This window comes from Flavobacterium sp. ALJ2, assembly GCF_015594725.1.
Classification (GTDB): domain Bacteria; phylum Bacteroidota; class Bacteroidia; order Flavobacteriales; family Flavobacteriaceae; genus Flavobacterium.
On sequence record NZ_JADNRC010000005.1, the window covers coordinates 1 to 230,686 of the forward strand.

At 31.6% G+C, this 230,686-nt stretch carries 202 protein-coding genes, 3 tRNA genes and 1 CRISPR repeat array; of the genes, 115 read left to right on the forward strand and 90 right to left on the reverse strand.

The genetic code is table 11. The features are described from left to right. Nucleotides 1-469 precede the first annotated feature (469 nt). Nucleotides 470-874, reverse strand: coding sequence for a helix-turn-helix transcriptional regulator (locus IUY40_RS06890; RefSeq protein WP_195736128.1), 405 nt, complete (start codon nt 872-874; stop codon nt 470-472). Between the two features lie 472 nt (nt 875-1,346). On the opposite strand from IUY40_RS06890, the gene IUY40_RS06895 reads away from it, so the two are divergent. From IUY40_RS06895 to IUY40_RS06920, 6 genes are all read left to right on the forward strand, one after another. Then, entirely contained in the window at nt 1,347-2,225 is an 879-nt protein-coding gene (locus IUY40_RS06895; RefSeq protein WP_195736129.1) for a restriction endonuclease, read from the forward strand. 171 nt (nt 2,226-2,396) lie between these two features. Further along, nucleotides 2,397-3,275, forward strand: a complete 879-nt coding sequence (locus tag IUY40_RS06900; protein WP_195736130.1) for a hypothetical protein — start codon at nt 2,397-2,399, stop codon at nt 3,273-3,275. Between the two features lie 627 nt (nt 3,276-3,902). After that, complete coding sequence (locus tag IUY40_RS06905) at nt 3,903-4,145, forward strand: hypothetical protein (RefSeq protein WP_195736131.1); 243 nt, start codon at nt 3,903-3,905, stop codon at nt 4,143-4,145. 315 nt (nt 4,146-4,460) lie between these two features. Next, complete coding sequence (locus tag IUY40_RS06910; protein ID WP_195736132.1) at nt 4,461-4,934, forward strand: hypothetical protein; 474 nt, start codon at nt 4,461-4,463, stop codon at nt 4,932-4,934. Nucleotides 4,935-5,032: 98 nt separating this feature from the next. Beyond that, entirely contained in the window at nt 5,033-5,887 is an 855-nt protein-coding gene (locus tag IUY40_RS06915) for a hypothetical protein (protein WP_195736133.1), read from the forward strand. Between the two features lie 247 nt (nt 5,888-6,134). Beyond that, on the forward strand, nt 6,135-6,815 hold the full coding sequence (locus tag IUY40_RS06920; RefSeq protein WP_195736134.1) for a hypothetical protein: 681 nt from the start codon (nt 6,135-6,137) through the stop codon (nt 6,813-6,815). A gap of 292 nt (nt 6,816-7,107) precedes the next feature. On the opposite strand, the gene IUY40_RS06925 is transcribed toward IUY40_RS06920, so the two are convergent. The 6 genes from IUY40_RS06925 to IUY40_RS06950 form a co-directional block, all read right to left on the reverse strand. Then, nucleotides 7,108-8,205 (reverse strand): LacI family DNA-binding transcriptional regulator, encoded by a 1,098-nt coding sequence (locus tag IUY40_RS06925; protein WP_195736135.1) that lies wholly within the window; start codon nt 8,203-8,205, stop codon nt 7,108-7,110. A gap of 511 nt (nt 8,206-8,716) precedes the next feature. Next, nucleotides 8,717-8,789 (reverse strand) — tRNA-Met (locus IUY40_RS06930). Nucleotides 8,790-9,065: 276 nt separating this feature from the next. Beyond that, nucleotides 9,066-10,400, reverse strand: a complete 1,335-nt coding sequence (locus IUY40_RS06935; RefSeq protein ID WP_195736136.1) for an anaerobic C4-dicarboxylate transporter family protein — start codon at nt 10,398-10,400, stop codon at nt 9,066-9,068. Beyond that, nucleotides 10,397-11,806 carry an aspartate ammonia-lyase gene (gene aspA, locus IUY40_RS06940; protein ID WP_195736137.1) on the reverse strand — a complete coding sequence of 470 codons (1,410 nt, stop codon included), beginning with the start codon at nt 11,804-11,806 and terminating at the stop codon, nt 10,397-10,399. Before aspA ends, IUY40_RS06935 begins: the two co-directional genes overlap by 4 nt. A gap of 30 nt (nt 11,807-11,836) precedes the next feature. Then, nucleotides 11,837-12,886 carry an asparaginase gene (locus tag IUY40_RS06945; RefSeq protein WP_195736138.1) on the reverse strand — a complete coding sequence of 350 codons (1,050 nt, stop codon included), beginning with the start codon at nt 12,884-12,886 and terminating at the stop codon, nt 11,837-11,839. Nucleotides 12,887-13,037: 151 nt separating this feature from the next. Beyond that, nucleotides 13,038-13,304 carry a hypothetical protein gene (locus IUY40_RS06950; RefSeq protein ID WP_195736139.1) on the reverse strand — a complete coding sequence of 89 codons (267 nt, stop codon included), beginning with the start codon at nt 13,302-13,304 and terminating at the stop codon, nt 13,038-13,040. 695 nt (nt 13,305-13,999) lie between these two features. Here IUY40_RS06950 and IUY40_RS06955 point away from each other — a divergent pair. The 6 genes from IUY40_RS06955 to IUY40_RS06980 all read left to right on the forward strand — a co-directional run bounded on the left by IUY40_RS06955 (nt 14,000) and on the right by IUY40_RS06980 (nt 23,273). Then, the gene (locus IUY40_RS06955; RefSeq protein ID WP_195736140.1) at nt 14,000-14,656 is read left to right on the forward strand and encodes a succinate dehydrogenase cytochrome b subunit; all 657 of its coding nucleotides are present in this window, start codon (nt 14,000-14,002) and stop codon (nt 14,654-14,656) included. 7 nt (nt 14,657-14,663) lie between these two features. Continuing rightward, nucleotides 14,664-16,574 carry a fumarate reductase/succinate dehydrogenase flavoprotein subunit gene (locus tag IUY40_RS06960; RefSeq protein WP_195736141.1) on the forward strand — a complete coding sequence of 637 codons (1,911 nt, stop codon included), beginning with the start codon at nt 14,664-14,666 and terminating at the stop codon, nt 16,572-16,574. A gap of 15 nt (nt 16,575-16,589) precedes the next feature. Then, nucleotides 16,590-17,336: a succinate dehydrogenase/fumarate reductase iron-sulfur subunit gene (locus IUY40_RS06965; protein WP_195736142.1), complete on the forward strand. Its 747-nt coding sequence runs from the start codon at nt 16,590-16,592 to the stop codon at nt 17,334-17,336. Between the two features lie 306 nt (nt 17,337-17,642). Next, nucleotides 17,643-20,003 (forward strand): mechanosensitive ion channel domain-containing protein, encoded by a 2,361-nt coding sequence (locus IUY40_RS06970; protein WP_229335433.1) that lies wholly within the window; start codon nt 17,643-17,645, stop codon nt 20,001-20,003. Nucleotides 20,004-20,558: 555 nt separating this feature from the next. After that, nucleotides 20,559-21,296 carry a hypothetical protein gene (locus IUY40_RS06975; protein WP_195736143.1) on the forward strand — a complete coding sequence of 246 codons (738 nt, stop codon included), beginning with the start codon at nt 20,559-20,561 and terminating at the stop codon, nt 21,294-21,296. A 432-nt stretch (nt 21,297-21,728) separates the two neighbouring features. Continuing rightward, on the forward strand, nt 21,729-23,273 hold the full coding sequence (locus tag IUY40_RS06980; RefSeq protein WP_195736144.1) for a hypothetical protein: 1,545 nt from the start codon (nt 21,729-21,731) through the stop codon (nt 23,271-23,273). Nucleotides 23,274-23,862: 589 nt separating this feature from the next. Here IUY40_RS06980 and IUY40_RS06985 read toward each other — a convergent pair. The 6 genes from IUY40_RS06985 to IUY40_RS07010 all read right to left on the reverse strand — a co-directional run bounded on the left by IUY40_RS06985 (nt 23,863) and on the right by IUY40_RS07010 (nt 33,684). After that, a complete protein-coding gene (locus IUY40_RS06985) occupies nt 23,863-24,795 on the reverse strand; it encodes a type IX secretion system membrane protein PorP/SprF (protein WP_195736145.1) in 933 nt (310 codons plus the stop codon). Between the two features lie 156 nt (nt 24,796-24,951). Beyond that, nucleotides 24,952-25,950, reverse strand: coding sequence for an AraC family transcriptional regulator (locus IUY40_RS06990; RefSeq protein WP_195736146.1), 999 nt, complete (start codon nt 25,948-25,950; stop codon nt 24,952-24,954). Next, complete coding sequence (locus IUY40_RS06995) at nt 25,950-26,933, reverse strand: AraC family transcriptional regulator (RefSeq protein WP_195736147.1); 984 nt, start codon at nt 26,931-26,933, stop codon at nt 25,950-25,952. Before IUY40_RS06995 ends, IUY40_RS06990 begins: the two co-directional genes overlap by 1 nt. 775 nt (nt 26,934-27,708) lie before the next feature. Continuing rightward, nucleotides 27,709-28,839, reverse strand: a complete 1,131-nt coding sequence (locus tag IUY40_RS07000) for an efflux RND transporter periplasmic adaptor subunit (RefSeq protein ID WP_195736148.1) — start codon at nt 28,837-28,839, stop codon at nt 27,709-27,711. 4 nt (nt 28,840-28,843) lie between these two features. After that, nucleotides 28,844-33,223, reverse strand: coding sequence for a CusA/CzcA family heavy metal efflux RND transporter (locus tag IUY40_RS07005; protein WP_195736149.1), 4,380 nt, complete (start codon nt 33,221-33,223; stop codon nt 28,844-28,846). A gap of 83 nt (nt 33,224-33,306) precedes the next feature. Then, on the reverse strand, nt 33,307-33,684 hold the full coding sequence (locus IUY40_RS07010) for a hypothetical protein (RefSeq protein WP_195736150.1): 378 nt from the start codon (nt 33,682-33,684) through the stop codon (nt 33,307-33,309). 458 nt (nt 33,685-34,142) lie between these two features. On the opposite strand from IUY40_RS07010, the gene IUY40_RS07015 reads away from it, so the two are divergent. Continuing rightward, on the forward strand, nt 34,143-34,781 hold the full coding sequence (locus IUY40_RS07015; protein ID WP_195736151.1) for a peroxiredoxin-like family protein: 639 nt from the start codon (nt 34,143-34,145) through the stop codon (nt 34,779-34,781). A gap of 258 nt (nt 34,782-35,039) precedes the next feature. Here the strand turns inward: IUY40_RS07015 and IUY40_RS07020 are convergent, their stop codons facing one another. The 3 genes from IUY40_RS07020 to IUY40_RS07030 form a co-directional block, all read right to left on the reverse strand. Continuing rightward, entirely contained in the window at nt 35,040-35,186 is a 147-nt protein-coding gene (locus tag IUY40_RS07020; RefSeq protein ID WP_195736152.1) for a hypothetical protein, read from the reverse strand. A 598-nt stretch (nt 35,187-35,784) separates the two neighbouring features. Beyond that, nucleotides 35,785-36,285 (reverse strand): SRPBCC domain-containing protein, encoded by a 501-nt coding sequence (locus IUY40_RS07025; RefSeq protein WP_195736153.1) that lies wholly within the window; start codon nt 36,283-36,285, stop codon nt 35,785-35,787. 61 nt (nt 36,286-36,346) lie between these two features. After that, a complete protein-coding gene (locus IUY40_RS07030) occupies nt 36,347-36,595 on the reverse strand; it encodes a hypothetical protein (RefSeq protein WP_195736154.1) in 249 nt (82 codons plus the stop codon). Nucleotides 36,596-37,144: 549 nt separating this feature from the next. On the opposite strand from IUY40_RS07030, the gene IUY40_RS07035 reads away from it, so the two are divergent. The 6 genes from IUY40_RS07035 to cas2 all read left to right on the forward strand — a co-directional run bounded on the left by IUY40_RS07035 (nt 37,145) and on the right by cas2 (nt 45,676). Then, complete coding sequence (locus IUY40_RS07035; protein WP_195736155.1) at nt 37,145-37,975, forward strand: Sir2 family NAD-dependent protein deacetylase; 831 nt, start codon at nt 37,145-37,147, stop codon at nt 37,973-37,975. A gap of 69 nt (nt 37,976-38,044) precedes the next feature. Continuing rightward, entirely contained in the window at nt 38,045-38,473 is a 429-nt protein-coding gene (locus tag IUY40_RS07040; protein ID WP_195736156.1) for a hypothetical protein, read from the forward strand. 185 nt (nt 38,474-38,658) lie between these two features. After that, nucleotides 38,659-39,357 (forward strand): DUF1826 domain-containing protein, encoded by a 699-nt coding sequence (locus IUY40_RS07045; RefSeq protein WP_195736157.1) that lies wholly within the window; start codon nt 38,659-38,661, stop codon nt 39,355-39,357. Nucleotides 39,358-39,763: 406 nt separating this feature from the next. Further along, nucleotides 39,764-44,443: a type II CRISPR RNA-guided endonuclease Cas9 gene (gene cas9 / locus IUY40_RS07050; protein WP_195736158.1), complete on the forward strand. Its 4,680-nt coding sequence runs from the start codon at nt 39,764-39,766 to the stop codon at nt 44,441-44,443. Then, nucleotides 44,440-45,336: a type II CRISPR-associated endonuclease Cas1 gene (cas1, locus tag IUY40_RS07055; RefSeq protein ID WP_195736159.1), complete on the forward strand. Its 897-nt coding sequence runs from the start codon at nt 44,440-44,442 to the stop codon at nt 45,334-45,336. Before cas9 ends, cas1 begins: the two co-directional genes overlap by 4 nt. Further along, nucleotides 45,329-45,676: a CRISPR-associated endonuclease Cas2 gene (gene cas2 / locus IUY40_RS07060; protein WP_195736160.1), complete on the forward strand. Its 348-nt coding sequence runs from the start codon at nt 45,329-45,331 to the stop codon at nt 45,674-45,676. The genes cas1 and cas2 overlap by 8 nt, the downstream gene beginning before the upstream one ends. Before the next feature lie 115 nt (nt 45,677-45,791). Next, a CRISPR array of direct repeats spans nt 45,792-46,596; the repeat unit is 46 nt; unit sequence GTTGGGAATTATAAGTAAAAATACAATTTTGAAAGCAATTCACAAC. 177 nt (nt 46,597-46,773) lie between these two features. On the opposite strand, the gene IUY40_RS07065 is transcribed toward cas2, so the two are convergent. Next, a complete protein-coding gene (locus IUY40_RS07065; protein WP_195736161.1) occupies nt 46,774-47,178 on the reverse strand; it encodes a helix-turn-helix transcriptional regulator in 405 nt (134 codons plus the stop codon). A 179-nt stretch (nt 47,179-47,357) separates the two neighbouring features. On the opposite strand from IUY40_RS07065, the gene IUY40_RS07070 reads away from it, so the two are divergent. Beyond that, the gene (locus tag IUY40_RS07070) at nt 47,358-47,918 is read left to right on the forward strand and encodes a hypothetical protein (protein WP_195736162.1); all 561 of its coding nucleotides are present in this window, start codon (nt 47,358-47,360) and stop codon (nt 47,916-47,918) included. A gap of 284 nt (nt 47,919-48,202) precedes the next feature. Here IUY40_RS07070 and IUY40_RS07075 read toward each other — a convergent pair. Next, nucleotides 48,203-48,276: transfer RNA gene (locus IUY40_RS07075), tRNA-Arg, on the reverse strand. A 116-nt stretch (nt 48,277-48,392) separates the two neighbouring features. Here IUY40_RS07075 and IUY40_RS07080 point away from each other — a divergent pair. Next, nucleotides 48,393-48,905, forward strand: coding sequence for an adenine phosphoribosyltransferase (locus IUY40_RS07080; RefSeq protein WP_195736163.1), 513 nt, complete (start codon nt 48,393-48,395; stop codon nt 48,903-48,905). Nucleotides 48,906-49,088: 183 nt separating this feature from the next. Here IUY40_RS07080 and IUY40_RS07085 read toward each other — a convergent pair whose 3' ends face one another. The 3 genes from IUY40_RS07085 to IUY40_RS07095 form a co-directional block, all read right to left on the reverse strand. After that, nucleotides 49,089-49,472 (reverse strand): GreA/GreB family elongation factor, encoded by a 384-nt coding sequence (locus tag IUY40_RS07085; protein ID WP_195736164.1) that lies wholly within the window; start codon nt 49,470-49,472, stop codon nt 49,089-49,091. Nucleotides 49,473-49,939: 467 nt separating this feature from the next. Next, nucleotides 49,940-50,683, reverse strand: a complete 744-nt coding sequence (locus IUY40_RS07090; protein ID WP_195736165.1) for a DUF2490 domain-containing protein — start codon at nt 50,681-50,683, stop codon at nt 49,940-49,942. A 179-nt stretch (nt 50,684-50,862) separates the two neighbouring features. Further along, complete coding sequence (locus IUY40_RS07095) at nt 50,863-52,230, reverse strand: HAMP domain-containing sensor histidine kinase (protein ID WP_195736166.1); 1,368 nt, start codon at nt 52,228-52,230, stop codon at nt 50,863-50,865. A 207-nt stretch (nt 52,231-52,437) separates the two neighbouring features. Between IUY40_RS07095 and IUY40_RS07100 the strand changes: the two genes are divergently transcribed. Continuing rightward, nucleotides 52,438-53,001, forward strand: coding sequence for a hypothetical protein (locus IUY40_RS07100; protein ID WP_195736167.1), 564 nt, complete (start codon nt 52,438-52,440; stop codon nt 52,999-53,001). 119 nt (nt 53,002-53,120) lie between these two features. Here the strand turns inward: IUY40_RS07100 and IUY40_RS07105 are convergent, their stop codons facing one another. After that, nucleotides 53,121-54,326 carry an MFS transporter gene (locus IUY40_RS07105; protein WP_195736168.1) on the reverse strand — a complete coding sequence of 402 codons (1,206 nt, stop codon included), beginning with the start codon at nt 54,324-54,326 and terminating at the stop codon, nt 53,121-53,123. 77 nt (nt 54,327-54,403) lie between these two features. Here IUY40_RS07105 and IUY40_RS07110 point away from each other — a divergent pair, with 77 nt between their 5' ends. Together IUY40_RS07110 and IUY40_RS07115 are read left to right on the forward strand one after the other, a co-directional pair. Further along, on the forward strand, nt 54,404-55,195 hold the full coding sequence (locus IUY40_RS07110) for an AraC family transcriptional regulator (RefSeq protein WP_195736169.1): 792 nt from the start codon (nt 54,404-54,406) through the stop codon (nt 55,193-55,195). A 327-nt stretch (nt 55,196-55,522) separates the two neighbouring features. Then, nucleotides 55,523-56,959 carry an NAD(P)/FAD-dependent oxidoreductase gene (locus IUY40_RS07115; RefSeq protein ID WP_195736170.1) on the forward strand — a complete coding sequence of 479 codons (1,437 nt, stop codon included), beginning with the start codon at nt 55,523-55,525 and terminating at the stop codon, nt 56,957-56,959. Between the two features lie 53 nt (nt 56,960-57,012). On the opposite strand, the gene IUY40_RS07120 is transcribed toward IUY40_RS07115, so the two are convergent. The 3 genes from IUY40_RS07120 to IUY40_RS07130 form a co-directional block, all read right to left on the reverse strand. Then, entirely contained in the window at nt 57,013-57,432 is a 420-nt protein-coding gene (locus IUY40_RS07120) for a hypothetical protein (protein WP_195736171.1), read from the reverse strand. Between the two features lie 48 nt (nt 57,433-57,480). Next, nucleotides 57,481-58,086, reverse strand: a complete 606-nt coding sequence (locus IUY40_RS07125; RefSeq protein WP_195736172.1) for an SMI1/KNR4 family protein — start codon at nt 58,084-58,086, stop codon at nt 57,481-57,483. A gap of 313 nt (nt 58,087-58,399) precedes the next feature. Further along, nucleotides 58,400-58,477 (reverse strand) — tRNA-Val (locus tag IUY40_RS07130). A 201-nt stretch (nt 58,478-58,678) separates the two neighbouring features. On the opposite strand from IUY40_RS07130, the gene IUY40_RS07135 reads away from it, so the two are divergent. After that, nucleotides 58,679-60,466: an ABC transporter transmembrane domain-containing protein gene (locus IUY40_RS07135; RefSeq protein ID WP_195736173.1), complete on the forward strand. Its 1,788-nt coding sequence runs from the start codon at nt 58,679-58,681 to the stop codon at nt 60,464-60,466. An 89-nt stretch (nt 60,467-60,555) separates the two neighbouring features. Here IUY40_RS07135 and IUY40_RS07140 read toward each other — a convergent pair whose 3' ends face one another. Further along, a complete protein-coding gene (locus IUY40_RS07140) occupies nt 60,556-61,725 on the reverse strand; it encodes a proline dehydrogenase family protein (RefSeq protein ID WP_195736174.1) in 1,170 nt (389 codons plus the stop codon). 94 nt (nt 61,726-61,819) lie between these two features. On the opposite strand from IUY40_RS07140, the gene aroB reads away from it, so the two are divergent. From aroB to recQ, 5 genes are all read left to right on the forward strand, one after another. Continuing rightward, entirely contained in the window at nt 61,820-62,887 is a 1,068-nt protein-coding gene (gene aroB / locus IUY40_RS07145) for a 3-dehydroquinate synthase (RefSeq protein WP_195736175.1), read from the forward strand. Nucleotides 62,888-63,178: 291 nt separating this feature from the next. After that, nucleotides 63,179-64,582: an arginine decarboxylase gene (locus tag IUY40_RS07150; protein WP_195736176.1), complete on the forward strand. Its 1,404-nt coding sequence runs from the start codon at nt 63,179-63,181 to the stop codon at nt 64,580-64,582. Nucleotides 64,583-64,680: 98 nt separating this feature from the next. Beyond that, a complete protein-coding gene (locus IUY40_RS07155) occupies nt 64,681-65,649 on the forward strand; it encodes a deoxyhypusine synthase family protein (protein WP_195736177.1) in 969 nt (322 codons plus the stop codon). A 9-nt stretch (nt 65,650-65,658) separates the two neighbouring features. Next, nucleotides 65,659-66,051 carry a DNA primase gene (locus IUY40_RS07160; RefSeq protein WP_195736178.1) on the forward strand — a complete coding sequence of 131 codons (393 nt, stop codon included), beginning with the start codon at nt 65,659-65,661 and terminating at the stop codon, nt 66,049-66,051. An 87-nt stretch (nt 66,052-66,138) separates the two neighbouring features. After that, complete coding sequence (recQ, locus tag IUY40_RS07165) at nt 66,139-68,250, forward strand: DNA helicase RecQ (RefSeq protein WP_195736179.1); 2,112 nt, start codon at nt 66,139-66,141, stop codon at nt 68,248-68,250. A gap of 305 nt (nt 68,251-68,555) precedes the next feature. Here the strand turns inward: recQ and IUY40_RS07170 are convergent, their stop codons facing one another. The 4 genes from IUY40_RS07170 to IUY40_RS07185 all read right to left on the reverse strand — a co-directional run bounded on the left by IUY40_RS07170 (nt 68,556) and on the right by IUY40_RS07185 (nt 73,473). Further along, a complete protein-coding gene (locus IUY40_RS07170; protein ID WP_195736180.1) occupies nt 68,556-69,071 on the reverse strand; it encodes a DinB family protein in 516 nt (171 codons plus the stop codon). Between the two features lie 11 nt (nt 69,072-69,082). Next, nucleotides 69,083-71,668: a phosphoenolpyruvate carboxylase gene (locus tag IUY40_RS07175; RefSeq protein WP_195736181.1), complete on the reverse strand. Its 2,586-nt coding sequence runs from the start codon at nt 71,666-71,668 to the stop codon at nt 69,083-69,085. Nucleotides 71,669-71,761: 93 nt separating this feature from the next. Beyond that, the gene (locus IUY40_RS07180; RefSeq protein ID WP_007805990.1) at nt 71,762-72,241 is read right to left on the reverse strand and encodes a winged helix-turn-helix transcriptional regulator; all 480 of its coding nucleotides are present in this window, start codon (nt 72,239-72,241) and stop codon (nt 71,762-71,764) included. A gap of 77 nt (nt 72,242-72,318) precedes the next feature. Continuing rightward, nucleotides 72,319-73,473 carry a M14 metallopeptidase family protein gene (locus tag IUY40_RS07185; RefSeq protein WP_195736182.1) on the reverse strand — a complete coding sequence of 385 codons (1,155 nt, stop codon included), beginning with the start codon at nt 73,471-73,473 and terminating at the stop codon, nt 72,319-72,321. Between the two features lie 312 nt (nt 73,474-73,785). Here IUY40_RS07185 and IUY40_RS07190 point away from each other — a divergent pair, with 312 nt between their 5' ends. Beyond that, entirely contained in the window at nt 73,786-74,259 is a 474-nt protein-coding gene (locus tag IUY40_RS07190) for a helix-turn-helix transcriptional regulator (RefSeq protein ID WP_195736183.1), read from the forward strand. Nucleotides 74,260-74,310: 51 nt separating this feature from the next. Here the strand turns inward: IUY40_RS07190 and IUY40_RS07195 are convergent, their stop codons facing one another. Further along, the gene (locus tag IUY40_RS07195) at nt 74,311-74,862 is read right to left on the reverse strand and encodes a 1-acyl-sn-glycerol-3-phosphate acyltransferase (RefSeq protein ID WP_195736184.1); all 552 of its coding nucleotides are present in this window, start codon (nt 74,860-74,862) and stop codon (nt 74,311-74,313) included. 63 nt (nt 74,863-74,925) lie between these two features. Here IUY40_RS07195 and IUY40_RS07200 point away from each other — a divergent pair, with 63 nt between their 5' ends. The 6 genes from IUY40_RS07200 (at nt 74,926) to IUY40_RS07225 (ending at nt 78,337) form a co-directional block, all read left to right on the forward strand. Then, on the forward strand, nt 74,926-75,588 hold the full coding sequence (locus tag IUY40_RS07200; protein WP_195736185.1) for a fused MFS/spermidine synthase: 663 nt from the start codon (nt 74,926-74,928) through the stop codon (nt 75,586-75,588). Between the two features lie 76 nt (nt 75,589-75,664). Next, the gene (locus IUY40_RS07205) at nt 75,665-76,342 is read left to right on the forward strand and encodes a peptidoglycan DD-metalloendopeptidase family protein (protein ID WP_195736186.1); all 678 of its coding nucleotides are present in this window, start codon (nt 75,665-75,667) and stop codon (nt 76,340-76,342) included. 6 nt (nt 76,343-76,348) lie between these two features. Further along, nucleotides 76,349-76,825, forward strand: coding sequence for a hypothetical protein (locus IUY40_RS07210; RefSeq protein ID WP_195736187.1), 477 nt, complete (start codon nt 76,349-76,351; stop codon nt 76,823-76,825). A gap of 6 nt (nt 76,826-76,831) precedes the next feature. Further along, the gene (locus tag IUY40_RS07215; RefSeq protein ID WP_195736188.1) at nt 76,832-77,356 is read left to right on the forward strand and encodes a hypothetical protein; all 525 of its coding nucleotides are present in this window, start codon (nt 76,832-76,834) and stop codon (nt 77,354-77,356) included. Between the two features lie 61 nt (nt 77,357-77,417). Next, the gene (locus tag IUY40_RS07220; protein WP_195736189.1) at nt 77,418-77,888 is read left to right on the forward strand and encodes a nuclear transport factor 2 family protein; all 471 of its coding nucleotides are present in this window, start codon (nt 77,418-77,420) and stop codon (nt 77,886-77,888) included. Continuing rightward, on the forward strand, nt 77,888-78,337 hold the full coding sequence (locus IUY40_RS07225) for a DUF1572 family protein (RefSeq protein ID WP_195736190.1): 450 nt from the start codon (nt 77,888-77,890) through the stop codon (nt 78,335-78,337). The genes IUY40_RS07220 and IUY40_RS07225 overlap by 1 nt, the downstream gene beginning before the upstream one ends. Before the next feature lie 266 nt (nt 78,338-78,603). Here IUY40_RS07225 and IUY40_RS07230 read toward each other — a convergent pair whose 3' ends face one another. Next, nucleotides 78,604-80,091, reverse strand: coding sequence for an aminotransferase class V-fold PLP-dependent enzyme (locus IUY40_RS07230; protein WP_195736191.1), 1,488 nt, complete (start codon nt 80,089-80,091; stop codon nt 78,604-78,606). A 223-nt stretch (nt 80,092-80,314) separates the two neighbouring features. Between IUY40_RS07230 and msrA the strand changes: the two genes are divergently transcribed. Together msrA and IUY40_RS07240 are read left to right on the forward strand one after the other, a co-directional pair. Then, entirely contained in the window at nt 80,315-80,845 is a 531-nt protein-coding gene (gene msrA / locus IUY40_RS07235; protein ID WP_195736192.1) for a peptide-methionine (S)-S-oxide reductase MsrA, read from the forward strand. Nucleotides 80,846-80,872: 27 nt separating this feature from the next. Continuing rightward, nucleotides 80,873-82,444, forward strand: a complete 1,572-nt coding sequence (locus tag IUY40_RS07240; RefSeq protein ID WP_195736193.1) for a protein adenylyltransferase SelO — start codon at nt 80,873-80,875, stop codon at nt 82,442-82,444. Between the two features lie 195 nt (nt 82,445-82,639). Here IUY40_RS07240 and IUY40_RS07245 read toward each other — a convergent pair whose 3' ends face one another. After that, complete coding sequence (locus IUY40_RS07245) at nt 82,640-83,611, reverse strand: YpdA family putative bacillithiol disulfide reductase (RefSeq protein ID WP_195736194.1); 972 nt, start codon at nt 83,609-83,611, stop codon at nt 82,640-82,642. Between the two features lie 5 nt (nt 83,612-83,616). Beyond that, nucleotides 83,617-84,093: a CYTH domain-containing protein gene (locus tag IUY40_RS07250; RefSeq protein WP_195736364.1), complete on the reverse strand. Its 477-nt coding sequence runs from the start codon at nt 84,091-84,093 to the stop codon at nt 83,617-83,619. Nucleotides 84,094-84,316: 223 nt separating this feature from the next. Between IUY40_RS07250 and IUY40_RS07255 the strand changes: the two genes are divergently transcribed. Further along, nucleotides 84,317-85,237, forward strand: coding sequence for an OmpA family protein (locus tag IUY40_RS07255; RefSeq protein ID WP_195736195.1), 921 nt, complete (start codon nt 84,317-84,319; stop codon nt 85,235-85,237). 21 nt (nt 85,238-85,258) lie between these two features. Further along, complete coding sequence (locus tag IUY40_RS07260) at nt 85,259-85,810, forward strand: hypothetical protein (protein WP_195736196.1); 552 nt, start codon at nt 85,259-85,261, stop codon at nt 85,808-85,810. Between the two features lie 183 nt (nt 85,811-85,993). Here IUY40_RS07260 and IUY40_RS07265 read toward each other — a convergent pair whose 3' ends face one another. The 5 genes from IUY40_RS07265 to IUY40_RS07285 all read right to left on the reverse strand — a co-directional run bounded on the left by IUY40_RS07265 (nt 85,994) and on the right by IUY40_RS07285 (nt 91,096). Next, nucleotides 85,994-87,037: an o-succinylbenzoate synthase gene (locus IUY40_RS07265; RefSeq protein WP_195736197.1), complete on the reverse strand. Its 1,044-nt coding sequence runs from the start codon at nt 87,035-87,037 to the stop codon at nt 85,994-85,996. 73 nt (nt 87,038-87,110) lie between these two features. Then, a complete protein-coding gene (locus tag IUY40_RS07270) occupies nt 87,111-88,313 on the reverse strand; it encodes a tetratricopeptide repeat protein (RefSeq protein ID WP_195736198.1) in 1,203 nt (400 codons plus the stop codon). 148 nt (nt 88,314-88,461) lie between these two features. Continuing rightward, the gene (locus IUY40_RS07275) at nt 88,462-89,139 is read right to left on the reverse strand and encodes a metal-dependent hydrolase (protein WP_195736199.1); all 678 of its coding nucleotides are present in this window, start codon (nt 89,137-89,139) and stop codon (nt 88,462-88,464) included. A gap of 27 nt (nt 89,140-89,166) precedes the next feature. Continuing rightward, on the reverse strand, nt 89,167-90,129 hold the full coding sequence (gene menA, locus IUY40_RS07280) for a 1,4-dihydroxy-2-naphthoate octaprenyltransferase (RefSeq protein WP_195736200.1): 963 nt from the start codon (nt 90,127-90,129) through the stop codon (nt 89,167-89,169). Nucleotides 90,130-90,262: 133 nt separating this feature from the next. Beyond that, nucleotides 90,263-91,096: a 1,4-dihydroxy-2-naphthoyl-CoA synthase gene (locus IUY40_RS07285; protein WP_195736201.1), complete on the reverse strand. Its 834-nt coding sequence runs from the start codon at nt 91,094-91,096 to the stop codon at nt 90,263-90,265. Nucleotides 91,097-91,359: 263 nt separating this feature from the next. Between IUY40_RS07285 and IUY40_RS19600 the strand changes: the two genes are divergently transcribed. Continuing rightward, nucleotides 91,360-91,485, forward strand: a complete 126-nt coding sequence (locus tag IUY40_RS19600; protein ID WP_255520464.1) for a hypothetical protein — start codon at nt 91,360-91,362, stop codon at nt 91,483-91,485. Between the two features lie 332 nt (nt 91,486-91,817). On the opposite strand, the gene IUY40_RS07290 is transcribed toward IUY40_RS19600, so the two are convergent. Next, on the reverse strand, nt 91,818-92,672 hold the full coding sequence (locus IUY40_RS07290) for a S1-like domain-containing RNA-binding protein (RefSeq protein WP_195736202.1): 855 nt from the start codon (nt 92,670-92,672) through the stop codon (nt 91,818-91,820). A gap of 164 nt (nt 92,673-92,836) precedes the next feature. Here IUY40_RS07290 and IUY40_RS07295 point away from each other — a divergent pair, with 164 nt between their 5' ends. Beyond that, nucleotides 92,837-94,186 carry a M20/M25/M40 family metallo-hydrolase gene (locus tag IUY40_RS07295; protein WP_195736203.1) on the forward strand — a complete coding sequence of 450 codons (1,350 nt, stop codon included), beginning with the start codon at nt 92,837-92,839 and terminating at the stop codon, nt 94,184-94,186. Between the two features lie 64 nt (nt 94,187-94,250). On the opposite strand, the gene IUY40_RS07300 is transcribed toward IUY40_RS07295, so the two are convergent. After that, nucleotides 94,251-94,592 (reverse strand): DUF2853 family protein, encoded by a 342-nt coding sequence (locus IUY40_RS07300; RefSeq protein WP_195736204.1) that lies wholly within the window; start codon nt 94,590-94,592, stop codon nt 94,251-94,253. Nucleotides 94,593-94,685: 93 nt separating this feature from the next. Continuing rightward, nucleotides 94,686-96,347, reverse strand: coding sequence for a 2-succinyl-5-enolpyruvyl-6-hydroxy-3-cyclohexene-1-carboxylic-acid synthase (gene menD / locus IUY40_RS07305; RefSeq protein WP_195736205.1), 1,662 nt, complete (start codon nt 96,345-96,347; stop codon nt 94,686-94,688). Between the two features lie 134 nt (nt 96,348-96,481). Between menD and IUY40_RS07310 the strand changes: the two genes are divergently transcribed. Together IUY40_RS07310 and IUY40_RS07315 are read left to right on the forward strand one after the other, a co-directional pair. Next, a complete protein-coding gene (locus tag IUY40_RS07310; RefSeq protein WP_195736206.1) occupies nt 96,482-97,651 on the forward strand; it encodes a thioredoxin family protein in 1,170 nt (389 codons plus the stop codon). Nucleotides 97,652-97,674: 23 nt separating this feature from the next. After that, nucleotides 97,675-98,172, forward strand: coding sequence for a GNAT family N-acetyltransferase (locus IUY40_RS07315; protein WP_195736207.1), 498 nt, complete (start codon nt 97,675-97,677; stop codon nt 98,170-98,172). Nucleotides 98,173-98,506: 334 nt separating this feature from the next. Here IUY40_RS07315 and IUY40_RS07320 read toward each other — a convergent pair whose 3' ends face one another. Further along, the gene (locus IUY40_RS07320; protein ID WP_195736208.1) at nt 98,507-99,088 is read right to left on the reverse strand and encodes a glutathione peroxidase; all 582 of its coding nucleotides are present in this window, start codon (nt 99,086-99,088) and stop codon (nt 98,507-98,509) included. A gap of 581 nt (nt 99,089-99,669) precedes the next feature. Here IUY40_RS07320 and IUY40_RS07325 point away from each other — a divergent pair. The 7 genes from IUY40_RS07325 (at nt 99,670) to arsB (ending at nt 104,367) form a co-directional block, all read left to right on the forward strand. Then, nucleotides 99,670-100,200, forward strand: coding sequence for an RNA polymerase sigma factor (locus IUY40_RS07325; protein ID WP_195736209.1), 531 nt, complete (start codon nt 99,670-99,672; stop codon nt 100,198-100,200). Further along, nucleotides 100,200-100,988: an anti-sigma factor gene (locus tag IUY40_RS07330; protein WP_195736210.1), complete on the forward strand. Its 789-nt coding sequence runs from the start codon at nt 100,200-100,202 to the stop codon at nt 100,986-100,988. Before IUY40_RS07325 ends, IUY40_RS07330 begins: the two co-directional genes overlap by 1 nt. Nucleotides 100,989-101,084: 96 nt before the next feature. Then, nucleotides 101,085-101,471: a DoxX family protein gene (locus tag IUY40_RS07335; RefSeq protein WP_195736211.1), complete on the forward strand. Its 387-nt coding sequence runs from the start codon at nt 101,085-101,087 to the stop codon at nt 101,469-101,471. Nucleotides 101,472-101,826: 355 nt separating this feature from the next. Then, nucleotides 101,827-102,159 (forward strand): metalloregulator ArsR/SmtB family transcription factor, encoded by a 333-nt coding sequence (locus IUY40_RS07340; RefSeq protein ID WP_195736212.1) that lies wholly within the window; start codon nt 101,827-101,829, stop codon nt 102,157-102,159. Between the two features lie 19 nt (nt 102,160-102,178). Then, nucleotides 102,179-102,664, forward strand: coding sequence for a DUF6428 family protein (locus IUY40_RS07345; RefSeq protein WP_195736213.1), 486 nt, complete (start codon nt 102,179-102,181; stop codon nt 102,662-102,664). A 19-nt stretch (nt 102,665-102,683) separates the two neighbouring features. Then, entirely contained in the window at nt 102,684-103,304 is a 621-nt protein-coding gene (locus IUY40_RS07350; protein ID WP_195736214.1) for a protein-tyrosine-phosphatase, read from the forward strand. Between the two features lies 1 nt (nt 103,305). Continuing rightward, the gene (gene arsB, locus IUY40_RS07355; protein WP_195736215.1) at nt 103,306-104,367 is read left to right on the forward strand and encodes an ACR3 family arsenite efflux transporter; all 1,062 of its coding nucleotides are present in this window, start codon (nt 103,306-103,308) and stop codon (nt 104,365-104,367) included. 348 nt (nt 104,368-104,715) lie between these two features. Here the strand turns inward: arsB and ccsA are convergent, their stop codons facing one another. Further along, the gene (ccsA, locus tag IUY40_RS07360; protein ID WP_195736216.1) at nt 104,716-107,973 is read right to left on the reverse strand and encodes a cytochrome c biogenesis protein CcsA; all 3,258 of its coding nucleotides are present in this window, start codon (nt 107,971-107,973) and stop codon (nt 104,716-104,718) included. A 197-nt stretch (nt 107,974-108,170) separates the two neighbouring features. Between ccsA and IUY40_RS07365 the strand changes: the two genes are divergently transcribed. The 10 genes from IUY40_RS07365 to IUY40_RS07410 all read left to right on the forward strand — a co-directional run bounded on the left by IUY40_RS07365 (nt 108,171) and on the right by IUY40_RS07410 (nt 120,061). Beyond that, on the forward strand, nt 108,171-108,932 hold the full coding sequence (locus IUY40_RS07365; protein ID WP_195736217.1) for a Rossmann-like and DUF2520 domain-containing protein: 762 nt from the start codon (nt 108,171-108,173) through the stop codon (nt 108,930-108,932). Further along, nucleotides 108,916-109,443 (forward strand): HAD-IIIA family hydrolase, encoded by a 528-nt coding sequence (locus IUY40_RS07370; protein WP_195736218.1) that lies wholly within the window; start codon nt 108,916-108,918, stop codon nt 109,441-109,443. Before IUY40_RS07365 ends, IUY40_RS07370 begins: the two co-directional genes overlap by 17 nt. A gap of 98 nt (nt 109,444-109,541) precedes the next feature. After that, the gene (locus IUY40_RS07375) at nt 109,542-110,468 is read left to right on the forward strand and encodes a geranylgeranylglycerol-phosphate geranylgeranyltransferase (protein WP_195736219.1); all 927 of its coding nucleotides are present in this window, start codon (nt 109,542-109,544) and stop codon (nt 110,466-110,468) included. Then, the gene (locus IUY40_RS07380) at nt 110,461-111,045 is read left to right on the forward strand and encodes a Maf-like protein (protein ID WP_195736220.1); all 585 of its coding nucleotides are present in this window, start codon (nt 110,461-110,463) and stop codon (nt 111,043-111,045) included. The genes IUY40_RS07375 and IUY40_RS07380 overlap by 8 nt, the downstream gene beginning before the upstream one ends. A gap of 9 nt (nt 111,046-111,054) precedes the next feature. Further along, nucleotides 111,055-111,585 carry a mechanosensitive ion channel domain-containing protein gene (locus IUY40_RS07385; protein WP_195736365.1) on the forward strand — a complete coding sequence of 177 codons (531 nt, stop codon included), beginning with the start codon at nt 111,055-111,057 and terminating at the stop codon, nt 111,583-111,585. A gap of 292 nt (nt 111,586-111,877) precedes the next feature. Continuing rightward, complete coding sequence (locus IUY40_RS07390; RefSeq protein ID WP_195736221.1) at nt 111,878-112,975, forward strand: AI-2E family transporter; 1,098 nt, start codon at nt 111,878-111,880, stop codon at nt 112,973-112,975. A 158-nt stretch (nt 112,976-113,133) separates the two neighbouring features. After that, nucleotides 113,134-114,846 carry a POTRA domain-containing protein gene (locus tag IUY40_RS07395; RefSeq protein WP_229335435.1) on the forward strand — a complete coding sequence of 571 codons (1,713 nt, stop codon included), beginning with the start codon at nt 113,134-113,136 and terminating at the stop codon, nt 114,844-114,846. Nucleotides 114,847-115,057: 211 nt separating this feature from the next. Further along, complete coding sequence (locus IUY40_RS07400; RefSeq protein WP_195736222.1) at nt 115,058-115,534, forward strand: hypothetical protein; 477 nt, start codon at nt 115,058-115,060, stop codon at nt 115,532-115,534. A gap of 147 nt (nt 115,535-115,681) precedes the next feature. Then, nucleotides 115,682-118,213: a PIG-L family deacetylase gene (locus tag IUY40_RS07405; RefSeq protein ID WP_195736367.1), complete on the forward strand. Its 2,532-nt coding sequence runs from the start codon at nt 115,682-115,684 to the stop codon at nt 118,211-118,213. Between the two features lie 123 nt (nt 118,214-118,336). Then, nucleotides 118,337-120,061, forward strand: coding sequence for a sodium:solute symporter (locus tag IUY40_RS07410; protein ID WP_195736223.1), 1,725 nt, complete (start codon nt 118,337-118,339; stop codon nt 120,059-120,061). A 417-nt stretch (nt 120,062-120,478) separates the two neighbouring features. On the opposite strand, the gene IUY40_RS07415 is transcribed toward IUY40_RS07410, so the two are convergent. From IUY40_RS07415 to IUY40_RS07435, 5 genes are all read right to left on the reverse strand, one after another. Next, nucleotides 120,479-121,324: a DUF2911 domain-containing protein gene (locus IUY40_RS07415; protein ID WP_195736224.1), complete on the reverse strand. Its 846-nt coding sequence runs from the start codon at nt 121,322-121,324 to the stop codon at nt 120,479-120,481. A 60-nt stretch (nt 121,325-121,384) separates the two neighbouring features. After that, complete coding sequence (locus IUY40_RS07420) at nt 121,385-122,056, reverse strand: HAD family hydrolase (RefSeq protein ID WP_195736225.1); 672 nt, start codon at nt 122,054-122,056, stop codon at nt 121,385-121,387. Between the two features lie 184 nt (nt 122,057-122,240). Further along, a complete protein-coding gene (locus tag IUY40_RS07425; protein ID WP_195736226.1) occupies nt 122,241-122,954 on the reverse strand; it encodes a tRNA threonylcarbamoyladenosine dehydratase in 714 nt (237 codons plus the stop codon). Nucleotides 122,955-123,007: 53 nt separating this feature from the next. After that, a complete protein-coding gene (locus IUY40_RS07430; RefSeq protein ID WP_195736227.1) occupies nt 123,008-123,655 on the reverse strand; it encodes a TatD family hydrolase in 648 nt (215 codons plus the stop codon). Continuing rightward, entirely contained in the window at nt 123,655-124,257 is a 603-nt protein-coding gene (locus IUY40_RS07435; protein ID WP_195736228.1) for a DUF1684 domain-containing protein, read from the reverse strand. The genes IUY40_RS07430 and IUY40_RS07435 overlap by 1 nt, the downstream gene beginning before the upstream one ends. Nucleotides 124,258-124,352: 95 nt before the next feature. Between IUY40_RS07435 and IUY40_RS07440 the strand changes: the two genes are divergently transcribed. The 5 genes from IUY40_RS07440 to IUY40_RS07460 all read left to right on the forward strand — a co-directional run bounded on the left by IUY40_RS07440 (nt 124,353) and on the right by IUY40_RS07460 (nt 128,385). Continuing rightward, entirely contained in the window at nt 124,353-125,573 is a 1,221-nt protein-coding gene (locus tag IUY40_RS07440) for an MFS transporter (RefSeq protein WP_195736229.1), read from the forward strand. Nucleotides 125,574-125,758: 185 nt separating this feature from the next. Then, nucleotides 125,759-126,118 (forward strand): BlaI/MecI/CopY family transcriptional regulator, encoded by a 360-nt coding sequence (locus tag IUY40_RS07445; RefSeq protein WP_195736230.1) that lies wholly within the window; start codon nt 125,759-125,761, stop codon nt 126,116-126,118. A 6-nt stretch (nt 126,119-126,124) separates the two neighbouring features. Then, nucleotides 126,125-127,780 carry a M56 family metallopeptidase gene (locus IUY40_RS07450; protein ID WP_195736231.1) on the forward strand — a complete coding sequence of 552 codons (1,656 nt, stop codon included), beginning with the start codon at nt 126,125-126,127 and terminating at the stop codon, nt 127,778-127,780. A gap of 163 nt (nt 127,781-127,943) precedes the next feature. Next, on the forward strand, nt 127,944-128,150 hold the full coding sequence (locus tag IUY40_RS07455; protein ID WP_195736232.1) for a hypothetical protein: 207 nt from the start codon (nt 127,944-127,946) through the stop codon (nt 128,148-128,150). A gap of 94 nt (nt 128,151-128,244) precedes the next feature. Beyond that, nucleotides 128,245-128,385, forward strand: coding sequence for an SsrA-binding protein (locus tag IUY40_RS07460; RefSeq protein WP_195736233.1), 141 nt, complete (start codon nt 128,245-128,247; stop codon nt 128,383-128,385). Between the two features lie 79 nt (nt 128,386-128,464). Here the strand turns inward: IUY40_RS07460 and IUY40_RS07465 are convergent, their stop codons facing one another. From IUY40_RS07465 to dnaK, 9 genes are all read right to left on the reverse strand, one after another. Then, nucleotides 128,465-129,019, reverse strand: a complete 555-nt coding sequence (locus IUY40_RS07465) for a fasciclin domain-containing protein (protein WP_195736234.1) — start codon at nt 129,017-129,019, stop codon at nt 128,465-128,467. A gap of 426 nt (nt 129,020-129,445) precedes the next feature. Further along, nucleotides 129,446-130,855 carry a TolC family protein gene (locus IUY40_RS07470; RefSeq protein ID WP_195736235.1) on the reverse strand — a complete coding sequence of 470 codons (1,410 nt, stop codon included), beginning with the start codon at nt 130,853-130,855 and terminating at the stop codon, nt 129,446-129,448. 2 nt (nt 130,856-130,857) lie between these two features. Further along, on the reverse strand, nt 130,858-134,007 hold the full coding sequence (locus tag IUY40_RS07475) for an efflux RND transporter permease subunit (protein WP_195736236.1): 3,150 nt from the start codon (nt 134,005-134,007) through the stop codon (nt 130,858-130,860). Between the two features lie 30 nt (nt 134,008-134,037). Further along, entirely contained in the window at nt 134,038-135,171 is a 1,134-nt protein-coding gene (locus tag IUY40_RS07480; RefSeq protein ID WP_195736237.1) for an efflux RND transporter periplasmic adaptor subunit, read from the reverse strand. A 384-nt stretch (nt 135,172-135,555) separates the two neighbouring features. Next, nucleotides 135,556-136,311 carry a LytTR family DNA-binding domain-containing protein gene (locus tag IUY40_RS07485; RefSeq protein WP_195736238.1) on the reverse strand — a complete coding sequence of 252 codons (756 nt, stop codon included), beginning with the start codon at nt 136,309-136,311 and terminating at the stop codon, nt 135,556-135,558. Between the two features lies 1 nt (nt 136,312). Beyond that, nucleotides 136,313-137,386, reverse strand: a complete 1,074-nt coding sequence (locus IUY40_RS07490) for a histidine kinase (protein WP_229335437.1) — start codon at nt 137,384-137,386, stop codon at nt 136,313-136,315. 80 nt (nt 137,387-137,466) lie between these two features. After that, nucleotides 137,467-138,513 (reverse strand): beta-ketoacyl-ACP synthase III, encoded by a 1,047-nt coding sequence (locus IUY40_RS07495; protein WP_195736240.1) that lies wholly within the window; start codon nt 138,511-138,513, stop codon nt 137,467-137,469. Nucleotides 138,514-138,608: 95 nt separating this feature from the next. Beyond that, nucleotides 138,609-139,442, reverse strand: a complete 834-nt coding sequence (locus tag IUY40_RS07500; protein ID WP_195736241.1) for a universal stress protein — start codon at nt 139,440-139,442, stop codon at nt 138,609-138,611. 418 nt (nt 139,443-139,860) lie between these two features. Then, complete coding sequence (dnaK, locus tag IUY40_RS07505) at nt 139,861-141,744, reverse strand: molecular chaperone DnaK (RefSeq protein WP_195736242.1); 1,884 nt, start codon at nt 141,742-141,744, stop codon at nt 139,861-139,863. Nucleotides 141,745-142,072: 328 nt separating this feature from the next. Here dnaK and IUY40_RS07510 point away from each other — a divergent pair, with 328 nt between their 5' ends. The 10 genes from IUY40_RS07510 (at nt 142,073) to IUY40_RS07555 (ending at nt 149,861) form a co-directional block, all read left to right on the forward strand. Then, a complete protein-coding gene (locus tag IUY40_RS07510) occupies nt 142,073-142,714 on the forward strand; it encodes a hypothetical protein (RefSeq protein WP_195736243.1) in 642 nt (213 codons plus the stop codon). Between the two features lie 20 nt (nt 142,715-142,734). Beyond that, nucleotides 142,735-143,133, forward strand: coding sequence for a DUF5958 family protein (locus tag IUY40_RS07515; protein ID WP_195736244.1), 399 nt, complete (start codon nt 142,735-142,737; stop codon nt 143,131-143,133). Nucleotides 143,134-143,477: 344 nt separating this feature from the next. Next, nucleotides 143,478-144,341, forward strand: a complete 864-nt coding sequence (locus tag IUY40_RS07520; RefSeq protein ID WP_195736245.1) for a hypothetical protein — start codon at nt 143,478-143,480, stop codon at nt 144,339-144,341. A gap of 118 nt (nt 144,342-144,459) precedes the next feature. Then, nucleotides 144,460-145,062, forward strand: a complete 603-nt coding sequence (locus tag IUY40_RS07525) for a hypothetical protein (protein ID WP_195736246.1) — start codon at nt 144,460-144,462, stop codon at nt 145,060-145,062. Between the two features lie 166 nt (nt 145,063-145,228). After that, nucleotides 145,229-145,666, forward strand: a complete 438-nt coding sequence (locus IUY40_RS07530; RefSeq protein WP_195736247.1) for an acyl-CoA thioesterase — start codon at nt 145,229-145,231, stop codon at nt 145,664-145,666. A 104-nt stretch (nt 145,667-145,770) separates the two neighbouring features. Next, entirely contained in the window at nt 145,771-146,220 is a 450-nt protein-coding gene (locus tag IUY40_RS07535; protein WP_195736248.1) for a nuclear transport factor 2 family protein, read from the forward strand. Between the two features lie 223 nt (nt 146,221-146,443). Next, a complete protein-coding gene (locus tag IUY40_RS07540; RefSeq protein WP_195736249.1) occupies nt 146,444-147,286 on the forward strand; it encodes a mechanosensitive ion channel domain-containing protein in 843 nt (280 codons plus the stop codon). Nucleotides 147,287-147,337: 51 nt separating this feature from the next. Beyond that, entirely contained in the window at nt 147,338-147,727 is a 390-nt protein-coding gene (locus tag IUY40_RS07545; protein WP_195736250.1) for a DUF1398 family protein, read from the forward strand. A gap of 25 nt (nt 147,728-147,752) precedes the next feature. Next, nucleotides 147,753-148,607, forward strand: coding sequence for a sulfurtransferase (locus IUY40_RS07550; protein ID WP_195736251.1), 855 nt, complete (start codon nt 147,753-147,755; stop codon nt 148,605-148,607). A gap of 18 nt (nt 148,608-148,625) precedes the next feature. Further along, a complete protein-coding gene (locus IUY40_RS07555) occupies nt 148,626-149,861 on the forward strand; it encodes an ATP-binding cassette domain-containing protein (RefSeq protein WP_229335445.1) in 1,236 nt (411 codons plus the stop codon). A gap of 8 nt (nt 149,862-149,869) precedes the next feature. On the opposite strand, the gene IUY40_RS07560 is transcribed toward IUY40_RS07555, so the two are convergent. Then, nucleotides 149,870-151,396 (reverse strand): SulP family inorganic anion transporter, encoded by a 1,527-nt coding sequence (locus IUY40_RS07560; RefSeq protein WP_195736252.1) that lies wholly within the window; start codon nt 151,394-151,396, stop codon nt 149,870-149,872. 253 nt (nt 151,397-151,649) lie between these two features. Between IUY40_RS07560 and IUY40_RS07565 the strand changes: the two genes are divergently transcribed. Continuing rightward, complete coding sequence (locus tag IUY40_RS07565) at nt 151,650-152,261, forward strand: hypothetical protein (protein WP_195736253.1); 612 nt, start codon at nt 151,650-151,652, stop codon at nt 152,259-152,261. Nucleotides 152,262-152,337: 76 nt separating this feature from the next. On the opposite strand, the gene IUY40_RS07570 is transcribed toward IUY40_RS07565, so the two are convergent. Together IUY40_RS07570 and IUY40_RS07575 are read right to left on the reverse strand one after the other, a co-directional pair. Continuing rightward, nucleotides 152,338-153,387, reverse strand: a complete 1,050-nt coding sequence (locus IUY40_RS07570; protein ID WP_195736254.1) for an RluA family pseudouridine synthase — start codon at nt 153,385-153,387, stop codon at nt 152,338-152,340. Continuing rightward, on the reverse strand, nt 153,377-154,000 hold the full coding sequence (locus IUY40_RS07575) for a PASTA domain-containing protein (protein WP_195736255.1): 624 nt from the start codon (nt 153,998-154,000) through the stop codon (nt 153,377-153,379). The genes IUY40_RS07570 and IUY40_RS07575 overlap by 11 nt, the downstream gene beginning before the upstream one ends. A gap of 382 nt (nt 154,001-154,382) precedes the next feature. On the opposite strand from IUY40_RS07575, the gene IUY40_RS07580 reads away from it, so the two are divergent. The 3 genes from IUY40_RS07580 (at nt 154,383) to IUY40_RS07590 (ending at nt 156,609) form a co-directional block, all read left to right on the forward strand. Next, nucleotides 154,383-155,354: a D-alanine--D-alanine ligase gene (locus IUY40_RS07580; RefSeq protein WP_195736256.1), complete on the forward strand. Its 972-nt coding sequence runs from the start codon at nt 154,383-154,385 to the stop codon at nt 155,352-155,354. A gap of 131 nt (nt 155,355-155,485) precedes the next feature. After that, on the forward strand, nt 155,486-155,944 hold the full coding sequence (gene coaD / locus IUY40_RS07585) for a pantetheine-phosphate adenylyltransferase (protein WP_195736257.1): 459 nt from the start codon (nt 155,486-155,488) through the stop codon (nt 155,942-155,944). Between the two features lie 86 nt (nt 155,945-156,030). Beyond that, nucleotides 156,031-156,609, forward strand: a complete 579-nt coding sequence (locus IUY40_RS07590) for an alkylphosphonate utilization protein (protein ID WP_195736258.1) — start codon at nt 156,031-156,033, stop codon at nt 156,607-156,609. Nucleotides 156,610-156,742: 133 nt separating this feature from the next. Here IUY40_RS07590 and IUY40_RS07595 read toward each other — a convergent pair whose 3' ends face one another. Both IUY40_RS07595 and IUY40_RS07600 read right to left on the reverse strand, forming a co-directional pair. Next, a complete protein-coding gene (locus tag IUY40_RS07595) occupies nt 156,743-157,177 on the reverse strand; it encodes a hypothetical protein (protein WP_195736259.1) in 435 nt (144 codons plus the stop codon). 162 nt (nt 157,178-157,339) lie between these two features. Further along, the gene (locus IUY40_RS07600; RefSeq protein WP_195736260.1) at nt 157,340-158,686 is read right to left on the reverse strand and encodes a DEAD/DEAH box helicase; all 1,347 of its coding nucleotides are present in this window, start codon (nt 158,684-158,686) and stop codon (nt 157,340-157,342) included. Between the two features lie 305 nt (nt 158,687-158,991). On the opposite strand from IUY40_RS07600, the gene IUY40_RS07605 reads away from it, so the two are divergent. After that, complete coding sequence (locus tag IUY40_RS07605) at nt 158,992-160,044, forward strand: PD-(D/E)XK nuclease family protein (protein WP_195736261.1); 1,053 nt, start codon at nt 158,992-158,994, stop codon at nt 160,042-160,044. A gap of 124 nt (nt 160,045-160,168) precedes the next feature. Here IUY40_RS07605 and IUY40_RS07610 read toward each other — a convergent pair whose 3' ends face one another. Continuing rightward, nucleotides 160,169-160,771 carry an NUDIX domain-containing protein gene (locus IUY40_RS07610; protein ID WP_195736262.1) on the reverse strand — a complete coding sequence of 201 codons (603 nt, stop codon included), beginning with the start codon at nt 160,769-160,771 and terminating at the stop codon, nt 160,169-160,171. Between the two features lie 7 nt (nt 160,772-160,778). Here IUY40_RS07610 and pyrE point away from each other — a divergent pair, with 7 nt between their 5' ends. Together pyrE and IUY40_RS07620 are read left to right on the forward strand one after the other, a co-directional pair. Continuing rightward, nucleotides 160,779-161,423 carry an orotate phosphoribosyltransferase gene (gene pyrE, locus IUY40_RS07615; protein WP_195736263.1) on the forward strand — a complete coding sequence of 215 codons (645 nt, stop codon included), beginning with the start codon at nt 160,779-160,781 and terminating at the stop codon, nt 161,421-161,423. Between the two features lie 59 nt (nt 161,424-161,482). Then, nucleotides 161,483-161,875 carry an SRPBCC family protein gene (locus IUY40_RS07620; protein ID WP_039112984.1) on the forward strand — a complete coding sequence of 131 codons (393 nt, stop codon included), beginning with the start codon at nt 161,483-161,485 and terminating at the stop codon, nt 161,873-161,875. 515 nt (nt 161,876-162,390) lie between these two features. Here the strand turns inward: IUY40_RS07620 and IUY40_RS07625 are convergent. After that, nucleotides 162,391-163,119: a biotin--[acetyl-CoA-carboxylase] ligase gene (locus tag IUY40_RS07625; protein WP_195736264.1), complete on the reverse strand. Its 729-nt coding sequence runs from the start codon at nt 163,117-163,119 to the stop codon at nt 162,391-162,393. A 93-nt stretch (nt 163,120-163,212) separates the two neighbouring features. On the opposite strand from IUY40_RS07625, the gene rsfS reads away from it, so the two are divergent. The 7 genes from rsfS to IUY40_RS07660 all read left to right on the forward strand — a co-directional run bounded on the left by rsfS (nt 163,213) and on the right by IUY40_RS07660 (nt 168,840). Further along, the gene (rsfS, locus tag IUY40_RS07630) at nt 163,213-163,584 is read left to right on the forward strand and encodes a ribosome silencing factor (RefSeq protein ID WP_195736265.1); all 372 of its coding nucleotides are present in this window, start codon (nt 163,213-163,215) and stop codon (nt 163,582-163,584) included. Nucleotides 163,585-163,599: 15 nt separating this feature from the next. Next, on the forward strand, nt 163,600-165,525 hold the full coding sequence (gene ftsH, locus IUY40_RS07635; protein ID WP_195736266.1) for an ATP-dependent zinc metalloprotease FtsH: 1,926 nt from the start codon (nt 163,600-163,602) through the stop codon (nt 165,523-165,525). Between the two features lie 112 nt (nt 165,526-165,637). After that, complete coding sequence (locus tag IUY40_RS07640; RefSeq protein WP_195736267.1) at nt 165,638-166,240, forward strand: lactate utilization protein B/C; 603 nt, start codon at nt 165,638-165,640, stop codon at nt 166,238-166,240. A gap of 1 nt (nt 166,241) precedes the next feature. Continuing rightward, entirely contained in the window at nt 166,242-167,129 is an 888-nt protein-coding gene (locus IUY40_RS07645) for a phosphatidate cytidylyltransferase (RefSeq protein WP_195736268.1), read from the forward strand. Further along, entirely contained in the window at nt 167,119-167,772 is a 654-nt protein-coding gene (locus tag IUY40_RS07650) for a phosphatidylserine decarboxylase family protein (RefSeq protein ID WP_195736269.1), read from the forward strand. The genes IUY40_RS07645 and IUY40_RS07650 overlap by 11 nt, the downstream gene beginning before the upstream one ends. After that, nucleotides 167,772-168,041, forward strand: a complete 270-nt coding sequence (locus IUY40_RS07655) for an acyl-CoA-binding protein (protein ID WP_195736270.1) — start codon at nt 167,772-167,774, stop codon at nt 168,039-168,041. The genes IUY40_RS07650 and IUY40_RS07655 overlap by 1 nt, the downstream gene beginning before the upstream one ends. Nucleotides 168,042-168,048: 7 nt before the next feature. Continuing rightward, nucleotides 168,049-168,840, forward strand: a complete 792-nt coding sequence (locus IUY40_RS07660; protein ID WP_195736271.1) for a superoxide dismutase — start codon at nt 168,049-168,051, stop codon at nt 168,838-168,840. Between the two features lie 130 nt (nt 168,841-168,970). Here IUY40_RS07660 and IUY40_RS07665 read toward each other — a convergent pair whose 3' ends face one another. Beyond that, nucleotides 168,971-170,842: an alpha-amylase family glycosyl hydrolase gene (locus IUY40_RS07665; protein WP_195736272.1), complete on the reverse strand. Its 1,872-nt coding sequence runs from the start codon at nt 170,840-170,842 to the stop codon at nt 168,971-168,973. Between the two features lie 332 nt (nt 170,843-171,174). Here IUY40_RS07665 and IUY40_RS07670 point away from each other — a divergent pair, with 332 nt between their 5' ends. The 20 genes from IUY40_RS07670 to creD all read left to right on the forward strand — a co-directional run bounded on the left by IUY40_RS07670 (nt 171,175) and on the right by creD (nt 191,450). Next, nucleotides 171,175-172,776, forward strand: coding sequence for an OstA-like protein (locus IUY40_RS07670; RefSeq protein WP_195736369.1), 1,602 nt, complete (start codon nt 171,175-171,177; stop codon nt 172,774-172,776). A 122-nt stretch (nt 172,777-172,898) separates the two neighbouring features. Then, the gene (locus tag IUY40_RS07675; RefSeq protein WP_195736273.1) at nt 172,899-174,092 is read left to right on the forward strand and encodes an aspartate aminotransferase family protein; all 1,194 of its coding nucleotides are present in this window, start codon (nt 172,899-172,901) and stop codon (nt 174,090-174,092) included. Between the two features lie 257 nt (nt 174,093-174,349). After that, a complete protein-coding gene (locus tag IUY40_RS07680; protein WP_195736274.1) occupies nt 174,350-175,747 on the forward strand; it encodes a tetratricopeptide repeat protein in 1,398 nt (465 codons plus the stop codon). Then, nucleotides 175,747-176,496, forward strand: coding sequence for a shikimate dehydrogenase (locus IUY40_RS07685; protein WP_195736275.1), 750 nt, complete (start codon nt 175,747-175,749; stop codon nt 176,494-176,496). The genes IUY40_RS07680 and IUY40_RS07685 overlap by 1 nt, the downstream gene beginning before the upstream one ends. A gap of 320 nt (nt 176,497-176,816) precedes the next feature. Continuing rightward, complete coding sequence (locus IUY40_RS07690) at nt 176,817-178,223, forward strand: glycoside hydrolase family 1 protein (RefSeq protein ID WP_195736276.1); 1,407 nt, start codon at nt 176,817-176,819, stop codon at nt 178,221-178,223. 201 nt (nt 178,224-178,424) lie between these two features. Beyond that, on the forward strand, nt 178,425-180,443 hold the full coding sequence (locus IUY40_RS07695) for a DUF349 domain-containing protein (RefSeq protein ID WP_195736277.1): 2,019 nt from the start codon (nt 178,425-178,427) through the stop codon (nt 180,441-180,443). Nucleotides 180,444-180,786: 343 nt separating this feature from the next. Further along, nucleotides 180,787-181,623, forward strand: coding sequence for a 50S ribosomal protein L11 methyltransferase (gene prmA / locus IUY40_RS07700; protein ID WP_195736278.1), 837 nt, complete (start codon nt 180,787-180,789; stop codon nt 181,621-181,623). Nucleotides 181,624-181,657: 34 nt separating this feature from the next. Then, nucleotides 181,658-181,933 (forward strand): ATP-dependent Clp protease adaptor ClpS, encoded by a 276-nt coding sequence (locus IUY40_RS07705; RefSeq protein ID WP_195736279.1) that lies wholly within the window; start codon nt 181,658-181,660, stop codon nt 181,931-181,933. Nucleotides 181,934-182,002: 69 nt separating this feature from the next. Beyond that, entirely contained in the window at nt 182,003-183,274 is a 1,272-nt protein-coding gene (locus tag IUY40_RS07710; protein ID WP_195736280.1) for a sterol desaturase family protein, read from the forward strand. 9 nt (nt 183,275-183,283) lie between these two features. After that, nucleotides 183,284-183,961 carry a lysoplasmalogenase gene (locus IUY40_RS07715; protein ID WP_195736281.1) on the forward strand — a complete coding sequence of 226 codons (678 nt, stop codon included), beginning with the start codon at nt 183,284-183,286 and terminating at the stop codon, nt 183,959-183,961. Nucleotides 183,962-184,099: 138 nt separating this feature from the next. Beyond that, nucleotides 184,100-184,549, forward strand: a complete 450-nt coding sequence (locus IUY40_RS07720; protein ID WP_195736282.1) for a 2-dehydro-3-deoxyphosphooctonate aldolase — start codon at nt 184,100-184,102, stop codon at nt 184,547-184,549. 176 nt (nt 184,550-184,725) lie between these two features. Further along, nucleotides 184,726-185,043 carry a hypothetical protein gene (locus IUY40_RS07725; protein WP_195736283.1) on the forward strand — a complete coding sequence of 106 codons (318 nt, stop codon included), beginning with the start codon at nt 184,726-184,728 and terminating at the stop codon, nt 185,041-185,043. A gap of 806 nt (nt 185,044-185,849) precedes the next feature. Next, a complete protein-coding gene (kdsA, locus tag IUY40_RS07730) occupies nt 185,850-186,668 on the forward strand; it encodes a 3-deoxy-8-phosphooctulonate synthase (protein WP_195736284.1) in 819 nt (272 codons plus the stop codon). 16 nt (nt 186,669-186,684) lie between these two features. After that, nucleotides 186,685-187,527 carry a hypothetical protein gene (locus IUY40_RS07735; RefSeq protein WP_195736285.1) on the forward strand — a complete coding sequence of 281 codons (843 nt, stop codon included), beginning with the start codon at nt 186,685-186,687 and terminating at the stop codon, nt 187,525-187,527. Between the two features lie 83 nt (nt 187,528-187,610). Continuing rightward, nucleotides 187,611-188,216, forward strand: coding sequence for a hypothetical protein (locus IUY40_RS07740; protein WP_195736286.1), 606 nt, complete (start codon nt 187,611-187,613; stop codon nt 188,214-188,216). Nucleotides 188,217-188,247: 31 nt separating this feature from the next. Then, the gene (locus IUY40_RS07745; protein ID WP_195736287.1) at nt 188,248-188,937 is read left to right on the forward strand and encodes a YiiX family permuted papain-like enzyme; all 690 of its coding nucleotides are present in this window, start codon (nt 188,248-188,250) and stop codon (nt 188,935-188,937) included. Between the two features lie 3 nt (nt 188,938-188,940). Next, entirely contained in the window at nt 188,941-189,237 is a 297-nt protein-coding gene (locus tag IUY40_RS07750) for a transcriptional regulator (protein WP_035625903.1), read from the forward strand. A gap of 64 nt (nt 189,238-189,301) precedes the next feature. After that, nucleotides 189,302-189,754, forward strand: a complete 453-nt coding sequence (locus IUY40_RS07755) for a hypothetical protein (RefSeq protein WP_195736288.1) — start codon at nt 189,302-189,304, stop codon at nt 189,752-189,754. 4 nt (nt 189,755-189,758) lie between these two features. Further along, a complete protein-coding gene (locus tag IUY40_RS07760; RefSeq protein ID WP_195736289.1) occupies nt 189,759-190,076 on the forward strand; it encodes a hypothetical protein in 318 nt (105 codons plus the stop codon). A 21-nt stretch (nt 190,077-190,097) separates the two neighbouring features. Then, on the forward strand, nt 190,098-191,450 hold the full coding sequence (gene creD, locus IUY40_RS07765) for a cell envelope integrity protein CreD (RefSeq protein WP_195736290.1): 1,353 nt from the start codon (nt 190,098-190,100) through the stop codon (nt 191,448-191,450). A 236-nt stretch (nt 191,451-191,686) separates the two neighbouring features. On the opposite strand, the gene IUY40_RS07770 is transcribed toward creD, so the two are convergent. The 17 genes from IUY40_RS07770 to glyA all read right to left on the reverse strand — a co-directional run bounded on the left by IUY40_RS07770 (nt 191,687) and on the right by glyA (nt 217,397). Next, a complete protein-coding gene (locus IUY40_RS07770; protein ID WP_195736291.1) occupies nt 191,687-192,136 on the reverse strand; it encodes a MarR family transcriptional regulator in 450 nt (149 codons plus the stop codon). An 85-nt stretch (nt 192,137-192,221) separates the two neighbouring features. Next, entirely contained in the window at nt 192,222-192,971 is a 750-nt protein-coding gene (locus IUY40_RS07775) for an SDR family oxidoreductase (RefSeq protein ID WP_195736292.1), read from the reverse strand. A 263-nt stretch (nt 192,972-193,234) separates the two neighbouring features. After that, nucleotides 193,235-194,614 carry a M20/M25/M40 family metallo-hydrolase gene (locus IUY40_RS07780; RefSeq protein WP_195736293.1) on the reverse strand — a complete coding sequence of 460 codons (1,380 nt, stop codon included), beginning with the start codon at nt 194,612-194,614 and terminating at the stop codon, nt 193,235-193,237. Between the two features lie 120 nt (nt 194,615-194,734). Then, complete coding sequence (locus IUY40_RS07785; protein WP_229335455.1) at nt 194,735-196,669, reverse strand: discoidin domain-containing protein; 1,935 nt, start codon at nt 196,667-196,669, stop codon at nt 194,735-194,737. 250 nt (nt 196,670-196,919) lie between these two features. Beyond that, nucleotides 196,920-197,705 carry a glycerophosphodiester phosphodiesterase family protein gene (locus IUY40_RS07790; protein ID WP_195736294.1) on the reverse strand — a complete coding sequence of 262 codons (786 nt, stop codon included), beginning with the start codon at nt 197,703-197,705 and terminating at the stop codon, nt 196,920-196,922. 119 nt (nt 197,706-197,824) lie between these two features. After that, nucleotides 197,825-200,125: a beta-glucosidase BglX gene (bglX, locus tag IUY40_RS07795; RefSeq protein WP_195736295.1), complete on the reverse strand. Its 2,301-nt coding sequence runs from the start codon at nt 200,123-200,125 to the stop codon at nt 197,825-197,827. 10 nt (nt 200,126-200,135) lie between these two features. Continuing rightward, nucleotides 200,136-200,837, reverse strand: a complete 702-nt coding sequence (locus IUY40_RS07800; RefSeq protein ID WP_195736296.1) for a prolyl oligopeptidase family serine peptidase — start codon at nt 200,835-200,837, stop codon at nt 200,136-200,138. Between the two features lie 15 nt (nt 200,838-200,852). Beyond that, entirely contained in the window at nt 200,853-202,226 is a 1,374-nt protein-coding gene (locus tag IUY40_RS07805) for a glucoamylase family protein (RefSeq protein ID WP_195736297.1), read from the reverse strand. A 74-nt stretch (nt 202,227-202,300) separates the two neighbouring features. Then, nucleotides 202,301-203,809 carry a RagB/SusD family nutrient uptake outer membrane protein gene (locus IUY40_RS07810; RefSeq protein WP_195736298.1) on the reverse strand — a complete coding sequence of 503 codons (1,509 nt, stop codon included), beginning with the start codon at nt 203,807-203,809 and terminating at the stop codon, nt 202,301-202,303. A 4-nt stretch (nt 203,810-203,813) separates the two neighbouring features. After that, nucleotides 203,814-206,828: a SusC/RagA family TonB-linked outer membrane protein gene (locus IUY40_RS07815; protein WP_195736299.1), complete on the reverse strand. Its 3,015-nt coding sequence runs from the start codon at nt 206,826-206,828 to the stop codon at nt 203,814-203,816. A 243-nt stretch (nt 206,829-207,071) separates the two neighbouring features. Next, complete coding sequence (locus IUY40_RS07820; protein WP_195736300.1) at nt 207,072-209,816, reverse strand: histidine kinase; 2,745 nt, start codon at nt 209,814-209,816, stop codon at nt 207,072-207,074. A 102-nt stretch (nt 209,817-209,918) separates the two neighbouring features. After that, nucleotides 209,919-211,103: an acetate kinase gene (locus IUY40_RS07825; RefSeq protein WP_195736301.1), complete on the reverse strand. Its 1,185-nt coding sequence runs from the start codon at nt 211,101-211,103 to the stop codon at nt 209,919-209,921. Nucleotides 211,104-211,189: 86 nt separating this feature from the next. After that, nucleotides 211,190-213,283, reverse strand: a complete 2,094-nt coding sequence (gene pta, locus IUY40_RS07830; protein WP_195736302.1) for a phosphate acetyltransferase — start codon at nt 213,281-213,283, stop codon at nt 211,190-211,192. A 260-nt stretch (nt 213,284-213,543) separates the two neighbouring features. Further along, nucleotides 213,544-214,614: a magnesium/cobalt transporter CorA gene (corA, locus tag IUY40_RS07835; RefSeq protein WP_195736303.1), complete on the reverse strand. Its 1,071-nt coding sequence runs from the start codon at nt 214,612-214,614 to the stop codon at nt 213,544-213,546. Between the two features lie 121 nt (nt 214,615-214,735). Further along, the gene (locus IUY40_RS07840) at nt 214,736-215,233 is read right to left on the reverse strand and encodes a GNAT family N-acetyltransferase (RefSeq protein WP_195736304.1); all 498 of its coding nucleotides are present in this window, start codon (nt 215,231-215,233) and stop codon (nt 214,736-214,738) included. Between the two features lie 105 nt (nt 215,234-215,338). Beyond that, nucleotides 215,339-215,932, reverse strand: a complete 594-nt coding sequence (locus IUY40_RS07845; protein ID WP_195736305.1) for a tRNA-(ms[2]io[6]A)-hydroxylase — start codon at nt 215,930-215,932, stop codon at nt 215,339-215,341. Between the two features lie 190 nt (nt 215,933-216,122). Continuing rightward, entirely contained in the window at nt 216,123-217,397 is a 1,275-nt protein-coding gene (glyA, locus tag IUY40_RS07850) for a serine hydroxymethyltransferase (RefSeq protein ID WP_195736306.1), read from the reverse strand. A 108-nt stretch (nt 217,398-217,505) separates the two neighbouring features. On the opposite strand from glyA, the gene fahA reads away from it, so the two are divergent. Beyond that, complete coding sequence (fahA, locus tag IUY40_RS07855; protein ID WP_195736307.1) at nt 217,506-218,789, forward strand: fumarylacetoacetase; 1,284 nt, start codon at nt 217,506-217,508, stop codon at nt 218,787-218,789. A gap of 81 nt (nt 218,790-218,870) precedes the next feature. Here the strand turns inward: fahA and IUY40_RS07860 are convergent, their stop codons facing one another. Beyond that, on the reverse strand, nt 218,871-219,911 hold the full coding sequence (locus IUY40_RS07860) for an agmatine deiminase family protein (RefSeq protein WP_195736308.1): 1,041 nt from the start codon (nt 219,909-219,911) through the stop codon (nt 218,871-218,873). A gap of 269 nt (nt 219,912-220,180) precedes the next feature. On the opposite strand from IUY40_RS07860, the gene IUY40_RS07865 reads away from it, so the two are divergent. Continuing rightward, a complete protein-coding gene (locus IUY40_RS07865) occupies nt 220,181-221,446 on the forward strand; it encodes an OmpA family protein (protein WP_195736309.1) in 1,266 nt (421 codons plus the stop codon). Between the two features lie 80 nt (nt 221,447-221,526). Here the strand turns inward: IUY40_RS07865 and IUY40_RS07870 are convergent, their stop codons facing one another. The 4 genes from IUY40_RS07870 to clpB form a co-directional block, all read right to left on the reverse strand. Further along, nucleotides 221,527-222,414 (reverse strand): carbon-nitrogen hydrolase, encoded by an 888-nt coding sequence (locus tag IUY40_RS07870; RefSeq protein ID WP_195736310.1) that lies wholly within the window; start codon nt 222,412-222,414, stop codon nt 221,527-221,529. A gap of 278 nt (nt 222,415-222,692) precedes the next feature. Continuing rightward, nucleotides 222,693-223,112 (reverse strand): hypothetical protein, encoded by a 420-nt coding sequence (locus IUY40_RS07875; RefSeq protein ID WP_195736311.1) that lies wholly within the window; start codon nt 223,110-223,112, stop codon nt 222,693-222,695. Nucleotides 223,113-223,307: 195 nt separating this feature from the next. Continuing rightward, complete coding sequence (locus tag IUY40_RS07880; protein ID WP_195736312.1) at nt 223,308-224,189, reverse strand: DUF808 domain-containing protein; 882 nt, start codon at nt 224,187-224,189, stop codon at nt 223,308-223,310. Between the two features lie 475 nt (nt 224,190-224,664). Continuing rightward, nucleotides 224,665-227,271 (reverse strand): ATP-dependent chaperone ClpB, encoded by a 2,607-nt coding sequence (clpB, locus tag IUY40_RS07885; protein ID WP_195736313.1) that lies wholly within the window; start codon nt 227,269-227,271, stop codon nt 224,665-224,667. A gap of 157 nt (nt 227,272-227,428) precedes the next feature. Here clpB and ytxJ point away from each other — a divergent pair, with 157 nt between their 5' ends. Further along, on the forward strand, nt 227,429-227,818 hold the full coding sequence (gene ytxJ, locus IUY40_RS07890; RefSeq protein WP_195736314.1) for a bacillithiol system redox-active protein YtxJ: 390 nt from the start codon (nt 227,429-227,431) through the stop codon (nt 227,816-227,818). Nucleotides 227,819-227,834: 16 nt separating this feature from the next. After that, entirely contained in the window at nt 227,835-228,377 is a 543-nt protein-coding gene (locus IUY40_RS07895; RefSeq protein WP_195736315.1) for an HD domain-containing protein, read from the forward strand. A 52-nt stretch (nt 228,378-228,429) separates the two neighbouring features. On the opposite strand, the gene IUY40_RS07900 is transcribed toward IUY40_RS07895, so the two are convergent. Then, the gene (locus IUY40_RS07900; protein WP_195736316.1) at nt 228,430-229,629 is read right to left on the reverse strand and encodes a hypothetical protein; all 1,200 of its coding nucleotides are present in this window, start codon (nt 229,627-229,629) and stop codon (nt 228,430-228,432) included. Further along, entirely contained in the window at nt 229,613-230,611 is a 999-nt protein-coding gene (locus IUY40_RS07905) for a DUF2157 domain-containing protein (RefSeq protein WP_195736317.1), read from the reverse strand. Before IUY40_RS07905 ends, IUY40_RS07900 begins: the two co-directional genes overlap by 17 nt. Nucleotides 230,612-230,686 lie beyond the last annotated feature (75 nt).

Below are 230,686 nucleotides of genomic sequence, written 5' to 3' on the forward strand. Positions count from 1 at the left end.
TAAATTAGTAAGATTTTTTATAAAAAAATTAAACACAAAGTAGAAAAGTACTGATATACATAGGATAGTAGCTTCTAAAATATCTAGTTTTAAGATTATTTAAAAAAAATATTTTAGTCTAACCACTATTTCTGTGTTGATTTAATAAAATCTAAAGTTTGCTAACAAACTGAATCCAAAATTGACACAAAAAAACTCCAGATTTCTCTGAAGCTTTGTCTTAGTACTGGGAAGTATTCAAATAGCTAACCATTTTTTTACGAATTAGCATTCTTATTCATACTTACTCAAATCTAGATTAAGAATAGCCCCTACTCTGCTGAATTCTTCATTAATCTTTACATTCATGATTAGTTGTTCATTATTTATAGGATGATTAAAAACTAACTGATGTGCATATATTTTAGATCGAAAAACAAAAAAGAGACTCGAAAGTCTCTTTACAGAATTAATATATTTTTATAAAAGATTATTTAGTGATTAGCTTTTCAAGCCTTGCCATCATTTCATCTTTCTCTTTAAGCATACGCTCGTATAATTCAATTTTTTCTTCGTGAAGTTGGGTCAATTTATCAATTGGGTTATTATTGAAAGTTGGACTATAATTTATCAAACCTTGAGTATCATGAAAAATATTCGAAATAATATTTATTGCTTGCTCTTCATCAAAATTCTGAAAAGCTTCTACAGGAATTTTTAATACTGCTGCTATTTGTTTAAGTAAATTGTCTTCAATTACATCTTTCTGCTCCAGCATAGAAATTTTCTTCTGATTCCAGTCTTCTCCTAGATCATAAGCTAATGCTTCCTGTTTTATGTTAAGCATTTCTCTGAAGCGTTTTACGTTTCTTCCCTGATGTATTTTCTGTTCCATAATGAATATCAATTTTTCTAAAGGCTCAAAGATAAAGCCATTTGGCTTAAAAATCCTGAGTTTCAAAGATAAAAAAATATCTCATAAAATATTCTTTTGTCAGATATTATATCCGATTTTGTTCTGCTTTGGGATGAATTCTAATAACCAAAAAGTTAAAACCTCAGTTGAATCAAGGTATGTCTGTTTCGTTCTTGTTTTTATGATCAGAAAGCGGAACTGATTTACGTTACATACAAGATTTTTTTTTGGTAGTAGAAAACTATTCCAATTTATATTTATTTAAGTACGAAAAGTATTCAACAAATAAAAAGTCTATTGGATAATTTCTGAAATAAAAATCCTATTTTTGAGAAGAGATAAACACTGCCAATTGTCAGACATAGCGCTCCAATATAGGGTAGATAAGTTTAATATCCTCAGATATATATATAAGTTATATGTAATGTTAACCTAAATTACTCAAAATTAAATGACCAAAGAAATACCAAAGTTTTACGAAACTTTTAAACCAATTTTAGAAACTTTAAGAATAGAAGATAATATATCACGTGCAAAACTTCGTGAAAAAGTAATTGAAAAATATTATGGTGAAATTCCAAAAGAACTTTTGGCTCAGAGAATCAAATCTGGAGACATACTTATTCACAATAGACTAAATTGGGGAATTTCATATTTAAAACAAGCAGGCTATTTGTTACATCCCAAAAGAGGCTATGTACAATTAACTGAAAAAGGTAATAAAGCTTCAACTGAAATAAGCTTAAATCAAATAAAATCAGACATCTATTCTTTAAATCCATATAAAGAAAAAGTTGAAACTTCAGGTGTTGATGAAATAAAAACAGAAACTCCAGAAGATTTAATTAATGAAGGATTTAGTCAAATTGAAAATGAAGTAAAAAACGATTTACTTGATAAGTTAAAAACTATGGATCCATATTATTTTGAGAAAGTAATTTTAATACTTCTGAAAAAAATGGGATATGGAGATTTTATTGAAACATCTAAATCTGCAGATGGTGGAATCGATGGAATAATTAATGAAGATAAACTTGGATTGGATAAAATTTACATTCAAGCAAAAAGATTTGCAGAAAATAAAGTTAGAGAAAAGGATATCCGAAATTTTATTGGTGCTATGAGTGGTGATACAAATAAAGGTGTTTTTGTAACAACATCTCAATTTGACAAAGGTGCCGAAGAAAAAGCAAAAAATGCTCATCATAAAATTATACTTATTGATGGCAACAAACTTGTAGATTTGATGTATGAATATACTGTTGGAGTTCAAATAAAATCAGTTTATGAGGTAAAACATCTTGACGAGGATTTCTTTGTTGAAGAATAAAAACACTACACATAACAGCCACTATAGCGGATTTGGTCAATTTGCTTAATGGAAAGATGGTCTTGTATTTGGAAGATTTGGCAAATCCGAAAATAGGCTTAATTTAGTACCAGAACGTTGTTTACAGCCAAAGCACAGAAATCAATTAAACATTCAAAAATAGAAGCTGAAATGAATATTCAAAAAATTATTGAACAATTATTTAATATAGATAGTAATACTTCAGCAACAATAATAATAACAGTTATTGTTTTTGCATTAGGTTATATTTTCACTTCTGTAGGGAAAACTATTAGTAAACACTCCATTAGAAAGGCAAATAGAAAGATTTTTATCAATAACCTTGAATCATTGATTACTTCCCTAAATAAAAGACGTGAAGTTATAAAGTTACAATTGATGCATTTAAATGTTAAAACATTCACTGTCGTTCCAATCAGTAAAATTCAATTTTTTCAAATTTCCATTCTCAATTCAATGACTTATAAAGAAACATTTGAATGCTTTTTTACTGGAATTGAAAACATTTTATACAGCAGTAAAACAAGTAAATTAAGAAGCAAATGTTTTATAAAAGTTTGGGAAAATATGTCCAATATTGAATTCTGGGAAAATAATATGTATGAACAAATGAAGCCAGCACAAGATGAGATAAATAGATTAAACGAAATATTGACAAAGCCACTTACTGAAATGCGAGTTTTATATACAGAACTACTATCTAATATGGATAATCCAGCAATAATATCTTTAGAAAAAGAATTTCTAATTGAAGTAAAATCAATAATTGATGCTTGGTTAACTCAAGAGAATATAGATCACGGATACACTGTTAATGAATTTTTATCAAAAAAATTTATTTCTCTATCTAGTAAATATGAAAAGATACAATCTGCAAAAAAATTAAAAGAACATTCAGTACTTGCGTCTTATTGGTATGGTAACATCGTAAGAATAAATGAAAGTATACAAAGATCATTAAGAGATTATGATACCTCTATGAGATATTTTATCAAAACTACTAAAGTATTAATTAAAACCCTGCAATAAAATTGGTGGCATACAACAACTACAACGGATTTGAGCAATTTACTCGATGGAAAAATGGTTTGCATTTGGGATGATTAGGCAAATCCAAAATAGGCTTAATTTAGTACCAAACCCGCTGTAATAACTGGACATCAGGTTGTGAAAAAACTAATTTAAATTTAGAAAGTATTCGGAGGGCTACCAAAGAAAAAACTCAAATATAAAATTCTCCAGAGGTTGATTTTAGTTTTTTCATAGTCTTACGTTGATAGCGATTTTAACAGACACCTTATGAATATTGACGATTACTCGTTTCACAACTCACGAATATTAAGAGTAACAGAAAATACACAAGATCATTATCTTGGCTTTCTGTTAGACTTCCCGATTAATTGGGAAGACAATGTTTTTGAACAAAGAATTTTAAGATTTACTGAGGTCATTTTTTATCGCATTGACGAAATACCCTTTTTTGAATAACCTACTATTTTAGAAATCATAAATTTTGGACAGGTAAATAAAAGTTGGGGTACGGAAAGAGATCACATTCAAGCTACGAGGATAAAAATTGAAATCCAAACGAAAACAGGAAATAGAATAATTGAATACAAAGACTGTAGTTTATTAATTCCAACAACATAAATAAGTTTGAAACAGACAGAACATAAAGACAAAAATATAATTGACATTTTCAAAAGTCGTGATGGACATGAAACAAAAGTTGAATTGAAAAACGGCAGACTAATTTCTGTTTGGAATATTGCTTGGGGCTATGACATTGGAGACGAGTTTGCTCATATCACGACAAACATTAGCCCAAATATTGACAATGCAACAATTGACTTTTTTTTTACGAACGAGATAAACAAAATATTGACAGACGAAGAATAAAAATGGCCACCAACATGGGTTTGCTGGCGCGATCGTCCCGCTCGTGAACGCAAAGTATTAAAACAAAAAAGCTCCAGATTTCTCTGAAGCTTTGTCTTAGTAGCTGGAAGCATTCCAGATTCTTTTACTTTCGGTTTTTATCTCAATATCATTTTAATCACTTATAATGAAAATATAATACTTATCACATATATTTACCCTAATTTGGGTAGTTTTGTGGTTTGTTACACCTATAAATAAGTTAACAAAAACCTTCTTAAAAAATAACTGTTCAAAACAAATAGAAAATCATAAAAAAAATTTGAATATAACAAAATGGTTTCAAAAATTAATATTGCACAATTTAGAGAACGTTTAAATAAAAATACAAAATATGGAAATCCGAGAATTAAAGGAACTCCATTCGCTGTCTTTTCAATATCTGGAGAGTCAAATAAAAGTTTTTATGGAACATACGATAAAGCAAAATTTGAACTAACAAAAAACTCAACTTTATTTCCAGCACCATTTATTATTTCTGGAAAAATTAATTCAAAAAACAATACTCAAACTGAAATAACTTACGAAGTTAAACCTATTGGATTTGGATATTATTGGTTAAAATATATGCCTACAATTGGAATTCTTATGTTTAATTTAGTGCTTTACACACAATCGGAGCCTTCCAAAGTATACATAATAATAAATCCAATTATTTTTGGTTTTGCCATTATTAGTCGCTTTTATTTGTTGCGGAAAAAAAAGAAACTTGTAACTGATTTTGAAAAAGTTTTTGAAATAAAAACATAAAGAAAAAAAGCTACTTTCTAACAGCTTCAACGGATTTAGGTAATAAACTTAATGTGAGGTTGGTTTTGTACAATACCAAACTATAATAACTAAATAACATGAAAAAAAATATACTTTTAATCTTCTTTGTGACCATTTCATTTACTTCTTGTGAAAAAAAAACTGTTATTGATAGAGAAATAGAAAGTTTAGAAATTAAACCTACAAATTTCAGTTCTGCTGATACTATATTCTATGCAACTAATAAAATCAAATCTTTGAGATTTATTGTAACTAAAACAGAATATGTAAATCTTTCTTTTTATGAATCTGGTAAGAAAAAATCAATTGGTTCAGTAAAAAACAATCAGTGTCACGACAAATATATTGACTGGTATGAAAATGGAAAACTTAAATGGACAAGAGAATATAATTACGGGAATCAAATTGGTAAAAATATTGAATACCAAAAAAATGGAAATTTGAAGCAACAATTTGATAACAAAAAAAATGAAACAACAGAATGTTGGGAAAATGGAAAAACAAAAGTCAAATTCATTGAAAATGTATCAAGTAGTTATCATTATTTTAATGGCAATTTTATGGAAAAATACACGAATAAATTAAAAGATGAATATGATGTAGAATATTTTAATGAAAACGGAAAGTTGGTATTTGAAGGCCGTTATGAAAAAAATATTCTTTTCAAAGAAAATTTAAAATATAATGGAAAAATCATTTGCTATTTCAGCAATGGAAAAATATCACTTTTTCAAAATATTGTTAACGGAATTCCAAATGGAAAATTTTATAGTTCTTATGGAAATGGGAATTTAAAATACGAAAGTGAAGTAAAGAATAGAAGAGAAATCTATTATAAATCTTATTATGAAAATGGAAAAGTAAATTTTATTCGAGATGGAATAAAAAACAAATTTACTCAATGGGACGAAAATGGAAATCTAATTAAATAACAACGGCTAGTAGCTAAAGTTTCGTTGGGCTTGAAGGCAGTTGTGTAAGTTAAAAAGCAATCCCTTTAAAGAAGCAATTTCTTCTTATTCTAAATATTTTAGTCCCTTATAAATTCGGGGGGTGATATTTTAAATTTCAAATAGTATATTTGAGATATGAAATAAAAATCCGATTTTTAAAAACAAATAAACCCAGACATTTGTCAGATATATATATACATGTTATAGGGCATTTTAAAAGACGACCGTGAAACAGACATTTTACATATTGATTTTAACTTTAGGACTTTTAAGTTGTAACAACCAGATAAAAAAAACGATTGACAATTCAACTGTCACTAAAACTGCTGACGATAAAGTCAAACTTCATAAATTGGAGAAACTGTTTGTGCTTGGCGACTTTGACGGAGACAATAAACAAGATACAATTTTTCAGCACAATTATTCAAGAGTTTTAAGAGCCGAAATTGAAAATTCAGCTGACCCTTTTCAAAATGAGTGGGACACAGTTGTGAAATGGTTTTACGACCAAGACGCAGACTTGTATTTGACAATAAATAAAAGTAACCAAGACACACTACGTTTAGGAACAGCACAAGGACTTTATTGCCTAATAAACATAGGTGACAACAATGCTGACGGCAAAGACGAAATTGCCCTTGTTATTGACTATTTAGACTATAGTAGAGTGAACAGTTGTAAAATATATTCTTTATGTAAAGACAAATGGACGCTATTGAAGCAATTCGGAATTCACGAAGATGCTTTTAATTTCGCTTCAGACAAAGCTCCATTGTTTGACAACATTAAAGATTTTCTAGAAAAGCAAAATGGCAAATGGGTTTACAAAGACTATTCGCAAGACAGTTATGAAAAACAAGAAGACGTTGGAAAAATGTTGACACTAAAACTCGACAGATGCAAATAAAAACGCCCTATAACAGCACCTACCAAAAAGGCGGGGTTTCGTGTTCCAAAGGCAATTTAGTGGTTAATCAAGCTTTAGTTCTTCTAATCGAGTTTTGTGGTAAAAATCCCGATCTTCGGGTAGCTCCGAAACGTTATGGGCTAGTTTATAAAAACTTTCGTATAAAAAATAAATTCACTTTAAACAAAACAACATCATTAAAATATGACAGTTTATAAATTAACAAGCGACAAATACGCACTAAAAGAAAAGTAAAAAATGCCCCTGTTAAGATCAGCTTATTGGACTATAATTAATCAAAAATGAAGCTTGTTCTGGTAACTAATTTCTTTTTTTTCTTTTGTGAGAAATGAAGATATTCAATTCCTGCGCATAATTCCTGATGTTCAGAAGGACGCATATCGATAAAACCCGGATAAAATGATATTATATTATTTGGATCTAGATTATCTTTTATTTTTTCGAGTACAATTTCCGCTGCAGTTTCTCCTATTTTTGATGGTTCCTGAAGTGGTTCTCGATGTTCTGGTCTGATAAAATTTGAACTAGTAAAATTTTCTCCGGAGTAACTAAAAATCTTAACCTCTTTAACGATATCAATATTTTTACTTTGCAGATACGATGCAGCTCCAAGCGCCATCAAGCTTGTAAGGACAAAAATACTGTCGAATTTAATATTTGCTTCCAAAAGTTTATTTATTGCAAATTCTCCATCACTTAACGATTCTCCTTTTGTTTCTATTAGGAGTTCGGGGTTATTTATTTGGTGTTTTTCCAAAATCCGGTCATATCCGCGAGCAAGTTCAGATGTTTTTCTGAGTTCATTAGGACCAATAATACATGCTATTCGCTTGCGTCCACTATTAATGAGATTTTCTATTGTTAATGAAGCTGCGATATAATCATTGGCAATTGGAAACGAACTTTCTGATCTATTTGATTGCTTTTTTCCAAATAAAATAACAGGAGTACCTCTTTTTACGATTCCTTCACAGGTATATAGGTTGTAATCACTATAGATACTGATAATGATTCCGTTAACATTAAAAGCTTCAAGATGCAAAAGGTTCTCTCTTTCACGTTCCTGATTATGATCTGACTCTAGTATTATAAGTTTATAGCCCAGTGGATATAAAACATTACGCACTCCTTGAAGTACTTTTGTGAAAAATGGTGATATTATTTTAGGAACAATAAATCCTATGGTTTTGATTTCTGGTTTTAAACCTACAACAGACGAAACAGTTTTATAACCTAATTGTTCAGCCGCATACAGTACTCTTTCTTTAGTAAAGCTGTTTACATCTTTAGCATTTCGAAGTGCTCTTGAAACAGTTGATTTTGATAAATATAAATGCCTGGCAAGTTCTTCGATGGTAATATGCTTCATACTGTTAAAGTTTAATTAAAAATAGAAAAAATGTAAAGTTATCGGATAATAAAAAAGCTAATAAATTCTAGTAAAAATATTTCTTAAATTAGCTTGGAAGAAAGCTGGCTTGTAGATCAATTTATCAAAAATTCTAAATTTTGAAGAACTTATGAAGAGAAATTAATATAAAAAACTTTAGGGAGTCTTTGGATTATTTCAAAAGATGGAGTTGAATTATACAATAACATGTATCGAAATAACATTCTCCTTTTAAATCACTGAAAAAAAAATAAGGAAGTGGAAAATTTAGTCATTGATAGTGAAACGTCAAGCCAACAACTACATAAAGACTTCTTATAAATACCAACTACTAACTGCTACAACGAATTTGAACAATTGACTTAAGGGAAAGTTGATTTTTTATTTGGGATGATTTTACTGCTCCGCAGCTTTTCGTGTTGATCCATTAAACTCCAAAATACTTTACTGCATAAAAAAGCTCCAGATTTCTCTGAAGCTTTTGTCTTAGTAGCGGGAACAGGACTCGAACCTGTGACCTTCGGGTTATGAGCCCGACGAGCTGCCTACTGCTCTATCCCGCGTTGTTTCGGGTGCAAAGATAGGTAGTTTATACAGTTAAACAATACAAAAAATGAATTATTTTTAAATAAAATTAAGTATTAAACTAAGTACACTACTTAATTTACTGTTATTCAAGGAACTTATGCTTATTGTTTTTTCAAAAATAATTCTATCAATAAGAAACATAAAGCCCAATTCTATAAAGAATCGGGCTTTATTATTTAAAAAATGCAATCAGAATGCTGTTTTTAATAACATGTTTTATTATTATGTACCGCTTTTACTCAAAATCAATACTACAAAAACATACTTAATAAAAAACCTGAAGCAATCGTTACGGCAATCGTAACAAGTCCGGGAAGCATAAAACTATGATTAACTACATATTTACCAATACGGGTTGTACCGGTACGGTCAAAATCCATTGCAGCGACCAATGTAGGGTAACCTGGAAGTATAAAGTCGGCATTTACAGCAGGAAACATAGCTATAAGATGTGGCTGACCAATTCCTAAAGACAATCCTATTGGCATCATGATTTTTGTAGTAGCAGCTTGGCTAAAAGTTAGTGCTCCCATGATGACCAATGCGAAAGTAAAAGTAAAAGGATACTCTGTGGTTATGTCTCTAAAAGTACTTTCTATTAAAACTTTATTAGCTCCCATAAAAGTAGCACTCATCCATACTACACCAAGTACTGATACAACTGCGGTAGCCATCGAGGTAAATAAACTCATTTTTGATATTAATACAGGAGGTGTTTTTGTTATTATCATTATCAATGCCGAAGCTGATAGTGTAATCATGATTATTAATCCCGTAAGATTAATAGCTCCATCTGCCCCTACTGCAAATCCTGCCTCTCCCGCTCCTACATTTGGAAGAAATTGCGGAAATGCACCAAAAAATATGATGAGTAATATGGCGCTTCCAAAGATATAAACTGCCGTTTTAGCACCAGGTTTTAACTCTCTGTTCGATTCTGATGTTTTGTCTATACTCTCTGCAAATTCAGGATCTTTCATTTTTTCGATAAACTCTGGATCTTCGCTAAGTTCTTTACCCTTTTTCCATACTGAAATAACTCCAGCTACAATTCCTATCATACAAGCAGGGATACATACTTTCATTATATCTACAACTGCTGTAGAATATGCCAGTATCGCTGCCAATGAAGCTGTTGCCGCGCTCATTGGGCTACCTGTAAGTGCCATATGTGATGCAATAACTGATATACTCAGTGGTCGTTCTGGTCGTATTCTTTTCTTGGCAGATACTTCGGCTATGATAGGAAGTAGTGAATATACTATATGTGCTGTACCTGCAAATAAACACAAGAAAAAAACTGTAAATGGCGCAATAAACGTAATATACTTGGGATTACCTCTAATAATTCTTTCAGCAATACTTACCAAATAGTCCAAACCACCTGCTGCTTGCAATGTGGCAGCTGTGGTTACAATGGCTAGAATGATAAGCAGTACCGCTATAGGCGGATCGGCTGGGCGCATATGAAAAAACAGGACAAATATAAGTAGCCCTATCATTCCCATAACTCCAAGACCTATTCCCTTAAGCCGTGACCCAATAAGGATCATGGCCATAAGTATAGCGAATTGTACTACTATCATGAAGTAATAAATTTAGGATTAATCAGGTTTTCTATTGAGTATATCTCATCCCATTTTTCTTGAGTGATCAGTTTTCTTTCGTTTACAACAATATCATGTATCGATTTACCTGTTTTAAGCGCTTCTTTGGCTATACTTGCTGAAGATTCATATCCTAGAATTGGGTTCAGTTGTGTAACAATACCAATACTATTCATAACTAAATCTTTAGCATGTTCAGCATTAGCTGTGATTCCTACAATACATTTGTCTTTTAAAGTATTACAAGCTTTGGTAAGATATTCAAGTGATGTAAACAAGGCAAACCCAATTACAGGCTCCATTACATTTAGTTGTAATTGTCCTGCTTCTGCTGCCATAGTAACCGTTAAATCGGCTCCGATAACATAAAAACAAGTCTGGTTTACTACTTCTGGTATAACAGGATTTACTTTTCCAGGCATAATCGAAGATCCTGGCTGAAGCGCTGGCAAGTTAATCTCATTAAAACCACATCGAGGTCCGCTACTTAATAAACGAAGATCATTACAAACTTTACTCAATTTAATTGCACTTCTTTTTAACGTTCCACTTACTTCTACAAAGGCACTAGGGTCATAAGTAGCTTCAAATAAATCGCCTGCAAGAGTAACTGGAACACCACTTACTTCGGCAAGGTATTTTACACAAAGTTCTGGGTAACCCTCAGGTGCATTTACTTTACTACCAATGGCGGTAGCTCCCATATTTACTTCGCTAATCAATCTTTCTGATTGACGCAAACGTATTACGTCTTCGCCTATAGTTGTTGCAAAAGCATTAAACTCCTGTCCTAACGTCATTGGTACCGCATCTTGTAACTGTGTACGTCCCATTTTAATAACATTAGCGAATTCTTTCCCTTTTTGAAAAAAGGCTTCTTGTAGTTGCGCCAATGCTTCGGTAAAATATTCTATTTTAAGATATATTGCTATTCTAAAAGCTGATGGATAAGCATCGTTTGTACTTTGCGAAAGATTTACATCATTATTAGGATGAAGGTACTGATACTCTCCTTTTTTATGCCCCATATATTCCAGTCCCAGATTGGCAATCACTTCATTTGCATTCATATTGGTAGATGTACCTGCTCCTCCTTGTATTAGATCACTTATAAACTGATCAGCAAATTCTCCTGCAATTAGTCTATCACATGCATAAATAATTGCTTCTGCCTTTTTTGCATCTAATACACCAAGATCTCTGTTGGCCATTGCTGCAGCTTTTTTTACATGACCAAAGGCCTTAATAAATAAAGGTTCTGATCCTATTGGAATTCCTGTTATATCAAAATTTTCTTTGGCACGTACTGTTTGTACTCCATAATAACAATTGTTTGGTATTTCTTTTTCTCCAAGAAAATCGTGCTCTGTACGAAAGTTGCTCATAATGTTATTTATTAAATTAATTAAAGGAAATTAAAAACGGAAGAAATATTCCTGCAGTTCTTTTTTATTTTTTGTTTTTGTAAGCCCAAGCATCAGCAATATTCTAGCTTTTTGTGGGCTAAGATTATCCGATACTACTGTACCAAGTTCATTATCATTTGTTTCTCCATCTAGGACTACTCTGCCCTCGCTGCAACGACTTGCACGGCATACGGCAATATTAGCCTTAGTTGCTTTTTTTATAGCATCAGTAAAAGCCTTAGAGAAATTTCCATTTCCAACTCCTGCAATTACAATTCCATCTACTTTTTGATTTACCAGATAATCAATATAACCTGGGGATGCATCTGCATACATATATACAATTTCAACTTTAGGCAACTTTGTGTTTTTATTTACTTCAAAAGATTTTTCTTTCGAATTTCCTCTTACTGATGTCTTATAATATTCAACACGGCCGTCATATACTTCTCCAAGCGGACCTGAATCTGGAGATTTAAAAGCATTAACTTTGGTAGTACTCGTTTTAGTTACTTCTCTTGAATCGTATATTGATTCGTTAAAACAAACTAATACTCCTCGCCCTTTACTTTTAGGATCTGCTGCAACTGTAATAGCGTCAAAAAGATTCTTAGGCCCATCTGCACTAATAGCTGTTGCTGGGCGCATAGAACCTGTAATTACAACTGGCAAATCATTTGGTAAAACTAAGTTCAGGAAATAAGCCGTTTCCTCCTGAGTATCGGTACCATGTGTAATAACAATACCATCAGCCTCATTTTTACTAGCTATTTCATTAATACGTACTGCTAACTTTTTCCAAATTTCTATACTCATATCTTGACTTCCTACAGACGATATTTGCTCGCCACTAATAGCTGCAATAGCATTTACACTTGGGATGCTCCCTATAAGATCTGATACAGGAACTTTACCCGCAGTATACCCTGCTCTATCTGAAGATTTCCCTTCACCTGCAATAGTTCCTCCGGTAGCAAGAATTATAATTCTTGGCTTTTGTTGTGCAAAAGCCATAGATGTTGCTAAAAACAACAAAAACACAAGTACTAATTTCTTCATTTTTTTAATATTTATTGGGTTAATCATCTTATTATAAAGTAAATAACATTCCCAAATTAATGCGTACAGCGTTGGCACCTACTTTACTACCATCACTGTATTTTAATTCTTTATCATTATTGAGTTGAATCATACTTACAAAACGCAACTGCTACTCTTTCATATCCATACAAAAAGCAGGTATATTCAAACCTGAAACATCATTTTTGTGAATAAAAAAAGAGCTATTTCCATCAAGATTGCCCTTAATATCATAAATACCATTTAACTTCAGTTTACCTATGAATCTTGCTGTAATTTTAGGTTTTCCGTTTAAAATATCTTTTGATTCTACTGTCATCAACTGTGCACTTAATGAGCTACTTAACAAGATAAAAGAACAAAAAATGACTACTAAAAAAAGTTTGTTTTGTTTCATAATTTATAAAATTTATGGGAATAATGATACTCTTATTATGTAGTTTGGGGAATAGTTTATTCAATTATAGCTTTACAGGTATAGTTAATTATACTGCAAAATAATAGTAAATGTTTCTCTAGATAATTAACTAGATTGGTGTATTGTAAATATCTCAATAGTCTTTAAAATCACCCTCAAATATTTAATCTATTCAAGTATCCCTTCCTATCAAAATTTGTAACTCAAGTTAATAAATAAGAAGATATTTTTCTTATACAATTTCAAATATTCAATTTTATATAAAGCATGTGATGTCCACAAATATAAAAAAAATACTGCAAAATCCTACAAAAATACATTTATTTTCCCTTAAATAATTACGTACTTTATATTAAAATTGTTATTTTATTTTCAATAATTCATTTATTAATAAGCATACCTAAAAATTAAACAATAATCAGATTTCTAGTCCTTTTTTTGAAGTATTTCTAATTCGTTTAGATATAATAATCTAAAGATGCTTAAAGCTTATAATATAAGTTCAAAATAACAACCTGTATTTATTAAAATAATTATCTCAACAAGGATACAACTGGGTTATTTAAACCCATTACAATTAATAATTTTAATTAAAAGATTCTCCTTAGAACTCAATCATAAATAGTAAATTAGGCTCTCTAAATGAATAAGTTATTAAATAATCTTGCAAATAAATGAATTCTACTACTTTAAAAAACAAGATCATTATCGCAACCACTGGTCTCTTTCTATGCTTTTTCCTTGTAATCCATTTACTAGGTAACCTACAGCTCTTTTTACCCGAAGATCAGGCAAGAGAACAATTTAATTGGTACTCTAAACTATTGTCTGGCAATATGTTTATCAAAATCATTTCATGGGTTCTCTATTTGTCTTTACTATCTCATGCTCTTTACGCTATAATAGTCACAATAAAAAACAATACTGCAAGTAAGCAAAACTATCATTATGACAAAAGAAATTTTGCCAGTGCGTGGAATAGCCGAAACATGGGAATATTAGGAACTATCCTACTCTTATTTCTTATCATTCATTTTAAGGATTTTTGGTATGTATATAAATTTACAGATCTGCCAGTAGATGCCGCTGGAAACAAAGACCTTTATGAGATTGTTGTACAATCCTACTCACAACTATGGTATGTTATAATTTACGAAATATCTTTTGTAGCATTAGGATTTCATTTGTTGCATGGTTTTTTTAGTGCATCAAGAACACTAGGGCTTTACCACCCAAAATATGTAAAGGCTATAAAAATATTCGGATGGGGATATACCCTAATCATTACAGGAGGTTTCATGGCAATTCCTCTTTATATTTATTTAAAATAGTAAGAAAATGATAGATTCAAAAATACCTGACGGCCCTCTTGCTGATAAATGGAATACTTATAAAGCCAAAGCTAAACTTGTAAACCCTGCCAACAGAAAAAAACTTACTGTTATAGTTGTGGGAACAGGACTTGCGGGATCTTCTTGTGCGGCATCACTTGCTGAACAAGGTTATAACATTCAATCATTTTGCTTTCAGGACTCTCCCAGAAGAGCCCATTCAGTTGCTGCACAAGGAGGTGTAAATGCTGTTAAGAATTATAAAAATGATGGTGACAGCGTTTTTAGGATGTTTTATGATACTATAAAAGGTGGAGATTTTAGATCACGTGAAGCCAATGTGTACAGATTAGCAGAATGTTCTGCTAGTTTAATCGATCAATCGGTGGCTCAAGGTGTACCTTTTGCAAGAGAATATGGAGGTTATCTTAATAATAGATCCTTTGGAGGAGTACAGGTTTCGAGAACGTTTTATGCGCGTGGACAAACAGGGCAACAACTTTTGCTAGGAGCTTACCAATCACTGCTACGCCAAGTAAACACCGGAAAAGTTACGATGCATACGCGCCATGAAATGCTAGAATTGGTTTTGGTAGATGGCAAAGCCAAAGGAATTATAGCCAGAAACCTTGAAACAGGAACTATAGAACGTCATGCTGCCGACGCTGTCGTACTTGCAACTGGTGGATATGGCAAAGTCTATTACCTGTCTACACTTGCTATGGGCTGTAATAGTTCGGCAATATGGAGAGCTCATAAAAAAGGCGCTTATATGGCTGGTGTAAGTTGGATTCAGTTTCACCCTACTTGCCTTCCACAACATGGAGCAAATCAATCAAAGCTTACTCTTATGTCTGAATCATTACGAAATGATGGACGTATTTGGGTACCTAAAAAAGCTGGTGACGACAGACTTCCTAATTCTATTCCCGAAGAAGAACGAGATTATTATCTAGAACGCAAATATCCTGCCTTTGGAAACCTCGCCCCTAGAGATATCTCTTCTCGCGCAGCCAAAGAACGTATTGATTCCGGACATGGTGCTGGACCAATGAAAAATGCAGTATATCTTGATTTCTCAGATGCTATAGCCGCTCAAGGCAAAAAAACTATCGAAGCCAAATACAGCAATCTCTTTGCTATGTATGAAAAAATAAACGGAATTGATGCTTACAAAGAACCGATGCTGATATCCCCTGCTGCACATTTTACTATGGGAGGTCTTTGGGTAGATTACGAACTGATGACAACAATTCCAGGGCTATTTGCACTTGGAGAAGCTAATTTTGCCGATCATGGTGCGAATAGACTTGGTGCTAATTCGCTGCTTCAGGCTTGTGTCGATGGCTATTTTATAGCGCCCTATACTATTCCGAATTATTTGTCTGGAGAATTAAATACTTCTAAAATTAGCATTGACCATCCCGCTTTTGCAGAAGCAGAAAAATCAGTCAGAGATCAATTAAACCAATTTTTGCAAAGCAAAGGAAACCTATCTACCGATTATTTCCATAAAACTATAGGGAGATTGCTTTATGAAAAATGTGGATTATCCAGAAGCAAACAAAATCTTGAAGAAGCTCTTGTGGCTATCAAAACATTGAAAGCTTCTTTTGAAAAGGATTTACTAATTACAGGTGACGACACTTTAAATAGCGAATTAGAAAAAGCTGGACGTGTAGCCGATTATATAGAATTGGCAGAGCTAATGTGTCATGATGCTTTGCAAAGAGAAGAATCTTGCGGTGCACACTTTAGAGAGGAATATCAGACTAATGAAGGTGAAGCGGTACGCAATGATGCCGATTATTGTTATGTTTCGGCTTGGGAATGGAAAGGGGTAACTAATCCTCCTGAACTACACAAAGAACCTTTGGTATTCGAAAATGTTGAACTTGCCGTACGCAGCTACAAATAATTTAAATTATAAAATATGAAACTATATCTTAAAATATGGCGTCAATTAAATGCCGATTCCAAAGGAAAAATGGTAGATTACGAAATAGATGGCGTTACCGAACATATGTCTTTTCTGGAAATGCTTGATCTTTTAAATGAATCACTTATCCAACTCCGAGAGCGTGTTATTGAATTTGACCATGATTGTAGAGAAGGTATCTGTGGACAATGTGGCGTTATGATTAATGGAAGAGCGCATGGCCCTTTAAAACAGACTACTACTTGCCAGCTACATATGAGAAGTTTTAAGGATGGTGATACTATATATATTGAACCTTTTCGCGCAACAGCTTTTCCTATAATTCGGGATTTAAAAATTGACAGAACATCTTTTGACTCTATCATTGCTGCTGGCGGTTACATCGGAGCTTCAACGGGTCAAGCTCCTGAGGCAAATAGCATTCCTATTTCATACGAAACAGTCGAAGCTTCATTTGATGCTGCTGCATGCATAGGTTGTGGTGCCTGTGTTGCAACTTGCAAAAATTCTAGTGCTGCCCTATTTGTTGGTGCCAAAATAACACACTTAGCATTACTTCCTCAAGGAAAAATAGAAGCTTCAAAAAGGGTGCTAACAATGGTTAACCAAATGGATTCAGAAGGTTTTGGAGCTTGTTCTAACACCGAAGCCTGTGAAGTCGAATGTCCACAAGGCATATCGGTATTATCTATTGCAAAAATGAACTATGAGTACAATAAAGCATTGATAATGAAGAAATAAGTTTTTATATAGTTTGGCTATAAAACTATTTAAACCATATAAGTCATTTAAAAAATATAAGTTTCCAAACACTTAGCTTTTATGAACTTACATTACTTATATGGTGGATGTTTTTTGACCAAACAAATTACCTTAATTTTTAAAACAATATAAGTCATTTAAGGAAATATAAATTTTTAAACGCTTTGCTTAAACCAACTTAGCACATATTACATGGTTGCTTTTTAGTAAACAATACTTAAAGTTTGTATTTCATAAGCATTATACCCATCTATTTTCTAAATTTGAAGGCTAAACATGAGTTATATGATGCTTCTCAAAAACAAGATTATTTGTCTATTATCGTTACTAACAATATTCTTATTCTCTCCACTAGCATACTCGCAATCCTCTACTCCTACACCAAAAAATGAAGGTAGCGGAAAATTATTCGAAAGTACCTCCAATACCGATAGCGATTATCTTATGGCAATCGAAAAGGCTGGAGAAGTTGTCCAATCTGCATATAATGATGCTGATTTTGAAACAAACACATTTCATCTGTTTGCAGAAATCGACAGAACCCAACATAAATTAGATCTTATACTAACTAATTTAAAAGGTGCAAACCCCAATGTACGTAATCAGCAAATGTATCGTATTGTTCTACAAGAAATTCGTCAGGAACTAGATGAACAAAATGCTGCTATTAATTTGCGCAACAAAAACCTTGATAAAATCAAAAGCCGATTTGTCGACTTACGTAAAGACAAAGCTTTAATTACTCTTTTAAAAGATACAATTCTTCGTAAACAGTTTAAGAATGAATTTCTTAATCTGAAAAAAAGCTATTTGAGTACAGATAGTCTTATGAACCACAATCTAGAGATTTTAAATACCAAAAACAGGCTAACTGTACAAAGAAAGATTGCCGTGTCAAGTGCCCTTCTAACAGTTGAAAAGAAACTTGAAAAATCGAGTATAAGCATTCTTGGCAAAGAATATCCTTTTTTATGGAATACTAATGATACTATTGCTAAAAAAGAGATCTCTAAAAACATCAAAGGAAAAGTTGCTATAGAAAATAGTGTAGTCAATTATTACTTAAACTACAGTATGAGTGGATTAATCACTTTGGCTTTTTTTATGGGATTATTAGCATGGTATATATCACGCAATCTTAAATACCTAAAAAATAACAATCACTTTGATAACCTTTCTCTTCTTAATTTTAAATACCTAAACAGTAGTATCATCGTTCCTATAATTGTAATTGGTCTCAATATTGCTATAGTAAGTAACTTATATGCTCCCGCATTATTTATAGAATTATTGCAACTGATTCTACTTGTGGCCCTTACTATTCTTTTTAAAAATCATTGGTCTAAAGAATCTATGCGAAACTTGTTTCTCTTAGTAGGACTATTTTCGATACTTTGTTTTTTAGATTTGTTTATCGGGATTAGCTTGTTTCAGCGTTGTGCTTTTATCGTGATTAATGTCTTAGGAATACGATATGGTTTAGTACAACTAAAGAGTATAAAAGATCAATTATACATAAAGGCTTTCTTTAAGTTAGCTAGTATAATATTCATTACCCTAACTATTTTGGCTATAATTTTTAATGTTTTCGGAAGAGTTTCCCTTTCAAATATGCTTAGCCTTACTGCCTTTATTGCAATTACCCAAATTATTGCTCTTAGTGTGCTTTTAAAAATAATTTTAGAAATTATCCTTTTACAAATATATACTACAAGAATTAAACGTGGTATCGAAACTATTTTTGATCATGAAAGCTTATCAGATAATCTAAAAAAACCATTCATAATAGTAATTAGTTATATGTGGTTGGTTGTAATTGCATCTAATTTAAATATTTGGGAGTCGCTGCGTACTTCATTTAAATCAATTCTTACCCATCCTAATACTATCGGAAGCATCACTTTTACTCTAGAAAATATTGTTTTATTTTTTATTATAATCTGGATAGCCCATCTTCTGCAAAAATATGTTGCTTACTTTTTTGGTGAAGTTGATGAAGAAAATGAAGAGAACGTAAATAAACGTCAGCATTCTAAATTATTAATCACACGTCTTGTTGTGTTAATTGGCGGCTATTTATTGGCTGTAGCAGCATCTGGAATGCCATTAGACAAACTTAGCATCTTATTAGGTGCTTTAGGAGTTGGTGTTGGACTCGGTTTGCAAAACATTGTAAGTAACTTTGTATCTGGTATTATTTTGATCTTTGATAAACCGATACAAATTGGTGATGTTATCGAGATTAGCTCTCAATCGGGTCGTGTAAAAGCAATGGGACTCCGTACTACCAAAATTAATGCTCCAAATGGTGCTGAAATAATTATTCCAAATGGTAATTTATTATCTCAAAATATAACCAACTGGACCTACACAGATAATTTTAAACTTGTAGAAATTTCCTTTGAAGTAATAGGTGATATAATTCCAGAAAACATTAACCTAATCGTATTAGAAGCATTAAAGAGTCAGTCGTTGATAAATGATTCTAGAACTCCACAAATTTATTACACTGCCATATCCGATGGAAATTATAAATTATTAGTAAAATTTTGGTGCAGTATTTACCGTACCGAAGAAACAATCAGTAGTGCTCGTCAGGCACTATTTAGTAATTTTAAAAATAAAGGACTAACCTTTTCAACCTAAATAGACTTAAGAATAAAAATTTAAAAAACTAATCATAGTATCAGTTTGGATTTTTTTTAACAAGGTATAAATATGCTAAAATTTAGGCAATAGACTATCTATATAATTTATAGTAAATTTTGATAATAAATTTATTTTGAGCGCACTCAAACAGTTATAATAAAATAAATTTAAAAAATTTCAAAGAATACGAATAAATAACCCGCTAATTTTCAAAAAAACTATTAGAAATATCATCTATTTTTATATGATTTTTGAATCTCTAATTAAACAGCTCTTAAAAAGAAAACAATCAACTAAGCGTACTGAAATACACCATTTTACAACTGAATTATTAAAAAATAGAACTACACAAATAATAAGCAAATCCACTGAGAATAAAGCTTTTTAAAAGCTATAGATTAATGAAATGAATCATAATTTTTCTATAATTTGTCTTTTATCAGACCCTTTAGAAAAGTTAAAATACCTATATTTACTTTTTAGTGCACAAAATTACGTTGAACCAATAGTCAATATCTATAACGTAAAGCCAATTAATTTTAAGCAGTTAAGATGGGAAAACATACCATAACAGAAGAAATAGTATTATTAGAAGACAATCCAATAGCCAATAAGCTAATAAAAAAAGCTGATTTATTACCTGATTCAGAATCTCAGTTAGATTCTATTAAAAAGAAGGAAAGACCTATTCAAGATTCTAGTATCCCATATAGGGATTTGACAAATGTTGCTAGTAAAAAAGAAAGTATTGGCCAACTCATTAAAAAACTAAATGTTGAAACTAATATTAGGTATCAAATAACTACAGAAGATACTTATTGTAATGTGTACTCATACGATTATTGTTATTTCAGTAAAGTGTACCTCCCAACTGTTTGGTGGACAAGAAAAGCGCTGGAAAGAATATTGCAAGGACAAGAAGAAAAAGCCGTTTTTAAACAAACTGTTGATCGCATTTATTCTAGTGCTTTACACGATTGGTTTCTAGAATGGGGAGCTAGTTTTGGCTGGGAAAGAATGCATACTGTTGATGAAATTCAAAACAAGGTAAATGCCAATGGTGGAATTGGGATAATCTGCGCAAAAAGAAAACAAAAAGGGCTCTCTGGACATATTGTTCCTGTTGTTCCCGAAACAGACACAAACAAAGCCTACCGTGAAAATGGTGTAGTAGTCTATCCGCTCCAATCACAAGCAGGAAAACTAAATTATAATTACTTTTCAGAGATTAGAAAAGATTGGTGGAATGATGAATTGTATTCTTCTTATGTACTTTATTACCATGAATAAATAAAAACAATCATCTTGACTGTTTAAAACAAAAATAATTACTGATTATCAATGTGTTACACAATTGGAAATCACGTAAAAAAGAACTACATTCGCTACTTGGAAAAAACATGAATAGCCAAAGTTATAATTGAACTATTCATCCGCTTAAATTATTGATATAAAAGCAATTAATGACAATCGTAATTTTATAACTTCATTATAAAATTTTACCTTTTTATCAATCTTTCAGTCGATACAAATGCAAGTTTCTGAGGACAAAATATAAATTTCTATAATTTTAAAAATAAAATTAAACGTTTTTAATGGATGCAACTATTATGTTAATCCATCACAAATTGTTTTGTCCCTATTTTAAACAGATTAAGCTCATATATTCAAATAAAGGCTTTAAAAATTTTAATTAATCACAAAAAAAGACAATTAGTATAAATGAAAAACACACAGACAAAAAAATATTATTGGGGCATAGGATTAGAAAATGAAACCTACTTGCAATTTGAAGACCCCTTAATAGTCTCTGGTGAGTTTATACAAGAAAAAATTGGTTTTGAGAGATACAGTATTGATTATAGAAAATGCTACAAACCAGATAGCTTGAATCCTTTGTTGAAAAAAGCATTTGGCTTAAATGAAAACTATTTAGTAAGCAGAATGATGAATAGTCATTCGTTAGAAAAACTAGATATAAACTATCAGCATAAAACATTAGCAGAAGTAATTCCATTACTTAATACTGCAGAAATAGTTGAACCAATTGAAAATCCTGAATATCTTGGAAAATCAATCATGGAGCTTTTCCTCGAGGATCAACCGTATAATATTCAAAGTATGATTACCCAAAGAAATAAAACAATGGGTTCTGTACATTTTGATGGAGATTCAATCGAGTTTGTAACTAAATATTTCGAAAATAGAACAATCGTAGACTCCTGCAAAGAGTTAAAGGCTACTAAAAAGCTATTTATTGATAAAATTAATGAATCAGCTGTGCTAAAAGAGAAATTAAACTTTCCTAAATACAATAATGGTCTTAATATGTTTATGACTAATCAGGAAAATCTGGTTTTATTTAATACTGGAACATATCATTTCCATATAACTTTACCAACATTAACAGAAGATAGTAGAATTATTAATTATAGTGATTTTGAAAAAACACATGCTAATGCAATTTATCTCTTACAATGGTTTGAGCCATTCTTTATAGCAACTCTAGGAAGTCCTGACATTATGGGAGTAATCAGTAATAAATATAATTTAGACAATAAATTCACTTTAGGCTCTATGAGAAATGCCATGTCACGTTACATAGGCGTAGGAACATATAACAAAGCCATGCCAAAAGGTAAAATACTAACGTATAACGTAGATGATTTTAGAAAGCTACTGAAATTTAAAAAAGAAGAAAATATCTGGTGGAGAGATCAAATTGAAGCTGACATGCAATATGAATTGCTTTCAGAACTGGGACTTGATTTTAATCAGGAAAAAATGTACCAAAGTGGTTTTGAATTCAGAAGCTTTGATGAGTTTCCAACTGAATATTTAGATGATGTTCTTTTATCGATTATTCTAATATGTGAGCATTCTTTAAATCTGCCAGATGTACAATGGGGACATGACAGTGCTGCTTGGAACAGTTTGGTTTATAAAACTTTAACAACTGGATACTTAACTGAAATTAATGAAGAAGAAAAGAACGAAGTGCTCAACTTATTACAGCTGTTAAATCCATCAGACAGTAACTACAATACCTTAAAATCTGAATTTGAAGCTATTGTAATGCTAGATCAGTTTTTCTTTAAAATTTTAGATGTTTTACATCATAAATATAAAGACAATAATGTTTGTTTAGATTCTATGTACGGACAAAAAACAAGCACTGCACCAAAATGGGATAACTTTAATAAATACCAAATAGAGAAGCATTTACAACAAACAACTCCAATCAAAATGCACTGCGAATTGGTTTAAAAATCTAAATTATTGAAGGCTTTATTGATAAACTAAAAGAATACTTAAAATAATTTCTATTTAAATAAGATATAAACTTGGGTTAGATTTTTTAATTAAAGTCTGACTCAAGTTTTTTTTTTGAGTTTATACTTGATTAGGAAATATTTACATCTTGTAAAAAATCATATGTTTATTAAATTAGCTACTATTATAAACTAAATATTCACCAATGAATAAACTCCCGAATTTAGATATAAAATAAGATGTAAAAATATCAAAGGAATTACTAAAAATAAATACATAGACATCTCATCAAGTAACTGAATACATTCAAAGTGTAGAATATGGATGAAATGAAAACAAAAATGATTTAAGAACCATTTTTAGAGGTAACTAAAAATACCTCTTTACCCCGATCTTTAATTATTATTTAAATAAGCTTTAAAATAAAACCTATACAGAATAAAGCTCTCAGAAATTCATTACCACAAAGCCATTTACATTCGTCAGAATATAACTTAATATAAACAACAAAGCCTATTTTCAACACTTGGAAGAAAATAAGCTTTGTTATGAGTTATCCCTAAGCTTAACTATTGCAATCGAATTAAAAACATCTATAACGAGTAATTTTTCGTTTTTTAGAAAGCTCATAACGAAAGAAAATCTCATGTGAACCTGAATTATAATTGGCTAACTTCGTTGTTTCGGCATCATAAGAATAACCAATTAACATTCCTTCTGATACCTGAAACCCTACCATTCCGCTTACAGCTGCACTCCATCTGTAAGCTATTCCAGCAGTAAATATTTCATCGAATATAAAATTAGCAGATAAATCCATTTGCAAAGGAGTACCTCTAACAATTTTTGTCAACATCGAAGGTTTAAACTTTAAATTATAATCTAAATCAAAAACATAACCCGCCATTAAATAATAACTCATACGCTCTTTAACTACAAAACTTGAAGCGGTATTATTTGCGCTTTTATCGTAATAACTTGTCTCCAGCATTTTAGGAACCGAGAGTCCTATATACGACACGTCTGAATACCAATAAACCCCTGCTCCTATATTTGGAGAAAATTTATTATCGATATTTTCCTGAAATCTTGGATCTGAAGGACTATATATATCTAGTTTTGTAAAATCTACATTTAGTAAATTAGCCGTAGCTTTTAATCCAAAGGATAGTTTATATATATCCGAAGTATTAATAGTGTAAGATAAATCACCTGAAATAGAATTCTCAGTCATGGGGCCAATTTTATCATTAATAATTGATACTCCCAACCCAACATTGCTGAATTCTATAGGTGCATTAATCGAAACTACATTTGTAACAGGAGCTCCGTCTAAACCTACCCACTGATTTCTATGTGTAGCAAAAATACTCATTACTTCGCGTGAGCCTGCATAAGCTGGATTAATACTTGTGGTATTGTACATATATTGTGTAAATTGAGATTCTCGTTGTGCCCAAGTAACATTACACATTGACAGAAGTAGTAGTAGTAACCCTAGTCTTTTGTTTTCCATTCTTTTAATTTTCTGTTTGCAAAATAATGCATTTTAAACCATACAATACGGTAAAAAAATATCACAATAAGTCTTTTTTTATAATCCTATTTATAAAGAAGATAGATATTAAAAAAACAAAGCAATATTCAACAAAACAGTAACATCGGCAGGAGTTTAATGAGTATTTTTTACAAAATCTTCAGAAGGCTTTCTTTCAAATTGTTTAAAATACTTTAAAGAGAAATAACTCAATGTACAAAAATTTAATTCTTTCGATACATCCATTAATGAATCAAAGCTTCCACTTTTAAGAAGTTTATTAGCCCGAAACAATTTTTCTCTCATAAAAAAATGATTCGGAGTATTAACAAACATTTTCTTAAATGAAGAAGTGTATTTTGAAACAGACATATTAGCCATATTAGCCAAAAATTGGATTCCTGGAAAATTTGCAGACAAATTGTCTAATAAATATTCTTTAGTAATATTTAAGAACTCTATTTCTTTTTCAGGAATATAATGAAGTATGGAAGCTTGATCAGAATAGCGATCAATAAACGTCCCCAATAACCTAAGCACAACTCCTTTTAAATAAATATCAAAAGTAGGATCCTGAAAGGATTTATTTTTAATATCATGTATAATTAGCATACTTTCGCTATCGATATGATCGTAGAAGAAAACATTATTTGTATTTTTTTTTGCTTTTCGTTTGTTACGTTCTCTTTGCACTCCGTTAATAACCGAAAAATTTAATAGGTCTTTAGCAACCAATAATCGTATTGCAAAAATGCGTTCACCTATAATTGGCTGAAAAACTTTGTCAACAACATTATCAAAGACTCCTAATCCCAAATTTGTTTTACATCCGGTCTTATCACCCTGAATATTAATCAAATTCATCCCATCACTAAGATCATAATGAATTATATACAGATCATCATCTGATTTAAGACTTTTTATATTGATTGATTTTTTAAATTTTAAATCCCAAATTACAACTGATAGCCCAGGAATAATTCCAGTAAAATAAAAACCTCCATCAGCAATATTTTTAGGCATTAATAATAGCTTATCTCCTTTTAACTCTGCTCCTAGCTGCTGAACAAGTAGCTGGGTAAATTGTTTTTGCCAATCTGCAGTTAAAGTATAAGTATGACTTACTTGTATCATTATTGCAGTAGTCTAATAAAATTCTTTGGAGACATCCCGAATAATTCCTTAAATTTTATAATAAAATAGGAGCTCCCAGCAAAATTCAATTCTTCAGAAACTTGTTTAATTGTTAATTGTTTTTCTTCTAAAAGCCTCTTAGATTCCAACAATTTACTATTCATGAAAAAATAATTTGGGGTCATTCCTGTGATTTTTTTGAAAAGTTTTTTATATTTTGACACTGACATATTTACTTCTTGAGCCAAGAAAGGAATACCTGGAAAGGCATACTTTATATTTTCTGTTAAATACATTTTAGATCTCATAATATTAGCCAAATCATCCTCATTAACAGTATCAATTACAATTTCATCAAAGGTTATTTTTTCTATAAACTCTGCTATAAGATTTAGTACTGTTCCTTTTAAATGAAATTCAAAAGATTTTTCCTGTATTTTTTTAGATCTTAAATTTACCAGAAGATTATAGCTTTTATTACTCATTCTTGTAAATTTAACTATCGTATTCTTTTTAGAGTCAAGTATATTATCTATGTGCTTTTTTAGTGCATGATTATTTTGAAAATATTCTTTAATTGTATCTTTTTTTATAAAAATACAAAGCGCAAAAGTTTCGCTTCCGCGTTTGACAATATAGTCTGAATGCAGCGTGCTATCAATAATAGCCATATTATAACTCCACCTTCCGATACGGTTTACAATATCATCTGATAATAGAGCTGCTCTACCTTCTGTAAGATTATAATAAACTCCTATAAAATCATCTGTTTTATTTACTTGTCTTAAATGAATTTCTGAATGATATACTACATCTAAATAAAGTGCTGAAATATTAGGATCACAATTTAAAACATACCGATCTCCTGTATGAATATAATCTGGCACTAAAATAAAATTACCCTCAACCTTTCCTTCAAGTTCTTTTGCAAGTGGTTCAACCCAATCAAGCTCTACTCCATAATGATGCGTAATTTTTTTCATTGTATTTCTTTAAATATTTTCACAAAACTAAACTCGTTTTGCAATAATATAATTTCAAAAAAAACTTTCATAATTAATGTGTAGTTCAATAAAATTGTATCTTATAGAATAGTTATCATTAAAAATCAAAAGACATGATTTTAAAACTGAGTTGCTTCATTTTATCCTTAAAACACAGAAAGTTTAAATGAAATAATATGCTTACAACACTTATAAAATATGCTAAAGCCGTATTTAATTATAAAGTAAATATAATAAAAAAAAATAGAAAAATCACAGAAATGAATTTTAAAATAGTCAATAAAATTAACATTTCATCCATTAAGTGTGATAATTTGTAGTAAAAAAAACGACCACAAATTAGTCAATATATTAAAATTCAACATATTGAAGTTATCCAAAAAACTAATGTCTTTGTCAAATATATTGAACAATTATTTTAGAGTTTTAGAAGTCATAAGTCCTATAAGTTTTAAAATAGAGAGCAAATTGGATGTTGAAAGAAAGCAAAAAACGTCTAATTTAGTAGTAGTTTCATCAAGTCTAACGGCTAAATTCATGTCTATTAATGCGAGGGAATTGTCCAACAGTTAAAAAATCGACCTTGCAAAGAGCACAACTAATTTACCCGTTTTTTGTCTATTTCACCGTCAGCCGAAGGAATCTATTTGGTTTGAATATGTAGAATTACATCCACCGGATTTTACTTAATAAATCACTATTAAATAAAAAAGGGCCAGCTCATGAACGGCCCTTTTAAAGTTTAATAACATTATTATTCTGCGCTATTCATAAAAGTCATTAAAAGTGTATATGCATTTTTAGTAACGATTTTAGATGATGAATTTATTAGTGCTGATTTAATTTGACGATACCCATCATTAGTCGCTCCAGGTGTTACAGCAATCATCTTATAATTATTATTTCCTGTATGTGTAAAAACAAAAAACTCACCCTGCCATCTCACCACTGCATCTTCTGGTACTGTAAGTGCTTTTTCGTTTTCAAATTCCACCTCGGCATTAATAAAAAGTCCCGGAAGTAACGAACTATCATATTGGTTAATTTTACAAACTACCTCAGCAGCCCTGTCATCATTAAGACTTTGATTTATATATGCGATTTTTGCAGTATATTTCTTTGATGGATTACTATTCGTAAAAGCCGTTACTGATTGTCCTACCGAGAGCAAGTGTACGTCTTTTTCAAAAGCATTCATCACAAGAACAATATCACTTATTTCCATTAATTCAAAGAGCATATCTGTTGGAGAAATATATTTACCTACGTTTACATTTACCTTTGATACCAAGCCATTTATTGGTGAAAGGATGGCTACTGTTTTGCTAATGTTTGATGCTGTAAGTGTTTTTACATGAATACCTAACAATGTTAACTTTTGTGCTAATGCTGCCATATTTATACGTTGCGTCTGCATTTCTGTAACAGTTTGCTCTAACAGTTTATCGCTGCTTGCTTTCTTAGCATTTAGTTCTTTTTGTCTGTTGAATTCACTTTGAGATAATTGAAACTTTTCTTTGGCAGTAAGATAATCCTGCTGAAGTTGTATGTATTGCATGTCTTCTACTACTGCTAACAATTGCCCTTTTTTAACCTGCATTCCTGCCATTAAATCAGTCTTTTTAATATATCCTCCTAATGGAATACTAATACTCACAACGCTTTTAGGCGGTACAGTAACAGTTCCCTGAAGATTTAATATTCCTTTTACATTTTTTTCTTGAGGATTACCTGTTATCAACCCAGCATTCTTTACTTGCTCGTCAGTTAATTGTATGCTGCTTTCCTGCTTGTTAGCTTCTGCATTATTTTGTTGCTCTTTTTTATCACTTTTACAGGATACTATAAATAACATCCCTAAAATTGCGGTTATATATGCTCTCATTATATTATAAATTAGTAAGGGTTTGAAGATTAACTATTGCTTGATTATAATTATTAATCCTATCGAGATATTCGTTTTTTATTGTTATTGCCTGGTTTACTACCAACACCCACTGGAGGTAATCAATATCTCCATTTTCTAATTGACTATTGGCTGCATCTATGATAATTGCTGCATTTTTAAGCCCATCACTTTCATAGTAGTAGAGACTCTCTTCATATTTTTCGACTTCACTTAAGGCATTGGTAATCGCAGTTTTTATTTCAATTTTTGTCGCCTCTGCCATTGTTTGGTAATTCTCATACTCAATTTTGGCGGCTTTATTACGTGCTGATTGACTCGAATAAAACAACGGAATAGATAATCCTAAATTAACGTAGCTAAATCTGTTATTACTGTCATAATAAACATCCTGTCCTGTGTTATTAGTTTGCGTACCTATAATGCTTAAATTATTATATCCCACTGTAATATCGGGTAACATTTTAGCTTGTTCCGTTTTCCATTTCCATTTTGCTGCAGCTGCAATATGATTCGAAAGCTTTATCTGTGGTAATTCAGTTATATTAGATTTATCCTTTACCGAGGTATTAAAATCATTCTTAATATTTTCTGAAACTGGAATATACGTTATACTATCCTGAAGAACTGCATTAAACGATCGAATTGTAATATCGATATCTCTATTTACCATTGTAAGCTGGTTGGTATAAAATTGTCTGGCAGATTGCGAAGCACTTTTTTCAAGTACATTTGTTTCTCCTGTTTTATATCGCAAATCCGACTTTTGCTCCATTAGCCTATAAATAGAATCAGCATACGTCAGCAATTCTTTTTTACTGTTTAACCATATATAAGAGTAAAAAAGATTTCTCACATTTGATTTAATCTGCTGTGTTGTTAACTGTGATTCTGCCTTAGCCGCATAGTAATTTTCTGTTAGGTTTTTTTTCTGATTACTATACACTGTCGGAAAAGCAAAGGTTTGACTAATACCGAAGCGGCTATCATTAAGTCGGCTGTTAAACTGACCATAATCTGCATCTAACGAAGTTTTCGGAATATCAAAAGCTGATTTCTGAAGTTGTTCTTTTGATTTTTCATTCAACTGTGCCGATTTTACTTTTTTATTATTCTGAATCGCTATAGATAAAGATTGATCTAGTGATATAGGCAACTGTTGTGCCTGAACTGAAGTAGTAATAAATAAACCAACAAGTAATAATGCCAATTTATCAATTTTATTTTTTTTCATTTTTTTTGTAAACACTTTGGTATGATAAGTCATTAAATAAATAGAAGGAAGTACAAATAGCGTAAGTAATGTTGCTGTTAAAAGTCCTCCAATAACTACTGTTGCAAGCGGGCGTTGTACCTCTGCTCCTGCGCCATTACTTAATGCCATTGGCAAGAAGCCTAATGAAGCCACTGCAGCTGTCATTAATACTGGACGCAACCTGTTTTTTGTTCCTGTAATAATAATTTGTATGGCATCGGTAATTTCGCCAAGCTTCTGTATTCGGTTAAACTCTGATATTAAAACAATTCCGTTTAGTACCGCTACTCCAAAGAGCGCAATAAATCCAACACCTGCTGATATACTAAATGGCATATCACGCAAAGCAAGTCCAAAAACTCCTCCTATAGCTGATAATGGAATTGCTGTAAAAATTATAATTCCTTCTTTTAAAGATCTAAATGCAAAGTATAGTAGTGCTAAAATCATTAATAATGCAGCCGGAACTGCAACACCAAGACGTGATTTTGCTTCTTGCAAGTTTTCGAATGTACCTCCATAAGTAATATAGTAACCAGGATCAAATTTTATTTGGCTATTTACTTTTTTCTGTAATTCCTCTACTATAGATTCTACATCACGTCCTCTAACATTAAAACCTACAATTATCCTTCTTTTAGCATTTTCACGTTGTATCTGGTTTGGACCTTCTATTTCTTTTACTGATGCTACCTGATATAATGGAATTTGCATTCCCGTAGGAGTTGCTATCAATAAATTACGTACATCTGAGATGTCTTTTCGTCCGCTATCCTCTACCCTAACAACCATGTCAAAGCGTTTTTCTCCTTCATAAATACTACCTGCTACTGCTCCTGCAAAAGCTGCATTTACTGTTTTATTTATATCTGAAACATAGATGCCGTATTTAGCCATTTCTGCCCAATCATAATCAATTACAATTTGAGGCATTCCTGTAACTTTCTCTACATAAAGATCTGTAGCTCCATCTACTGTTTTACCAATATCACCTAATTTCTCTGCATATTCAGCAAGTTTATCAAGATCTTCTCCATAAATTTTACATACAACATCTTGTTTTGCTCCTGTCATCAATTCATTAAAACGCATTTGAACTGGAAACTGAAAGCCTGTGGTAACTCCCGGAGCAACTTGTTTTACAGTTTCGGTCATTTTATCTGCTAATTCTGGAAATGAGGAAGCACTTGTCCATTCTGATTTGTCTTTTAAAACAATAATCATATCTCCTCCCTCAATAGGCATTGGATCTGTGGGAATCTCAGCACTTCCTATTCTTGAAACTACCTTTTCTACTTCTGGATAGTTGGTTTTAAGGGCTACTGATATTTTTTGAATTGTTTCTGTAGTTGTCGAAAGATTAGTTCCCAATAGTAAACGTGTTTCTACTGCAAAATCTCCTTCTTCTAGCTGTGGAATGAACTCTCCTCCCATCCTAGAAAACACAAGCAATGCGATTCCAAATAAAACAAATGCCGAAATCACGATACCCTTTCTTACGCGTAAAGCTTTAGACAACCACTTTTCATAATAGAACTCTAGCCTAGCCATAATTCTATCTGAAAGATTTGGCTTATGATTCATATTCTTACTTATAAACAACGAACTAACCATTGGTACATAGGTAAGTGATAGTATGAATGCTCCTAGAATAGCAAAAGCAACTGTTTGTGCCATTGGTTTAAACATTTTACCCTCTATCCCTTCTAGTGATAGTATAGGCAGATAAACGATAAGGATAATTATTTGTCCAAATACTGCTGCATTCATCATACGCCCTGCTGACCCTGTAACCTCTTTATCCATATCTTCTTGCGAAAGATTATCTATTCCCTTATATTTCTTGGTACTGTGCAAATGGTGCAATATCGCTTCGACTATAATTACTGCCCCATCTACTATCAATCCAAAATCAAGTGCTCCAAGGCTCATAAGATTGCCACTTACTCCAAAAGTGTTCATCATAATAATTGCAAACAGCATCGCCAGCGGAATTACTGATGCTACAATAAACCCTGCTCTTAAATTCCCTAAAAACAATACCAGTACCAAAACAACAATCAATGCCCCTTCAATAAGGTTTTTTTGAACGGTACCAATAGCATTATCTACCATTTTCGTACGATCTAAAAAAGGCTCTATTTTTAAACCTTCTGGTAAGATTTTCTCTATTTCGGCAACACGTTTCTTTACATCTACGATAACATTATTCGCATTTTCTCCTTTAAGCATCATCACTATCCCGCCTACAGATTCTCCTAGATCGTCTGTTGTTAATGCCCCGTATCGTATTGCCGAAGACATTTTTACATCGGCAATATCTTTTATAAGAATTGGTGTTCCTGCCTGTGTGTTCTTTACAATAATATTCTGAATATCACTTATATTCTTAGTAAGTCCAACGCTTCGAATATAAAGTACCGTTGGTCCTTTCTCAATATAGGCTCCCCCTGTGTTTTCGTTATTGCTGCTTAATGCCGTAAAAACCTCTTTTATAGTAAGACTTTGAGCTTTTAGTCGCGCTGGATTAACTGCAATTTCATATTGTTTTAATTTTCCTCCAAAAGTAGCTACATCAGCAATTCCGGGAGTTCCTAAAAGTTGTCTTCTAATGGTCCAGTCCTGAATTGTTCTTAAATCCTCTAGAGAATACTTGGCTTCATAACCTGGTTGTGGTTTTACAACATATTGATATATTTCGCCAAGTCCAGTTGTAGCAGGTGCCATTTCGGGTTTACTGGCGTTTTCGTCTATCTCTACTTTTTGTAAGCGTTCAGCAACTTGCTGGCGCGCCCAATACACATCAGTATCATCATCAAAAACGATAGTCACCAACGAAAGTCCGAAGCGAGAAATACTACGGCTTTCTTTCAGCTGCGGAATATTGCTAATTGCCTGTTCTATCGGAAAAGTTATAAGACGCTCTACATCTTCTGCTCCCAGAGATGGAGCTGTTGTAATAATTTGCACTTGATTGTTTGTGATGTCCGGAACAGCATCAATAGGTAAACGACTCACTTCGTACACGCCATAAATAATCCATAGCAATGTAAAAACGCCAATTACCAGTTTATTCTTAACTGAAAATTGTATTATCTTATTAAGCATAACTTGATTTAATTTTAGAAATAATAATGCGATGGCTAAAACATATAAAATGCCCTAACCACAATAAAAATTTGAAAATTAAATTATGCTACAGGAGGCCTGAATACCGAAAATAAAGCGGGGTTAGAATGTAAATTGCATGTATATGGAATACTGTTAGTCTGGGTTAGACTAATAGAAAAAGGAATATAAATTGCATGTTTGTCTGTGGGTATAAATACAAGCTGTAAGGAATAACCACTTATATTTTTAAAAGGAAGCTGCATATCTCGATCAGCATCATCATCGTCTAAATCCTCACCCCAATAATGCATGGCTAAAAAATCAATAAAACTTACTTTACTTATTTCTTTATGTTCTTTAAAATGCTCAAACAATACCGGCAGTTTATAAAATTGCTGAAAAACCCCGATATTACAAGCTATTAAAAAAATGAATATGTAAATAATATTTTTTTTCACTTCACAAATTTAGCTTTTATACCTAAATGATTCTTATCAATAGCTACATGAAAACAACTTTTATCATTACATAAACACAAATAAACTAAAACTTACTTTTTGCTATCCAAATTAACAAAAAACATACAGTATTACAACTTATAAAAATAATTATCTAAACTTATTGCAGCTAAAACTATATCTAATTGATGTAAATTGTTATTCCACTCAACAAAAAACAATCTTCCCAAGACCATATCCAATCTTTAACTTGATTCTACATATAATAAAATTAAAGATATTTAAATTCATAAAACAGATCCTTTTTATGGTGATTTCAAATGAATAATTTTATTTTAATCTGTTCTCCCCTTTATTTACATAATAGTGACTTTTTTAACTCTATGAGACAATAATATGCGTTATTGCCCATGTAGACTATATTTCAAATCTTTACAAAATAATCAAATAAAAAAAGCATGAATAGTTTAGCAAAGCAAATTAAAAACCTCAACAATCAATTATCACAACAAGTTCCGCAGGAAGTATTAGAAGTATTTGAAAAATCAATCAACGATTTAAAAATGCAAAATATTGATAAAAAAAGTATCAAAATTGGCGATATCGTAACTCCTTTTTCATTACTAAATACAAAAAATCAACTCATACATTCCAAAGACATCCTTAAAAAAGGCAAAACAATACTGGCTTTTTATCGAGGAAGCTGGTGTCCATACTGCAATCTAGAACTTCGAGAGTTACAAAATAATATAACTAAAATAACAGATAAAAAGGCAACTCTTCTAGCTATTTCTCCACAAAGTTCAGATCACAGCATGGCACTTACTGAAAAACACGAATTAACTTTTGAAGTTTTGACCGATAAAAATAATAAGCTGGCCAAGCAATTAGGTATTAGTTTTAAACTACAAGAATTTGCTCTACCAATTTATCAGGCAATAGGAATTAATTTAGAAGAATTTAATCAGAATGATGAAAATACATTGCCAATTCCAGCAGTCTTTGTAATAGATACTGATGGTTCTGTAATCTATAAATTCATAGATACCGATTATAGAAACAGACTTGATATTGATGAATTAATACAATCTTTATAAATGAATTTTAAAATACACTTAAGTCAGAAACCCATAAAAAGCTCAATTCATGCGAATTGAGCTTTTTATTAAAATTGTTCTCTTAAAACATATCCTGCCCTTCTAAATATACTATTTGAAATTTAAAATATCACTCCGAACTTATAAGGGGCTAAAATAAAACCCTAAAAGTGATTAATAGCCAATGATTATTTTCAATATCATGAAATTAAGACAACAAAATTACACAAGCCTACATAATGTCTTAATTAAATATCGCTATACAATTTGATAAATCATAAAAACAGCAATAAAAGAAACTACAGCAAAAACTATAGAGTTGACGATTCTATCTTTTCTCTTCATCGATTTTTGTGATATATCTAGTCTCGAAATATATTTTTTTCTTATTCTATTAACTTTCATATTTTTTATTTTAATTCGCAACGTTTTACGTCTATGTTACTATTGTATAGTCTCAAAAATTTATTTTATCAAAATGGTAATATTGATTCGTACCTACTTAAAACAAATGATATGCCAAAACAGCTACAATAAACTAACAAACTAAATGACAAATAGTTACTAAAATAAATAATTACTACTTAATATATAATACCTATCAAAATGATACTATTATCCTCAAAATGAAATGATTTAAAATTTTTTAGAATAAATATTCCGTTAGAATACTTGTACAAACTCGGTAAGTTTTATCTCCAATAATTTTTTCCAAATGTTCTCTCGAATTACAGTTGATTACACATATAAAAAATTGAGGAGCCAAAAATTCTGATGATGAAGAAAATTTATAAGCTACCAACTAAATACATTGCTTTCGTGTAGAAAAGTTATTTGCTGATTTTGCTGAATTAGGATTAGGATTAGGATGTAAAGGTATTATAAGCAGAGAGAGCTTATAAGTTTTGTATTTGCAGAAAAAAATAACGCTTCAATAAATAACAATACTAATAAATAGCCTCGAGGCCTTTATGTTTATTTACAACTGTTATTAAAAATGAAATCAATTTTTCGATAAAACTGTTAATAGATTTTCTAAGTTATTTATTGTAATAGTAAATCCTTCTTTAAATCCCATTTCAATCATCTTCTCTAAGCGATCAAGGGATTCATTATAAATACTAATACTAACTTTTGTTATTCCGTTTTGTTCACTAAAATTGAAATCCCATTCAGAACCAGGCAACTCAGGATTCTCCTCTTTGTCAGCAAAAGCATTAAACATTTTAAAATTAGTTTCTGGAGTAATAGAGGTATATTTCTGAATTGACCAGCGCTCTAAACCTTCAGGGCTTACCATAGCATAAAATCTTCGTCCACCCACTTCAAAATTCATAAATTTTGTTTTGGATAACCACGGCTTTGGTGCCCACCATTGATCAAGAATTGCTTGTTTGGTAAAAGCATCCCATACTAGCGAAAGATTAGCAGCAAATTCTTTAGTTATATAAACCGTTTGTATTGTTTTGTCAACTGCAAAATCAAATAGTAAATCATTCTTCATTTTTCTATTCTTTAAATTGTTGATAAAGGCAGAATCATAAGATATTAAACACTCTTCACTCCTACTTATAAAGTGATATCGTGTCTGCTAGGTTTTCTCTATTAATGAATGCAGTAATAAAATCTTGCACTTCATTAGTGTTTTCTAAAGAAGTTTCAAATGAATTAATGTGAAAATCATCATCTTGATCCAGAATATGTATAATTTCTGTGTACCCCTTCGAAATTAAGCTGCCTTTTAACTTAATTATATTCAACTGTTGTTGCCCATTCAACTCTTTTCGAACTTTTAGTTTTATAGCTTTTTCCATTTTAAATATTTTTAAATTACATAGATCTATCAATACTTACTACCAAATATAAAAATTAATAACGCTACAATTTACATAAAAAACGAAATATAATACATTATTTATAAACAGGAAAATGAGATGAAAAATTAACTTATTAACCTAGATTTAGGTTCTTTTTGACCTTCTATAATTTGTTATCAACACTAAATCGTAATATGACTTTTCTAAAAACAATTCCAGATAACTAATCTCTCCAAATTATATTAGACAGAAGTAACTGTTCCTTTCCAACTTAATTCTTTTAAGATCACTATCATCAATCACTTGTATGTACTTTTCGTATGCTATTTTAATTTTATATTCTGATACAAATTTTATTTCTTTATCACATCCAGTAGCACAAGAGACCACAGTAATCAGAAAATATCATTTTTATTCTTATCTTAATTTACTGAAATTGACAAATAAAATTTACTAGTTTTACTGAAAGAAAATTGCGACAAAAAAATCACTATACTTATTTTTTTGTTTCAAAATTAGCCCATAAATTAAGTAGAAAATTAGATAATGAAAGAACAACTTAATGAAATCATAAAGCACGTTTATAATAAAAAAAGCAGAAATCTTTTTACATTCTTGACTGGTGCCGGAATTTCTGCAGAAAGTGGTATTCCAACCTACAGAGGAGTAGATGGTATATGGATAAAAGGAACTAAATTTCATAAGCCAGAGGAATTTGGGACATTAAAATATTTTAAAGAAAATCCCGAAGAAGTCTGGCAGTATTCACTTTTTAGAAAAAAGATGTTTGAAGATGCTCAACCAAATGAAAGTCATCGTGAAATACTGGAAATTGAAAACCTTATGCAAGATAAGTTTCATTTAATTACTCAAAACATTGATAATTTACACAAAAGAGCTGGTACGAAAAGAATATATGAAATACATGGAAACAACAGAGAGATTAAATGTTCGAATGGCTGTAAGGGAATTGAAAAACTCTCTGTTGAAATTAAAGGGAAAGACATAGACGAAGATTTAACAGAGAAAGATATCGAATTACTAAAGTGTAAAGAATGTAACAGCTGGATGAGGCCAAATATTTTATGGTTTGATGAGCGCTATGATGAAAAAACAAACAAAAGATTTAGTGCTTTAAAAATAGCTAAAAACTCAGGCGTTCTTTTTATTGTTGGAACATCAGGAGCTACCAATTTGCCAATTACAATTGCAGAAACGACATTAAAATACGGTGGAACAATCGTTGATATAAATACAGAAGATAATTTATTTACAGAGCTTATTAAACACAATAAAAATAAAATTATCATACGTGAAACTTCAACCCAAATGCTAAAAACAATACGAGAAATAATGCAAAACATTATACAAGAATAAACACCACTATATTTTACCTCAAAATTAAGCTATACAGCGATTCATTAAACAATTTATAATACTAAAATCATGTGCGACACCGGAAAAGAAATTAAACTTTGTACTTGCGTTCCAAATGGTATAAACTCAATTGTACATAATAAAAAATCTAGAAAATTTAAAAAATTACGTAACGAATTTACTTGGACGTTAAAAAAATATGTCGGTGACAGTGATTTTACAATGGATGGAATGATAATTTTCCCTCTTGATGCATTATCAGAAGATTTAACAAATAAAAAAATGCTCGTAGCGCTTAATAGCAAAAATTGTTTTGATTTCGATTATATACCCAACGAAGGAGATAATCTTCGAATTGATACTCCGCATACAAATCAAAAGTTTTTATCATTTATCTATCGAAAAGGTGAATGGGTACCTGATTTTTATGACGGCTTCCGTGATAAAACAGAAAAAATAAATTATGGGAAAGTAACTTTTGAAAATAGTGACATTTAATCCCCTAAAAACTATGCCCTTATGGGTACAATTACTTCATCTTTTTTATTATAAAGCGACATCCTTAACTTTTTGTCACAAAAAAAACAGTACCTCCTAAAGTTTATAGAGATAAATATGCCATAACTAACTACTATTATATAATTTTGTAAAGCACGAAGCAACTAGCTTTGTAATAGTACACTATGAGCAATTCATTTTCTGACAGCAAGCAAATTAAGATGATATCTATTTTCTCTGAGCTTGTGCAGACCGATTTCAAGGGAGAAATGAATGCCTTATGTTGGTACAGAAATTTGGAAGGCGATTTTAATGAGATTGTAACCAAACTACCTATAAAAGAAAACATAACCGAAGTTTATCCCGAAGATCTAATTGCACTCCAATTATCAGAAAAGGGGAATATAGCAAGAGAAACAATCTTAAATGATTTGCAATTATTAGCTGATTATGGAGCTTCGCCTTCTCTTAACTTGCTGAAGTGTTATGAACGTGATGCTGAATTTGATTTCATATCGACAGATGTATATTCGTTTCATGTAGATCGTTCGCCCATTGCAACAGATACTTTTTTATGCACTTATCACGGAGCCGCAAGCGATATTATTTCTAATTCGCAAGCAGAACAAAAAATTCTAATTCCAGAAATCCGAGCCAAGCTAAAAGAACTCCATAACGGACCAGAAGAAGAATTCGAAAACTTTCTAGAAGAAAATTATTTTGATTTGCATTATCAGCTACATCCCGATGCAAAACCTATTAATTTAGGATTAGGACATCTTTGGCGCCTAGCTGTAGATCATCCTAAACAACAAGTACTGCCTTGTATTCATAGAGCACCAATAGAAAATGAAGGCGAATATCGGTTGTTGCTGATTTGTTAAGGAAATTACTGCTCTGCGAAGTCACTCCACTTCATACCCGTTACAACATTCTATAATGTGATACTATACTTTTACAGACTTCTCTTTGTTTATTCTCTATGCGAGTGTGCAAAGCGCTTTACATAAAAACTCTTTGGGGAGCGGGGCTTGCTTACTACAAAATTATGGTTTGATGTAAAATAAAAAGAATCCTAAGCGCTATTAACTCTCTAAATAGACACTTAAATAATTGAAAAAAGCGACCCTTTTGAGGCCGCTTTGAATGTTTTCACAACGGAATAATCCTTATTGTGAATTGCTTCAAAATTGTATTGCAATGATACAACAAAATCTCTAATCTTAATTATGGTTATCCGTAAATCAATTAATTATCTTTTACTTACTTTTAGAAATTAATTTTTTAGAGATGAAAAAAATATTAGGATTAGACTTAGGAACGAATAGTATTGGGTGGGCGCTGATAAATAATGACTTCGACAACAAACTTGGAAATATTGAGGGATTAGGAAGTAGAATAATTCCCATGAGCCAAGATGTTCTTGGTAAGTTTGATAGTGGTGTATCTATTTCTCAAACTGCCGAAAGAACAAAATATCGAGGAGCTAGAAGATTAGTGCAACGTTTTTTATTAAGAAGAGAAAGACTTCATAGAGTTTTAAATATTCTTGATTTCTTGCCTAAACATTATTCCGAAGCGATTGATTTTGACAAAAAGTTTGGGCAATTCAAACCTGAAAGAGAAGAGAAATTATCTTTTTATAAAAATGAAAGTGGAAAAAACCAATTTTTATTTTTGGATAGTCACCAAGAAATGCTTGCCGAATTTAAATTAACAAATCCTGAATTAAAACAAGTTCCTTATGATTGGACAATTTATTATTTGAGAAAAAAAGCATTAACCGAAAAAATTTCCAAAGAAGAATTGGCTTGGATTATTTTAAATTTCAATCAAAAAAGAGGTTATTATCAATTGCGCGGAGAGGAACAAGAAGAAAACAAAAATAAATTAGAAGAGTTTCATACACTTTCTGTTGTTGATGTAATTCAAAGAGAAAAAGGAAAATCAGGAATCTGGTATAATGTTATTTTAGAAAACGGTTGGATTTATAAACGTGAAAGCAAAATTACATTATTTGACTGGATTGGAAAACAGAAGGATTTTATTATAACTTCTGAATTGAATGATGATGGAACTATTAAACTCAATAAAGACAATGAAGAAAAGAGAAGTGTTAGATCTCCAAAAGAAAACGATTGGGGATTAGTAAAAATTAGAACAGAACAAACTATAAATCAAAGTAAAAAATCAGTTGGTTCTTTTATCTATGATGAGCTTTTAAAAAATCCTAGTCAAAAAATAAAAGGGGAATTAGTCAGAACCATTGAAAGAAAGTTTTATAAAAAGGAACTATCAAAAATTCTAAAAGTCCAAATTGAATTTCATAATGATATTTTTGGCGAAAGAAATCTTTATAAAAAATGTATTGATGAATTGTACAGACATAATGATTCTCATAAAAATAACATCAAAGACAAAGGATTTGACTATTTATTTTTAGATGATATTATCTTTTATCAACGTCCCCTTAAAAGTAAGACTTCATTGATTAGTGATTGTAGTTTGGAATTTATTCCAATAAAAGATAAAAAAGGTGTTTTAGTAAAAGATGCTAACGGAAAACAAGTTTTAAAACCTTTAAAATGCATTGCAAAATCAAATCCTATTTTTCAGGAGTTCAGATTGTTACAATTTGTAAAAAATCTAAAAATTTACAAGAAAGAAATTATAAATGAAATCGACGTTACGGATGATTATTTAAAAACGGAGGAAAATTGGGTAGAACTATTTAATTGGTTAAACGATAAAGCTGAAATTAGTCAAAAACAATTTTTGGCGTACCCAAAATTCAAATTAAAAGAAGACAAATTTAGATGGAATTTTGTAGAAGACAAAATCTATCCTTGTAACGAAACAAGAAATCAATTTTTGAATGCAATCGCAAAAATTGACGTAGATAAATCCTTTTTTAACAATAAAAACACCCAAGATTTATGGCATATTTTATATTCTGTTACTGATAAAATTGAAATCACAAAAGCAATTACAACTTTTGCCAAACGACATAATTTGCCTAATGAATTTATAACAAACTTTTCGAAATTAAAACCATATAAAAAAGATTATGGCTCTTATTCTGAAAAAGCGATGAAAAAATTATTGACTTTAATGAGAAGAGATGAAACTTGGAATAAAGATGTAATTTCTGACAAAGTTACAGCCAAAATAAGTGCTATTAAAGAAAGATTGGAATCTATAAATTATGACGCATCAATTCTTGAAAAAGTATCTGACAGCGATATTCCGAAACAAGTCTTAAAAAGTTTTATAAATTGTACTGAATTCAATAAAGGTTTAAATACCTATCAAGCATCCTATTTAATATATGATAAACATAGTGAAGCTAGTGATGTTTCAAAATGGAAAACCCCTGCAGATATTGAACACTTTTTAAAATATGATTTTAAACAACATTCCCTGCGCAATCCAATTGTAGAGCAAGTTATTACAGAAACGTTGCGAGTAGTAAAAGATATTTGGCAACATTTTGGAGAGGGAAAAGAAAATTTCTTTAATGAAATCCATATTGAATTGGGGCGTGAAATGAAAAACAATTCTGCAGATAGAAAAAGAATTACAGAAAATATAAATCAAAACGAAAACACAAACTTACGAATCAAAGCCATTTTAACCGAATTGAAAAATGATGGCATAAATGATGTTCGTCCTTATTCACCAAGTCAGCAAGAGATTTTAAAAATTTACGAAGAAGGAGTTTATAGTAGTGAAATCAGAAAAGAAAAATTAGAGGACATTGATAAAATTAGAAAAATTGCAAAACCAACTACTTCTGAAATTATCAAATACAAACTGTGGTTAGAACAAGGTTATATTTCTCCATATACTGGAAAGTTAATTCCATTAAGTGAACTTTTTACAACCAAATATCAAATTGAACATATTATTCCACAATCAAGATTATTTGATGATTCGTTTTCAAATAAAGTTATCTGCGAATCTGAAGTTAATGATTTGAAAGGAAATAAGACTGCATTAGAATTCATTCTAAAAAATGAAGACAGAATTGTAACCTTAACTGGAGGAAAAACAGTTAAAATTTTCACTAAAGAAGCCTATAGCCAACATATCACTAGTTATTACAGCAAAAATAAAAACAAGCAAAAAAGATTATTAAGTGAGGAAATTCCTGAAAAGTTTATCGAAAGACAATTAAATGACACTAAATACATCAGTAAAATTGTAAAGAATCTTTTGAGTAAAATTGTTAGAGATGATGATGAACAGGAAGTAACCTCAAAACATATCGTTTCTTTGAATGGATCAATCACTTCAAAAATGAAACAAGATTGGGGTTTGAATGATGTTTGGAATAACATTATTACACCTCGTTTTGAGCGTTTGAATGCGATTACTAATTCTAGTGATTTTGGTAAATTAGAACTCAAAAAAGATGAATTTGGAAACAGTGGAAAACAAGTTTTTCAAACCACCGTACCAGATGCAATTACAAAAGGGTTTTCTAAAAAAAGAATTGACCATCGCCATCACGCTTTAGATGCTTTGGTAATTGCCTGTGTAACAAAAGATCATGTCAATTATTTAAACTCTATCAATTCAGAAAGAACAAATTATTCATTAGTTTCTAAGCTACGTAGAATTGAAGAAATTCAAATTAATGGAAAAACACAAAATATCGCAAAAGATTTTCACAAACCTTGGGATAATTTTACAAAAAAAGCAGAAGACCAATTAAATCAAACCATAATCAGTTTCAAGCAAAACACCAGAGTTATCAATAAAACGGTAAACAAATACCAAGTTTGGAAAGAAGAAGATAGTACGATGAAAAAAGTCATTATTAAACAAACTAAAGGAAACAATTGGGCAATTAGAAAACCAATGCACGCAGAAACTGTAAGTGGTAAAGTCTTTTTAAAGCGAATCAAACAAAGTCATATTACTATTATAAATGCAACTGATCAAGTAGAACTTATTGTTGATACAGAAGTTAAAAAACAACTGAAAGAAAAAATCAAGCGACACCCAAACAATAGTGAAGGATTAAAAAAACACCTCAAAGATTTTCCTGTAATGGTTGATGGAAAAGTTATTGACAAAGTTCAAATTTATGAAAATATAGAAGCCACAGCAACAAGAAAAACACTTGATATTACCTTTGATGAAAAAAGAATTGAGAAAATTACTGATACAGGTATTCAAAAGATTCTATTAAATCATCTTCAACAAGAAATCTATCAAAATGCTACTGATGAAAATGGAAAAAAAATACCCGCTAATGAAGTTGCTTTTTCTGAAAATGGTTTGGATGAACTCAATAAAAATATTACAGCATTAAATAATGGTAAAAAACATCAACCAATTAAAAAGGTTAGGGTTTTTGAAGAAAGCGGAAGATTTTCTCTTGGAGACACAGGGAATAAAAAAGACAAATTTGTAGAAACTGCATCAGGAACTAATTTATTCTTTGCTATTTATAAAGGTAATGATGGGAAAAGAAATTACAAAACTATTCCACTGAATGAAATAATTGAAAGTCAAAAATTAGGTGCTTTTGAAAAACTAAAACTAAATGAATGTTCTGTTCCAAAAAATTATATAGATGAAAAAACTAAAGAATTATCTCCACTACTTTTTTATTTAAATCCTAATGATTTAGTATTTGTCCCTACTATTGAAGAAATTGAAAATCCTAGTCAAGTAAACATTAAAAACTTTACAAAAGAGCAAACTGAAAGAATATATAAATTTACTGATAGTAGTGATACAACATGTAATTTCATTCCAGCTAGCACTTCAAGTTTAATATTTAATATCAATAAAAAAGACCAACAAAAAATAGGATTAAATTATCCAATACAAAATGAATATGGATTGGGAAGTCCTCAATCTAAAAATCAAAATACTATTAACGCTGTTCAAATTAAATCCGTTTGTTGGAAGATAGAAATTAATCGATTAGGTAAAATAATAAAAATTATCAAATGATAAAACGCACCCTTTTCTTCGGCAATCCCGCTTATTTGAGCACTAAAAATGAGCAAATTGTAATCTCTTATCCTGACAAAGAACAAGAGACCAAAACCGTCGCCATTGAAGACATAGGTGTTATCGTTTTAGAAAATCAACAAATTACAATAACCAATGGTTTATTAGAAAAACTCACTCATAACAATGTTGCTTTAATCAATTGTGACCAACAACATTTACCAATTGGTTTGTTAATGCCTTTAAGCGGACATACAGAACAAAGTGAGCGTTTCAAAAACCAGATTAATGCTTCTGTTCCGCTCAAAAAGAATTTGTGGCAGCAAACCATCAGTTCTAAAATAACCAATCAGGCAGGACTATTAAAAGAAAAGGGAATCCCAATGCGTAAAATGGAATTATGGGCAAAGGAAGTAACCTCTGGTGATTCTTTAAACCATGAATCTAGAGCTGCTGTGTACTATTGGCAAAGTCTTATAAAAATAGAGAATTTCACAAGAGGACAAAAAGGAATTCCTCCAAATAATTTACTCAATTACGGTTATGCGATTTTGAGAGCTATTACAGCAAGAGCATTAGTAAGTTCGGGAATGCTTCCAACATTAGGTATTTTTCATCGTAATAAATATAATGCTTATTGCCTTGCTGATGACATCATGGAGCCTTATCGGCCGTATGTTGATTTAATTGTATGTCATATTATGGAAACGGAAGATTCTTATGATGAATTAACAACGGAAATAAAAAAGCAATTATTAAGTATTGCTACAATAGATGTAAATATAAACGGAAAAAATAGTCCATTGATGGTTGCCATGAGTCGAACAACAAACTCGTTACAGGAATGCTTTGCGGGAAGTCTCAGAAGAATTTTATACCCAATTTATGTATGAGGAGCATTATACACGTTTAAATCAATATAGGAGTTTGTGGATATTAGTATTTTTTGATCTGCCCACCGAAACGCGCAAAGAGCGTAAAATTGCTAGTAATTTTCGTAAGAGATTATTAGACGATGGTTTTTCTATGTTCCAATTTTCGATATATATGCGCTTTTGTGCTAGTCGGGAAAATGCCGAGGTACACTCTAAAAGAATAAAAAATAGCTTACCTGAGCATGGAAAAATTGGCGTGATGCAAATCACAGATAAACAATTTGGAATGATGGAACTTTTTTATGGAAAAAAACCAGTAGAACCCGAAAAACCATCTCAACAGTTAGAACTTTTCTAAAATTAGGATTAAAAAAACATCTAATTAACTGTATCTCAGGTCTTAGAATAATCTATTTTTCATTTTCAAAACAAACATATAACTACCAACATATCAAACGATTAACTCGTGGTATGTTGGGAATTATAAGTAAAAATACAATTTTGAAAGCAATTCACAACACGGGTTAAACACGCTCAAAAGGCCTCCTGTTGGGAATTATAAGTAAAAATACAATTTTGAAAGCAATTCACAACACGAACCAGCTGACAATACTAAAGAATCGTGTTGGGAATTATAAGTAAAAATACAATTTTGAAAGCAATTCACAACTGTTGTGCCGTAGCAGCGCTTATTTTTCTTGTTGGGAATTATAAGTAAAAATACAATTTTGAAAGCAATTCACAACGATAACGACGTTATAATTAAATCTATTTGAGTTGGGAATTATAAGTAAAAATACAATTTTGAAAGCAATTCACAACGAACAATGGTAGTCAAATAATACTTAAAGAGTTGGGAATTATAAGTAAAAATACAATTTTGAAAGCAATTCACAACTTGTTCCGTCTTTTCTATATTGATTATCTTGTTGGGAATTATAAGTAAAAATACAATTTTGAAAGCAATTCACAACTTGATAGTCGTTTTGTTTCAGCTATCACCTGTTGGGAATTATAAGTAAAAATACAATTTTGAAAGCAATTCACAACAGTGCGTCTGGGCAAATAAAATCATTAAATGTTGGGAATTATAAGTAAAAATACAATTTTGAAAGCAATTCACAACAGGTTGTAATTCGTTCTTTAAATCTTCATAGTTGGGAATTATAAGTAAAAATACAATTTTGAAAGCAATTCACAACACATAATTTGATCGTATTTCAAGTTGCTCTGTTGGGAATTATAAGTAAAAATACAATTTTGAAAGCAATTCACAACCTGTGTGAAAAATTGAAATCACATATACAGTTGGTTAGTAAAACCACTCACCGAAGAGTTCTCTTAAAAAGCTGTGTGGGCAAATGTCTCCTGACTTCGTACACGTAAATAATGCCCCAAAACTAAAAAGAGACTTCAAAAGTCTCTTTTTTACAATTAATATATCTTTATAAATAATTATTTATTGAATAATTTTTCAAGTTTTGCCATCATTTCATCTTTCTCTTTCAACATACGCTCAAACAAAACAATTTTCTCTTCATGAAGTTTTTTAATTTCCTCAATTGGATTGTTGTTAAAAGTTTCAATTCTATTATTGAACATTGCATTATCTGAGAAACTACACGAAATTAAATTTACTGCTTGTTCTTCATCAAAATTCTGAAAAGCTTCTACAGGAATTCTTAATACAGCTGAAATTTGTTTCAGCAGGTTGTCTTCTATTACATCTTTTTGCTCCAGCATAGAAATTTTCTTCTGGTTCCAATCTTCTCCCAGATCATAAGCTAAAGCTTCCTGCTTTATGTTAAGCATTTCTCTAAAACGTTTTACGTTTCTTCCCTGATGTATTTTCTGTTCCATAATGAATGTCAATTTTCTAAAAGTTCAAAGATAAAGCCATTTGGCTTAAAAATCCTGAATTTCAAAGATAAAAAAATATCTCATAATACATGCTTTTTGTCAGATATTATATCCGTTTTAGAATAGTTTATCCTTTTGAAAAAATAGAATTTAGCTTATGAACATAAAATATCCTTAGTATGAAAAAGAATAAAATATCCTTCGAAACTAGCTTTTGGCCAGGATACGTAGCGGGAAATCCTTTTAAAGCAGTTAAAGCCTTTTTTGACTATGCTGATCTGGAATATTACAAACTGAATTTAACCGAAGTGGCAATTTACAGCTATAAGAAAGAAATCTACGAAGCAAACAATCCCTCTAATGCTTTTGTGTTTTATACTGCTATAAATACTTTTCTTAAAGTGTGTTACTGCCTGCAAAAGAAAAGCAAAAAATGGAAAGTTACAGCGTCTTTGAGCTGCGAAACAGTATCTCACCTTTCTTCCCTGACAGAAGAAGAATACCACAATCCTTTTATTGTATTTCAAAAAGCATTTGATAAAAAAACTCTTGAGGAATTTGAATCATTTCTATGTCTAATTCTAGAGCTTTCATTGTCTCCTTATATCGTAGATACATCCTCTGACTTAACGACGCCTTATATTCATTTAATCAAGATGCTCGATGCAGTCGGACTAATGAGAGAAAGGGGCATTGAGAAAATCAAGAAAACAGATCCGATTGATCCTGTAACGGAATAAAACATCCCTTATCCAAACTTTAAAATAGAATGTGATAAAAACTATAGCAAAACTTAGATTTACAGCACTTCAAGACGATTTTTTCTCCACTCCCTCCCTTTTCGTGTTGATCCTAAAAAGACATGAATAAACATAGTTCATTCTATAAAACTAAATGTTTATTTATCATTATTATAATTTGTTTCCGTTCAAAGAGTTGGACCTATGGTGGGAATATAAAATTATTTATAAATAAAAAAACCCCAGTAAATACTGGAGTTTTTAGTGCAATTAAGCTTTTTTCGTGACCTCGACTGGATTCAAACCAGTAACCTCTTGAGCCGTAATCAAGTGCGCTATTCAGTTGCGCCACGAGGCCTTTTTTGTTTTTCAATTCAGCTATTTTTTGTAGCTTTGTTGCGTGCTCATTGCGGGTGCAAATATAAGAACAAATGTGAGATATACAAGCAAAAAACAACAGAAAAATTAAAAAAAATGCAGTTAAAAAATTATATACGTGATATTCAAGACTTTCCAAAAGAAGGAATTTTATTTAAAGACATCACTCCTCTCATAAATGACCCAATTGCTAGAGAAGAATCGCTTAAAATTTTATTAGAATCTTTAGAAGGTCAAAAAATAGACAAGGTAATTGGAGCAGAAAGTCGCGGTTTTTTCTTCGGAATGCTACTCGCGCAAAAATTAAATGCTGGTTTTGTACCAGTAAGGAAGCCAAAAAAACTTCCTTTTAAAACTATTTCGGCAGAATTCGATTTAGAATATGGTACCGATTCATTAGAAATGCATATTGATGCTATTAAAAAAGGAGATAAAGTATTAATTCACGATGATGTTTTAGCCACAGGCGGAACTGCCAAGGCTATGTGTGATTTAGTAACTGAATTAGGAGGCGAAATTGTACAATGTAACTTTTTGATGGAGCTCTCTTTTTTAAACGGGAGAGAGAAAATCAAAGGCAATCCCATTTTTGCTGCAATAACGTATTAAATCATAACGGATATTTTACAACTTACAAAATCTTATAAAATAGGTACTCCCCTTTCGCAATGCTTTATGCGCTTTTAAAATATGTAGAATCCTATTTTACCGTTGGTGAAATAAAATATCTTGTAAAAAAAAACATCCCTTAAAGAAAGTTTTCTTTTGGGATGTTTTTTTTAAAAAAGTGTGTTAAGCCATTTCTGCTTCTTCTACTTTTAATATTTCTAGTTTTAAATCACCTTTTTTAGAAGGCCATTCTATAAGTTTACCTACTTTATATCCTACCATTGCAATACCTTCGTCAGAAAGAATAGAAATTTTACTTTTGCTTGTTTTTACTTTTTGAGGACCTACAAATACAACTGTTTTTTCTTCGTTGTTTACGTGGTCTTTATAAGTTACTTTTCTATTTACAGAAACAATATCTTCTGGTAAATCTTTTCTTAAAACCTGTGATGCACCTTTAAGTTCAGCTAGTAATAATTTTTCTTCTTCTATTGTTACTTTCTTTCTTCTTAAATGATCCTTAATTAAATCGTATAATCCTGTTGTTAAAATAATATTTTGTGACATAACTTTCTTGCTTTGCTTCATTTCTCATTAGGTATGATATATAAAACTCATCATTAAACACGTTATAGCTCCTATAGTTTTGTGTTCAATGATACCATAATCCTTAAATAAAATTGAAGATTAAAATAAATGAGCTGCCTGAAATAAAAAGATTCCCTGTCTAGAGTTTTGACAGGGCTTAATTAATAAACTCTTTTGAACTTTTTAAGAAAGTATCGTCATGCAAGTATAATAACGTACCCATAAGGCACATCAAGTGATTATCTGCTAAATAAAAATTTGAAGTAGTCATTATTATAATATGCTATTAATTCTTCGCAAGATATAACTTATTATTGAAATAAAAAAATTTAAAAATAAAAATTAAATAAAACGAAATAATTATGTAAGCATTTTTAAATATCTAATCTAAAAAAATAATATTTTTTATGTGATAACGATATCAAAATCTTATGCAAGAGGCTTATTTACAACCTTATATAAGCTGCCAATTGCACAATATTATTCATAGTGTTATTATTCTTACCCACAATATATTGATTCATATACCCCGCTTCAATATCAAATTTTGTGCTTACTCTCCATCCTAATGCCAGATAGGCCCTGTTTTGATCAAAAAATTTACCATTAGGACTGTTTTCTATATTCATAAATACTTCGTTTTGCAGTGCCACAAAAGCTCCATTGGTAAAACTTGATGTTTCTGACAGTGGAAAAATAGAACGAGTAAAATAACGCAATCGCTGTGCAAAATCATAACTATCAGTTACAAGTTCGTTTTGATCAATCATTGGTTGCCCCATAAAACGCTGTTCTAGTCTTAAACGATGTTGCAAACTAAGAGGACGATTATATAATGTAAACTTTTGATTAAAAATAAATTGTTCCCATATTCTATGCTCAGGAACCCAACCATTAATATCCATAACAGTTCTATTATTTCCAATATATGCATAACCAATTGTGGCAATCATATTATTTTTTATATGATAATTCAATCCTGTGCGTATAATAAAAGACTGAACGTCTTTTAATTTATCTGTACTTCTTGCCTGTCCATCAAAATGTACACTGAATTTATTATCTAGCTCATAAGTAAAAAATGCAGCGCTCCATCCGCTAAAAGTATGCTGTGTTTGTGCATTAACAGTTGTATTAACAAAAAAAACAACGATACTGAACAAACTAAGGAAAGGCAATTTTGAAATCATGCTTTATTACATTTTATAATTGAATTACAAACTTACATCTTTTACATTTTAATTACACTTTACCAACTAATAATTGATTTTTTAAAATCAAATTATACTAAAATATACATTAATACTATCAAATTACTTTTGTGGTATATTTATATAATATTAAAACACATAAAACTTCAACTTGCTTTTCATGATTTCAATGGCAAAGTAAACTTGAATGTACTGCCTTTTCCTGGTTCGCTTTCTGTCCAAATTTTGCCTTGATGCATTTTTATAAACTCACTACAAAGTAATAACCCAAGTCCGCTACCGCTTTCGTTTTCGGTTCCTCTTTGAGATACTTTCCCGTTAATTTTAAATAATTTTTCTTTTATATTATCTGGAATTCCAATTCCATTATCTGTTATGGAGATTTCTATTTTTTGATGCTTTTTTTTGATCCTCACAATAATCTCACCATGTTTATCTGTAAATTTAATAGCGTTAGTTAATAAGTTACGTACAATAGTATCAATCATATTTTTATCGGCCTCTACCTCTATAAGTTCAGATGATTCAAACAAAAGACTAATGTTTTTATTTAAAGCTGCGCTTTTATTGAGTTCAACATTTTCGTTAATCAAAGTGTTTATTATGATTCTTTTTGGGCTAAATTCAATCATTCCTGTTTGTACTTTCGACCAGTCCAAAAGGTTTTCTAGTAATTTATAACTATTCTTGTTGGACTCATGGAGCATTTCAATAATTTCTTTAATCTCTTCACGACTATATTCTTCAATATTTTGAGTCAATATTTCAGAAAGGCTAGCCGAAGATCCTAATGGACCTCTCAGATCATGAGCTATAATAGAAAAAAATTGGTTTTTGTCATCCAAAAGCTTTTTTATTTTATGATCCTGTCTTTCTTTTACCAGTAACAAAAAACCAACTGTCCCAATGAGTGTAAGCAAAAACAAACTTATACTATACAACGTATCAAAAACACTATAGAAGAAAAAGTCCTTTTGCGGATTCAAGTAATTATAAATCAATCGCATAATAATTAAGACTTCGAATGCAGCATAACAAAGTACATAAAAAGTTCGAAAAAAATTATGTCCCTTTTCTGTAAAATAACTTATTGTAGGAGGTAAATAAATAGCAAATACTCCAAGAGATACTATTAAAATACGTGTATTGATTGTGCATCCTAACAACACTAGCGTATTAAAGAGTAGTACTGCAATAATGGTTATTGCTATTTGTAACCTATACCGTCTTTTTGATTTGGCCTTAAGCATTGCTAACATTGCTATCGTTTCATAAAAACAGGATGCAATAATGATTGTGTTAGCAATATTAATAGAGATAAAATCTGAAACTATACCCCTTAACAGAATTAATGTCCACCCGATGGTGAGTAATAACTTTCCATAGCCAAATTTTTTTAATATTTTCCTATTGTCAGTAGTAGCGTATGAAAACGAATAACTAAAAATAAGCATACAGATAAACAAATTTGCCCAAAAATAAAGAAGGAAAACAGTTTTTGGATCTAATGAAAAATGTTCGAACATTATAGACTTTAGGAAATTAAAAAAACTAAGGTCCAAATATACAAATTAAGGCAATAACCAAATGTAGTATTATACTGAGCTTCTGCCTATATTTGACTATTAATGCTCTATAAATGCAATAAATAACATAATTAAATGTTTATTAAACAGATAGTATTGGATTTAATTTTAAGATTAATTCATATTATATATTAATATTTAAAAGATATGAAAAGGATATTGTTTTTAATTATCATGATTAGCGTTTCTATACAAGGATACACACAGGAAGAGCTCAATAATAAATTTAAACCGATTCCTCCTAAAGAAATTGCGACAAAAATTGATCCACCTGCTATTGTAGAAAAGCCAGATTCTTTGCAAGTAAACCCTGATGAGCTTTTTAAAGATACTAGTTTATACAAAAAAGAAGCCAATGTTGAAGGTATATTTTATAGACGAAATCAATATTTAGGAAGTTTTAAAACAAAATCACTTACTTCTACAATTCGTTATAGAGATGCTGCTTTTGTAGATGGCGATAAGATAAAAGTATATTTAAATGATCAAATAATTGTATCCGAAGTTAGTTTGAATGGAGAATTTCAAGAATTCAAAATAACATTAGTTGATGGAATTAACAAAATTGATTTTGAAGCTTTAAATGAAGGTTTTGCTTCGCCCAATACTGCCGAATTTCAGGTTTATGACGATAAAGGAGTCGTTATTAAAGCAAGCCAATGGAATGTGGGTACAGGTTATAAAGCTACCATTATAGTAGTAAAAGAGTAAAATAAGATTATAAGCCAAAAGCCATTTTACTATGAAATGGCTTTTAATTTATATTGCAATTATTAATTCAAATCTGAAATAGTTTTGCTTTATGGATGTCTGAATAATAGTTCAAGCAATTATTTTATCAGTCGATCTCTTGCCGCCTTTAAGCCTACCACCAAGATTATAATAACTACAACTAAAAGAAAATATAAAGAGAGATTCCATGTATTCCCATATTCATATAATTTCCCAAATATTGGAGGTCCAAATGCAGCTAATAAATACCCTACCGATTGTGCCATACCTGATATTTTTGTAGCAGTATGACTATCTGTTGTACGAAGTACAAAAAACATCATCGATAAACTAAATGATAATCCTGAAGACATTCCGAAGAGTATAACAGCGGCATAGACATATTGTAGCTTAAAAAATATTATTAGTAACACACTGATAAACATTCCTGCAGCAACAATTAAAACTAAACTTTTTTGATTAGAAAGCTTAGATGCAATAATTGGTCCAAGAAAAGTTAAAGGTAACATTGCCATCTGCATAAAAGACAAAACCCAACCGCTTTCTTCATTTGGCATGCCAAAATCTTGTAGTAACATCGGAAGCCAAGTTACAAGTGAATAATACATTAATGATTGAAGCCCCATGAAAATACTAATTTGCCATGCCAATGGGGATTTAAAAATATTTAAATTACTTTTTTCTGTTTTTTGAGCCTTAGCCGTTCCTCTGCTTTTCAATACGATTGGTAACCATATCAAAAAAGAAAATACGGCAACCCAGATCCATATCCCCAAAGAACCTTTCCAGCCAAGACCACTTAACTTACCAATAGCTATACTAAAACCAGATGCAAGAGCAGCAGTAAGATTCATAGATACAGAATAAAAGCCTATTACCATTCCGGATTTATTAGGGAATGTTTTCTTTATATATCCTGGCACCAAAACATTCCCAATACAAATTGCTACGCCAAGTATGGCAGACCCAAGAAATAGTGTAAAAACTGTCCCCATCACTCTAATGTATAACCCAACTATTAAAAGTACAATCGAAAACAATAAAAACTTCTCTATACTGAGTTTTCTGGATAGCTGCCCAACAAAAATAGATAAAAAGGCAAACGCCATTAATGGTATGGTAGTAAGTAATCCAGCCTCACTATTAGAAAGATGAAGAGATTTACTTATTTCAGTTAATACAGGTCCAAGAGTAGATAATGGCGCACGTAGGGTAGCCGCAACAAATAGGATCCCCATGAAAGGAAGGAAGATTTCAAAACAGAATTTTGTCTTACTTTTCAAGCTTTTTTTATGTTTATTCATGATATTTTTTACTTCTGCAAATTTAAAAGGACTATTATAATTAAATTTGCCATATGTTTAATCTAAAACGACACTAAATGGATTTTGCCATACATTCTGAAAAACCAAACGAATTAGTAGACCGCATTGCAAAAAAAGCCTACGTTTGGTTTGAAGACAACTGGAAACACGATACCAAAGAGCATTTCCATAAAAGAGCGCAACTTGTTTATGTGGAGAAAGGCTTTCAATACCTTCATGTCAATGGACGTATCTACCTCCTACCACAAAATCATGCAGCATGGATACCTTCTAATCTATCTCACAGAACAACTACAGTTTCGGATAATATAAATTTGAGAACCATTTTTTACTCTGTTGGATCCGAAAATATTTTTTATGATAAATTAAGAATCTTTTCTGTTCCTCCAGTACTTCGGGAGATTATTTCCTATTCATCTAAGTGGAGTAAAATCGAACAATACTCTATTGAGGAAGAAGCATTTCTAAATGCCATTTTTGTAGGATTACCTAGTTTCTTTAAAGATGCGATGACACTAAATATCGTTATCCCAAATGACGAACGGTTATTACAGATAAGCAACTTTATTATTGATAATATTGGAAATGATTTGCAGGTCAATACAATAGCCGAAAACTACAATATGTCATTACGATCCTTAGAAAGGATATTCAAGAAAGAAACAACAATTACAATTTCTAAGTACATACAACTAGTACGAATCATAAAAGGTATTGAGTTTTTAAGCACTGGAAAATATACGGTATCGCAGGTAGCTTATCTTGTAGGTTACAAAAGCCTTCAGGCTTTTAGTGCTAGTTTTTTTCAGATACTAAATAAAAGACCTAATGAATTTTTAGGGGTTTAAAATGTTTGGAATATTAGTATAAAAAAAATTATCCTTATTCGATCTATAACAACTATAACATTCAGCAATTTTCTGTACTTAAAAGATAAAAAACGATTCAAAATAAAACACTAAATAAGCATCTTTTTTTGTACTAGCAATCTTTTATCTTAAATTTGCACAGTTACTAAAAGTAGTAAAGGAATAAAAAATATAAATTCTCACGCTAAATTATATTAGAAGGGATCAAGCTCATATTACTACTTTACTATTAAAATCAGCACCAATTGTATCGACTAATTTTTTTCTTTTAGAGGAGATTTAAGATCAAATTAAACAAAGAAAAAAGTGGAAAAGGAAAAAACATGCTGGACTATTTGCCAAGAATGTCAAGGGCGCGGTAAAAAAAGTCGAGGACTTAACAAGAAAGTAAGACTCGACTACCAAATAGCATTAGATCAATTTGAAAAAACGAAAGGCGAAGGAGTGCCTCCCAATCTTCCAAAAGGGTATCTCTACTCATGCTTAAATTGTTCCGGATCTGGATTAGTTCATTCTGCAAGCCATCCTGTAGCCGATAAAGAAAATCTCCCACACGTTGCAATTATTGGCGGCGGCATAGGAGGAATTGCTCTAGCAGTAGCTTGTTTGCACCGCAGAATTCCTTTTACCCTTTATGAACGTGATAACAACTTCAATGTTCGTTCACAAGGCTACGGACTTACTTTGCAACAAGCCAGTAAGGCAATTCAAGGACTGGGGCTTTTCTCGTTAGAAGAAGGAGTTATTTCGACAAAACATATAGTTCATACCACAGATGGAAAAGTGATAGGAGAATGGGGCGTTCGAAAATGGATACAATCGGATGTAAAAACATCTCCAAAACGTTCAAATATACATATCGCACGACAATCTTTGCGCTTAGAGCTACTTGAGCAACTCGGCAAACACGATGTGATACAATGGGGACACCAATTAATAGATTTTAAGGAATCTGAAAACAAAAGTGTAAATCTGAGATTCCAAGTAAACGGTGAAATAAAAAACTTCAAAGCAGATATTGTGGTTGGAGCTGATGGTATTCGTAGTTCTGTCCGCAGATTACTTATTGGTGAAAACACTACTCCTTTACGTTATCTAGATTGTATTGTGATATTAGGTATTTGTCCTTTAAGTGCTCTCGAAGATCTTAATAGTTCTTTACTAGACTCAGCCACAGTATTTCAAACTGCCAATGGCAATGAGCGAATCTACATTATGCCTTATACGTCAGATTCAGTAATGTGGCAAGTTAGTTTTCCAATGCCAGAAGAAGAGGCAAAAGCGTTAAGTGCTCAAGGTCCTCAAGCACTTAAGGAAGAAGCCTGTCGTAGAACTCAATGGCACACCCCTATTCCTCAGATTTTGGCAGCTACCCAAGAAGCTCAAATTTCTGGTTATCCTGTTTATGATCGGAAATTACTCCGACGTGAACTGTTGGAGAAAGCAGGACAAGTAACTCTAATTGGGGATGCAGCACATCCCATGAGCCCGTTCAAAGGACAAGGTGCAAATCAGGCATTGCTGGATGCACTCTCGCTCGCTCGAACAATCACAAAAGAATGCAGACCTTTATCTCAATGGAAAGAAGCTGGAATTCGAAAAAGTGTATTAAATGATTTTGAAGCCGAAATGTTAGAACGCAGTGCTGTAAAAGTAAAAGATTCAGCAGAAGCCGCACAATTCCTACATTCTGAGATTGTACTTCATGAGGGCGATCAACCTAGAGGAAGATGTTTAAAGTAAAAAGAGCAATAGTAAGATACTTTAAACATTGCCATTACGCCTATTTAGCTAGATTATTTTTTATATAACTCTTCAATCTTTTGATAATTCTCTTCAACAAAATATTGAAGATATTTTACTGCATCATCAAAATTTAATGCCTCATAATCATCAACAATCATTTTTTCAGACTCTCCAAATAAACCGAACAAAACTTTAACTTTTTTTGGACGATTATACCATATCGAGAATACAAGTTTTTTTTGTTCATCATACATAGCCGTTAAACAAAAGCTTCGTTCATTTTCAATACACTTAAAATCTAAAGAAGGACTATAATAAACTTCATTTTGATTAATCGATTCAGAAAGATTTAATTGCTGGGTCCAAGGATAATTTTCTGCTATTTTCAATACATCTTTTCCAGAAATTGTATTATTTCTGTATTCGATATTTTTTTTATCAGGATAGCAAATAGAATATTTAAATGTCATAGTTAGTTATATATAAATCAGATATTTTTTACTGGTGTTTTTTACTACTTATTCCGATACATCTTCATTGATAAAGTTGTATTTATTGTCTGTTAACTTTTTTAAATACTCTTCAAAACTGTCTGCAATTATACTAAACTCGTCTGGGTCGTGTACAAACCGTACGACTTGACCTATTTTTCCTTTCTCTGATGGACTAAAATCTATAAATAATTGTGAGGTTCCGCCATTGTTCATACAATCTGAAAAATGGAGCCACTTTAATGAGTCTGCTTTATTGGTAATTTTTTCGTCAATCTCTACTTCATCATATTTTCTTTCAATATAATCCGAATAACTTTTAATTGCTATATTTTGATTTTCTATAATCTCTTTGGATGATAATAAATAGTATGGGTATTCTTCAAGATCAGAGCCGAGAAAATAAAAAGTAATTTCTTCTCCTGCATATTCTCTCCAATACGTTCCATCAACATATTCAAGCAGGCTAATCAATGCATGGGGAATATCGGGATATATCTTTGTAAGTTTTTCAACATCTGCAGTTGTTAAGCCGTGTTTAATCTTTTCAAAATGCTCCCAAATTTCTTGTGCATTGTTGTTATAGTAAGCTTCTTTAAGCCCTTTTATATATTGTTCTGCTGTTGCATTCATTTTGCTAAATTTCTGTTTCACAAACTTTTATTCAAAGTACTTATAAAGATCTAAAAGATTATACAAAAACAAAGAGACCATAATAGTCTCTTTGTTTTTCTAATATAAACCTATGGGAGGCTTGTTTTTGTAATAATTTTTATCATTTTCAACTTGTGCCAATGCTTCCTATTTCATTACTCGAAGTTCACGAATGCGACTAATTTTTCGCCCTACATGATTGGTTAATAATCCCCAACTTGCGCGCATGATCCACAGAAACATAGAAAAATATAATGCATAAAAAAACTCCTAAATTTCTATAGGAGTTTATTGGTGGGCGATGAGGGGTTCGAACCCCCGACCCCCTCGGTGTAAACGAGGTGCTCTGAACCAGCTGAGCTAATCGCCCTATTTTACTAGGTTGCTATCATATCCTGATTGCGACTGCAAATATACAGCTAGAATTCGTATTAACAAGTACTTTTTTAAAATAAATTTAAAGTTTTTTTTACACACCTCTTTTACAACGCTTTAATTACATCACGAAATGGTATAATTCTTTTGTAATAACTTACTATAGTCATACATTTGTATTTATATATACTATACAATGGCAAGATTCAAAGAAAACGATTTACCCAAATCAAAAATAACCGCTACTTCACTCAATAAAGCAACAATAATATTTAAATACGCAGGAAACCACCAATGGAAATTTTATATTGGATTGGTTTTTTTACTCTTTACAGGAGCAACTGCACTCGCTTTCCCTAAGTTAATGGGAATGTTAATCGATTGTGTTAAGAACAAAGACAACTCCGAGGCTAATATGATTGCGTTAGGATTAGTCGTTATTCTTTTTTTACAATCTATCTTTTCCTTCTTTAGATTATCATTGTTTGTAAATTTTACCGAAAATACGTTGGCAAATCTTCGTTCGGCACTTTACAGTAATTTAGTTAAACTACCGATGTCTTTCTTCTCTCAAAAACGTGTAGGAGAATTAAATAGTCGAATTAGTGCTGATATTACTCAGATACAAGACACCTTAACATCCACAATTGCAGAATTCTTACGTCAGTTTATACTAATTATAGGAGGAGTTATTTTATTGGCTACCGAGAGTTTAAAGCTAACCCTATTAATGTTGTCTGTAGTTCCGCTTGTGGCAATTGCAGCAGTTATTTTCGGACGTTTCATTCGTAAATATTCTAAAAAAGTACAAGATCAGGTTGCCGAAAGTCAGGTAATTGTTGAAGAAACAATGCAAGGAATTAGTATTGTAAAAGCTTTTGCCAATGAATGGTACGAAATTGCACGTTATAACGGAAAAATTAGAGAAGTTGTAAAACTAGCTATCAAAGGAGGTAAATACCGTGGTTACTTTGCTTCGTTTATTATATTCTGTTTGTTTGGAGCCATCGTAGCCGTAGTTTGGTATGGCGTACGATTAAGTATTGCAGGCGAAATGAGCGTGGGACAATTAATTTCGTTTGTGCTCTACTCTACTTTTGTTGGAGCTTCTTTTGGTGGAATCGCCGAACTATATGCACAAATACAAAAAGCAATTGGAGCTACCGAGCGTGTTTTTGAATTATTAGATGAGCATCCTGAGAAAATAAACTCGCACCAAAATTCAACGATTATTGAAAAAATACAAGGAAATGTAACGTTCAAGAATGTACAATTCAGTTATCCGTCAAGAAAAGAAATTATGGTTCTAAAAGATGTTGATTTCACTGCCAAATTCGGTCAGAAAATTGCAATCGTAGGACCAAGTGGAGCAGGAAAATCGACAATCTCTTCTTTATTATTGCGTTTTTATGATATTGATGCTGGAGAAATCATTGTTGACGGAAAAAACATCTACGATTATGACTTAGAAAATCTAAGAGGAAACATGAGTATTGTTCCTCAAGATGTAATTTTGTTCGGAGGAACCATTAGAGAGAATATTGCCTACGGAAAACCAGATGCTACCGAAGAAGAAATTTTACTAGCAGCCAAACAAGCCAATGCTTTTAATTTTATCGAAGGATTCCCTGAAAAGTTTGACACCTTGGTTGGAGAAAGAGGAATTAAGCTTTCTGGCGGACAACGTCAGCGTATAGCTATAGCACGTGCCTTACTTAAAAACCCAAGTATTTTGATTCTTGACGAAGCAACATCATCATTAGATAGTGAAAGTGAAAAATTAGTACAGGAAGCATTAGAGATTTTGATGCAAGGAAGAACAAGTATTATTATTGCTCATCGCTTATCAACCATTCGTAGTGCCGATCAAATCTTAGTTCTTGATCATGGAATAATTTCTGAACAAGGAACACACCAAGAATTAATAGCTCTGGAAAACGGAACATATAAAAACTTAAGCAACTTACAATTTAGTAATTCTTAAATTTTAAAGATATTAAACTTAGAAAGTAAAGCCCATAAAAAAGCTCCAATGAAAATTGGAGCTTTTTTTATAATTACTAAAAACTGAAACTACTTCTCTTTTCTTCTCTTACGCTCAGTTTTTAAAAGCTCTAATTCTCTATTTGTTTGTCCAGCAACCGAAGTATTTTCTTCCGCTCGACGGATCAGGTAAGGCATAACATCTTTTACAGGACCAAACGGAAGGTATTTAGCAACATTGTATCCGTTTTCGGCTAGATTATAACTAATATTATCACTCATTCCATATAACTGGCCAAAACAAATTCTGTGATCGTTATTCTTAATCCCTCTTTCTTGCATTAATTGCATCAAAGTATAAGAACTGTTTTCGTTATGAGTTCCTGCAAAAACAGACATTGTATCTAAATGCTCTAACATATATAAAACTGCCGCATTGTAATTAATATCAGTAGCTTCTTTAGAAACACAGATTGGAGAAACATATTTTTTCTCTTCAGCTCTTTTATTTTCTTTTTCCATATAAGCACCACGAACTAATTTCATTCCTATAAAGAAACCTTCAGCTTTAGCTTGTTCATGTAATTTTTTTAAATAATCCAAACGATCCCAACGATACATTTGTAAAGTATTAAATACAATTGCTTTCTCTTTATTGTATTTACGCATCATTTCGGTAACTAAATCATCCGCAGCATCTTGCATCCAACTTTCTTCACCATCAATAAGTAAAGCTACATCGTTTTTATGTGCTTCCTTACATACAATATCAAAACGCTCTACTACTCTATTCCACTCTGTTTGTTCAGCAGGACTTAAAGTTTGTTTCTCACCTAATTTCTCATACAATTCAAAACGACCTAAACCAGTTGGCTTAAAAACGGCAAACGGAATAGCTTCGCGTTCTTTAGCAAACTCAATAGTTTTTAATGTCATTTTTAAAGCAGCATCAAATTGCTCCTCTTCTTCTTTCCCTTCTACTGAATAATCTAATACCGAACAAACACCTTTAGTGTACATTTTATCAACAACAGTAATACAATCATCCTCATTTACTCCACCACAAAAATGGTCAAAAACTGTGGCACGAATTAGTTTCTCTACTGGTAAATTTGCTTTTAAAGCAAAGTTAGTAACCGCTGTTCCGATACGAACTAAAGGTTGATTCGCAATCATTTTAAAAAGAAAATAAGCTCTATCAAGTTCTGTATCACTTTTTAACGAAAATGCAACTTGTGTGTTATTAAATATTTTTTCCATTATTAGGGATTTTTTTGTGCAAATATAGAGAGAGTTTGAATATTTTTCAGCTTAAAATAGCTTATTTTTGTGCTTTCAATTAACTACAGAAAACATGCAATCAATTCTCGCTAATAATTATCCTATTCATTTTAATCAAAATGCATACGAAGCTTTAAACAATCATTTAAAAGAAAACAAGTATTCTAATATATTCATTGTTGTAGATACTGATACAAATGAGTATTGCTTACCTAAATTTTTACCTTTATTAGAAACTGAACTTACTATAGAAATAATCGAGTTTGAGTCGGGTGAAATCAATAAAAATATTGAAACTTGCATCGAAATATGGAAAGTACTAACAGAACTTGGTGCCGACAGAAAAACATTAATTATTAATCTTGGCGGCGGCGTTGTTACCGATTTAGGTGGTTTTGTAGCTTCTACATTTAAGCGAGGAGTCGATTTTATACACATACCAACAACCTTATTATCTATGGTTGATGCTTCTGTAGGAGGTAAAAATGGTGTTGACTTAGGAAATCTTAAAAACCAGATTGGCGTTATCAATGTTCCTAAAATGGTATTAATTGATACGCAATACTTAGAAACTTTATCGCAAAGCGAAATGCGTTCTGGTCTTGCCGAAATGCTAAAACATGGATTAATTTACGATGCAGCCTATTGGGAAAAGTTTTTAGATTTAAAAGCTATCGATTTTGCAGATCTTGATGAATTAATATATCGTTCTGTAGAAATTAAAAATGAAATTGTAATGCAAGACCCTACCGAAAAACATATTCGTAAGGCTTTAAATTTCGGACATACATTAGGACATGCCATCGAAAGTTACTTTTTGGAGAATGAAAATAAGACAACATTACTACATGGTGAAGCAATTGCTATAGGAATGATACTCGAAAGTTATATCTCATGGCACAAAAACCTACTTACCAAGGAAGAATATTCTCATATAAAATTAGCCATAAAATCAATTTATGACGAAGTCATTATTGAAGAAAATGATATAGAACCAATCTTAGAATTGTTAATTCATGATAAGAAAAATGAATATGGCTTAATTCAGTTCGCATTGATTGAAGGAATTGGAAAAATAAAAATCAATCAATCAGTTGAAAATGAATTGATTCTTCAATCCTTTAAAGATTATAAATCTTAACTTATTATTTAATGGAAAAGCTTTGCTTTACGTATATAATATTTTTTACATTTGCATCGTGAAAAAAAATCAAAAACAAAAACAATTTAGTTCATACAGGAGCTACGCCAATACTTCATTCTTGAGGATATTGAACCGTTTTTATAACATAAAAGGAAACTTTTGTTTTGATCGCTTTCAATGTTCAAGAGCAGAGCACGAGAAACTACAAATCGTGTATGCAAATATTCGGGTTTGAATTTTAAATTATTTTATTGTTTACCACATTTAATTTAAAATACACCTATCTAAATGAATACAAAATATTCTGATTTAATCAATCAAACTTATTACTTTCCTCAAGAGGAATTTACTTTAAACAAAGACAACCTTCAATTTCACAACATCGATTTGATGAAATTAGTAGAGAAATATGGTACGCCATTAAAATTTACTTATTTACCTCAAATTTCTAATAATATCAACAAAGCAAAAAGTTGGTTTAGAAAATCGATGGAAAAGAATAAATACGAAGCAAAATACTATTACTGCTATTGTACTAAAAGTTCTCATTTTGAATTTATAATGAATGAAGCTTTCAAAAACAATATTCATATAGAAACTTCATCTGCGTTTGATATTAACATTGCAGAGAATTTATTAGAGAATGGCAAGATCAATAAAAACACCTACATTATCTGTAACGGCTTCAAAAGAGATCAATACGTTACAAATATTGCAAGACTTATAAATAATGGTCATAAAAATACCATTCCAATTATTGACAACTACGAAGAACTTGATTTACTTCAAGCAGAAATCAAAGGGAAATTTAAAATTGGAATCCGAATTGCAGCCGAAGAAGAGCCTAAATTTGAGTTCTATACTTCAAGATTAGGAATAGGATACAAAAACATTGTCCCTTTTTACAAAAAAGAGATTAAAGAGAATAAAAATTTAGAAGTGAAAATGTTACACTTCTTTATTAATACAGGAATAAACGACAATGCATATTACTGGAATGAATTAGTAAAATGTATTAAAGTATATGTAGCTTTAAAAAAGGAATGCCCTACTCTTGATGGCTTAAACATCGGTGGCGGATTCCCTATTAAAAACTCATTGGCTTTTGAGTATGATTACCAATATATGATTGATGAAATTATCAATCAAATAAAAATTGCTTGTGATGAAGCTGAAGTAGATGTCCCGAATATTTTTACTGAATTTGGTTCGTTTACTGTAGGTGAAAGTGGAGGTGCTATCTATCAGATTTTGTACCAAAAACAACAAAATGACAGAGAAAAATGGAATATGATTGACTCGTCTTTCATTACTACTTTACCCGACACATGGGCAATCAACAAACGATTTATTATGCTAGCCGTAAACCGGTGGAATGATACTTATGAAAGGGTTCTATTAGGCGGACTTACTTGTGATAGTGATGATTATTACAATTCTGAGCAAAATATGAATGCAATTTACTTACCTAAATACAATAAAGAGAAACCTTTATATATTGGTTTCTTCAATACAGGAGCATATCAAGAAACAATTGGAGGATATGGAGGATTACATCATTGTTTAATTCCACAACCTAAGCACATTTTAATTGATAGAGACGAAAATGGATTTTTGGCAACTGAAGTGTTTTCTCAAGAACAAACATCAGATGAAGTATTGAAGATACTAGGATACAGTAAAAAACAATAAAAAAAATCGCAAATTGCACCAACTATTTATAAATTTTATTAATTTGCACAATAACCTTTAAAGGTTTTTAACCTTTGAAACCATAAAAAAAAGAAAAAATGAAAGGACCAATTAGTCAGTTTATTGAGAAACATTATTTACACTTTAACTCTGCATCTTTAGTTGATGCCGCAAAAGCATACGAACAACAATTGGCTAATGGTGCCAAAATGATGGTAAGTATGGCAGGAGCAATGAGTACTGCCGAAATTGGAAAGATTTTTGCTGAAATAATTCGCCAGGATAAAGTTCAAATTATTTCTTGTACAGGAGCAAATCTTGAAGAAGATATCATGAACCTAGTAGCGCACTCTCACTACGAAAGAGTACCAAACTACCGTGACTTAACACCACAAGATGAGTGGGAATTATTAGAAAGAGGATTAAATAGAGTTACAGATACTTGTATCCCAGAACATGAAGCATTCCGTCGTTTGCAAAAACATATCTACAAAATATGGAAAGATGCAGATGATAAAGGAGAACGTTATTTCCCACATGAATTCATGTACAAAATGTTACTTTCAGGAGTTTTAGAAGAATATTACGAAATAGACTTAAAAGACAGCTGGATGTATGCTGCAGCTGAGAAAAATTTACCTATTATTGTACCGGGATGGGAAGATAGTACAATGGGAAATATTTTCGCTTCGTACGTAATCAAAGGAGATTTAAAAGCATCTACGATGAAATCTGGAATCGAATATATGGTTTTCCTGTCTGATTGGTACCCTAAAAATAGCACTAACGGAATTGGGTTTTTCCAAATTGGTGGTGGTATTGCTGGAGATTTCCCAATTTGCGTGGTACCAATGCTGTACCAAGATTTAGAAATGCATGATATCCCATTTTGGAGCTATTTTTGCCAAATTTCAGACTCTACAACTAGTTATGGTTCGTATTCTGGGGCTGTTCCTAATGAAAAAATCACTTGGGGTAAATTAGATATTAAAACTCCTAAGTTTATTATTGAGTCAGACGCTACCATTGTAGCGCCATTAATTTTTGCATATTTATTAGATTTATAGAATAATTTTATGAAAAGAGTAATAGTTGATTACGCTAAACTTACCAATGAAATTTTAAACTTACTAGTTGAGAAATTTCCTGATGGTTATGATGATTCGGATGTTATCCGTTTTAGAAATGCTAAAAACGAATTGATAGAAGCTGTTGAAGTACGCACAGAAGAAACTATTTATTTAGTAAAAATTAGTACTAAACTTGCTGATAGAATTGAAAATTACGACGAAGATGATGAAATCGATGCTGACGTTGATACAATCGAGCCTATAAAAGGTCTTGATTTAGAAGATGAAGCAGATGATGAAGACGAAGATGAGAATCTAGACAAACCTGATCTTGACGGAGATGATGAAGACAACGACGATAAAGACATCGCCGATGATGACGAAGACGATGAAGATTAATTAATCTGAATATTTCAAAATAAAAAAGGAACTCATCTATGAGTTCCTTTTTTATTTAGTAAATTACCTACAAAAAAACATGTACCGATGAATACTGCACTATTACATACCAAACTAAAGGAAAATTTTGGATTCGAAAAATTCAGACCAAACCAGGAAGATATAATAAATACAATACTTTCAGGTCAGGATACTTTAGCAATTATGCCAACTGGTGGAGGAAAATCAATATGTTTTCAGTTACCAGCCTTATTATTACCAGGAATAACAATAGTAATTTCTCCTCTTATCGCTTTGATGAAAGATCAAGTAGATAGTTTAAAAGCAAACGGAATTGCTGCTTGTTTTATAAATAGCAGCCAATCTGAGCAAGAACAGCAATTTTACATGGAAAGCTTAAAATCCAATACCATAAAATTGGTTTACATAGCTCCCGAAAGTTTATCATATCTTGATATTCTTTTTAATAAACTAACAATAAGCCTAATAGCAATAGACGAAGCACACTGTATCTCGGCTTGGGGACATGATTTTCGTCCTGCCTATACTAATCTAGGGTATCTAAAAAATCGCTTCCCTTCTACTCCAATCTTAGCACTAACTGCCACAGCAGATAAAGCAACAAGAACGGACATAAGTGAACAATTAAATTTAAACAATCCAAAAACAGTTGTTGCTTCTTTTGATAGAAAAAATTTAAGCCTTGAAGTTCGTCCTGCTCTCGACAGAGTAAAACAAATAATAGATTTTATTGAAACCAAACCCAATGAGTCTGGAATTGTATATTGTTTGAGCAGAAAAACAACCGAAGAACTAGCAGGCAAACTAAAGAAAAAAGGAATTAATGCAAAAGCATATCATGCAGGACTAGAAAGCAAACTGCGTTCCAAAACTCAAGATGATTTCATAAACGATGATTGTCAAGTAGTTTGTGCTACAATTGCCTTTGGAATGGGGATTGATAAATCTAACGTACGCTGGGTAATTCATTACAATTTACCCAAAAACATCGAAGGTTATTATCAAGAAATTGGAAGAGCTGGTCGTGATGGCCTACCTTCAGAGACAATTTTATTCGAAAGTTACAGTGACGTCATCCAATTGCAAAAATTTGCATCAGATGGATTAAACGCCGAAGTACAACTTGCAAAACTAGAGCGAATGAAGCAATATGCTGATGCTTTAAGCTGTCGCAGAAAAATATTACTTTCTTATTTTGGCGAATTAGTCAATGAAAATTGTGGTAACTGCGACATTTGTAAAAATCCTCCAACCTTTTTTGACGGAACTGTCATTGCACAAAAAGCACTATCTGCAATTACTCGTCTGCAAGAAAAAGAAACTTTACCTGTAATTGTTGATTTTCTTAAAGGTTCTAAAAATGCTCATATATATGAAAACGAATACCAGAATCTAAAAACTTATGGAATTGGAGCCGATATTTCATGGTATGATTGGAACCAATATTTAATCCAACTAATAAATTTAGGGTATTGCGAAATTGCATTTCATCAGCATAATAAAATCTTATTGACTCCTTTTGCAAAAAAAGTTTTATTCGAAGGCGAAAAAGTCAAGCTTACTACCGTAGTTAAGAAAACTATTGAAAAAGCCGAAACACAAGAAAAAACTACTAAAGCCAAACCAAATTCTCTTTTCGAAATACTGCGACAATTGCGATACAAAATTTCCAAAGAAGAAGAAGTTCCTGCGTACGTCATTTTTAGCGATGCAGTTTTAAGACAAATGGAACTATTACGACCTATGAGTGATGATGAACTTATAGCAATTGATGGCGTTGGAAAAGCTAAACTCGAAAAATATGGCTCCGATTTTATAAATGCAATAATCGAGTTTTTTAAAAATAAAAAAGCACCTAAAGCAAAATCTAAAAAAGAAAGCAGTACTTACAAAGTAACTCTTGAATTATTTCAGGAAGGAATTTCTATTGCAGATATTGCTGCTAAAAGAAAACTTGGTATTTCGACAATTGCATCACATTTGGCAAAATTATACATTGACGGACACGATATCAATTTATCAGATTATGTTTCTGACGCCGAAGTTCTCCAAATAAGACAAGCACAAGTAAAACTTGAAAATCCTGAAACACTAAAACCATATTATGATTTTTTTGAGGAGCAAATTTCTTATGATAAAATACGTTTGAGTCTAGCGATTATTGAGAAGAATTATTAAAACGTATCATAAATATTACGCAACCAAATCTTTGTCAAAGTTTTGATCTTTGACAAAGATAAAGCCAAATTGCAATTATCCTTCGTCTCCGCTCAGGAGGACAAAATTGATACTTTAATAACATTTTTTTTAGAAATTAAGATAGTCATTAGCCCTGATAGGAACGGCATCCTTTTTATTTTTTCTTTAAAAATAAAAAGATACAGTGTCCCGATAGCTATCGGAAGCAGGATTAGCTCCAAAAAAAATCCTGTGAATTTTTACACTTCACAGGATTTTTTAATTTAAATATCGCTTGCTAATATCTACAAATATCTTTCTTGAAAAACTTTTTGATGATGCTTTTGGTGTCCAATAATAACAAAACCTAAAGCACGAACTGACATCTGATTATTAGAAGCAGTACCAATTTTCTTAAGCTGCTCCTCTGACAAACTTTTATAGAACAATAAATTAGAATGCCTTACAGCAGATAATTCCGTTAATAAATCCTGAAGACCTCTTGCATTCGCATTAGTATTATCCACATAATCATTTTCTTCAAAACTAGCCAATGCCGTTTTATCATTTCTAGAGAACCGTAAAGCCCGATATGCAAAAATACGCTCTGTATCGATTATGTGCTGAATAATCTCTTTGATTGTCCATTTTCCTTCAGCATAACGATAATCAAATTTATCCATCGGAATATTTTGGACAAACTTTATGAAATCATGCAATGAAATCTCCAATTCTTCAATCAAATTTACATTTCCTGCTTCTTGAATATAAGTAACGAATCCACCTGAATATTCATTTTCTAATAATTGTGATGTCAACATAATAATCAAATTTAAGCTGAGTTTCTACTTGCATTTGTATTTCCAAAAAGAGAACGTGTTACTATTTTCTCATATACCTTTATCAAATCATCATCAACTTGATCTTGCTTGTTTAATTCATTAATTCTTAATAAAGCATATTGTTGTATTGTTAACAATGGCAAGACAATACGCTCTCTTATCTGAATAGAAGCTTTACCGTCAGGATAATTTTCCATTAGCTCTTTATGTCCTGCAATTTTGAGCAACAAACGTTTTGTTTCCGAAAATTCATCATAGATAATTTGCCAAAACTCTCCAAATTCAGGGTCTTTTCTCATATAAGCTGTTAATGGTAAAAATGATTTTGCCAACGACATCATACTATTTTCTAATAAGGTTTTAAAGAATAATGAATTATCATATAAATCCTGAACTTTCTCCCATTGATTCGTTTCTTCAAAATGCCTTAATGCCGAACCTACTCCAAAGAAACCTGGTACATTTTGTTTTAATTGACTCCAAGAACCAACAAACGGAATGGCGCGTAAATCTGCAAAATCTAAATTTTCAGACTTACTCCTTTTTGATGGTCGACTACCAATATTTGTTTTTGAGTAATATTTTAAAGTACTCATCTTTTCTAAATAAGGAATAAATTTTGGATGATTTTTAAAACTTAAATATTCTTGATATCCAAGTTCTGCCAATTGATCCAAAATATTTTTCTCATCTACAGTCAATTCATTTTCACCTTTACTAAATACCTGATTTGTAACTCCAGCACTCAATAAATTCTCTAAATTGTAACGACAGGAATCTAATGTTCCGAAATTAGAGCTAATAGTTTGCCCCTGAACAGTAATCTGAATTTCATTATTTTCAATTTTAGGCCCTAATGAAGCATAAAATTTATGCGTTTTTCCTCCTCCACGAGCTGGTGGTCCACCACGTCCATCAAAGAAAATAGCTTTAATTCCGTATTTTCTAGAAACTTCAGTAAGTGCTTCTTTGGCTCTGTAAATACTCCAGTTTGCCATTAAATATCCACCATCTTTTGTACCATCAGAAAAACCTAACATTATTGTTTGTTTGTTTCCTCTTTCGGTCAAGTGTTTTACATATTCTGGATTCGTATACAGTTGCTCCATAATTTCATGAGCCTTTTGCAAATCATCAACAGATTCAAATAACGGAATAATATCAACCGTTGGGTTATCCCAATTATTCAATCTTATTAAAGCAAAAGTCTCCATTACATTCAGAGCACTTTCATTATTACTAATTATATAACGATTTGCCCCATACTCCCCATTATTCTCCTGAATGGCTTTAATAGCTTGGATAGACTCAATTGTTGACTTTGTAATTTCATTTTCAAAAACATTCGCATTAAGATTTCCTTTTACTTTTGAAAGCATAGCTATCTTTTCGTTCTCTGATAAATCATAATAATTAGCAGGAAAAACCGAAGGATCTGACTTTAGATAATACATTACAACATCCTTAAAAACAGCATCATGAATCTTACTATTCTGGCGGATATCTAGTGTTGCAAAATAAAAACCAAACAGATTAATCTTTATAAGCAACGCCTCTAATTCATCCAAATACAAAGACTGGTGCTTATCTACAATAATATCTTTAATCCTATTTAACTGTGTCTTAAACTCATCTAAAGTGATGTAAATTTCTCCTTTAGAATAAAATACTGAACGATACAATTTATATTCAAGATCAGATACTAGAGTATCCACTCCTGCAAATGTCAATTTTCTTTTTAAGTTTCGCATCTCAACATAGTAGCATTTTAGAATCGAAGTTCTCAAACGTTCTGCTACTTTTAAAGTAATGTCCGTTGTTACGAATGGGTTTCCATCACGATCTCCTCCTGGCCAAAATCCGAGTTTAATCAAAGGATTTTGAATCGATTTGCCGTGAAAGATATTTTTTTGAAGATAATGTACTATTTCACCAGAAGTTTCATAGAATACATTTTCCAAATACCAAATCAAACTCACTGCTTCATCATAAGGATTTGGTTTTTCATTTTGTATAAATGGTGTTTTCCCTAACTGAGCAAGTAGTTTCTTGATTTTAAGCAAATCATTTGATCGGATTGCCGCAGTTAGATCATTGATAATACCTAATACTGGACCTGGATAAAACTGTGTAGGATGTGCCGTTAAAACTGTACGAACATTAAAGTTTTCTAAAAACTCAATTAATTCATCATCTTTTTCTTTAGCATCTGTCTTTTCTTTAATATCACGAAGCGAACCTCTTCCTTCCATATTATTTACAGTTGGAAATGCTGCATCTTCTATAGCATCAAACAATACTATTTGACGCTCAATGTATTGAATAAATCGAAACATTAAATCAATTTTATCTGTTTCTGAAGCATCATTTAAATACTTTCCTGAGAAAAAATTCACAATCTCTTTAGGAGTTTCTTGTTTTTTAAAACCTGTTTCACAAACTTCAGTAAATAAAGGAAGTAAAACTCCTGTATTATCAATAGAGTCAAATGGTAGGGTAATAAATACACTATTATAAATATGGTATTTAGAAAGAACATCTTGATTAAAACGTTCTATTTTTGGAAGCGTATACATAATGCGTTATAGTTGGTTGGTTATTAGTTAATTTTTCATAAAAAAACCCCAAGAAAAACTTGAGGTTATATTCAATATAGCATTCAAGATCAATTACATGTTTTTAAAAATAGTATGCATCAATCGTTTTTTATCATTAATACTTTCTTCTAACGAAATCATAGTTTCTGTTCTATATACTCCTTCGATATCATCTATCATAAAGATAACTTCTTTTGCATGCTTAGTATCTTTTGCTCTAATTTTACAGAAAATATTAAATTTCCCTGTAGTTACAGATGCAACAGTTACAAACGGAATTTGATTAATACGCTCTAAAACAAATTTTGTTTGAGATGTATTGTTTAGAAAAACACCTACATATGCTATAAATGAATATCCTAATTTATCATAATCCAATGCTAATGAAGACCCCATTATTATCCCGGCATCTTCCATTTTTTTCACTCTCACATGTACTGTTCCTGCAGATATCAATAATTTTTTTGCAATGTCAGTAAACGGTACTCTTGTGTTGTCTATCAACATGTCTAATATCTGGTGATCTACTTCATCCAAACGAAATTTACTCATAGTTCTTTAATTAATATTACTAATTCCTATTACAAAGCACAAAAATATACATAAAAAATAACAAAACGATAATAAAACTATCTTTTTATCAATCCGTTAACAAATTTTATGTTTTTATTTAAATAAAAATCCGCTTTCTGACTTGTTTTCGGAAAACCACCAAAATCATCAGTATATTCTGCTCCTTTAGCATCATATTCAAAATGACCATAATGATTTTCTAATTCACCAACTTCGGTAACATAAGCAGTGAAACAAATTTTATTTTCAATCAATTCCTCTTTGTATTGTGCGGCAAAATTCGTGATTATTTCAATACCATCATAATTTATTTTGATGTTTTTATATATAAAATCATAAAAAACGACTTTATTTTGTGAAATCTTCAAATATTTATTAATTCCACTGACAACTATATCGTTTTCGCTTAATGCCTTAAACCCTGAGATTAACGCAAAAAAGATATACTTCCTTGTGATTTCTCTTTCATAATCATTAGGATAATGCCCTGCTTCAAATAAAACTGTTGGCACTCCTAAATACTGAAATGTATCTCCTATACAATTAATATTAAAAGAATCATCAAAACGACCTACTTGTCCAGGAATATAATCTTGTAAAACATCATTCATAACTACAATCAAATCTATCGCTTTCATACGTGACTCATTTATCTCACGCCCTTCATTATATGCTGGAGCCAAAAATGAGACTGTTGCTGGCTTTCCTGTATCGCCAGCACCAAAAATTGTACGCTGATCATGCAGATTATAGCAGTAATGAGGCTTAAACTCTTCAAACGCCGCTCTTAACACTTTGCTTTCGGGCTGTGTTAACTGCTGTGAGTCACGATTCAAGTCGACTTTATTAGCATTTTCTCGAGTATATAACTTAGCGCCATCAGGATTTAACATAGGAATAGCACAAAAAGTAAACTTTTCTAATAGCTTATTTGCAAAATCAGAACCGCTATTCAACACATTAATAAAGTCAAATAATGCCTTCGTAGTTGTACTTTCATTTCCATGCATTTGCGACCAAAGATAAATTCGAGTTTCACCAGTCCCAATTTTGTAACTATATATAGGTTCCCCAAAAACAGATTTACCAATAACCTCAACTTGATTATTCGTATTTAATTTCTTCAACAAAGGAGTTATCGACTCTAACGTAAGATACCTTCCTCCTATCGTTTGCTCTTTATGTAAGCTAAATAATTCTTCTAAAATCATGATGTATTGTTTGGTTTACAAAAGTAAACATCTTTATTGTTACAATTGTAAACAGTAAAATAATTCAACAATCTACATTTGTAAACGCTAATTCCCCTCTAAGAACCCTGACCTACCCCGCTTTTGATGACATTTGTTACTTATTTTTAAAAACACAGTTAAAGCATTACTTATTAGCAATTTAAGCAACTATACATGAAGCTATACAATAATACAAATAGAGCGATTTACACTATTTACAATTGTATAATTGGTGTTTCAGTATATTTTAATTACATTTGTAAACCGTCTTAATTTAAAAAACAATTTACAATGGTAAACATCGAGGATTTTATAAAAAGATTGGAAATTATACTAGATTATTATGGTTTAAACGCCTCTTCATTTGCAGATAAAATCGGAGTACAACGCTCTAGTATGTCTCACCTACTTTCGGGTAGAAACAAACCTAGCTTAGATTTTATATTAAAAATTATTGAGGTTTTCCCCGATATAGATTTGTACTGGGTTTTAAACGGAAAAGGATCCTTCCCTAAAAACGAAAATAGTAAAGGTGCTATAAATTCAATTCCAGAAGAAATTGAAAAACCCATCGCTCCTATTTTCCCAAATAAGGATTTCATTCCCGAAGATTTATTTTTAGAGATCGAAAATCCAAATGAGAAAAAACTGGTTGAAAAAAATACTGTAGAAATAAAAAACACAATTTCCAATACCTCTTCTGCAGAGATCGAGAAAATTGTGCTCTTTTATAAAAATGGGACTTTTAAAGTATATACTACTTAATTTTTAATTTTGCGTATTTTAAAATTTCTGAAAAATCTTTAAAAAAACATTTTACAATTGAAGTTCATTACTTGGAATTTTTCCCAACACTCCTTTATAGTGTTGTTTTAAAATTTCCATATCTGCTTCATAATTTCCTGTAGGATAAAATGGCTTACCAAAATTAACTTCTTTTTTACCCCAATCAAAAGCTACTGGCACAATTGGCACATTTGCTTTTAAAGCGATATAATAAAAACCTGTTCTAATTTCAGAAACTTTTTTGCGAGTACCCTCTGGAGCAACTGCCAAACGAAAAACTTCTTTTCTCTCAAAAATAGCAGCAATCGAATCTACTTTATTTAAACCTCCTGAACGATCTAAAGGCTCTCCTCCTGCACTTCTGAAATAATATCCAAAAGGAAATTTAAATAATTCTTTCTTTCCTACCCAATTCATTTCTAAACCCGATATTCCTCGGGTAAAAATTCCTAAATAAAAATCATGATTACTTGTATGCGGCATCACCATCAACACACATTTTTTAACCTCAGCATTTTCGACCCCTACAATTTTCCATCCCATTAACTTCAAAAAGATGAATTTATATAATTGTTTCTTCATTAATTTTATTTTAATCTACAAAATAAATAATTTAAATCTTAAATTTGGTAAAAACGCATACGAATGATTAAGAAAATATTCAGTTACCTTGTTCCCATAAAAATTTTTGAAAAAAAATCTGCACGCAGTAAAGCTATTGAAGTTACTTGGGCAAACGGTGAATTAGTTTTAGATTCCGAAAATACCAATTATTCTTATGGTAGCTTACAACGTATCCTGAGATATGGTTTAAAAAACATTGGCTTTAAAAAAATTCTTTCCATGAAAGAGATATTGCTTCTAGGTGTAGCTGGAGGTAGTGTTATCAAAACTCTTGTTGATGAAATAAAATACGAAGGCAAAATTACTGGTGTTGAAATTGACCCCGAAATACTAGAAGTCGCTAATAAATATTTCAATCTAAATAAAATCAAGCAACTTGAAATTATTATTGATGATGCATTCGAATTTGTTTTAAAAACAAATAAAAAATATGATCTTATAATAATTGATGTTTTTGAAGACACTACAATGCCTAACTTTTTATTTGAAAGCTTCTTTAGCAATAGAGTCTGTGATCTTTTAAAAAATAATGGTTTTGTACTTTTCAATACCATGATTCTAAATGAAACACACAATATCAGAAACCGAAAATACATTTCGGAAATAAATAACCTGCATGTCGTAAAAATGCTCCCTCGAATTGAAGAGCACAATGAATTGATAATTATTGAAAAACTAGCTTAATCATAATTTCATTTAGCACATAATACTAGGATTTATATTTAAAACAATTACAACAGATATAAAAAAATAAAAATACATGCTCAGCTTAGAAACAACTTTAAAAAATTTAGCCCCAGCAAAAGTAATCGATTCTACAATTGACTATTCAGACTATACATCTTTGGATTTATCTGTTTCTAACCAGGAATTAAAAAACAACAAACCCGAAACAGCTAAAGATTTTGAAAATTATATCGAAAAAGTAGTAACTCGTACCAATGCTCAAGTCGCTTTTGGTGGTTATCTGGAAGAGCGGAATATATATAAACGAAGTGAAAACTTTAAAAATCATACAATACCAGAGCGCAACATACATATTGGTTTAGATTTATGGATTAAAGCTGGAACTCCTGTTTTAGCTGCATTTGAAGGAACTGTCCATAGTTTTAAAAACAATGCTAATTTGGGTGATTATGGCCCTACAATTATTCTAGAACATACTATTGAAAATCATATTTTCTATACTTTATATGGGCATTTGTCGTTAGAAAGTATAGTTAACCTTAAAGTAGGAGCTGTTTTTCAAAAAGAACAAATTTTAGCCACTTTAGGCAAACCAAATGTAAATGGTGATTATGCCCCACACTTACACTTTCAGATTATAAAAAACATAGGAGACAATTTCGGTGATTATCCCGGTGTTTGCAGTAAAATCGACCTAGATTATTACACTAACAACTGCCCAAATCCCAATTTAATATTAAAAATAACATAAAGAACAATGAAGAAAGTACTATTTATTTTAAGTTTGCTTCTGTTGATTGGTTGTAAATCAAAAACAGGTGGAAACAAAACAGAAGATTTAAAAATATCAAAAGTTTTAGTTACAGAAGTAGATAATAGCCAACAAAAAAAGGCCTACGATTTAGGAAAACGTGTTTTATTGACTTGTAATACCTCAAAATTCAAACCTTTTAACGAAACTGAAGTTACACCATCGGTTATGGCAAATACCACTGAAGAGCGACTAACAAAAACATGTCAGAAATTCCGACAATGGTACGGAGCATTTAAAGATCTTAAACTAGATGGTATTTATAAAACCAAACATGAAACAATCTACAGGTATAGAGCTTTATATGAAAAAAAAGTAGCCAATAAAGAACTTCGTGTGTATGTAAATGAAGAGAACCTGATTTCGGCTATAAAATCGTTGGACTGGGACGAAACATTCGAGTCAAAATTAACTGAAAAATAACCCCATATGAATTATAAAACACTACTGATTTTACCCTTTCTTTTCTTATCCACATTGGTTAATGCTCAGGAGTTGCTTAATTTTAAAGGAAAAACATACCCTGCTACACCCGCTTGGGATTTTATCTGTGAAAATTATGCTTTATCTGGCGAAGCCAATATTCAAATTGCAAAAACTGAAACAGGAGGAATTTTAAAAATTAGTGTAGCAACAACTGATCCTAAATTACAAATTACCGGCACTACTTATATTTATTTAGTAGATAATACCATTATTGTATGTGTAGACAAAAAGAATACCGAAGCTGCTGAAAATAAAACGGTAACTTACTTTAATCTTTCTGCTATCGAAATGAATAAATTAAAGAAAACTGATGTCCAATCTATTAGATTCAACATATCAGGAACTACAAATAAATTCAGCAGCCAAATTGGGAATTTTACAGCTATAAATAAGAAATCGTATTACGCTACCAAATTTGATAAATCTAAGAATAGCTTTGAAACTGCTGTAGAAATTCAAGTCTTGTAAGTTTTTTTTATTAAAAAGGAATCAATTATTCTGTACTTTTATACTCTAAATTACATCAAAAATGACTGTAAACGAAGTCACGATTACAAAATTCTATACTGCATTTTCCAATGCTGATGCGGTTAAAATGAGCGAATGCTACCATCCAAAAGTACAATTTCGTGATCCCGCTTTTGGTTTACTAAAAGAAGATCAGGTTTGCAAAATGTGGGAAATGCTTCTTAAAAAAAGCAAAGGAAATATAAAAATAGAATTTTCAGATATAAAAGCTGATGATTTTGTAGGTTCTGCACACTGGGTTGCTTCTTATAATTTTAGCAAAACAAACAGAAAGGTTGTCAATAGTATTTTTGCCGAATTTCAATTTCAGGATGGCTTGATTATAAAACATACCGATACATTTGACGTCTGGAAATGGTCTAAACAAGCATTCGGCCTTACTGGCTATTTGTTAGGATGGACTGGTTTTTTTCAGAAAAAAATACAAGAACAAGCCTTATCATCACTTCATAACTATCAATCTGAAAAATAATGGCACATTGTGATACACTGAGAGCCCTTTTTAATCGTGATCTCAATAAATTAAAACTCGAAATTGAATCTTATCAAAATGAAGCTAAAATCTGGTCTGTAGAGGAACAAATTTTAAATTCGGCAGGAAACCTATGTTTACACTTAATAGGTAATTTAAACACCTATATAGGTGCTGCATTGGGCAATTCTAGTTATATAAGGCATCGTGAATTGGAGTTTTCGTTAAAAAACATCCCAAGATCTGAATTAATTACCAAAATAGAAGAAACCATTAGGGGGGTTAATGCCGCTTTAAGTAATTTATCCGAAGAGGATTTAGAGCATGAATTTCCAATTATTGTTTTTCAAGGTAAAGATTCTACTGGTTTTATTTTAACACATCTCACCACACACCTTGCCTATCATTTAGGACAAATAAACTATCACCGCCGATTGCTAGATACGTAAAGCTAATTTATTGATGAGTCATAAATTAAAAAAAATCATCAAACCATTAAGATATTAAGAAAAATTAAGCTTTTATGGTTATTTTTAAATTTTATCGCAAAGCCACAGAGACACGCAATGGAAATGTTTTTTAACTGCGACTTGTAGGCTTTGTGAGATTTAGTAATCTAAACTTGTTCATCTAGTAAGATTCTTAATTCTTCTAATCCTTTAATGGTAAAAACAAATCAAAAAAAAACAGCCTCAATTGAAGCTGTTTTTTTTGTTTATGATGCAAACCAACCAGCGACTAATTCATCTTCGAATGAAGTGACATTTTCATGTATAAATTCATTGGTTTCTTTATTGTATTCATAATCCAAAGCCCATGTTTTATGGTTTTGGGCTAGCTCTTTAATACTATTACAAACAAAAGCAATTTCTTTGCTAGTTGTTGTTGGATGTATTGACATTCTTATCCATCCTGGCTTACGAATTAAATCACCAATAGTGATTTGATCAATTAGCTTACTTGATGTTTCTTGATCAACATGCAACAAAAAGTGTCCGTATGTACCAGCACAACTACAACCACCTCTAGTTTGAATTCCAAATCTGTCATTCAATATCTTTACACCTAGATTAAAATGCAAATCTTCAATAAAAAACGAAATTACACCTAAGCGCTCCTGATGTTGTGCTGCTAAAATTTTAATATTCGGAATGTCATTTAACTCATTAAAAACAAAATTAACGATTTCATGTTCACGTTGTAACATATTATCAACTCCCATTTGCTCCTTTAACTCAATTGCCAAAGCAGTTTTTATTACTTGTAAAAATCCTGGAGTTCCACCATCTTCACGATCTTCGATATTATCAATATATTTATGCTCTCCCCAAGGATTTGTCCAACTTACAGTTCCTCCTCCAGGACAATCTGGAATCATATTCTTATATAATTTTTTATTAAAAACCAAAACTCCCGATGTTCCTGGTCCTCCTAAGAATTTATGTGGAGAAAAGAAAATCGCATCTAAATACGCCTCTGGATCTTCTGGATGCATATTTATTTTTACATATGGTCCTGAACATGCAAAATCTACAAAACAAACACCATTATGCTGATGCATCAATTTGGCAGCCTCATAGTATGGTGTTTTTATCCCTGTTACGTTTGAACAAGAAGTAATCGAAGCTATTTTATAAGCTCTGTCTTTATATTTATCTAATAAGATTTCTAATTTTTCAAGGCTAAAAAGCCCTTTCTCGCAGGCAGGAATAATTTCAACATCAGCAATCGTCTCTAACCAACTCGTTTGGTTTGAGTGATGTTCCATATGTGATATAAAAACAACTGGTTTTTTATCTTCAGGAATTAGTGTAAAATCTTTTAGGTTTTCAGGGATTTTTAATCCCAAAATACGTTGAAATTTATTAACAACACCTGTCATTCCTGTTCCGTCTGTAATTAAAATATCATCTTGGTTGGCATTGACATGACGCTTAATGATATTTCTGGCATGATGGTACGCTTTTGTCATGGCAGTACCTGACACAGTAGTCTCTGTATGTGTATTTGCGACAAAAGGCCCAAATTGGTTTATAATTTTCTCTTCAATTGGTCTATACAAACGTCCGCTAGCAGTCCAGTCGGTATAAATTATCTGTTTTTTACCATAAGGAGAGGTGAATTCCTGATCGATTCCAATAATATTTTTTCGAAAATCTTGAAAATAAGCTTCTAAAGCCGTGGTATTGTTTTTGATATTCATTATGAACTGATTTGATGTCAAAGGTATATATTTTTTATATAATTGTGAATTTGTTAATAGTCAAGTAAAAACTATAATACAATTTCTTTTATTTATAATTAAATATTCCTTTTGCAAACATATTTTTAGTAAAAGCTACATATTTAGAATTAAATTTGGACAGAAACATTAAAGTTTTATATCCACAATAAATAAACAACAATAATTATTTTAAATTAAATATATGAAAAATTTATCTATAGCAACTTTTGGAGGAGGCTGTTTTTGGTGTATCGAAGCAGTTATTCAGCGCTTAAAAGGCATAAAATCAATAAAATCAGGCTATGCTGATGGGCATATAAAAAACCCTCCTTATCGTGAGGTTTGTACAGGAAGAACAGGACATGCCGAGGTCGTTCAGGTAACTTTTGATCCTGAAATCATTTCATACCATGACTTAGTAGCTATTTTTATGACAAGTCATGACCCTACAACTTTAAATCAACAAGGAGCTGACAAAGGAACACAATACCGTTCGATTATTTTATATCATGATGATGAACAAAAAGCAATTGCTGAAAAAGTATTTGAAGCAGTAAAACCTTTTTATGCTGATTCTATCGTAACCGAACTAAAACCTTTTGAAGTATTTTATGAAGCCGAAGAGGATCATCAAAATTATTACAACAACAATCAGGAAGCTGGTTATTGCCGAATGGTAATTGACCCGAAAGTGCAAAAATTAAGAAAAATGTATGCCGATAAACTCGCATAAACAATTGTTATTGAAATTAAATGAAAAATGAAAAAATTAAACATACATAATCGGTTCACAGCCGAACTTCCTGAAGATCCACTAAATACCAATGAGACGAGGCAGGTTTTAAATACTTGTTTTTCTTATGTTAATCCACGAATTCCTTCTGATCCAAAATTAATTCACGCTTCTGAAGCTGTGGCTGAGTTAATAGGGCTTTCGCCAAAAGATATTCAATCAGAATCATTTCTGAATGTTTTTTCGGGTAAAGAAATACTACCTACCTCGCATCCATACGCGATGTGCTATGCTGGGCATCAATTTGGAAATTGGGCAGGGCAATTAGGAGACGGTAGAGCGATTAATTTAACCGAAGTTGAACATAATGACCAGTTCTATACTTTACAACTTAAAGGAGCTGGAAAAACGCCTTATTCGAGAACTGCAGATGGTTTAGCCGTATTACGTTCCTCTATAAGAGAACATTTATGTAGCGAAGCCATGTTTTATTTGGGAGTTCCTACCACACGTTCTCTTGCCTTAATGCTATCTGGCGACGAAGTATTGCGTGATAAGTTATATGATGGTAATTCTGCTTACGAAAAAGGGGCGATTGTATGTCGTGTTGCGCCATCATTTATTCGTTTTGGAAGTTTTGAGATGCTAACGGCACGCAATGAGCTTAAAAATCTTAAATCACTTACTGATTACACGATTAAATATTATTATCCTGAAATAAAAGAAGAGGATGATAAAAAGAACTATATCCAATTTTTTAAAGCTGTTGCTGATAAAACACGTAATATGATTCTCGATTGGCAACGCGTAGGCTTTGTACATGGCGTGATGAATACTGATAATATGTCTATTCACGGCTTAACAATAGATTTTGGCCCTTATGGATGGCTAGAGGATTATGACCCTAATTGGACTCCTAATACTACCGACAACCAACATAAAAGATATCGTTTTGGTAATCAAGCTAATGTTGCTAAATGGAATTTATTTCAATTAGCAAATGCTCTATATCCTTTAATCAATGAAGCTGAGGGCTTAGAAAGTATTTTAGAATCATTCTCTGATTTATATGAGGTAGAATACAGAGAAATGATACTTAACAAACTAGGTATTTCAGCACCTAAAGAAGCTGACAATAAAATTATCCTAGATTTAGAGACTAATTTGCAATTATCCGAAACAGATATGACTATCTTTTTTAGAAATTTAAATAAAATTAAAAAAGAGGAATCTACTGAACAGGCATTTGCCCATATTCAGGAGGCTTTTTATAAACCTGCAGAAATTAAAGATGCTGTTTTAAATACTTGGTTAGAATGGTTCTCTGTTTATTTAATGCGCTTAAATACCGAAAAAATATCTAACGATGAACGAGCAGCAAAACAAAACAAAGTAAATCCGAAATACGTATTGCGTAATTATATGGCACAATTAAGCATTGATGCTGCCGATGAAGGCAATTACTCATTAGTAGATGAGTTGTATCAATTACTTAAAAAGCCTTATGATGAACAGCCTGAATACGAAAAATGGTTTGCCAAACGCCCAGATTGGGCAAGAGATAAAGTAGGTTGTTCGATGCTTTCCTGCAGTTCTTAATATTATTTAGTCCCTCTGGCATAATAATCTTAACACAAAGAAATATAGCTTTTACAAGCTAAAAGTAGACGTTTCACTTATTCAAAATCAACATAGCTATCTATGTAAAAGAAATATGTTTCTCTTCGCCTTCTTTTTACAAAAAAACTATATTTCTATGTGTTTAATAATTTTTACAATAACTGTACTCAACAATTATTTCGAAGTAATATAATCTACAATCATATTGGCGTGAACGCGTGAATTCTCTATAAACCATTTATGAGTTTCCATTCCGCCACAAACAACACCTGCCAAAAACAATCCTGCAACATTGGTTTCCATTGTTTCGGGATTGTATGTTGGTACTTTTCTTTCATCATCTGATAACTGAATCCCCATTTTTTCAAGAAAAGTTAAATCTGGTTTATATCCTGTAAGTGCCAAGACAAAATCATTTTCAATTGTTACTTTTCCGTTTGGAGTATCGATTTCCACTTCATTCTCACGGATTTCGGTAATATTCGATTCAAAATAAGCTTTTATACTCCCCTCGGCTATTCTGTTCTCAATATCTGGTTTAACCCAATATTTTACTCGATTATTTATTTCACTTTTGCGGATTACCATTGTCACATTAGCTCCTTTTCTCCAGCATTCCAGAGCTGCATCTACTGATGAATTATTGGCGCCAACAACTACAATATTCCTGAAAGCATATTCATGCGCTTCTTTGTAATAATGACGGACATGTGGTAATTCTTCTCCTTTTACATTCATATGAATCGGAATATCATAAAAACCTGTTGCAACAATTACATGCTTAGCTTCATACTCGCTTTTATTTGTAGCTATTTTAAAGAGTAAATTTTCTTGTTTGATAACTTGTATTACTATTTCAAATAAATGTATAGAGAAATTAAAATAACGATGAATATTGCGATAATATTCTAATGCTTCCTGTCGTCCTGGCTTTGGAGCAAGACAATTGAAAGGGATATCTCCTATTTCAAGTCTTTCTGCAGTAGAAAAAAACGTCATATACAACGGATAATTGAAAATACTATTTACAATTGCTCCTTTTTCTATAATCAAATACTTTAATTTTTTCTTTTGTGCTTCAATCGCGCAGGCCAAACCTATTGGTCCTCCTCCAACAATTATCAAATCATATTTCTCAACTGTCATAAACACTATTTATTTTCCCACTCTGAGAATGGATTCTTACTTAAATAAGAATTATAATATCTTGGATCATTGGTAACTTCTTCTCCCAACCAATCTGGTTTATCAAATGTGTCTGTTTCTGACTGAAGTTCAATTTCGGCAATTATCAAACCTTCATTTTCTCCATAAAATTCATCTACTTCAAAAACATGATTTCCTGATCTTACTTCGAATCTGGTTTTCTCAATTTTGCCTTTCTCACACAATTTCAATAATTCCTGTGCTTCATCTAGCGGGATTTCGTTTTCCCATTCAAATCGTGACATTCCACTATCACTTCCTATTCCTTTTATAGTAATAAACCCTTTTGTACCTTTAAGACGGATACGCACTGTACGCTCTGGTTCGGAGCTTAAATATCCCTGAGCAATTCGATTTTTGGCGAAAGCCTGCTCTTTAAAATCGGTTGTTTTAACTAAAAATTTTCTTTCTATTTCTACCATCTTTTCCATAACTAAATTCAGTTAGCAAGTTACTGATTTTAATTAATTGGCGAATCAAGATTCTTAATACCGTTTTACAAACTCTAATTATAAGTCTTAAAAAGTGAGTTATTCCTAAAACATAAAGCCAAAATAATTACAACAATAATATTAAAATAACTGACTAGTAACGTTTTGCATTTATTTTTTTGTTAAATTTGAGAGAATTTAACTCATAAATATTATGTCTAAAAAAACACTTTATCTATTAGGCATTGTAGTCACTATTATTTTAGGTACATTTTTGTATTTAAAATTCTGCTGCAATTGCTGTATGAAAGAACCTGCAGACGATATCGAAAAAGTAGTTATTGTAAAAGAAACTGTCACAGAGATTGTTCCTTTTGTAATTAATGGTGATGGTATTGACTACCGCAGTAGCGACAATATTAAGTTCCTGAAGAACAGCGCTTCAGTTATCTTACCAGTAAAAGACTCCGTAACAATTGGCATTAAAAAGCTAAAAACTTTCTTAGATGGAAATCCTAAACAAAAGGTTACCATTACTGGATATGCTACTACTGAGGAAAAAAACACTACAACTTATCCTAATCTGGGGTTAGCAAGGGCAAATGATGTTAAAAACTATTTTGTATCAAAAGGGCTATCTGCTGGGAATTTTGACACTAAAGGAGAAATAATTGATAGTTGGAAAACTAATGCAGATACGCTGTTAGGGCCTGTTTCATTCCTAATAAACAACTTAACTGATACTGTTGCATCAAATGCTAATGGTGAGGATTTTGCGGCTTTAAAAGCCAAAATAAATGCTGCCCCTTTGGTACTTCATTTTAATACCAATAGATCTAATAATAGCCTAAATGCTACAGAACGCCAGAAAATTAAAGATATCACTTATTATATCCTTCACGTAAATGATGCCACCTTATTGGTTGTTGGACATTCTGATAATGTTGGAAAACGTGAATCGAATGTTGTTTTAGGACAAAAACGTGCTGATTTTACTAAAGACTATTTATCTAAGAATGGTATTGACAGCAACAAAATCGAAACCCAATCAAAAGGGCCTGATGAACCTGTAGGTGATAATACAACCGCCGATGGGAAAGCAAACAATCGTAGAACTGTAGTTACAATAAAATAATTAATCCAAAAAAATAACATTATGAATATACCTTGTATCTTAATACCAGCACTTGTTGGGTTAATCTGTGGAATTTTAGGTTACTTAATAGGAAAAATGGCTTCGAAAGGAAACAATTCAGATTTACTTTCTTTACAAGCCGAATTAGACTCTTGCAGAGCAAATACTAAGAATTTAAATGCAAAAATAACTTCTTTAGAAGCCGATTTAGCAGCTAAATTAAATTCTTCGGCATCTGCACAATCATTTGTTGCAAAAACCACTCCTGAAATTGCTTTTGATGCTGCACTAGCTGCCACCGCATTTGGTAAAAAAATAAAGAAAGATGACTTAAAAATAATTGAAGGAATTGGTCCTAAAATTGAAGAACTTTATCATAAAGCTGGAATCAAAACTTGGTTGGCTTTATCAGAAACACCAACGTCTAAATCGCAAGCTATCTTAGATGAGGCAGGCGAAAGCTACATTATTCATAATCCTAGAACCTGGGCAAGACAAGCCAAGTTAGCTTATGAAGGAAAATGGCAAGAATTAAAAGAATGGCAAGATGCCTTAGATGGCGGAAAAGAATAATTTTTGTTATCTAAACTTAAAAAACTAGCTTTATGCTAGTTTTTTTTATTTACAGATTAAAGCTTATCAAAAAATCTTTGTCAAATTTCAAAACTTTGACAAAGATACTTATGCTATTTTATATAAAATACCTAACAGGTTTTGAAAACCTGTTAGGATAACAAAGTAGAATCTTTGCAGAGATTAAAATTTATCAATATCTATTTCCCACTTTAAATCTGGATTATACCACAATTGCCCTTGGGTAACTTCTAACGGACAATCAAAATTATTGGTGTACAATGCTCCTGTTCCTAATCCTTGTGGCATCGTATTATTTTGTAAAAAAGTCCATTGCGCAATTGCATTAAGTCCAATATTACTCTCCAGAGCCGATGTAATCCACCAACCAATATTATATTTTTCTGCCAATGTTATCCACTCTTGAGTACCACGAAAACCGCCTATAAAACTTGGTTTTAAAATAATGTATTGCGGTTTTATCTCTCGTAATAATGCTTCTTTATCTTGTAAAGAAAAAACACCTATTAACTCTTCGTCTAATGCTATAGGAAATGGTGTTTTTTTGCATAATTCAGCCATAGCCTGAATATTGTTTTGTTTTATCGGCTGTTCTATGCTATGCAGGTTATATTTATCAAGTTGCCTTAACTTATCTAAAGCTGAATCTAAACTAAAAGCACCATTGGCATCTACTCTAATTTCGACTTGTTCTGGGCTAAAATGACTGCGAATAAAACCTAATAATTCAAGTTCTTTCTCAAAATCGATAGCACCAATTTTAAGCTTAATACATCTAAAACCAGTACCCAATTTCTCTTCAATTTGTTGCTTCATAAACTCTGGTTCTCCCATCCAAACCAAACCATTTATTGCTATCGATTTTTCTCCTGTCGTAAAATCTGAAGAAAATAACATAAAAGGAGTTTCACTTTTTAAAGAACGAAAAGCCATTTCTACACCAAATTGTATTGAAGGAAATGCTAATAAGGCTTCCCAAAGTGCTTTTTCACCAAGATGTATATTATTACATGTCCATTGTAACTTTTCTTCATAATCATCACAATCATCTGCGCTTAAACCCCTAAGGATTCCACACTCACCTATTCCTTTTTTATTATCTTCTTCAATTATAATAAACCAGGTTTCTTTTTCATTCATTACGCCACGTGATGTTCCCGATGGGCGTTTAAAATTGAGTGTATATTTATGATAAGTTGCTTTCAATGTGATTTATTTTAAACATCTAATTGTGATTTACTTATTAGCCATATAAGCTATTTTTCTTGTTGTAAAATAATTAATTAAAAAGATCTAAGACTCTGTCGAAGTTACCAGAGGGCAAATTTGCTTTCTTAAAAACCATAAAATCAAGCTTTACTTTTTCTATCCAACTTAAACTGTCTGTTACGTTTTGGGTTTGATATTTTTTATAAATTGCTTTGGCATCTTTATAATCACCATTTACCAAATAAGCATGTGCTAAATTGAGTTTTAGCTGCAACTCCGTTTCATCTAATTTTTCGCCTTCTTTTAAGAACTTAAGTGCTTTTTCATATTGTTTTGTCACTATGTAACAATATCCAATCGAACTATAATCAAGCGCTGTTGCTTTTTTGTCTGCAATTATCGTATTGAGTAAAGCTATTGCTTCGCCATACTTCTGACTTTTAATCAGTTTAGAGGCCTGACTTCTTAAATCACTGTAAATGTTTTTTGAAATATTTACATCGCTATAACAGGTACTCCCATAATCTTTATAGGCTTTTATTTTTTCCATTGCCAATAATTTATCAAACTCGGTATAACGATATTTATTTTGAATTTTTTCAAGAATACAAACGCAAAAATCATCAGAATTTGCCATTTTTTGTGCCAAATTTGAGGTTTTACATTGGCTAATGATTTCTTTCTTATTCTCTTGATTCCAACCACGGCTTAACTTTACATCAACCCAAGGCACTACTTCTAGAACTACTTTTTGTTTTAAAAGCCAATTTTTACTCTCGAACCCAAACCAAATTACATTAGTATTTGACTGCAAACAACTTAACTTATCTAATGATAACCGTTTTGCATCTTTACTTATTGGTTCTTCTTGCGCATAACATGCCTTATCTGTTTTACCACTTTGAACATAACTTTTAGCTGTTGCCTGATCAGTAAAAAGGGCATACTTACACTTATCATCACCTGATATTTTAGACATTAAAAACACTGCTCCTGCAGAACCCTGGCTAATTCCCGTAGGATCTGGAATCGATTTTAATACGGATACCAAGCTATTTGTTAATTGTTGATTTTCATCCAATAGCGTAATTCTATAAACTACTTCGGTTGTGCCTAATGGTAAATCTTCGGTTGAAATGATGATTCTGTCGCGGGCTGGAACGATTATTTCTTTGGTGGTTGATCGCTCTTTATCCCAATAGCCTTCTTTTTGAGCAAAAGCTGAATAAAATGAGCTTATTAAAAGTACTAAAACTAGGTTTCTAGATTTCATTTTGTTAAATAGATGTATATATATTTTTTAGCCCTGACAACAACGATATCCTTTTCCTTGCTCCTTTAGCAAGGAAAAGATAAAGCATATAGCGATCCCGATAACTCCTAATTATTTGATTACCTATGAACAACAAATACTATTCCATTTATAATTCGATAGATTCTCCTATCTCAAGAAGCATTAAGTCTTTTCCTTTATCAAAAAACTTACGAATTGCTTCATCATGATTAATTTTGATATATCCAAAAGTATCAAAATGATAGCCAAGAATTTTATCACATTCGATAAAATCTGATGCTATAATAGCATCCTCAACATCCATGGTAAAGTTATCTCCTATCGGTAAAATAGCCAAATCCAGCTTGGTACGCATCGGGATTAACTTCATATCCATTGTAAGGGCAGTATCTCCTGCTATATAGATATTTTTGTGTTCACCTTCAATTACAAATCCTCCTGGATTCCCTCCGTTACTACCATCTGGAAACGAACTTGAATGTATCGCATTTACATATTTTACTTTCCCAAAATCAAATTGCCAACTTCCTCCGTGATTCATTGGATGAGCTTTTAACTCTCTTTGGGCAAAATAACTTGCAATTTCGGCATTAGAAACGATTACTGCTTCAGTACGTTTAGCAATTGCTTCGGCATCCAGAATATGATCACCATGTGCATGCGTTAATAAAATATAATCTGCTTTTAATGTGTTAATATCGATATGTGATGCCAATGGATTTTCCGAAATATAAGGATCTACCAAAAGGTGTTTTCCTCCAACTTCGATTCCTAATGACGCATGACCGTAAAATGTAATTTTCATATTGATACAAATTTAAAGTTTTATAAATTATCTTCCTCCTAAGAAAAGATTAACGATAATGTCTGAAATTAATGATATCATACACAGAGTCAATAATACTGAAAGTAAAAATGTACTTAGCGCAACTCTTTTTAACTCTGGATCTAATAACTTAGGCTCTTTGTTTTTAGAAACTACAATTAAATGTTTTGTTAAAGGTATATAAGCCAATAAAAACAAGTATTGATCAAAATTATAATTACTTAATATAGCAAATAAAACTACCGAAACCATTGCAGTTATAATTAGAAAGTAATGGTACTTTTTAGCTGCCTGACCTCCCATTTTTACCACAATTGTATTCTTTCCTGATTTTCTATCTGAGGCTTCATCACGCATGTTATTTAGGTTCAAAACCCCTACACTCAACAATCCTATTGCTACTGCGGGTAAGATTAAAAGCGGATCTATTTCTTTCGAATATAAAAAATTCACTCCTAACGTACTTACTAAACCAAAGAATACGAATACGAATATATCTCCAAACCCTTTATAACCATAAGCAGAGTTCCCAACCGTATAACGAATTGCTGAAACAATTGCAGCAATACCTAATATTAAAAAAAAGATTGAATACACTAAATTTGTTTCACCAAAAGCAAAATAAATCAATGTTATTGCTGACAATAAAGTTAATATAGCTGTAATAAACATAGCCTTTTTCATGGCTTGTGGCGTTATTACTCCGCTTTGTATGGCGCGCTTAGGCCCTATTCTATCTTCATTATCAGTCCCTTTTACCCCATCCCCGTAATCATTGGCGAAATTGGATAAAACTTGCAGTCCTAGTGTTGTTAAAAGTGCAAAACCAAAAATTTTCCAATTAAAAACGTCTGTTGGCGTATAAACGTTTTCTGTGGGATTTGCCAAAGCGTACATACTTCCTACGATAATCCCTGAGACTGATAAAGGCAATGTTCTTAATCTAGCGGCTTCAATCCAATGTTTCATTCTGTTTTTTATTTAGTTTATTTCAGGTTTCAAGTTCTTGACCTGAAATTTGGTGCTATTTTTAATTAAAAAAAAATAGTTTTCGTTTTATTATTTTAATTTCTGTTTACAAGCAATGAACTTGAAACTTTAATTACGGTAACCATTTGTTTTCACCAAAGTTAGGCTTTCTTTTTTCCAAGAAGGCATTTCTTCCTTCTTTTGCTTCTTCTGTCATGTAGGCCAAACGAGTGGCTTCTCCTGCAAAAACTTGTTGTCCAACCATACCATCATCAGTAAGGTTCATAGCAAATTTTAGCATTTTTATAGATGTTGGTGATTTTTGTAATATTTCTTGTGCCCACTCATACGCAGTATCTTCTAGTTCATCATGAGGAATTACTGCATTTACCATTCCCATATCCATTGCTTCCTGAGCTGAATAATTACGCCCTAAGAAGAAAATCTCACGTGCTTTTTTCTGCCCAACCATTTTAGCTAGATAAGCAGAGCCGTATCCTCCATCAAAACTAGTCACATCAGCGTCGGTTTGCTTAAAAATAGCATGTTCTTTACTCGCCAATGTCATATCACATACAACATGTAAACTATGTCCTCCGCCAACTGCCCAACCTGGAACTACTGCTATAACTACTTTTGGCATAAAACGAATCAAACGTTGTACCTCTAGAATATTCAAACGATGTTGTCCATCTTCTCCTACATATCCCTGATGCCCTCTTGCATTTTGATCTCCTCCACTACAAAAAGAATATACTCCATCTTTAGTCGAAGGTCCTTCAGCAGATAATAAAACTACTCCTATTGAAGTGTCTTCTTGTGCGTCGTAGAATGCTTGGTATAATTCGGAGGTTGTTTTTGGTCGGAATGCATTGCGTACATTAGGTCTGTTAAATGCTATTCTTGCAACTCCATTACACTTTTTATAGGTTATATCTTCAAATTCTCTGGCAATAATCCAATCCATTAGATGCTATTTTTAATTAATTATAGTGTAAAAATAAATCATTTTTTACACTTTAGACTATACATTCTTGATGAAGTCGCTTCTAAAATAATTTTATCCAAATGTTAAAACTTGTTTTAAAATAAAAAATGATATGATTTTATAGTGTATTTTATTTTTTATCTTTATCTTTACCATCTATTAATCAATGTGATACATTATTTTACGTACACATTACATGATTGATTTTCTTTCACTGATTTATTAACCTAAAAAATGATTTTTTGAGAAAATTTAAAAAATTTGTCGCTCATTTTTCTAAGGTTTTAAATTTAAAAACTTTAGACAATGGGCAAATGAGAATAGCATTTGTCGGAATTGCAAAAAAAGATAGTAACACCTACGGTTAACAAGGAAGATTTATCAAATTACTCTATAAATGAGTACCAATTATTGTTTGATCGTCTTTAAAAATATTAAAAATAAACCAAAGGTTCAGCCGTGAAATTGATTTTAGCTTATACGTATTTGTTATCCTTATTTCCAGACAAACCCATCTGAAAAAGTAGTAAATCACACGCAACAAGACTAAGTACACTATTTACATATTGTGTGGTTCTATTCACTTTTCGTGATGAAAGTAGATTTATTTTTATTTTTGTTTTTTTTTAATTACAATTTTTTTTTAAAACTAGAATAAAAAGAGAAAGGCTAATCGTAATGATTAGCCTTTCTTGTTATATTATTCCTTAACTAAGTAAATTCCATCTTCCTTAATCTCGATTAGTTTTTCTCTATAAAGAGCTCCAATAGCTTTCTTGAATGTTTTCTTACTCATTTTGAGTACTGTTTTAATGTCTTCTGGATGAGAATTATCTGTAAGCCTTAAAAAGCCTCGGCTTGCTCTTAATTCATCCATTATTTTCTCAGCATTTGGCTCGATACTTTGATATCCCTGCACTTGCAATGAAACATCTATTTTATTGTCAGGGCGAATGTTTTTAATATAGCCACGCATACGATCTCCTGTACGAATAGCATCATCATATACCTCATCTTTATATAACAATCCTTTATGTCTCTCATTAATAATTACATTGATTCCTATCTCGGTAATATGCGAAACAATTAAATCTACCTCTTCGCCATTTTCGACTGTAAGGTTATCATTGTTCAAGAATTGGTTTGTTTTACTTGAAGCTACCAAACGATTGGTTTTTTCGTCCATGTATAAATAAACCAAATAACGCTTTCCTTTTTCCATAGGACGCGCCTGCTCTTTAAACGGAACAAGTATATCTTTTTCCATCCCCCAATCCATAAAAGCACCTATTTGATTGATGTAATTTACACGCAAAAGTGCAAACTCATTTAGTAAAATATAAGGTTCTAATGTTGTTGCAACTGGTCGCTCTTCATGATCTAAATAAACAAAAACGATAAGTTCTTCGCCTATTTCAAATTCATTTGGAACATATTTATTTGGTAAAAGTATGTCATGTATCCCTTCTGGATCTTTTTTGGGGTTACCTAAAAACAATCCTACTTTGGTATCACGTAATATAGTTAGTGTATTGTATTTTCCTATTTCAATCATCTTCTTTAAAGTTCTGTATTGCTATCTAAGCAAGTTTCTAAGTTGCAAAGGTACGAAGTTTGAATCTACCAAGAAAAAGTATTTATTAAGGATTCTGTTGTCATGTTTTCTAATCGTTTTGTTTTTTAATTAAATTTGAGATCATATTAATAAATTCCAAATAAATGAAACCACTATTTCTTATCTATTTCTTTACATTATTGTTTTTATCTCCACCAATACATTCGCAAACTAATGATGATCCTGAAATAAGAAAAATGATTACTGAGGTCAAAGCCGAAAGTCTTGAAAATACTGTTGTAAAATTAGTTTCTTTTGGAACCAGACATACCTTGAGTGATACCAAAAATAAAACACGAGGCATTGGTGCTGCTCAAAAATGGGTGAAATCTGAATTTGATAAGTATGCATTAGAATCTAACGGAAGATTAACTGCTAGCATTGATTATTTTACGGTAAAAGCTGATGGAAAACGAATCCCAAAAGACAGTCAACTTGCAAACGTTATGGCTACTTTAAAAGGAACTGATCCTGCTGATGATCGTGTACTTATCATTAGTGGACATCTTGACTCACGTGTATCTGATGTGATGAATATTAAAGATGATGCCCCTGGCGCAAACGATGATGGCTCTGGAGTTGCTGCAATGATGGAAATAGCTAAAATTATGAGCAAAAGATCTTTTCCCTGCACAATCATTTTTGTAGCTGTTACGGGTGAAGAACAAGGTCTTTATGGCGCAAAACATCTTGCTGAATTAGCCAAAGAATCTAAATGGAATATAATTGCCATGATTAATAACGATATGATTGGAAATAGCTTATCTAGCGGTACAAACCTAAGAGACAATACTCAGGTTAGGGTTTTTAGCGAGACTATTCCCTATCTAGAAACTGAAGAAGAAGCTAAAATTCGTAAAACGACAAACAAAGACAATGACAGCTCCTCGAGACAATTTGCGAGATACATTAAAACTACTACAAGTCAATATGTTGATCAATTAAACATCAATCTTGTTTATAGAAACGATCGTTTTTTACGCGGTGGCGATCACACTCCATTTAGTCAAAATGGGTTTACCGCAGTACGCTTTTGTGAAATGAACGAAAATTTTAATCATCAGCATCAAGATATACGAACAGAAAACAATATAAAATATGGGGATCTTCCTGAATTTATGGACTTTGAGTATTTAAGAAAGATTACCTGCTCTAATCTAGCAACCTTATCTAATCTGGCTTGGTCTCCAAAAGCACCTGTTAACGTAGGCATTGATGTAAAATCTCTTTCTAATTCTTCTACATTATTATGGAGCCCTGCTACTGATAAAAAGATATATGGTTATCAGGTTTTGATGCGAGAAACTGCATCATCGCATTGGGAAAAAACTTTTTTTACTAATGACACAAAAATTGAACTTCCCTACTCCAAAGATAATTTTTTCTTTGCTGTACAAGCTGTAGATTCATTAGGCCATGCTAGTTTAGCTGTTTTCCCTATTCCTATACGATAAAACCTCAATTAATTTTCATTAAAAAAGCGCCTTTTGGGCGCTTTTATTATTTTATAATGAGATACTATTTGTAAACACTTTCTTTTTTAAAGTATTTCGTTAACAAATAATACACAACTGCTCTATATTTATTCTTGTTTGAGCGTCCATATTGTTCTAATACGGCATCGATTCCTGCATCTAAAGCTGGAGTATCTGGCAAGCCTAATTTCTTGATTAAAAAATTATTCTTTACAGTATCCAATTCCGTTTTTTGCGTTCCTGCAACCGTTGCTGCATCTGCATTATATATTGACGGACCACAACCAATGGTTACTTTTGTCAATAAATCCATATCTGGAGTTACACCACATTTATCTTTTAAATCAGCAGCATACTTTACAATTAATTCGTCTCTTGCACTCATAAATAAAATTTTAATAGTTGATTAATAGTTGGTTTATACTCTCAAATTTAAGCTTTTATTCTTTATATCGTGTTTATTTAAGACAAAAAAAGGTTACAATAATTCTTTAAAAAACTGAAGCAATATTTTGTCATTTTCAAATGTTGGCGTGAAAATTTCCAGAATTGTTGGCACTCCCTTTGCATTGTATAATGATTTTAATCCCAATTGTAATGCGTTTTCATCATCAGCCTTTATATAATTCATTTTGAACATTCCTGCTATATGTTCGGCCGTTAAATGATGCGATGTTTCAAAGAAGGTATTAAATACAGGTTGCTCCTGATGCCCTGGCAAAATACGGAAGATTCCTCCTCCTCCATTGTTTACGATTATGATTTTAAAATCTTTCGGAATATAACTGTTCCATAAAGCATTACTATCATACAAGAAACTAATGTCTCCTGTAATAAAAACTGCTGGCTTAGGATTACCTACTGCAGCTCCTATAGCTGTTGATGTGCTACCATCGATACCACTCGTGCCACGATTACAGAAGACATCTATTGAAGTATCTATATCGATTAATTGTGCATATCGAATAGCGGAACTATTACTTATTTGCAACTGACTATTTTTAGGCAATGATTCAATTACTTTTTCAAAGACTTTAAAATCTGAAAACGGAATTTTACCTAAATATTCTTGTGCTCTTACTTTTCTTAAATCATTTATTTTTTCAATTTTTGAAAAGTAATCACTTTTTATAGATTGTGTTTGAGGCAAAAATGCTTCAAAGAAATCGTTTGGATTTGTTTTTATATGATATGGTGAAGCCCCAAATGTATCATACGCTCTTAACGTATCTATATGCCAATGTTGCTTTGGTTTGTACTTTCGTAAAAATGCTTTGATGCGTTTAGAAACTATCATTCCTCCAAAAGTGACTAAGATTTCTGGTTGAAAATCTTCAAAATCAGTTGGCGTAAACGGCGTAATTAAGGTATCGATACTGTTTACAAAACTCGGATGATGTAAATTAGATGTTGTTTCTGTTAAAACTACTACTGATTCATCATTGGCTAATCTTTCAATTATTTTCTGACTAATGGCATTGGGCTCATTTACCCCCACAAGTACCATCTTACGAACCGATTTATTCCAATCAGCAATCCTATTAGCTAAATCTGCTATTATTTCTGATTGGTTTTCTTTTACATAAGTGCTTATTATTGGTCTTACAACAAGTTCTGAAACTGTTTCATATAAAGGCTCTTCGAATGGAGCATTAATATGTACTGGTCCTTTTTGTATTCTGGCAGTATCTATTGCTTCATTTATTTTCTTGTCATTCGCTATCGAAACATCTTCATGTAAATTAGCATTGTACAAGGAATGGTTTATATATACATTTTCCTGACGAATAGTTTGTCCATCACCAATGTCTATTTTACTTTGTGGACGATCGGCTGAAATTACAATTAATGGAATTTGACTATAAAATGCTTCTGCAAAAGCGGGATAATAATTTAGCAATGCTGAACCCGAAGTACAAACTAAGGCTGTTGGTTGATGGGTTTGCTGAGCGATTCCTAATGCGAAAAATGCTGCACATCTTTCATCTGCAATACTGTAGCACTGAAATGCTGGATTACTAACAAATCCTATGGTTAAAGGGGCATTTCGTGATCCTGGAGATATAATTATATTGGTGATTCCTTTTTCTAAACAAATCTGAATGATACTCTGTGCAAGTGGTATTTTGGGGTAAATCATTTTTTCGAAATTATGAAACACAAAGTTAATAAGTTCAGATATGATTTAGGGTATAAATAACAATATATTACCATCTAATTATAGAAAAAGGAAATATATTTGTAAAAATTATCTTTAATAAAAACTGAAGGATTATGCGTTTAATTTATTTATCGTTGCTTATACTTTTTATTCATGTAGGAAATGCTCAAAATCAATTTACTCATGATGACATTTCATACAAAGATGCTTTAGTAAAGGCAAAACAAGAAAGTAAACCTGTCTTTATCATGCTTTACGCTAATTGGTGCCCACATTGTAATGCTATGAAAAATGGCGCTTTTAAAGATGCTACAGTAATTTCTTTTTTAAAAGACAATTATATTTGTGTTTGGAAAGATATTGATAAAGAAGAGGGGCTTGCCCTAAAAACTAAGTTCGATACCAAATCCTTACCTAGTTTTTTAATTATTGACTCTAATGAAACTGTTTTATATAATTTGAAAGGTGAAATCAAAACTGCTGAATTTTTAAACGAAATCAAAAATGCTTTAAATTCTAAAATGCAATTGCCTTATTTGGAGTCCGTATTTATGGCTGACCAAAGCAATCCTAATAAATGTTTGGCATACTTAACAACATTGAGAAAAGGTCGTGAAAGAGTTGATTTATCCAAAGCTACTCATACTTATCTTGCTACTCAATCAGATGCTCAATTACTTACTGAAATGAACTGGCGCATTATTGCCAATGGTGTAAGTGATATCAAATCACATGAATTTCAATATGTATTGCAACATCAAAAAGAATTTGGAAATGTTGCTTCTCCTAATCGTGTAGAGAGAAAGATAATTAATATTGTAACCGAATTACTTCGCCCGTATACCGAAAGTTTAGATACAATTAATTACTATAAACAAAGGGAAATTGCTAAAACAATTCAGATTCAAAAAACAGATTCTCTTATTTTTTCTTATGATTTAACAATTGCCGAAAGAAGTACCAATTGGAAGTATTATAACAAAACTGCTTTAGATGGAACTCAAAAATATGTATGGAATACTCCTAGTATCTTAAAAGAAATTGGACAAGTTTACCTGAAAAATATTACTGATATTGAAGATCTTAAAAAATCTATCGAATGGGTACAACGTTCTTTAGAACTAAATGATGCTTACGATGGTAACTTATTACTAGCACGTCTTTATATTAAAATTAAAGATAAGAAATCAGCTTTAGCCTATGCTAAAAAAGCAAAAGCTATTTGTAAAGAAATGGATTGGGACTCGAAAGATGCCGATGCTTTACTAGCTGAACTTAAATAAAACTATAAATAATACCGCTCAATATGTCTGTTACAATTCGATCAGCAACGCATCAGGACTTAGGTAAAATCCTTGCTATTGTTAACTATTCTATTCTACATACTACTGCCAATTACAGCTATGAAACTCAGACAATCGAAGTTCAGCAAAAATGGTTTGAAGATAAAAAAGCTAAAAACCTACCAGTTATTGTAGCTGAGCTAGATGGTAATGTTATTGGCTTTGGTAGTTATGGTCCGTTTAGAGAAAAAATTGGATATCAATACACTGTCGAGCATTCTGTATATGTAAGTGAGAATATAATTGGTAAAGGTATTGGTTCTAAATTATTGGTTGAATTAATTCGCTTGGCAAAAGAACAAGAATATCACGTAATGATTGGCGCAATTGATGCCGATAATGCAGGTAGCATTGCTTTTCATGAAAAATTTGGTTTTGTAGCAACTGGAACAATTCGTGAAGTTGGGTATAAATTTGACCATTGGCTTGATTTGGTTTTCATGCAATTGATTCTTAAATAAGAATCCTTTTTTAACAATATAGTATCTAATTAATATAGCTTCTGAATAAATATGATGTGCCATTTGGAAATTATTTATTAATTCTTCTCGTGATGCAGAAATATCCAATAAAATAATATCCCTAATGTTTTTAAACTTATACAATACCTCTTTATTAAAACTACAAACGACACTCCTTTTCTTTGTAATTTAATAAAGTCAAATCTTCTCTTGAATAAACAATAAAAAAAATAATATGCAAATACAAATTTTGCTGTAGAAGGTCATTTTCATAAAAATAAAAAAGCGATTTTCAAGGTATGAAAATCGCTTTTTTATTTCGTCTTTTAATTATTTAGCTTTTAATCCATTTTATTATTTCAGGATCTGTTGGTAACGTTTTAGGATGAATTACTTTTACCAATTCTCCTTTTTCATTAATTAGATATTTCTGGAAGTTCCACTCTACTTCTGAGTCTTGCAATCCGTTTTTAGATTTTTGAGTTAAAAATTGATATACTTCGTTCATATCATCTCCTTTTACCGATATTTTGTCCATCATAGGAAAAGTTACTCCATAGTTTTGTTGACAAAAAGCACCGATCTCTTCATTTGTGCCTGGCTCTTGCGATGCAAAGTTATTTGCTGGAAACCCAACAATTACAAAGCCTTTATCTTTATATTCTTTGTAAATTGCTTCTAAATCTTTGTATTGTGGTGTTAATCCACATTTTGAAGCTGTATTTACTATCATTATTTTTTTTCCTTTTAAAGAAGCAAAATCAAATGGATTCCCTGATAAATCTTCTACTTTAAACTGATAAATAGTTTGTTTTTCCATAGCCTTTTCACTTTTGTTATTTTTCTTTGTTTGCGCTTGATTCTGACAGCTGAACAAAATCATAGCTCCACAGAATAAAAACAATATTTTTTTCATAATTATTTTTTTTATAAAATTAATCAAAATTGATTTACATAATTTCATTCTTCACTTTATTTTATGATTGAACAATTGTTAATTAATCAAAGAAGCCTAATGCTTCTAAACATTAGGCTTCTTCAACAAACAAATTAAATTATTCCGATTAAATTATTTCTCTAAAAAAGGCGTGTAATCTTATATATTTAGATTAAAATTGTAAAAAAGGAAAAGGTTTCCAAATTCGTTCCATCATCTTTTTCCTCTAGAAACGGGCTAAATATTATCCCCCATATTTACCTCAACTATTCTAAAATCGCATTAGAATGGAAACCTATTCCCATATTTAATCAATTATTCTAGTCAAAATATTTCCCCATTCAGACTATCATAATTTACATATACGAGATTAGTTTATGCTTGGTTTCAAAAAAGTTAAAAAAGTTAATATTTTATTTTTTATCTATTTTTAAAAGTATTATAGTTACAAATAAATTATATATCTTTTAAAATTTTAAATTATATTTATACCAGCATTAGCAATATTCATAATTTTAAAACTATAATATATAAGTTTATTCACCCTAAATCTACAAAATATGAGTCAAGACGAATTATTGGTATTAATTTATAAGAAAGACGAAAAGGCTTTTACATATTTATATGATATGTATTCCAAAAGTTTATTTGCTGTTATCAATGTTCTTATAAAAAACAGAGAAGAAGCTGAAGATGTACTTCAGGAAGTATTTGTTAAAATTTGGAAAAATATCGATTCCTACCACGAAAACAAAGGTCGATTTTACACTTGGATCCTTAATATTGCTCGAAATACGTCTATTGACAAACTTCGTTCTAAAAACTTTAATAATAGTCAAAAAAACCTTTCTTCTGATAATTTCGTACATCTATTAGACGACAGTAATAAACTTGTCAACAAAATTGATACTATTGGAATTCAAGAGTTTGTAAAAAAACTAAAACCAAAATGTATTGCTATAATCGATTTATTATTCTTTAAAGGATATACCCAACAAGAAGCTTCTGAAGAGTTGGCGATACCATTAGGAACTATAAAAACACAGAACAGAAATTGTATTAATGACTTACGAATTTATTTGAAATTATAATGGAAACAAAAGAATATATAGAATCAGGTATTTTAGAGCTTTATGTTTATGGATTACTTAGCGAATCTGAGAGCATGGAAGTCGCTGCAATGGCCAAGAAACATGTAGAAATTAACGATGAAATTATAGCCATCGAAAAAGCAATTGTAGCACTTTCTTCTAGTTTCTCTCCTTTTCATTCGGTAGCTAATTTTGAAAAAATAAAAGCTAAACTAGAACTCAAACATGGTAAAGTTGTCGATATGAAACCTACAGCTAACTGGTCTCAATATGTAGGCTGGGCTGCTGCTGTACTTTTCTTATTAGGGTTTGCTTACCAATATGTACAACTTACTCAAACTAAACAAGCAATAGCAATTGTAGGGAGCGAAAAAGACAAATTAAAAAATGATTATGCGCTTTTAGACCAAGAAAACAAAGTTACTGCGCAAAGTTTAGCCATTGTAAGAGATATAAAAAACACAGGGGTTACTTTAGGCGGACAAGCAGTTGCACCTCAGTCATTTGCCAAAGCATATTGGAATAAAGACACCAAAGTAACCTATATTGATGCTGCTGGTTTACCAAAACCTCCAAAGGGAAAAGTATATCAGGTTTGGGCACTTAAGCTAAGTCCAGTACTTACTCCTACAAGCATTGGTTTATTAAGTGATTTTGAATCTAATAGCCAAAAATTATTCAAAGTAGAAGATACTGGGTATGCCGAAGCTTTTGGAATTACTCTAGAACCTGAAGGTGGAAGCCCAAGTCCTACAATGAATCAATTATATACTTTAGGAAAAGTTTAAAATTCAATTTATTACAAAATTTAAAACGCATATTAAAACAACTTAATATGCGTTTTTTTATTTTTAGAAACTAAACTAACCAATAAAAACCAATTTATGAACAATACATTAATCTTAAGAGTTGCCGTTGCCATTATTCTACTTACACACAGTGTTCTTGGGATATTTGACAATGGTATTAATGATTTTGGAAACCTCTATTTAAACCAAATAGGGTTTGCTCCTTTTGGCATATTCCTCGCTTGGTCGATAAAGCTATCACATATTGTTGCTACTATTCTTTTGCTTATCAATAAATACATCAACTTTGCGGCGATTATTACTATTTTAGTGCTTATTATGGGAATTATTTTAGTTCATTTTAAAGAAGGTTGGTTTGTTGTAGGCGGTGGCAGAAACGGGATGGAATATAACTTTTTATTGATTTGTGTTTTATTGGCAATTATGTTCCCCAATGGGTTCTTTAAAGGCTCTGAAAAATAAAGTTTTTTAAGGAACTAAGCTGCAAAGGTTGACTAGTTTGTATATAAATATGAGTATGCTTCGTGAATTTTGCGTTATTTGCAGTTCGTTTTATTACCCTAGCATAGAAAGGGTCTCATTAAGTAGCTAGATATAGTTTATGAAGCTACTTAGTCTTTTTTTTGCACCCGGATTAAACGGATTCGCTTAGGCAAAAACGCGGATAAAAACAGATTTCTTATTACATAAACTAGTCAACCTTAGCAAATCAAAACCTTAGCACCTTAAAAAAAGCATGAAACATTTACATATTTTTTTTATAATTCTCTTTTTTTGTAAAAATCTATATCGTAATATTGCAATATAAAAATATACAATGGGAGCTACTAAAACAGATTTCTTTACCGACAATCAAAACGAACTGGCTATTCTGGCAAAGGCATTAGGACATCCTGCAAGAATTGCTATTATAGAATACTTATTAAAAGTAAATGCATGCATTTGTGGCGATATCGTAAACGAATTACCTCTTTCTCAGCCTACCATTTCTCAGCATCTTAAAGAACTTAAAAATGCTAAACTAATAAAAGGAAATATAGAAGGAAATACCATTTGTTATTGCATTAATGAATCTGGCTTTGAAAAAATTAAAGTCTTTTTTCAACATGTTGAAACGCATTTGGAGAAAAGAAATAATGAATGTTGTTAAATATTAAAAAATATAGATTATGAAACTTTCAGAAATTAAAAAAATCTTACAAACTGTTGAAACAATTAATTTTCAACTGCCTGATGGAACTTTTGTTCCCGAGTATTTTCACGTTACCGAAATTGGTTTAATAACCAAGAATTTTATAGACTGTGGTGGGACTGTGCGTAAGGAAACGGTAGTGAATTTTCAGCTTTGGGATGCTAATGATTACGAGCATAGATTAAAACCTCAAAAATTGGTTCATATCATCGAACTTTCGGAAAAAGTTTTATTCCCAATAGCTACTGGAATTGAAGATTTTGAAATTGAAGTTGAATATCAGGATACTACTATCGGTAAATACGATTTAGATTTTAACGGTAAAGATTTTGTTTTGCTAAATAAACAAACAGCTTGCCTTGCTATGGACAAATGCGGTATTCCAACGGAAAAACAAAAAGTGACTCTTTCGGGTATATCTAATGAATCGAATTCTTGTACTCCAGGCGGAAGCTGTTGTTAATTTTATAAATACTCTTAACATGAGCATCTTATTTCCCGAAATCGAAAATACAACTCGCTCTTTTGATTTTAAAACTATTACTGATGAACGCAAGAATCTTTTGCTGTCTTTAATTGTTTATATACAAGATAGAGTAAATAGTCTACAAGAAATTAGACTTAGTTTTATTTGTACACACAATTCAAGAAGAAGCCATCTGGCACAAGTTTGGGCGCAGACTGCTGCTGCACATTTTGGTATAAAAAATGTTTCTTGCTATTCGGGAGGAACTGAAGCAACTGCTTTATTTCCTGTAGTTGCTATAACGCTAAAAGAATCTGGTTTTAAAATCGAAACTATTTCTGAAGGTCAAAATCCTGTTTATTCGATAAAATTTGCATCTAATGAACATCCTATTATTGGGTTTTCTAAAGCTTATGATGCTAGTTTTAATCCCGAGAATAAATTTGCAGCTATTATGACCTGTTCGAAAGCTGATAATGGTTGCCCTTTTATTACTGGTGCAGAAAAACGCATTCCGATTACTTACGATGATCCGAAAGCATTTGATAATACACCTCAACAATTCGAGAAATATCAAGAACGCAGTGTGCAAATTGCTACCGAAATGTTTTATGTTTTCTCACAAATAAACAACTAATATGTCTGCAAATACTTGTGCTCCTACTGTCGAAAGAAAAAAGTTAGGCTTTCTTGACCGTTTTTTAACGCTTTGGATTTTCCTTGCTATGGCTGTAGGAGTTTCAATTGGTTATTTTATTCCGTCAAGCGGAGATTTTATCAATTCTTTCTCTAGCGGAACCACCAATATTCCGCTTGCAATTGGATTAATACTAATGATGTATCCTCCACTTGCAAAAGTTAAATACGAACTCTTGGGTGAAGTTTTTAAAAATACCCGAGTATTGGGCGCTTCCCTATTCCTTAACTGGATTGTAGGCCCTTTTTTAATGTTTGGTTTGGCATTATTATTTTTAAATGGCTATCCTGAATATATGATTGGCTTAATCTTAATAGGTTTAGCCAGATGTATTGCGATGGTTGTTGTATGGAATGATCTTGCTGAGGGAAATCGTGAATATGCCGCTGGTTTAATCGCGCTTAACAGTATTTTTCAGGTTTTGCTTTATAGCGTTTATGCTTGGTTTTTTATTACTGTTTTACCTCCATATTTTGGTTTTACTGGTTTTAATGTAAACATCTCCATTGGTCAAATTGCCGAAAGTGTTGGTATTTATTTGGGAATTCCTTTTGCTCTTGGCATTGGTAGTCGGTATATTCTTATTAAGCTCAAAGGAATCATTTGGTTTGAGACTAAATATATACCCAAAATTTCGCCTATTACATTGATTGCATTATTGTTTACCATCTTAATCATGTTTAGTCTAAAAGGAGAATTAATTGTACAAATTCCTATGGATGTAATTCGAATTGCTATTCCGCTTATTCTTTATTTTGTAATAATGTTTGTATTTAGTTTTTTTACTGGCAAGTATTTTGGTGCCGACTATTCTAAAGCTACAGCAATAGCTTTTACAGCAACAGGAAATAATTTTGAACTTGCAATTGCTGTTGCTATTGGTGTTTTTGGAATCAATAGCGGTCAGGCTTTTGCTGGCGTAATTGGTCCATTGGTAGAAGTTCCTGCTTTGATTGCTTTGGTTAATGTTGCTTTTTGGTTTAGAAAAAGGTTCTTTTTTTAAGGTACTGAGGTTTCTTTTTAAAGCATTTGGAAGATTGAGCAGATTTATATTGATTGTTTTATCATGAAAACGAATACCCTAGCCCTGATGGAAACGGCATCCTTTTTATTTTTTATTTAAAAATAAAAAGATATAGTGAACAGCAGGAAATAGCTTCTTATTTTGTGAATAGAGATTCTAAGGAACTAAGAAACTAAGGTTCTGAGGGTTTATACCGCTAAGTTCGTTAAGCTTTACTACTGAAATTAAATACTAAAATCTTTCGACTCCGCTCAAAAAGACAATTATAAAACCAAAAAAGGTTCAACTTTTTACAGTTGAACCTTTTTTATGTGAATTAATAATCTGTTATTTTTTATAATACTTGCGGTATTTTGGGTACGTCACAGCTCCTATTAAAGTAATTGTCCCTAATGAATACCAAATCCAATCTAATGAATGTGCTTCTCCGCTTGCGTAAGAGTGTAATCCTACCAAGTGAAAGTTTACTCCATAATAAGTAAATAAGATTGAAACAAATGCAAACATACTCATTAGGTTAAAAAACCATTTTCCGCGTAAAGCAGGTACAAAACGAGCGTGAATTACAAATGCATAAACCATAATACTGATTAATGCCCAAGTTTCTTTTGGATCCCATCCCCAGTAACGTCCCCAACTTTCGTTGGCCCATTGACCTCCAAGGAAGTTTCCTATACTAAGCATAATCAAACCAATAGTCAATGCCATTTCGTTGATGTATGTAATTTCTTGAATATTTAAATCCATCTTGGCTTTGTTGTTCTTATTGGTAAAGAAAATTAATAACAACGATACAAATCCTAATATCATTCCTAGCGCAAATGGTCCGTAACTAGCAACAATTACTGCTACGTGTATCATTAACCAGTATGAGTTAAGAACGGGCTGTAAATTGGCAATTTCTGGATCAATCCAGTTCATGTAGGCCGCCATTAAAATCATTGCTGTTACAAATGCAGATGATGCAACGGTTAATTTTGATTTTCTATCAAAAGCCAACCCAAAGAACATTGTTGCCCAAGCCACATAAACAATAGACTCATACGCATTACTCCATGGTGCATGCTCTGCAATATACCATCGCGCTATTAATCCTAATGTATGTAAACCAAATAATGCCCCAATTATTACATGGAAAACATTTATCGTAATACGCAACGTTTTTTTCTCAAAGAATATATTTACAATAGTAAAAATAAACATTAAAACTGAAGCCGTTATATACCAATACGGAAGTTTCTTGAATACATCATATTTATTATACAATAGCTCTGATGTTATTTTCTCTTCGCTTGGACGAACTTTACTACCAAATTTCTTTTGAAATCCGTTGATACTTTCTAGCAATTCATCGGCTTGTTTAAAATCTTTGGCAATCGAAGCATTGTTTAATGCCGCAAAATACATTGGTATAATTTGCTTCACATACGTTTCGTCCATTCCTTTTAAACCTGCATTGCTAATCTCTAAGTATGAAATCCATTTATTATTTGGATCATTTGGTATCGGAAAAATCTTTAAGATACTTCCGCTTAAAGCCGATTCCATTAAGTTTACCTTTTTATCAGTTTCGATAAAATCTTTCTCAAACTGATTTGGGTTTGCTGCTTTATAAGCTGCATCTAAATAAGGTGATAATTTATAGTTTCCTTTTTCGTCAAAAAATTTAATAAATGGAGCAAAGCCTGCATCTTTATCGATTCCAATAATTTTACGGATACTATCATTTCCTGACTTAATGTATATAATCGGAATTTCTATCCAAACCTGAGCGTATTGCGTCATTGACAAAAATACTTGATCAGAATTCATTCCGTTATACATATCGTCATGACTTACTTTTCTCAATAATTCTGATGAGAAAGTATTAATAGGCTTCATTCTTCCACCTGCATCCTGAATAATCAAACGACCAAATTTGGCTGCATGTTCTTTTGGTGCTTTGTATATATTTATTAATGAATCAAGTTGTTTTTGACTTGGTGGTTTTGTAACATGATTTGCATGATTCTTTGGATCTTTGACCTCAGCTGCATGATCGTGATCTTTCGAATGAGTGTGATTCGGATCAGTACTATGTGCTGCATGGTCGTGGTCGTGATCATGATCGTGGACGTGTTGCTCTTGTGCAAATCCGTTAAAGCTCAACATTAAAACTAAAATAGTAATAAATTTTGCTTTTTTATTTTTTACTTTTTCTAGTTTTCGTTTTAAGTCAGCAAAACGAGAATTTTTGGTAAACATGATTGCCATTAGTCCAAAGTACAACAGAAAATAACCTAAATAAGTTATAGATGTTCCCCAAAAATCGTGGTTTACAGATAAAACTGTTCCTTTTTCGTCTGGATCAAATGAAGATTGAAAGAATCTATACCCTCTGTAATCTAATACGTTGTTCATGTAAATTCTAGCATCAAATGTTTTAGTTGAATCTATAACGGTAACTTTACTTTCAAAAGAAGAATAACTTTTTTCTGTTCCTGGGTATTTTTGAGCAATAAAATCATTCAATTTAACCTTGAAAGGCAATATATAAGCTTTACTTCCGTAGAAGAAAGTATAATCGATATTTCCAATTTTAACTGTTTTAAAATCTCCTATTTTACCTTTTGATCCTAATAATGTTACTTCTTTTTCCTGACCTTCAGCTTTTATTGTTACAGTCAAAGCATCTTCATGCGTTTTTGCCTTGTAATCATTATTAGATTCATAAGCAATAACTCCTTTTACAGCTGGATCTGGAAATACAATACGCATATCTCCGATGCTATATAATGAACGCATCATTAATGGCTGTACATTATCCTTGGTTACTTTTCCTTTAAGTTTATCTGCCATACGCATAAAATCTCCTTCAAAAGGGGTTTGAATCGTATAAGCTTCACCTGTTGTATTGATATTAATAGCTCCCTCTGTAGGTTTATTTAATGCAAATAAAACATTATGAATATTTTGCACTTCGCCATCTTTAAGAAAATGCTCTTCACGACCGCCATCACCCGCTTCAACCAATTTTAAATATAAAATTCCGTTAGCATCTGGTTTAACAACTTCTTTGGCTCCCATGATAAAATCTTTATATTCAACTTCAAACGGAGTTTCATTGAATTTACCCGAGATACTAAAATCATTATTGGCTACTGGAGATAACAGTAAATTTTTCTCAAAAACACGACGTTTCATTTCGCCCTTATACTCACCATCTGCAAATACAGTCAGGAATGTTTTATCAGAATATATTTGATTTTCGGCAGCTCCTTCGCGAATTGGCATCATCCCTTCATAACTAATATAACGTGTTATGAAAGCTCCTAAAAGGATAAAAATGAAAGCTAAGTGCAATAGTAAAGTTGCCCATTTTTCTTTTTTGTGTAATTGATATCTTTTAATATTTCCAAAGAAATTAATTACGAAGAAGACCATTATGACCTCAAACCACCATGAATTATAAATAAAAATTCTGGCTGTGTCGGTATTGTATTTACTTTCTATAAAGGTCCCAACTCCCATTGCAATTGCGAATGTTAAAAAAAGGATGGCCATTAATCGTGTAGAAAACAAAAAGGAGAATATTTTTTTATCCATTATTAAGGAATTACATTTTATAAAGTGGCACAAAAGTACTCAAAAATGTTGACTCAAATATTCGTGAATTTGTTAATAAAATCCAAAATAAAGGGCTTCTATAAAATCTAAAGCGTTATTTTTCTTACTAAAATCAATTTCTGAACGAACTTGCCTAGTAACGGGAGTCCTTTAAAAAAAAATGCTAATTTTGCAATATGATTAAAATAACACTTATTGGATCTGGAAATGTGTCACAACATTTAATAAATGCTTTCGCAAAAAACAGTGCGATTGAACTTATTGAAGTATATTCTAGAACCAAAAAAGAAATAGCTCCACTACTCGATTCTAATAAAATTGTAACTGATCTTACTCTTTTAAAAGAAGCTGATTTATATATTATTGCTGTTTCTGATGATGCAATAGCCATGGTTTCTGAACAATTGCCTTTTAAAAATAAACTCGTAGTGCACACTTCTGGAACTGCTTCATTACAAACAATTAATATAAAAAACAGAGGCGGTGTTTTTTATCCTTTACAAACATTTACGAAGAATAAAGAAGTCGATTTTAAAGCAATTCCGTTTTGTTTGGAAGCAGAAAACAGCACAGACTATTTGGTGCTTGAAACAGTCGCTAAAAGCATTTCGGATGCCGTATATTCGATCAATTCTGAACAACGTAAAGCATTGCACGTTGCAGCTGTATTTGTAAATAATTTCACCAATCATTTATACCAAATCGGACAGGAAATATGTGATGAGCATCGGGTTTCATTTGAAATCCTAAAGCCTTTAATCACCGAAACTGCCAATAAAATTAATACGCTTTCGCCTATTGAAGCCCAAACTGGCCCTGCAAAACGCAATGACATTACAACAATAGAATCACATTTGAGTTATTTATCTAATGAAAATCAAAAAAAAATATACACATTACTAACAAAATCTATACAAAATAATGACAAAAAATTATAAAGAAATAATGAACGACATCACTACTTTTATTTTTGATGTTGACGGTGTACTTACAGATAGTTCGGTTTTTGTAACCAATGAAGGAGAAATTCTTCGTACGATGAATATTCGTGATGGCTATGCCATGAAGGCAGCTATTGAAAGTGGGTATAATGTATGCATTATTTCTGGCGGAAGCAATGAAGGCGTGCGCGTACGATTACGCAATTTAGGAATTACAGATATCCACTTAGGAACTCCTGACAAAGTAGAAACTTTTAAAGAATATACCGAGCTATACAACATTAATCCTGAGCAAGTACTATACATGGGTGACGATATCCCTGATTATCATGTTATGAAATTAGTAGGACTACCTACTTGTCCTCAAGACGCAAGTCCAGAAATAAAAACAATTTGTCGTTATATCTCACACGTAAAAGGAGGAAAAGGTTCTGCACGTGATGTAATTGAACAAGTTATGAAAGTACAAGGAAAATGGATGGAGCACTTTAATGGCAAACACGATTAGAGGTTAGTATTTCAGTTTTCAGTCTCAGTGTAGAACTTGAAACTTGAAACAAAATAAAAACCTTTAGAACCTTAAAAGAAACCTCAGCATCTTAAAAAATGAAATACCTCAAACTCATTCGTTACCAGAACCTATTAATGCTTGCTTTCATGCAAATACTATTTCGTTATGGTTTCTTAAAACTGCAAAATATACCATTAGCACTTGCTCATTGGCAATATGCTCTATTGGTTCTAAGTACTGTTTTAATTGCTGCTGCAGGATATGTCATTAATAACATTTTTGATCAGGAAACTGACTTAATCAATAAACCCAATGATGTTGTAGTAGGCAAAAGCATTTCTGAAACTGCAGCGTATAATATATATGTTGCTCTTAATATTAGTGGCGTTGCTATTGGTTTTTATTTATCGAATGTAATTATGAGACCTGGTTTTGCAACCGTTTTTATTCTAGTTGCAGCTAGTCTTTATTTTTACGCCACAACCCTAAAGCAAATTATGATTCTGGGAAATATCGTTGTTGCTTTATTGTTGTCATTTAGCGTTATAATAATTGGAGTTTTCGATCTATTCCCTGCTACTGATGCTGAAAACAGAGCACAAATGGCAAGTATGTTCTCTATACTTCTTGATTATGCTATTTTTGCTTTTATGATTAATTTTATACGGGAGATTGTAAAAGACATCGAAGATGTAAATGGAGATTATAATCAAGGCATGAATACATTGCCTATTGCAATTGGCACTAACCGAACAGCCAAAATTGTTTTTGCCCTTTCAATTATTCCAGTTGTTTTTTTATTAATTTATATCAATAATTATTTAGTAGCTTATAATCTTTATATCGCAACATTTTATGCGTTTGTATTTGTACTTGCTCCACTACTTTATTTTATTGCAAAAATTATAACTGCTAAAACAAAAAAAGAGTTTCATAACTTGAGCTCTATTTTAAAATGGGTATTATTCTTCGGAATTTTATCAATTTTAATTGTCAATCTTAATATTAAATACAATGCTTAAGCAAAAATTAGAAAAATATACTTTAATACTGGCCTCAGGTTCTCCAAGGCGTCAACAATTTTTTAAAGACTTAGATTTAGATTTCGAAATCCGATTAAAAGATATCGAAGAAATATATCCTCTAGAATTAAAAGGAGCTGAAATCACCGATTATCTAGCTGAACTTAAAGCAGCTGCTTTTGAAGGTGAGCTGAAACCAAACGAAATCCTGATTACAAGTGATACTATTGTTTGGCATAAAGACACGGCTTTAGGCAAACCAAAAGACGAAGAAGATGCTTTTAATATATTAAAATCACTATCTGATACAACTCATGATGTGATCACTTCTGTATGTTTTAAAACCAGTGATAAATCGGTAATTATAAATGAAACCACAAAAGTTACCTTTACTTTATTGAGCGATGAAGCTATTTTATATTATCTAAAAAATTACAAACCATACGATAAAGCTGGAGCATACGGCATTCAGGAATGGATTGGTTTTGTGGGTGTTGCAAAAGTAGAAGGTTCTTATACCAATGTTATGGGCTTGCCTACACACAAAGTTTATGAATATTTAAGTACATTAAAATAAAACTATATGATGTCTTTCTTCACCGATTACGCTAAAGAAATATTTGCAACCGGAATTCTTATTGCTGTAACAATTTTCACAAGAGTCATTGTTACTCAAATAGTTCGAAAGTATGCTAGAAAAGAGCATTACTTAGAACATAGAACTATCTTAATAATTAAGTACATCCATTTATTTACCAATATTTTATTTATAATAGGATTATTTATTGTTTGGGGAGTCAAAACCGATGATATTTTTCTCACAGTATCTTCTATTGCAACGGTTATTGGTGTAGCAATGTTTGCACAATGGTCTATTTTAAGCAACGTTACCTCTGGAGTTATTTTGTTTTTCTCCTTTCCCTTTAAAATTGGAGATTCTATTAAAATTCATGATAAAGATTTTCCTATAGAAGCCGAAATTGAAGATATAAATGCGTTTCATGTAAGTTTAAAAACAAAAGAAGGTGAAAAAATAATTTATCCAAATAGTTTGCTTCTGCAAAAAGGCATCTCAATTATTCCAGCTCATTTTGAAGAGAAAGAGTTTTTTGATTAAAAGCAAAGTATATAAGTTCTGTAAGTTCGCTTAAGCAAAAGATTTAAAACTTATGTTTTCTTAAATGACTTCTAGTTTTAAAATTACCAAACATTTAAATTATATAAGCACATTTTGGTAAAGTTTTTAAAATCCTACTATTTACTTAAGTCTTATATGGTTATATATTTTATGGGAATTTTATAAGCTAATTTTAAAAATGTAGAACGTAAGAAAGCAAATAAAACATAACATTTGTTTAACTTGGTTTTTATTAGTCATAATAAAAGCTTTTAATCTCAATAAATTAGTTATGGAAACAATTAAATTACCTTTTTATGTAAAACTAATGTGCGTTTTAATAAGTATAATTTGTATTGGTTTTATATTTTTTATTGGTAAAGATATTCTAACATCAATATTATTAGCTTTTTTATTTTCGGTGCTATTACTACCATTATTTACATTATTACACGTAAAATTACGCTTCCCCCATTTTTTAGCATCTATAGTTACAGTACTTCTTTTTGTATTAATCATAATAGGAATACTTACCTTTATATCTTATCAGATTAGTGATATTGCCAACGACTTTACTATAATTAAGAAAAATGCAATTTCAGTTTTTAATGATTTTCAAAACTTTATTAAAGCAAATTTTAACATTAGCACTGGCGAACAAAAAAAATATCTTGAAAATGTCACTTCCGATTCTGTGAAAAATGGCGGCCAAAAAATAAGTACTGCCTTGGGCTCACTCTCGGATGTTCTTTTAGATTGCACTATAATACCTATTTTTATTTTTCTATTTTTACTATATAAAAAACATTTTATTCTATTTTTAGCAAAACTGTTCAAGAAAGAACACCATACTAAATTAAAAGAAATTCTAACCCAAATAAAAGTATCTGTAAACAATTATATAGTTGGTCTTATTATAGAAATGATTGTAGTTTCTGTATTAACCAGTATAGGGCTTTACATCATTGGTGTAAAATATTTTATTTTGTTAGGACTTATCACAGGGATTCTAAATATGATTCCTTACATAGGAATTTTTATAGCAGGTGTTTTAACAGTTTTGGCATCATTAACAGGAACTCCTGGAATATCAATCATTTTAGGAATTCTTATTGTAAATATAATTGTTCAGCTTATCGATAATAATATTCTCATACCTTTAATTATAAATACTAAAGTAGAAATAAATGCGCTTTTCTCTATCGTCGGAATCATTATAGGAGGCGGAGTTGCAGGCATATCTGGAATGTTTTTGGCAATACCTTTATTGGCTATTATGAAAATAATTTTTGACAGAATTGAATCTCTTGAGCCTTGGGGGTACTTGATAGGTAATGATTTGCCTAAAAAATTTAGCTGGAAAATTAAAAAAATTAAATTAAAAGAATAAAACACCATTTTAAGTATGCCTAAAAATGAATTTATAAACAGTACACTTTGATAATAAAACTATTTCAATATAAAACATTATTATTACTTATTATAGCATGCTTTTGCTATACCAGCTCTTTTTCTCAGATAAAAGAATCTAAAAAAGATAGTACTGAAATGTATTCAAGAATTAAGTCCTATACTAAAAAACATAAATTCACAAATTTCTTTCATCGCTTTGTTTTTAGATCTACCCGTTCAAAAAAAAATGACGAAGTAATTAAAAAAGTAGATACAACAAATTATAATGGAAAAATTATACGTAAAATTAATATTATAGTCTTAGATCCTTTTGGATACTCTGAAAGCGATACTACTATTACACCTAGAAATTGGGGAGAAAGAACTGGAAATAAGCTACACCTGAAAACAAAAAAATTCGCAATACGCAATTTATTATTATTCAAAAAAAACACCCCCTATGATGCCTACAAAATACAAGAATCTGAACGTATAATTCGATCTCAAAGATATATTAATACAGTAAGTATTAAAGAACAATTGCCAAATGTAGAATCTGATTCAGTAGATATAACTATTCGTGTTCTGGACTCCTGGAGCTCTATACCTAAATTTTCGATTTCAAGCAGTCAGGTTGGTGTAGGACTAAAAGATAAAAACTTTTTTGGAACCGGTCAGCAATTAGAATATAAATTTACCAATCGCATTAGCGATGGAAAAAACGCAAATAATTTCACCTATACAGTTCCTAATATTAGAAATTCTTTTGTTAATGCAACTGCAAAATACAATATTGATTTAGATAATAATTACAATAAAAGCATTGCTTTAGAGCGTCCTTTTTACTCTCCTTTAGCCAAATGGGCAGGAGGTGTGTCTTTTGGACAGAAATTCAGAAAAGATACCTTACAAGGTCCTGATTTAAAATATACTCTTCAGAATTTCAAATACAATTCACACGATATATGGTTAGCAAAAGCATTTCCTGTTTTCAAAGAAAAAGAAAGAAAAACCAACTTAATTTTATCTGGTCGCTTCTTGAATGTAGATTATATCGAAACTCCCACTCCAGAATATGATCCAGTGAGTTTTTATTCAGATGAAAAGTTATTACTCACTGGAATTGGAATCAATACCCGAGAATTTGTTAAAGACAATTATATATTTAGAAGTGGAGCTACTGAAGATGTAGCAACTGGCAGAATCTTCGGAATAACAGCTGGTTATCAATATAAAAATACATTTTGGCGCTCTTATTTAGGTGTACAAGCCTCATTCGGAAATTACAATAAATGGGGATATTTCAGTACTGATTTTGAATTTGGAACTTTCTTTCATCAATCTAAAACATACCAAAGTGCATTTGTATTCGAAGCCAATTATTTTACTAATCTAGTAAAAATAGGAAACTGGAAATTAAGGCAATTTGTAAAGCCTGCACTAATTACTGGTTCTAATAGGGAAAATTCTATTGGAGATAAACTTAATATAAATGGAGACAATGGTCTGCAAGGTTTTAACAGTGCATTATATGGTACTAGCAAAATGGTATTATCATTACAAACACAAACTTATGCTCCACATGCGCTATGGGGTTTTCGTGTGAATCCATTCTTTAATTATACCGCTGCAATATTAGGAGGTCCTGGTGATGCAATGATGAGAAACAAAGTCTTTTCTAAGGTAACTCTGGGATTATTAATAAGTAATGATTACTTGGTTTTTAGCTCCTTTCAGCTATCTATTTCTTATTATCCATCAATACCATTTGAAGGAGATCGTGTATTTAAAACAAATACATTTGAAACTACCGATTTTGGATTACAAAATTTCGAACTAGCTAAACCTAGATTAGTCGATTATAAATAAAGAATAAAATAACATCTGATATTTTTCACAAAAAGCAAATACAACATAATACTCTATATATCAACACTGTTACCTTACCAATATTAAAATTAACCCTTTATTGCTGTTAAAAAAACATATTGTGGCATAACTTTTGGTTTTTATAAAGCAGATGTCGAAATAATCAATTATTTCGACATTTAAAATAAGAATCCCAAAAACCCCCAGAAAAATGAAAACACTAAAATTTATTACTTTCGGAATATTTCTTTTTATTTCAAGTACCATTCATTCTCAAGTTTCAATAAATGTAAATATTGGTTCTCCACCGCAATGGGGACCTGTAGGATATACTGAAATGGAATATTATTATTTGCCAGACATTGAAGCTTATTATGATGTTCGTGCTACACAATTTATTTATTTTGGTGGAGGAAAATGGGTCAGATCAAACCGTTTGCCTAGACAATATCAAAATTATGATTTGTACGGAGGATATAAAGTAGTTTTAAATGATTATCATGGTAGAGCGCCATATGCATATTTTGACAGACATAAAGTTAAATATGGCAAAGGATATCGTGGTAAACCTCAAAAAACATATGGAAACTACAAAAAAGATCATCACAAAAAAAGTGATCGTGATGACAGACATGACCGTAATGATAATCATGATAGAGGCCGTGGTAATGGACATGGAAGACATTAAACAACTTTTCATAATTTAAAGAGAGTGCCTAGTAAAAAGGCACTCTCTTTTTTAATAAAAAAAGTAACATCTTTACAACTCATTAACAACTACTGGTTTCAATTATTACTATTTTTGAAAATAATCCTTAAACTAAATAATTCTCAGATGCACGAACTTCGTTTAAAAATTATTCTTTTACTTCTTATTAGTTTCCAAGTAACTTTTGCCCAAAAACCGCAAAAGCCCAATTCAGTTGAAATTTACAATCAGATAAAAAAAGTAAATTTTTTAGGTTCGGTACTTTATATCGCCGCACATCCTGATGATGAAAACACTAGATTAATTTCTTATTTATCTAATGAAGTTAATGCAAGAACAGGATACTTATCTTTAACTCGAGGCGACGGTGGTCAAAATTTAATAGGACCACAATTAAGAGAATTATTAGGTGTAATTAGGACTCAAGAACTTATTGAAGCTAGAAAAATTGATGGCGGCGAACAGTTCTTTTCACGTGCCAATGATTTTGGCTACTCCAAAACTCCAGATGAAACAGTAACAATTTGGGATAAACAAAAAGTTCTTGCTGATATTATATGGACTATTCGTAAATTTCAACCCGATGTAATCATCAATCGTTTTGATCATCGTACTGCTGGTACAACTCACGGACATCATACAGCATCTGCTATGCTAAGTGTTGAAAGCTTTAATCTAACCAATAATCCTAACATATATCCTGAACAATTAAAATACGTAGCCCCTTGGCAACCTAAACGCCAATTTTTTAATACTTCGTGGTGGTTTTATGGCAGTCAGGAAAAATTTGAAGCAGCAAATAAATCAAAATTCACAACATTAGAAACAGGTGTTTATTATGCCGGAATAGGAAAATCTAATCAGGAAATTGCTGCATTGAGCCGCAGTTGTCATCAATCCCAAGGATTTGGAGCAACTGGAAGCCGTGGTCAGGATACCGAATATTTAGAACTCATTAATGGTGATGCTCCAAAAGATCGAACTACTATTTTTGATGGAATTGATACCACTTGGAACCGTATTAAGGGCGGAAAACCTATTGGAGAATTAATTAATACTATCTTATCACAATATAATTTTAATAATCCATCAGCAAGTATTCCTGACTTGGTAAAAGCATATTCGATGATTCAATCCTTGGACGAAAATCATTGGAAACTTATAAAATCAGAAGAAATTAAAAAAATCATAGCAGCCAGTTCTGGTTTATATCTTGAAGCAGTTGCACAACAACAAGAAACGATACAAGGCGGCAATGTAAACCTTAAATTAGAAGCTATTAATCGTAGTTCTGTTTCTATGCAATTAGTAAGTGTAATGACTCTACCAGAGCAAAAAAGCACGCTACAAAACATTGATTTAACTAATAATAAAGATCAAAAATTGGATTTAAAAATTCAATTACCAATTACAATACCCTATACTCAACCTTATTGGTTAGCCGAAAAAGCTACTGTGGGAATGTACACCGTTTCAAATCAGGAAATTATTGGAATTCCAGACATTATTCGAGAGGTAAAAGTTGTTTTTAATATCAAAATAGACAATGTCGAGATTCCGTTTGAGCGAACTGTTGTTTATAAATACAATGATGATGTAAAAGGTGAAATGTATGATTTCCTGGATATTGTTCCAGAAGTCACTACTACAATCCTTGAAAAAGTATTACTATTTAAAGACATACAAACCAAAACCGTTGCTGTAAAAATTAAAGCAGGAAAAGATGCCGTAAACGGTAACTTACAATTAGAATTACCTAAAAGCTGGATTATATCTCCAAAACAAATTCCTTTTAGCTTAGCAAAAAAAGGAATGGAACAAACTGTTTATTTTGAAGTAACACCTCCTGTTAATTCTGAAAATGCTACATTAAAAAGCATTGCAATTGTAGGTAATAAACGTTACGATAAAGATCAAACTATTATTGATTATAGTCATATTGCTAAGCAACAAGTTTTAGCTCCCTCAGAAGCCAAATGCATACGATTTGACTTAAAAACAACAGGAGATTCAATTGCGTACATTATGGGTGCAGGTGATGAAGTCCCAAATAGCCTAGCGCAAATGGGGTATAAAGTTACCATCTTAAAACCCGAAGAAATTACTCCTACACGGCTCGACAATTTTGATGTGGTAATTACAGGAATCCGTGCTTACAATACTATTCAGGCACTTGCTAATAAACAAGTTGTACTTTTTGATTTTGTTAAAAATGGAAAAACAATGATTGTACAATACAATACAGCGCGCGATGTCGTAACTGATCGTATTGCTCCATATCCTTTAAAAATTTCGACAGATAGAGTAACCGAAGAGAATGCTGAAGTTACCTTTCTAGCACCAAATCATACCGTTTTGAATATGCCAAATAAAATTACAGCTAAAGATTTTGAAGGCTGGAAACAAGAACAAGGGTTGTATTATCCCAATGAATACGACAAAGCCTTTACTCCTATCCTATCCTCACATGATAAAGGAGAATCCGCTAAAAAGGGTGCTTTATTAGTCGCTCCCTACGGAAAAGGATATTACATTTACACAGGTTTAAGTTTTTTTAGAGAATTACCCGAAGGAGTTCCCGGAGCATATCGATTATTCTCAAATATAATCTCATTAAAACAACCAGTACAAATACCGAACAAAGAAATCAAAAATTAAAAGCTTTCTAATATGGCAACTAAAAAAACAAAAACATGGAAAAAAAGCTACACCTATGTGCTTGTAGCCAATGCCATTTATATTCTGGTTTTTTACTTAATAATGCAATTATACTCATAACATATGCAACTATTTGATTGGATTGTACTCATAGTTACACTTTTATTTATTGTTGGTTACGGCTCATGGAAAACCAAAGGAAGTAAAACCGTCGAAGATTTTATTTTAGGCAATAATGAAACTCCTTGGTACACCGTTGGGCTTTCGGTAATGGCAACACAAGCAAGTGCTATTACATTTTTATCCACACCAGGACAAGCTTACCATGACGGAATGGGGTTTGTACAGTTTTATTTTGGATTACCAATTGCAATGATTGTTATTTGCGTAACCTTCATCCCATTATATCATAAATTTAAAGTATATACTGCTTACGAATTTTTAGAGAAACGATTCGATTTAAAAACACGTTCTCTTGCGGCGATCTTATTCTTAGTTCAGCGAGGTTTAGGAACTGGATTAACCATTTATGCCCCTGCTATAATATTATCGGCACTATTAGGATGGAATCTTACTTTAATGAATGTGATAATTGGAGTACTAGTAATTATCTACACATTCTCAGGAGGAACGAAAGCAGTAAATGTTACCCAAAAACAACAAATGTTTGTTATCATGTCGGGAATGTTTATTACCTTTTTCTTGATATTACATTACTTGCCTAATGATATGACTTTTACCAATGCAATGCATATTGCTGGAGCAAATGACAAAATGAATATCGTAGATTTCTCATTTAATCCCGAAGAAAAATATACCTTTTGGAGCGGAATTACTGGTGGATTCTTTCTTGCCCTCGCCTATTTTGGAACGGATCAATCACAAGTTGGCCGCTATTTATCTGGTAGATCCGTTAAGGAAAGCCAAATGGGATTAATCATGAATGGACTTTTAAAAGTTCCGATGCAATTCTTTATTTTGCTTACCGGAATAATGGTTTTTGTATTCTTTCAGTTTAATCCTGTTCCCTTAAACTTTAATCCCAACAACAAAATTATAATCGAGAAATCTGCGTATAAAGGCGAATATCACGCACTAGAGAAAAAACTCGATGTTCTTTCTGAAGACAAAAAAGTAATCAACTTATTATATATCGATCAGTTAAATCAAGATTACGACAATCCAATTCTACGAAAAGAATTAGTAACCTTATCTAATAAAGAAAGAGACTTACGCGAAAGAGCAAAAGAAATTATTTTAAAAGCCGACAGCAATAGCGAAACAAATGATAAAGATTACGTATTCTTTCATTTTATTCTGCACTATTTACCAAAAGGATTAATCGGATTGTTATTAGCAGTAATACTTTCGGCAGCAATGTCCTCTACCGCTTCAGGACTAAATGCTTTGGCATCAACAACAGCAATCGATATTTACAAACGTAACCTTAAAACCGAAAAATCAGACAAGCATTATCTATATGCAACTAAATTTTTTACTTTATTCTGGGGAATAATCGCTATCCTATTTGCATGTATAGGAACTTTATTCGAGAATTTAATACAGCTGGTAAACATTATTGGTTCTATATTTTACGGAACTGTTTTAGGAATATTTTTGGTTGGATTTTATATCAAGCGTGTTCAGTCTAAAGCAGTATTTTATAGTGCCCTTATTAGCCAGATTACCATTTTTATAATCTTCTATTACACCATATGGATTTACCCAAGCGGTCAAGAAAAATTAGGTTATCTATGGCTTAACTTTATTGGCGCAATGTTAACCATATTCTTATCTATGATAATGCAACTTACTATATTCAGAAAGCAAAAAGAAATAGTAGCCTAGCAAATATAAAATTACTACAAACGCTGTAAGACATAAGTTTTACAGCGTTTTTTTATTCTCATCATTATAAACTAAACATATAAAAAAGAGCAGAAATAACAATTATTAAGAAATTCCATTTAGAATAACATTAACTCCTTAAGTACAATTATTTTCTGGCATAGAAATATATGTTTACCAACATCTAAAAAAGACGTTTAGCATAAAATAAATCACATAAGGCTGTATAATTTATTTTTTTGGATTCCTTGTCTGATTATCAATATTAAATGTTTTTATATACGTTGAATACCATTTTTACAAATGACACTTAGAAACTTAAATAGAATTAAAAGATTGTTAGATTCTGAATAAGACATAAAAAACCCCATTTTGAAATAGTATCAAAATGGGGTTTTTCAGTAATAGAATAAATTATTATTTACTCCATTCAGAAATACTGTCTTTATTCATTTTTACGTAATCCTGATTTTTAGCAGCTTCTGAAGCAGCAAGTGAAACTTTAGCAGTTTCGATAGCTCCTTTTTTATCTCCTAGTTTAGCTTGAATTAATGATTTAAGTCTGTAGAAATAGAAAGGCTTGTCTGCGCTTAATTCTATTGCTTTATCTACATATTCTTTTGCTTTAGCGATATCTCCCCCTTTTGCTTGGAAAGTATATTGCGCTGCAGCAAAATAATCATTTGATGATGGTCCAGCCAATACTCTTTTGATACTTTCTGAAGCCAATTTATCTGTAGGAACTTCAAATTTTACTGATACTGAAGAATTCTCCCAAGCAATATCAATAGTTCCTGAATTAGCATCTAAATTATTAATTCCTATTGTAAATGTTTCAACTGCTTTATTTAAAGCATCTTCTTTTACAGTAGTTTTTAAAGCTACGTCAGCATCACTCCAATTTTCTGGCAATCCCCAGTTATCTGTTTTTGAGTAGAAAATAACATCCCAACTTTCAATTCTTGGAACAGTAAAGAGAGCATATTTCCCTTTTTTCAACGTTTTACCATCAATTACAACATCATCACTAAATGATATTACTGAATTTTCGTTTGCTCCCGTTCTCCATAATTTACCAAACGGAACCAAATTTCCAAATACTGCTCTACCTCTTGCGCCTGGTCTTGAGTAAGTAACTTCTACATCTGTTAAACCAACCATCTGGTTTACAACTGCTTTTGGACTCGCTTGAGGAGTTTTTATTTGTGCTTCTGCTACAAATGGAGCAATAACAATTGCTAAGGCAATAAGTATTTTTTTCATTATTTATAGTTTTTTTGTTTTCCCAAAATTACGAATTCATTCAATTCGAAATGTTAATAATTACCTAATAGAAGACTTTATTGCTACTATTTTCTCAAAATTGAGTTCTTCAAAATGATTAATAACCTCATCTGCATCTGATAAGTCCTGCATTTTGGAATGTTCGCTATTATACCCCACACAATATATTCCTGCTGCTTTTGCTGCTTTCACACCATTAGTACTATCTTCGATGACAATACAATCCTCTTTTGGTGCTTTAGACAATGATGCTGCATGCAAAAATATAGCTGGATTAGGCTTTGATTGCGGGAAGTCTTCTCCACTAACAATATCGGTAAAATATTGATGTAAATTAAAACGTGTAAAAACACGCTCAATAGTCACTTTTGAAGCTGACGATGCCAAGATCAATTGCATTCCATTAGCATATAAATCCTTTATTAAATCCGCAACGCCATCTAGCAAGTATAAATCTTCTTTGGTATCGAAAGCATCATTAAAAATAGTTCTTTTTCTCTGAATCAAATCTTCTACCTCTTGTTCTATCGTTGGGAAAATGTTCTTTAAGGCTTGAAATGTATTTCGTGTCGAAAACCCTGTAAATGTTGCATAAACCTCATCGGTTACATCAATATTTAATTCCGAAAATTGCTTGTGATAGGCATAATAATGTACGGGTTCTGTATCTACAATTACACCGTCCATATCGAAAATTACTGTTTTTATCATCTTTTTTAGGTTCTATGGTTCTAAGCTACAAAGTTCCGATAGTTATCGGAACAAAGGTTTTATATTGTAAAAAACATTCTACGTTTAGATTATATACTATATAAATCCTGAATATAGATTATATGCTATATAAATTCTTAATTATCAAAGCCTATAATACGCGACTAAATACTGCGACTAAAAACTACTTCTTAAGCAAATAACGAATCACTGTTTCGGCTGTATATAAACCAAATAATCCTGGCATATAGCTATTTGTTCCGTAAAATGATTTCTTAAAATTAGATCCATCGGTCATTTTTAAACTTGCTTCATCCTGAATCTCTGATGAAAATACCACTTTCAATTTATCTATTTTGGCTTCTTTTAATCTTCTACGAATTGTTTTAGCAAAATAGCAATTTATTGTATTAGAAATATCTGCAACTTTTACTTTCGAAGCTTCCATTTTTCCACCTGCTCCCATGCTGCTAATAATTTTCACTCGCTTGCGTTTGGCAGCAATAATTAAATTTAGTTTTGGAGTAACGCTATCAATACAATCCAAAACATAATCAAATTCTTCAGTAACTATCTCAAAAGCGCGCTCTGGCGAAAGAAACTCCTGAACTCGTATTAGTTTTAATTCTGGATTAATGTCCATCAAACGATCTCCTACAACTGTAACTTTAGGTTGTCCAACAGTCGAGTGCAAAGCTGGTAATTGCCTGTTTATATTGGTAATATCTACTACATCACCATCTACAATAGTCATTGTCCCTATTCCTGCTCTTGCCAAAAACTCGGCTGCAAAAGACCCCACTCCACCTAATCCTACAACAAGAACATGCGAATTTTTAAGATTATCTAATCCTTCTTTTTTAAATAATAATTCGGCTCTTTCCGTCCACTCTGCCATATAATTTTTTTTAAAGTTTACTATTATTAAGGTTTTGAAAATCTAAACCTTTTTTATTTGTTAAATACGGTCTTATAATTACTAGTGATTACTTGCCGTAATTCATCAACTGTTATGTTTTTATATTTTGCTGCTAGAGCATACACTATTTCTATAGTTTCATCGATTATATCTGTTTCCAGAAAAAATCGATTATTAGGAATACTTTTAAAAACAATTTCTAAATGAGGATTCTTAATTAAATATTTTCCGAAAGAAAGATAAAATCCATTATCTAAAAGTTGCTTCGCTACTTGCTCGTTCTTAGCAAAACCATGAATAATCATAGGAACTGTAATATTTAATTTTTTCTTCAAAGCAATTACTTCCTGAAACGCCGCTACGCAATGTACAACAACAGGCTTTTGATGCTTTTGAGCTAAAAGTAATTGCCTTTCAAAAACAGCTGCCTGTAATTCAAACGGAACTTCTGTTCGTTTGTCTAAACCACATTCGCCAAGGGCTAAACAATTCTTGGCAATCAATTTTTGATTTATAATTTCTAAGTCAGCCTCAATTCGTTCCTTTACAATATACCAAGGGTGAATTCCTATAGAATAAAAAGCTATGCTTTCGTCAAACTCATTAGGATATTGATTTACTATATCCAAAACATCTTGACGATCTGCTGATTTATGTGTATGGAAATTAATAAATTGCATTAATCATGAAACTTTTTAACACCTGCTTCTATCGCCACGTTCAAATCATTCTCTAAAGGTACAATTGGACAAGAATATTTATAATTATAAGCACAATACGGATTATACGCTTGATTAAAATCAATTGTAATTGTATTTCCTTTTGGGATTTTTAAATCGATATATCTTCCTCCTATATAAGTTTCTTTTCCAGAAGTTAAATCCAAAAAAGGTAAGAATAAATAGTCCTTGTACTCTTCTTTTTTAGAAAGATCAATATTGCGATATACATTCAATTGTAAGTCAACGCCATCAATTGTAAAATATACTGTTCCATATTTTATATACATTGGTTTTCTTGTTGTAGAAGTTTTCATCTCAAAAGGCTTCTCTTTTTTGGCTTTCACAAATTTAGCCACAACAGCATATTTTTTATTTATTGGATAAAAATCTAATGTCTCAAAAGTTTTTAGATCTTCTGGTAGCAATGGACTTGTTTTTGCATCTGCATATTCACTATTAATTGTCTTTTGAAAGTTTTCGATAGCAACACGATCAAATTTTTCTTGGGCAAAGCCAAAGTTAAATACAAAAAGGACTAAAAACAGAATTAGATTTTTCATCTTATAAATTTTAGCAAAAATAGATTAAAAGTAACAAAGCAACAAAGACTGTAAGTTACAAAGTTTTATAACTTTGTAGATATAACCCATTTATAATGCTAATCAACGCCTTTCAACGCTATATAAACAATTTTAGAGGATTTTCTAGAGAAATTTGGATACTTACACTTGTTACGTTTATTAATCGTGCCGGAACAATGGTTCTTCCGTTTTTATCAAAATACTTAAAAGAAGACCTTCAATTCACATACAATGAAGTGGGCTGGATTATGGTTGCTTTTGGGTTAGGTTCTATGTTGGGTTCCTGGCTTGGTGGTAAGTTATCTGATAAAATAGGCTTTTACAAAATAATGGTATTTAGTTTATTTACCAGCGGAATCTCCTTGTTCTTTTTACAGTATATAACGACTTTCTGGGCATTATGTTTTGTAATGTTTAGTATTATGGTCATCGCCGATATGTTTCGTCCTGCGATGTATGTTTCTCTAAGTGCTTATGCCAAACCCGAAAATAGAACTCGCGCCTTAACTTTGGTGCGTCTTGCAGTAAATCTTGGTTTTGCTGCTGGTCCTGCATTAGGAGGTTTAATTATTATGGGGATTGGTTACCAAGGATTGTTTTGGGTCGATGGAACATCTTGCATTGTAGCAATTTCAATTTTTGCATTATTAGTAAAAGAAAAGAAAAAACCAGTTCATGACAGTAGTCATGATATAATAAGCGAACCAAAATCGGTCTTTAAAGACAAGATATTTTGGATGTTTTTATTTGTAAGTTTTGCAACTGCTATAATTTTCTTTCAGCTTTTTACAACTTTACCATTATATCACAATGAAAAATTTGGCTTAAGCGAATTACAAACAGGATTATTAATGACACTAAACGGACTTATGATATTTTCGCTCGAAATGCCGATTGTGAGCTATTTAGAAAGAAGTGCTTTCCATAAAATAAAAACAATCATCTACGGCACGATATTAATGGCTTCAAGCTTCTATTTATTATTAATTAATGTTTGGGCAGGAGTACTTGTTTTTGCAATGATCATGGTCTCATTGGGAGAGATATTAGCTTTCCCTTTCTCTAATGCTTTTGCTTTAAGCCGAGCCCCACGTGGTCAAGAAGGACGCTATATGGCTTTATATACCATGAGCTTTAGTTTGGCACATATTATTAGCTCAAAACTCGGTTTTGAATTTATTACCAGATTTGGATACCAGTCGAATTGGTTTATAATGGGTACTATCGGACTAGCTGCAACTGCTTGTTGTTTTTGGATTCAGAAAGAATTGCAAAAAGAAAACAATATTTTATAACCACATAAAATAAATAACATTCTTCAAAATAACATAATAACCTGTTAAACAGTAATTTAAGACAGAAACACGTTTCTAACTATACTCCTTTGATTCACATAGTAACTACAAAAATAGTTAAATAACTGTTTTTATAGTTGTATAACTATAAAAATAGTTGTAAGTTTGGTTTAAAATTAGAAAACATGCAAAAGTTAACCAACAAAGAAGAAGAAATAATGCACATTTTATGGAAGCTAAACAAAGCTTTTGTAAAAGAAATTCAGGCTGAAATTACTGAAGATCAACCACATTACAATACACTATCAACTATTGTTAGAAACTTAGAAGAAAAAGGTTTTGTAGCTCATACTCCATTTGGAAACACGCACCAATACTATCCTGTAGTAACCTTAAAAGAATATGGCAAACGGTTTATGAATACGGCAATTGATAATTATTTTAATAGTTCGTATAAAAATATGGTTTCCTTTTTTGCCAAAGAAGAAAAAATTTCGGCAGATGAATTACGTGAAATCTTAGATATGATAGAAAACAAAAAATAATAATTTATGGAGGCAATTTTTATCTATATTTTTAAAACTAGTGGATTAATCACTGTATTTTATCTAGCATATTATTTTTTATTGCGAAAAGAAACTTTTTTTAATACAAACAGATGGTTTTTATTATCGGGATTAATCACCTCAATTGTATTGCCTTTTATAGTGTATACCAAAATAGTTTGGGTTGCTCCTACTCCAACAAATTCTACTTTCCTCATAAATAGTGCAGCTGTAAAAACTATTCCTATTGAGGAATCCTGGCTCGACACACATTTAAATTTATGCTTAATCATATTGTATGTTTCAATCATCATTTTACTACTATTAAAATTTGCTTTCGACTTTTATAGCTTAAAAAGAGTTATTAAAGGAAAAACTATTCAAAATCAAGCTGATTTTAAGCTTGTAGATGTTTTAGAAAATATTGCCCCATTTTCATTCTTCAGTTATATTGTGTACAACTCATCACTGTACAATTCTACAGAACTGGAAAACATTCTTGAACATGAAAAAATTCACAGCGAACAAAATCACACCACAGATGTATTGATTTCAAGGATATTCAGTATTATATTTTGGTTCAATCCAATGGTTTGGCTTTACAAAAAAGCCATCATGCAAAATCTAGAATTCATTGCCGATGCCGAAGCCTTGAAAAAAATTGCCGACAAAAAAGCGTATCAATACACGCTTTTAAAAATAACAACGCATGAAAATTGTGTTGCGATCACCAATCATTTTTATCAATCATTAATCAAAAAACGAATCGTCATGTTAAACAAAAATCAATCAAAAAAGAGAAATTATTTAAAGTATGCCTTAATTCTTCCCGTATTAGGAGCATTTGTATTCTTATTTCAAGTAAAAGTAATCGCACAGGAAAAAGAACAAAAAGAAGTAAAAGAAGATATTGTTATAAATTCAAAATCAGAACCCAAAAATGTATTAGTATACAAAATTAAAAAGAATACAACTGATAAAGAATTAGATGAAATTGTACAAAAATTAAAAATAAATCATGAAGTAATCCTTGCTTTTAGTCATATAACAAGAAATTCGGCTAATGAGTTAACAGGAATACGTGTTGACATAAAAAGAAAAAATGGCAAAGCACAAATCATGCAAACCAGCAGTAATGAAGCCATAAAACCATTTGGAGTTGTTGTAATAAAAAATGAAGATGGTACTGAAACTATTAATTTACAAACTGGCGAAAAAACTCATCAACCTGTAACTATGGGTGAAGGTCCAGATGGAGCCAATGGTTACAATAGCAATGAAGAATTTCCTACTCCGCCTACGCCTCCAACTCCACCATCATTTCCAGAAGGCCCAATGCCTATTGCTAATGTTGACATGTCTAAAATGCCAAAACCTCCTGTGCATCCAAAAGATATAAATGATGAGAAAGAAATGCAAAAATTCAACAAAGCAATGGATGAATTTAACAAAAAAATGGAAGCTTTTGAACCAGATATGTCTGCTTACGAGAAAGAAGTTGAAGTAGTAATGGCAAAACGTGAAGCGGTTTTTGAAAAAGAAATGGCCAAATTTGACATTGAAATGCAACAATTTAATAAGAAAATGGAAAAATTTAATCAAGACATAAAAAAGCATGAGAAAGAGATGAACACGTTTGAAAAAGAAAACAAATCAAAATAAAGAGAAAGAAACATTTTTAATTTCAGTATTTCTGCTCATTTTCAGCTTTTGTTTTGGTCAAAAACAGATATTAATCAAAATGAAATAAAACAAAAAAATGATAACTATAGTAATGAAGTAATTGAAATCCCAGAAATTACACTGGCAGTTATTAAAGAACGATATGACTATCATTTTTTTATCCAATGGCATAAATATGACAATCTATTATGTGCAATCTCAAGTCGTAAATCATGTAGCAGGAATAGTAGATAACTTCCTAATCGATGATTACTTACTGGCTGATGAAAAGATAACACAAGATTTTTTAAAATTAGACATTACAAAATCAGAGCAAAATTATCTTGCCTTGAAAAAAAAACCATCCTAAATGGAATTTAAAAACTTGTTTAAAATTGACAATACAAAAGACTTTGTTACACTACAAAGTCTTTTGTATATCTTTGAAAAAAAAATCTACCATTATGTATAAAATTCTTGCCCAAATAAACAAATTGATTTTACCCAGTTTTACCAAGCAAGGACTTGATATTACAAAAGCTAAAAAATGGCAAATGGCGATAATTGGTTATCGCTACTTTATAACGAAACGTGCTTTGGATTAAATCTGTATCTATATAAACACAAAAAAGTCCTGTACAACATACAGGACTTTTTTTGATTATTGGGATAATCCGATTGCAATTATTTTTTTGGCAATAATACTGCATCAATTACGTGAATCACACCATTTGATTGATTAACGTCAGCGATGGTTACTTTAGCTTTATTACCACTTTCGTCGCTTATATACAAATCTTTTCCTTTCATCCAAGCTGTTAGTGTACCACCACTTACAGTATTCAATGCTGTTTTACCTCCACCCATTTTTATTGCTTTGGCAATATCAGCTGCATTCATTTTTCCAGCCACAACATGGTAGGTCAAAATATTTTGCAATGTTTTAATGTTTTCTGGTTTCAATAATGTTTCAACTGTTCCTTTTGGTAATTTATTAAATGCTTCATTTGTTGGAGCAAAAACAGTGAAGGGGCCATTACCTTCTAATGTTTCTACCAAACCTGCCGCTTTAACTGCTGCTACTAATGTGGTGTGGTCTTTTGAATTCACTGCGTTTTCAATAATGTTTTTGTTTGGATACATTGCTGCTCCACCAACCATAACTGATTTTTGAGCGAAAGAAGTTGCTCCAAATACTAATGCAAAAATTGCTGCTGTTAAAATGTTTTTAGTTTTCATGATTTAGTTTTTAAAATTGTTATAATTTAATTTATAAGTTTATAAAGTCATTTACGCTATAACTTCCAATTTGGTTTTTAATATCTGTGAAATTCCGCAAAAAAAATTTAAACACATGCTATATGCCTTGTAAAATGGGCAAAAAAAAATCCATCATCTCTACAAATTATTATAAAGCTGATGGATTATTTTTAACCAGTTGGGTTCAATTACCTCGTATGTTCCCTTCTTCGTGTCTAGAAAACTTCATTTAACATATAGGTTTTATATGTGCTAAAGGGTTCAAAAAGAAATACATTTCTTTCACATAATTCTAACTATATGTCTTTAAAACAAGTGAAACGTCTTTTTTTAAGTTTAAAAATCTATGTCGCTATGTTGTTAATATTATTATACCTAACAGGTTCGCTTTTGCTTAACAACTATCTATTGTACTCCGCCTCCTAAGGCACGATATAAATTTATCGCAGCATTTAGCTTTTCTAATTTTATAGCTACAACATCTAAGTCATTTTGTAAAGCTCCGTTTTGAGCTACAATAACGTCTAAATAAGTTACCATACCGCTTTTATATAATAATGTGGCATCAGAGGTTGCTTTGTCTAAAGAAACTGCTTTTTCAGTAGCAAGTTCCATACGCTCATCGGCATATTTTAATTGAGACATTGCATCGTTTACTTCTCCAACGGCTGTTATATAAGATTGCTTAAACTGAATAACTGCTTTTTCCTGTTCTATAATTGCAATTTCATAAGCCGTTCTTAATTCGCGTTTTCTAAATATTGGCTGTACTAAATTAGCTGCAATAGTTTTAGTGACCGAACCTGGAAAATTAAACCAAGTATCAAACTCAAATGAATTTTTTCCGATTGACGGACGCAAACTTAGTGTTGGATACATAGTAGCTTTTGCCAATCCTGTTTTAGCATTAGCAGACATAACAGCATATTCAGCAGCTTTAACGTCTGGTCTGCGACTTAAAAGCGACGCGGGAATCCCTGAAGGCAAACCAATACTAAATTCTGCCACTTCAAGATTTCCTGACCGCACTATTTTATCTGGATATTCACCACATAAAATTTGCAATGCATTTTCCTGAACTGCAATATTCGTTTTCGCTAAAGGAACTAATAATTCCGCCGTTTTTTTCTGAGCTTCTGTCTGATAAAGCGCCAAAGAACTAATTGCTCCTGAATTATATTGCAGTTTCATCATCTTTAAAGTACTATCACTTAACTCAATATTTTTTTGAGCAATTTTAAGTTGTTCATCCAATCCTAAAAGATTGTAATATGATTGAGCAACCTGAACTATAATCCTAGTTTTTAAAGCCGAAAGATTCTCTTTTTGAGCAAAATAACTAGCTTTGGCCTCTCTTTTCTGCATCGTTGCTTTCCCCCATATATCTGCTTCCCAAGACAACTGAATATTTGCATTATAATCGTCCATATAATCTTTACTCGTAAACTGCGCACTCAAAGAACCATTAAGTGAGTTTTTAGACTGATAACTACGACTCGCATTTGCATCAAAATCAAGCGTTGGTAATAATCCTAATTTTGCTTGTTTATAAGTAAGATCAAGCTGCTCCATGCTTTTCATGGCAACAAGTACCTCGTTGTTTTTAATGAGGGCTTTTTCTATCAAATCAACCAACAATGGATCTTTATAGTAATTTTTCCAAGAATGCAAAATAGTATCTCCGGTCAATAGTATCTCTTCACGATATTTTTCGGGTACATTTAAATCTGCTCGAGAATATTTTTTCCCTATTACACAAGATGTTAGCAAAACACCTGCAAATAAAGAAATCCCAATTTTATATAGTACTCTCATTATTATTTTATATTTTTAATTACAATCTTCTTACCTGATACTTTTTCTTGTAGATATTGAAATAGTATAAAAAGTAACGGAATTACAAAAACTCCCAAAACAACGCCACTAAACATTCCTATAGCAGCACTTACACTTATTGATCTGTTTCCTATTGCTGTTCCTCCTGTGGCAAACATTAATGGTATCATACCTGCAATAAAAGCTAGAGATGTCATGATAATTGGTCGTAGTCTCGATCTAGCTCCCTCAATAGCTGCTTCTGTAATAGACAAACCTGCATAACGTCTTTGAAGAGCAAATTCTACAATAAGAATGGCGTTTTTCGCCAAAAGTCCGACCAGCATAATTAAACCAACCTGAACATAAATATTATTGTCAAGCCCTACTGCTTTAACACCCAAAAAAGCACCTAATATACCTGTTGGGATAGAAAGCAATACTGCTAGAGGCAATAAATAACTTTCGTACTGTGCAGCCAATAAAAAGAAAACAAATAAAAGACATAAACCAAATATGGCAATAGTCTGATTACCTCCTTCTTTTTCTTCAAGGCTCAACCCTGTCCACTCATAACTATAATCAGACGGAAGTTTATCCAAAACTGTTTCTAGATTACCCATAATTTCCCCATTACTAAATCCTGGTAATGCTACAGCAGTAATATTAACCGAATTGTAAAGATTGTAACGGTTTACTGATTCTGGCCCATAAACCTTATGTAGCTTAACAAGAGATTTTACAGGAACCATTTCCATTTTTGCATTCCTCACAAATATTTCATTAAACGCATCTTGATCTGTTCTAAAAATCCCATCGGCTTTGACATTAACTCTGTAAAACTTTCCGAATCTTGTAAAATCCGCCGACTGATCTCCCGCAAAATAAGTTTGGATATTGTTTAAAAGCTCACGAATATTAACTCCCATTTGACTGGCTTTCTCTTCATCTACTTCAAGTTCAAACTGCGGATAATCTGCTCTAAATGTTGTATAAGCATATTGAACTCCTGGTTGCTGCATAATTTGCCCGATCACTTTATCAGTCATCGCTTTTAATGTAGCTGGATCACGCGCTGTTCTGTCTTGAAGCACTATCTCTGCACCACTTGTTACTCCAAATCCTTCTACAGGTGGCATTCTTAACACCATTATTGAACCTTCTTTTATACCCGATAATTTGCCGCTAACCATATTAAGAACCTCTTCAATATCTTTAACTGCCCCCCTATCCTTTTTAGGTTTTAATTTTATAAACCCTAATCCGTACGCTGGACTGGCACTATTACTAAGAATATTAAAACCTGTAATACTGGTATTATTGTCAATTGCATCTACTGTCGAAAGTTCTTTTTCAATCTTTTCAACTACTGCTGTAGTACGATCCAATGCAGTTCCTGGTGGCATTGATAAACTGTAAAGCATAAACCCATCATCTTCCATTGGTACAAAACTTTTTGGAGTTGACATCATCATCACGATAGCTATAACACTTATCCCTACAACTAATCCTCCTGCAAGCCATTTTCTACCAATAAGAAAACGAACTCCTTTAATGTATTTACCAGTTAAATTATTAAATCCTGTATTGAATCCTATGAAAAAACGCTCTTTAAATCCCGTTTTATGAGCATTCCCTTCATGTTTACCACTATGGTCATTCTTTAATAAAAGTGCACATAATGCTGGTGTAAGCGTAAGTGCATTTACAGCCGAAATAATGATTGCAATAGCAAGTGTATAAGCAAATTGCTTATAGAAAATACCTGATGATCCTGTCATGAAACCAATCGGAATAAATACTGCCGACATTACTAGTGTTATCGAAATAACAGCTCCTGTAATCTCTGCCATGGCACTATGAGTAGCTTCTTTTGCCGAAAGTTCAGAATCTTCTTCCATTTTACTATGAACAGCTTCGACTACTACAATTGCATCATCGACTACGATACCAATGGCTAGTACCAAAGCAAAAAGTGTTAAAACATTGATTGTAAACCCAAACACTAACAGGAAGAAAAAAGTTCCTACAATCGCTACCGGAACTGCAATTGCGGGAATAATCGTCGATCGAATGTCCTGAAGGAATATAAATACTACTATAAAAACCAGAATAAAAGCTTCTAACAATGTCGTTTTTACTTGTCCTATCGCTTCATCGAGTCTTTCTTTGGTACTCATTACATTAACATATTTAACGCCTGGAGGAAAAGATTTAGACAAACGTTCTACTTCTTTATTAATCCCAATTTCGATGTCGTTTGCATTCGAACCTGATGTCTGTAATATAGCCATAGTAACGGCATTTTTTCCGCTTGACTTATTGTCTCCACTATAAGAAATGGAACCAAATTCTACTCTAGCTACATCTCTAAGTCTTAAAATATTATTGCCATCTGTTTTAACCACAATATTTTCATACTGCTCTGGCTTATTTTTCTTCCCCCTATATCTGATAACATACTCTAAAGCTGACTTTGATTCTTCTCCTAATTTTCCTGGAGCCGATTCTAAACTTTGATCTGCAATTGCCTGACTTATATCAGACGGTACTAAACCCGCATTTGCCATTTTGCGAGGGTCAAGCCAAACTCGCATCGAGTAATCTTTTTCCCCAAAAATTTGTACCTGACCTACACCTGGAACACGTTTTATTTGCGGAACAAGGTTGATATTGGCATAATTTTGTAAAAACAACTCATCGTATTTGCTATTATCTTCTGTATAAAGATTGAAAATAACAATCATACTATTTTGCTGCTTAGAGGTCGTAAGCCCCATTCTGATAACTTCTTGTGGTAATTTTGGAGTGGCCTGCTGTACTCTATTTTGCACATTTACTGCAGCCTGATCAGGATCTACTCCTTGTTTAAAAATTACACTGATAGAAAAAGTTCCATCATTACTAGCAGTAGATTTTATATACTGCATATTCTCAACTCCATTTATTTGCTCCTCAAGCGGAGTTACCACTGAACGAATAACTGTTTCACTATTTCCACCAGGGTAAATACCACTTACCATTACAGTTGGTGGCGCAATATCTGGAAACCTAGTTACAGATAATCTTGTAAGACCTATAATACCCAATATCACCAATACAATGGAGATAACCGTAGCCAATACAGGCTTATCTATTATTTTTTTTAACATAGAAATGTTATTTATATTAAAACCAAAAAATTATTTATTGCTCAACGCTTTTGTAGTTACTTTTGGAACTATTTCAATACCGTCATAAAGTGCATCGATATTATTTAATGCTATTTTATCTCCTGATTTTACTCCAGCTTTCACAAAATAGTTTGTTCCGGTATTAGCTGCAATTTCAATAGGAACCATTGCAACTTTGTTCCCTTCTTTTAAAACATAAACAAAAAACTTATCCTGTATATCTTTTACACTAGCCATTGGAACGGTAATTACCGAAGCCAAACTACTGTTCAATACAACTCTTGCTGAACCTCCTGAACGTAATTGTTTTTTTGGATTTGAAAAAACTGCTTTTAATGCAATAGTTCCTGTAGTACGATCAATATTACCACTGGCAAATTCTAGTTTTCCCTGATGCTCGTATAAACTATCATCTGCCAAAATCAAACTTACTGATTGATTTAATTGAGAATCTTTTGAAAAAGAGAGATAATCAGATTCACTCAATGAGAAATACACAAATACTGTATTAATCTCAGAAAGAACCGTTAACGGAACAGCATCTGTTGGTGTAACCAAATTACCTACACGATTAGGAATACGGCTGATATAACCACTTACTGGTGCTTTAATCAAAGAAAAATCAGCATTAAGTTGCGAAGATCCTAAAGCTGCTTTTGCTTGAGCTACTTGTGCAACAGCCGCTTCATAATTAGCCTGTGCCGTTTTTAATTGCATATCTGAGTATACTTTTGCAGCAACAAGAGGCTTAATCTTTTCTATCTCCAATTTAGCATTTGCAAGATTTGCCAATGCGCTCTTATATGTTGCACGGGTATTATTAACTTGCTCTATAAAAACATCCGATTTAATTTTAAAAAGTGATTGCCCCTTAGTTACGTAATCTCCTTCTTTTACATAAATTGCTTCAAGATATCCTGATACCTGAGGTTTTAAATCAACATTAACTGAACCTTCGATAATTCCTGGGTATTTTTTTTCAACCTCGCCTGTTATAGATTTAGCCTGAAGAAAATCTACTTCTGGTTTTGGGGCTCCTAAAGCTTCTGCTCCAGCTTTTCCACATGAAGAAAAGCTAATGATAATCAATAAAACTACCATCTTACTGAGTGTTTTATTATTTTGGAAAAACTGTTTTGTCATTTTATTTCATTTTAATGAATACATCGAATTTGATGCAAAATAACAATCCAAATCTCTCTTTTATAGCTAGAATATTACCCAACCGTAATTTTTCAATACTGAAACGAATACGCAGGTTACCAAAGGAAAACAACATGCGGAATTATGTAATGAAAAAACTGAATTTGTTTTAGTTTTGTATACTCTAACCTATTTAATACCTAAAATAGTTGTTCTAAATACCCCCGAAATACCCTCTGCAAAGCATAACTACACGAAGAAAGATTGTATAATTAGATTATCGCTTTTAACCATTGCATAAATGATAAATAATCCTTGTAACAAAAAGATTTGTATGTATAAAACTAGTAAGGCATACCTTCTAAAATGATTTATTTTAACTTACTAGCGATCCATCCATTGTTTAAAAAAAGGTGCTTTTTCTCGGCTTATAATTACCTCGCGGTCAGAAGCTCCGTAAAGTACTATTTTAAGCTTAGCATTGAAGTAATTAGAAATAGATTTTATACTTTCAACACGTATAAAAAATTGCCTGTTGGCTCTAAAAAAAACATCTGGATCAAGCTCTTCTTCAAGCTCTTCCATTGTTTGAGGAATTGATATAATGGTACCATTTTTAAGAAAAAGATGTGATGTTTTAAATTCCGAGTATATAAAATCAATATCGGTAACATCTACACTTTTATATCCATCACGATAAGTCACTAAAAAGCGTAATCTAAAAGAGGGTTTATGAATGAATTTTTTAAAAAACCCAGCAATATCCTCATTGTTATTTTTAGTACTTGCTAAAGACTTAAATTTAGTTAAAGCATCTTGAAGTTCCGTCTTTTCAATCGGTTTCATTAAATAATCAATACTATTAACTTTAAAAGCCCTTACTGCATATTCATCATAAGCAGTAGTAAATATAATAGGACAAGTAATTTTTACCTCTTCAAAAATCGAGAAACTTATCCCATCAGCCAGACGAATATCCATTGTAATTAAATCAGGCATAACATTGTTATTTAACCATGTTATCGTACCTTGAACTGTATCTATAATTTCCAAAATTTTACAGTCAGGTTCCAATTCTTCCAACAGTCTTTTAAGACGATTGGCGTTGATAATTTCATCTTCTACAATTAAAATTTTCATATTATTTTATTAAGGGCAAACGAACACTATAAAAACCATTAGACTCAGAAAAAACAGGCATCCGATTAAATAATATTTTATATCTAAACTCAATATTCTTATTCCCAACACCAGTAGAATTAAAACTTTGACCTGATGTAGGTTGCAAATTATTCATTACAATAATATCTCCAACATCCGAATAAATAGAAATTATAAGTGGATTAGATAGAGTAGCAACATTGTGTTTAACAGCATTTTCTACCAGTAATTGCAGTGTTAAAGGTGGCAAATGACGATCTAGGGTAGACGCATTCACTTGTAGTTTCAACTCTATCTTCTCGCCGAGGCGTTTTTTTAAAAGATAAAAATAAGCATTTAAAAATTCAATCTCTTCTCTTACTGTAATAGTATCCTTGTTTAGGTTAGAAATCATATAACGATAAACCTTTGTGATATTCTCTAAAAATGATGCCGCCGATAATGGATCTTCGTGAATTAATTCAGTAAGAGTACTAAAATTATTAAAAGTAAAATGTGGGTCAAGTTGTAATTTTAAAGATTCTAATTCTGATCGGGTTACTGCTTCCTGAAGTTGTGAAGCCTTAATTTTTAACTCTGCAGCCTCCTCAGAAGTTACGCGCCATCGATTAAGCAAAAATATACTGGTATGAATAAAACTTATAAAAAGTGATAATATGACTGCCATCAAATTTGATTGCCATATGATAAGAAGTTCATTTTCTTTTAGTGATGTCCCAGGATAAAAAAAATGCCATAAATAGGAGAATAGGTAATTCAATAGAATGTTACCTATAATGAGAGACAAAAATTGCATAAAGGCTCTAAAAATAGGCTTTTGTTCCCAACTAATCCAATGATTTAGAGTACGCCCTACAAAAAGACTTAACTCTGTAAGGACAGCACAATATACTAAAATAAAAAATACATCAAGAGTCCAATTTAAATCAAATAAAGAATCATCATGAAAATTCCGGTAAGGATTTAAAAAAAAATAAGATGATAAGTACACTAAAAAAACGACTGGTATTACTATAATTCTATAATATTTATAGAAAAAATTCTTTCCCTTCATTTTATTTTGCACGTTTGAATTCATAAGCGAATATAAGAACAGTTATTTAATTAAGAAAATTAGCACATTAATTACTCCTGTTAATGTGTTAAAGTATATTCAGATTTTTTATCATTTTTTGAAAAATCTACAGGTTTGTGCTTTCTCATCACTCCCCATTTTACGCAAGTAGCTCCCCACGAAAAACCAGCTCCAAAGGTAGTAATCAGGATGTTCTGCCCTTGTTTAAAATCAGCTACAAAATCCCAAAGACACAACGGAATTGTGGCTGATGTTGTATTACCATATTTATCAATATTTACTTTAACCTTTTCTATCCCGATATTTAAACTTTCGCTTACAGCAGTAATAATTCTTAAATTAGCCTGATGTGGCACAACCCAATCAATATCTTCTATCCTCAAATCATTACTTACAAGAACATCTTGAGAAACACTACTCATAGATTCTACTGCTTTTTTAAATACAAAAGCACCTTCTTGCTTAATATAATGATCTCGGTTTACAATAGTTCCCACTGTAGCAGGAAGCTTAGAACCGCCCGCAGGCACAAACAATGCTGATGTACCGCTTCCGTCTGTACGCAAGATACTTTTCATCATTCCATATTCTGAGTCTGTTTTTTCAAGGAGTACAGCACCTGCTCCATCACCAAAAAGAATACAAGTATTTCGATCTTCATAATCTACAATTGAACTCATTTTATCAGCTCCAACTACAATAATCTTTGCATATCGACCACTTTCAATCATAGTCGTAGCCATTTCGAGTGCATACAAAAAGCCACTACAAGCCGCATTAAGATCAAGCCCAAACGCATTGGTTAATCTGCTTATTTCACATACTTTACTTGCGGTAGGAGTCAATAGGTGGTCTGGAGTTGTTGTTGCCAACAATACACAGTCTATTTCTTTTCGGTCAACCTCATAGTTTTGTAATAAATTTTCAATTGCAGCACAAGCAAGGTCGGAGGTTCCTTGGTCTTTGCTCGAAGCTAACCTACGTTCTTTTATTCCGGTTCTTTTTTCAATCCAGTCTACAGTTGTATTAACTGTTTCTGATATTGTCTCATTACTAAGTATAGAAGTCGGTACAAAGCCACCTACAGCTGTAATTGTTGCATTCATTCTTAATTGATTATATTGTTTAGTTTATTTCTTTTTTCTATATAAAAAAAATCAGCTATGGGAGCTTTACTTTATTATATAAAATAAAAATAACATCAGAAATTTGGAAAAGATAATAGTGGTATATCTAAACCTACAGCCATAATTCTGGTTTTACTTTTATGTACCAATGAGTCCCAAAAACCATACCTTTGTGGTACCATTACTAAAACATCTGCATTATAATTCTTTATTTCTTTCTTAATCTCATTAATTACAGCATTAGACTTAACAGTTTTATAAATATATTTAACCTCTTTAAACGCTTCTTCAAGTGAAGAATTTAATAATTGTTCCCCCTGTTCTTGCTTAAGGTTATCTATTTTTTCATCTACACTAAAAAACTCTAGCTCGGCACCAAGATTGCCTACAATATCTTTTAACCAACTAAATCTTTTTATCGAAGAGAAACTTAAAGTATCACAAGCGTAGAGTATTTTCTGTATCTTCTGAAAACGAGCATTTTTAGGAACAGCTAGTACAGGAATATTTAAATTTTTTATTACCGATGTTGTCGAATTACCTAATAATTCCTGCTCAAAAGATCGTTCTGCCATTCCCATAACTACTAACTCAGCATTAGTGTCTTCAATTATCAATGAAAGCTGATCTTCTAAAAAAGAATACTTACAAAAACAACTTACTTCAATGTTATAACCATCCGAAATTTCTTTTCCTAAAGTTTCTAATTTGGCGGTAGCTTTTTCAATTTGCTTTTGCATTGCTTCGGCTGTAATATGAGCATTAGAGCTATGTAACCCCAAAGAAAAAGAATTAAACAAAATAAGCTTGGCACTTGTAGCTTTTGCAAGTCCTGCTGCATAAGCAACAGCGTTATTTGCTATATCAGAAAAATTTGTAGCTGCAATAATAGTAAGTGGTGAGATCATATATATATTATTTAAAAACAATTATAAAAGTAAATTTCCTTAATTAACCGTTTAGATTCTTTCTAAAATGACTGAATAATCATTTTTTTCGCCTCAACCGTGTTTTTTCATTTCCGAATGTGAGTTATTCCCATAAATGAGGTAAAATACTAATGCAAAACGCTATTAATACAATGTTTATTTAGACTTTTGCATTCATAACACTTTTTTCAACTTGATGAAAACTATGAATTCCGATATAGACATCTAACACTTTTGACTTATATTCTATTTATATTCCAATTTTCAATCGGATAAAATTCTGTTGGAATTTTAGAATCTTATTAATTGCACATTGCATGTCATTACTACGCAACCATTAAATATAAAAAAAGCCGAACTATTTCTAGTTCGGCTTTAATCTATAATCTAAAAGAAATTATTTTACTTCTTCGAATTCAACGTCTTCAACATTGTCTCCTTGAGCTTGCTCTTGTTGTGGAGCTGCTTGTTGACCTTGTTCTCCTTGAGCATACATTGCTTCTGTAGCTGTTTTCCAAGCTGCATTAATGTTGTCAAGAGCAGTTTGAATAGCTGGAATGTCTTGAGATTGGTGAGCCATTCTCAATTCAGTTAAAGCGTACTCAACAGCAACTTTATGATCGTCAGCTAATTTGCTTCCTAACTCTTTCAATTGACTTTCTGTTTGGAAAATCATGCTGTCAGCTTCGTTTAATTTCTCAGCTCTTTCTTTTGCTATTTTATCAGCATCAGCATTAGCTTCTGCATCTTTTTTCATTTTTTCGATTTCTTCAGCTGTTAATCCAGAAGAAGCTTCGATACGGATATCGTGAGATTTTCCTGTTCCTTTATCAGTTGCAGAAACTTTGATGATACCATTTGCATCAATATCAAAAGTAACCTCAATTTGAGGAACTCCTCTTGGTGCTGGTGGAATACCATCTAAGTGAAAACGACCGATAGTTTTGTTATCAGAAGCCATCGCTCTTTCTCCTTGCAATACGTGAATTTCAACAGATGGTTGAGAATCAGCAGCAGTTGAGAAAACTTGTGATTTTTTTGTTGGAATTGTAGTATTAGACTCAATTAATTTAGTCAATACACCACCCATAGTTTCGATACCTAAAGATAAAGGCGTAACGTCAAGTAACAATACATCTTTTACATCTCCAGATAAAACTCCACCTTGAATAGCTGCTCCAATTGCAACAACCTCATCAGGGTTAACTCCTTTAGATGCTTTTTTACCGAAGAATTTTTCAACTTCTTCAGCAATTCTTGGCATACGAGTAGAACCACCAACAAGAATAACTTCGTCAATATCAGATGTAGTTAAACCAGCATCTTTTAATGCTTTAGCAACAGGCTCCATAGAACGTTTTACTAAAGAATCAGTTAATTTTTCGAATTGAGCTCTAGACAATTTTTTCACTAAGTGTTTTGGTCCAGAAGCCGTAGCTGTAACGTATGGCAAGTTGATTTCAGTTTCTGAAGCAGAAGACAATTCAATTTTAGCTTTCTCAGCAGCTTCTTTCAAACGTTGTAATGACATTGGGTCAAGACGTAAGTCAATACCTTCTTCAGCTTTGAAATCATCAGCTAACCAGTCAATAATTTCGTGGTCAAAGTCATCTCCACCTAAGTGAGTATCACCGTTTGTAGACAATACTTCAAAAACTCCATCTCCTAATTCAAGAACAGAAATATCAAATGTACCTCCACCTAAATCGTAAACAGCAATTTTTTGATCAGTTCCTTTTTTGTCTAATCCATAAGCAAGTGCAGCTGCAGTTGGCTCATTGATTATACGCATAACTTTAAGACCTGCAATTTCACCAGCTTCTTTCGTAGCTTGACGTTGTGCATCATTAAAGTAAGCAGGAACAGTAATAACCGCTTCAGTTACAGTTTGACCTAAATAGTCTTCAGCAGTTTTTTTCATTTTTTGAAGAGTCATTGCTGACAATTCTTGAGCAGTATATAAACGACCATCAATGTCCACACGTGGAGTATTGTTGTCACCTTTTACTACTTTGTAAGATACTCTTTTTGCTTCGTTTGTAGTCTCAGCAAAAGTGTGTCCCATAAAACGTTTAATAGAAGCAATCGTTTTAGTAGGATTCGTTACTGCTTGTCTTTTTGCAGGATCTCCTACTTTAATTTCTCCACCTTCAACAAAAGCGATGATAGATGGTGTAGTTCTTTTTCCTTCTGCATTAGGAATAACAACTGCTTCGTTACCTTCCATTACAGAAACACAAGAGTTCGTCGTCCCTAAATCAATTCCGATTATTTTACCCATTTTTATATATATTAAATTTTGATGTATACTTATTTTAACAACTCATGGTGCATAAGTCAATCTTTGTGCCAATACAAAAAATACATATAAATTGTCAGTTTTCAGTATTGGCATAGTCTAAACCATATGACAATCTGACATTTTTACACCCTGACAGCTACGTCAAAACTTAATTTATGATGTCATTATCAAGAAAACTATTCCTGCATTCCTAAATAGCTATTGGAAGAGCACTAGAAATTTCACCATACCACAATATCTTTTTTTTATTAATTTAAAAGTAAAAAGTTTAAATTTGTAATCAACTACCTTAGCAATAAAATAATAAATGGTAAAGCTTAAGTATAAAAATTATCAAATCGCTGTCATTAATGACAGCGATTACAAGATAAACTCAGCTGATAATTTAAAAGTTTACAATACAGTTTTCTTTCCTGGGAAAAATAATGAAGATCAGTTTTACCCAACAAGTAAATGCGGAATTATTATTAAAGAATTCGATAATGAAATTGCAAGCGCCATAATTTGTGAAAGCGGTGGCGCAACAGCAATAACCGAAAAATCATTTGTAATCGATGAAGACAAAATCTGGATTTGCGTTTGCAATAAAGTATATTGTCTCGAAATACCCTCCTTAGATTTAGTATGGAAAAAGGAAATAGATTTTATAACCAATTTTTCAATTCATAAAATCGAAGATGACTTTATTATTCACGGAGAACTCGACATCAAGAGAATAACCAAAAGTGGAGAAATAATATGGAGTTTTGGTGGAAGAAACATTTGGATAAACCCAGAAGGAAAAACCGAATTTAATCTAGAAAATAATCAAATACATTTATTCGACTTTGAATCGAATGAATACATTTTGGATTTTAACGGAGAAACCATCCTAGACAATCCAAAACCAAGCTCCGAAAAAAATTGGATGAATATCCTTAAAATTGCCCAAGAAATCAAGAAAAAATAAATATACTATAAAAGATAAATTTGTTAACTGAAGAAGACATAATGATTAATAAGTTTGCTCAAGAAAAAATTAATCTTGAGCAAATTTTGAATTGGTTTGGTGATTTTGAAACTCAAATTCAAAGAAAAATTATTAGATGGGCAGGTCAATGCTTAGTACAATCTCATCCCAACGAAGAAACATTCAATAAAGCAATTCAATTAATACCTTTAAAACCTACTGCAACAACTATTATTCTTTTAAAAAGTTATAATCTAAAAATTGCTTTAGACAAAATTGAAATACTTCCAGATTATGAGATAAAAAAAGCTTTTATTTCATTAATCTCAATATTTAAAATCTCAGATACCGAAAGAAGGAATACTACTTGCAAAAATGGTTGTAATCATAACTGGCATAATATAGAAAACTACAATTAAAACTATTTAAGAATCAATAACAATTGACATTACAAATTAAAAATGGTTATTTTTCTATAAAACATAGTATTTCGGGAGAACATCACTGGGAATATATCAATACATTATAATTATAGTAAAATAAATAATAAATTAGTTTCTCTACAAAGAGGATTACATAAATTTAATGCTAGTGTTAACGAAAATAGCGAAACCTTAGTTGTTCATTATAAAAATCTAAAAACAGTGAAAGACTTTTGGAAAATTTCGTTTAAAAAATTCAACGCTAATAATGGCAAAATATATTCAAAATAGTATTAAATTCGATTTATTAAAAGTCAAGTTTTATATTTAATTATTACCAAATGAAACAAACCCTACTCATATTACTAAGTTCAATTCTCCTGATTTCTTGCTCTGATAAACCTAAAAAACAAACAGAAGAAAAACAAACAGAAGAAAAAGTAAAAGAAGAAGAAGAAACCACAACTTCAACTTTAACTTCAACTTCAACCACAACTTCAACTACAACTACAACTACAGAAAACAAAACTACTAGTGGTAAAACTGCCATTTTTAAATGGGATACAATCTTATGTTCCAACATAGGAACATATGATTCAGAAAAATATACTGAAGAAGAATTAAAAAACACCTGCGATTTATGGTCTACCAATTCAGGAGCCTATTTAAGCACCAATTCAACTCCAAGGTCGCAAGCAGAAATCGACAAACTAAGCCTTTCTGATTTAACTACAGAATACAACGAAAGAAAAGCTTTATACAGCCGAAAAGTAATTGCTACACCTTATTGGGAGAAAAAAAAGGCTGAACGTTTACATGAATTAGAAGACGCATACGAACTTAAAAAAATCGCTATCGAAGCCTATTCCAATCCATCTATTTTATTAAACAACCGATTCTCTAAAAATTGTAATGAATATACAAAAGCACTAACTTCAAATGACTCAATTTTAATGCTTAAAACCTGGAGTAATTTGGCTGAAAAGCAAAAAAAAGATAATGCTAGTCCAGAAAAACTTATGGAAAGACACCTAGAAAAATACAATTCCAAAGACAGAGTATTATATGCTAAACTAGAATTAATGACTTATGGCTGGTGGAATTGTGCCAATGCAACAACCTACCAAGTATACGATGATGGGACAATGGAAAAAGAATTCGAAAAACTGTTCATTAAAGTAACCTCAGAGTGCGACGAACCATAAGACAATTATAATATATATCCCATAATTCACAAAGAGCACTTACTACATAGAAACATAGTTTTAGAATATATTCTAAAACTATGTTTCTATGTTTAAAAATAAAAAACAGTACACCAAAATGAACAAAATAATAGTTCTCGTTTTAGTATTCATCACTTCTTCTTTAATGGCTCAAAAAAACAGCCAAAAAGATAATTTTGTTGTTCTAATTAAAAAAGTAAAAGGAGACCTAAATAAAGACAACTTAAACGACTTGGTTGTAGTAACTCAAGATACTATAGACGAAAAAGCTCCCTATAAACTAGAAATATTCTTTGCTCAACCTAATGGAACTTTCAAGCAAATTATTTCAACAACAAAGGCTATAGACTTACAATATCCAGAAGGAAAAAATGGCAATTACTACGGGCAAACCTTTGATGATATTTCAATCACAAAAGGCGTTTTAATCATTCGCAATGAACTGATAAGAGGGAATTTTGAGCATAAATTTCGCTATCAGAATACTAATTTCGAATTAATAGGTTTTTCACAAACATATTCCGACGGTCAGGGAACAATGGGAATAATCGATTTTAATTTATCAACCGGAATACAAATAAAGACAACAGAACGTTACGATGATAGCGATGAAAAACCTACCAAAATTCAAAAGAAAATCATAATACAACCACTGCCTAAATTACAAGATTTTGCACCACTTATTACCCAATTTTACTGATAAATAATACTACAAAATCAATTTTAGTTAGCTATACTTTAACTAGCACACCAATTGCCTTTCGTTTTTTATTCGTATTTTCGATTCTCAAAAAATAGTACTTCTTGAAAGTAATCAATTGATTATTCAAAGAATGCATCTAAAACAACTATAAAATAGAATTAAAATGGTTTCATTTAATAAAGAATTATCGTTCCGTTGGTCTGATCTAGACCCTAATTTTCACTTACGACACAGCGCTTATTATGATTTTGGCGCCCAACATCGTATCGAAATTTTAGAAAAACTAGGCTTAACATTAAAAGTAATGCAAGAACAGCGCTTTGGCCCAGTACTATTTAGAGAAGAATGTGTTTTTAGAAAAGAAATAAAACTTTCAGATAAAATATTCATTCATACCAAAACTTCAAAAATGAAGCCTGATGGATCACGTTGGTCAATCATACATGAATTTATTAATGAAGAAGGAAAACTTTGTGCAACCATTACTGTTGATGGAGCATGGATGGATACTAAGTTAAGAAAACTAGCTTCTCCTACTCCAACAATTGCGATAGAAGCATTAAGTATTTTCCCAAAAAGCGAAGACTTTATAGGGCTTTAAACTCCCTAATGACACCTCATAAACACGCATAAATAGCTCCATATTTTGTGTAGAATTATTATAAGATTATTTGTAAAACAGTAACAATTTAAAAAAGCATAATTATGAAAAAAGTAATAGTAGTTTTAATAACAATTGTATCATTAATATCATGTAATAACCAAAACCCACAAAATATGGATTCTAAAAACACCGAATTAATCAAACAGTATTTTACACATTTTAACAATCATGATTGGAAAAAAATGTCCGAAATGTATATTCCAACCGCCGAGTTTAAAGATCCATCCTTAGGAACCGAAATAGTAAAACAAACCCGTGCCGAAATAGAAAAAAAATACAGTGAGCTAAACCAGATATTTCCAGATATAAAAGATACAGTGATACAAATATATCCTTCAGGAGAAAATCACGTAATCGTAGAATTTGTTTCTAACGGGACCGCTGAAGATGATTCAACTTTCGAATTACCTATTTGTACCATCTTTACTATCGAAAACGGATTGATAACGAAAGATTACACATACTACGACAATTTCGAAGAACAGGAATAATGGCTATTCCAAAGCATTATATAAGAAAAAAGCAAATTTTAAGTTTTATCTCTAAAATTTCTCGCAGAGATGCAAAAAATGATTCTAAAGAAAACTGCGACTTTGTGACTTTGCCAGAAAATTAAACCCTTTAATCTTCATCCAAGTACGTTTGAATGTGCAAGCGTAATACTAAAACAAAAAATAAATACTTCAATTTTAAAAATCAATATTAGACTCGAAAATGATAAACCTTTTAAAAGACTTTAGATTAATTGTTGCTATTGTAATAATACTAATTATAACAATTGTGTTAGCTACTATTGTCGATAAGCTTTTCATGCGCTTTATTCGTCGTAGATTAGGCATAAACAATTTTGATAGTACAGGATACAAGTTCTTAAAGCATTTAGTCATTACTATAATATACATCTTAGGAATTGCTTTTGCTTTAATTCAAATCCCTGAATTTAAAGTAGTCGGACATTCGTTACTTGCTGGTGCAGGAGTACTTTCAGTCATTGCTGGTCTTGCATCTCAACAAGCGCTAAGTAACATTATGAGCGGAATATTTTTAGTGATTTTTAAACCTTTCAGAATAAATGATAAAATCACAATCAATAATTTTAGTGGCGTTGTAGAAGATATTAATTTAAGGCAAGTTGTTCTAAAAGACATGGAAAACAATCGCATTATTATTCCAAATTCAGTAATAAGCAATCAGATTATACTAAATACAAATATGAATGACTCTAAATGCTGTAAAATAATTGAAGTCGGTATTGGTTATGACTCAGATATCGATAAAGCATTAGAGATAATGAAAGAAGAAGTTGCCAAGCATCCGTTATTTGTTGATACTCGAACTGCTGCAAACAAAAAAAACAATACACCACTTGTAACCGCAAGAGTTGTAGCACTTAAAGATTCAAGTGTGAATTTAAAGGTTTGGGCTTGGGCCAAAGATGCTACTGATGGATTTATCCTATATTGCGATTTATTACACAGTATAAAAAAACGTTTTGATACAGAAAAAATAGAAATACCATTCCCACAACAAGTCATTACATTAAAAAAAGAAGCATAATTCCCCAAATAACAAATAAATCATTTTATTTTTCATTCAAAAAAACAAACTATGTTTACAATAGAACAAATTAAAGAAGCACACTCAAAAGTAAAAACTGGAGCCGATTTTCCAAATTATATACAAGACTTAATAATTCTAGGCGTAAAAGGATACGATACCAATGTAAAAGATGGTACTGTAGCATATTATGGCGTTAACAATTACAGCGTTGCTACAACTGACAAATACGATGAGATTAAAATAACTTCAGCTGTCAACAAAGAGCGTTTCTTAGAATGTCTCTTACAACATCAGGATGGACAAACCGATTACATGACATTTTGCAACCAAGCAGGACAATGCGGTATAGCGAAATGGAGAGTAGATATTGTAGAAATGACTTGTACCTACTATGATAAATCTGGAAATGAAATAGTGATAGAAAAAATTTCAGAATAAATTTCCAAACCTTAATCCATAAAAAATGTCAAAGCGATTGTCTCCAATCATAAATACTAAAGAACTGATAACATTACAAAAATCAGAAATTGTAATTATTGATGCCAGAGCAGGAATTAATGCCAAAGAAAATTATATCACATCTCATTTACAAGGTGCTCGATATGTTGATTTAAATCATGACTTAGCAACTATTTCTCCAGATGCAGCAATTGGAGGGAGACATCCCTTGCCTTCATTCAAAAAGTTTTCAGAAGTTTTATCAAAACTTGGCATAACACCATCAAGTCATGTAATTATATATGATGATAAAAATGGTTCAAATGCTGCTGCCCGCTTCTGGTGGATGTTAAGAGCGATTGATCATAAAAAAGTACAAGTAATAAATGGTGGATTACAAACAGCTATAAAAGCAGGTTTCCCAATAAACTCAGGTATAGAAACCTTTACAACTACCGCATTATATCCAATCACAAAATGGAAATTAGCTCAAGCAGATATTACCGAAATTGATAAAACAAGCAATACATCTGATGATATAATCATCGATGTAAGAGACAAAGACCGTTTTAATGGCTTAACCGAGCCTATTGATTTAATTGCTGGGCATATTCCTAGTGCTATAAATGTTCCATTTACAAGCAATTTAAATGAAGATGGCACCTATTTACCCCCAGAGGCATTAAACATAAAATACCAAGATGTAATAGGCAATACCAAGCCCGAAAATGTAATTGTGCATTGCGGTTCAGGCGTAACAGCCTGCCATACTATACTTGCTTTCGATTATGCAGGATTACCAATTCCAAAACTTTATGTAGGCTCTTGGAGCGAATGGTCCAAAAATAACAGACCAATGATTACCGCACAAACAAAATAGATTTCTTAAATTGCTCAAATGAATACAATCGAACATTGGGACATACTTTTATCCAATACTGTTAATAAAAAAGCTTTTATTGATACTGTACTTGACGGAAATGCTGAAGGAGAATTAGCTGCTTTTAATTCTTTAAACGGGATTCTGTTTTCTGACATTGCAATTAATAAATTTATCGAAAAAGAATACCAATATGATGTGATCGAAGCTGCAACAGAATCAGAACGAAAATTAAGAACGTTTTCCTCTGGCGAACGAAAAAAAGAGTTTTTGAACTATTGCGTAAAGCAAAATCCAGATTATATTATTTTCGATAATCCACTTGATCACTTAGATCATGCCTCACGTATTACATTGACAAATTCGTTAGAACAATTGGCTAAATCAGTACGAATTATTCAATTGGTAAATCGAGCAGCCGATTTGTTTCCTTTCATTCACAATAAAGCTCAAATTACAGACAATACATTTGTTTTAAACGAAATAAAAAGCACTCAAGCAAAATCAAAGCCAGTAAAAGTAACTATTCCAGAACCTGCTGAGCCAACAAATTATGATGAAGAGGTGCTAATACACATGAATAGGGTTTCGGTAAGTTATGACGAAAGAAAAATTGTTGACTCCATTACATGGACAATCAAAAAAAATGAATTTTGGCAACTTATTGGTCCAAATGGCTCAGGAAAAAGTACAATTCTGTCATTAATTTCTGGTGATAACCCAAAAGGATATGGCCAAGATTTATTCCTTTTTGGAAAGAAAAAAGGAAGTGGAGAAAGTGTTTGGGATATCAAAAAAAGAATCGGATATTTTTCGACTTCTATGACCGATTTATTTCAAAAAAAACACAGTTTGGAGCAGATGATTTTATCTGGATTTTTTGATTCTATTGGCTTATATACTGAACCAACCTCATTACAAAGACAAATTGTATTGCAATGGCTAGATGTAATTAAAATGAGTCATTTAAAGAACAAAACATTCACACAACTTTCTATTGGACAACAACGAGTTGCTTTAATAGTTAGAGCCGTTTTAAAACATCCGCCTTTGGTGATTTTAGACGAACCGGTAGAAGGTCTTGATGATGAAAATGTAGCCTTGGTTATCGAGCTTGTTAACCTTTTAGTTAAAGAAACAAACATGACTATCCTGTACGTTTCACATCGCATTGAACCTGGTCTTATACCTACCTCAATATTTGAACTAATTCCTTTGCAAACAGGATCTATTGGAAATATAAAAATAAATTAAATCAATGGCTAATCAGCTGCAATTTTATAAGTAGGGTCTTCTAGAATATCTACAATAACATTAGCATTTTTAAGCAACAATCGGCAATCGTCGCTTAAGTGATATAACCGAACCTTTTTATTGACCTTAGCATATCGTTCTGTAATTTTATTTACAGCATCAATTGCACTCATATCAACAATCTTGCTTTCTTTAAAATCTATAATTATTTCATTAGGATCATCGTTAACATCAAATTTCTCTGTAAATGCCATTGCAGAACCAAAAAATAGAGGCCCAAATATCTCGTAATGTTTTACCCCATTATCATCGATATATTTTCTGGAACGAATGCGCTTGGCACTTTCCCAAGCAAAAACTAATGCCGAAATAATAACCCCTATTAAAACTGCCAAAGCCAGATTGTGCATAAAAACAGTGATTACAGCTACAATAATCCCAACAAAAATATCATGTTTAGGCATTTTATTAATAATCCTGAAACTAGCCCATTCAAATGTTCCTATAGCAACCATAAACATAACACCAACCAAAGCAGCCATTGGTAATTTTTCGATTACAGGAGCTCCGAACAAAATAATAATAAGAATAGTTAGTGATGCAATAATACCCGATAAACGGGCTCTCGACCCTGCTGAAATATTTACAAGCGTTTGAGCAATCATTGGGCAACCGCCCATTCCGAAGAAAAAACCATTTACAATATTAGCACTTCCTTGAGCAATACATTCACGATTCCCATTTCCTTTAGTTCCTGTTAACTCATCGACTAAGTTTAATGTTAGCAACCCCTCTGTTAAACCTACAGAAGCCATGATTAAAGAATACGGGAAAATTAATTGTAACGTTTTCAAATCCCAATTAATATTAGGCAAATGAAAAGAAGGAAAGCCACCGCTTATCGAAGCAATATCGGCAACAGTTTTTGTCTGAATCCCTAAAACCAAAACCAAACCAAAAATAACAATAATGGCTACCAAAGAAGCTGGAATGGCTTTAGTTACTTTGGGAAACAAAATTACGATTGCAATAGTTAAAGCGACCAATCCTAACATAATAAACATGGGACTTCCTGAAAGCCAAACAGCCTCCCCATTAACAACAGATTTAAATTGTTTTAATTGCGACATAAAAATTACTACAGCCAAACCATTTACAAAACCATACATCACAGGTTGAGGAACTAACCGAATGAATTTACCCCACTTAAAAAAACCTACTATAATTTGCAAAACCCCAGCTAAAGCTACAGCAGCAAAAACATATTCTAAACCATGAGAATTCATTAAAGCAATCAATACAATCACCGTTGCCCCTGCTCCACCCGACACCATTCCAGGGCGTCCGCCAAAAATGGCTGTAATCAACCCCATAATAAATGCAGCATATAAACCAACCAGAGGAGGAAAACCAGCCAGTATTGCAAACGAAAGCGATTCAGGAATCATAGTCATTGCCACAGTTAAACCAGCTAGGATTTCTGTTTTATAATTTACTTTTTGCGTAAAGTCAAATAAGTTAAAATACTGCTTCATTAAATATAAATCTGAAAGATGGGAACCAAAAAAATCTACTATTACTACTTTAGTAATTAAGAAAGTGTCTTTTTTAAACGTAGCAAAAGTAACTATTCTATAGTGTATATCATCACTAATTCAACTTTACAAATGAGATAAAAAAAATTATTTCTTTTATAAAAACTCTGATTTATTAATGATATTTGGTAAATTACATAAATCTTTTCAGCTATACCACACAATAGTAACAGCTAAATGTAACTTAAAAAAAATGAAAATTAAACATTTCACACTACTCCTATTTACTCTTTTAATTATTTCGTGCTCAGGTACAATTGCATCTCTAAAAAAAGAATATAAAATACTGCCTATTTCTCAACTAAAACCTCATTGGAATTTTGACTCAAAAGAATGGTTTCTAGATAAAGATACTTTAACCGGAATTGGAGGTGATATGCATTGGGGCGTAATAGAATCTAAAAAGAATCTTCCTAAAAATTATGAAATTACTTTTAAAGCAAATATGACCAAAGGATCTTTATTTGAGATTATGTTAAACATTGATAAAGAAAACTATATTAGAACCTATCTATATCAAATCGAACAGAATATGGTTATCGGAAGAGGTATTTACCATAAAAATAGTGATGAATATGGCAAACGTGGCGGGAAAAGTTTATTTACCAAACCAATTGAATTAGAAAACAACAAATGGTACTCCGTAAAAATCAAAGTTCAAGATAATCAATTATCATTCTCAGTAGATAACAAAACAACACTAGAATGCACTCTTGAAAAAAACAATTTGAGCCAACGAGGAAAAGTTGGGCTAATAACAAATGGAGAAGTCAAAATAACAGATTTTATAATTAAAAATCTATAACCAAAGATTATAAAATATTAAGAGCCTGTTTAAAATTTAAACAGGCTCTTAGAGATTAAGCTTTACACTTAATAACTTAATTTTCCTCTTCGCTATCAGTATTATGCGATTTAGAGTAATTTCTCCATTTTTCAATACAATCAAGAAAATCCTGCGGAAGTTCAGTATCAAAACGCATCAGTTCACCTGTTGTAGGATGAACAAAGCCTAATGTTTTGGCATGTAATGCTTGCCTAGGCAATGCTTTAAAACAATTATCAATAAACTGTTTGTATTTCGTAAACGTAGTCCCTTTTAAAATCAAATGACCACCATAACGCTCATCATTAAAAAGTGGATGACCAATATGTTTCATATGAGCACGAATCTGGTGTGTTCTACCTGTTTCAAGCTGACATGAAATTAAAGTAACATACCCAAAACGCTCTAAAACTTTATAATGCGTCACAGCTGGCTTTCCTATTTCTGGATCAGCAAAAACAGCCATTTGCATTCTGTCTTTCAAGTGTCTTGCCAGATTTCCTTCAATAGTTCCCTGCTCCTCAGCAACATTTCCCCAAACCAAAGCAATATATTCTCTTTCAGAAGTTTTAGCTTCAAATTGCTTGGCAAGATGCGTCATAGCAGCTTCAGTTTTTGCAATAACCAACAATCCCGAAGTATCCTTATCAATTCTATGAACCAATCCTGGACGTTCACTGCTATTCATTGGTAGGTTATCAAAATGATGTGCCAAAGCGTGAACCAAAGTTCCTGTATAATTTCCGTGTCCTGGATGCACAACCATTCCTGGCTCTTTATTGATTAACAACAAAGCGTCATCTTCGTAAACAATGTTTAACGGAATATCTTCTGGAATAATATGATTTTCATACGGAGGATGTGATAACATAACCGTAACTACATCAAACGCTTTTACTTTGTAATTTGATTTTACAATAATGTCATTCACAAAGATATTACCCTCTGTAGCAGCATTCTGAATCTTATTTCTGGTTGCATTTTGTATTAAGCCCATTAAATATTTGTCGATTCGCAAAGGGGCTTGCCCTTTAGGAACTTCAAATCTAAAATGCTCATATAACTCTTCTTCTAAATCTAAACTATCGGTATTATTATTGCTCATTTGCTGTTTTTTCATCTTCAGGCACTACTAGAGAATCTGCCGGTTGACTTTCATCTAAATAACTTGCTTTTCCGTCGCCCAAAACCAAATCAATTTTTGATGATTTCAGCACACGATCCCCCACTTTTAAATTTCTTCCTTTGTAACGCATCTCCAAAACCATGTCTTTCCCAAGGTTCGGGATATACGTAATTGTACCTTCTTCAAGTCCCAACGCTTTCAAGGTTGGTACTGCCTCACGATACGTTTTTTCGATCAAATCCGGAATACGAACCGATGAGAAACCTGAAGAATTTATTTTAATATAAATCTTTCTTCCCACTTTTACTTTCGTTCCTGGCAAAGGATCTTGCTCAACCACACTATATTTAGGGAAATCACTTTTGAAATCTACACTATCCAAAAGCACGTAATCCAAATCCAGACCATCCAATTTTGCTTCAACTTGCTCTTCTGTCAATTTTTTCAAATCAGGTACTTCAATTTCATGTCCATGATCAGTGGTAAATGTCAGCCAATGCATAAACAAATAACCCAAAACTGCAATAATTGCAACAGCAATTAGTATTTGCGTAAAAAAAACTCGGCTAGTTAGATACTTACGTAAACTCATAAATTTATTTTTATTTGTGGCAAAGATAAAGATTTCGTTCCAAAAAAAATGATAATTTTGTTTAATAGAAGAAAGCATCTTGATTGTCATCCTTAAGTCTTCTCTATGATATCCTAAGCAGAGTCCAAGAGTATAATTAGATGAGTAAATCATATATTTTGTTACTCTGAGCAAAGTCAAAGAGTCAGGAGCTATTTCCCGCTGTTCGCTATATCTTTTTCCATGCAAAAAAAGCATAAAAAAAGGATGCCGCTACCATCGGGGCTAAAAACATAAAACATTTTCATAACAACATGCTTAAAAAAATAAGTTCTCTGGAAAAAAAATTAAAATCAGAAAAACTTTAAACTAAAATATTTAAAACTTTAAACTAAAATTTAAAATGAAAAACATTGCAATTATCATGGGTGGATATTCTAGCGAATATCAAATATCACTAATCAGCGGAAACGTAGTATATCAATACCTTGATAAAACTAAATATAACGGTTTCCGAATTCATATTTTCAAAGAAAAATGGGTTTATGTAGATGAAAAAGATGCCGAATTCCCAATCGATAAAAATGACTTTTCGGTTACAGTAAACGGAACTAAAATCACTTTCGACTGTGTGTTCAATGCTATTCACGGAACACCAGGAGAAGACGGACTAATGCAAGCTTATTTTGAATTATTACATATTCCGCAAACCTCATGTGATTATTACCAAGCAGCGCTTACGTTCAATAAACGTGATTTACTTTCAGTTTTAAAACCATACGGAATAAAAACAGCTATTTCTTACTACCTAAACAAAGGAGATAGTATCAATACTGACGAAATTGTAAAAAAAGTAGGCTTACCATGTTTTGTAAAACCAAATAAAGCAGGTTCAAGCTTCGGAATCTCAAAAGTAAAAACTGCTGCCGAATTACCGATTTCAATAGAAATTGCTTATAAAGAGGATAACGAAATTATCATCGAAAGCTTCCTTGACGGAACCGAAGTTTCTGTTGGAGTAATTAATTACCAAGGTAAAGTTATCGTGTTACCAATAACCGAAATAGTTTCAGACAATGATTTCTTTGATTATGAAGCCAAATACCAAGGAAAATCACAAGAAATCACACCAGCTAGAATCTCAGACGAATTAACACAAAAAGTAGGTGAAGTAGCAAAACGAGCTTATGAAGTTTTAAAAATGAAAGGATTCTCAAGAAGTGAATTCATTATCGTTGATAACGAACCATATATGCTAGAAATGAACACCATTCCCGGCTTAACAACCGAAAGTCTGATTCCACAACAAGCCAAAGCAGCTGGAATATCATTAGAAGATTTGTTTACAAATTCAATTGAGTTAGCTTTGGCCTAGCCAAAAGTTGCTAAGCAACTAAGGTCCTGAGGTACTAAGATAAGAAACCCAGAATCTTAGAGCCTTAAAAAAAACCTTTGTTCTGATAGCTATCGGAACTTTGTCACCCTGAACCTTAACCTCAAAATAAAATGAGAAAAGCTATATTCCCTGGATCCTTTGATCCAATTACACTTGGACACGAAGATATCATCAAACGAGGAATTTCACTATTTGATGAAATCGTAATTGCAATTGGTGTAAATGCAGAAAAAAAATACATGTTCTCACTCGAAGAAAGAAAACGTTTTATCGAAGAAACATTCAAAAACGAACCCAAAGTAACCGTAATTACTTACGAAGGACTTACAATAGATTTATGCCATAAATTAAAGGCTCATTTTATATTAAGAGGTTTACGTAATCCAGCCGATTTCGAGTTTGAAAAAGCCATTGCACATACTAACCGAAAACTTTCTAAAATAGAAACCGTGTTTTTATTAACCGCTGCCAGCACTTCATATATCAGCTCAAGTATCGTTCGCGATGTATTACGAAATGGTGGTGAATACGAAATGTTAGTTCCAGATGCTGTTAGAGTTCAAAAATAATACAGTTAAAAAACTATCAAAAAACATAAATTTGCCTCCCTCCTAAATTATAAGTAATTTCGCATTTTCAAATAAACTATTAAAAAATGAGCATAGAAAGAGAATTAAGCAAACGTAGCGGATCAAAATGTGAACTTTGTGGTGCAACCGAGAACCTAAAAGTATATCAAGTACTACCTACTCAAAAAGGCGGAATTGATGAAAGTGTAATGGCTTGTAGTACTTGTATAGATCAAATAGAAAATCCAGATAACGCAGATTTAAATCATTGGAGATGTTTAAACGACAGTATGTGGAACGAGAATGTTGCAGTACAAGTTGTGGCTTGGAGAATGCTAAGCAGATTGCGTGCAGCTGGATGGCCACAGGAATTATTAGACATGATGTACCTAGACGAAGATACCCTAGCGTGGGCACAAGCAACTGGAGAAGGTGAAGATGATGAAAACAAAATTATTCACCGTGATAGTAACGGAGTAATCCTAGAACACGGAGATTCTGTAGTTTTAATTAAAGACTTAAAAGTAAAAGGATCTAGTATGGTTGCCAAACAAGGAACAGCTGTGCGTAATATCCGTTTAGACCATGAAAATGACGAATACATCGAAGGTAAAGTAGACGGACAACAAATTGTTATTATCACACAATACGTGAAAAAAATATAATTTTTTTAAGTTACAAAGATTCAAAGAAACAAGGCCTTGTAGCCTCCACTCTAAAACTTAAAACCCTAAAACTAAACAAAAAAGGCTATTCAAATGAATAGCCTTTTTTAGTATATAGATTTAAAAAATCTAATTATTTTTGAAACAATTTATTTACTTGGTCTTTTGTTAAAGCCTCAGAAACATTGTTTGAGTTACCTTCTTTATTCGAAACCATAAACTGAACTGTAGGTTTATCAACACTTGCAGTATAATGCAACCAAACATAATTGTTAGGTAATTCTAATTTGATATCATACAAAGGAGATGCTGTAAATCCGTTTGCGATGATATTGTAAAGATTAAGGTAATCATTATCAATATTTTTAAAAGTAAATTTTCTTAATGTATTATTTTCATCATCACTTTGAATACAATTATAAAACACAGTGTATTCATCTCCAATTTTTTGGATATAATTATTGTTTACTTTACCTAATTTTTCAACTGGTACAGTTTCAATAACTTTAATTTGAGCAAAAGATGCTAAACTTAAAAATAAAACAGTAATAGTAATAATTTTTCTCATAATATTCTTTGGGGTTTATTTATTTGATGGCGCAAACATAATAATAAAAATTTTTAACTCCTTTCTCTCACAGTTAATTTATTGGCACTAAATCCAAATTAATTTTTATAACTATCCCCCTCCTACAAAAAACAAACAAGTAACTATTTGCTATTAAATAAATTACTCCTCTTCCTTCTTAATTACTTTTCTTGCTACTTCAATTTTAAATTTTTTGCCTTTCATCTTCTCATCTTTGATGTTTTCAAGCAAATCTTTTACTTTGTTAAATTTTACAGCAGCAAACGAAATAAAATCTTTTACCTCAATTAATCCCAAATCACCTTTTTCAAGTTTTCCTTTTTGAGAAAAGAAACCAACAATATCTATTTTATTTAATTTGGTTTTCTTTCCACCGCTTATATATATTGTCTGAAATTCTGGAGGTTTAGGCAAAGTCGTAGCATTGTCAACCTTTAAAACATCCATATCATAATTAATATAGTCTAATTTTTTCTCACTTTCGTGAACAAGAATATAAGCTGTTCCCGATGTAAGCATACGAGCAGTACGACCGTTACGGTGTGTAAACTCATCTTCCTTTAATGGTAAATGATAATGAATAACATGATTCATCTCAGGAATATCAAGACCACGAGCAGCTAAATCAGTTGTAATTAAATAACTCACACTTCCATTTCTAAACTGAATCAAAGCACGCTCACGCTCATCTTGATCCATTCCGCCATGGTAGTAAGTAGCGTAAATTCCTTTTTCGTTCAGCGTATCACTAATACGTTCAGCTGCATCACGATGGTTACAGAAAATAATAGCCGATTGTGATTTTAAAGAACATATCAGATTAAACAAACTTCCTATTTTGTCTTTGGATGGAGAAACCACCATTTTCATCGAAAGATTCGATTTCTCTTCTTCCTCAGGAATAAAATCCAAAATCGTTGGATTAATTACTCTGGTGTATTTTGGAATTTCAATATCAGATGTAGCCGAAACCAACACTCGCTTATTCAATTTTGGCAATTTACCAATGATAAAAGACATTTGCTCATGAAACCCCAATTGCAATGATTTATCAAATTCATCCAAAATTAAAGTCTGAATTTTATCTAAACGGAAAGTACCTCTATCAATATGATCAGCAATTCTACCCGGAGTCCCTATTAAAACTGCAGGAGGGTTACTTAGATTCTTAATTTCTGTATCGATCGAATGACCTCCGTAACAAATATTAACTTTGTAATCGGTTCCCATTTTTTTCCAAACTTGCTCTATTTGTAATCCTAATTCTCTTGAAGGAACTAGAATTAAACATTGTACAGAAAGAATTTCAGGTTGTAGTAATTCTAAAACTGGCAACAAAAAAGCTAGTGTTTTTCCTGATCCAGTTGGAGAAAGTAATAAAACATTATTGTCATTCAGGATAGCGTCCTGAGCAACTTCTTGCATTTCGTTTAGGCTTTCGATACCTAAATTCAAAAGTATATTATTCGAATGGTGTTTCTTATTCATTTTGCAAAAGTAGTCAAAATACTTTTTGTTTAAAGTTTCAAATTTGAAATGAGAGCAGAAATACATAAAATTTAACTACAGAGCTTCAAGCCAAGTAATCCTTTTTTTTACCGCAAAGGTCGCAATGCTGTTCTTAAATCTTTGTCAAACTTTTTCAACTTTAACAAAGATAAATTTCATTTTAAACTATTACTCCCTTTTATGGTTTCCCGCAATATTAATTTACTTTAAGCTCTTATATTTGAAAAAAGAACAACATGCTTAACCTATCATCAATAATATAGTTAAATAATACAACACTTGTAATGCTAAACAATCTATATAAATTATATAATAATAATAATTTAAAAAAACCTCTTGAAGATTTCACTACGGAATCTTTTGCAGGAATTTTACGCTATGATTACCAATTATTAAATGATTTTTGTGTAAAATTTTTAAATCTTGAAGAAGAAAAATTCACAATAAAAACTCAAATAAAATATAGCCTGAAAAATGATATTAATTGTATTGTTGATGTTGTAATAGAAAGCGAAAATCAAATATGTTTTATAGAAAACAAAGTTGACTCTAAAGAAGGGCATAGACAATTAGAAAGATATTCTGAAGTCCTAAATATTTTCACAAAAGAGAATAAAAAAACATACTTATTCTACTGTACTAAAAATTTTGAAGAAAAATTAATTACAGAACATAATTTTAAACATATTAGGTGGTTTCAGATTGCCAAATTTATTGGCACATACTCTAAAAACAGTCCAATTGAACAAGATTTCTTAAAATTTTTAAAATCAAAAAAAATGACACAAAATTTAACTATCACAACTAAGGATATGTTAGTGATTGAAAACCTATTCGAAACAATTGATTTAATAAATGGTCACTTAGAGCGAGTTAAACCTCTTTTTATACAAACATTCAACAAAGGTTCAAATAGAATAAACGATGGTTTTAGTACTACTCAAATTCTACGTCATAAAAGACTAATATATCACTTTAAAGATATCATTGGAAAAGCCGATGGTTGGTCAGAAATCAAATACGGATTTCAACTAAACAACTTGAATATCTACTGTGGAATTTGGATTGATAAAAAAAACACTGAGTATATCAACTTTAGAAATCATATTCTAAATAACAACTATAATTTTAAAATTTTAGATAAACCAAATGGATTTGCAATAGAATTGAATCAGTCGTTAAATATTTATGTTAATGAAATAAATGGAGATGAAAAAATTCTTGACTGGTTCAGAGATTCTTTCAGTAAATTATTTCAAGTATTAACAGACACTAACCAACTTGATTGGAAAATAAACATCTTCTCCGACGCAAGTATTTCAACTGAAAACAATTAACCCAAACAAAATCCTGCTTGAGGGATAGCAGCTAGCTAACTGTTTTGACCCCTATAAAAAGACCCAATGAACGTAATTGCTCATTAGTTCTTTTTTTATATGGTGGCATGCCAAAATGTTTTTTCTAAGCTATTTTACTCTCTTCTTCGAATAATAATTTGATATTTTCGTAGGAGTTTTTAAGTGCTTCTTTTATTTGTACGGGATTTAACCAGGCAACTTTTTCGATTCCTTCTTCTAATTGTCCTTGTGGAGTACCTTTAAAATCGGAATGCATTTCAAACCAATGTGTAATTTTTAATTTATACTTACCATTGCGTTTAAAAACGTGATAAGTCTTCTGTAATTTGTTAATAATTGTCAATTTTCCAACTCCAGTTTCCTCTTCTACCTCTCGCATAGCGGTGTCTTCTATCTCTTCACCTTTCTCAATTCCGCCTTTAGGTAAGTCCCATTTTCCATTTCTGAAGATGAACAGTACCTCTCCTTTTTTATTATAAACAAGCCCTCCTCCTGCTTTATTCACATGGATTTTTGACTTTAACGTTTTCATAATTTCCTTCTCGTCAGGATGATATAAATAGGCTGCTTGAATTTTATTTTGGAACATTTTGACAATAATTTGTTCTATGTCAATACTTTCCAACAAGAACAATTGAAAATTAGTCTCTTTTGAGATTTCATTTGTCAAAAAAAGTGGTTTGTCGTTCACAAAAACTTTATACATTTGTACTATGATTTTTAATAAAGATACTGCCGAAAAAACAGCCGAATTGCTTTTGCAAATAAATGCAATTAAATTGAATCCAGGAAATCCTTTTACATGGGCTTCTGGATGGAAATCACCTATTTATTGTGATAACAGGCTAATTCTCTCATTTCCAAGCATCAGAAATTATGTTAGAGATGAGTTTGCTAAGAACATTGAAAAACAATTTGGTAAGCCAGATGTAATCGCTGGAGTCGCTACAGGAGCCATAGGTATTGGTATTCTTGTTGCAGAAAGCTTAGGATTACCGTTTGTATATGTTAGACCAGAACCTAAAAAACACGGAAGACAAAATCAAGTTGAAGGTTTTTTACAAAAGGGACAAAATGTTGTTGTTGTCGAAGATTTAATAAGCACAGGAAATAGTAGCTTACTTGCAGTTGAGGCTTTGCGTAATGCAGGAGCCAATATTAAAGGCATGGTTGCGATATTTACTTACGGCTTTGATGTTGCTGAAAAAAACTTTAAAGATGCAAATATCGACTTATACACATTGAGTAACTATTCGAATTTATTAAACCTTGCTGTTGCTAAAAAATACATTCCCGAAGAAGATTTAATTACCTTACAGGAATGGAACATAAACCCAGCTGCTTGGAAACAAGAATAATTTTTTTAATTTTTAAAATAAAAATTTTCTGATTTTTCAGAATAAAAACACAAATAAATATGAACTTAGAAAGTCCAAAAGTTACTGTTCAGAAGTCAGCTCAAGAATTATTTGATTTATTGAGTGATGTGAAAAATTTTGAAAAATTAATGCCCGATAACATTGCTAAATTTGAAGTAATTGGCGAAGACGCTTTTATTTTTGGTTTGAAAGGAATGCCAGAAATAAAATTAAAAATGAAAGAAAAAACAGCTCCAAGCAAAATTGTTTTGGGTGCTGCAAGCGACAAATTACCATTTACATTGGTATCTAACATCGAAACAGTTTCAGACACTTCTAGTGCTGTAAAACTTGATTTTGAAGGAGAATTCAATCCGATGATGGCAATGATGATAAAAGGACCTATTGGAAAATTTATTGAAACTCTTGCCAATAATATGACAAAGCTTTAATGATTATTAATTATAAATTAAAAAAAGTCCGATTTAGTAAAGCTAAATCGGACTTTTTGTTTAAACCCATGACTAAAAAACCTTAACCTTAGTGACTTTATAAATAAAACTCATCATTGAAAAATTACAATTCGGTAATGAAATTTATACAAAACTAAATTAAAACCTAAAAACGCTATTTTTTCTGTAACAATGATTCCTTAAGAAATATAATGCCAATGAAATAATATTAACAACTGAATATTATTTACTTTCTTTGGCAGATTTGGGTTCTACATGACAGTTTAGTTAAGGGTTTTATTTATTTTAGAAACCTTTCAAGAAAATAATAACTAGTTATTTATTCATACATATAGAAAAAATGATGGGAGAATTGATAACCAAAACAATAGTCCTTCTCGTCGCTGGATATTGTTTTGCACACAGTACGCAAATTTCTAATTATTCTATTAAACTGTGATAAAAGAATTAAACCTTAGCCTATAAAACTTTGCATCACTGAACCTAAATAACTTCTAATAAAGCATCTGTATTTCCTTAATTTCAAATTCTGACACTGAATCGTCTTCCAATAAAACTTTTAATTTTCCTATTGGAGAAACCCCTTGTATAATCCCCATAAAATTTTGATTGTCTAAATTTTTAAAAGGCATTGGAACTCCTTTTCTAAACAATTTATTAAAATATTCATCCCAAAATAGGGCAGATTGCTCTTCCCAAAGTGAAATTTTCTCTTTCATTTTCTCAACAATCAAAATAACAAGCTCATCTTTGTTAAATTCAGTGTTACAAATAACGGCAAGTGAAGAAGCATTTGGCAGATTTTGGAAATTTATCTGATTAACATTTAATCCCAATCCAACTACTGACACGATGCTACCATCGCTTTTGAGCGTATTTTCTATCAAAATACCACCTAGCTTCTTATTATATGACATAATGTCGTTTGGCCATTTAATACTTAAATCAGGAATATTTAATTCTTCTAAAGTTTTTATTACTGATAATGAAATAATAATATTTAAATTAAAAAACTGCTCATTATTAAGTAAGAAATCCTTAACCAACACGCTCATTATTAAATTCTTACCTACATCAGAGCGCCATACAGCTCCCATCTGCCCTTTCCCTTTTGTTTGATTTTCAGCAGTAACAACTGTAAAATTCTCAGGTTCCTGTTGACTACTTAATGATTTTAAGAACTCATTCGTTGAATCTATGGCATCGAGTTTGATTAGTTTCATCTAAATAATTTATATAACTTAATTTAATATTTTGTTAAGGTTCAAAAATAATCACAAAAATTGATAACTTTACAAACTCATATAAAATAATTCATGGCGAAAAAGACTGTTAATAATGATGTTCTGTTAGCGAACATAATCAAAGGAATCGAAGAAGTAAAAGGAAATGATATTAATATCTTGGACTTAAGAGAAATAGACGCAGCAGTTTGCGATTATTTCATCATTTGCAACGGAAATTCGAATACCCAAGTTAACGCCATAGTAGGCTCAATTCAAAAAACTGTATCAAAAGAACTAAAAGACAAACCATGGCATGTAGAAGGAACCGATAACGCAGAATGGGTTCTTATTGATTACGTGCATATTGTTGTTCATGTATTTCAAAAACACATTCGAGAATATTATAATATCGAGAGTCTTTGGGGTGATGCCAAAATAACTACAATCGAAAACAAATACTAAAGAAACTTTCTTCAAATGGCTAAAGATAACAAACCAACCCCGAGTAAATTTAAAATAAGTCCTTGGTTAATTTATACCGCAATACTTTTAATATTTTTATTTATAAGTTTTGCTACCGGAGGATCAAGTTTACAAGAGCCGGCACAATTAACCTCTTCTAAATTCAATGATTTTTTAGAAAAAGGACAAATTGATAAAGTAATTGTATACAATAAAGCTGAAGCTGAAGTATATCTTAATGCTGCTGCACTTAAGGATCCAGCACAAAAAAAAGTATCTAAAGATATATTTGACAGACCAAATAAAGGTCCGCACTATACTTTAGAAATTGGTAACGATCAGATTTTTCAAACTAAATTAGAAAAAGCAGTTGCCGAAGGAAAATTGAAAGATTATAATTTTGTACAAAAAAATAACTGGACCGACATTTTAGTTGGTTTACTACCAATAATTATTCTTATTGGAGTTTGGATTTTCATTATGAGAAAAATGTCAGGTGGCGCAGGCGGCGGTGGCGGACAAATTTTTAATATTGGAAAATCGAAAGCGAAACTTTTTGATGAAAAAACAGATATTAAAACTACATTTAAAGATGTAGCTGGTTTAGAAGGAGCTAAAGAAGAAATACAAGAAATTGTAGAATTCTTGAAAAACCCTGAAAAGTACACTAACTTAGGAGGTAAAATCCCTAAAGGTGCTTTACTGGTAGGGCCTCCTGGAACAGGAAAAACATTATTAGCCAAAGCTGTAGCTGGCGAAGCACAAGTACCATTCTTCTCATTATCAGGTTCTGATTTTGTTGAAATGTTTGTAGGTGTCGGAGCTTCACGTGTACGTGATTTGTTTAAACAAGCCAAAGAAAAATCTCCAGCTATCATCTTTATTGATGAAATAGATGCTGTAGGTAGAGCACGTGGAAAAAGCAATATGTCAGGCGGTAATGACGAAAGAGAAAATACATTGAACCAATTACTAACAGAAATGGATGGTTTTGGAACAAACTCTAACGTAATTGTACTAGCTGCAACAAACCGAGCCGATGTTTTAGACAAAGCTTTAATGCGTGCAGGTCGTTTTGACAGACAAATCTTTGTAGACTTACCAGATATCCGTGAAAGAGCAGAAATCTTCCAAGTACACTTAGCTCCTTTGAAAAAAGTAGAAGGTCTAGATTTAGATTTCCTTGCAAAACAAACTCCAGGATTTTCAGGAGCAGATATTGCAAACGTATGCAACGAGGCTGCATTAATTGCCGCAAGAAACAACAAAACTGCTGTAGACAGACAAGATTTTCTTGATGCTGTAGATAGAATTGTAGGTGGTTTAGAAAAGAAAAACAAAATTATTACTCCAGAAGAGAAAAAAGCAATTGCTATTCACGAAGCTGGACATGCTACAGTAAGTTGGATGTTGGAACATGCAGCACCGCTTATTAAGGTAACAATTGTTCCTCGTGGACAAAGCTTAGGAGCTGCTTGGTATCTACCAGAAGAGAGACAAATCGTGAGAACAGACCAAATGCTAGACGAAATGTGTGCTACTATGGGCGGAAGAGCTGCTGAAAAAGTAACTTTTGACAGAATTTCGACTGGTGCATTAAGTGATTTAGAAAAAGTTACACGTCAAGCTCGTGCTATGGTAACGATTTACGGATTGAATGAAAAAATCGGAAATGTTACTTATTATGATTCAACAGGACAAAGTGAATATAACTTCTCAAAACCGTATTCTGATGAGACTGCAAAAATTATTGACCAAGAAATTTCAGAACTAATTGAGGGTCAATACCAAAGAGCTATCAAAATATTAGAAGAAAACAAAGATAAGTTAAACCAACTTGCTGAAATTTTAATTGAAAAAGAGGTGATTTTTAAAGATGACCTAGAAACAATTTTCGGAAAACGTACGTTTGACAAAAATCTAGAAGAAGTAGTTTCGTAATACTACCCAAATAATATAATTATTTTTAAAATCTTAATTCAAAAGCCACTTTTGAATTAAGATTTTTTTATCTTTGAACGTTTTCAATTAACACGTAAAGCATTTCACAATAATGAGTTTTTTTAAAAAATTATTTGGTTCTAGCCATGATGCGTCTGATGAAGAGAATCAAAGTGAATATAGCAATTCACTTCCTGACAATCCTATTTCTATAGATGAGCAATTCATTTTTAATTTTAAAAAAAATGGAGGTAAATTTTTATATTGTGAAAACACTCAGGAAGTAACGGAACAATTTGAAAATATCTTAGAAGAAAATGATTGGTTTGAAAGTGAAGTTTCATGTTTTGAACCAGCTTTATTTCATTTACTTGAAGAAAATAAATTAATTTATCAAAGCCCAACTAGCCCTAAATTTTTATTAGCCAGTTGCGAAAACTTAATCGCAGAAGAAGGGTCTATATTATTTTCATCAAAACAAATTAAACAAAACAAACCAAATGAGTTGCCTGCTAACATTGTTATCATTGCAACTACAAGTCAAATTCTTACTACAAAAAGTGATGGACTAAGTGCTATTAAACATAAGTACGAAAGAGACTACCCTACCAATATTACCACTATAAAATATTTCGAAAAAGCAAAAGAAGAAGATTTTACGCAATACGGAAGTGTTGCTAAGAACCTGTACTTATTGCTCTTAGAAGATCTATAATATGAATGAAACCCTCAAGAGAGCTCTTTCAGGGGCAGTTTATATAGTATTACTATTAACGTCTATCCTGTTTTCAACGGAAAGTTTCATCATACTTTTCGGTGTTTTCCTAATTATTGCAACTTATGAGTTTTGCAATCTAGCCAACATCAATAAAATATTTTCACTTTTATTTGTTTCGCTATTTTATTCAACTGTTTCGCTACTTAGCTTTTACAAAAATGAAACTGAAAACTATATCAATAAATTTTTAAAAGAAGATATTAAATTCACTATAAATATAGATCAACTAAACACTGTATTACTAGTAATTACATTACTTATATCTGTAAAATGTATTGTATTCTTATTTGATGATACGCAAGCTATAAGCAGAACATCTAAATACATCTACTTAATAGGATACATTACACTACCCTTTATTTTCATTACCAAAATTTCATTTGGAGTTAAAGATTATAATCCTAAAATTATTATTGGATTATTCATTCTTATATGGACTAATGACACCTTTGCTTATTTGGTCGGAAAGTCTATTGGAAAACATAAATTATTTGAACGTATTTCACCCAAAAAAACCATAGAAGGATTTCTTGGCGGAATCATTTTTGCTTGTTTTGCAGGCTTTTTAATTTCAAAATTATATATCAAACCAAACCCTAATTTTAGTGATAAATCTATTTTAATATGGACTATTATCGCTTTAATCGTTGGTGTTTTTGGTACTATCGGTGATTTAATTGAATCAAAGTTTAAAAGAATTGCCGGAGTTAAAGATAGCGGAACAATAATGCCTGGCCATGGAGGTGTTTTAGATCGATTAGATAGTGTTATATTTGTAGCACCAATTGTATTTTTATTTTATCAAATTTTAAATTATGTTTCATAAAGAAGGAACCCAATCCATTTTATTAGGCACTATATTCGTTAGTGTTGTGCTTTTATTAACTGATCATTTTATTGATACCAATTGGATCAAAATACTTATTCAGATTAGTGCACTATTATTACTAATCATCATCTTGCAGTTTTTTAGAAACCCAAAGAGAACTGTAATTAAAGACATCAATCAAATTCTTGCTCCAGTTGATGGTAAAGTTGTTGTGATTGAAGAAGTTTACGAAGGAGAATATTTTAAAGACAAACGTCTGCAAATTTCAATTTTTATGTCACCTATAAATGTACACGTAACTCGTTATGCATTAGACGGAATTGTAAAATTTAGCAAATACCACCCAGGTAAATTCTTAGTTGCATGGCATCCAAAAGCGAGTGAGGAAAACGAAAGAACTACTGTTGTGATCGAAAACAAATCTTTCGGAGAGGTTCTATACAGACAAATTGCAGGAGCTTTGGCTCGTCGAATTGTAAATTACGCACAAGAAGGAACGCAAGTAGAACAAGGTACTGATGCTGGTTTTATTAAATTTGGATCAAGAGTAGATATCTTCTTACCTTTAGGTACTCCTATTAATGTAGTATTAAACCAAAAAGCAATTGGTGGTAAAACAATTATTGCTACAAAAGCTTAATGATAGAAAAAGATTTAGACATACGATTTTTAGAGGCTGTCGAAATTGCTTCCAAAATGACGCAAGCCTCACTGCCACAAGATGTGCAATTGAGGCTGTATGCTTTTTATAAACAAGCAACTTTTGGAACTGCAAAATACAGCCAATCTGAAAATTTTGATCTACGAAATGCATTTAAAACAAATGCATGGATTCAAATTAGCCATTTAAGTATAGATGAAGCTAAAGAAAACTATATAGAAATCATTAATTCACTAATAACTAAATAGATATTTTATGAAAAAATATGGTATTCAATTTTCGTTTTTTATCTTGATTTCACTTACGATTCTTTCATGTAATGACAACAATAAGCTTACTGAAGTAGTAGAAGTTCCGCTGCCTTCGAAAGATGAAAAAATAATAATTGGCAGCCCAGATGAAGTAAAAGCAAACCCTGGAGCTTTTCAGCTTGAAAAACTTCCGTATCCTTATAATGCTTTAGCTCCAAATATCAGATCATTAACGCTAGAAACACATTACTCAAAACATTATTTAAGCTACACAAACAATCTAAATAAAGCCATTGCCAATACCGATTATGTTAATATGACAATTGAGCAAATCTTAGGTAAACTAGATTTAAATGATGCTAAACTTCGTAATAACGCTGGTGGATACTACAATCATTCCCTTTACTGGAAATGCATGACTCCAAAACCAGAATCTGAGCAAGCTACAGATACATTGGCAAGCGCTATGAATAAAGAATTTGGCTCGTATGCTAATTTCAAATCATTATTTAAAAGTGAAGCAAGCAAACAATTTGGCTCAGGATGGGTTTGGCTAGTTGTTGATAAAGCTGGAAAACTTCAGATAACAACAACTGAAAATCAGGATAATCCATTAATGAGAAATGCATCAATTCCTGGAACTCCAATTTTGGCTCTGGACTTATGGGAACATGCCTATTATCTGGATTATCAAAATAGAAAAAATAGCTATGTCGATGCTTTTTTCAATGTTATTAATTGGGGAAAAATAAACGAAAATTATAAAATAGCACTAACCAAGACCAATAAAACCTGAAAAAAGTGATACAAAAATGAACTGCCCCCAAAAAGTCAAACACTATTTGGGGGCAGTTTTTATGAATTATAACTCACAAAATAAGGTTTTCTAGATCAGTTTAGATAAGCTTTAAACCTATTTAGATTTATTATTTCACTTCATAAATAAATGATTCAGATGGCGCTACTTTAACCTTAGCATATCCTTCACCTTTTATTACCTTCAGTTTTATTTTGTCTTTTAAATACAACTGATCTGTTAGCATATAAATCCCATCTTTCAAATTCCATTTTGAAATAACATCAACAGGAATTTTTAATTCAAATATACTCGTTTTATCTGCAGAAAAATTAACAGCAATAATTAGTTTTTGATTATCTGACCAACGTACATATGAATAAATACCAGCATCATATCCAGTTGTTTCATTTCTATTTACAGTTTGAATTTCTTGAAATTGCCCCATTAACGCAGGACTTTTTATAGAAAAATTCAATAATCGTTTGTAAAAATCACGTAAATTCTTTTCAGATTGAGTAAGCTGTCCTCCATCAAACTTACCGTTGTTCATCCATCGCTGGTGATTAGGTACCCCAATATAATCAAAAATAGATGTTCTCGAAGGCTTGCCAAATCCAGCATCTTCATTTCCAGCCTCTCCTACTTCTTGCCCAAAATAAACCATCGTTGGCGAAGTACTTATTGTAGTAGAAACAACCATTAATGGTTTTCCTTTTTCTGGAGTTCCTGCAAATTCAGAATTTGCCAAACGTTGTTCATCATGATTATCTAAAAAATGCAACATATTATGTTCGATATCAGCCATATTATGTTGAATCCTTGAAAGTTCATCTGGAGATGATTTCCCTTTAATTATATCTTTCAGTTTATCATACGTTTCAACCTTATCATATAAGTAATCCATTTTACCCAAATGAATATAGTTACGGTATTCATTTGGATTATATACCTCGGCAAGTAAAAAAGCATTTGGATTCTTAGTTTTCACAGCAGAGTTCATATAACTCCAAAATTCATATGGAACCATTTCAGCCATATCATAACGAAAGCCATCAACACCTTTAGAAATCCAGTATAATGCAATCGATTTAAATTTTTTCCAAGAATCAGGAACATCTTTATCCTTCCAAAAATCATAATGTTCTTGAAATGATTTTTTATCAAAACCAGCAGGCAATTCAGGAAAATCTTTAGAACCATCGGGACGAATACCATAATTTACTTTAACCGTTTCATACCAGTCATTTAGATCAGGTTTTGCTTTACTAGAACCGTTACCAGTCCATTTTGCAGGATTTTCATCAAATTTACCATCTACAAGTAAATTTTTCTCGCCATTTAATGGAACATCATTATCTGGAATTTGGAATGACGTATTTGGTATATAATAAAAATTGTTATCTCGCTTATACTCAACAGTCACATCATCATTAGTGCCAAAATCATTTACCCCTTCAGGATTGTTTTTCCCTTCATACTTTCGAGCAATATGATTCGGAACAATATCAATAATCACTTTTAAACCTGCCTTATGCGTACGAGCAATCAAAGCCTCAAATTCCTGCAGGCGATTCGCTGGATTAACTGCCAAATCAGGATTTACATTATAATAATCCTTTACAGCATATGGTGATCCAGCTCTGCCTTTAATCACTTCAGGATCATCATTCGAAATTCCATATGCAGTATAATCACGAACCAAAGCATGATGCGGAACACCTGTATACCAAATATAGGTAGCTCCTAAATCTTTAATTTCATGTAGTGCTTTATCAGTAAAATCATTAAACTTACCTATTCCATTTTCTTCAATAGTTCCCCAAGGTTTGTTAGTTGTGTTTTTATTTCCAAATAAACGAGTAAAAACCTGATAAACTACCACTTTATTCTCAGGAACAATTTCCTTTTTGTCTGTATTTAATTTTATATCCTTTGTTTTACATGCAGTAACCAAAACCATTGCGGTAATTCCTGCCACAAGAACTCGTGCTTTTATCATATTTTTTATAATCTGATTTTATTAATTTTTAATACCAAAATGCATTATTGATCTTTTAAATTTAATCTATTTTTTAAGACCCAAAATCTTAGATTAAAATTTAACTAAAAAAATGCTTCTAATACCAACACTACAACGTGTTAGTACGATTATTTGTTGATAACTTAAAAATAGTAACATCTGAAATTTAAGTGTACTTTTGAATTATAAATAAATCCTAATATCTGTTAAGGTTGTTTCCTTTTTCATAAATTTGACAAAAATTTAATCAATTGAAGAAATCACTCTTTTTCATATATAGTTGCTTGCTTGTAATAAGTGTAAATTTAGGAATGGCACAAGCTCCAAAAATCATCAACATCGAACATTCTGATTTTGTAGACAGGAATGAAATCGAAATGCCAGGTGCTCTTTTACTTACTGGAAATGTTAAAATAAACCACGATGGTGTAGTTTTAACATGTAACAAAGCCTATTTGTTTCAGGGAGAAAATTACTTAAAAGCATTTGGAAATGTACAAATAGTACAGGGAGACACTTTATTTCTAAATAGTAAATATGCTGAGTATAGCGGTAATTCAAAAAAAGCATTTGCAACAGGAAATCCTGTTATGAGTTCACCGGACGCAACATTACAAACAGATACGATTAACTTTGACAGAAACGTTCAGGAAGTATATTATAATTCTAGAGGAACAATCATAAACAAAGAAAATACTTTAGAAAGCAAATCTGGAAGATATTATGTAGCCGAAAAAAAGTTTAAATTCTTAACAGCAGTTACAGTTACCAACCCAAAATGCATTATAAAATCAAACCATTTAGATTATTACAGTAATTCAGGCCATTCCTATTTATTTGGACCATCTACCATAACTAGTAAAACCGATTATATTTATACGGAAAAAGGATTTTATGACACTAAAAAAAATCTAGCACATTTTCTGCGAAAATCATATATACGTTATGATGACCGGTTAATAGAAGGAGATAGTTTGTATTACGACCGAAACAAAGATTTTGCTTCGGCAACAAGAAATGTAAAGATTACCGACTCAATAAATCGAGGAATCGTAAAAGGACATTACGCCGAAATATACAAACAAAAAGATTCTATGTTTGTAACCAAGAGAGCGGTAGCAATCAACTTCGTTGAAAACGATTCGGTTTATATACACGGAAAAAGACTAATGGTTACAGGTAAAGAAGGAGATAGAATTATACGCGGTTTTAATAATGTTCGGTTTTTTAAAACAGATATGAGCGGAAAGTGCGATTCAATACATTCAAGCAGCAAAACAGCTTTAACAAAACTAATAGGAAACCCAATACTCTGGAACGGTGAGAGCCAGATAACTGGAGATATCATGCATCTTATTGGTGATAACAATACCCAGAAACTTGACTCACTCAAAGTACTCAATAATACCTTTATTATTTCTAAAGATACCTTGGGAACTGGCTATAACCAAGTCAAGGGATTAAATTTATATGGAAAATTCAAAGAAGGAAAACTACACGATGTAGATGTCATAAAAAATACCGAAGTAGTTTATTATATGCGTAATGACGCCAATGAACTTATCGGAATCAATAAAAATGTAAGTAGTAAAATTAATCTTATTTTAGAAAACAATGGCATTGAAACCATTACATTCTTCAATCAGGTTGATGGAGACATCTTCCCAGAAGCCGAATTACCCGAAAACGCACGAAAACTACGAGGAATGAATTGGCGAGGAGAAGAAAAGATAAAATCCAAAGACGATATTTTCACAAAAGAAGAAAATGAAGAGAATGAAAAATTAGTTCAAGAAGGGAAAGATGATAATGCAAAAGAAAATGTTCCTATGAAAATAAGAAAAGAAACCCTTAATTACGATAAAAAGAAATCAGCAGCAAAACCTGCAAAAGCAGCTAAGCCAAATAAATAGTATATAATACTCTCAATTTAGAGCATTCAGCCTCAGTTTTCAGTAAAATAACAACAGTTTAAAACATTAAACTAGAAAACCTTTGAGCCTTAGTACCTCAGTAACTTAGAACCTTAAAAAGAATGAATCAAGATTTTATAAAATACCAAGCACAAACTTCACCTTATCCTTTAGGGATGGAAGTTTCGCACGCCATAGGATCCTACATATACGACACCAATAATAAAAAATATTTAGATTTCGTAGCAGGTGTTTCAGCCTGTACACTAGGTCACCAACATCCAAGAGTAAATCAAGCTATAAAAGACCAATTAGACAAATATTCACACGTAATGGTTTACGGAGAATATTCGCAAAGCCCAGCTGTAGAATATTGCAAACTAATGGCTTCTCTCCTACCCGAGTCTCTAAATAAAACTTATTTAGTAAATTCAGGAACAGAAGCAATCGAAGGTGCTTTAAAACTAGCCCGAAGAACAACAGGACGCAGTCAGTTAATATCATGTCATAACGCCTACCATGGCAACACAATGGGATCAATGAGCGTTATGGGATTCGAAGAACGCAAACAAGCCTTTAGACCTTTAATCCCTGATGTAGATTTTATAACCTTCAATAACGAAGAAGATTTACAAAAAATAACTACTAAAACTGCCGGAATTATTTTAGAAACAATTCAGGGAGGAGCAGGATTTATAGAACCTCATGACAACTTTTTACAAAAAGTACGTAAACGCTGCGACGAAGTTGGTGCCATGATGATAGTAGACGAAATTCAGCCAGGGTTTGGAAGAACTGGAAAATTATTTGGATTCCAGAATTACGATGTCGTTCCCGATATCGTCGTTATGGGAAAAGGAATGGGAGGTGGAATGCCAGTAGGAGCATTTACAGCTTCGGCAGAAAAAATGGACTTACTTACCGAAAACCCAAAACTGGGACATATCACTACATTTGGAGGACACCCTGTCATTGCGTCAGCCTGTTTGGCAACTTTGAAGGAAATTACCGAAACAAACCTAATGCCCGAAACATTAGAAAAAGAAAAGCTAATTAGAACACTTTTGGTACATCCTTTGATTAAGGAAGTTAGAGGAAGAGGATTAATGCTCGCGATCATGACTGAAAGTGCCGAAATAACAAATGAAGTTATTTTAACCTGTCAAGACAAAGGGCTCATATTATTCTGGTTACTGTTTGAAGGATGTGCTGTACGCATTACACCTCCATTAACAATTTCTGATGAAGAAATAAGAGAAGGTTGTGCCATCATCCTAAATGTAATGGATGAAATTTTAAACAAAAAGAATAATTAGAAGCGATTCCGCTTTATCTTTTGTTTTTTTAAAGAATAAAAATAAAGGATATTGCTTCTATCTGGGCTAAAGCATATCGTTGACAACAAAATATTTAGGAATTCAAATACATTCAGTTTTATTAAAACTCATATAAAAACTGATCGCAGATACTGCAAATATTGTTAATTAAATTGTTCACAACAATTCCTTCTTTCCCCACATAACAAAAACATGTTACCTAATTTTATAAAAGGCTAATATCAAAAAAATAAAGTATGCAATTAAGCAACGAAGAAGAAGATTATAACCTATCCCTATCCAAATTTGAGTCGATGTTAAAAACTAACAAAGTACTCTTTTTTGATTCAGAAGAATTTGAAGAAATTATCCTTCATTATCTGGACATGGGTAAGGCTAATTTAGCAAAGAAAGCTTTAAAACTTGCATTAGACCAACATCCAAAATCTACAGGCTTAAAATTAGTACAAGTAGAGATGCTAGTGTATGACGACAAACTCGAAATAGCAGAAAAGCTTTTAAACGAGTTATACGCAATTGAACCCAACAACGAGGAAATTTATATTCAAAAGGCAAATATCTATTCTAAGAGAGACCAACACGAAAAAGCAGTCGAGCTGCTTAAAATCGCCTTAAAACATACAGATGATTTTGCTGATGTATATAATTTAATCGGTATGGAATATCTTTTTATGGACAATCTTGAAATGGCAAAAGATAGCTTTATCAAATGTCTTGAAGAAGATCTAGAAGACCAATCGGCCTTATACAACGTAGTATATTGTTTTGAGTTTTTAGACCAAAATCAAGAAGCTATTACCTATTTAAACAAATACATAAATAAAAACCCATATAGTGAAATCGCTTGGCACCAATTAGGACGCTTGCATTATGGTATAAAAGAATACGAAAGTGCCATTCGCGCTTTTGATTATGCAACTCTAATCGACGATGAGTTCCTAGGAGCTTTTATGGAAAAAGCCAAAGCATTTGAGCGTTTAAAAAAATATGCCGAAGCAATAGAAAGCTACAACCGTACCATCGAACTTGATGATGCAACTTCGTATGCATTATTAAGAATTGGAAAATGTTACGAAAAACTAGGAAACAAAGCGTTAGCATTAAAGTACTACAATAAAACAGTTCATGAAGACCCGCTTTTAGACAAAGGATGGATTGCTATAACTGATTTTTATGTACGTCAGAAAAACTACCAAAAAGCATTGTTTTTTGTAAACAAAGCGTTAGCTATAGACAATCAAAACCGTTTATACTGGAAACGTTATGCAACGATAAACAAACAAATGAACTTTTTTGAAGAAGCAGAGTTTGGCTACCGAAAAGCAGTAGAATTTGGTGATTACGCACTTGATACTTGGTTGTTTTGGGTAGATATCCTTCAGTTCTTGGGCGAATTTGAAAGCGCAATTCAAACATTATTGCAAGCAACTGAATATTTTCCAGAAGAAAACGAAGTCGAATATCGTTTGGCCGGACTATATTTTATGGTACAGGAAAATACAAAAGCTAAATTCCATTTAAGTAATGGATTACGATTAAATTTTGATAATTACATCTTAATCGAAGACTTATTTCCAGTAGTTTGGACAAAAAAAATGGTACAAAACTATATTACAAAACATAAAAAACAATAATGATTCATATTTTAAAGAGGCGTTTCGGCTTGTTAGGAAAAAACATTAGTTACTCTTTCTCAAAAGGTTATTTTACTGAAAAATTCAACGATGAACATTTTAAAGGATGTAGTTATGAAAATTTTGATATTCCAGAGATTAACCATTTTGCAGCGTTGATAAAAAATAATCCTGATTTAAAAGGATTAAACGTAACAATACCTTACAAAGAACAAATACTACCTTTTTTAGATAAACTGTCAAAAAAAGCTACATTAATCGGTGCTGTAAACACTATTAAGTTTACCAAAAAAGGAAAACTAAAAGGATACAACACCGATTATTATGGCTTTAAAAAATCCTTAAAACCTTTATTGAAATCACACCATAAGAAAGCCTTGATTTTAGGTACAGGCGGTGCTTCTAAAGGTGTTGCTTACGCATTAGATGAATTAGGAATTTTATACACATTTGTTTCACGCGAAGCCAAAGAAAATATTATTGATTATAATTTAATCAATGCTACAACATTTGATAATTACCAAATTATAATTAACAGCACACCAGTTGGAACAAGCCCTAATACAGAAGCTTATCCAGCTATTCCATATGAGTTTTTTACAAAAAAACACATTGCTTTCGATTTAATCTATAATCCCGAAGAAACTACTTTTCTCAAAAAAGCAAAAGAAAACGGAGCCGTGATAAAAAATGGATACGATATGCTTATTTTTCAAGCCGAAAAAGCTTGGAAAATCTGGAATAAATAGATTTATAAAAACAGCATAATAAGACCCCAATTTCTACACGATTGTGGTCTTATTTATTTACTGTTATTTCACAATATATCTCACCTATTTGAACGCGGATTAAACAGGTTAACTTTAGTGAAGATATTTATAAAAACGAATTATTAAGAATAACAAATAAAAGCCGTTTTTATAAATGTCCTTTTTTACTCGACTGTGGTAAACTCAACATAACAAACAGTCCATTAATTACTATTTTTTTAATACTAAAATAACACTATAAAATAATCACTTAAGCTTAATATTCTAGCTTTGTTTTAATTAAAACATATAAACAAAGTATGACTGTATTTTTAAAAGTGCTTGTTATTATTATAATTCTATACCTACTAATAATTATTTATCTCTCCATCAAACATCCTGTAATAAGTTGGGATTGGGCTAAGAAAAACACCAATGATTTAAACTTTCCAAAAGATTTTCATTGGGGAACCGCTACAGCAGCACATCAAGTAGAGGGCGGTCATACAAATAGTAACTGGTCCTGGTGGGAAAATCAAAAAAATGAAAAGGGTAAACCACGAATTGATAACGGAGATAAAGCTGGTCTAGCAACAGATCATTGGAACCTGTATCTAAAAGATATCGAACTCATGCAGGAATTAGGCGTAAATGCCTATCGTTTCTCTTTATCCTGGAGCAAAATAAACCCTGAGAAAGGAAAATTTGATCACGATGCTATACAACATTACTCAGATGTAATTGATGCCTTATTAGCTAAGAAAATCACTCCAAACATAACATTACATCATTTTGAAGAACCACTATGGTTTATGAAAAAAGGTGGATTTGAAATAGAAGAAAACATTGCTTACTTTCAATTATTCGTAAAAACAGTATTCGAAAAATACAGCGATAGAGTTACCTATTGGACAACATTTAATGAAATTAATGTTTATACAAATCTGGCTTTTATGTCAGACATTTTTCCTCCTGGCAAAAAGAACTCTAAAATTGCAGGAACAGTACTAAGAAACATACTAATTGCCCATACACAAGCTTATAAAATGATGAAAAGCTTATCAAATGGCAAGGAATCACAAATAGGTATCGTAAAAGATATTTTTTTCTTTGAACCTAAAAACAGATGGAACCTACTCGATTGGATTGGAGCTTTGGTAGCTAATGATAATTTTAATAATTCATCATTAAACTTCTTCGAAACTGGAAAGTATCATTTTGGAGTACCATTTCAAGCCAATGAAAATTATTTTGATAAAGATGCCCCAAACACAATAGACTTCATGGGGCTAAATTATTACTCACATTATGCCACAACATTTAAATTCATTGAACACGAAAAAATGTTTTCACCAGTAGCTGGTGAAGAGATGACTGATATGGATTATACAGTTTACCCCGAAGGAATCTATAGGGCAATTAAACGAATGTCACGAATCAAGAAGCCAATAATCATCACAGAAACAGGTATTGCCGATGCCAAAGACAACAAAAGAGGCGTTTTTATCGAAAGAGAACTATTTGCCATTTCAGAAGCTATAAAAGACGGATATGACGTAAGAGGATATTATTATTGGTCCTTAATTGATAATTTTGAATGGAGTTTAGGATACGATAAAAAATTCGGGTTATATGCTGTAAATCTTAAAACACAGGAAAGAAAATTAAAAAATGGAGGGAAACATTATCAGGCAATTGTAAAACGATTTTCAAATAAAAAAAATTGATAAAAGTAAGTTTAAGCAAAAAAACTAGAGTATTTTAAATATTAAGCAGTATTCACAATCACTTTTACAACCTCATAAACAAGCAATTAACAAGAGCATTAAACTTAAACACACTATAAATAAAGGATTTATTTTGTAGTTCGGAACACCTTTAGTATCTTTCGCTCTAGATTTAAAGTAAAAACCTTATACATTGACAAAATGTTAGAAGAAAAGAATGATAACCTGCAAGAGGCAGATGGAAAATTAGAAATTGAATCTGCAAATTTCACTGAAAACAATGAAACTATTTCAGTTGAAGTTAATGAAAGAGAAGCGGAAGAAACCGTTGTGTCTGAATCTGAGAACAGTATAACTCCTTCTGAGGAAGAGTTGTCAGATAAAGAAACTGTTGCCGAAACTCAAAATAAGACAGCACTAGATACAATAACCAATTCTAATGCCGAAGAAAGTGAAGATGAAACGCTAAAAGAGCGTCATGACCTTCCGATGCATGATTATAATACTTTTTCGCTAGATGAACTAGTTGCAGAACTAAAAAAATTAGTTACATCCGATAAAGTTATGTCTGTAAAAGAGCATATTGAAGAAATTAAAAAATCTTTTTTGCTACAGTACAATCATCTTATCGAAGAAAAAAGAGAAGAATTCAATGCTGAAAATCAAGATCCAAACGAAGAATTTCAATATCACTCTCCGTTAAAAACAAAATTTGATGAATATTACAATATATTCAGAGATCATAGGAATGTACACTTTAAAAGTCTACAAACCAATCTAAAGTCAAATTTAGAAAACAGATTAGCTATTGTTGAGGAGTTAAAAGAACTTATTAACCCTCAAGAAAACATAAAAGACACTCTTAAACTTTTTAATGAACTAAGAGAAAGATGGAAAAATGCAGGCTCAATTCCAAAAGACAAATACAATCATGTATGGAATAACTATCACTTTCATGTAGAAAATTTTTATGATTATTTACATTTAGATCGTGAAGCCAGAGATTTAGATTTTAAACACAATCTAGAACAAAAACAAAAAATTGTTGCTCGCGTAGAAGAATTGGTAAACGAAGCCGATGTAACTAAAGCTTTTAGAGAACTACAAGATTTGCATAAAATCTGGAAAGAAGATATTGGTCCCGTTTCTAAAGAACACCGCGATGAAATATGGAATAAGTTTAGTGAATTAACTAAAAAAATTCATGATAAACGCGAAGTTTTATTTGAAAACATTAGAGGCTCAGAACTTGAAAACCTTGAAGTTAAGAAAAATATCATTTCACAAATTGAAGTTCTTGCTACCGAAAAAGTGAATACACACTCTTTATGGTTGCTACAAATAGAAAAAGTAGAAGCTTTACGTACTGCTTTTTTTGCAGCCGGAAAAGTTCCTTCAGATGTAAACGAGGCTACTTGGAGCACTTTTAAAACTGCCGTTAGAAATTTTAATACTTTTAAAAATTCATTTTACAAAGACATTAAAAAAGACCAAAACGACAATTTAAATAAAAAAATGGCTCTGGTTGCCAAAGCCAAAGAATTACAAGAAAGTACCGATTATGAATCGACTACTCCTGTAATGAAAAAAATTCAGGAAGAATGGAAACAAATTGGTCATGTTCCTAGAAAATACTCCGATAAAATATGGAAAGAATTTAAAGACGCTTGTAATAGTTATTTCGATAAACTTAAAGAGCAAAAAAATGAAGAAAATGGCGATGAAGTAGCTGCGTTTGAAAATAAAAAAGCTTACTTAGAAACTATTCGAGAATTCCAACTTACTGGTGATCATAAAACCGATCTTGATGCTATAAAATTGCATATCGAGACATGGAAAAACTTCGGAAAAGTACCATTTCCTAGACGTCACATCGAAGGTAAATTCAATAAGATACTAGATGCACTTTTTGAAAAATTAAGCTTAAGCAAAAAAGAAACAGAAATGATTCGATTTGCTAATAGAATTGATAATTTATCTGAAAATAACGACACAAGAAAATTAGACAACGAGAAAATTTTCTTAATACGTAAAATTGAAGAAGTTCAAAATGAAATTTTCCAATTGGAAAATAACATTCAGTTCTTTACCAATACGAAAAATGCTAAAAAAGAAAATTCAATAGTTCTGGAAGTTCGCAAAAACATTGCACTACACAAAGAAGGTCTTGACGTTTGGAAAGAAAAGCTACACCAATTAAGAAATTTAGATAATAACTAAATCTTTATTCAGTTTAAAAACAAAAAGAGCGATAATCAATTTATCGCTCTTTTTTTGCTTTATATTTAAGCTAGAATAAGTTTAATTGCAAAGTTTTACGCTAAGTTCGCAAAGCACATTAAAAAATAAAGCTTTGAGAATGAAGTCTTACTTACAAAACCTTTATGTACTTTATTCTTCTTTATCAACACAATTGCTATCCAATAACAAATGAATGGATTCCTTCTTGTTTTTAACTACATTCAGAATTACTTATTACTACAAACTGCAGGATAATAATTAGGTTATTCATTTTTTTGAACGATTTCAAGATTCGATTGCTACCTTTGCAAAAAAAAAAAATATGTCAAACATTTATATCGGGTACCACTTTACTATTGAACCTAAAGAACTAGGATCAGAAATACTAATTGCCGAATTAGGAGAGAAAGCATTTGAGAGTTTTACCGAAACTGAAACTGGAGTTTCTGCATTTGTACAAAAGGATTTATGGGATGAAACAATTCTAGAAGATATTCATATTTTACAATCGGATGAATTTAAGATTAAATATACATTCGAAGAAATTGAGCAAGTAAATTGGAATGAGGAATGGGAGAAAAACTTCGAACCTATTGATGTTGACGGAAATTGTCATGTACGTGCTCCATTTCATCCAAAAACAGATGCTGAGTTTGACATTGTAATCGAACCAAAAATGAGTTTTGGAACTGGTCACCACGAAACTACTCATATGATGATTCAGCATTTATTAGAAATGGATGTTAACGGTTTAAAAACCTTAGATATGGGTTGTGGAACAGCTATTCTTGCTATTCTTGCCGAAATGAAAGGTGCTCAGCCTATTGACGCAATTGACATTGACAATTGGTGCTATTTAAACTCTATAGAAAATGCTGAACGCAATAATTGCAAGCACATTACCGTTTACGAAGGTGATGCAGCATTATTAGCTGGTAAAAAATACGATTTAATCATCGCTAATATTAACCGTAATATTTTACTAAATGACATGCAAAGCTATGTTGATTGTTTGAACTCAAAAGGAACCTTATTATTAAGTGGTTTTTATGAAGAAGACATTCCTTACATTGATGCTTCGTGTACAGAAAAAGGGTTGAAATATGTTAAAAAATTTCAAAGAAATAATTGGGTTTCTTTAAAATATGTAAATTTGTAGTTAATCAATTACAACAGTACAAAAACTAAAAAAAATGAGTACTAAAGAAAAAGTAAAAGAAAGAGTTCGGGAAAAAGAAGCAATATCTTTTAATAACGAAATCATCGTTTATAATGACGATGTAAATACTTTTGATCATGTAATAGAAACTTTAATTCGTGTGTGCAATCATACACCCGAACAAGCTGAGCAATGCTCTTTAATTGTACATTACAATGGTAAATGTACCGTAAAAACAGGACCGATGGATAAATTAAAACCACAATGTACCCAACTTTTAGAAGCTGGTTTAAGTGCAGAGATAGTTTAATTTTATTACCAATAATTTAATAAATAGTGTAATTTATTCTATATTTGAATAAAATACACTATTTTTTTTATGGAAGAGTACGGGAAAATACTAATTATTGCAATGCCGATTTTTTTATTATTAATTATAATCGAGAAATCTTATGGTTTATATATAAAACAAGACCACGTTCCTCTTATAGATAGTGTGTCTAGTGTAAGCTCAGGAATTACGAATTCTGTAAAAGATATCCTGGGGCTTACCATTACTTTTATCTCGTATGAATGGCTAGTTTCTAAAATTGCCATTTATCACATAGAAAACACTATAATTACCTATTTAATTGGTTTTTTTGTCATTGATTTTTATGGTTATTGGAGTCATCGTTTATCTCATCAAATTAACTTTCTTTGGAACAAACATGCTATTCATCATAGTAGCGAGGAATTTAATCTTGCTTGTGCCTTACGACAACCTATAGCCAGCTTTATTAATTTGTTTACTTTTTTATTAATTCCTGCCGCCCTTCTTGGTGTTCCTGCAACTGTTATTGCAATTACATTACCATTACATTTGTTTTTGCAATTTTGGTACCATACTAAATATATTAAAAAAATGGGAGTTTTAGAACATATATTGGTAACTCCATCCCACCACAGAGTTCATCATGCTATAAATCCTGAGTATTTAGACAAAAATCACGCACAGATATTTATATTCTGGGATAAAATTTTTGGCACTTTCCAAGAAGAATTAGATACTGTTCCTCCTGTTTTTGGTATTACAAGACCTGCAAATACCTGGAACCCAATACGAATTAATTTTCAGCATCTTGCATTAATGATTAGCGATGCGTGGCGCGCTGAAAATTGGAAAGATAAATTCACTATTTGGTTTAAACCAACGGGCTGGCGACCAGAAAATTTTGAAGAAAAATATCCTGTCAATAAAATAACTGATGTATATAATTATGCTAAATATGGAACAGACAACTCTATAAAACTCGTTTACTGGTCGATTACTCAAGTTATGATAACCCTATTGTTTGTAAGCTATCTTTTTAGCAACATTGCAAAAATTGGTTTCCCAAATATCTTTTATTATGGTTTTTTTATTTTCATAACCATCTACAGTTACACTGAATTAATGGATAAAAATCATTTTGCCATTTTCTGGGAAAGTCTACGTTTAATAACGGTTCTTGTTATTATTTATCATTTTGGAGATTGGTTCGGACTTAATTCTGTTTTCCCTTTTGGTAATATTGTTATTATTGGATACCTTATTATTTCCTTACTAATCTCAATATACTTTGTGAAAATCGATTTCAAAAGTACAAAACCTGTTTTGGTAAACTCTTAAAAACAAACTATGAAAAGCCCTTTACTCTTGAAATTCTATATTGGTTTTAGTTTTTTTTATCTTTTAATTCTTCTTTATAATCTTGAAAACATTGCTTGGTATTTAAAAGGATTACTTATTCCTATTTTATGGCTTGCTGTTTACTTTTCTAGTGAGTTTCCTTCAAAAAAAATTCTCCTTGGTGCTTTATTATTTTCATGGATTGGTGATGTTATTTTATTATTTGCCAATATAGCTGAAATCTATTTTATACTAGGTTTGGTAGCATTTTTAATATCTCATGTTATTTATATTATTTTGTTTCAGAAACAAAACAAACCTGATGTTCCTAAAAATAAAGGTTCTTTCTTAATTGGCTTAGTTGTTATCTTAATTTATTTAGTAACTATGCTTTCTGTTTTGTTACCAAAACTTGGCGATTTACAAGTTCCAGTTATTATTTATGCTTTAGCTATATCAACAATGCTTTTCTATGCCTTCAATGGATATTTACTTTGGAAAAAGCCTGCAAATACTTACATCCTTCTTGGGGCTATTATTTTTGTTCTCTCAGATAGCATTCTAGCAATGGATAAATTTTATGAGCCTATTTATAAAAGTTCATTTTTTATTATGCTCACCTATCTTATGGCACAATATCTGATTGTAGTTGGTATATTAAAACTGAATTCCGTAAAAACAAAATAGAACGCTGATACTGATTCCTTTTTTTTCATGCAGATTTAGCAGATTTTTTTTAATCATTCAAATTCTTTTATCCCGATAGCTATTTGGAGAGTCAAAAAACCTTTTACATTTGTGCTTCCGATACAATAACTTTAAACCATGAAAAAAATAGCTCTTTTTATCATCTTACTTATTACCACTACATCTTGTGTTAGTACAAAATCTACTTTAAAAAATGTAGATGATAATGCGCCAAACCTAACCTTAACTAAAGACAATACTTTTGTAATTACAGCATACAGTAAAGACAAAAAATATGGCTACGACAAAGATTATCCTGTAAACATATTTTACAGAACATCTAAAGATGAGGTTATTAACCAACAGCGCTTTTTAAATGCTTTGGCTGGACCAAATGGCGAAAAGATAACTTATACGAAGCTTGAGAGTTGCTGCCCGTTTCCTTCTAAAAGAAGCGATATGGGAGCTGGATTTCTTGATGTTTATGAACTAAAATGGGAAGGACAGAAAAAACCAATCAATTTATATCTTAATATCTACGAAAAGGGAGTTTTGATGGTTCCACTTGGGTTGACATTGAAGAAATAATAGAGAGTTTTCAGTATTCAGTCACAGCAAACAGTCTTGACATAGAGTATTCACATCCTGAGGCGGAGTTGAAGGACAGTCTCGGTTTGCAGTTTACAGACTTAATGAGTAACCTCAATAATCAGTGTTAAGTTCCCTAACGTTAATAATAAAAAAGGCGAAAAAAATCTTATAAAATGTACGGAATATCACCTTTTATACTACTGGTAATACCTTTTTTGATTCAAATTATATGGGGATCCAAAGCAATTAAAAAAAAGATAAAATTAAATTTTGGTTACATATCTCTAATTACCATAACTTTACAAATACCTTTATCGATACTTTCTGTTTATATCGCTTCTGAAAATATAAATGCAAATTTTGAATATCAGAATAGATGTGGCTTGGTAATGCTCGGAATTGTTGCTTTTAATTTTCTTTTTGCAATTTTACTTTTAGTAACCATTATTGTACAGTTTTTTATTAAAAGATATTATGAAAAAAAGCAATAAATTATGCTTAAATCCAAAACAGTTTTTATAATTTTTATAGTTTTATCTGTAATTGTATTGCCTTATTGTATTTTCTATATAAATTCTGATTTCTTTTCTTCTCTAGTTCCTGGTTGGAATACAACTATCAATTCTCATAGAATTATTTCTGCCTTAATTAAATTTGTCGTTTTGTCTGTAGTAACATTTTACTATTGGAAACTTTCAAAATGACTGATAAAATAAATCTTAAAAAACTTATAATCCATCTTTTGTTTACAATCCTTGGCATTTTGATTTCAAAAATTAATCTTTATTCCTTACTTGATTTTAGCTCTCTTAATCCTGAAAATAATATATCTGCAATTCAAATCGCAGTGAGTATCAATATCTGCATAAATATAATATTTTTCTTAACACAAGCTTTCTTTGGGGTATTCTATATAAAGCTTCGAAAGAGAATCACTTCCAATAACAATCAAAATTCTTAATTCCTTAACAAGGGAAAGGAATTATACTACAAAAAACTAACCTTAGGTATGATAAATGTCATTTATCAGTTAATAGTAATGACTTAATATTGCCCTTGCTTAAATTGCATGGCATATATTTCTCATTGTTGCTTAGTCAACTGAGTTTAAAGTGGAAACCATTTTTCATCAATATCTACAGAGTGATCAGCTGTGGCTTGTGTAAAAAGCGAGAAAAAGAGTTTTAAAGAAAAATAGTACAATGCATAGAAGGAAATGCTCGTTAAAAAATTCCTAATTCTTAATCTGTAAATCGTAAATCATAACTACCTTTGCACTGTCTTAAAAATTCATACTATGAACATACAACATATTCCACAAATTAAACATACAGATAGCGGTAATTTCTTTTTACTTGCAGGACCTTGCGCCATAGAAGGTGAAGAAATGGCAATGCGTATTGCTGAAAAATTAATTGGTATTACCGACAAACTTCAGATTCCTTATGTTTTTAAAGGGTCGTTTAAAAAAGCTAACCGTTCTAGAATCGACAGTTTCTCTGGAATTGGTGACGAAAAAGCATTGAAAATTCTAAGAAAAGTTTCTGAAACTTTTCACGTTCCTACCGTAACTGATATTCATACTAATGAGGATGCTGAAATGGCTGCTCAATATGTTGATGTTTTGCAAATTCCTGCATTCCTAGTACGCCAAACTGATCTTGTTGTGGCTGCTGCCAATACTGGAAAAGTAGTTAATTTGAAAAAAGGCCAATTTATGAGTCCTGAAAGCATGAAACATGCTGTACAAAAGGTATTGGATTGTAACAATCAAAACGTGATGGTTACTGATCGTGGTACTATGTTTGGCTACCAGGACATGATTGTAGATTATAGAGGAATCCCAACAATGCAGCAATATGCTACAACAGTTCTTGATGTAACCCATTCATTACAGCAACCTAATCAAACTGTAGGTGTGACTGGTGGAAGACCTGATATGATCGAAACTGTTGCTAAAGCTGGTATTGCTGTAGGCGTTGACGGTATTTTTATCGAAACTCATTTTGATCCTGCTAACGCCAAAAGTGATGGTGCAAATATGTTGCATTTAGACTATTTTGAAGATTTAATGACTAAACTAGTTGCCATCAGAAAAACCATTAATCAATTTTAATTTTAAACTTATTACATTGAAAACTAATTTTATTTTATTTTTCTTGTTGTGTTTTTCAGTAAATACTTTTGCACAAGAACAAATAACAGTACAAGACAAATACACAGCACACAATAAAGGAAAATTCTTCGTTTCTTGGGGTGGTAACAGAGAAAGTTACAGTAAATCAGATGTTAACTTTAGAGGGAAAGATTACAATTTTACTGTTGAAAATATGTCTGCTCATGACAAACCAAAAGGATGGCATATGGATTATGTTAATCCTGCAAGAATGACTATTCCTCAAACTAATTTACGTTTAGGTTATTTTTTTAGCGACCATTACAGTGTAACGATTGGATTGGATCATATGAAATATGTAATGACTCAAGATCAAACAGCAATTGTTAACGGATATATTAATTCACCTGAAAATCATAATGGTATTTACAACAATACACCTGTGGATTTTACAGATGGAAAATTCTTAATGTACGAACATACAGATGGTTTAAATTATATTAATACAGAGGTTTCTAGATTCGATGATGTTTCAAAATGGTTTGGCTTACCTAATACAGATAAATTTCAAATTAATTTGACTGAAGGTTTAGGTGCTGGAATTTTATACCCTAAAACAAATACAACACTTTTAGGCAAAGATCGTCATGATGATTTTCACGTTTCTGGATATGGCGTATCTGCTAAAGCCGGAATTAACTTAACTTTCTTCAAACATTTTTACATCCAAGGAGAGTTAAAAGGTGGTTATATCAACATGCAAGATATTAGAACTACCAAAAGTAGCGATGATAGTGCTTCTCAAGACTTTTTCTTTTTCCAGAGAATTATTGCTTTCGGAGGTATCTTCAGAATATAATTTACAAATTCATAAAAAATAGTCATCATTATATTTGGTGACTATTTTTTTTATTATTTACTTTGTAATTCAAAGTACTTTTTATGAAAGATAAATATTTACAAGACATTAGTGAAATAAAAAACATGATGAATAAATCTTCTCAGTTTATTTCATTAAGTGGTTTATCCGGGATCATGGCAGGAATATATGCTCTCATTGGTGCACATATCGCCAATGGCCTTATTGAAAGGCATGTGGGTTATTATGTCACTCTTGAAAGCAAAACTTTTAAATTGATTGTATTAACAGCTTTTTTAGTATTAGTTTTCTCCATTGTTACTGCAGCAATTTTGACTGTGAGTAAAGCAAAAAAAGAAGGTGAGAAAATATGGAATACCACTTCAAAAAGAATGTTAGTCAATTTTTTGATTCCGCTTGTTTCTGGTGGTGTTTTCGGCTTACTTTTACTCCGAAATGGTTATTATGGCTTAATCGCCCCTGTCACTCTCCTATTTTATGGATTAGCTTGTGTAAATGCTAGTAAATATACTTTGAGAGATGTGCGCTATTTAGGAATTACAATAATTATCCTTGGCTTAATTGCAACTGAATGCTCTGGTTATGCTCTTGAATTTTGGGCACTGGGTTTTGGTGTTTGTCATATTCTATACGGAAGTATTATGTATTTTAAATACGATAGGAAATAATTTTTATTAGCCATAATTCAAAAAACAAAACATGAAAAAATTTAAATATATTTTTGCTGGAGTTACCTTAATTATTAGCTTTTGTTTTGCGTTATATATTACTAAGCAATTTTTCCCGAACGATCCTTTTTCCAAAGCAACCGTTGAAAATCCGAAGCTAAAGAATACTTTGTTAGATAAAATTCAGCCAGGTGATTTAATTTTTCAAACCTCAGAATCTCCCCAATGTGAAGCTGTTAGAATTGCTACAAATTCTAAATTTTCTCATTGTGGAATAGTTTATATTCTAAATGGCAAACATTTTGTTTTTGAAGCAGTTCAACCTGTAAAATTAACTCCTCTTGACGAATGGATTCAGCATGGTAAAGATCAAGATTTTCTTGTAAAACGATTAAAAGACACCACTGCTTTAACTCCTACTGTTATTGAAAAAATGGAAATTTATAGTCGAAATTTTCTTAATAGCGATTATGATTCCTATTTTGGCTGGTCTGATGATAAAATGTATTGCTCTGAATTAATTTGGAAGATTTATAAAAATGGAGCCGGTATCGAATTATGCCCGTTGCAAAAATTAAAGGATTTTAACCTAACTGATTCAAAAGTTAAAGCCAAATTAAAAGAACGATATGGAAACAATATTCCGCTCGAGGAAGATGTAGTTGCCCCTTCGAATATTGTGGACTCGAAATTATTAAAAACAATAATTGATACCTATTAAAAATTGAAAAGCATCATTCAAAATATAAATAAAGCCTTTGACCATCGAATTCGACTTGGAATCATGTCTGTATTGATGGTCAATGATTCGGCTGATTTTAGTACTCTGAAAGAGCTTTTGGGCGTTACGGATGGTAATCTTGCAAGTCATGCTAAAGCATTAGAACTAGAAAACTATATTGAAATACAAAAACAATTTATTGGCAAAAAACCCAATACCAGTTATAGGGCCACCAAAGATGGTAAACTTGCATTTGTTGCACATATTGATGCTCTTGAAAAATTGATACAGAAGAAGTGAGCCTTTTTTTTACCTATTTACTTTGAAATACAAAGTACTTTTAAAAAACCAAACCTCAAAAAATATGAAGGATTTATTAATAGAAAAAATGTACGAGTTATCTAGAAAACCGTATCAGAAGTACATGAAGAAAAATGCTCCTTGGGAAATAAACAAGACTGAATTACTTGCTTTTCCTGAAGGAAGTTTAGGATATGGTTTGGGAAATTTTCTTCATATAAATAATTTTGATATTCAAGCTAAATTAGAAGATCATGACATCATTCATGTTTTAACAAATACTGGGATTTCGGTAGTGGATGAAATAGGGATGCAATACTATCTTTTGGGTAATCGAAAAAAGAGTTTGTATTTGTTTATGGTGATATTATCAGGAACTATCTTCTATCCTACTCAACTCGGGTATTTCTTAAAACAATATAAAAGAGGAAAGAAAGCGATGCCTTTTTATTATTTGGATTTCTCCAAAATGTTATTCACCCCAATTCAATCAATTCAAACAACTTTTAAAATTTAAAATTATGAAAAACGTAATTAATGAAGAAAAATTTGAAGGTAGAGCATCAACTGAACTCACCATCGGGAGTTTTATAATTTGTTCTCTTTTTTTCATGCTCTTTGTACTTGTAAAAGACAACTCTTATATATTGATTGTAGGCTTTCTTTTTACTGTTGTCGCTTTATTTCTTAATGCTATTATGTTATTTCATTTATTAGAAAGTTATATTTCTTTACCAAACCAAAGGGATTATATAGGCCGAAAAATTCTGATTCTGTTATCAAACCTTCCTATTGCGCTTTTGTACTATACAATCATTATCAAACTTAATTTATTATAAAATATTTAAAATTTATTTACAATGGAAACAAACGAAACTCCAAAACCTAGCTCTATTTTTCAGTCGAACTCTGCCAAAATGATTATGGTAGGCTTGCTTACTCTATTTTTACTGATTCCTCTAGAATACGTGAAGAATTTGATCACAGAACGCTCTTATAGACAAAATGATGTTATTGCTGAAATCAATGACAAATGGGGAGAAAATGTGTATATCTATGGGCCAATATTAAAGGTTCCGTATACTTCTTATCAAGAAACGGTAACTATAACCGAAAAAACAAATGAAACGATAATGCAAAAAGTAGCATCTACAAAATATGCTTATTTTTTTCCTGAAGAATTAAATATTAATTCAAACACTGATACAAAAATCCTCAACAGAAACAATTATGAATCAGCTGTGTTTACGACTAAAATGCAATTTAAAGGGAATTATATTCAACCTGATTTTAGCAGTAAAAATATTTCCCCAGAAGCAATTCAGTGGGATAAAGCAACTATTTTAATTAAAACTACGAATCTAAAAAGTATAAAAGAGGAAGCAAAAATTAAATTCGGAACTACTAACTATGTTTTTGAACCTGTATATAATTCGGCTAAATTGGATGGTACTGAAGCTCTTGAAACGGGTTATATAGATTTAACAAAAATACTATCGACTCCTAAGACTGATTATAATTTTGATATCACTTACAATGGCAGTAAGCAAATTAAAATTGTTCCGATTGGGAAAACTACAAATGTTGAGATGAAATCAAATTGGACTTCTCCTAGTTTTACTGGTAATTTCTTGCCTGATGATAAGACAAAAAAGATAAGCGAAACTGGATTTATTGCAAATTGGAAAATCTTGCATATCAACAGAGCATTCTCTCAACAAGCTTTTGATATTCTGCCTGATTTAAGTTCGTATAGTTTTGGGGTTGACTTTGTGATTCCTATAGATCAATACCAACAAAATGAGCGTGCATCTAAATATGGTTTTCTTGTTATCGGACTTACATTTTTGATTTTCTTTTTAATCCAAAATATGAGCAGAATCAGTATTCATATATTCCAATATTCAATGATTGGTTTGGCTCTAATTATGTTTTATACTTTATTGATTTCGATAACTGAACATAGTAATTTTACCAAGGCGTATATATTATCTGGAATAGCCGTTATATCACTTATTACTGCTTATTCGTTTTCGATTTTAAAGAATAAAAAGTTTCCAATTTTTATTGGATTTTCACTTACTGGATTATACACCTTTATTTATATTATTATTCAATTAGAAAATTATGCTTTATTGGTAGGTAGTATTGGGTTATTTCTAATTCTTGCAGCAATAATGTACTTTTCTAGAAAGATAGATTGGGGTAAGTAACTAACCAAAAGAAGTCGTCTCAATACTAGTTTAAACTGCCCAAAAAAGTTAGACACCATTTGGAATATCTTTTTACGCTATAAAGGTTATGCTCCTATGCGTTAAAAATAATTACATCCAACTGCTTAATATAATTTCAGATAGTTTGTAAGTCTGTAAACTATCTGAAATTATATTTTAAAAATTAACTCTATTTTTTAGCTTACTTAACTCCTAAATTAACGAGATAACTTATTTTATATCTCTATCTTTTTTATTTTCTTCAATAAGTAATTTAACTGATCTACTTCCTGATCGGATAATTCTCCGTAGACTTCCTCATCAAGTACATGAAGTTTTTTATTGACTTTATTTAGTAACGTTACTCCTTCTTCAGTGATAATAACAGCAATTAAACGCTTATCAGATGCTACGGTTTCTTTTACTACTAATTTCTTTAAAACTAGACGATCTACCAGACGTGAAACCCCAGCGTTTTTTTCGGCCATTTGAGCCAATATATCAGAAGTAGATAACGCTTTATGATTCTCTTCTAATATTTTTAAGACATTGTACTGTTGAGAAGTCAATCCATATCTAGCAAAGAACAATTGAGATTTAGTATACGCCCAATTGAAGGTTTCAAGTAGATTTAAACCTAATTCTCTTTTTATAGAATGAGGAGTGTGTTTTTTATCAAAAGCCATAATTTTATCTGTAAAACAAGATTAAAAAAAAAAGAAGAAGCTATTCTTCTTCTTTTTTCTTTAAAACATCTTTCAAAGATACTAATTATTGAATTAAATAGCCCCCATCTACAGGTAAATAGGCTCCTGTACAATAGCTAGCATCATCAGATGCTAAAAATAAAAATGTTTTAGCAATCTCTTCTGGTTTCCCTAATCGCTTCATTGCTGTTTTTGATTTTAAATACTCGGCTACTCCAGATCCTGCATTGTCCATTAATATTGGAGTTTCAATATATCCTGGGCCAATTATATTGACACGAATATTTTCTGTTCCGTTTTCCAAAGCTGCTGCTTTTGTTAATCCCACCACACCATGTTTTGAAGAAACATAAGAGGCAATTCCCATATCTGTAACCTGACTCATTACTGAACCGATATTAACAATCGATCCTCCGCCTTGTTTACGCATTTGCGCAATCTGATATTTCATCCCGTAAAACACACCGCTCAAATTTACTGCAATCACTTTATTCCACTCTTCAAGTGTTTTTTCATTAATATGGCTTAAACTTCTGTCCACAATACCTGCATTATTTAGAGCTACATCCAATCTTCCAAAAATTCTTACTGTTTCATTTACCGCATGTTCCACTTCTTCCGGTTTAGAAACATCACATTTTACATAGGCAGCTTTACCTCCTGCTTTTTTTATTTCTTCTACTACCTGAGAAGTCTCACTTAAATCAGCAATCATTACCGCTGCTCCTTCTTTTGCAATAGCTAGTGCTGAAGCTTTTCCTATTCCTGAATTACCACCTGTAATAAAGGCAACTTTGTTTTCAAAACGTTTCATCTTTTATATTTTTTTAAGTTATTTTATTAAACATCAAATTTAATGATTAGTCATTAATATTTAATCAATGAATAGTTAAATTAAGCATAAAACAATAAAAAAATATGCAAATCAAACACTTAATAAGAAAAATAGTTCCAGTTAGATTTATAAAAAACAATACTTAAATATAAAAAAGACAAAAAAATACCTCCAAATAGTACAAGACTTTTTGGAGGCAATTCTAATTAGGTAACTTATACTTTACAAAAAATAGGGAATAACTATTTTGTCAAGATTCCATTTTGATCAATTAGATATACTAATGAAGCCATTGTTGCAGCTCCTAGCTCTAGTTCTCTTTTGTTGATTGCATCAAATTTATCATTGGCTGCATGGTGATAATCAAAGTAACGCTGTGAATCTGGCTTTAAACCTGCTTTAACAAGTGTTTTAGACGTTAAATGTCCAATATCTGAACCACTGTGCCCTTTTACAAAACTATGTATTAAATAAGGCTCAAATAATCCTTTGTAGCTTTCGATTTTCTTAAAGTTTTCATCATCTGTTTCAAATGAGAAACCTCTTGGACTGAATCCTCCTGAATCGCTTTCTAAAGCAAAAATATGATTCTCTTTATTTTTTTGTGCCATTTCTTCATACATAGCTCCTCCTCTACCTCCATTTTCTTCATTCATAAACAAAACTACACGAATTGTATTTTTAGGTTTATAACCAAGATTTTTAAGAATACGTACTACTTCCATACTTTGGACTACTCCTGCCCCATCATCGTGTGAACCATCGGCTAGATCCCAAGAATCAAGATGTCCACCTACAATCATAATATTTTGTGGGTTTTCTGTACCTTTCATTTCTCCTATCACGTTATGTGACAATACATCTGGTAATTGCTCACAAGATTGTTTGAAATAAAATTTTAAAGTTGGGTTTTTCTTTAAAGATTTACTTAATAATTCGGCTCCATTTGTACTTATTGCAGCCGTTGGTATATATTCAGATTTTGGTAAGTCACCATAACTTTGCGTTCCTGTATGTGGATAATCATCTAATCTTAAATTCATAGAACGAACAATTGTTCCTACTGCTCCAAATTTAGCAGCTTCTTTTGCTCCTGCATATCTTTGATCTACGCAACCTCCGTATGATTTAAAAGTCTCAACATTTTCAGGATCCATTGGTCGGTTAAAGAAGACTATTTTGCCTTTTACTTTGGCACCTAATTCATTTAATTCTTTAATCCCTTGTACTTCTATCACCTCTGCAGTAACTCCTGTTTTTGGTGTAGCGATCGATCCTCCCAATGCTGTAATTGGTACTTCAGTTTTAATTTTATTATCTAAAATATAAGCTGTTTCTTTTTCTCCACGAACCCAATGTGGCACCATTACTTCCTGAAGATATACTCTGTCTAGACCTATACTTTCTAACTGATTTTTTGTGTATTGCACTGCCTCAGCTGCGTTCGTTGAGCCTGACAAGCGTCCTCCAATATCATTAGACAGGTATTCTAACCATGTATAACATTTAGAATTAGTTAAAGCTGCTTTGTAAATAGATTTAATATTCTTTTCATCGGGAGTTTGCGCAAATGCAGTTAATCCACTTAAAAATAAAATAGTTAATAAAGATGTTTTTTTCATTGGTTATATGGCTTTTGAAATTAGTTAACTTTTAGAAGTTCTTTTAATTTCAAAAATAAACAAATTTCTCTGTAACTCTAGTGCGTTTTTCTATACGTTTTCAGAAAATAGAATCTGTAATTATTTCACTTCGATGATTTCATTTTTTACACTTATTCCATTCTCATTAAAAGCTTCAATTGTAAAATAATAGTTAGTTCCTTTATCTAGTCCTCTAAAATCATATGAACTTTCATTATAAACCATTATACTGTTGTATAATTTATCAGGAGAAATTCCGTAATAAATAGTATAACCAATTGCATCTGATTGTTTTTTCCAACGAATCATTGCGTTACGAGAATCTGTAGCACTTCTTTCTACTTTAAATTCAGAAACTGGTTTTGGTTTTTCTAACAATCCGTTTCCAAAAACTCTGAAATCTGATACTGCAAATAATCCTGAAGCGTTATGGATATTCACCATTTTTATATAGCGCGCCTTAATTGGTTTTGTTAGTTCAACATAATCATGAGGTACATCTTTATCATTTCTAGACTTATCTACAACCAAAGTCCAATTTTCAGCATCATCGGACATAAAGATTTTATACTGATAATATATATCCATTGCCTTATTGTATTGTGTTGCTTTATGGTCGGCATAATTAATCTGCAGCGCCTTTATTTCCATCTTTCTGCCTAAATCGAGCTGTAACCATTCGCCAGGATTACTCGTTTTTGCCGACCAATAGGTTTGAATATCTTCATCGGTTAAATTACTGGCACCATAACAAAATTTTTCAAACACTTTTTTTCCTCCGTTATCCACTCTATGTGTTTGAACTTCCATACAATCTTCTGATGAAGAAACGGTTACTGGCTTTTTATACGAAAGTAACATCCATCCTGCAGAAGCCCCTTTGGTCTGATCACGCTGTTTCGTTGGTAAAACTATCGGGAAATCACCATAAGATGTAATAGAATACATTACGTCATCTTTGTCAAATCCTGCTGGAAACATATCAATACGACGCTCAAAACGGTCTTTTATTGAGATTTTACATGTTCCTGTATTCCAGTAATTCCCATAATTATCAGCAAAGGTATTTCCGTGTCCTGCTCCTATTACAAAACCTCCTGGTTTGTATGACATCGGATTGTGTTTTTGGTAAACAAATGGTCCTAACGGATTATCTCCTACATGTACTCCATTGGCGTAGCCTTTAAACTCTGTAGCTGGTGCCCCGTATTGCATATAATATTTTCCGTTGTGTTTGGTCATCCAAGCTCCTTCGATAAAATTTCCCCAAGGTGCTGGCTCCATATCATTATTAGGCCCAAAACGTTCCCATCCATGATTTGCAGGATCTAAACCTACAACTTCTTTTATTTCGCCATAAGGATATTGAATATCCTCTACTTCGGTTGCAGCGTATAGTTTTGCATAATCCGCCTGATTTCCTACTGGAAGCCATGTTTTATAATCTACTTCGGTACCAACTAAAGGCAATTTTCCGCTTGAGCCATAATACATATACACTTTTTTATCATCGTCCTGAAAAATTGCAGGATCCCAAGTTGGCAACATCGCAGTATCTACATGTCTTGTCCATCGCCCCGATTTTGGGTTAGCCGTTTTCCAGACAGGATGATCTTTTTTCCAGGTTGAACCTACATAAAACATCGTGTCATTTACAACCCAAGCTGCTGGTGCACACTGATCATCATCGGCTGGTCGTCTTTGAAAGCTACTATAAACAAATTTCCAATCGGACATATCTTTACTCCAAAAGAATCCTGCTTGATTGGTACCAAATAAATAATATTCGTTTTTATACGTAATAATTACTGGATCGGCACTCGAACGACGTGATTCTGGAATTCCGTTATGATTCTCGGTCGTATAATTGTAACCAATATTTACTGGATTGCAATATGTTGATGCTGTATTATTGGGATCAAACCAATCGGTTTTTCCAAGAAGATTAGTTTTGGGTTCTGATGTATGAATTTTACATCCTACCAAAAATAACAAAAGTGCTATTGAATATAGTTTATACCTGTTTTTCATCATGATTATTTTATATTTTATAGAGAATCTTACTTTAATCTTATACGCTGAGAATAATCAATAAAAATTTTGTTTAACACATAGAAACATAAATTTTATGTGCAAAAAAGAACTGAAAAAGAAATACATTTCTTTCACATAGCTAGAACTCTGTGCTTTTTAAATAAGCAAAACGCCTATTATGAATTTACAAAATCTATGTTTCTATGTGTTAAAATTGATTATACTTAATGAGTTAGAATCTTATAAAATTCTATTTTTTAATCTTTATTCTTTCACTTAATAACTCTGGTTCATTGGTCGTTATGTAGTTAAAGTTATTCTCGATAATCCAATCCATATCGCTAACATCATTAACCGTCCAAACATTTAAAGTAATGTTATTATCCTTTGCTTCTTTTATCCAATCTGGATGTTTTTTAAAAACAGAATAATGATAATCAACACCCGAAATATTATCAAGTTTTACTTCTTTTGGTGATTTATTACCTTCTAGATACTGTAAAGTCGTTTTGGTATCGACTTCGCGAATTTGCTTTAAGATTTCATAATCAAAACTGATATATGTGGTTATCTTTTCAGCTTTAAGCTTCTTAACTGTTTCTACAACTTTCAATGCAATTTTTTTTCCTCTTTCCTTACTTACTCCCGAAGGTTTTATTTCGCATACCAGAGTTGTGTGTTTGTTATTTTTCTGTCCTTCTAAAATATATTCTCGTAAGGTTGGCAACTTTTCTCCATTAGAGAGTTTAAACTTTATTAAGTCAGCATATTTTGTTTCTTCTACAATTAGTTTGTTATAATGTGGGTCGTGATTTATAACAAGCGAATCATCGACTGTCATGACTACATCAAATTCTGACCCTACCGCTTTTAAATCGATAGCATGCCTAAGTGCTGCTATAGAGTTTTCTGGTAAATTGTTTTTTTTCCAAGCCCCTCGATGTGCAACAATTCCGTTTTTGGTGACATTACAAGAAGTAAAAACAAATAATATAAGCATAAAAGAGAATGCTCTAAATATTTTAATAATATTCATTGTATTTATAATGTATTAAAAATTAATAGCTGTTGAGTTTATCTATATTTTAAATTAAAAAAAAGGCCCTCCGTAACCAATAACGAAGGGCCAAAACATGAATCAATCCAACCAACCAATTAATTGATTAACTCAAAACTAACTTTCTTCTCTGCATTTGAATCAGTTCCAACAAATACGTCGAATTGTCCTGGCTCAGCAATAAATTTTAAATCAGAATTGTAAAATTTCAAATCTTCAACAGTAATTTCAAAATTCACAGTTCTTTTTTCTCCTTTTTTAAGGTCTATTTTTTGGAATCCTTTCAGCTCTCTTACTGGTCTTGTAACAGATCCTACTAAATCTCTTATGTATAACTGAACTACTTCTTTACCATCATAATTTCCTGTATTTGTAACATCAACAGTAACATTTAGTTTTCCTGTGAAGTTCATTTTATCAGATGAAATTTTTAAGTTTGAGTAATCAAAAGTTGTATAACTTAATCCGTAACCGAAAGCGTATAAAGGCTCGTTTCTTTCATCCATAAAGTTAGATCTGAATTTCTCGAATTTTCCTTCTTTGTTTGCAAGTGGTCTTCCTGTATTTTTTTGGTTATAATAAATAGGTACTTGTCCTACACTTCTTGGGAATGTAGATGTAAGTTTTCCTGAAGGATTTTCATCTCCAAACAAAACATCTGCAATTGCATGTCCTGCTTCGCTTCCTGCAAACCAAACATTAAGAATTGCGGGGACAGTTTCGCTTTCTTCTTTTATCACTAACGGACGACCATCAAATAAAACTACAACAACTGATTTTCCTGTTTTTAATAATGCTTGTAATAAATCTTTTTGTGCTTGTGGAATTTCTAAGTTAGTTCTACTACTACTTTCTCCGCTCATCTCTGCAGATTCACCAATTGCAGCAACAATTACATCTGATTGTGAAGCTACTTTTAAAGCCTCTGCAAGCAATTCTTCCTTAGTTCTGTTATCACGGTGCAATGTTTTACCAAACATCGTTGCTTTCTCTTCAAATGCAGCATCATAGTCAAGATTACTTCCTTTTGCGTAAAGTACGTTTGTTGATTTTCCGGCAACATCTTTAATTCCTGCTAATAATGAAATAGCCGTTTTCATATTTGTAGCAACGCTCCAAGTACCTGGCATATTTTCTTTGGCATCAGCCAATGGTCCAATTACTGCAATTGTTCCTGATTTTTTTAAAGGCAATAATTGATTTTCGTTTTTTAATAAAACCAATGATTGCGAAGATATTTTTCTAGCTTCGGCTCTATGGCTTGCTGTAAAAATCTCTGTTTTAGCTCTTTTTGGATCACAGTATTTATATGGATCTTCAAACAATCCTAAATCGTATTTTGCTTCAAGGATAAGACGTACCGCATTGTCTAATTGTTCTATGCTTACTTTATTCTCTGCCAATGATTTTTTTAATGTCGTAAGGAATCCTTCTCCTACCATATCCATCTCTACACCTGCGTTTAATGCTAATGCTGATACGGTTTGTAAATCACCCATTCCGTGATCAATCATTTCAGGAATTCCTGTATAATCGGTAACTACAAATCCTTTAAAACCCCATTCTTTTCTTAAAACATCAGTCATTAACCATTTATTTCCAGTTGCTGGAATTCCGTCAATTTCATTGAAAGATGCCATAACTGAACCTACTCCTGCATCTATAGCTGCTTTGTATGGTGGGAAATATTCATTATACATTCTTATTCTACTCATATCTACCGTGTTGTAATCACGTCCTGCTTCTGGTGCACCATATAAAGCAAAATGTTTTACACATGATAAAATAGTATTGTTTTTAGAAAGATCGTGTTGTTGGTATCCATTTACCATTGCTTTTGCAATTTCGCTACCTAAATATGGATCTTCTCCTGAACCTTCAGAAACTCTACCCCAACGTGGATCACGAGAGATATCTACCATTGGCGAGAATGTCCAGTTAATACCATCGGCACTAGCTTCTTGTGCTGCAATTTGAGCACTTCTTTCTATAGCTTTCATATCCCAAATACAAGATAATCCAAGCGGAATAGGAAATGTAGTTTCATAACCATGAATAACATCCATACCAAAAAGCAATGGGATTTTTAATCGGCTTTTTTCGACTGCAATCTTTTGTACTTCTTTTATCTTTTGAACTGATTTAATATTGAATAGACCTCCTACTTTTCCTTCTTCAATATTTTTAGCAACATTAGAACTATTAGCCTGACCAGTTGTTATATCTCCTGAAGTTGGTAAATTTAACTGTCCGATTTTTTCATCTACTGTCATTTTAGACATCAACTCCGAAACGAACTCTGATCTTGGCTTAATTTTTACAGTTTTTTTGGCTTCTTTTTTCTGAGCATAACTCAAAAAAGCACATCCTAAAAAGAGTATTACTAATTTGTTTTTCATTCTATAATTTTTATTTATTTCTTACTTGTTTAAACATCCAGTCATAAATTTCTTGGTTGTCATATACTCTTGACCAACTATCATGACCTGCATCATCAAAAATGGTCAACTCTGCATTGCTATTACATTTTTTCAATTCTTTATAAATTGTAATTGCATAATCTATATTCACGACATCATCCACTAATCCATGAAAAATTCGTGTTGGTATCTTTGCTATTTTACAGGTTTGTTCTAATTGAATTAAATCTACAAATCCCGAAATAGGAACTATTGCTGCAAACATATCCGGATGTGCAAAAGCCAAGTTCCATGTTCCCCAACCTCCTAAACTTAATCCTGTAACATAAATTCTATTAGAATCGATATTGTTTTCTTTCTGGATTTTTAATATCAATCGGTATAAAACTTCTGCATCCCATTCTTCATTCTCCGGACATTGTGGAGCAAGAACATAAGCATCTAGTTTATGCTCTTTTAAATACTTAAATGGTCCATGAATTTTTACTTTCTCTATATCGTTTCCTTTTTCGCCAGAACCATGAAGAAAAATTAGCAATGGTTTCTTCTCTTTTATATCCGCTGGAATATGCAATGCGTACCCTAGTTCATGTTTTTGAATGATTTCGGTTTTGATCTTCCCATTTACAGTTGTTTGAGCAAAAGAAATGAACGAAAATAATAGAGCTACTACTGCTAATTTATGCTTCATATTAAAACTATTTTTTTAGAATCCGTATTTACCTGAGTGAAAACCTAATCCTATCAATCCTTGTTTAACTTCTGGAGCATTCATAAATAATTTCCATAATAAACCTGAACGATAGTTTTCTAGCATCACTACTTCTGGGCCTTGGTCTATCGCCAAATAGCGTTGCGCTGTCCAGCCGTATTGTAAGCTACTAGCATCATAAAATCCTGCTACTCCCCAAGTATCTTTTTTATGATTTTCGTATAAATTACGCATCACTGCAATAGATTCTTTCGGTGTATAAACAATTGAGCTAATTGCCGCTGTTGGTGCAATAACTCCTACATCATTACTTGGCATGTGTGCATTGTAACCTGTAGTTCCGTCAGGATTTCTAGAATAAGATGCAGTTAATCCCCAATAATCAGAACCGTATCCTTTAAATTTCTTAGGATTTTCTACACAATATTCATAATCGATTTTAACGTGATTTACATTAAGATCCCAATAGTTTGCATATTTATCAGTTAATTGATTTGGATCAAGTCCAACATATGAATAATGTGCCCAAAATAAAGGACCTCCATATTCTTCGGCTCCATTATGTTTTAAAATCAGGGGAATATTATATTTGGTTTTATCCGTAACTATTTCCCCGTTTCTTGCCCAACCTTCGTGATATTCTTTCGGCGTAATTGGGTGTGTTGGCGAAGCTGCCGCCAGTATGTAAGTAATTAAACATTCGTTATATCCTTCTAGAGGAAAGTTCATTTGCCAGTCGTATGTAGGCGACCAATGCCAATACAAGAAATTCTTGTTATTGGTGTACCATTTCCAGTCTACTCCTTTCCAGAGTGCATCATATTTTTGAGCAACTGCTTTTTCAGCATCTGAACCATTTTTTAAGTATTCGCGAACTGTAATCATTCCGCTAACTAAAAATGAGGTTTCGACTAAATCTCCTCCATTATCTTTAGTTCCAAATGGTTTTACTTTTCCTGTATTTCCGTCAATCCAGTGTGACCAAGCTCCATGAAAACGATCGGCTTTGTCTAGGAAATCAGCTATTTTATTCAGTCTCTCAACACCTTCTTTTTTTGTAATGTACCCTCTTGACATTCCAGATACAATCGCCATTAACCCAAAACCCGAACCTCCGGTCGTAACAATATTAGCATCATTTTCGGGATAAACCCCATCAGGATGATAACGTTCTCTTGCCAGTCCTGAGTTTGGTTCAGCATAGTCCCAAAAATACTTAAAGGTTTGTTTTTGCACTACATCCATAAGCTCTTCATCCGATAGTTTTACAACTAAGGGAGCTACTGTTGCATTTTCTTTTGAATTGTTCGCAGTAGAACCACATCCAAAAAAAACAAAAGACATCAATAAAACTGAAATTCTAATCATTATAAAAATTTATGCAATTAATAATTAATCACTTCCTCCAATAAATGAAGGAAGTGATATTTTGTATTCTAATCTTAGTAACCAGGGTTTTGTTGAGACATCCCTTCAGATATTCTTATGAAAGAATCTGGTATAGGAAACAATTCATTTTTGTTTTCGGTAAATACTCTTCCATTAGGGAAGTATTTACTTTTATCTGCAGCAAAAGCAGCTTTGGCTTGTCCAGTCCTAACTAAATCAAAGAATCTATCAAATTCAAATGCCAATTCTACTCTTCTTTCCTTCCAGATTGCTTTTCTAACATCAGTTTGAGATACTGCAGGTGTGTCACCTAATCCAGCTCTTTTTCTAATTTGATTCAATAAAGGAATAGCTTCAGAAGTTTGTCCTAACTCGTTCAGAGCTTCGGCTTTCATTAATAATACTTCAGCATATCTTAAACATTTAATATTAGCATCTGTTTCCCAAGCATCTGTAAAAGCTGAAGAATAGGCTTTAAAGTTATATCTTGGACTAAGAGTCGTATCTATCTCTTTTTTACCATCAACCTCTTTATATAAATGTGGAATAACTCTGCCATCATATAAAGTTGTACCTCTAAAAATAATAGTAGCATCTTTTCTTACATCTCCTGCTTCATAAGCTTTTACTAAGCTTTGTGAAGGTTGATTGAATCCCCAACCCCATGAATCACGTACTCCTTGAGTGTTTGAATACCCTGATATTCCTCTAATTGGCACTGAACCAACTCCATTTATTTCGAAAATAGACTCTCCGTCATTCTCTCCTTCTAATCTAAACATTTTAGCATAGTCAGGAGAAATAGAATAACCTGTTACCATATTAGAATAATCTACTACTTTTTGCCATTTTTTCTGGTATAAGCTTACTTTTGCTAATAAAGCATAAGCAGCTCCTTTTGAAGCTCTTGCTTTTTCACTTGCTGCATATTCTGATTTGTTAGGTAATACTGCTATAGCCTCATTTAAATCATTTTCGATAAAAGCATAAACTTCAGCTGCAGTTCTACGAGTCAATTGCATTTTTTTATCTTCCGCAGATATTGGGAGACTAGATAAATGGTCAACAATAGGAACTCCTCCATAACATTTAACCAACGTAAAATATAGATAAGCTCTTAAAAATTTAGCTTCTCCCGTTAATCTTTTTCTTAAATCAGCATTTGCCTTATCTAATTTAGGAAGAATTGCTAATGCTTGATTACATTTGTTTATTCCATCATAATTTGCATTAAATGTACTTTGTGCAGAAGGGTTTGATGAATTATAAGTTAAGGCGTCCAACACGTCTTTATCATCACCAAGATCACTTGGTATTGATCCTTTATCTGCATCATCCGAAGTAATACTCGCTAGTCCTATCCAACCAAATGAACTCATGTCCCAATCTAAAAACTTACTATAAATTGCTGTTACAAATGATTTTGCACCATTATCATTATTAAAAAGTTCAATGTCATCTGTAGAGACCGTTTCTGTTTGTTTAACATCTAAATAATCATCTGCGCATCCAGAAAAAAAGCATGCAAATAATACAAACATTGATATATATATCTTTTTCATAATATTAAAATTTTAAATTAGCACCAATAACGAAAGATCTTAACGCAGGATAAGCATCTAGCTCTACTCCTTGACTTCCGTAAGGATTACCGTCACCGTTTAATTCAGGAGAAAAACCTGAGAATTTCTGAGTAATAAATGGGTTAATTGCATTTACATATAATCTGCAAGAACTTAGGAATTGTCCTTCAGTTAAAGGAAGTTTATACCCAAGAGTAATATTGTTGATTCTGAAGAAATCTCCAGATTCTAAATAGTAAGTAGAAGCTACTGGAATTTGATTAGATGCATTTGGAGATGTTGGATTATTTGTACTCCAAAAATTATTTGCCACTGAAGCTTCTATATTTTCACCTCCAAAACGTTGTGCTTTTTTACCATTATATACTTTTGCTCCTCCTGTACCATATCCGTCAACAGAGAAATCGATATTTTTATAAACTAATCCTAATGTAACACCATAATTAGAAGTAGGCAAAATTGACCCTACATACTTTTTATCTTTAGTACCAGACAAAAGATCCTGAGTAACCGCTTTACCTTCTGAATTATAATATAGTTTATCTCCATTTGATTTGTCTATACCTGCATATTCATATAAATAAAAACTACCTAATGGCTGACCAACAGAATTGTTATAAAGTAGTTTAGTATCTTGACCATTTCCTAAATTTCCTCCTATAACTTGTGATAATGATACATCTTGTAAATTTGTAAGTTTGTTTTTGTTATGAGAGTAATTACCTCCAACCCAGTAACTCAAATTATCATTAATTTTATCATCCCAACGTAAAGCAATTTCATATCCTTTATTTGAAACTTTACCTACATGCGAAGGAGTTTCTAAAGTAATTCCTGAAGTTGGAAATGGTTTTATATTCAAAATAACATTTTTAGTCGTTTTATCATATACATCAAATGATCCTTTTAATCTACTATCTAGTAATTCAAAATCTAAGCCAGCTGAAGCTTCCTCTGTAATTTCCCATGTCAAACTTGGATCAATTTGAGAAATAATACTTGTTCCTTCGTTCAATATTGAACCTCCTAAATAACTATTAAGCCCTGAAACATATGATTGATTATTAAGTGGTACATTTTGATTTCCTAATTTACCCCAACCTCCTCTTAATTTTATTAAATCAATACCTTTTATATCTTTCAAAAAGCTTTCTTTAGTCACAACCCAACCTAAACCAAAAGCAGGAAATGTTCCCCAACGCTCATCTTTAGCAAAATTTGAAGATCCATCACGTCTAATTGTTCCTGTGAATAAATATCTATCCATTAATTTATACTGGAATCTACCAAAATACGAAGCCAATTTACTTTGATTGAATGTTACATCATATAAACTAGTTACTGTTCCTGCATAATCAACTCCATGTCCGTCTTTTGGACTATTTAATGACCAGTAATTAGAATCTGGAATAACATTTTTTCTAGCAATAGTTAATTTCTCTCTTGGTCCTTTTACAGAAGTTTCAATACCTGCTGTTACCTCTACATCATGAATACCGCCAAAAACTTTGTTAAAAGTTAAATAGTTAGATAAGTTCCAATTATAATACTGTTCTCTACCTCTTGTTAATAAATTTAAATTTGAAGAAGTAGGATAGTCTTCAGCCTTACGAGTTGGATTTGCTGCTAACCAGATATTTTTAGTATCATCATAATTATACTGCTTCCAAGAATAATATTCTCCGTTAAATTGTGAAGTAAATTTTAATCCTTTAACAATGTCATAGTCTAATTTTAAACCTCCTTGCAAAGTGATGCTTCTTTGTTGTTCATCATAAAAATCTAATTGTGCAACAGGGTTACCAACATTGTTAAATGAAGTTCCATCTGGACTTGCAATCCCGCTACCTACAAAAGGAACTCCATATTGACCATTAGGAAAACGAACTGGAACTATTGGAGATTGCTTGTAAGCATTTGTAAAAGCACTTAAAGGCTTTGGAGTAGATTTTGTTGAAGTAAAACTAAAGTTCTGATTTAAAGTTACTTTTTTAGAAATTTTATATTCATTATTATTTCTAAAAGTAGTACGTGCATAGTCTAGACCATTTAAAATTCCTTTTTCTTCATAATTTCCTACACTAAAAAAATATTTTATATTTTCTGTAGACCCAGAAATCGAAACATTATTTTGAGTATATGATCCTGTTCTAGTGATTTCATCAAACCAATTTGTATTAACGGGTTGATTTTCAGAAAAAAGTTTATCATTTAAAGCTGTATTTGAATAACGTGCAAAAGCATCACTATTTGCCATCTTAACTTTCTTTAGAGGCGATCTAACTCCTGCAAAACTTTCAATTTCTACAGAAACCTTATCTCCTTTGCCTTTTTTTGTAGTAATAATTATTACACCATTTGCTGCTCTGGTACCATAAATTGCCAATGCAGATGCATCTTTTAATATTTCATACGATGTAATATCGTTTGTATTAATATTATTGATATTTTCTGTAGGCATACCATCTACTATAAACAAAGGATTTCTTCCTCCTAATGCGGTACCTAAACCTCTAATAACAACTGAAGGTGTACTTCCTGGTACGTCTGATGATGTTACCTGAACACCAGCTGCTTTTCCTTGTATAGCTTGTGAAGCATTCAAAACTTTAGTTTTAGATACATCTTCTGCTCTTAGTGAAGTAATTGCAGTAGTATTATCTATTTTCTTTCTAGTTCCATATCCAATAACTACAACTTCTTTTAAAGCTGTATCTTGAGATTCTTTTAAAACAATACTCATAGGTGTTGAAGTTGCTGTTGTAGTTGTAGCTTCAAAACCGACCATGCTAATTTTTAATATTTCGCCTACTTTGGCTTTAATTTCAAAATTACCGTCAAAATCTGTGTCAGTAGAAGTTCTAGATTCTGTGGCAACGACCATTGTTCCTGGTATTGCCATACCCTGTGAATCCAAAACCTTACCTTTAATTACTTGTCCAGACATGTATGCCGGAAGTAGAATGAGTGCTAATAAGCTAAAAATAAGATTTCTCATATATTAATAAATTGTTAAAGTTAGTACGCCAAACTTAGATAATTACAACGTTATAGTACGTTAAATAGAAATACTACATGAATACATCAAAATGCACAAATACCACATTAAATCACTCTTTTAAAGCCATTTACACAAAACAAAAAACACCACTCTACATCATGATGATGTAGTAATGATGTATTGATATTTGATATAAATTAAAGTTAAATAATATATTATCTCTAAAAAATTAGGATATTTTTACAGATTCAATAAAAAGTTAGAAAGGTTTTCGTCTTGAACCAGGTTCAATTTTTTTCTTAATCGATAACGATGTAGTTCTACTCCTCTAAACGAAATGTTCATTAAAGGAGCAATCTCTTTTGAAGAAAGATTCATTTTTAAGTAAATACAAAGCTTAATATCCTTTGAAGTTAAATTGGGATATTTCTGAGAAAGATTTGTTACAAACTCATTATGAATTTGATTTAGGTTATTTTCAAAAGTTTCCCATTCATGCTTATTAACAGCATTTATTTTGATAGCTTTCTTTATCTCACTTTTGAGTTTATTAAAATCTGCTTCGGAATCTAGAATCCCTTGTATTTTTTCAATCATTTCACTTTGCTTAGCAATAGAAAGCGATTTACCTGCTACCTCTGAGGATTTTGTTTGTAATTCCAGTTCTAGAATGTGTTTTTGATACTCTTGACTGTTTAAATCATTCTCTGCTTTCAATTCCATTTCTAGAATTTCTTTTTGATGTCTTAACTCTTCTTCTCTTAATTCCATTTTTTGCAAATAACGCATCTTATTCCATCTATAATAGACATATAAAATACCTGCAATAAAAGATAAATACAATAAAAGCATCCAAAAGGAAAAATACCATGGCTTTGCAACAATAAAATCAAAACTTGAAATTTTACTATAATTTAAGCCATTATGATTATATATTTCTACACTATGTGAACCACTATTTAAGTTATTCAAAACAATTAAGCCCTCTTTTATAGATCTAAAATTATTCTCATTATTAATCTTATAAAATAAGTTTGGTTTAGCCGCTCCAAATAAACCTGAGATTACATTTATTCTTAACTCTGAATTATAATTTATACTGGAATTATTTTCGATTAAATTTTCATTATTAAATACTTCAACCTGTAAATTTAATTTTTGGTCATTTATATCTTTTGATTGAAAAGAAATAAAACCATCATCCAAATTCAATAAATAATTATTATTGTTTTTAAAAACATTCAAGTTGTCATTGATAATTTTACCTTTATAATATTTCTCCTGAAGACTGTTCCATATAAATTTATTACCATTTGCATAAATATGGTATAAAAGTCCATCTTGTAATAAGATAAAATGATTTTCATCAATAGCGGCTATATCTGAGATATTACTAAAATTAGAATTAAAAGGCTCGTTCTTTTCTAATTGATTAGCAATCGAGTTATAAGTGTACCAGGTTTTATTTATTAAAAAAAGAATTTCATTTCTGAACTCAAATATTTTTACACCAAAATCATTTTTAATTTTACTATGCTGAGTTACATTTTCTACTTTCAGCGTTTCGTAATTGTCATTAAATAAGATTCTATATAAGCCTCGATAATTATCAGCTGCCCATACTTCATTTTTTCTATTCTGAGCTACATATTTTATAGGTTTCCTTAACCCTTTTAAAGCTACTTTTTGTTCTAAATTATTACTGTCTTTATATACAATGATACCGCTATACGTTGCTTGAAAATAAAAATCACCAATAGTACTTTTTGTTAAATTCCACCCTCCATTTATCGTATTTAACTTAGAGAAATGTCCATTATCATACAAAAATGTTCCTTCATTATGACCTATAAAATATTTATGTTTTAATTTACTTATATTCCAAGCTTGTCCTTGACTATTAGGTATCAAAGAAAGTTTCTTATCAGCATATTTAAAAACACCATGATTTGATGCCATTAAATAGCCCTTATCGATGTTTACAACTGAATATACCGACCCTAAAACCCCAGAATTATCATAAAAAATAGAAACTGGAGACGTCACTTCAATATGTGCTATTCCGTTATCTAAACCTAACCATAAATCTTCTTCTTTATCTAATCCGATACTCAGAATAGAATTGTTCATTAATACATTTTTTCTATTGATATTTTTAAAAGAATTATCATTAAAATCAAACATATAAATACCTTCACCAGCTGTACCAATTATAAGTTTATTGCTCTTTAAAAATCGGGCTACATTTATGTTTGCATTTTTTAAGACTCCATTTAATGGATTATCCCATGCCGTTAAACGTCCTCTATCTTCTACAAAAACTCCATTTTTATGTGTAAAAATGTATGTTCTGTTTCGATATTTTTCAATAGCATGAATAACATTGTTCTTTATGGCTTCCCAGCCTTTTACGGGGTTTAATTTATTCCCATTTACAACAAAAACCCCATGTTCTACAGAAGCTACAAGCAGTTGATTATTAACAACAAAACAATAAGATATTAAAAATGGAAGCTTCGTTTTTTTGATTGATTTTCCATTATAAACAAAAATCTGATTGAAAGATTGAAAATAAATTAAATCATTAAGTTTGAAAATTTTCCATACTTCTTCATTCTCATTTTCATCAAATACTTTTGTGTTTTTAGAAATAGAAACATACTTCATTTTTCCTGCTTCTCTATACCAATAACCAAATTCTTTATAAGAGCCAGAATAAACTTTATCTCCATCGACCATAATTGAGCGAATGATTGTTTTATTTGGTAATATATATTTTTCCCAAACAACTCCATTATAACGTATCAAATAATGATTATTTGCAAAATACATTGCATTATCATTTCCTTGAGCTACACTCCAAATTTGGTTATCTCCCTCGTAATTAGATTTATTATAATTTTCTACAAAAGGAAGCAACTCTTGAGCCTGAATTTGAAATGTTAGAAAGAAGAGGAAAAATAAATTAAGAAGATTCGATTTCAAAATATTGGTATTTATGTTCAAATATAATCACATTTATCCGATTTTTTGCATAAAAAAAGCCTCTCAATGAGAAGCTCTTTCCATAAAACATATAATCTTAATTTAGTTTTTAAGTAAATGATAAACCTGATTTGCAATTTCAAACTCTTCATCTGTAGGAATTACCAAAATTTTAGTTTTAGATCCTTCGGTGTTAATTTCACGATTTAATTTAGAACGAATCTGATTTTTATCGTTATCTAATTCAATTCCAAAATATTCCATATCCGTACATACTAATTTTCGCATATACGATGAGTTCTCCCCTATTCCTGCAGTAAAAACAATCGCATCTAAACCATTCAAAACAGCTGCATATGATCCTATATATTTTCTTATTCGATACGCATTCATCGCCAAAGCCAACTGACAATCTTTATTTCCTTTTTCTGCTTCTGCTTCTATATCGCGTAAATCACTATAACCCGTAAGACCAAGCATACCGCTTTGTTTCAATAAAATTGAATTTACTTCATCGGCAGTATAATTTAGGTTTTTCATCATATAAAAGATAACCGATTGGTCGATATCTCCTGCTCGTGTACCCATAATCAAACCGTTAGATGGAGAAAACCCCATGGTATGATCAATACTTTTCCCGTCTTTTATAGCTGTCATACTGCATCCGTTTCCGAGATGTATTGTGATAATTTTAGATTTATGCTCTAAATATTCTATCGCTTGTTCAGAAACATATTTGTGGCTCGTTCCATGAAAACCATAAACCCGCACTTTATTTTCTGTTAAAAGATAATTTGGTATCGCGTATTTATATGCTTCAACTGGAATTGTCTGGTGAAAAGCTGTATCAAAAACAGCTACTTGCTGTGCTGACGTAAAAATCTCTTCTGCTACATTTATTCCTACTAAATGTGCTGGATTATGCAATGGAGCTAATTCTGAAAGCTCTTTTATTTTGTTTTTAACCTCATTGGTAATAATTACTGTATCCGAAAAATAACTTCCGCCATGAACTACACGATGCCCAACTGCTTCAATTTCTGAAGTCGCTTTTATTACGCCTGTTTCATTATTCAAAAGTAAGCTGGCAACTTTTTCCAAACCTATTTTGTGTGTCAATATAGATATTGTTTCCTCAAAAGAAACATCTTTAGTTTTGTAAGTTATATTAGAACTTTCTAATCCAATTCTGTCAATCATCCCAGAACAAATCACTTCGTTAGCTGGCATTAGCATTAATTGATATTTTATAGAAGAGCTTCCTGAATTTAATATTAATATTTTCATTGTTATTTTTTTAGGTGCTAAGGCACTACGTCCCTTTTTTAGTATAGGCTAATTTTTTTAAATTTTAATTCCAAATTTCTAATCGATTACAATCCTTGTGCTTGAATGGCTGTAATAACAACTGTATTTATAATATCATCTACAGTACAACCTCGGCTTAAATCATTTACTGGTTTTTTCAATCCTTGTAACATCGGCCCTATAGCTAATGCTCCTGTTTCTCTTTGTACTGCTTTATAAGTATTATTTCCTGTATTTAGATCAGGAAAAATAAGTACACTCGCTTGTCCGGCAACTTCTGAATCTGGCATTTTACTTTTTCCAACACTTCTATCCACAGCTGCATCGTACTGAATTGGCCCTTCTATTTTTAAATCAGGTCGTTTTCGTTTAACAATTTCTGTTGCGGTTCTTACTTTTTCAACTTCATCCCCTTTTCCTGATGAACCAGAAGAATAAGAAAGCATTGCTATTTTTGGTTCTATCCCAAAAGCAAGACTAGATTCTGCAGAAGAAATAGCAATTTCAGCCAATTGTTCTGCAGTAGGATTTGGATTTATGGCACAATCTCCAAATACTGAAACACGATCTTCTAAACACATAAAGAATACCGATGAAACTACCGATGAATTAGGTTTGGTTTTAATAAACTGTAATGCAGGCAATATCGTATGTTGCGTTGTATGGGCTGCTCCCGAAACCATTCCATCAGCATGACCTTTATACACCATCATTGTTCCAAAATAAGAGACATCTTCCATTAAATCTCTTGCCATTGTAATACTTACGTTTTTTTCTTTTCTAAGCTCATAATATGTATTCGCATAATCTTCGTAAAGATCAGATTCTATCGGATTGATAATATTGACTTTAGAAAAATCAAAAGTAATTCCTAGTTCTGTCACTTTACTTTCGATTTGTTTTTTATCTCCAATAATCGAAATATCAACAACATCCATATCAAGCAATCTTGACGCAGCCATAATGATTCTTTCATCATTTCCTTCTGGCAAAACAATGTGTTTACGATGCTGTTTGGCTCGTTTAACCATATTGTATTGAAACATTTTTGGCGTCATCCCTTCTGCTTTAAAAGTGATTAATTTTTCGGACAAACTATCTAAATCAACATATTTTTCGAAAGTAGTAATCGAAGTTTCTATCTTATGCCCGTTATTAGCATAAATTTGCGATTTGATTGCCCCTATTTTATTCGTAATATGATATGTTCCTTCTTCTACAGCAATAATTGGAACGATTGCAGATAATCCTTCTATTAATTTCAAAATACTTTCTTCTGGCAAAATATTTCCTGTAAGTACAATTCCTGAGATTGCTGGATAATTAGCTGATTCATTTGCTTGCAATGCTCCCAAAATAATATCAGCACGATCACCTGGAGTGATTACTAGCGAATTTTCTCCTAAATGGACCAAATAATTATGTAATTGCATTGCTCCAACACTAAAATGTCCTGTTTGATTGTTTAAATAAGCTTCACCAAATAAGACTTTGGCTCCAAGATGATTAACAATTTCTTGCATCGTTGGATGATTCAAACTCGAAATAATAGGAATTGCATTTACCAATACTCCTTCAGGCAAGCTTTTTTGCAATCCAGAAGTCACTAATTCTATGTTTTCAACTTGCACTTTATTAGCAATAACCGCTAATACCTCAACATCTTTTATTTTAAATGAATTATAAACAAGTGAAAGATTATCTATTAACTCGTCTAATGTTTTACCAACTCCTGATCCCAAAATAATAGTAGGAATCCCTAAATTCTTTGCAATTAATACATTTGTATCCAATTCAATTGCAGTACCTTCTCCTGTAAAACTAGTCCCTTCCACCAATACAAAATCAAAACGTTCTTCAAGGCGTTTATATTTTTCGATAATCAGATCAAGAACTTCACCAATCTTACCTTTATTTTTTTTCTTAATTAATTTACTTTTGGTTATAGCAAATGCATCTTCAAAGGCTATATCAAGATTAAAATGTGTTAATACTGTATCAATATGATTGTCTCGATCTCCATCGACAAAATCCTCAACAATGGGTCTAAAATACCCGACTTTAGCCGTTTTTCCCATTAACATCCTCATCAATCCCAAAGTAATAATAGATTTTCCACTATTCTGCTCACTTGTCGCTATATATACCGCTTTACTCATAAATTCATTCTTTAAAACATTACAAAAGTAATCTAAATCCTATGCCAAACTATTAAAAAAAACATAAACCAGTGAACTTAGAAAATTAAGCTTAAACAAAATAGTTCTCTGGGCATAAATCACTTTAATTTTAAAGCAAAAATAAAAGTTTTTCTTCTTTGCTCAACTGATTTTTGTCATATATAAAGGCAACCCTATCCTACATAATTCCCTTTAACTTCAATATACATTAAGGGGTTCCAGCAAACAAATCATTAATTCTAAAACCACCTTCTTTTTTTAAAATAAATAATTAAAGCAATCACCAATAAAAACATTCCAATCATAACAGAATAATATCCATACTGATATTTCAGTTCCGGAATATTTTCAAAGTTCATTCCGTACACTCCAACTATAAAAGTAAGAGGAATAAATATAGCCGAAATAATAGTAAGTGTCTTCATAATCTCATTCATTTTATGGCTTTGCGCCGAAAAATAAAAATTAGAAGCGCTTTCTAACGAGCTCATATCCGACTCTATTTGTTCTAAAAGTTCAAGGCTTTTTTGGTGTAAACGAGCAAAAAAACTAAAATTTTCTTTCTCTATTCCATTAAATGTATTGTCATCTTTTATACTTTTAATGTCATACAAAGAGTCACGAAGTGGAATAATAGAACGTTTTAAGAAATTAAAATTATCCCTATGCTTTTCTATTTTCTCAAGAATAATAGGATTTGTATCTCCCTTGGTAATATTAATTAGTTCTTCTACCTTATTTTCTTCATCTTCGAGCGTAATATAGAAATTTTCCATCACTGCATCTAGTAGTAAATAAAGTAAATAATCAACTTTTTTAGTTCTTACAATTCCCGCATGTTGCCTAATACGCTCACGAATATGAGTAAAGAAATCACTTCGTTTTTCTTGAAAAGAAATTAAAACGCCATCTTTGATTATAAAACTAATCTGCTCAACACTAATATTATCTGAATACTCTGAAGGCAAAAGTGATTTTATATTAAAAAAAAGAATTTCTTGTTGCTCTTGTAGTTTAGTCCTTTTGGTTGTATTAAGTATATCAGCAAGCATAAATCCATCTATATTAAAATATGCTCCAATAGTTTTAATAAGATCAATGTTGTTTAAACCATGAATATTGAGCCAATTATTTTTAGTGTAATCAACACAGGTATTTAGAGCTAAAATATTAAAATTCTCATATTCGGTGATATCTAAATCATCGTAAACAAAAAGTTGCATTTCTGACTGAGTGTCTTTATGAAGGCCTGTATATTCTAATGAATAAGGTTGTAGTTTTCGACCTTTTTTGTATTTTATTTTTCTCATTCAATAAATGATTTTATATAGTAATATTACAAAAAAGTTTTTTAAAACACTGCCACATTACTAATTTTGATATTCCTAAAGCAAAACCCCAACTTACTAAAGATTTTAATAAGGTAAGCTATTATTCTACTTCCTTTTCCATAATAAAATCCTCCATTAAGTACCCGTGATCCAGTTCAATATCGGCTTCAGCTACAATTTCGAATCCCATTTTTTTATAAAAAGAAGCTGCTTTATTAAATCTATTTACATTTAAAGTAACGATATCAGCTCCTTTTTCTTTGGCTGCTGCTACAACAGCATCAATTAATATTTTTCCTATACCTTTTCCTTGTGCTTCGGGAAGTAAATACAGTTTATTTAAGCGTGTAGCATTTTTGTCCTGATAATCATGTTGAAATCCTGCATATCCAAGACATAGACCATCTTCATATGCCATTGTAAAAATATGTCCCTTACGAATACTTTCTTCTATAAGAGCTGGTTCATAAAACTTGCCAAGCATATAATCAAGCTGCTCTTGAGATAGGATTTCGCCATACGTATTGGGCCAAGTTTTAAATGCAATTTCTCTGATTGTAGGTATATCTGCTATTGATGCTGTTTTAAGTGTAATCATAATTTAGACTGCTTAGATTTTTAGACTATATGGATAATTGGGATTGTCCTTCGACTCTGCTCAGGATGACACAAAACTATGTTACTGAAAACTGAACACTAAAAATTATCCGTGAATCGTTTCTCCTTTTCCATAATTAGCGATGATAGATTCTTCATAGGCAAGCCATTCTCTCCAACGTTTCTCTACATCAATTCCTACTCCATATTTTCTTGCATAGGTAATAAAAGTAGTATAATGTCCAGCTTCACTTTCCATTAATTCTCTGTAAAAAACGGCTAATTCTTCGTCATTGATGTTTTCCGAAAGTACTTTAAATCTTTCGCAACTTCTGGCTTCAATCATTGCAGAAAACAATAATCGCTCAACTAAGCTCGAAACACGACTTCCGTCATTGCTTCTCTTCATATATAAATACAATTCATTTACATAATCGTCTTTGCGCTCACGCCCTAATTTCAATCCTCTTTTGATGATGATATTGTGCACTTGTTCAAAATGGTCAATTTCTTCTTTAGCCAAAGCCAATAAATCTTTAACTAAATCTTGATGCTCTGAATTGTTGGTTATTATCGTAATAGCATTTGTTGCTGCTTTTTGTTCGCACCAAGCATGATCTGTTAATATCTCCTCAATATTTTTCTCCACAATATTTACCCATCTTGGGTCAGTTGGTAACTGTAATCTTAATACGCCCATAATCTTTTTGTTATATTTTGTTTCAGGTTAGCTTTATTTCAAGTTTCCTTTGTCAATCCGACTTTCAACCTCGGCATGTTCTCTAGAACTAAAAAAAGTTTAAAGTTTTGCTTTACGTTTTTTTACGTGTCACAAAACTTTAAACTTGAAACCTTAAACTTGAAACAATTAAGTTTCAATTTTTATTTTTTTAGTAAACGAAGATAGCTCTTTCGCTCATCATTTCATTTACTTCATTGGCAACTTCTTCGATAACTTCTTCATTTGTATGATTTGTTAATACTCTATCTATTAAATCAACAATAGTTTCCATATCTCCTTCAACTAAACCACGAGTTGTGATTGCAGCTGTTCCTACACGAATTCCTGAAGTTACAAATGGTGATTTATCATCAAATGGAACCATATTTTTATTTACAGTAATTTCAGCCTTAACCAATGCATTCTCAGCATCTTTACCTGAAATCCCTTTATTTCTAAGATCAATTAACATCATGTGATTGTCTGTTCCTCCAGAAATAATATCGTATCCTCTTTTTACGAAAGCTTCTGCCATAGCATTTGCATTCTTTTTTAATTGCATTGCATAAGTAAAAAACTCATCTTGTAATGCTTCTCCAAAAGCTACAGCTTTTGCAGCAATAATATGCATTAAAGGACCTCCTTGATTACCTGGGAATACAGCTAAGTCTAATAGTGTAGACATCATTCTGATTTCTCCTTTAGGATTTGTTAGTCCTTGTGGGTTTTCAAAATCTTTACCCATTAATATCAAACCTCCACGTGGTCCACGTAATGTTTTGTGTGTTGTTGTAGAAACAATATGACAATGAGGAATTGGGTCATTCATTAATCCTTTAGCGATAAGCCCTGCTGGATGCGAAATATCAGCAAATAAAATTGCTCCTACACTATCCGCAATTACTCTGAAACGCTCAAAATCCATATCACGAGAATAAGCCGAAGCTCCTGCAATAATTAATTTTGGTTGCTCTTTTGTAGCAATTTCTTGAATTTTATCATAATCCAAACGTCCAGTCTCTTTATCAACACCATAAAAAACAGGTGTATATAAGCGTCCCGAAAAGTTTACTGGAGACCCATGAGTTAAGTGACCACCGTGGGATAAATCAAATCCTAAAATTTTATCTCCAGGCTTTAAACATGCATGATAAACTGCAGTATTTGCTTGTGACCCTGAATGTGGTTGTACGTTTGCATACGTAGCTCCAAATAATTCTTTGGCTCTATCTATAGCAATTTGTTCAATAACGTCAACTACTTCACAACCTCCGTAGTATCTTTTGCCTGGATAGCCTTCCGCATATTTATTTGTTAAAACAGAACCAGCTGCTTCCATTACTTCATCACTTACAAAATTTTCTGAAGCGATTAGTTCTAATCCGTGAATTTGTCTATCTTGTTCTTCAAGAATAAGATCAAAAATTTGTTCGTCGCGTTGCATTTTTTAGTTTTTCGTTAATTTGATGCAAAAATACAAAAAAACGTTTGCCAAACTGTTAGATTATGATATATTTGACATAGAATTTTTCAACAAATAATTAACATTCACATGCCGATAACTGCCAACGATACCAAACGAAAATCATGGTTAGATGTACCAGAGAATAGTGATTTCCCTATTCAAAACATTCCCTTCGGTGTTTTTCTTACCAAAGAAAACATAGTAACGGTTGGAACGAGAATTGGCGACTACGCCATAGATTTAGGTGCTTTGCAACAATTAAATTATTTCTCAGGAATTGATTTAACTGATGATATGTTTATGCAAGACACACTAAACGATTTTATTTCTGATGGCAAAAAAACTTGGCGCTTGGTTAGAAACCGTATTGCCGAGATATTTGACATTAACAATCCACAATTAAGAGATTCTACAAAAGATAGAGACATAGTCATTTTTAAAATTGACGATGTCGAAATGCAATTACCTGTTTTAATTGGTGATTATACCGATTTTTACTCCAGTAGAGAGCATGCTACCAATGTAGGTAAAATGTTCCGTGATCCGGAAAATGCATTATTACCAAACTGGTTACACATTCCCGTAGGATACCACGGAAGAAGTTCTACAATTATTCCTTCTGGAATTCCTGTACACAGACCAATGGGACAAACACTCCCTAATGGTGAAAACTCTCCTGTTTTTGGTCCATCAAGATCTATTGATTTTGAATTAGAAACCGCATTTATTACAACGGATGCTAATATAATGGGAGAACCTATTCCTGCTTATGAAGCCGAAGACTACATTTTTGGAATGGTTTTATTAAATGATTGGAGTGCTCGAGATATTCAAAAATGGGAATATGTGCCTTTAGGTCCATTCTTAGCAAAAAACTTTGCTTCTTCTATTTCTCCATGGATTGTAACTATGGATGCTTTAGAGCCATTTAGAACCAAAGGACCTAAACAAGATCCTGCTCCTCTTCCTTATTTGCAAACCAAAGGAAAAAAAGCTTTTGATATTAATTTAGAAGTTTCTCTTAAGCCATTGAACAAGGAAGAAACTGTAATATCTAGATCAAATTTTAAATATATGTACTGGTCAATGAGCCAACAATTAGCACACCACACCTCTAATGGTTGTCGTGTTAATTCTGGTGATATGATGGGCTCTGGAACAATATCCGGACCTACTCCTGACAGTTATGGATCTATGCTAGAATTAACTTGGGGCGGAAAAAACCCTTTAAAGCTAAACGATGGTAGCGAACGTAAATTTATCGAAGATAACGACACTGTAATTATGAGAGGGTATTGTGAAAGCAATGAAGTTCGAATTGGTTTTGGAGAAGTTACAAGCCAACTACTTGCTCCTTTCGTTAGGCAATGAAGAGATCCTAATTCCAAATAAAAAAATAGCGTATTGAATTCAATACGCTATTTTTTTTATACTATTTTCTAAAAAAATTAATTAAGCTGGAATTTGCTGACTTAAACAATGTAAGGTTCCAAATCCCCAAATAAAGTCTACACAACTAATTCCTATTACTTCACGATCAGGAAAACATTCTGAAAGTATATTAAGTGCCACACGATCATTACTATCGTTAAAAGTTGGAACCAAAACACAGTTATTTAAAATCAAGAAATTAGCATAACTTGCAGGCAATCTTAAATCTTCAAAATCGACTCTTTTAGGCATTGGCAAAGCAACAATTATTGGAGATTTTCCATTCTCAAGTTTTGCGTTTTGCAATCTTTTTAAATTATCCTGTAAAGGCTTATAGTTTGAGTCTTTAGAATCCGTTTCTACAATGGTTACAATAGTATCCTCATTTACAAAACGACATAAATCATCGATATGTCCATGAGTATCGTCCCCTTCTATTCCGTCACCTAACCAAATTACATTGGTTACTCCAAGATACTCCTTAAAAACTGCTTCATAATCTTCTTTAGTAAAACCTGGATTACGAACCTGAATACTTGGATGCATTAAACATTCCTCAGAAGTTAACAATGTTCCTCTTCCGTTTACATCAATCGCACCACCTTCTACAATAACTGGCTTTCCTTTATATACAACTTGTGTAACTGGAATATCTAAAACCTCTGCTACTTTTGCTGGTACAAATTTATCCAATTGATAGTTTTTATATTTTGCCCAACCATTAAAATTAAAGTTTAATGCTTCTCTTTTATCTCCATTTTTAACAACAATTGGTCCAGAATCACGCATCCAGCTTCTGTTGGTCTTATGAATGATGTAAGTAACATTCTTTAAATCTACATGTGCTCTTTCAAGCATATCGTTCACTTTTGTTTTTAAATCTTCATCAGCAACTACCAAGAAAACTATTTCATGTGTAGCTACCTTTTTTATAAATTCTACAAAAGCCCATTGAACAGCTTCATATTTCCCTGGCCAATCTTTACCATTATGAGGAAAACACAATACAATCCCTTGTTGCTTTTCCCACTCTGCAGGAAACATCCTATTATTCGTCGTCATAAAAAGGTTATAAATTAAAAAAAAACAAAGATAAGCATTCATACCCTTTATCATTGTGTAAAGTTCTTTTTTTCCAGTTAGATAGAAATATAATTTGTTCTAAATAACTAAAAACAACACCATGAATAGAGCTTAAAAGTGATGAAGAAACCCACAAAACATGGGAATTATGTAATCCCAATAGAACATCGGTTCAACGCAATTGGCCTATTTTTATACAGAGTTTAAACTAAACAGCTCAAAAAAAATTAAATTTAACATTAGATATCATGAAAAAGAAATTAACTTCCTTATCACTTTTATTACTGTCCATCGCAGCAGGCGCACAAAGCATGGCAACAAGTTCTACCCAAACTACAATTGAAAAAAACCCCTATGATAAATGGTCTATCGAATTAAATGGTGGTCTAAACAAACCAACTAGAACCATGAGCGAAGGGTATTCTACCTCTACACTTAGCCCTTTTCATGCAGATTTAGGCGTACGATATATGTTTAACCCAAAATTTGGTTTGAAATTAGATTTCGGATACGATCAATTTCAGGAACGCAATGATACTGCACCATTTGATACCAAATACTTAAGAACTAGTTTACAAGGGGTTGTAAACATTGGTAGAGCTTTAAACTTTGAAACTTGGACTAATACTATCGGTTTATTAGCACATGGTGGTTTTGGAGTTTCTCAATTAAGCGCTGATAATGGTTTTGAAGGAAAAGACTATATGGCTCATGGAATTGCTGGTCTTACAGGACAAATTAGATTAAGTAACACAATTGCTTTAACTGGTGACCTTACCGGAATTGTTAATGGAAGACAAAACCACAACTTTGACGGAATGGGACAAACAACTACTAGTTCATTTGATGGAGTATTATTAAATGCTTCTGTTGGTTTAACTTTTTACCTAGGTAAAAAAGAGAAACATGCTGACTGGTACTCAGAAGACAATGATAGATTAAATAAATTAGAAGACAGAGTTAATACAATAGAAACTGGTCTTATCGATACTGATAAAGATGGTGTTGCTGATTTGTATGATTTAGAGCCTAATACTGTTTCTGGAGTTGCTGTAAATACCAAAGGACAATCTATTGATACTAATCAAAATGGTGTACCAGATGAATTAGAAAGTTACTTAGATAAAACATATTCTAAAAAAGGTAGCGAAACTGCAACAAACAATACAGTTGAAGAATTGATTAACGGTGGATATGTAAATGTATACTTCGATTTTAACTCTTCTAAACCAACAAATGCTTCTTTATCTGGTGTTGACTTTTTAGTTAAATACTTGAAAAACAATCCTGGTAAATCTGCAGATGTTATTGGATATTCAGACGAAATTGGAAACTCAAGCTACAACACTGAATTATCTAGAAAAAGAGCTGAAGCTGTGAAAAAAGTAGCTACAAACGCTGGAATCGATGCTTCTAGATTAAATGTAATTGCTAATGGTGAAGACACTTCTGTGAATAAAAATTCTAAAGAAGCTCGTCAAATCGTAAGAAGAGTTACTTTTCAAGTAAAATAAATAGAAAATTTTACTCTTAGGTATAAAAAAAGGACAAAATGTAAATTTTGTCCTTTTTTCTTTTATATCAATCGACTGAATTAGTCGATTGCTCTTTTAGTAATATCTCCAAAAGCATCAATTCTTCTATCTCTAAAAAATGGCCAATTCTGGCGCACATTTTCCTGTAAATCTAAATCAACCTCAGCAATTAGAATTTCTTCTTTATCATGTGAAGCTTGCGCTAAAATCTCTCCTTGAGGTCCAGCTATAAAGGAAGCTCCCCAAAACTGAATTCCATCAGTACCATCAATGTATTGCTCCAAACCAATTCTATTAGCAGCAGCAACAAATACACCATTTGCAACAGCATGTCCCTTCATTACGTTCATCCAAGCTCCATACTGATTTTCACCGTATTGCTCTTTTTCTTTTGGATGCCATCCAATTGCTGTTGGATAAAACAATACCTCAGCACCTTTTAAAGCAGTAATACGAGCCGCTTCTGGATACCATTGATCCCAACAAATTAATGTTCCTATTTTTCCTTTTTTTGTTTCAATTGCTTGAAAACCTAAATCACCAGGTGTAAAATAGAATTTTTCATAAAAATGTGGATCATCTGGAATATGCATCTTACGATACAGCCCTGCTTCTGACCCGTCTGTATCTATAATGTATGCACTATTGTGATATATTCCTGCCATTCTTTTTTCGAAGAAAGGAACAATAATAACCACTCCTAATTCTTTAGCCAAAGCACTAAAAGCTATAAATGAAGTACTATATAATGGTTCTGCTAATGCAAAATTATCTACATCTTCACTTTGACAAAAATAATGACTACTATATAATTCTGGCAACAGGATTACTTCAGCACCTTTATTAGCTGCATCTTTTACCCAACTGATACATTTTTTAAGATTATTTTCGGCAACATCATTCAGATTTAACTGGATAACAGCTATTTTATATTTCTTATTCGACATGTCTTAAAATTTAGAGTGCAAAAATAGTAATTTTTAAAGGAATAGCAAAGTGAGCTATGGGTTCTAATAAAAAACTAAAATTTCTATTCTAATCTCATTATAATAACAATTGAAAACAATAAAAATCATTTAATTATAAAAAAAAGCCTGATTAGAACAATTACAAGAATAAACCTCCAGTTACTAAAAACAAAAAAACACCTGCCATTACGACTGGTGTTTAATTTAACAAAACAAAACATCTTTTTAATTAACTGATAATTATTGAATTAGACCAACTATTCAATAATTACTTTTGCAGTTACAAATTCAGTTTCTGATTTTTTAAATTTTATATCAAAAGTTCCTTTTGTAGCCGATTTAAATTTGTAAATCGTTTTTTGAGGATCTGGTACTTGTAGCGTACAAGCTCCTGATGGATATTTAGCTTCAACTTGCAATCCTTTTTCTGTACCAATAGTTACATCACTGATCTCACCAAATTCTGCACAAGCACTCTCAACTATATAAGTCACATCATAACTAAGTTCTTCATTTACCTTTCCTGTTTCTGGTCCTTTCACTTCAGTTACTAAAGCACTTTTTACAGTAAATTCAGGAGTAGTAGATTCATCATCATCTTTATCAGTACTACATGAAATTAATGCCGTTACTACGAATAATATAGTTAAAGCTGATTTTAAATTGAAATTTTTCATAAAAATAATTTATTTGTTGTTAATTATAATATAGATGCAAATAGATTAAGATGGTTGCTTCATAAAATTGTTAAATAACCCACCTAATTAATTAAACAATTAAAATTCAAAACATTAACAAAATAAATATTTTTATTTTAGGCATAAAAAAAACACCAATCTTTCGATTGGTGTTATATATAATTGGCAATAAAGTTATTCTGCTATTTCTTTTTTTGGAATCATTTTTTTGATTACAGTTACAATTCCTAAAACCAAAAACCCAATTACAAGTCCAATACTAAATTCTTTTACAATAGAAGGTAACTGAGGTACTAGGTGATGGAAAAATTCAATATTATGTACAAAAATACCCCCTGCAACTAAAATTAATGCTATCGTTCCAATTACTGATAAACTCTGAATCACTCTTGGAAGTGCCTGTACTAGAATATTTCCTATCGTTTTTGATATGCTTCGCTCTTTTTTACTAAGCTGAATAAGCTTAAGTCCCAGTTCATCCATTCTTACAATAAGCGCTACAATACCATACACACCAATTGTTGCAACTATTGCAATGATAGAAACAACCATAATTTGTGATAAGATAGGTTTACCGATTACGGTTCCTAGTGCTATAATTACTATTTCTACAGATAATATAAAGTCAGTTATAATTGCTGATTTTATTTTTTCTTTTTCCACAGCCAAAATTTCTTCTTCCGAAAACATTTGTGATGTAACCTCAATTTTTGCATGTTTGTGTGGAAAGAAAAATTCAAATATTTTTTCAGCTCCTTCATACGCTAAAAAGAGTCCTCCTAGCACTAAGATTACTATAATGGCTACTGGAAAAAAAGCACTTAACAAAAATGCAATTGGTAAAATGATTAATTTATTAATAAACGAACCTTTACCAATGGCCCATAATACAGGTAACTCTCTTGATGAAGCAAAACCTGATGCTTTTTCGGCATTAACAGCTAAATCATCTCCTAGGATACCTGCCGTCTTTTTTACTGCAACTTTACTCATTACTGCAACATCATCCATGATTGCTGCAATATCATCTAATATAACGAAAAAACCTGATGCCATATAATTGTTTTAGAACTGCATTGACCTTTGATACAATCTACCAAATTTAATCAACACCTATTTATTATTTCATGCGAATCTAATACTTTTTGTTTGATTTTTTTCTTCTATTTCTTCCGATTTTATCAAATATTTTCAATCAGACTTCTAAACAATATCTTCAACTGCATTGACCTAAAAGCAGCCAAATAATCACAAAAACAAAAATAGTCCCAAAACATCCACTTCCAAGCTTTTTGGCTCCATAACCCGCTATTAATCCTCTAAATATGTTATTCATAATATTATATTTATTTTAAGTTTTTATATAGCTAATCCTAGCTTAGTTCTGTCTAAATAAAGATGAGAACTAAATTAATTTTTTTCTTATACTAATTTAAAAAAAGTTTCATTATTTATTGATTTTCAAATTCATATATAATAATAAAAAAACACCAGCCTTGCGACTGGTGTTTTCAAATTACTAAAAATCAAATTATTGCGTTACTTCTTGTGTTTGATTCCTAAAAACCAATTTACCATCAAAAGCATCTAATAAAATAATGCTATCTGTAGCTATTTTCCCTGCTAAAATTTCTTTTGACAATTGATTTAAAACATCTCTTTGTATCACACGTTTTACTGGTCTTGCACCGAATTGCGGATCAAATCCTTTATCCGATAAATAAGCAACAGCTTCTGGAGTTGCATCCATTGTAATTCCTTGCAAAGCCAACATTTTGGTAACACTTTTTAATTGTAAACCAACAATATGTTTAATATTATCCACTGTTAAAGGCGGAAACAATACAATCTCATCAATACGGTTTATAAATTCCGGACGTACTGTTTGTTTCAATAAAGCAAGCACTTCGACTTTTGCAGCCTCAGTTGCAGCTTCAATGCCTCCTTTTAAATTCTCAAATTTTTCTTGTATTATCTGACTTCCCATATTAGAAGTCATAATGATAATCGTATTTTTAAAATCGGCCAAACGCCCTTTATTATCTGTTAATCGTCCTTCATCCAATACTTGTAATAAAATATTAAATGTATCTGGATGCGCTTTTTCAATCTCATCTAACAGAATTACTGAATACGGTTTTCTACGTACAGCTTCTGTTAATTGCCCACCTTCGTCGTATCCTACATATCCTGGAGGTGCACCAACTAATCTACTCACACTATGACGTTCTTGATACTCACTCATATCAATTCTGGTCATGGCATTTTCATCATCAAAAAGATACTCCGCCAATGCTTTTGCAAGCTCTGTTTTACCAACTCCTGTAGTTCCTAAGAACAAGAAGGTACCAACTGGCTTTTTCATGTCTTGCAAACCAGCTCTACTTCTTCTTACAGCATCACTTACTGCTTCGATTGCTTCTTCCTGACCAACTACACGCTTGTGTAATTCATCTTCTAGATGCAAGAGTTTTTCTCTTTCTGTTTGAAGCATTTTCATTACTGGAATACCTGTCCATTTTGCCACAACTTCGGCAATATCTTCTCTGGTAACTTCTTCTTTAATCAAAGAATCTCCAGATTGGTATTCATGCATTTGTTTTAATAAAACATCTAGTCTTTCTTGAGCTTCTTTTATTTTTCCGTAACGAATCTCGGCTACTTTTCCGTAATCACCATCACGTTCTGCACGATCTGCATCCTGTTTAAAGTTTTCAAGTTCTAATTTTACAGCTTGAATTCCATCTACTACATCTTTTTCAGATTTCCATTTGGCGTAGATTTCATTACGTTCTTCTTTTAAATTAGCCAATTCCATTCCTAAAACCTTGAGCTTGCTTTCGTCTTTCTCACGTTTTATGGCCTCAATCTCAATTTCTAATTGCATTATTTTTCTATCCAAAACATCTAATTCCTCGGGTTTTGAATTGATTTCCATACGCAATTTAGATGCAGCTTCATCCATTAAATCAATCGCTTTATCCGGTAGGAAACGATTGGTAATATAACGTTGAGAAAGCTCAACAGCGGCAATAATAGCTTCATCTTTTATCTGAACTTTATGATGTGTTTCATACTTTTCTTTGATTCCTCGTAAAATTGAAATCGCACTTTCAGTATCTGGTTCCTCAATTATAATTTTTTGGAAACGACGTTCTAGTGCTTTATCTTTTTCAAAATATTTTTGGTATTCATCTAAAGTTGTTGCGCCAATCGCTCTTAATTCTCCACGAGCCAAAGCTGGTTTTAGAATATTAGCCGCATCCATTGCGCCTTCTCCTCCACCTGCTCCAACAAGTGTATGAATCTCATCTATAAACAAGACAATATCACCTTCGGCAGCTGTAACTTCTTTTACTACCGATTTCAATCGTTCTTCGAACTCACCTTTATATTTTGCCCCTGCAATTAATGCTCCCATATCAAGCGAAAACACAATTTTATCCTTTAGGTTTTCTGGCACGTCACCATTAACGATTCTTCGTGCTAAACCTTCCGCAATTGCAGTTTTACCAACTCCGGGTTCACCAATTAACATTGGGTTATTTTTAGTTCTACGTGTTAAGATTTGTAATACACGTCTAATTTCTTCATCTCGCCCGATAACAGGATCTAATTTTCCTGTACGTGCTAATTCATTTAAGTTTTTAGCATATTTATTCAATGAATTATATGTTTCTTCTGCAGATGCTGAAGTTACACGTTCTCCTTTACGTAATTCATCAATAGCAGCTTTTAAGCCTTTGTTTGTTACTCCTTGATCTTTTAAAATTTGAGCAACTTTGCTTTTTGAATCAAAAATTGCAAGCATTAAATGTTCGATTGAAACGTATTCATCGTTCATTTTTTGTGCAATAATCTCTGCTTCATTCAATGCTTTATTTGCATCTCTAGAAAGCATTACATCTCCTCCCGAAACTTTCGGGAAGCTTTGAATTGTGCTATCTAGAATTTGAAGAAATAAAGGCACATTTACATTGAGTTTTTTCAAAATAAATGGCGCTACATTTTCATCAACTTCAAAAATAGCTTTGAAGATATGTTCATTCTCTATTTGCTGTTGACCATTTCGTTGAGCCAACTGCTGAGAAAGCTGAATAGCTTCTTGTGATTTGATTGTAAATTTATTTATGTTCATCTTTATATTGATTTATGTTTTATGATTCTATTTTAATAAGTAACTTTGTTTATTATTTCTCAAAATATATTCCACAACAATAAAACAGACAAAATGTCGCTTAAAATTCAATTTTCATTGCCTTAAGGTGTCAAAAAGTCATAAATAACGACAAAACATGAGTTTTCTATCATCACTATTTGGAGATTCTGATCAGAATAAATCATCAGAAACCAAAATAAACTGGATTCCCTTAACAAATTTAGACCAATTAGACGAAATCGTAACTGAATCTAAAGATAAGCAAATTCTTATATTCAAACATAGTACAAGATGTAGTATCAGCAGAATGGCTCTAAAACAATTTGAGAAAGAGTTTGATTTAGACACTAAAGTTAAGGCTTATTTTCTTGATCTAATAGCACATCGCGATGTTTCGAATGAAATAGCATCTCGTTTTAATATTATTCATCAATCTCCTCAATTATTACTTATCAAAGACGGAAAATCGATATATGATGTTTCACACAGCGATATTGATGCTGAAGCGTTGAAAAGTAAAGTGTAATTTTCAATAAAACCAAATGAATATTCAATCAATTTATCAAAAAACAATCATTTTTGCTACTCTTAAACATTCAGAAAGTAATCAACTCATTCCTGATTCTCAACTACCCTATGTTGTTCATTTAAGCAATGTGGCAATGGAAATTTTAATTGCTGCAAACAATACAAAGGAATTTGATATAAACTTTGCTACTCAAGTTGCATTGTTACACGATACATTAGAAGATACAACCACAACATTTAGCGAATTAGAACTTGAATTTGGAATTGAAATAGCTGAAGGAGTTTCTGCACTCACAAAAAATGATAATTTACCAAAAGAAGAAAAAATGCCTGATAGCCTGAATCGAATTTTAATTCAACGAAAAGAAGTCTGGGCTGTGAAACTAGCAGATAGGATAACAAACTTACAAAAGCCTCCTAAAACTTGGGATAATCTTAAAAAAAGAAAGTACAAAAAAGAAGCTGAAAGAATTTTAGAAAAATTAAAAGGAGCAAATCAATATTTAGAAAATCGTTTACAAATAAAAATTCAAGAATATGAATCTTATATCGATTAAAACATTCCTGACTTAACAAGACTATTTTCACTCTCTTATTCAGTTTTTTTAATTAAAAACTGCCTCCTGAACCTCCTCCACTGAAATCTCCTCCTCCAAACTCCATTGGTGATTCCTCAGGCTTAACTTCTGGCTTCATCCCAAATGTAGAAGCTATAATCAAAGCTTCGGCATTTAATAGTGAATTTGAGTTATCAAATCGGTCTGATTTAAATGTTACTCCTTTTTCATTGTCTCTTAATTTTCTTATCGAAAAATAAGTAAATGCAAAAAGCAACAATCCTCCAAAAGTCAAAGCAACTTCTGTTGGTAGAACATGATGATAGGTTCTGAAAGTAAAAATTGAAAAACAAAAAGATAAAAAACCTATCCAAAGCAAAATTCTATCTTTATTACGTATTCCAAAAAACAAATAAAGAACCGGAACTATAAACGTAAATATCCAAAAGAATAACGCAAATGGTATCTCTGGGCTTATTTCACCATACCAATATCCTCCAATAAGAGTAGCCGAAAGCTCTTTTACAGCCAGATAATTTCCTGAAAAATAAAATAAGATTAAGCCAAAATTTTTCATTAATAAAATTCCATTATAATAAAAGGGCTCTGCCAATTTTTTAAGAAGTACTTTACTAATACAATACATTCCAATTGCATAAAGCATTAACACAAACGGTAAAATAACGCTCCCTAACTCAATATAATTAAAGAACACAAATCCTAATGTTGTAGTCGATGCTAAGCAAAAAATTAATACCGAAGACAAGTGCAAATAACGTAAATACAGCAAAAAAGAAACTACGGTTACAGCAATCATACTTGACAACATATCTGCATTATTAATTCGCAATATACTTGTTGAAAAGGACATTGCAACAGCTATAGTCAAAGTTAATTGTGCTCCTAATACAAAAGCATCGTCTAAACCATATCCATAATATTTTTGTTTTGCCAAAAATTCCGTCCCTAAAAATCCAATAATTGCGAATAGATAAACTAAAGCAATAATAAAATCATTAGAGGAGCTACCTATTCCTAATAAAGAAACTGTCCCGCAAATAGACGAATACAGAAAGACTCCTAATAAAAAGAACCCAATACGAATTAATACATTATCTTGACTTTTAAGTACTGGCAATTCTTTAGAAACAGTATCTAATTGCTCTTTAGTTATAAAATTAGCTTTCTGTAAGTTCTCAGCTTCATCGACCAAAAAAACATCCTTCAATAAATTCTTATCGTATGCTATCATTTGCTTTTTGTTTATTGAAGTTTTTAATTAATTTGATAAATAAAATAATAGATCCTATTATATAAAAAGGAGTTAAAACCATTATAAATTCAAAAAAATCATCGGCATTTATAAACTCTAAAAATTTAAAAACTATAATGTTAATACCAATGTAAGCGTATATAATTGTAAACACAAATAAAGAAATTGCGGGAATTTGATAACTTACATTGTAGAAATAATAAGTAGAAGCTCCTAAGACAATTACAAAAATTAACCAATAACTTTGGAATAGATTGTTGATCGCAGCAATACTTATCAAATGCAAAGCATAAGTAAGGTAAATAAAATTAAAATGTATTTTTAAATTAATCTTTGTGCTATAAATAGTCCAAAGAATTAACAAACCTCCTAATATAATTGCTGAATAACTTAATGCATCTGTAGTATAAAAATCATTACTAAGTAAGGTTTGCGGACTTACCGAAAGACCTATATAAGCTGCTAAACCTGTTACAGCAATTGTTAATACACTTTTATTATCAAAATAATAAGCACAAAAGAAACTAATGATTGTAGGCACTAATGTTGCTAAACCATAATGAGTCCCGAATAGCTCATATTGAAATTGAATGTACCCTACGAAAATACAGCTCAGAATTGTCGCTGTGAGGACTAAATATTGTAATACTGGATTTTCAAAACTGGAGTCTTCTTTTTGAAATCCTTTTGAGTTTTTAAAGCAAAAATAAAAACAGATTACTGTTACAATTAATAATAATGATAAAATAGCTATGTGTCCTATTGTATCAATGTTTTGATAAATTAAGATTCCAATTCCTGTTGTAAATAACAAAACCGATAGGTATAGGAATAATTTTAATTCGTTATGTAGCGAAAAAATCCCTAAACTACGATAGGCTTTTACCTGTACAAATTGTTCTTCGGTAATTAAGTTCTTCTCAAAAAGTTTTTGAGTTGCCTGTTCATCAAATTGTGTCATACTATTACTTTAAGATAACTATGTATCAAATATATGTATTTAGCATGAATTTTCTGTTTTCAATAAAAAAGGATT

Excerpts from the sequence above, each read along its gene's own strand:
- IUY40_RS06890 (WP_195736128.1), bottom strand. The coding sequence starts at position 874 with ATGGAACAGAAAATACATCAGGGAAGAAACGTAAAACGCTTCAGAGAA.
- IUY40_RS06895 (WP_195736129.1), top strand. The coding sequence starts at position 1,347 with ATGACCAAAGAAATACCAAAGTTTTACGAAACTTTTAAACCAATTTTA.
- IUY40_RS06900 (WP_195736130.1), top strand. The coding sequence starts at position 2,397 with ATGAATATTCAAAAAATTATTGAACAATTATTTAATATAGATAGTAAT.
- IUY40_RS06910 (WP_195736132.1), top strand. The coding sequence starts at position 4,461 with ATGGTTTCAAAAATTAATATTGCACAATTTAGAGAACGTTTAAATAAA.
- IUY40_RS06915 (WP_195736133.1), top strand. The coding sequence starts at position 5,033 with ATGAAAAAAAATATACTTTTAATCTTCTTTGTGACCATTTCATTTACT.
- IUY40_RS06925 (WP_195736135.1), bottom strand. The coding sequence starts at position 8,205 with ATGAAGCATATTACCATCGAAGAACTTGCCAGGCATTTATATTTATCA.
- IUY40_RS06935 (WP_195736136.1), bottom strand. The coding sequence starts at position 10,400 with ATGATAGTAGTACAATTCGCTATACTTATGGCCATGATCCTTATTGGG.
- aspA (WP_195736137.1), bottom strand. The coding sequence starts at position 11,806 with ATGAGCAACTTTCGTACAGAGCACGATTTTCTTGGAGAAAAAGAAATA.
- IUY40_RS06945 (WP_195736138.1), bottom strand. The coding sequence starts at position 12,886 with ATGAAGAAATTAGTACTTGTGTTTTTGTTGTTTTTAGCAACATCTATG.
- IUY40_RS06950 (WP_195736139.1), bottom strand. The coding sequence starts at position 13,304 with ATGAAACAAAACAAACTTTTTTTAGTAGTCATTTTTTGTTCTTTTATC.
- IUY40_RS06955 (WP_195736140.1), top strand. The coding sequence starts at position 14,000 with ATGAATTCTACTACTTTAAAAAACAAGATCATTATCGCAACCACTGGT.
- IUY40_RS06960 (WP_195736141.1), top strand. The coding sequence starts at position 14,664 with ATGATAGATTCAAAAATACCTGACGGCCCTCTTGCTGATAAATGGAAT.
- IUY40_RS06965 (WP_195736142.1), top strand. The coding sequence starts at position 16,590 with ATGAAACTATATCTTAAAATATGGCGTCAATTAAATGCCGATTCCAAA.
- IUY40_RS06970 (WP_229335433.1), top strand. The coding sequence starts at position 17,643 with ATGATGCTTCTCAAAAACAAGATTATTTGTCTATTATCGTTACTAACA.
- IUY40_RS06975 (WP_195736143.1), top strand. The coding sequence starts at position 20,559 with ATGGGAAAACATACCATAACAGAAGAAATAGTATTATTAGAAGACAAT.
- IUY40_RS06980 (WP_195736144.1), top strand. The coding sequence starts at position 21,729 with ATGAAAAACACACAGACAAAAAAATATTATTGGGGCATAGGATTAGAA.
- IUY40_RS06985 (WP_195736145.1), bottom strand. The coding sequence starts at position 24,795 with ATGGAAAACAAAAGACTAGGGTTACTACTACTACTTCTGTCAATGTGT.
- IUY40_RS06990 (WP_195736146.1), bottom strand. The coding sequence starts at position 25,950 with ATGATACAAGTAAGTCATACTTATACTTTAACTGCAGATTGGCAAAAA.
- IUY40_RS06995 (WP_195736147.1), bottom strand. The coding sequence starts at position 26,933 with ATGAAAAAAATTACGCATCATTATGGAGTAGAGCTTGATTGGGTTGAA.
- IUY40_RS07000 (WP_195736148.1), bottom strand. The coding sequence starts at position 28,839 with ATGAGAGCATATATAACCGCAATTTTAGGGATGTTATTTATAGTATCC.
- IUY40_RS07005 (WP_195736149.1), bottom strand. The coding sequence starts at position 33,223 with ATGCTTAATAAGATAATACAATTTTCAGTTAAGAATAAACTGGTAATT.
- IUY40_RS07015 (WP_195736151.1), top strand. The coding sequence starts at position 34,143 with ATGAATAGTTTAGCAAAGCAAATTAAAAACCTCAACAATCAATTATCA.
- IUY40_RS07020 (WP_195736152.1), bottom strand. The coding sequence starts at position 35,186 with ATGAAAGTTAATAGAATAAGAAAAAAATATATTTCGAGACTAGATATA.
- IUY40_RS07025 (WP_195736153.1), bottom strand. The coding sequence starts at position 36,285 with ATGAAGAATGATTTACTATTTGATTTTGCAGTTGACAAAACAATACAA.
- IUY40_RS07030 (WP_195736154.1), bottom strand. The coding sequence starts at position 36,595 with ATGGAAAAAGCTATAAAACTAAAAGTTCGAAAAGAGTTGAATGGGCAA.
- IUY40_RS07035 (WP_195736155.1), top strand. The coding sequence starts at position 37,145 with ATGAAAGAACAACTTAATGAAATCATAAAGCACGTTTATAATAAAAAA.
- IUY40_RS07040 (WP_195736156.1), top strand. The coding sequence starts at position 38,045 with ATGTGCGACACCGGAAAAGAAATTAAACTTTGTACTTGCGTTCCAAAT.
- IUY40_RS07045 (WP_195736157.1), top strand. The coding sequence starts at position 38,659 with ATGAGCAATTCATTTTCTGACAGCAAGCAAATTAAGATGATATCTATT.
- cas9 (WP_195736158.1), top strand. The coding sequence starts at position 39,764 with ATGAAAAAAATATTAGGATTAGACTTAGGAACGAATAGTATTGGGTGG.
- cas1 (WP_195736159.1), top strand. The coding sequence starts at position 44,440 with ATGATAAAACGCACCCTTTTCTTCGGCAATCCCGCTTATTTGAGCACT.
- cas2 (WP_195736160.1), top strand. The coding sequence starts at position 45,329 with ATGTATGAGGAGCATTATACACGTTTAAATCAATATAGGAGTTTGTGG.
- IUY40_RS07065 (WP_195736161.1), bottom strand. The coding sequence starts at position 47,178 with ATGGAACAGAAAATACATCAGGGAAGAAACGTAAAACGTTTTAGAGAA.
- IUY40_RS07070 (WP_195736162.1), top strand. The coding sequence starts at position 47,358 with ATGAAAAAGAATAAAATATCCTTCGAAACTAGCTTTTGGCCAGGATAC.
- IUY40_RS07080 (WP_195736163.1), top strand. The coding sequence starts at position 48,393 with ATGCAGTTAAAAAATTATATACGTGATATTCAAGACTTTCCAAAAGAA.
- IUY40_RS07085 (WP_195736164.1), bottom strand. The coding sequence starts at position 49,472 with ATGTCACAAAATATTATTTTAACAACAGGATTATACGATTTAATTAAG.
- IUY40_RS07090 (WP_195736165.1), bottom strand. The coding sequence starts at position 50,683 with ATGATTTCAAAATTGCCTTTCCTTAGTTTGTTCAGTATCGTTGTTTTT.
- IUY40_RS07095 (WP_195736166.1), bottom strand. The coding sequence starts at position 52,230 with ATGTTCGAACATTTTTCATTAGATCCAAAAACTGTTTTCCTTCTTTAT.
- IUY40_RS07100 (WP_195736167.1), top strand. The coding sequence starts at position 52,438 with ATGAAAAGGATATTGTTTTTAATTATCATGATTAGCGTTTCTATACAA.
- IUY40_RS07105 (WP_195736168.1), bottom strand. The coding sequence starts at position 54,326 with ATGAATAAACATAAAAAAAGCTTGAAAAGTAAGACAAAATTCTGTTTT.
- IUY40_RS07110 (WP_195736169.1), top strand. The coding sequence starts at position 54,404 with ATGGATTTTGCCATACATTCTGAAAAACCAAACGAATTAGTAGACCGC.
- IUY40_RS07120 (WP_195736171.1), bottom strand. The coding sequence starts at position 57,432 with ATGACATTTAAATATTCTATTTGCTATCCTGATAAAAAAAATATCGAA.
- IUY40_RS07125 (WP_195736172.1), bottom strand. The coding sequence starts at position 58,086 with ATGAATGCAACAGCAGAACAATATATAAAAGGGCTTAAAGAAGCTTAC.
- IUY40_RS07135 (WP_195736173.1), top strand. The coding sequence starts at position 58,679 with ATGGCAAGATTCAAAGAAAACGATTTACCCAAATCAAAAATAACCGCT.
- IUY40_RS07140 (WP_195736174.1), bottom strand. The coding sequence starts at position 61,725 with ATGGAAAAAATATTTAATAACACACAAGTTGCATTTTCGTTAAAAAGT.
- aroB (WP_195736175.1), top strand. The coding sequence starts at position 61,820 with ATGCAATCAATTCTCGCTAATAATTATCCTATTCATTTTAATCAAAAT.
- IUY40_RS07150 (WP_195736176.1), top strand. The coding sequence starts at position 63,179 with ATGAATACAAAATATTCTGATTTAATCAATCAAACTTATTACTTTCCT.
- IUY40_RS07155 (WP_195736177.1), top strand. The coding sequence starts at position 64,681 with ATGAAAGGACCAATTAGTCAGTTTATTGAGAAACATTATTTACACTTT.
- IUY40_RS07160 (WP_195736178.1), top strand. The coding sequence starts at position 65,659 with ATGAAAAGAGTAATAGTTGATTACGCTAAACTTACCAATGAAATTTTA.
- recQ (WP_195736179.1), top strand. The coding sequence starts at position 66,139 with ATGAATACTGCACTATTACATACCAAACTAAAGGAAAATTTTGGATTC.
- IUY40_RS07170 (WP_195736180.1), bottom strand. The coding sequence starts at position 69,071 with ATGTTGACATCACAATTATTAGAAAATGAATATTCAGGTGGATTCGTT.
- IUY40_RS07175 (WP_195736181.1), bottom strand. The coding sequence starts at position 71,668 with ATGTATACGCTTCCAAAAATAGAACGTTTTAATCAAGATGTTCTTTCT.
- IUY40_RS07180 (WP_007805990.1), bottom strand. The coding sequence starts at position 72,241 with ATGAGTAAATTTCGTTTGGATGAAGTAGATCACCAGATATTAGACATG.
- IUY40_RS07185 (WP_195736182.1), bottom strand. The coding sequence starts at position 73,473 with ATGATTTTAGAAGAATTATTTAGCTTACATAAAGAGCAAACGATAGGA.
- IUY40_RS07190 (WP_195736183.1), top strand. The coding sequence starts at position 73,786 with ATGGTAAACATCGAGGATTTTATAAAAAGATTGGAAATTATACTAGAT.
- IUY40_RS07195 (WP_195736184.1), bottom strand. The coding sequence starts at position 74,862 with ATGAAGAAACAATTATATAAATTCATCTTTTTGAAGTTAATGGGATGG.
- IUY40_RS07200 (WP_195736185.1), top strand. The coding sequence starts at position 74,926 with ATGATTAAGAAAATATTCAGTTACCTTGTTCCCATAAAAATTTTTGAA.
- IUY40_RS07205 (WP_195736186.1), top strand. The coding sequence starts at position 75,665 with ATGCTCAGCTTAGAAACAACTTTAAAAAATTTAGCCCCAGCAAAAGTA.
- IUY40_RS07210 (WP_195736187.1), top strand. The coding sequence starts at position 76,349 with ATGAAGAAAGTACTATTTATTTTAAGTTTGCTTCTGTTGATTGGTTGT.
- IUY40_RS07215 (WP_195736188.1), top strand. The coding sequence starts at position 76,832 with ATGAATTATAAAACACTACTGATTTTACCCTTTCTTTTCTTATCCACA.
- IUY40_RS07220 (WP_195736189.1), top strand. The coding sequence starts at position 77,418 with ATGACTGTAAACGAAGTCACGATTACAAAATTCTATACTGCATTTTCC.
- IUY40_RS07225 (WP_195736190.1), top strand. The coding sequence starts at position 77,888 with ATGGCACATTGTGATACACTGAGAGCCCTTTTTAATCGTGATCTCAAT.
- IUY40_RS07230 (WP_195736191.1), bottom strand. The coding sequence starts at position 80,091 with ATGAATATCAAAAACAATACCACGGCTTTAGAAGCTTATTTTCAAGAT.
- msrA (WP_195736192.1), top strand. The coding sequence starts at position 80,315 with ATGAAAAATTTATCTATAGCAACTTTTGGAGGAGGCTGTTTTTGGTGT.
- IUY40_RS07240 (WP_195736193.1), top strand. The coding sequence starts at position 80,873 with ATGAAAAAATTAAACATACATAATCGGTTCACAGCCGAACTTCCTGAA.
- IUY40_RS07245 (WP_195736194.1), bottom strand. The coding sequence starts at position 83,611 with ATGACAGTTGAGAAATATGATTTGATAATTGTTGGAGGAGGACCAATA.
- IUY40_RS07250 (WP_195736364.1), bottom strand. The coding sequence starts at position 84,093 with ATGGTAGAAATAGAAAGAAAATTTTTAGTTAAAACAACCGATTTTAAA.
- IUY40_RS07255 (WP_195736195.1), top strand. The coding sequence starts at position 84,317 with ATGTCTAAAAAAACACTTTATCTATTAGGCATTGTAGTCACTATTATT.
- IUY40_RS07260 (WP_195736196.1), top strand. The coding sequence starts at position 85,259 with ATGAATATACCTTGTATCTTAATACCAGCACTTGTTGGGTTAATCTGT.
- IUY40_RS07270 (WP_195736198.1), bottom strand. The coding sequence starts at position 88,313 with ATGAAATCTAGAAACCTAGTTTTAGTACTTTTAATAAGCTCATTTTAT.
- IUY40_RS07275 (WP_195736199.1), bottom strand. The coding sequence starts at position 89,139 with ATGAAAATTACATTTTACGGTCATGCGTCATTAGGAATCGAAGTTGGA.
- menA (WP_195736200.1), bottom strand. The coding sequence starts at position 90,129 with ATGAAACATTGGATTGAAGCCGCTAGATTAAGAACATTGCCTTTATCA.
- IUY40_RS07285 (WP_195736201.1), bottom strand. The coding sequence starts at position 91,096 with ATGGATTGGATTATTGCCAGAGAATTTGAAGATATAACCTATAAAAAG.
- IUY40_RS07290 (WP_195736202.1), bottom strand. The coding sequence starts at position 92,672 with ATGATTGAAATAGGAAAATACAATACACTAACTATATTACGTGATACC.
- IUY40_RS07295 (WP_195736203.1), top strand. The coding sequence starts at position 92,837 with ATGAAACCACTATTTCTTATCTATTTCTTTACATTATTGTTTTTATCT.
- IUY40_RS07300 (WP_195736204.1), bottom strand. The coding sequence starts at position 94,592 with ATGAGTGCAAGAGACGAATTAATTGTAAAGTATGCTGCTGATTTAAAA.
- menD (WP_195736205.1), bottom strand. The coding sequence starts at position 96,347 with ATGATTTACCCCAAAATACCACTTGCACAGAGTATCATTCAGATTTGT.
- IUY40_RS07310 (WP_195736206.1), top strand. The coding sequence starts at position 96,482 with ATGCGTTTAATTTATTTATCGTTGCTTATACTTTTTATTCATGTAGGA.
- IUY40_RS07315 (WP_195736207.1), top strand. The coding sequence starts at position 97,675 with ATGTCTGTTACAATTCGATCAGCAACGCATCAGGACTTAGGTAAAATC.
- IUY40_RS07320 (WP_195736208.1), bottom strand. The coding sequence starts at position 99,088 with ATGAAAAAAATATTGTTTTTATTCTGTGGAGCTATGATTTTGTTCAGC.
- IUY40_RS07325 (WP_195736209.1), top strand. The coding sequence starts at position 99,670 with ATGAGTCAAGACGAATTATTGGTATTAATTTATAAGAAAGACGAAAAG.
- IUY40_RS07330 (WP_195736210.1), top strand. The coding sequence starts at position 100,200 with ATGGAAACAAAAGAATATATAGAATCAGGTATTTTAGAGCTTTATGTT.
- IUY40_RS07335 (WP_195736211.1), top strand. The coding sequence starts at position 101,085 with ATGAACAATACATTAATCTTAAGAGTTGCCGTTGCCATTATTCTACTT.
- IUY40_RS07340 (WP_195736212.1), top strand. The coding sequence starts at position 101,827 with ATGGGAGCTACTAAAACAGATTTCTTTACCGACAATCAAAACGAACTG.
- IUY40_RS07345 (WP_195736213.1), top strand. The coding sequence starts at position 102,179 with ATGAAACTTTCAGAAATTAAAAAAATCTTACAAACTGTTGAAACAATT.
- IUY40_RS07350 (WP_195736214.1), top strand. The coding sequence starts at position 102,684 with ATGAGCATCTTATTTCCCGAAATCGAAAATACAACTCGCTCTTTTGAT.
- arsB (WP_195736215.1), top strand. The coding sequence starts at position 103,306 with ATGTCTGCAAATACTTGTGCTCCTACTGTCGAAAGAAAAAAGTTAGGC.
- ccsA (WP_195736216.1), bottom strand. The coding sequence starts at position 107,973 with ATGGATAAAAAAATATTCTCCTTTTTGTTTTCTACACGATTAATGGCC.
- IUY40_RS07365 (WP_195736217.1), top strand. The coding sequence starts at position 108,171 with ATGATTAAAATAACACTTATTGGATCTGGAAATGTGTCACAACATTTA.
- IUY40_RS07370 (WP_195736218.1), top strand. The coding sequence starts at position 108,916 with ATGACAAAAAATTATAAAGAAATAATGAACGACATCACTACTTTTATT.
- IUY40_RS07375 (WP_195736219.1), top strand. The coding sequence starts at position 109,542 with ATGAAATACCTCAAACTCATTCGTTACCAGAACCTATTAATGCTTGCT.
- IUY40_RS07380 (WP_195736220.1), top strand. The coding sequence starts at position 110,461 with ATGCTTAAGCAAAAATTAGAAAAATATACTTTAATACTGGCCTCAGGT.
- IUY40_RS07385 (WP_195736365.1), top strand. The coding sequence starts at position 111,055 with ATGTCTTTCTTCACCGATTACGCTAAAGAAATATTTGCAACCGGAATT.
- IUY40_RS07390 (WP_195736221.1), top strand. The coding sequence starts at position 111,878 with ATGGAAACAATTAAATTACCTTTTTATGTAAAACTAATGTGCGTTTTA.
- IUY40_RS07395 (WP_229335435.1), top strand. The coding sequence starts at position 113,134 with ATGTATTCAAGAATTAAGTCCTATACTAAAAAACATAAATTCACAAAT.
- IUY40_RS07400 (WP_195736222.1), top strand. The coding sequence starts at position 115,058 with ATGAAAACACTAAAATTTATTACTTTCGGAATATTTCTTTTTATTTCA.
- IUY40_RS07405 (WP_195736367.1), top strand. The coding sequence starts at position 115,682 with ATGCACGAACTTCGTTTAAAAATTATTCTTTTACTTCTTATTAGTTTC.
- IUY40_RS07410 (WP_195736223.1), top strand. The coding sequence starts at position 118,337 with ATGCAACTATTTGATTGGATTGTACTCATAGTTACACTTTTATTTATT.
- IUY40_RS07415 (WP_195736224.1), bottom strand. The coding sequence starts at position 121,324 with ATGAAAAAAATACTTATTGCCTTAGCAATTGTTATTGCTCCATTTGTA.
- IUY40_RS07420 (WP_195736225.1), bottom strand. The coding sequence starts at position 122,056 with ATGATAAAAACAGTAATTTTCGATATGGACGGTGTAATTGTAGATACA.
- IUY40_RS07425 (WP_195736226.1), bottom strand. The coding sequence starts at position 122,954 with ATGGCAGAGTGGACGGAAAGAGCCGAATTATTATTTAAAAAAGAAGGA.
- IUY40_RS07430 (WP_195736227.1), bottom strand. The coding sequence starts at position 123,655 with ATGCAATTTATTAATTTCCATACACATAAATCAGCAGATCGTCAAGAT.
- IUY40_RS07435 (WP_195736228.1), bottom strand. The coding sequence starts at position 124,257 with ATGAAAAATCTAATTCTGTTTTTAGTCCTTTTTGTATTTAACTTTGGC.
- IUY40_RS07440 (WP_195736229.1), top strand. The coding sequence starts at position 124,353 with ATGCTAATCAACGCCTTTCAACGCTATATAAACAATTTTAGAGGATTT.
- IUY40_RS07445 (WP_195736230.1), top strand. The coding sequence starts at position 125,759 with ATGCAAAAGTTAACCAACAAAGAAGAAGAAATAATGCACATTTTATGG.
- IUY40_RS07450 (WP_195736231.1), top strand. The coding sequence starts at position 126,125 with ATGGAGGCAATTTTTATCTATATTTTTAAAACTAGTGGATTAATCACT.
- IUY40_RS07455 (WP_195736232.1), top strand. The coding sequence starts at position 127,944 with ATGACTATCATTTTTTTATCCAATGGCATAAATATGACAATCTATTAT.
- IUY40_RS07460 (WP_195736233.1), top strand. The coding sequence starts at position 128,245 with ATGTATAAAATTCTTGCCCAAATAAACAAATTGATTTTACCCAGTTTT.
- IUY40_RS07465 (WP_195736234.1), bottom strand. The coding sequence starts at position 129,019 with ATGAAAACTAAAAACATTTTAACAGCAGCAATTTTTGCATTAGTATTT.
- IUY40_RS07470 (WP_195736235.1), bottom strand. The coding sequence starts at position 130,855 with ATGAGAGTACTATATAAAATTGGGATTTCTTTATTTGCAGGTGTTTTG.
- IUY40_RS07475 (WP_195736236.1), bottom strand. The coding sequence starts at position 134,007 with ATGTTAAAAAAAATAATAGATAAGCCTGTATTGGCTACGGTTATCTCC.
- IUY40_RS07480 (WP_195736237.1), bottom strand. The coding sequence starts at position 135,171 with ATGACAAAACAGTTTTTCCAAAATAATAAAACACTCAGTAAGATGGTA.
- IUY40_RS07485 (WP_195736238.1), bottom strand. The coding sequence starts at position 136,311 with ATGAAAATTTTAATTGTAGAAGATGAAATTATCAACGCCAATCGTCTT.
- IUY40_RS07490 (WP_229335437.1), bottom strand. The coding sequence starts at position 137,386 with ATGAAGGGAAAGAATTTTTTCTATAAATATTATAGAATTATAGTAATA.
- IUY40_RS07495 (WP_195736240.1), bottom strand. The coding sequence starts at position 138,513 with ATGAATGCAACAATTACAGCTGTAGGTGGCTTTGTACCGACTTCTATA.
- IUY40_RS07500 (WP_195736241.1), bottom strand. The coding sequence starts at position 139,442 with ATGATCTCACCACTTACTATTATTGCAGCTACAAATTTTTCTGATATA.
- dnaK (WP_195736242.1), bottom strand. The coding sequence starts at position 141,744 with ATGGGTAAAATAATCGGAATTGATTTAGGGACGACGAACTCTTGTGTT.
- IUY40_RS07510 (WP_195736243.1), top strand. The coding sequence starts at position 142,073 with ATGGTAAAGCTTAAGTATAAAAATTATCAAATCGCTGTCATTAATGAC.
- IUY40_RS07520 (WP_195736245.1), top strand. The coding sequence starts at position 143,478 with ATGAAACAAACCCTACTCATATTACTAAGTTCAATTCTCCTGATTTCT.
- IUY40_RS07525 (WP_195736246.1), top strand. The coding sequence starts at position 144,460 with ATGAACAAAATAATAGTTCTCGTTTTAGTATTCATCACTTCTTCTTTA.
- IUY40_RS07530 (WP_195736247.1), top strand. The coding sequence starts at position 145,229 with ATGGTTTCATTTAATAAAGAATTATCGTTCCGTTGGTCTGATCTAGAC.
- IUY40_RS07535 (WP_195736248.1), top strand. The coding sequence starts at position 145,771 with ATGAAAAAAGTAATAGTAGTTTTAATAACAATTGTATCATTAATATCA.
- IUY40_RS07540 (WP_195736249.1), top strand. The coding sequence starts at position 146,444 with ATGATAAACCTTTTAAAAGACTTTAGATTAATTGTTGCTATTGTAATA.
- IUY40_RS07545 (WP_195736250.1), top strand. The coding sequence starts at position 147,338 with ATGTTTACAATAGAACAAATTAAAGAAGCACACTCAAAAGTAAAAACT.
- IUY40_RS07550 (WP_195736251.1), top strand. The coding sequence starts at position 147,753 with ATGTCAAAGCGATTGTCTCCAATCATAAATACTAAAGAACTGATAACA.
- IUY40_RS07555 (WP_229335445.1), top strand. The coding sequence starts at position 148,626 with ATGAATACAATCGAACATTGGGACATACTTTTATCCAATACTGTTAAT.
- IUY40_RS07560 (WP_195736252.1), bottom strand. The coding sequence starts at position 151,396 with ATGAAGCAGTATTTTAACTTATTTGACTTTACGCAAAAAGTAAATTAT.
- IUY40_RS07565 (WP_195736253.1), top strand. The coding sequence starts at position 151,650 with ATGAAAATTAAACATTTCACACTACTCCTATTTACTCTTTTAATTATT.
- IUY40_RS07570 (WP_195736254.1), bottom strand. The coding sequence starts at position 153,387 with ATGAGCAATAATAATACCGATAGTTTAGATTTAGAAGAAGAGTTATAT.
- IUY40_RS07575 (WP_195736255.1), bottom strand. The coding sequence starts at position 154,000 with ATGAGTTTACGTAAGTATCTAACTAGCCGAGTTTTTTTTACGCAAATA.
- IUY40_RS07580 (WP_195736256.1), top strand. The coding sequence starts at position 154,383 with ATGAAAAACATTGCAATTATCATGGGTGGATATTCTAGCGAATATCAA.
- coaD (WP_195736257.1), top strand. The coding sequence starts at position 155,486 with ATGAGAAAAGCTATATTCCCTGGATCCTTTGATCCAATTACACTTGGA.
- IUY40_RS07590 (WP_195736258.1), top strand. The coding sequence starts at position 156,031 with ATGAGCATAGAAAGAGAATTAAGCAAACGTAGCGGATCAAAATGTGAA.
- IUY40_RS07595 (WP_195736259.1), bottom strand. The coding sequence starts at position 157,177 with ATGAGAAAAATTATTACTATTACTGTTTTATTTTTAAGTTTAGCATCT.
- IUY40_RS07600 (WP_195736260.1), bottom strand. The coding sequence starts at position 158,686 with ATGAATAAGAAACACCATTCGAATAATATACTTTTGAATTTAGGTATC.
- IUY40_RS07605 (WP_195736261.1), top strand. The coding sequence starts at position 158,992 with ATGCTAAACAATCTATATAAATTATATAATAATAATAATTTAAAAAAA.
- IUY40_RS07610 (WP_195736262.1), bottom strand. The coding sequence starts at position 160,771 with ATGTATAAAGTTTTTGTGAACGACAAACCACTTTTTTTGACAAATGAA.
- pyrE (WP_195736263.1), top strand. The coding sequence starts at position 160,779 with ATGATTTTTAATAAAGATACTGCCGAAAAAACAGCCGAATTGCTTTTG.
- IUY40_RS07620 (WP_039112984.1), top strand. The coding sequence starts at position 161,483 with ATGAACTTAGAAAGTCCAAAAGTTACTGTTCAGAAGTCAGCTCAAGAA.
- IUY40_RS07625 (WP_195736264.1), bottom strand. The coding sequence starts at position 163,119 with ATGAAACTAATCAAACTCGATGCCATAGATTCAACGAATGAGTTCTTA.
- rsfS (WP_195736265.1), top strand. The coding sequence starts at position 163,213 with ATGGCGAAAAAGACTGTTAATAATGATGTTCTGTTAGCGAACATAATC.
- ftsH (WP_195736266.1), top strand. The coding sequence starts at position 163,600 with ATGGCTAAAGATAACAAACCAACCCCGAGTAAATTTAAAATAAGTCCT.
- IUY40_RS07640 (WP_195736267.1), top strand. The coding sequence starts at position 165,638 with ATGAGTTTTTTTAAAAAATTATTTGGTTCTAGCCATGATGCGTCTGAT.
- IUY40_RS07645 (WP_195736268.1), top strand. The coding sequence starts at position 166,242 with ATGAATGAAACCCTCAAGAGAGCTCTTTCAGGGGCAGTTTATATAGTA.
- IUY40_RS07650 (WP_195736269.1), top strand. The coding sequence starts at position 167,119 with ATGTTTCATAAAGAAGGAACCCAATCCATTTTATTAGGCACTATATTC.
- IUY40_RS07655 (WP_195736270.1), top strand. The coding sequence starts at position 167,772 with ATGATAGAAAAAGATTTAGACATACGATTTTTAGAGGCTGTCGAAATT.
- IUY40_RS07660 (WP_195736271.1), top strand. The coding sequence starts at position 168,049 with ATGAAAAAATATGGTATTCAATTTTCGTTTTTTATCTTGATTTCACTT.
- IUY40_RS07665 (WP_195736272.1), bottom strand. The coding sequence starts at position 170,842 with ATGATAAAAGCACGAGTTCTTGTGGCAGGAATTACCGCAATGGTTTTG.
- IUY40_RS07670 (WP_195736369.1), top strand. The coding sequence starts at position 171,175 with ATGGCACAAGCTCCAAAAATCATCAACATCGAACATTCTGATTTTGTA.
- IUY40_RS07675 (WP_195736273.1), top strand. The coding sequence starts at position 172,899 with ATGAATCAAGATTTTATAAAATACCAAGCACAAACTTCACCTTATCCT.
- IUY40_RS07680 (WP_195736274.1), top strand. The coding sequence starts at position 174,350 with ATGCAATTAAGCAACGAAGAAGAAGATTATAACCTATCCCTATCCAAA.
- IUY40_RS07685 (WP_195736275.1), top strand. The coding sequence starts at position 175,747 with ATGATTCATATTTTAAAGAGGCGTTTCGGCTTGTTAGGAAAAAACATT.
- IUY40_RS07690 (WP_195736276.1), top strand. The coding sequence starts at position 176,817 with ATGACTGTATTTTTAAAAGTGCTTGTTATTATTATAATTCTATACCTA.
- IUY40_RS07695 (WP_195736277.1), top strand. The coding sequence starts at position 178,425 with ATGTTAGAAGAAAAGAATGATAACCTGCAAGAGGCAGATGGAAAATTA.
- prmA (WP_195736278.1), top strand. The coding sequence starts at position 180,787 with ATGTCAAACATTTATATCGGGTACCACTTTACTATTGAACCTAAAGAA.
- IUY40_RS07705 (WP_195736279.1), top strand. The coding sequence starts at position 181,658 with ATGAGTACTAAAGAAAAAGTAAAAGAAAGAGTTCGGGAAAAAGAAGCA.
- IUY40_RS07710 (WP_195736280.1), top strand. The coding sequence starts at position 182,003 with ATGGAAGAGTACGGGAAAATACTAATTATTGCAATGCCGATTTTTTTA.
- IUY40_RS07715 (WP_195736281.1), top strand. The coding sequence starts at position 183,284 with ATGAAAAGCCCTTTACTCTTGAAATTCTATATTGGTTTTAGTTTTTTT.
- IUY40_RS07720 (WP_195736282.1), top strand. The coding sequence starts at position 184,100 with ATGAAAAAAATAGCTCTTTTTATCATCTTACTTATTACCACTACATCT.
- IUY40_RS07725 (WP_195736283.1), top strand. The coding sequence starts at position 184,726 with ATGTACGGAATATCACCTTTTATACTACTGGTAATACCTTTTTTGATT.
- kdsA (WP_195736284.1), top strand. The coding sequence starts at position 185,850 with ATGAACATACAACATATTCCACAAATTAAACATACAGATAGCGGTAAT.
- IUY40_RS07740 (WP_195736286.1), top strand. The coding sequence starts at position 187,611 with ATGAAAGATAAATATTTACAAGACATTAGTGAAATAAAAAACATGATG.
- IUY40_RS07745 (WP_195736287.1), top strand. The coding sequence starts at position 188,248 with ATGAAAAAATTTAAATATATTTTTGCTGGAGTTACCTTAATTATTAGC.
- IUY40_RS07755 (WP_195736288.1), top strand. The coding sequence starts at position 189,302 with ATGAAGGATTTATTAATAGAAAAAATGTACGAGTTATCTAGAAAACCG.
- IUY40_RS07760 (WP_195736289.1), top strand. The coding sequence starts at position 189,759 with ATGAAAAACGTAATTAATGAAGAAAAATTTGAAGGTAGAGCATCAACT.
- creD (WP_195736290.1), top strand. The coding sequence starts at position 190,098 with ATGGAAACAAACGAAACTCCAAAACCTAGCTCTATTTTTCAGTCGAAC.
- IUY40_RS07770 (WP_195736291.1), bottom strand. The coding sequence starts at position 192,136 with ATGGCTTTTGATAAAAAACACACTCCTCATTCTATAAAAAGAGAATTA.
- IUY40_RS07775 (WP_195736292.1), bottom strand. The coding sequence starts at position 192,971 with ATGAAACGTTTTGAAAACAAAGTTGCCTTTATTACAGGTGGTAATTCA.
- IUY40_RS07780 (WP_195736293.1), bottom strand. The coding sequence starts at position 194,614 with ATGAAAAAAACATCTTTATTAACTATTTTATTTTTAAGTGGATTAACT.
- IUY40_RS07785 (WP_229335455.1), bottom strand. The coding sequence starts at position 196,669 with ATGATGAAAAACAGGTATAAACTATATTCAATAGCACTTTTGTTATTT.
- IUY40_RS07790 (WP_195736294.1), bottom strand. The coding sequence starts at position 197,705 with ATGAATATTATTAAAATATTTAGAGCATTCTCTTTTATGCTTATATTA.
- bglX (WP_195736295.1), bottom strand. The coding sequence starts at position 200,125 with ATGAAAAACAAATTAGTAATACTCTTTTTAGGATGTGCTTTTTTGAGT.
- IUY40_RS07800 (WP_195736296.1), bottom strand. The coding sequence starts at position 200,837 with ATGAAGCATAAATTAGCAGTAGTAGCTCTATTATTTTCGTTCATTTCT.
- IUY40_RS07805 (WP_195736297.1), bottom strand. The coding sequence starts at position 202,226 with ATGATTAGAATTTCAGTTTTATTGATGTCTTTTGTTTTTTTTGGATGT.
- IUY40_RS07810 (WP_195736298.1), bottom strand. The coding sequence starts at position 203,809 with ATGAAAAAGATATATATATCAATGTTTGTATTATTTGCATGCTTTTTT.
- IUY40_RS07815 (WP_195736299.1), bottom strand. The coding sequence starts at position 206,828 with ATGAGAAATCTTATTTTTAGCTTATTAGCACTCATTCTACTTCCGGCA.
- IUY40_RS07825 (WP_195736301.1), bottom strand. The coding sequence starts at position 211,103 with ATGAAAATATTAATATTAAATTCAGGAAGCTCTTCTATAAAATATCAA.
- pta (WP_195736302.1), bottom strand. The coding sequence starts at position 213,283 with ATGAGTAAAGCGGTATATATAGCGACAAGTGAGCAGAATAGTGGAAAA.
- corA (WP_195736303.1), bottom strand. The coding sequence starts at position 214,614 with ATGAGAAAAATAAAATACAAAAAAGGTCGAAAACTACAACCTTATTCA.
- IUY40_RS07840 (WP_195736304.1), bottom strand. The coding sequence starts at position 215,233 with ATGATTACACTTAAAACAGCATCAATAGCAGATATACCTACAATCAGA.
- IUY40_RS07845 (WP_195736305.1), bottom strand. The coding sequence starts at position 215,932 with ATGGGCGTATTAAGATTACAGTTACCAACTGACCCAAGATGGGTAAAT.
- glyA (WP_195736306.1), bottom strand. The coding sequence starts at position 217,397 with ATGCAACGCGACGAACAAATTTTTGATCTTATTCTTGAAGAACAAGAT.
- fahA (WP_195736307.1), top strand. The coding sequence starts at position 217,506 with ATGCCGATAACTGCCAACGATACCAAACGAAAATCATGGTTAGATGTA.
- IUY40_RS07860 (WP_195736308.1), bottom strand. The coding sequence starts at position 219,911 with ATGACGACGAATAATAGGATGTTTCCTGCAGAGTGGGAAAAGCAACAA.
- IUY40_RS07865 (WP_195736309.1), top strand. The coding sequence starts at position 220,181 with ATGAAAAAGAAATTAACTTCCTTATCACTTTTATTACTGTCCATCGCA.
- IUY40_RS07870 (WP_195736310.1), bottom strand. The coding sequence starts at position 222,414 with ATGTCGAATAAGAAATATAAAATAGCTGTTATCCAGTTAAATCTGAAT.
- IUY40_RS07875 (WP_195736311.1), bottom strand. The coding sequence starts at position 223,112 with ATGAAAAATTTCAATTTAAAATCAGCTTTAACTATATTATTCGTAGTA.
- IUY40_RS07880 (WP_195736312.1), bottom strand. The coding sequence starts at position 224,189 with ATGGCATCAGGTTTTTTCGTTATATTAGATGATATTGCAGCAATCATG.
- clpB (WP_195736313.1), bottom strand. The coding sequence starts at position 227,271 with ATGAACATAAATAAATTTACAATCAAATCACAAGAAGCTATTCAGCTT.
- ytxJ (WP_195736314.1), top strand. The coding sequence starts at position 227,429 with ATGAGTTTTCTATCATCACTATTTGGAGATTCTGATCAGAATAAATCA.
- IUY40_RS07895 (WP_195736315.1), top strand. The coding sequence starts at position 227,835 with ATGAATATTCAATCAATTTATCAAAAAACAATCATTTTTGCTACTCTT.
- IUY40_RS07900 (WP_195736316.1), bottom strand. The coding sequence starts at position 229,629 with ATGATAGCATACGATAAGAATTTATTGAAGGATGTTTTTTTGGTCGAT.
- IUY40_RS07905 (WP_195736317.1), bottom strand. The coding sequence starts at position 230,611 with ATGACACAATTTGATGAACAGGCAACTCAAAAACTTTTTGAGAAGAAC.